We start from the raw sequence: 221,671 nt of genomic DNA on the forward strand, positions 1-221,671 counted from the left end.
GAAATTATCAATGATTACTATTTTGATCTTGCCAGCATTCTTCCGATAAGTATAACTATAATTCAGATCATATGTTTTTTCATTATTGGTTAGCATAATCTGATCGGCCTTTTCAAAAAAACACCTTTATAGTCATCATAAATCTCAATCAGTTTTAAACCATTTTCAGAACTTGCCTTTCCTTTAATTACGGCTTTACCTGTCTCATCAGGAAGCAGAGTTCTGGAATGCTGGCTAATACAGGCATAGGAGGAGTGAAAGCAGTCATCCTGATAAAACCCTCAAATGAGGAATTGTCTATATGTTTAACCATTACCCTGATACCGGTAACCTTTGCAAGTTTTGCAGAAGAGAAACTTTTGGTCGGAATGGAAAAATTATAGTGATTCCTGTTCTCCTCTGCCGGAGTATCTCTGTAAATCAGGGAATCCGTTGTATTGCTGCGCATGAGATAAAAATAGATTAATCTGATCCCGATTGCAGAGTTCAATTCTCCATTTAGAATAGTGTCAGGGCCTGTTTGTCCGATGGCTGTATTGAAAGTAAACTCTTTTGTGGTGAGTACATCCATTGTATCAGCAGTGGTGGTTTTATCTTTTTTACAACTGTTCAGAAATAAAAAACCAGCCGCTATAAGGACTATTAAATAAAAGTTCTTCATAATCATATCTATTAATAACCAGGGTTCTGAGTGATTTTTATCTGATCGTTTGCATCCAGTTCACGCTGCGGTATAGGCAGCAGTAATTTCTCTTGAGTCAGGTTCGCTTGTAGCTCAGCGAGTGTAAATGCTGGTCTGTAGTTTTTATAGTGAGAATCAAATTCAATTGCAAAATGATTTTTAATCACCGGGATTGCTTGTCCAGTCCTTACCAGATCAAAAAAACGCTGGTTTTCAAAGGCGAACTCTAATCTTCTTTCATTTAATAAAGCAGCCAGGAATTGACTTTCATTTGTTATTGCATTTGGGCTTCCCGTATCAGTTGGATATTTGTAAAAACCTGTGTTAAAATCGCCGGAAGTATAAGTTATTGCTCCAGCTCTTGATCTAACCTGATTGATCAGATCGATTGCTGTATTTCCAAAACCCAGGGCCTCAGCTTTCATCAATAAGACATCAGCATATCTGATTACCGGAAAATCATTTTCTGCATCAAATTTCACCAGTACAGGAGAAATGAACTTCTTCACATAAAGCTTAGCAGAATATTTAGCCATCGTCACTGCTTTACGGTTGTCAATAGCTCCGGCTATAGTTGTTTTATAAGTCAGGTCAAGATCGTTGGTAGGGAAATTATAACCGCTGCCATCACCATTAACAACTGTACTTCCGCTTGATGTCGGGGCAAAGTTATTGGCCATCATATTACCGAGGCCTAAACCGCCAGCCTTAAATCTTACAGCAAATAGTATTTCTTTGTTCATCTCATTGTTAATAGAAAATACATCTGCAAAAGACGGTAGTAAGCCGTAGCCGCTATTGCTGATGATATCATCTAATAAAGGGAGGGCTGAGGCTTGTTTATTCGTGGTCAGATATACTTTGGCTAATAAAGCTTTGGCTGCCCATGTATTTGCACGGCCAGCATCAGCATTGCTTGAAGGTGTAAATGCTGCTGGAGATAATAAATCTTTAGCAGCCAGAAGATCCGCTTCAATCATTTGATAACATTCGGCAAGTGTCACCCTGTTTATTCCTTTTGACTGTTCCGGATCTACCGATCAGTGATCAGAAATACACCCCCGTATAGACGAACCAGGTTAAAGTAATGATAGGCGCGTAAAAACAAAGCTTCGCCAGCCAGCTGATTCCTTTGTTCAGGAGTCATTTTTGCTGTTCCTTCACCCACAGTAGTTTTCCCGGCAGTATAGGCTACACCCAGGCTCCTCAATACGTAATTGATAGATCTTATGTTTTTATAGCTAACCAGCCAGTATTGATAAACCTTATCATGTGAAGAATTAAGTGTAAACATATCCAGATCATTAAACTCAAAGTTGATCGCTGCCGAACTGTTTGCTACTCCTTGCTTGGAATTGTCAGTACGCAGATCGGTCAGCATCCATTCAAATTCCAATGGCTTTTGCATCCCATTATAACTTCCTGTTAATGCGGTTTTAGTTTGTTCGTATGTTTTATAAAAATTATCAACTCCTACATTAGAAATTGGATCAATGTCGATGACTTTTTTGCAGGATACCATGCTGAAACAAAGTATTCCCTGCGGTTATGTAGTTGAGGTTCTTCATCTTATGTCTTAATTAAAAATTAACATCTATACCAAAGGTGAACGTACGGGAAATAGGAAAAGCACCACGCTGATAGCCATCTACTAAAGGAGAGGAGTATTGAGAAGAGGTGGTTCTTGCTTCAGGGTTTATACCGCGATAAGAGCTTCCAGTCAGATAAAATAAATTATCAGCAGAACTGTATACCCTGATACTGCTTACACCTAGTTTTTTAATAATTTTTGCTGGTAATGTATAACCCAGTATTACATTCCTTAAAGCGGCATATGAGCCGCTTTCAATCACATAGTCCGTTAAAAGCCAGTTTTCGCCATTTGTATAATATGGTGTTTTTCCGTCACCAGGATGAGCGGCACTAATCCATCTGTTCTCATTGAATTTCTCGTTGTATCTTCTTGATTCGTTGTAATTAGCATCTCCATTGATGATCTTTCCGCCTTGCACACCCTGAATCATAATATTGAGATCGAGAAACCTTTATATTTAAAGGAGTTGTTTATCCCCCAGGTGAAATCAGGAAAGGGACTTCCGATTGTTGTCCTGTCGTTTACATCAATCTTATTATCTCCATTTACATCTGCAAATTTCAAACCTCCTGGTGCATAATATTTGGATAGGGAAGAAGTTTGCCCGCTTGCTTTGGCAGCATCAATTTGTGCCTGCGAAGTCCAGATCCCATCTGTTTTATAACCAAAAAACTGTATTGCAGGTTGTCCGACGATAGCTGCATAAACTTCATTCCGTTCCCCATAATTGTATTGAAATGGTTCTCCGCCAAGTTCTAATAGCCGATTTCTGTTTGCAGAAAAATTGAGTGCAGTAGACCATTGAAAATGATTGGTTTTAATATTGACGGAATTGAATTCAATTTCAATACCTTGATTTTTCACCTTTCCGGAGTTATCAAAATATTCAAAAGAGCCACTAAATGATTGCGTAGATCGTTTGTATAATAGCTTGTCTGTATTGGATTATATAATACTCCATTGTCAAACCAAAACGGTCTTTCATAAAACCAAGATCTAAACCTGTGTTGAATTCAAAAGTGCGTTCCCAGGTGATATTTGGATTAGCCAGTACGTCTGAATTTGGTGCTAAACCAAGATTAACCGAGCCTGTACCACTTCCGAAAGAGTAATTTCCGGGATACAGTAGATTCTGAAAGGCAAAACTCTGGATTTTATTATTTCCTGTAGCTCCATAACTCGCTCTGAGTTTCATATTACTGATCCAGGAAACATTCTTCATGAAATCCTCTTTACCAATACCCCAACCTGCCGAAATAGCAGGGAATGTTCCTTGTTTTTGTCCTTTTGCGAAATAAGAACTTCCATCTATTCTGAAACTGGCAGCCAGCAAATATTTGTTCTTATAATCGTATGTTAAACGGCCTAAATAGGAGACCAGGCCGATCTGATCTTTAAGTGTATTGGTCAGGGCCTGATCAATCTGACCGGCCTGATTTAAAGTCTCAAAAGTCTCTGTAGGAAAGTTTCTTCCTACCATATTTGTCTCCTTGATTTTTGTCTGCTGTGTTGTAAAACCCAATAAACCTGTGAAACTGTGATTTCCCTTAGTCAGATTATAATTCAGGGTATTTTCCAGTAATAGATCCATATAGGTTTTCGTATAAAGTGTCGCTTCATTCACATCTCCGTCTTTTCTTGCATTTGATCTGGTCAGCGTTGTGTTTTCCTGTTGTGAATAATAGCCTCCTGCAGAACTCTTGAAAATCAGGTTTGGCAGAAATTTAATACTGATATCACCACCTCCAAGTAATCTGTAAGTCTGCTGATCTCTTGTTTCTCTGGCAGCGATAGATAAAGGAGTGTTATTACTGGTGGCAAACGGTTCTACCGGCCCGGCACTTCTCCATGTACTTCCATCGGGCATAGTCCCGGAATATTGCAAACCATTAAAATGTCTTGCTTGTACAAAATCACCAGGAAGTACACTTGCCCACGCTGCATTCTGATGTACGTATGCGGCCGTAAAATCACTATGGTTGACTGGCAGGAAAGAGCCGAAACGGAAATAATCGGTAAAATTCACAGCTGGTCTTTGTGTTTTTACATAAGATGGATTAAAGTTAATACTGAAACTTACTTTCTTACTCAGTGCACCATCCAGCTTAGTTTTTAAATTAAGCTTACTGTTATCACTATACTTTAATACTGCCTGATCTTTCTGCCCGCTTGCAGATACATAATATCTTAAATCTTTTTTACCTCCTGAAATACTCAGTTGAATATTGGAAATAGCAGCATTTTGCAAAGCTTCCTGCTGCCAGTCGGTAGGGCCGCCGCTGATTTCATTTTCAATAACATAAGCTGCTCTTTCAGGATCAGTAATCAGGTTCTTCATGTTTGCCGGTACAGTAGGATCATCTTCCCGTAGTGCAGCTTCTTTATAAAGCATTTTTGTATAATCTGTAATGCTCATAATCGGATTCAATTGATAAGGTTTTTTGAATCCGTAATAAGACTTCAAAGTATATTTTGTCTTATCAGAACTTCCACCTTTTGTTGTAATTAAGATTACGCCATTAGCAGCTCTTGAGCCATAGATTGCACCAGAAGCTGCATCCTTAAGTACCTCAATACTTTCTACATCCTGTGGGTCTACAAATGATAATCCATCAGGTACAGGGTAACCATCTACGACTACCAAAGGCTGAGAACCGGCACTAATAGAACTAAAACCGCGAACTCTTACAATAGGAGCAGCACCAGACTCAGAACTTACATTCTGAATAGTTACGCCTGCGATTTTTCCAATCAGCGCATTGTCTAAACGTGCCGTAGGAATTTCATCAAGGTTATCATTTTTTAATTTACTTACCGCGCCTGTAACCGCTTTTTTTTTTTTTGTGTGCCATAACCAATCACCACCACTTCATTCATGGTATTGGGAATTTCCCTCAGTGTAATTGTAATAGTTTCTGCTTGTTTAACCGAAAAGGCTTGTGGTTCATAGCCCAGATAGTTAATCAGTAATAATTTGCCAGGTTCGGCTTTGATTTTAAACTCACCTTTGTTATCAGTGACGACACCTTGTTTCGTGTCTTTTAATGTAATAGATGCACCCGGCAGAACTTCCCCTTTCTGGTCCTTCACAGTACCCTGAACTAATACTTTTGTCTGTGAATATGCCGGTTTTAAGAATAAAAAACACGACAATACCGCAGTCAGTAAACCGATAAAGTAAACTTTTAAATTCATAATAATTTATATTTGGTTTTAGGTTGTACCTGCGTCGTAAATCTCCTTTACTGCAGGAAACAGCGTCTTTTGCTCGGGTCAGCTGCCAGGTTTTTTTTAAAAAATGCAGGAGACCAGACTCTCCTGCATAGGTGGAGAATCAGGAGAAATTCAAACCGCCGTTAATGTCAATATTTGTTCCCGTTACATAACTTGACTGATCAGAAGCTAAATAGACAACCAGATCTGCAACTTCAGAAGCTTTTCCTTCTCTTTTAAGTAAGGTTGCAGGTTGCATTGGCTACATTAGTCCGTACTTCGGGCTTAGTGAATGTATCATGAAAAGCAGTAGCTATCATTCCTGGTAAAACTGCGTTTACCCGAATGTTTTTTGGACCCAGCTCTTTAGCCAGTGACCGGGTATAAGTCATTACCCCGCCTTTGGCTGTCGCATAAGCGCTGGCGCCAGGGCCACCACCATCTCTGCCTGCTAATGAAGACAGGTTAATGATCGAACCACCAGAACCCATATATGGGATAGTTGCTTTACTAACGAGATAGACACTTTTCAGATTCAAATCCATGACCGCATCCCAGAAATCCTCATCTAGTTCAAGCGTTGGTCTTCTTGCCACCATTCCTCCGGCTACATTAACCAGGATGTGGATTTCTTCACCAAAGGCTTTTCTTGCCTGATCGATTAACGCAGTAACTTCAGCTGATTTTGTGACATCACCCTTTACAATAATTCCTTCTCCGCCTTCTGCTTTGATCAGCTTTAGGTTTCTTCTGCATTATCCAGGTTATCGAAATAATTGATCACTACTTTTGCACCTTCACGGGCAAGCTGACAAGAAACCGCTCTGCCAATATCTCTTGATCCACCGGTTACTATGGCCACTTTGTTTTTTAATCTCATATGATTTGTTTATGAATGAATGATTCTTTTTGAGGTAATATATTTTATACAGATCCAGGTAATTGGTACCAGTACTGCCGCAAGGACAAAGAAGGATACATAACTTGTTTTTGTCATTACAGGAACTAGCCAGGTTGTTAAAAGCGTACCAATTACAGCAGCTGTTCCACCCATACCTGCGACGGTTCCAACATTTTTACCATTGAAATAGTCACTGGGTAAAGTTTGCAGGTTCCCGATCAGGAACTGAAACCCAAAGAGGGTAAAGCCTATCAATACCATTGCTAAGCCCGGCTCAGCTTTCAGGTCGTCCAGTTTGTAGACTATGGCTAACAAAGACACCAACATAAAAACACAGCCACTGCCACTGAATTTTTTCTTGCTTTTACTGCATTGATGCCTTTTTTTACCTGCCACGAAGAATGATAGCCCCCAAGCAAACTACCGATAGCCGCAAATAAATAGGGGAGCCAGGTAAATGCACCAATCTGTTTGATGTCGAACATAAATTGTTCTTTCAGAAAAGTAGGCAACCAGGTCACAAATAACCACCAGACCGGATCAATAAAGAATCTGGCGGTGATGATACCCCAGGTGTTTCTGAATTTTAACAATTCCTTCCAGGTCAGAACCGGAGCTTCATCTGTTGTGTTTTCGACTTTAGAAGCTATATCCAGAATATAGTTTCTTTCTTTGTCGGTTAGCCATGGATGTTTATCGGGCGTTGCCTTATTAATAATCAGCCATGGAATAACCCAGATCAATCCGAGTCCGGCAATGAACACAAATGTCATCTTCCAGCCAAAAACGATATAGAGAAAGGCAATAGCCGGAGCGGAGATCACTGATCCTCCTAAGGACGCTCCCTGCACCAAAGATTCCTTGTGCAATAGCTCTTTCTTTTACCGGGAACCATTCCGCATTACTTTTTGTTGCACCCGGCCAGTTTCCTGCCTCAGAAAAACCCAGCATAAAGCGGAAGATATTGAAAGACAATAATGATCTGGCAAATGAATGTAAAGCAATCGATACGCTCCAGCCAATAATTGAAATCGTCATTCCCAGCCTTGTACCCACAGCATCCATTAGTTTCCCGGTGAATGTTTGACCTAATGCATAGGCGATCATAAAAAACGTAGTTATGAGTGCCAGTGCATTTTTATTGTCTGCTGCTGCGATCCCGAATTCCTTGTAAATATAAGGCCACATAATATTGATGGCACTTCTGTCGATGTAATTGATCACTGTTGCCAATGAAATCAATGCGATAATGTACCACCTTAGTCCTTTTATCTTCATGAGGTTATATTTGGTTTTGGTTGATTATAAGCCCAGGCTTTTCAGGAATTCCATGATCTTTGTATTGACTATTGAATTGTCTGCTGCCGGGAACTTACCATGTAAGCCCCCCTTTACCGTGATGAATTCATTTTTCACACCCAGTTCATCAAGCTTAGCTTTTAGTGCAACAGACTGTTCATACGGTACAGTAGGATCAGCATCGCCATGCACTATAAATACAGGCGGACTTGTCTTTTTAACCTGAAAAAGTGGTGAGACTGATTTTGCGAAATCCTGATCCAATGCTTTAGCACCTAACCAGCTGGTCGCGGATTTACTCGTTTTTAATTTTCCGTAACCCCAGTCCCATACATCGGTAATTCCATATTTATCAATAATCGCTGCTACTTTAATATTTTCTACTCCTTTGCAGTTACCATCAAATAAATGATCATTTTCCATCAGCCCGCCCATCAAAGCCAGATGACCACCAGATGAGGCACCCATGATGACAATTTTGTTCACGTCAATATGAAGTTTATTTGCATTGCTGATCAAATAGATCAGCGCACACCTGGTATCTTCAACAGCAGCTGCCGGGGCAGTAGCTTTAGCCGTCAGACGATACTCAATATTTGCTACTGCATATCCCTTTTTAAAGAAGGCGCTAAAACCAGATTGAGATTCTTTTGTACCTTTATTCCAGCCGCCGCCATGTATATTAATAACCAGTGGCGCAGGTGTGCTCTGAGCTGGAGGAAGATATAAATCTAATTTCCCTTCCCAGTCGCCCACCTTTGTGTAAACCACATTCAATTGTTCATTGAATCCGGCAGGATAACTTACCTTTTTTACTAGTGTTGTATCTTGTGCCGCTGCATGATTAGTAATCCATAACAGTGCGGCAATCAGCATAATTCTTTTCATCTTATACCTTTTATGAGCCTATAAAAAATCTTCACGGTGCGGAGAAAATACATCAATCAGTATTCCTTCCTCGAGGCAAACACAACCATGCATCTCATGTGGCGGGGCATAAAATCCATCACCTTTTTTAAGGATCTTTTTCTCTTCGCCAATGCTCATTTCAAAAAGACGCCACTATCTACATAAGTTACCTGAGCATGATGATGCTGATGTAATTGTCCTATGGCTTCTGCCTCAAATTTTGCTTTAACCAGCATAATCTGATCATCATAACCAAAAACCTGTCTTTTAACACCATTGCCAAGATCTTGCCAGGGTGTTTCTTCTTCTATTTGAAATAAATTGCTTTGTATCATCTTGTTTAGTTAAGTTTTATAAAGTTTTCTTTGTTTTTAAAGTTGATCTGGTATTGATATAGTTTCCCCTTCACTTTAAAAGAAACTGAAATCTGCTCTGGTCCAGCCGAAATTATTTTCAGTTCACTGACATTACTGGATGCACCAGAAGTAGTTTCATCGACTGTATTTGTACTGCCGTGCGTTTCAGTAACACTGAAAAAGGTTTGTGTTTTACTGCCAGTTGAAGAAAGCATAAATGCCTTGCTCTCCAATAAATTCTGATCAGGATCATTTGCGCCAAGCGTCAGTAGTTTTAAATTTACTGGTGCTTCAGCAGCAAAATGCACGGTATAGAAACGTTTATTATTTAATATGGTCAGATAACCCTTTTGCTCAGGAACTGCCTGTTCACCATTTAACCAGACATGCTGGTAACCATACTGTGTGCCTAATGCTTTTAGCTGATCTGTAAAAGACTTAATTTGTACAGAAGAATCTGTTAAGTGACCTTTATACCAGAAGGGGAGGTCATATTGATGTACTTTATCTGCGTCAACTCTGAAAATATCAACCATTAAAGACTTAGGCAGCTCTTTTACTTTTAATAAAGCAGTGGTTCTGGTCATTTTTACTCCCGGATAAGCATTGTTTTCTGCTGCGCTTATCACCTTCAGGTCTTTATCGTCTTTGAAATAGAGGATTTCAGCAGCAGTTTGCTGCGCGCGGTCTGCATTCCCTTTGAAATTTGAGGTTTCATCTACTGTAAGCGTATTATGGGCTACAGTTTGTTTTGCCCAGGATTTATTCTCTGGCAGGTAATCACCACCTTTTTTGGATTCTATATTAATGAAGCGCGCAGAACCGTAATCCGGGAACACCTCTACGTTATTATCATCATATAACAGGTTCAGTCTGTCAAAATGACCATGACCCATTCCTTGTGAGGTTGCTTTAATCAGCACGGCCTGCTGATCCTCATTTGTTCCTGCTCTTAAAATGCCAATGCCACCATCTTTACCTGTTGCACCATCGGTGATCAGCATTGTTTTGTAAACAAAAGGTTTTGTTTTTCCGGCGGCTACATCAGCAGCAATTTTTAATCCTGCATCAGAAATGATTACCTGACCTTGCTTATTAACTACGTCAAGTAATTCTGATTGTGTGCTTATATCTGCATAGGCAATGTCAACACCATAAACCAGTTCAGCAGATTCATAAGTTTTCCCTTTTACTGCATCGTTAATAGGGAAGAAGGTACCATCAGTGTATGTTAACTGGAGAGATGTTTCAATCGCTTTGGCCAATAACTGATTACGGTATTGAGATTTTCAGCGCCGGCTGATAATTATTAATCGTTTTTGCAAAGGTCAAAAAAGGAAGAAGTGCGTAGCGTTGATAATAAGGTCCTTCTGTGTAATATCCATCAGGAGAAAATAATTGGTCAATCTGGGCAAGATATCCTGATTTTCCGTCTTTGGCTGTCCCTTTAAGGGCCATTTCTACATATTCAGGTTTGTTGATTACATAACCTGTCATTCCTGCAGCAGCAACGGCCCAGGTCGCATGGTTATGGATTTTATTAAATGTTTCTGCGCAATCCTCTGTGAAAAACTTAAGCGTAGGAACAAATAATCCTGTCTCAATCAGTTTACGTTTATCTGGCGCAATGGCATCATAAACTAAATCATATCCCTGTATCGTATATACTTGCCAAACGAAATCATTCAGGCTCTGCCAAAAGATTTTGCCACCCTGATGACCTTCTTTTCTTTTTGGATGAAGCGGCCATTTCTGATATTCTGAAGCATATTTTAATAACATCTCTTCTACATAAGAAGCGTATTTTTTATCTCCCGACATTTGATAGGCAATCCCACAATTTAAGATATTGAGATAGTTCTTTTTATGTTGTTCATGGGTAGCACCACCACCTGCATCTTTAGGAACTGGTACGTTTACTGGTTCTTTAATTGCTTTATCGGCATCCGATTTTATTTTCTTGTATGACTTTTTAAGCAAAGGGTAGCTTAAAGTTCCCTTCCTCAGTGCTTCTATATTATTTTTGGTCAGCATGATTGAAGGATGCTGCTGTGCATGAGCAGAGAGTCCGAAAATCAGGCAAATCAATGCCATTACCGACTTTTTCAAGTAGTTCATCATATATTGAGAATAATAAATTTTACGGCTTATGCCATTTTATGAGCGCGCTTTTTATGAATTGTTTTGTATGATTTTTTGTGCTGCAAATCCAGCTTTGCTAATTTGAAACATGTCATTTAAATGATCAGCTACTGCATTTTCTGCAGCATCAATATCTTGTTCTTCAATTGCTTTCAGAATTCTTCTGTGTTCTTCAATTGCTAATCGACCTCTGTTATCACCACAGATTTTATTTTCTACAATGCTTTTGATTAAATCAGGGATGAGAATCAGGATCATAGACTCAATAACTGAGTTTTTAGAAGCTTTTGCAATTGCGATATGGAAAATCATATCTTCTTCAACAGCATTTTGATTTGCATTAACTTTTGCTTCATAATCTAATAACGCTTCCTTTAAAGCGGCCAGATCTTTTTCTGTCCTTCTTTCAGCAGCAAGTTTTACCGCGTCCAGCTCCAGGTAATACCTGGCTTCTAGCAGGGCATTAAAATCTTCTTTATTGAATTTTATGATGTCTGTGATTATACTGTCAAGTACTTTGATACTTAAACCAGCTACATAGGTTCCGCTTTGTGGGTTTGTCTTTAATAAACCATAGAACTCAAGTTTTAAAATTGCTTCCCGTACATAACTTCTGCCAACACCAAATTTTTCAGCTAGTTTCTCTCAGCCGGCAAACGGTCACCAGGTTGCAGTTGTCCGGAGGTAATCAGCTGTTTAAGCTGTCCGATTATTTTATCTACAGGAGTTTCAAGTTCAATAGACTTGATGGTTTCTATAAATGAATTCATAAGGATATATTTGGTTTACCAATTATTGGTTGACCAAATCTATAAAATATAATCAGTAATCAAAAATTATTTGAGTGCGATTGTGGTAACATGATTTTATTCGTTTTAACTGGCTGTAAATCAGTGTTAAATGATTCTATTGTCACGCTAATTATACATTTGTAATTTTAAAACTAAATGTTAAAAAGTGTATTTACTAGTTGTATTGGTTAATATCCGGTTAAGCATTGAAACCTCTATAGTCTAAATTTGAGTATCAATGTAATTAAGGATTTAATCAAAATAACGAGCATTTATGAGTATAAACTGGAGTGGGGTATTCCCCGCAGTAACAACTAAGTTTACAGCAAACGACGAATTAGATTTTGAATTTTTAACATTAATCTGGAGGCACAATTAACTGCTGGAGCTGAAGGAATAATATTGGGTGGTTCTTTGGGTGAAGCGAGTGTATTGACGGATGAAGAGAAATTTGAATTGTTATCTCATACTTTAAAAGTAGTTAATGGGAGGGTACCTGTATTGCTGAATATCGCAGAGCCCACCACGAAAAAAGCAGTAGCAGCAGCTAAAAAAGCGGAACAGCTTGGGGCAAATGGTTTAATGTTATTGCCACCAATGCGTTATTATGCTGATCAGGAAGAGACTTTAACCTTCTTTAAAGCAGTAGCTGAAAGCACACCATTACCTATTATGATTTATAACAATCCGGTAGACTATAAGATTGAAGTTACATTGGAAATGTTTGATGTTTTAGCTGGATACAGCAATATACAAGCTGTTAAAGAATCGACAAGGGACATTTCAAACATTACACGCATGTTTAACCGCTTCGGGGAACGTTTTAAAATATTTACTGGAGTAGACCCATTAGCTATGGAAAGCCTGGTGATGGGAGCACATGGTTGGGTGGCTGGTTTAGTAGATGCATTTCCTAAAGAAACCGTTGCAATTTACAGATTGGTTAAACAGAACCGTATCGCAGAAGCACTTGCGATTTATCGCTGGTTCCTGCCTGTTTTGGAATTAGATATTCATCCCAAACTGGTTCAATACATTAAGCTGGCAGAATGTGCGACAGGTATCGGAACAGAAACTGTAAGAGCGCCACGTTTACCAATTATGGGAGAAGAAAGAGAAAGAGTGATGAAAATTATTAACGATGCCCTGGCAAACCGTCCACAATTACCAGCCGGAAGCTGGGGTAAATAAACAGATGAAATTATGAATGGGAAAAATATCATCTGCTCACAATATGCAGAAACATCCGCCAGGTGTTTTACAGCCATCAATCCGGCTACGGGAAAAAAACTTAAAGGAGATTTCTTTAAAGCCAGTTTAAATGATGCTGATGAAGCATTGGCAGCTGCCGAAATTGCTTTCCAAAGTTACAGATTGATCAATAAAGATTTAAAGGCCAAATTTTTAAGATCAATAGCTGATGAAATTTCAGCTATTGGCGAGATACTGATTGAAAGGGCAGCTGAAGAAAGTGGCTTGCCTGTGGCACGTTTACAAGGAGAATTAGGCAGAACAACAGGTCAGTTGAGATTATTCGCTGATCAGGTAGAAGAGGGATCGTGGGTAGATGCGATTATAGATACTGCTTTGCCCGAAAGATTGCCTATGCCGCGACCAGATATCAGACAAATGCTTTTGCCACTGGGACCGGTAGTAGTTTTTGGAGCCAGTAATTTTCCTCTTGCATTTTCTGTTGCCGGAGGAGACACGGTTTCTGCATTGGCAGCAGGATGTCCTGTAATTGTTAAAGCGCATACCGCTCATTTAGGTACCAGTGCCCTTGTGGGGTCAGCAATTATAAATGCTATCGATAAATCAGGAGTTCCAAAAGGTGTTTTCTCTTTATTATATGATGATGGTGATGGTTATGAAATTGGCCAATACCTTGTTAAGCATCCAAAGACTAAGGCTGTGACATTTACCGGGTCTTTTAAGGGGGGAATGGCTCTGGTTGAACTTGCACAAAAACGCAATCAGCCTATACCCGTATTTGCAGAGATGGGAAGTATCAACCCTGTAATTTTACTTCCGGGTGCGATTAAAAAAAAACCGGTAGAGCTGGCAAAAAAATGTGCGGCTTCCATTACATTGGGCGCTGGTCAGTTTTGTACAAATCCAGGGTTATTGATTGCTGTACAATCAGCAGAGCTGAATGTTTTTAAAGATATATTGGCTCAACTAATCTTAGAGACACCATCCGCTACGATGCTTTCACCAGGCATACATGCAAACTATCAGGAACTTACAGGAGAAATGCTCTCTGAACAAGGACTTACTTTGCTGGCTGAATCGGGTAATGTAGCCAGAGGTATTCAGCATCAGTCTGTTGCAAGAATATTCACAGTGCCAGCACAAATTTTTTTTAGCGTCAGAAAAATTGCAATGTGAAATATTCGGGCCATATTCTTTACTGGTAATTGCCGATAACATGGCTCAGGTGGAAGAGATCGCAGCTACATTAGATGGTCAGCTCACCGTGACATTGATGTCAGAAGATAATGAATTATCTGATTATCCGGATTTGCTGAATAAAATATCCGATAAAACAGGAAGGATGATACTGAACGGTATGCCAACCGGGGTAGAGGTCTGCGCAGCAATGCAGCATGGCGGGCCGTTCCCTGCAACAAATGATAGCAGGTTTACATCTGTTGGCACACAGGCCATTTATCGTTTCGTCAGACCGGTTGCCTGGCAAGACTGGGAGCAAACTCTGCTGCCTGATGCGCTTAAAGATGGTAACCCTCTTGGGATTTTTAGATTGGTAAATAAAAACAGGACTAATGGGAAATAAGACGTTTTTTTTTGTGTAGATGCACATACCTGCGGAAACCCGGTAAGACTGGTAGCAGGAGGAGGCCCTTTATTGGAAGGGGCTAATATGAGTGAGAAACGCCAGCATTTTCTTAAAGAATATGACTGGATCAGGACTGGTTTAATGTTTGAACCCAGAGGTCATGATATGATGTCGGGAAGTATTCTTTACCCGCCTCATGACCCTTTAAATGATGTTGCAGTTTTATTTATAGAAACAAGCGGTTGTTTACCTATGTGTGGTCATGGAACGATAGGGACTATAACTATAGCGATAGAAGAAGGGCTGATTAAACCCCGTATCCCAGGAATATTGAGAATGGAAGCTCCGGCGGGATTGGTTTTGATCGAATATAAGCAGGAAGGTCATCGGGTAACCTCGGTTAAGCTTCGAAATGTCCCGTCTTATCTTGCAGCAGAACAGCTTGAAGTGGAATGTCCGGATTTAGGATTGCTTACATTTGATGTAGCTTATGGAGGTAATTTCTATGCAATTATAGATCCTCAATCCAATTTTCCTGGTCTGGAAAACTATACGGCCGGCCGACAATTGATTGGATGGAGTCAGGTTATCCGTAAACGAATCAACGAACAGTATAAATTTGTTCATCCTATGGATACGACTATTAATGGATGCAGTCATATCCTATGGGCAGGAGCAACGTTAGATCCTGATTCTACTGCAAGAAATGCCGTTTTTTATGGTGATAAAGCGATAGACCGTTCTCCTTGTGGAACAGGTACATCAGCCCGTATGGCACAATGGTATGCTAAAGGTAAATTGTTGCCAGGTCAGCCATTTATTCATGAAAGTTTTATTGGAAGCAAATTCACAGGAAAGATAGAAGAAGTGGTAGATCTTGCCGGTTTCAAAGCTATCATTCCCAGTGTAGAAGGCTGGGCAAAAGTATACGGGTACAATACGATAAAAATCGATGATGATGATCCATATGCTCTTGGATTTCAGGTTATTTAGTTATTTCAGTTAAATCTAATTATTCAAAATAAATGTCTGACATTTTAATTATCGGAGGTGGTATTATAGGACTCAGCAGCTCGCGCGTACTATCTTAGCAAACAAGGTCATCAGGTAACCATTTTAGATAAGGGTGATATCACCAGCAACTGTTCTTTTGGGAATGCGGGTATGGTTGTACCAAGTCATTTTATACCAATGGCATCTCCTGGGATGGTTCAACAGGGAATTCGCTGGATGTTTAACAGTAAAAGCCCTTTTTATGTCAAGCCATCAATGGATATGAGTCTTATTGGTTGGGGGCTGAAATTTCTGAAACATGCCAATAGCAATCATGTGTCCCGCTCTGCTGTACCATTAAGAGATTTATCCCTGCTGAGTAAAAAATATTATGAACAGCTATCCCAGGAACCTGATTTTGAATTTGAACTAAAAAACAACGGTATACTCGCTTTTTATAAAACGGAAAAGGCTGCAGAAGAGGAGGCTCACGTCGCTAAAAGAGGTGTGGAACTAGGTTTGGATATGAAAGTTCTCAATTCAGCGGAATGCTTAAAACTTCAGCCGGGTCTTAAACTGGATGTAATGGGGGCTGTACATTATTGCTGTGACGGACATTTGTATCCTTCTAAACTAATGAATGCCTTAACCAGCTATCTGGAAAAACATGGTGTAAGTATTATGCGTAATCATGAAGTTACCCGGATTGATTCAGTCGGTAGGAAAATAAACAGTGTATTTGCTGACAATAAAGAATGGAAAGCTGATCAATACGTATTGGCAGCAGGTTCATGGTCTCCTGCTATTGCTAAAATGATGGACGTAAATGTTTCGATTATGCCTGGTAAAGGCTATTCATTCATGGAAACAGAGCCAGCAGAGCGTATGACTATTCCTGCCTTGCTTTGTGAGGCCAGGGTAGCGATTACACCAATGAATGGAAATATAAGATATAGTGGTACGATGGAGCTGGATAAAATAAATGATCGGGTAAATAAACAAAGAGTACAAGGAATATTGGAAGCTGTTCCAAACTATTTTCCGGATCTTAAACCTGTGTTTCCATCAGAGAAGGAGATCTGGTTTGGGTTTCGTCCATCATCTCCGGATGGTCTGCCTTATATTGGGCGCAGCAAAAAAAGAGATAATCTGGTAATTGCTACGGGACATGGTATGATGGGTTTAAGTCTTGGGCCTGCAACAGGCGTAATCGTAAGTCAGTTGATTTCCGAACAGCAAACAGCTATAAGTATTGAAGCATTTTCTCCATCAAGATAAATGTAAATTAACAGGATTTGACCGTATTTTAACCTGTTTAACTTTTGTTTTGGATTTTGTGTGTTAAGATTGGTATATTGACTATGGTAATTTGCTAAATCAAGTCTAACCAAAACATGAAAGTACTTCCATTTACATTGCTCGTTCCGGATGATAAAAGCGTTATTTCCGAGCAGATTGAATTACCACATTTTTATCAGTATCTGCATCGCCACGATGAATGGCAGATTACCTGGGTAGAGCAGGGGGAGGGAACACTAATCGCCGGAAATAATATGCTTTCTTTTAGGTCTGGAGATGTCTTTTTAATAGGGGGTAATTTGCCTCATTTATTTAAAAGTAATCCTGAATATTTTGTTGGGGATGAAAGCAAAAGTATAAAAGCCTGTTCGCTCTATTTTAATCCGAATGGTATTCTGGAAGCGTTATTTCACCTTCCAGAGATGAAAGCTTTAGGCTCGTTTTTAAAGAATAACAAACATGGATTTAAAATAGCTAATCAACATACACAGGATGTTTATCCTAAAATATTAGAAATACACAAGGCTTCGGGTACAGAAGTACTGCTTAGTTTAATCAGATTGCTGAATAGTATTCAAAGTATTGGTGAAGATCTGGAGCCGCTTTGTTCTGAAGTCTATTCTTCTAATATTTCTGAGAATGAGGGCATCAGATTAAGTAATATCATCAACTTTATCATGCGTAATTACAGTACCCAGATTGCTCTGGAGGACATCTCAAATGCTGCTTATATGACTCCGCAGGCTTTTTGCCGTTATTTTAAGAAACATACAGGTCATACTTTTGTGTCTTTTTTAAACGGGGTCAGAATAAATGATGCTTGTAATAGTCTGATTTCTGGTAAAGAAGCAGATTGTATCTCCAGAGTGGCCTATAAAGCTGGCTTTAATAGTATTACCAATTTTAACCGCGTTTTTAAAAGTGTTACCGGACAATCGCCCACTGCTTATATTGAAACCTACAATACTGTCAGCAGAGTAGGCCAAATGGCGAGTTAGCCTCGATTGTGATTTTAAATAATAATATTGAAGATAGAAAATCGAAATATTTAAATCCTTAATGGGGGTATTTGTTTATTACGGCGTTTAAAGGTTTTATCATCTTAAACCGTATCGATGAACTTTTTGTCAACCATAAAAAACATTATCAAAATCATTGTATCAGCCGCCATCATCTTTTTTAGCATATCCTGTAAGAAGGAAGCAATAAAACAATCAGGTCTTAATCAGAAAGAAGTAACCATCGAATACAGGATAACTCCAGATAAAAAAGTAGTAGCAAAATGGGGTTATTGTTTATACTGACGAAGCTGGAGTTGTGACCGTTTCGGATGATAAAACGCTTCCTTTTTCAAAGAAATTTAAAAGAACCATTAATAAGTATGCGATTATATCGCTTGGGATTATAGCCGAATACGCAGGATCAGTAAAAATGGAAATCCTTGTAGATCATAAAATCGTTTATGAATTAGTCCCCGGCAATGTTCTTAGTAAGCGAAAAATGATAAAATATAAAATTACAATATAGCTGGATTATTGTTTTTTGATACTCATTTTTTAGAGTCTTTTTTGCTCCTCATCAAATCCCGTCGGCCTGTTTCTTTCAGCTTTTACAGTTGCCTTTCCAAAGCGATAAGTAAATGTTATCCGCACACTAGTAGTGTTCCCGGATTGAGTAAGATTATAGTTGTTACCAGGCAAAGTATTATATATCCTGGTGTTTTGTGTGTGAAAGATATCATTTATACCTAATTTCAGGTTCCCTGTTTTATTGGGGAAATTGTAACGTAACGCAGACCAGCATCTGCTCTGAATTTGGTCCTGACTTTATATGCCGCCTCAGATTCTGGCGTGCTAAAAATTAATGCTGCGTCAGCACTGAAAAGCTTGCTCAGTGTGAAATTATTCTGTGCATATAAGTTAGCACTGAATTGCTCTGTATTCAGATTTGCTCCTTTTAATTCAGGTGCATTAGTTCTATAATAAAACATCGTAACATTATTATGCACATTCCACCAATTAGTAATGGTTACTGGAAAGCCGAAAACCAGGGTAAACAAGTCACTGGAAGTAAAATTTAAAATGGTTTGATATAAAGACTTTGTTTCCTCATTTTGCATTAATATCTCGTTGATTACATCCTTAGTATGGCTGTAAGATAAAGCGACACTATATTTTTGTTTAAAAAGATAATTAGCCTCCAGGTTATTTGAATATTCTGGTTTCAGATTTGGATTTCCCTGGTTATAAGTGTACTGATCCTGATAAAATATAAAAGGATTTAATTTCTGGTAATTTGGTCTGTTTATTTTTCTGGAATAGGATAAATTTAAAACATGATCAGCATTGAAATTCCGGGTGAACAAAAGAGAAGGGAACAAATCAGTGTATTTTTTTTCAGTCAATTGATTTGTAGTTATGGAATTACCTGTCGAGTTGGTATGCTCAGCACGTAATCCCCCCTGTATAGAAGTTTTTCCAAGCGTAATATTTAGTGTTGTATAAGCAGCGCTAACTTTTTCATCATATAAGAACCTATTACTTTTTGTTGCATCAAATATCCAGTCTCCTTTGACGTTATTCTCATAAACATAATCGTTATCGCTTTTCACACTGGCAATTTTAATACCGGCATCAAGTTTAAATCTCTGGTTAACAGGTAGTGTGTAATCAATTTTAATCGCTTTTATGTTGATGCTGGTTGGTCCATTATTTCTGTAAGCCAGGCCATCCTTAAGAAAGTTTCCATCTGCCGTATAGAATGTATTTATATAATTAGCTGTAACGGGACCCATCAAATGTAGAATAATCAGCATCCATACTTATTTCCTGACCTGCAGTATCCAATACTCCTTTATAGTTGATATTATAAGAGAAATTTTCCCGTTTATTTACAGCGGTATTCGGAGTCACTAATATAGAGTCAGTTACTTCAAATGATTTGCCAATATTTACACTGCTGAAGCTCTTTTGATTAACTTTACTAATATTCCCTTTAACCAAAAATCCTAATGTGTGATTTTTAGACAGGAAAAAGTCAGTTCCTAACTTAAAATTATGTGCATTCGCAACTGGTTTGTCTTCATTATGCTGGCTAAAATATAAAGGGTTTGTACCTGGACTTATACGATTTATTTGTAATGTTTTATCCGGTTGTAATCTGTTATAACCATAAGATCCAAATACATTAAAAACCTTTTTACGGTAATTTAGGTTAATGACATTATTGGTCATTAAGTATTTGTTAAATCCAGCGCCCAGTGCCAGATTTCCGTTAAATCCTTCATCTAAACCTTTTTTTGTTTTGATATTGATAATTCCTCCTGCACTATTTGCATCATACTTAGAACCTGGGTTATTAATGATTTCTAAACTTTCTATTTCATTACTCTGCATTGATTTAAGCAGGCCGATTAATTCTTGTGAGCTTAAATAAGTTTGTTTACCGTCAATTGTTACCAGCACATTCGACTTTCCTGCAAGTGAAATGGTTTCATTATGATCTATAGTGACTCCTGGTGCTTTAGTCAATAATTCAAGAGCAGTCAGGCCTGCGGCTGATGGTGCTGCATCTACATTGAAAATGAGTTTATCAGCTTTACGTTCTAAAAGTGGTTTCGACGCCCTTATGCTGATTTCATTGAGGTTCTTAGAGTTCTCTTTCAGGATGATAGCAGGGGCCTGAAAATCAGCATTGGCATTCAATTGGAAGTGGGCTGTTTTAGCTTTGTTATAGCCCATTGATGAAGACACAATGTAATATTTGTTAGGTGCTGCGGTGAAACTGAATTTCCCATCCTGATCAGTCATTGCAGTACTAACAAGAGCAGAGTCTGAGGCGGTATATAACAGGACAGTCGCCGCTGGCAGCGTTTGTTTATTATCCTGTATAATTGTTCCATTTATTTTAACTGATTGCTGAGCATTTGAACTGATGGGAAATAAGTAGAGTAAAAAAAAGAAAATTACAGGTAAAAATAACTTCATGGTTAATTTAAAGGTGTAGCTAAGGTTCTGTTTGCGATAATGTTTTATACTTAACTGAAAAACAATGACGCTATAACAAATTTAATATTATAAATGATAATTAGCCATTTTCCCACTGCAACTGAAAATTACGAAAGTATATTTTACGTGTAAAATTCAGCAAAGAGGGCCTACCGGTTAATTGGCAGACCCTCTTTGTTCAATTTTTACGCGTAATAAGAATCGTTTTTATTTTCCACCTAGTCTTTTTTGTTCATCATCAAGTCCGGTAGCTCTGTTTCTAGAAGATTTAACGGTTTTTTTTGCCAAAACGGTAAGTGAAAGTTAGCCTGATACTAGTTGTGTTCCCAAATTGTTCAAGATTGTAGATATTGCCTGGTAAAGTACTATATATTCTGGCTTTTTGTGAATGGAAGATATCAGTTACACCTAATTTCAGGTTACCCGTTTTATCAGGGAAGTTATAGCGTAGCCCGGCATCTGCACCATACATACTTTTTACTTTAAAGGCCCCTTCAATTTGTGGAGTACTGAATGATAATGCCGCATCAGCGCTAAATAGTTTGCTCAATGTGAAATTATTCTGTGAATAAAAGTTTCCGCTGAATTGCTTAGAGTTCAAATCTGCTCCGTTTAAATCTGGTGCTTTTATTTGTTTAAAATATCCCAGTACATTATTATTCATATTCCACCATTTGGTAATTGTAACCGGGAAATTAAGCGTCAGAGACAACACATCTTCAGATGCAAGATTTAAAATAGTCTGATACATTGATTTTCTAACTTCATTTTGCAATAATACTTGTGTGATCACATCAGCAGTATGGCTGTAAGCTAAAGCGGCACTATATTTTTTTTTGAACAAATAGTTGACCTCCAGATTAGTTGAGTACTCGGGTTTCAAATTGGGATTACCCTGATTGTAGGTGTACTGATCCAGAAAAAAAACAAAGGGATTTAAGTTTTGGTAATTTGGTCTGTGGATTTTTCTCGAATAAGAGAAATTTAAGTTATTATCATCATCAAAATTCTGGCTTAATGACAGGGAAGGGAACAGGTCTGTATATTTTCTTTCAGTCAATTGATTTGTTGTAATAGAGTTACCAGTCGAATTTGTATGTTCTGCCCTTAATCCACCTTGTAAAGAGGTCTTTCCTAGCGTAATATTTAACGTTGCGTAGGCCGCACTAACCTTTTCATCATATAAGAACCGGTTACTTTTAGTATCATCAAATACCCAGCTTCCTTTAACATTGTTTTCATAAATATAGTTGTTATCACTTTTTACACTGGCTATTTTAACACCGGCATCCAGTTTGAATTGCTTATTGATAGGTAATGTATAATCTGCTTTGATTGCCTTGATATCAATATTTGACGGTGAAGAGTTTCTGTAAATCTGACCATCCTTAAAGAATTCTCCAGTTGGGAGAAAAAAACGGTTAGTGTAATTTGTATTATTAACCCCATCAAATGTAGAATAATCTGCATCAACACTTATTTCCTGCCCTGTGGTATCCAATACTCCTTTATAATTGATATTATAAGAGAAGTTTTTGCGATTTGACGCACTAAAACTTGGCGTTTTTAATACAGAATCAATTACCTCGAATGAATTTCCAATGTTTACATTGCTAATCGTCCCTCCTGTATTATCACTGATATTTCCCTTGACCAAAAATCCTAGTGTATGATTTTTTGATAAAAAGAAGTCAGATCCAATTTTAAAGTTCTGTGATTTATTGATTGTAGTATCGTTATTGCGCTGTCCAAAGTATATTATGGATTTGTACCTGGCGTTATGCGATTTATCTTAAGTTGCTGGTTGCTCTCTGATCTGTAATAGCCATAAGAACCGAATACATTAAAATCCTTTTTACGGTAATTTAAGTTAATGGAATTGTTAGCTATGAGGTGTTTGTTGTATCCTCCGCCTAAAGCTAAATTTCCATTAAACCCTTCAGTCTTACTTTTCTTGGTTTTGATATTGATAATACCTCCTGTACTATTTGCATCATACCTGGAGCCCGGATTATTGATGATTTCTATGCTTTCTATTTCATTACTTTGCATAGATTTCAGCAGATTGACTACTTCTTGAGAGCTTAGGTAAGTCTGTTTACCATCAATGGTAACCAGTACATTGCTTTTTCCAGAAAGAGAAATGTTTTCATTGTGATCCACATTAATACCAGGAGCTTTTTTTAGTAATTCAAGAGCAGTTAAGCCTGCGGCCGATGGGGTAGCATCGACATTAAAGATTAATTTATCGGCTCTGCGTTCTAAAACCGGTTTAGCGGTGTGATGCTAACTTCATTGAGACTTTTTGAATTCTCCTTTAAAGTGATGAATGGAACTTGAAAATCTGAAGTGCTATTTAATTGAAAGGGAGGAGTTTTAACCTTATTATAACCAATTGATGAAGATATAATATAGTATTTGTCTGGGACAGCTATGAAGCTGAATTTCCCATCCTGATCAGTCATTGCAGTGGTAACCAGGGACGAATCCAGGGCAGTATATAGCAGGATAGTTGCAGCTGGTAAGGTTTGTTTACCATCTTTAACAGTCCCATTTATTTTGGAAGTTTGCTGAGCGTATAGGTTAATTGGGAATAGATAAAGTAAAAAAAGGAAAGTTGTTGGTAATAATAGTTTCATCCTGGTTGTTTTTGTAAGTTAGATATGAAAATAGGCGAATAGTTACATCTTTTTACAAAAATCTTAATATAAATGGATTTTGCCGGGAAAGACTGTTCTGTTATTAATTTGACTTTTCTAAGGCCACTATAATTTTTCTTGCTTTCATCATTTTCCGGATTTAGCTCCAATGACCGTTTATAATTCAGTAAAGCCAGGTCTTTATTTCCTTGTTTATAATATGCTTCCCCTAAACTGTCAAATACATTGCCTGATTTAGGGAATAGCCTTGTGTTATGCTGGAAAATAAGAATTGCATCAGTGAATTTGTTCTTGCGCAAGAGATTATATCCAATTTCGTTCAGTGTTACTTCTCCATCAAAATCATATTCATCATTGTGTTCTTTTTTCATTTTTTCAAAGAACGCAATCACCTCTTGTCCATTCATTTGTTCCAGTTGCTTACTAAAGCCACTTACTACTGATTTTTTAATTTGGTTATAAGGTTTTCCATCCAGAATTGCCTGTATGGAGACATTAAAAGTATACAGATTATTCTGCTGATTATTTGTCATCAGGATTACCGTTCTGCCTTTTGATACTGTACTTACCAGCAAGGCTTGATAATTTCTCGCAGTACCATCATGTTTATGTGAAATCATCAGATCGCCTTCCATAGTACCACCACCTAAGCCTCCTTGTTGATTCGGGCCGAAAGCTATCAGAATTTGTTTTGTAGATGCAGGGCTGATTAGTTTAAAGTCTGTGATTGCTTTGGCCCATTTATAAAAATCATCTAATGTAACAGCCACCCAGCCATCAATCGGGTAGGTGAGATCATCCTCTTTTTTATCATTGTTATAAGCTCTGGCAATTAATATATCGTTACTTGATGGATCTACGATCGACATTTTCATCCCGCAAGGTTTTAATAAATTTTGCTCTGTAAATACTTTAAATGATAAGCCCGTAATCCTTTCTATTATCCTTCTTTGCAGAAATACATTGTTGTTGTTATAAGCGTATTGGCTTCCGGGCTCAAAATCCAGTTTCTCTGTGTTTTTTAAGTCTTCTATATTCTCAGCATTATTTTTAACGCTCTTCCATTTTACATCTGGCAGGCCGCTGGTGTATTGCAATAGATTGATGATCCGAATCTTTGACGCCCAAAATGGAAATTCAGGAAGGTATTTTGAAATCGGATCTTCCAGATTTAGTTTTCCCTGTTCTTTCAATATCATAATGCCCACTGCATTAAATTCTTTAGCTATGGAACCAATGTGAAAACGATACTGATCTGTTAACGTGGTTTTGCCGGATGCGTCTGTGAAACCAATAGCATCCTTGCAAATCACCTTATTATTCTCTGCAATCAATATATTACCGTTAAACAAACCAAGGTGATTTGCTTTATGCACAAGAGAATCAATTTCTGAAGATTTACTCATTTGTGCACTGGCTGCCTGAGAAAAGAATAGCAGGTTACCAAAAGTTAACACTGTTAGTGCAGATTTTTTTAAGGTATTCATACAAGTTAGGTTTATAAATAGACTCACTAAAAGCAGAATTGTTGCAAGAATCGGCAAATATATATGATAGTGCATAGGGGTATGGGAATAGTTTATCGTTTACCCTGAATATGTGGAAACCGGTAAAACAATGCCCTTTTTTTTTTTTGCTGTACTAGCTATATTGCTGATAGTTGGGGGCAGCTCATGCTTCTTAGCTTCTAAGCTGATGAGTTTTACATTCCTGAATTTTTACCATTCAGTATGGCTGGATCATTTCTTCTCTTATTATACAGTAATGGGCGATGGCCTGATGTGTATTCTAGGCATTATTGTCTTGTTTCTTGTCAGAAAAAAGAGACTTGCATTAATTTTGCTGGTTGCTTATCTGAGCTCGGGTATTTTCGTTCAAATCATAAAAAGGATCATTAATAATCCCAGACCCAGTCTTTATTTTGATCAGATAAATTTCAAGTATTCATACTTCGTCAATGGGATAGATAAGATGCATTCAGGGTCATTTCCTTCTGGTCATACTACTTCTGCTTTTGCTATGACGATTGTGCTTGCGCTCTATTTTAAACAAAAATGGATGAGTTTATTGTTTTTGTTATTGGCTGTCCTGGCAGGTTATTCCAGAATATATCTGGCGCAGCATTTTTTTTAGAGGATGTAATGGCCGGAGCATTGATCGGAACTGTATTTGGAATAGGAAGCTATCATTTGATCTGTCAATTTGCCGATAGGAATAAAGCGGCAAATACCAGTTTAATAGGCTTGCTAAAATAATTTATCATAAAAATGATTTTCGTGTAGGCAATTGGTTCATTGTAAAGGTCTCTACCTTCGTAACGCATCATTGGAGACCTTCCGTTTTGCGGATTACATTAACCAAATATTAGACCTAAACAACGTAATCTATGAAAAGACTATCCATTTTTGGAATGGTTATCCTGACCTTTTCCTTATTTCTTTATGCCTGTAAAAAAGAGCAGAAGAACGGCGAACTAAACAATGCTTCCTCATCAACGAAGGTTGCCAGTACTGCAAGCTTGCTTGCGACCCCATTTACTACTGCTTATGTAGAAGTTAACAGCAATAACTTTTCAAACCCCGGATGTTATACTTATGGCTCACCAGCGAAGCAGCTATTTGGGGTTTCCGTTATTTTTGCTGCAAATATTAACTCAACAAACGGTGTACCTACTTTATCCTTTAATCCTCAAGTTCAGGAAGTTTTGTCATCCGGGAAAGTTGCTTACCTGCAATCTTTAGGGATAAAGGTAGTCTTAGATGTATTAGGTAATCATCAGAATGCGGGTTGGGGTTGTTTTACCAGTTATGCCGATGCTGATGCTTTTGCAATTCAATGTGCCAATGCAGTACAGCAGTATGGTTTAGATGGGATAGATATTGATGATGAATATTCGGCTTGTACAGCAAATGATGGTTCTTTAGTATTGGCAGCAGCAGCTTTAAGAGCAAGGCTTGGGGCTTCAAAATTAATTACAATGGCTGCATTTGGTCAGTCCAATTATTTTTCGTCTACTTATGGCGGGCAGAAATTGGGTGACATTTTAGATTATGTTTTTGAACAAACTTATTTTTCTACAAATTATGCCAGTAGGTTACAACCATATATTGACGCTGGTGTACCAAAAGTAAATTAGGATTAGGTACAGATTTAAGTAACAATGATCAGGCAGCAGTAGCCACTTATGTGAAAAATAATGGTCTGGCTAGTGCGATGGTTTATAATGTTGCTAATAATTCTCAGGTAAAGCTTTCTTCGATCTCAACTGTGTTATATACTTCCCCGACAGATGTTAAGGCAAATTGCATAGATGGGGGAGGTTCGACAGCGCCCAATCAGTCCTTAAATTTTGATGGAGGTTCTAAGTATTTAAATACGAATATGTTTAACCTTTCGGGGACAAGTTTATCTTTTGAAGGATGGATAAAACCAACTGCATTTAAGAGTGCATTCCCTAATATTTCTACAGTGATGGGAATTGAAGTGAGTGATGCGAATGTGGCTCTGTTAAGACTAGGAGATGCAAGTCTGGCTAACAATAAGTTGCAATTTGTTTTAAATACTGGTGGGGCTACACCTAAAAAATTAAACTCAGTTACTGCACTAATTGCGAATACATGGTATCATGTAGCAGCAGCTACTTATGATGGGACAGCGATGAAAATCTATATTAATGGGGTGTTAGATGCGAGTTTAAGTGCAACAGGAGCAATCGTTGCAAATGGAACTTTACAAATTTCAAGAAGCTGGGATTCAAGCCGTGGTTTTGCTGGTCAGTTTGATGAATTAAGAGTTTGGAAGACTGCACTTTCACAAACACAGATACAAGCGAATACTTGTAGTGTGAGTCCGACTAGTGCTAACCTGGAGGCTTATTGGAAGCTTAACGAAGGGAGCGGGACTACGACAGCCGATGCGACCGGGCACGGGCATAATGCTGGTTTAGTAAATATGAGTGGGACGGATTGGAAGACGAATGTACCTTGTCCGTAATGTAGTTCTTAGGATTTAGGACTTTTTAGAATGAAAACTGCCTTTTACTGGTTTTACCTGTGAAAGGCAGTTTTTTATGTGCATATTTTGATGTTGTTAATATTTAAATACTTTATCATCTACCATAACTTCCTGTGTTAATTCATCAAAAATAGCCTTTTTTCCTGTTCTAACTGCCGCATTCGTCATGATATTAGCAATAGAATGATAATAACCAGCTTCTACAGGAGCATGAGTTTCCTGACGGCTTCTTATACACTCCATCCAATTTCGCATATGGGCAGAAGTCAATTGATCACCCCCGGTATTAGCAGAAGCCACAACTTTTTCTACCATATCAGTCAATTTCACATCAGGCAATAGATTTGGTTTCATATGCATGGCATTCGCAGCATCAGCTTTGAGCCCGCCTTTGGAAGAAACTGTATTCGTATTCAGATTTAGTTCACCACCATTCGAGTAATAAATTTCCGCAGGATTTTCATCACCATTATACATTCTGGAAGTGAAAACTACCTGAAAACCATTTTCCGGATCATTTTGCTGGCCATAGTCAAATACTGCTGTGGTCGTGTCCCAATTTCTGCGCCCATCTTTCCATTGGTAAATTCCACCATTGGCAACTACGCTGCGGGGGATTTTTTAATCCTGTGAACCAGTGTACCGTGTCAATCTGATGTGACATCCATTGTCCGGGCATCCCTGAAGAATATGGCCAGAACAAACGATATTCAAGATAGATACGCGGATCCCACTCTTCAAAAGGACGGTTAATTAAAAAGCGTTTCCAATCTGTATCCTCCTGTTTTAACTTTGCTACAAGATCTGGTCGGCGCCACCTTCCAGGCTGATTTACATTCCAGCTCAAATCTACCATTGTAATATCCCCAAATTTGCCAGACTTGATGAACTTCTCTGCTGCTTTATAATTGTCGCCACTTCTTCTTTGAGAACCTATTTGCACAATTTGTTTAGATGCTTTAACGGTTCTTAATGCCGCACGTGCATCTGACATGGTCTCAGCAAAAGGTTTTTCACAATAAACATCGCATTTGGCATTAATCGCTTCTATGGCATGTATGGCATGCTGAAAATCGGCCGTACTTACAATTACAGCATCAATATCTTTTAATCCATATAATTCCTCATTATTACGACAAGCTGTAATATCATGTCCTAATTTGGTTTTTAATAAATTCTCTCCCAAACCTCTGCGATAACTCCACAGATCTGATACTGCAACAATATCAAAATTCAGTTCTTTATGATGGTTCAGGAAACCCGGTAAAAGGGAGTTTGCAAAACGGTCAGAAAAGCCTATTACACCAACTCTTACCCGATCATTTGCTCCAATTATATTTCCATAACTTTTAGCTGTTAAACCCATAGTCCCCAGATAAGTTCCGGCAGCCGCGATGGCAGATTGTTTGATGAATTTTCTTCTTGATGATAACATAGCCGGAGGGATTAAAGATTTTTCAATTTGATGCTTCTAAAAAATACCTGGTCACCATGATCCTGCAGAAGGATATGACCTTTTGGAGCCATTCCAAAGTTTTTCCAGTCTTTATATTTACTATCTGCTACCAGGGCCAGGAATTCTGCCGATCCTCTGACATATTCCAAAATTTTTTAGCCATTTAACCAATATTCGATCTTGTTATCGGGATAAACCCTGATCAGACCACTGTTCCACTCGCCAATTTTTTTTTGCGAATTAGGAATCTTTTTGCTGGTGATCAAATCATATAAAGAGCCAAGCGTCCGGTTGCCATTCTTTCCTAATTTCGCATCAGGATGCCTTTTGTCATCCAGGATCTGATACTCTGGGCCAATAGCCGATCCTTTATTTCCCTCAGTAAGTGTTACAAAATACTTGACGCCGCTGTTTGCACCCTGTGTTAACTTGAAATCGAACTTCAGTTCAAAAGCACTGTATTGTTTTTCGGTTACGATATCGCCACCATTAGTAGATTCAGAGCCATTGGATTTTTGAACACTTAATTCTCCATCTTTAATCAGCCATCCACTTGCAGGAAATCCTATTTTATAAGCTCCTTTCCAACCTTTGTTGGTTTTTCCATCCCATAACAGACTATAACCATCAGCCTTTTCCTGTGAAGACAAATCGTTCGGAACCAGGTTAACAACATAAATGTGATCAATTTTTGAAGGTTTAAGATTTTCCGTTTGTATGCGGATATTACGCCAGTGTATCTGTTTGCCAGCCTGATCGTCTTTGCCAATCGCATGTACTTGTAAGGCGATAAAACCAGTAGGAGTCATTGAATCGATAACATTAGCGGTGGGCACACCGTTGATCCAGGTTCTGATAGAATTTCCAATGCATTCTATGCGGTATTTATTCCACTGTTCATTTATAAATGCCTGTTGTCCCTGAGGGTTAATATCCAGTGGGTATAACCAGCCTCTTCTTGCCTCATCATAAATGCCGCCGGAGAATTTGCGATCTGAGGGATCAACCTCTACCTGATAACCATGTACCCTGCCATTTTGATAAGCTTCATTGCTTTCACTGCGGATTTGTACGCCAGAGTTCATAGAATTATCTACTTTCAATTCTAATTCGAGGATGAAATTGGTGTAGTTTTTTTCTGTAGCCAGGAAAGAGTTGGTGTATTCGAAACGGTTGTACCTACGATCTCTCCGTCAACAGCCTCATATTTCGCTTGTCCATTGAGTTGTTTCCAACCCTGAAGATTCTTTCCGTTAAATAAATTATGCCATTTGGGGCTTTGTGCAAGCAGGGGTAGCGGAAAGCTGAGAAGTATCAAGCCTGCCAGGGTTAATAGATGCCTTGTTTTCATATTTGGTTTTATCGGTTGATTCGTTGTTCTTGCTAAAATATTATAGCTTATTCATAAGGTACTCAAAATATAAGGTTATGGGATTTCCTATTTTGTAAAAACTTGGTTATAGTTCAAACTGCAGCCAGCCAGGAGCTTTCCTGTAGTTTTTTAATTGTGTATAGTTTTGATGGATTGTAAAGGCAATGTATCTTCGTTTGAAATTGAATCCTGATTAATGAACAACTCTTCCAAATTCATCGTGACTTTCTGTTTTCTGATGATCTCCATAAATAGCTATGCACAAGTAATCTATTCTAAAGCTTGGTGAAAAAAAAAAGCCACCTATCATATTTATTCATGGGGGGCCAGCTGGAAACTCAGTACTGTTTGAAGGTACTACTGCTCAAAAACTTGCGGACAAAGGATTTTACGTTATTGTTTATGATAGAAGGGGTGAGGGCAGGTCTTCAGATCCCGATGCTAAATTAACTTACGAAGAGGCTTTTAATGATTTAAATCGTATTTATAAGGAATATGGCTTAAAAAAGGCTAGTTTAATCGGTTTCAGCTTTGGGGGCTTAGTAACGATTCAATACGCCGAAAAATATCCGCAGAATATTAATGCTATTGTACTGACCAGTGCTTTGATCTCTCAGCAACAAACATACAACCATATACTCAATGAAGTAAAAAAAAGCTACACTCAAAGAGGTGATACTAATCAATTAAAAAGGGTGTCTCAGATTGCAAATCTTGATAAAAACACTGCAAATTATAGGAAAGAGTGTTTTGACATTGCAGGTGAAAATGGATTCTTCGAAGTTTCCGGAACCAGATGAAGAAGCTAAAGTGATTCGTAAAGGATATGAATCCAGCAATTTTAGCAAAAACGATGTAAGAAATAGAAAAGCCCCGGCAATTTTCTATCAAAATGAGCAGCGGAAAAACATTGACGTTAGCCCATTATTGAATGAGTTGAAAAATGGCTCAACAAAAATATATGCTTTATATGGTAAGCAGGATGGGATCTTTTCGCCGCTACAAATCAAAAATCTGGGAATATTAATTGGTAAGGATAATTTCAGATATCTTGATAAAGCCTCACACTATCTCTTTGTAGATCAGCAGAAACAATTCCTGGATAACGTAGCCAATTGGCTTGGTAATCAATAGAAAATTTGATGTGATATGTTTTTTAAATTAAATTTATTGTCGTATTAGGAACTCTCTCTTGTTGTAATTCTAATGTGGAGTTGCAACGGCAGAGCAGTTGAAGAATATTACTCTAAAAGCTGATTCTTCAGAATATGCAAGCTTATTCCTGCAAAACTGCAGGAACACCTATCCAAAATTCAAAAGTTGTAATTGATAAAAACTATAAATTCCCTCAGGTATTCAGAGCTGATGTAGCTATTGAGAAAAACTTAGGTAATGGTTTTGCTGCTACATTTGAAGCAATCTATACTAAAGATATCAATGCAACGCGTATGAGAAATGCAGCATTCTCTCCATGGTATAACTGTATTGATGCAAACATCCTGCAGGACTTTTATATCAAAAGTGGTAATACAAAACATACTTTGCAGTTAAGTGCTGTTGTAATCAATTTGCCTGACCTATTAAGCAAAAACTGGGGTATCAAACAGTTTAACACTACGAATAGCCCACTTAGCGTTACCTAATCTGCAATTGAGCAGTTTAGGCTATCAGCAAAGCAGTCCTTTTAGTTTGGCTACTACGTTGCAATTGAATTTTGGTGCAACGGCAAAAGTACCTGTAGGGAAATTTTTAATAGAAGTACTGGACGGAAATGCGGTTGTTAGTACTGTGTAACTTTTCCTACATGGTCAGGTTATGATTTAACTTATGTTCCTGCTACAGCTACGTTTCCTGCAGTGATTAATCATTCTATAAGTTATGTATTACAGGATACTAATTATCCAAATACCGAGGTTTATAGCGGAGCTATTTTACTTAAGCTTTCCAAGCTGAATTTAGCAGCTGGTAAAGTTTATGGTATCAGAGCTACTGCTTATGCAGCAACTCGTACTTTGGTTTCTACAATGACTCAGGCTTCGTTTTTCAAAATCGTTCCTGCGGCTTAAAAACCAGCATAGTTTAATATTAAAGGCCGCATAATCCAATTGGATTTTATCCGGCCTTTTTTTATGTTGTGCCTGAGATGGGTGTAAACTCATGCGTGTAATATTTGATTCTACACCAAAGAAGCACCTCCATCAACAATTATAGTCTGTCCTGTTCCATATTCCTGTTCCATCAAATACAGATAAGTTTTAGCTATATCATCGGCATTACCAAACCTTTTTTACAGGTAATGAATTTTCAATCTGACTATACATTTCTTCTCTTCGATCTGATGACATACCAGACCACAAATCTGTTTTTACCACACCAGGAGAAACTATATTTATTCTTATGGGCGCTAGATCAATGGCCATTGCTCTGGTAAAACCTTCCATGGCTGAACAAATACTTGCACCCAGTGACCAGCCTTTGCCAGGACGATTACTTGCTATACCACTTGTCAATACAATTGAACCTTTTGGATTAATATATGATGAAGCATATTTTACAGCAGTAAAAGCACCCCAATACCGGACATCAAAAAACTTACGTGCATTTTCCAGCTGCGTGTCCTTAAGATCTCCAAGCTGAAGATTTTCACCTGCAGTAAATATGAGATGATCAAAAAAGCCTATTTTCTCAAATACATTTTTCACTTGTGTTTCATCAGTAACATCAATTGCATAACCAATCGTGTTTTCGGGTAATTCGCTTAAAGCTTTATTGATTCGATCCTGATTGCTCGAAAGAACTATTATTGTTGCGTCTTTTGAAGCGGCAGCTTTCGCAGTAGCCAGGCCAATGCCTGAAGTTCCACCTATAATGACAATTTTTTTTCCATGTAAAACCTCATTGTTTGTTACGATCTGTTCCATTATTTTAAATTTCAATATTTATGGAAACAAAGGTAATGTGGCTATTACAGAGGGGATTTACCAAATGGTAAAAAGCAATTTTCTACCTGATATTTTTCCTTATTCTGCTCAGGGATTGCTGAGTGATGCCCAGATAATAAGCGACATCACTTAATGGAACTCTTAGGGCGATGTCAGGTTGCTGGGCGATGAATTTTTGATATCGTGTTGTCGCATCTTCGCCCATATAAGAATTGCGCACTTGTATTTTGTCCAGCAAGCCTTGCTGGATAATACGGCCGATAAGATCTTTGAAATAGGGGATAATAGTATATAAATGAAGTAACCTGTCTTTCGGAAACACAATTAATTCTACCTCACAGGCAGCCACGACGATACTCTCATTTGCAGGAACACCATTGCTCAGACTTTTTAAAATAGTACAAAATCTGTGCTCTTTTAAAAAGAACAGTGTTACAGGATTCCCTTTTTCACTGATAGAAACGATTTTCAATATCCCGTTACAAACAAAGAATAACTCTTTTGCTAATTTACCTTCCTGTAATAAGATTTCGCCCTCAGTTACTTTGCGAAATTGTATGTTTTGACTAATGATGTCTTCATCCTGTTCAGGGATATCTCTGAACAGTTTAAGAAAGTTAAAAAGAGGTGTAGCTTTCGCATTGTGCATTTGTAAACTTATCAAAAATCTTATTGCTGATACAATATATTATCAATTCTTTGTTCCATATCCGGATCTTCCGGGAATCTCTTTAGATAAAACTCTTCATAATATGCTTTGATAATTGCTGCCATTGGAGCGGCAAGCAACGCACCCAATAAACCAAATGCAGTGGTCATCGCCAGCAATAGAAAAAGTAAAGACACCGTGTGAATATTCATCGTTGTGGATCTCAGTTTAGGCATTACAAAATCTGAAATGAGTTCATTGAGCAATAGAAAAAACACAAGACACCAAAATGCTGTAGCCGGACTTATTGATAAAGCAACAAGGGTGGGGGGAATAGCCATGATGTAAAAACCTATTTTTGGAATTAGTTCTGAGAAAAAAGCCAGTGCAGCCCAGACCAATGCTCCCGGAACATTCATAATGGTTAGAAAAGTGTAAACCAGAACCGCCTGAACGATACCCCCGATCAGATTGGATTTCATCCATCCACCTAGCATCACTGAGGTATGTTGCAAAGCTCTTTCTGCTTTCGGACGTTTTTCTGGATCAAAGACAGAAAGATACATCTTGATTACAGGTCTTGGATTTCCTACGAAAAATATAATCATAGACACGAAAACAATAAACAGGAATATCCCGCCAATTACTGTAAAAGAGATACTTCCTAATCCTAAAACAGTTTTCCCCAGCGAGGGAACTGCGGCTGAAATTGACATTCCATCGTCCTGAAATTCTTTATTCAGTTCAGGGTATCTCTTCAGAATATGAGAAATGTGGTTAGAAATACTTTCAAAATAACCCGGCAGATTTCCTACTAACGTATCTATCTGCTCACTGATATGTGGTACTATCAAAAATCCCAATAAAGCAGATGCAATAAAAATAGTTCCTAAAATGATCAATGCAGCCAGCCAACGCTTCATTCCTTTTTTCTCCAGGGTGCTGACTGGCTGATTAATGATCAGGCCAAGCACTATCGCGAAGATGAAAAGTATAAATACACTGACTATCTGATAGAGAAACCAAAGCAGAATAATCAGTCCGAATGAATATAAGATAACTGAAGTAATAATTCTATAAAGATCCTTAGGATGCTGATTATTCATGTGTGTTAAAATTATAATGTATTTACACTATAATTTTAACACGCAAAAAAAAGGAATGTTTTGACTAATGTTCAATCTTCAGGTCAAACACATTTCTCTGAACAACAAAATACTGATCAGCACTCCATAAATTGCTGTTCCACCATGAATCCACAGATGGAGTGTGTCACCGGGGCCGTTCGCGGACAGGATTACCAAACAATCTGTAATCGGAATAATGATGGCTGCCGTAAATATATATGCAGTGATCCGTACATTTTTTAACCAAAGCAGATATATCTTTGTTTATGTTAAATATTTATCAAAGATCTTTAGATGAAAAATTGATTTCGTTCACCCAGGTTAATTAATGTCCGGTAGAAATTCTTTTCCTGATACGGGATAGGGATTGAGGTTTGATACCTACATAAGAAGCAATATAATACTGAGGAATCCTTTGTGTTAATTCCCGGAAAGCAGTTAAGAAATACTGATATCTATTAGTTGGCGTGTCTGTATACAAGGAATTTAGCTGATGCATAGCTGCCAAATAAATCTCTTCAACAGCAAGCCTTCCGAATCTTTCACCTTCTTTGATCTCTGAATATAACCGTTGCAGGTTTTCATAGCTAATTGTATAAAGCGTTGTAGGCTCTAATGCCTGTATACTTACATGAGACACTGTTTTGGAAAGAAAACTTTGATAATTACTTACAAACTCATTTTCCTTATTAAAATACATAGTCCTTTCATTACCATCATTATTAATAAAATATCGGACCAGGCCCTGATCAATAAAGGCTACATGCCTGCAGACATTACCTTCCTGCAGGAAATAACCATCCTGTGGTAAATGTATTCTGGTAAATAGTTTAGTTATAAGATTTTCATCTTCGTCAGATAGAGAAATAAAGTAATTAATGGCAAGAATAAGGGATTTCATTGTTTTATCATTTATAAATTTTCAAATATCTTTCCATAGACAAATGCATAATAGTCTTAGCATCTTTGGTGAGATAATGTCCAAATGCCCCGTACATTCTGCAGTAATTAAATCCGTGTAATGACTGCTGAATATAAAGGACATCTTTCTTTTTAAGAGGGATATAATTAGGGTAGCTATACATCACAGAAACAGATTTTAAATCAGGGCATATTTGTATCACATCACCTACCATTAAAAGGTCTTGATAGTGTAATACAGCTGCTCCGCCAAAATGTCCTCTGCAATTGATCAATGTGATATCTTTTTTGATTTTTAGCTGCTGTTCATTCCATAAGATCAGGTTGAAATCTGTCCTTCCCAGCCATTGTTTGTCCCTTTCGTGAATGTATACCGGAACATCACCGAAAGACTTGCTCCACTGTGCGACTGTGGAGTAATAGTGTGGATGTGAGATCGCAATAACATCAATGCCTCCTAGTTTATTGACAAGGTCAATAGTTGTTTCATCCAGATTGGCAATACAGTCCCAAAGGACATTACCATGGGGTGTAATTAACAGATGTGCTCTTTGACCGATAGCGAAAGACGGTGTTGTATAAATGGCATAAATTTCTGGTGAGATCTTCTCAATAATATTCTTATGCGATTTGACAACCTGCGCCAGGGTGTCCAGCTTTGGCCCTTTGGATTTACATACTGACGGCTGTCTTCACATATTTTACAATGCTCAGGAGGTTTTGCATTAGGAGGATATTCTACTCCGCAAGTGCTGCATAAAAATGATTGGTTATCCATAACTTAAATAATTTATAATTATCTTAATGGTGTTAAGAATACATCGGGTACCCATTCAAAGCCATTATCTTTTTTACGCACATGGCCTAAGCCCGGCCATGGCAAATGATATGCTAAGGTATGAGTTTTATTTGCCGCTAACTGAGTTAGAATAGCCCTGCGAGTTTTAGAAGCCATTAATAGATCTGTATCACCCGAAAAACCCCATTCTGGATTAGGAAATTGCAATACATCTGAATGGATCAGATCAGCAATATGTATTAATTCTTCTTTGCCCGAAAATACATTCATTAACGTAAGTCCAGGTGTATGGCCTGGTGCTGCGATTAATTTTATACAATTTAATATTGTTTGTCCCTGTTTAAAAGAGTTGCAATTTAGGCTTTGCAATAGCTAATGTTTTTTTTTTTTTGACATTGACGATGAAACCAGCTAAAAAATCAGGACTGTCTTTTAAAATACTTTTGGAGAAATCGGGCTTGTCCTGAGTCCAGAAATCAAATTCTTTTTGTGCCATATGCAATTCTGCATTGGGAAAGGCTAATGTTCCGGTTTCGTTTACCAAACCACCGATATGGTCAAGATGTGCATGAGTTAATACAATAGCTGTTACATCCGAATTTTTAAAGCCCGCCGAGGATAATGCCTGAGTCAATAAGCCGGCAGTAGAAGCACTTTTTCCTATGCCACTATCAATCATAATAAGCTGATTCTCTTTGCGGATCAGCATAATCTGCATGCCAAGGGGTACGTAATCTAAAGGGCGAAAATTGTCTTTTAAAATATTGACTACCAATTCTGGCGTAATGCCGGGTGCAAAACTTGGTTGAACAGGTTTCATTTCTAAGTACCCATCACTAACAATGGTAATTTCAATTTCTCCAAGTGGAAATCTTTTATAGGCCATTGGTTCATCAGGACTACTGTCTTTATAGTTAACTGTAGTTGCTGCTAAAAGTGGTTTAAAAGGTAATGCAGTCGTTAAACTGAGTAAGGCCATTGAGCCTAACATTTTTCTTCTATCCATGATTCTTGAATTAATGCAATGCAATTTATCTGAATAAAATTAGAAAAAATGGGTGTTACTGCAACTATATTTTCTTTGTTATCATCGCTTTTTCCTCTTTTTCAACCAGATGATAAAACCGGTAATCGGTAGGCTTGCTGCAATAAAACTTACTATAGTGGCTATAATTTTGCCAAATAGCCCAAAAAGTTGGCCGGTATGCAAATCATAATTAGTGGCCTCGATGATATCTGCCCGGTTAAAATCCTTATAAAGTTTAGAGCGGATCAACTGTCCATTCTCAGCATTATAAAAAAATGTATTTCGTTTCCGTTCCCAGTCCGATGGGTAATTTAAGCGAAGCCTGATATTGCCATCTTTACGAATAGATAAAGTTGTCAGATCAGCACCTGGATATTGAACAATCGCTTTTCTATACATCCGCTCATACCTCTCAGGTATTGTCTCAGCGATAATTGACTGTTCAGCAGGTTCTGCTTTTCTTCCTTCAGACAATTTTGAGCCACTTAAAAAACTGACAGTTGTCCGGACCTCCTTAAAACCAAAATAGAGACCCGAAAGAGCGCTAACCAACAAAATCGCTGATGCATAAAATCCGAGTACATTGTGGAAATCGTAATTTACCCGCTTAAATGAACTCTTCCATTTAATAGTAAATGCTTGCTTAATTAATCTCATCTGTCCCGGAAACCATAAAATCAAACCAGATATCAGCATGAGCACAAAAATCACAACTGACCACCGGATGATAAATTTGCCAGTTTCTCCTAAAAGTAAAGAGGTGTGAATTTCCTCAACCGTAACTAAAAAATCTGGTCTTGTCTTTTTTACCAAATTTCCATTATAAGGGTTCAGATAGTAAATAAGATGTTTATTAGTTGTAAAACTGACAGTTGCATTTAATGCAGTATGATTAATTTTAATACTTGTAATTTTTTGAGTTGGAGCAATCTTTTCAAAGTCCTGCAAAAGTACAGCTAAGCTGGCCTGCGGTTGCTTGCTGGCTGGAACAAAAGCATAGTCCTTTTGCAGGTAATCTCTAATTTCTTTCTCAAAAACATACAGGCAGCCCGTAATACTGATGATCACAATGATGACCCCTGTAAATAGTCCGAGCCATAAATGGATAAACCGGGCTGCTTGCTTGAATTTCTTATTTCTTTTCATTAGAATGAATAACCAGCTGCAAGATTAAATCTACGTCCATTTCCTCTTGCGTAAACGGTATTGTTTCCATAGAACTGAGAAATACTTGGATAATAAGCTGTGTTCAATAAGTTTTCCAGTCCCAAACTTAATCTTAATGCTTTTGATGCCTGATAGACTGTGGCCAGGTTAAACAAGTTATAGCTTTTACCGGGCCTTCTCCAATCAAATACTTTCCTTTAGCATCTGGTTTAAAACGATCCCTGTTTCCTATTCTCATCCAGTTCACATCAATTGATAGATTTTTAATCCCAGAATATTTCAGGTAAATTGTAGCTTTAGAAGGCGGAATACGAGTTGTGTTTAAATAAACATCTGTTTCGCCATTGAATTTTCCATCATCATCAACATCTCCTTTGCCTTCTACATAAGCATAGTTTCCACCTACTGATAGTTTATCCATAACTGCATAATCTAATTGGAACTCATAGCCCCAAACGCGTTCTGGAATCCGTTGAGATATATATACCCCGTTTACCTCTAACAAATTTGCTCCTAATTTTGAGGTACTGATATAGTAAGCTGCACTAAGATTTACCGGTCCCAGAGAACTGCTAAAACCAGCCTCATAATTATTTACAATAATAGGTTTGGTCTGCAGTTGTTCCAGCGTATTACTTTTAGCGGCACGCAGCACTCTGCCTAATTCAAATACTGAAAAAGACTGTGCATAACTTATAAAAGGATTGAATAACCTGCTTGCAGAATATCTTGCGCCTATATTGAAAACCAGGGCATTATAATTAAGTGTTCCTCCTTTAACTGCAACACTTCCAGCATTGTTGGCACCTGTGGCAAGGGTATTAAAATCATCTACTTTAATGTTAATATTCTCAATTCTTAACCCACCTTTTATGGTCAGGTTTTTAAAAATATTCGCTGTAGTTTGTAAATAAGGGGCAACATTCACCATGTTCATATCTGGTACCCAAACGCGGCCGTCAACAAGGCTTTGAGAAGTCTTATCATTCATCAGGTCAAGGCCGTAATTAAATTGCATCAACAGGTTTTCTGAAACAGGAAGGGGAGTGTTCAGGTTTACTCTTGCACCTTTTTTAACAGAAGTAATGGCCGATTGACCACCTTCGTAGAAAGAAGCTACATTAGAATAAATGGTATAGAAATCCTGTATATATACGTTTGCTTGTAAATCTGTCTGTCCAAATATCTGCTTATTTGTGTATTGCAGGTTTGCATTGTGGTTGTAGCGAGTCCCCTCATCTTCTCCTTTACGTATACCATGAACCCCGATTGCAGGTTCTTGTCCGTAAATTCCACTTTTCAAAACATAATCGGAATGTTGTCTGGAGCTGAAATAATTGTACATCAGTTCTAATCTTTGTTTAGGAGAAAAATCATAGCCGACTTTAGCGAATGCATTGTATGTTTTAGTTTCACCCAAGCCATAGTCAGGAGAAATCACCTGATTTTTAGCATCTCTGAATACACCGGTTTTTTTTTCATAAGTACCGCTTACCACATAATCTACTTTACCACTTTTACCATAAAATTGCTGTACCACACGGTAACCGATTGTACTGTCGCCTTTGGTATTTCCGGTTAAGCCTATTTGCGAATAACCGCCCATTACTTTGCCTGTACCAGGCTTTTTAGTGATGTAATTGATTAATCCTCCTTCAGCTCCATTACCATAAATAGCAGTTGCACCTTTGATGATTTCAACTCTTTCAATTACCGAAGGGTCTATGCTGCGAATATCACGGCCACCGGCTCTCAGTGGAGTGGATTGAGGGACACCATCAATTAATACCAATACACCTCTTCCACGAAGGGTCTGACCAGAATTACCCGTTTGATTGGTAGAAGCACCCAGGCCAGGTACGCTATAAGCTAGTATGTTGGCTAGATTTGGGCTGATAACCGATTGCGTACCAATATCTTTTGCAGTTAGTATGGTTACAGAAGACGGTGTTTGAGCAAGTGATTCTGCTTTTCTGCTCGCTGAAACAATGACTTCATTTAAATCTGAGTTCTTATCCTTTAATATAAATTCAACTTTTAAGGTATCATTTGCTTTTAGTAATATCTGTGTTTCACTGATTTCATACCCTGTCATGGAGATACGAAGGCTGTAGCTTCCAGAAGGTATTCCCTTAAGTTGAAACTGACCAGCTTTGTCTGAAGAGGTCTTGATATTGAGTTTTTTAAGCTGTATAGTGGCGTAGCTGATCTTTTGATGGAGGCTGTCTGTTACTTTTCCAATCAATACGCCCTGACTGCTTTGAGCGTGCACTAAAAAGGGTGATAAGAAAAGGGATAGGGTAAATAATAATGGTAAAAGTTTAAGCTTCATGTGTGTTGATTTCCGGCAAATATACTTTTATCTGGATTTAATACAAATAAGAGTATACTTCCTGACTATTTGATTTATAGTCTTTAAACGTGTTTTGTGCCCGTGAAATTGATCAGAATTAAATATTTCAACAGGTTTTTCATATTGCATATAATTTATTTCCTGCGCTTGCAGTTTAGAGCGAGAAAAACAGCTAATATTTCACCGTAGTTTAAAAGAAGAATTATAGAAAAAAAAGAATTAATATGACAATTCTGTCTAAGGATTCAATCTCTGTTGTTTATTTAAATTACTTAATGTGAAATTAATTTTCTCGGTTATTTCCTGACGCCGATGTGAACTTCTTTCGGTGATAGTATAATATAGATAGGTGTATTTTTTTATTTAAAGACACTAAATTACTTTCCGTTTATAGTACTAAATATGCCAATAATGCATTTTTTTTGTATTCCTGAAATATGATTTTCTTGCGCGACTTTAAATAAATTTCAACTTCTTTTATTAATAATTAAATGTTTAACTTAAGTGATATTAATCTAATATGAATCAGGCATCGCTTAAAGTTGTGGCATTATCCATTTTTATGCTATGTTGTAACAACCGTTTTGCCTCTGGTCAGCAATCCGGAACACTAACTAATGGGAGTGCAGTTAGCAATCTGACCACTGCTGTTCCTTTTTTGCTGATTACTCCAGACGCAAGGTCTGCCGGGATGGGGGATGTTGGTGCAGCAACGGCTCCGGATGCTAATTCGACAAATCTAAATCCTTCAAAACTAGCTTTTATTGATGGGAAGTATGGCTTTTCTGTGTCTTATAGTCCCTGGTTAAAAAACTTAGTCCCTGATTTGAGCTTATCCTATTTAAGTGGTTATTACAGGATAGACAAAAGAAATGTATTAGGTGCTTCATTGAGATATTTTAGACTGGGTGATGTAGATTTGATTGACGCAGATCCTCAACAATCAGCTATTTATAATCCAAATGAATTGGCTGCAGATTTTACGTTTGCCAGGAAATTTGGCGAATCCTTTTCTCTGGGCACAGCAGTCAGATATATCCGGTCTAATTTGTCTTCCGGGCAGTTTGCCACTGGGCAGGATACAAGGGCGGCATCTGCAGTGTCAATGGATGTTTCGGGGTATTTTTCCAGACAAACAACGTTGTTTCAAAAAGATGCAATCATTTCTGCGGGTGGGAATATTTCTAATATAGGTACTAAGATGGGGTATGCCAATGGAAAAGTTAATTACTTTCTGCCAACAAATTTAAAGTTGGGTATGGCTGCAACATTGATTATAGATGAATATAGTGAATTTACCGCCGCAGTCGATTTCAACAAATTATTGGTTCCTACTGAGCCTGTTTATGATAATGCGGGTAATATAATTTCTGGTGAAAGTTCTGATAAATCAGTATTGCGCGGGATCTTGAATTCCTTTTCAGATGCGCCTGGTGGGTTTAAAGAAGAGTTGCAGGAAATTAGTATTTCGACAGGAGTGGAGTATCTCTATAATAAGCAGTTTGCACTCCGGGCTGGTTATTTGTATGAAAACCCTGATAAGGGAAACAGAAGATATGTGACGTTAGGCGGCGGTGTAACTTATAATGTATTCACATTGGATTTTGCTTATATTTTAGCTAATGCGCAAAAGAGCCCTTTGGCCAATACAATGAGATTCTCATTACTATTTAATTTTAGTACTGTGAGATAGCTCATTCAAGCTGCTGATTTTGATCATGGAACGATGAAAGCATCCGGGAAGCCGATTTTTTTAATTGAATTAATTATGGATCTGGCAGTTTCAATATCCTTAATTTCAACAATATAAATATTGAAGTGCCTGGTGTAATCAGCAGGAAGTATTATTGTTTTGTAATTGTATTTGAGTAATATTTTTTGTGCTTTTTGGGCACTCTTATATTGAAAATGTGCTGCCTGTACAGTAATACCATTTCTGGTCATATTTTTCTGGCTATCAGCGATGACAGCTTCATTGGTGTAATTTTCTCTGCGATTGGTATTGTTCTTACCGTAATCAATTGCAGGATTATGTTGTATAGCTGAAGTAGTATCAGTTTTAAGATTTAATGGAGTCGGGACAGGGCTGATGACAAATTCTAATCCGCTTACAACTGCCCCATCTATACTTTTTTTAATAATAAAAGGAATACCTTCAGGACTATAGGTTAGATTCAACTTGTTCAATTGTAAGGTGTCTAGCCTGGCGGTATATGTGCCTGGATGTAGGCCTAAATAGCTAAAATAACCATCCGGTTCTGTTATCGTACGACCCACCTGTTTTGTTTTGTCATAAAAACAAACCAGAACGCGTGACTGACTGACCCTTAAGCTTATCATCTATCTTAATCTTTACTCTCCCTGATATTTCGCCCAAAACATGAACGGCAAGCTCGACAGTTTTAATCTTATTGGGATCAATAACAATACTCAGGTTGCGCTTACTTAATCTCCAGGATACATTTTCGAAACTTAAAGTGTCAAGCTCCACCATATAGTTTACATAAGGCTCCAGATCTGTGATACGAAGCGTAGTATCTTTAGTGTTCAAAACAACTCTGCCACTATTGTTACTACGTAGTTTCAGCCCCGCTGCACGCGGTTCATCAGGATCTTTTAAGTTGTTATTATTAAGGTCAAGATACGCAATCAGTGTAATTCCACCTTTACCTACACTAGGTGTGTTTTTGAAATCCAGGTATTTAGTCTTTTTATCATAAGTCAGACTGCCATTTGCAAATTGTAATAGCATAGTTGAATTATTGCTTCTTCGTGCAACCATTCCTGTTTGGGCAAACGAAAAGTCAAAACGAAGACCTAGTTCAAAATTTTCAATCTTGCTGGCTATGTTTTTCTCATAGGATAGTGTCAAAAAACCTCTTTTTAATAATCTGTGCTCAACTAGTTCCTTATATCCGATAAACCGGCTGCTACTATACTCGTACTGGGCTTGTTGAGTAAAGCGATAACTTTTCAAAATCAGTGCCGAAATAGAAAAAGTGCTGTTAATGTAAGTTGGGTTTAGGGCCGAAAATAGGGCATAGGTATTAACGCTGGCATTAATATTCCAGGCTACTCCAGATACCAGCCACTCTGTTGTTGTGTATTTTGTAACAGGTAAAATTATCTGATTGATTGTTAAGCGGGTATATGCAGAAAAGAATTTTCCGCGAAAGGGTGTTGATATAATTGCTCTTCGCTCCTCTGAAAATGTATTGTTTATTGCTGTTTGCCCTTTTGCATACCAGGTATCATTGAGTTCAAACTGTAATCCTGATGGAAGTCTGTAAGTTAATATACCTTTCGTACGTACACCATAAGTATATTCGCCAGATAATAACAGATTTTTGAACAACCTTGCTGATGAATTAATAAAAGGCATTGTAGTACCAGAAGTAACAGAAGAAAGGTATTCAGTACCTCCTCCAATTGTAATACTCCTGGTTAAGCCATAATTGGCACTGATCCGTGAAAATTTGCTTCTGTTGCCATCTTCAACTATACCAGCACTGGCAGTGTATTCAAATTCATCTTTAGGTAGAAAATTAAAAGGGATGCTTATGTTTTGTTCGCTTGAACGTTCTTCTCCGTTGGGGCCATAGAACCTTAGTTTAACGGCAGAATTTCCATAAACCAGGGGTACTTCGAAAGTGTAATAGCCTGAAGCATCAGCACGAACATAGTTTACCAGTGTATTGTTTACATATAATTCAACCGTCCAGTTTGGCTGTGTTGTATTGCTGATAGTATAGCTGCCAAATGAACGCCGGTATGAGGTAGGGGTATTGGTAATTTGTACACCTACAATAGGAGAATAAATTGAGGAGATGGATTGTCCATAGATTTTTCCCGCCATAATTTGTCTTAACAATGGATTGTCATTATTAGCTAAACGCCATAAGTAGTATTGGTTTCTTTCCTGCAGACGTTCTTTGCTATCATAATTTAATGAAACATTAGTCTCTCCACCGGCAATAATGCCTCCCAGGCCTAATACTACACGGGTATTGGTGCCTAATTGCTGATCCTGGGTACTAATGACAGACCAGTCTGCTGTACCAAAGTGAAATGCCGGATAACTCCTTTTAATCAAGGTGTCAGCCTGAACATCTCCTTTCAGATGACTTAAATTATTACGCATTTCTAATTGTCTCATTTCCCTTATAATTGGCAATTCAAGAGCAGTTTGCATCACAACAGATAAATTGCGGAAGCTAAAGACACTATACAATCCAAAAACTTTACCGAAGTAATCTGACTTGAGATATAGATTGTCGCTTGTTTTTATAAGATCTCCGGGGTTTAATTCAATGATTTCTGATGAGACCAGATCCGGTTATTTTTTTGATCTATCAGGTATTTATCAGGCAGGTTGATGAAAAAACCACTGACTGTATCCCTTGTTGAATTGATTACATTGACAATTTTGAGGAAATTAAAAACGTCGGTAACGGGCAGATAAATGGCTTGGCCGCGTACTACAGAGGTGAGCTCCAGCGACCCGATCCGTTGCATGTTTAGAAAAACAGAAACTTCTTCGTCATCCGTTTTCTCCTGTGACAAGCAGGGTGCTGCAGCGGAAAAAAGTACAAGCATAGTCAAAATGATCGCCTTTATGGAGGCTGGCAAATATTGATTTGACTTCATCTTGAGCTGAAACATGATAAAATTTAGTTTATTTGTTTTGGGTATGCTATTGCTGTATGAAAGTCACAGAGAAAGTACCATTGTAAAGGCCGGGAGGGTTAGCAATCGGATTGCCAACGGTCAAAGTTCCGCCAATAGTTAACAACGTACGGCGGCTTGGAGGAGTGCTTGAAATAATAAAGGGTGAGTTAAGGCTCGCGGCTCCAACGTGTAAAACCATTGAGCCCCCGTTGCTGCCGGTCAGGTTAACATCTGGTCCGTTACTAATCGTAACCAATGTTCCAGGTTCTGCATCAATCTCAAAAATTGCGGGTGAAAATGAATAGCCAAGATTTGCCTGAATAACAGTACCGGTAACTGATCTTGAACCATTCGGATAAATGATGACTGATCCTCCGGAGTTTCCCTGAACAAATGCCCCGAAATTTAGTCCCTGTGCGGGGTTGACAAAGATAGCAAGCGGACGGGGAGGCTTTTCCTGTGCGCTGAGTGTCAAACTAAGAAAGGTGAGAAACAAAATAAGAGTTTGATTTATCAGTTTATACCTGAGGATCACCATATTTCTCATTTTCATCTGATTACTTTAACAGTAACTCGCTCTCTGCGAATTTTGCTGATTTGGCATCATCCTGGGCGCTATAAATAACTTGTAATTTGCCCGTATGATAATTGATTTCAGGATGACTATCCAGATTGATCTGGAATTGACGAATGTTATTTGGCGTGTAGACGGCTAAACCATTAACCAGTCCAACCTGCGTCTTAACACCGCTGGCCGAAATGTAGTATACTTTCAGATCTCCGTAAACAGACATATTGCCGCTTCGATAAATATTCATGTTTAACGCAGGGTTTTCATTTGGCTTGATAACCAGATTTAATTCCTTTAGCTGAGTTTGTGTCGTATTCTCTCCAATTCTGACAATAACAGGAACTGAAATACCAAAAACAGCAATCAGTTTCACTGTAATTGAGGTCGTTCCGGGAACTAAATCTTTTTCACCAAGTGGTTTCTCATTGTTAATAGCCCTGAAATATAAATGTGAACGGTATTCCCCTGGTTTAAGGTCGTTTGTTCCGGTTAATTGAACTTTAACAACCTGGGCCTCGTTTGGCGCTAAAAGGACAGTTCTTGGGAAAAACCTGAAGTTCTTATCCGCAAAATACTGACCCGAAATTGTTGATTGATGAGTACAAAATTCCCGTCCTGCTTCATTCTGTAATTGATAACTGAAATTACATATTTGGCGGTGTCTTTGCCTGTGTTGGCTAAGTTGAGTTCCTGTGTTTTTTTTGAGCCTTCAAATAAAATTCTCCTGGGCATAACAAGCAGGTTCCCCTGAGCATTAACGGCCGAAATAGAGATTAAATTAAAAAGCGTTATAGCGAAAAGAGTGCAAAACACTTTTTTCGCTAACAATACTTTTTCCGGTACATCTGTTTTATGAAGATATATCATTCAGGTTTACTTAAGTTATTAGTTGTAGTTTACAGTAACACTAAATGGTGTTGCAGAAGTATAGTCACCCGCAACCTGGCTGCCGGTAACGTTTAAAGTTGCTCCGACATTAAGTGTTTGTGATCCGGATGCTAATGTTCCCGTTACTGAAGGTGTGCTTGTGAATGTGCTGACAGTCATAGTGTTGGCACCACTTGCAATGGTAAGTGCAGCAGACGGAAGCGTAATTGCATAGGTGTAAGAACCTGAGCCCGAAACTGTAAATGAGGCTGCTGTAACGGTTCCGCTTGTTGCCGGAATAGTTACCCCGCCGGTGGAAGTCCTTGTTCCCGCAGGTGTCAGAACAACCGTTCCGGCTGTTGCAGAAACTGCAACGTTTCCAAAACTCATGTCAGTAACTTTTGATATACTGATTGGGGTTACAATTGTTGCTGATGCATTGGCTGTTGTGGTAGCTTGGGCAGATGCTTCAGACACTGAAAGTGACAGCGCAATTGCCGCGATTGCGAAGGTGAATAAGGTTTTCATATTAGTTTATTATTTATGTAAGTTAATTAAAATTTATGGATACTTATGTCATATTGTTTAATATATTTGTTTACTTATATACAGAGTGATTGTTTGAAAATAAAATATATAATTAAAGTAATCAAATTTCTTTCCTGGTAAAATTTAATTAAAAAGGTTTGTTTTTTTATTTATAGGCTTATATGTTTTAATTGAACGTATTACATACTGAATTTGGCAAAATTTGAATTTTGTGCTTTATTAACAATTTCTCTGATACCATCATCAAGATCCGTGGTTGATTTGCTTAAATAGTTTAGGATATTTTGCTGGGATCCGGTTATAAATTCTTCCTCTTTTAATAGATCCACCAGACCAATTATCTTGGCAAGAGAGTCCCTGATTTTATGTGATTGTGTCCAGGCTATTTCCTGCAGCTGTTCAGTTTGTTTTTTAACCTGTAGAATATTCTTTTTATAGGCAGTAATATCACGGTAGGTACCTATAGCCCTGGTTGCCTTACCTGTTTCGTCTCTAAGAAATATACCCCGGTAGTGAATCATTGCAATTTCCCTGTTTGCTTTAAGAAAGCGATACTCAGAATGCAAGACTTCTGTTGCCGGGTTTTTTCACTGCATCATTTAGTTCTTTTAAAGCTCTGTCTCTATCTTCCGGATAAATATTATCTGACCACAATGTATTATTGTATATACCCAGATCATATCCGAAGATCTCATGAAATCCCAGACTCCAGTCGACAATATCATTCTCAATGTCCCAGTCACATATCGCCTCATCTGCAGCTTTGAGCATGAGTTTATATCTTTCGTTGCTAATGCGGAGTTCGTTATTTTTATTGACCAGCTCTGTAACATCAGTTGAGTTGGTTACGATACCCAGTATAGCTGGATTTTCAAGCATATTTGTCGCTGTAGTAGTTAACCATTTCCATTCGTTATGACCATCCAAAAAGCGGAAAGGTTCAATTTGAATGCGATGTACATCATGAAGCATGTTCATATTCTTGATAACTCTTTCCTGATCATCCAGATGTATAAAATTATAAGCTGTTTTGCCTATCATTTTATCCGGATGAATATCTAAAAGTGTGATGCAGCTTTCACTAAGAAATTTGTATTTGCCTTCCATATCAATTACGGATGTTAAATCAGATCCACCCTGTACAAGCGCTTTGAACCGTGTTTCACTAAGCAGCAGATCCTCCTCACATTTATCAGCTGCTTGCTGACGTTGTAATTGTTCCGTTATATCTGTTGCGATTACCAATCCGGTTAATCTTCCATTTGATTCAAATACACTGTTCTTGAGCTCAACTGTAATAACATCGCCATTCTTTTTGATATGTTTGAAGTTATTTTCCTTTCCGATTTCTTTAATGCTCATATTCAGGAAATCTTCTCTGGAATAACCATAATCTTTTATAGCAGCTTCATTAACTTCAAGAAAAAATAATGTTTCCATATCATAGACCCACATGGGTTGCGGGCTGAGTTGAAAGATGTTTTTGTAAATATTATTCCGAAAATCCATAAGCTGATCTCAATTAGGTGGTTGTAATTATATGAAGCTTATTATTAAATGATTGAATGTCATTTGTTGTATATTAAATATACCTCATTTAATGTTAAACTAACGCATTTTGTTTATTTATTTTTACCTTTTATTGAACGAAAATATCTCTCTCTATACGGTCTGTTTATTTTGATTTTTAGTATCGTTTTTATTGATTGTTGAAAAATATTTTCTTTGAGTGAACGCTGCTGGAAGTGATGAAGCTTACAACATACACAGCGCCTGCCGCACTAATGTTTATTTCATAAGTCCCGTTTCCATTAGCCTTTTGACGTGAGAGCACTTGTCCAATCATATTTGTTATAATCAGATCTCCCTGCTGTTCTTTTTCCAGTGCTATTTTGACCATGATTGCCCTGTCGGCTGTGTAGACCTGAAAAATATCAGTGCTTGAAATAGGGGTAACTATTGTTCTGGCTGGGCCAAAACGTAATGAAAAACGGTTTTCATAATTACCTGAATTTAGAGAAAGGCCAATTTTCGTGTTTTCTTGCAGCATCTGGTCGGTACCATTTTTATCATCATGCAGATATGCTTGTAAATCTGCCGGCAAGTTTTCAATATTTCTCATGTTAAAATTGATGACACCATTTTTGTCTGTCTGCAATACCAGTGGGGATTACTGTATTTATATCTATTGCAGGTAGTGCGTTAATTGCCAATTTGGTCGCATCACTGCCTATAGAATATAGATTTGGAACCTGATCATTGGTATTCATCAGCTTAATGGCATCCAGTTTATTGTCAAACACAGGAGCAGCATCATCCTGGGTGTAAATAACCAGTGGATCAGAAGAATCTGGAAGATCAGAAAAGCCTGCACTTAATCTCAGCAGTATACGTGGTTTTCCGGTTAAAGTTTTTAAATCGGAAGATTTATGGAAAACCGGATTCAGGTTGTTGACCCTGACTGCATTATTAACCGAAAGGGTTGCTGTCACAGGATAAGCGCCATTACTTACATGCACAAAGAAACCCTGCATAGATGCAATAATATTATTTGCAATACCATCACTGGAGACTCCATTGATATAGCTGCAATAGGAGCCTGTGTACTGACTGGTTGTGCCGGAGTCGAAAAAATATATGGCATTATCTATATTTGTTTTTATCCAGCAGGTAGTAGCGGCAGTCCAGTCAATAGGAGATGGGTAGGGGTTTCCTATCAGGTTGAACCCTAAAGTAAACGGTTGATTAGTATTGTATAATGTTGTAGTAAGAGAACCATTACTGGCTGTTCCAGTGATACTGACCAGTTTTTGTGCTGTTGTTGATCCAAAATCGGCAGCATAGCCCTGTAAAGGATTCAGCGGGTTCGAGGAAGTTGTGTAGGCTGTCCAGCCCGAACTAACTTTGTTCTCTATGTAAGTATAGAAATTAGGAAAGGTTGCAACCAGATCAACAGTGCTTGAAAAGGCATTTACTGTGGCATCCTGGAAAGGAGAGCTGAAGTATTTATAACCAAAACCTGCAGCCAGATAACGTTGCATGGTTAAATTTCCGGTCACACTTCCAGTGCCACTGCCATCGATCAGTGCGGTCTGTAGCGCAGTAGAAAGGAGAGTCAGGTAACCGCCGGAGTTCAGTTGTCCATTTGCTGCTAGCACAATACCACTGATGATATTCAAAGAACCGTTTAAATTTACTCCGGCGGAATTATTAACTGTAAGGTTTTTAATGGTGTTTCCGGTAAAAGCAGAAGCAGGTATAGCCTGAGCTGTACTGCCATTCATTTCTATGGTTCCGTTTGTCGCAGTAAGAACACCAGTATTGGTGACGCTGCCACCTGTTCTCAAAGTCGTATTTATAGTTAATGATCCTGCGGCAGCTACTGTGATATTGTTTGCTACAGTTATTGCTCCGGTAAGTCCGGTAACTGTACTCATTGTACCTGCTGTTATGGAAAGACTTCCGTTTATAGCCAGTGAGTTGCCTTGATTTATTGTTAATACTAGTCCCGCATTGTTAAGGACAAGATTATTTGCTGCCGCATTAATTACATCAACATTAATTACATTAGCACCTGTAAGGTTTATATTATCCGAAGCAATGGGAACCCCATCAGGGCTCCAGTTATTTGCGTCACCCCAATTATTGGTGCCGGCACCACCATCCCAGGTTTTGTAGGTGTATACGGTTATATTGGTTGTCGTTGTATAAATTGAGCAGCCTCCTGCTGCGGCTATCGTATAAGTAACGACATAAGATCCATCTGTGCTTGCACCTAAATTGACATCGCCAGTGGCTGTATTGATTGATAATCCTGCCGTAGAGCTATATATGCCGCCCTGTGTGCCTGAGGAAGTTACGGATGCTGTTCCGGTTGTTGATAGGTAAGGGCTCCCTATGTATGATATCGTGGCAAGGGGTGCTTTTGTTACGGTAATATTTGCTGATGTAATATATATCCCGCAGGTTCCGGAAGCGGCAACTGTATAAGTTACAGTATATGTTCCTGCAGTACTTGAGGAAAGATCAATATTCCCTGTAGATGCATCAATAGTAAGACCAGGAGTAGAAGAGAAATTACCGCCGGTAGTTCCTGTAAGTGTCACTGTGGGTGTACCGGCAGAGGTGCAATAAGGTGATAATGTATAACTGATCGATGTCGATGTACCTGCAACAAAAACTTCTCCTATGGCAAAATCTCCAAATGTAGTAATGCCAGTTGCAGTTGTATTGGTTGCATTAGCGGCGGTCACTGCTGGTACTGACCATGCAGATCCATTATAAGCACCTATTTTAAAAGCAGAAGCGGAAGCTCCGGCATCAATATCAGCTGCTTTGAAGTTTAAGGTCGCTGCAAAGTTTGTAAATGCTATCCCGCTGTTAGTCAGGGTCCAGTATCTGTTTACACTTTTGGCCTGGTTTATTGTGGAAGTACTGATTGCGGGATGGTCACCTGGCGTAGTAAAAGCTACGAGATCACCGGCACTGCTTACATTAGAAAAAACCAATGTTAGTGGTGTGTAATTGGAATTGTCACCAATTTCATATGCTTTTGTGGTTGCGCCCGTACTAATATTTTTCCTCAGGTTACCAAATACCCAGCCTGTATTTTGTGCAGCACCTGAAACTGTTCCTGAGGCTGATTGGGTTAACTGGTTACTTCCGGTATTGATATCCCCGCAGTAAAGTTTAATATGCCATTCACACTGGCATTGTTCAGCAGGGTAGTAATACCTGCAGATTTATTGAGCGTCAGATTGCTGAATACACCGGTAGAAATTGTTTGGTTTCCTGTTCCGTTAATAATGAAAGTTGAGGTACCCGGGTCCATTGTCCCATTATTCATGATGTTGCCACCAATAGAATCCAGATAAGAACTTGCATGGAAAACTGCATTACTTGAAATGGTGAAATTATTTGAAAGATGCCAGTTTGAAGATGGTGTAATTCCTGAAGCATTAGTGTTGGAAATCACAACGTCATGCAATCCTGTTGGAGCACCAGATAAGGTCATTGCTCCGGCACCGCCAAATACTACCGTGCCGGTACTTGAAAATATGCTGCCCAGGTTAACTGCTGCTGTAGTAGTGGGGATGAAATTTAGTGTGCCGTTGCTGGTTATGGTACCTGTATTGTTAACTGCACCTAGAATGTTATGGGTAGACATGCCGCCATAAAAATGATGCTCCCGGCCCAACTGCTAATGCATAAACTATAGTCCAGCCGACACTTGGATATACACCACCAGTGTTATTGATATTCAGAAAACCAAACTGAGGAACCGAAGTTGAGTTTAGGACTGGTGAGACAGTACCATTAAAATTTACGGTCAGGACAAAAGTAGTTACGGCATTAATTAAACTCAGAGTTTGCAGCCTCAGACCAGTAAATGTAGCAGTCCCGCTGGTATTTAATATTCCCATATTCACCAGATCACCATTAACTGTGGTAAATATGCCTGTTCCGGACGAAATAGAGCCGGAAGCTGTAACCGTAAGCAGGTCATTGTAGGTGATGTTTGCTAGCTGAGTATAGACGCCAGAAATTGTGACCTTGCTAAAAGTCGTATTACCAGTTATCGTCTTTGATGCACCGGTCAGTAATACAGTGCTTGTTCCCGAGGTGAAAGTGCCGCTATTAGTCCAGTTACCATTTAGTGTAATCGTCTGAGCTCCTGCATCCAGGCTTGCTCCGGTTTCAATAGTCAGGTCTCCGCCTACATTAATTGCTGAACTAATGCTTTTTGCTCCTGCATTACGGAAAATAAGGCTTCCAAATGTAATTCCTGGTACTGACAGCGCCTGTGTTACTGCTCCATTGTATATGGTTGTACTTGCCGGCGAAAAATTATAGGTGGTAAAATTGCCCGGCGTATTATTGGCTCCGATAATCAGTGTTCCTGCTGCCTGTATAGTCGCCACTCCACCTGATGAAGTCCTGTTGCTGGTGTATGTGCCAATATCCAGTGTGCCTGATGTTATAGTCAGGTTGTTTTGTATACCCATATTCCCTGTTAGCACGGCCGATATACCAACTGGCTTATTAATCGTAATATTATTGAATACAGTGGCCGAGATTGTTTGGGTGGCGGGGCCATTAAAGGTGATGCTCCCTCCGCTAGCGGTATATGTTCCGTTGTTATCCCAGTTTCCTCCAACATTGAGGATGCTGTTGTTTTTGAAGATAGCGCCAGATGAGAGTGTTACATTTTCTGAAACTGTTAAAGTTGAGAGATTGTCAAGTTCACCTGCCGGAATTGTCAGATTACCAGCAGCAGTAATAGCACTGTTAATGACGGCCAGACCCGATCCTTTATTAATGTTTAGATTATAATAAGAAACCGGGCCTATCGTTTGATTAGCTATCCCGTCATAACCTACTGTCCCTGTTCCCGGCGTAAATGTTCCGCTGGTATAGTTGAAATTCTGATAAATATTCATTGTTCCTGCGCCTGTGAAGACAATACTGGCATCGGCTGATTGTGTGAGTGAACCCATGATATTCACAGTACCTGTGCCTATGTTCAGATTGATTTTATGACCAGTATTCCCATCACTTAATCCAAGATCTCCATTGATTGTTATATTTTGATTATTGGCGTTGATGTTATGACTTGCAGCTCCAGCCCAGGTTCCCTGGATAGCCCCCGTAGTCAAAGAGCCACCTGTTGCCATGGTAAGGTTAACAGCCTGAACACTGCCGAAAACTATATTTTTAACCGTTACTGCTGTACTTATAGTCGGTTGGTTGGTGAAAGCTGCGGTACCAAGATTAACGATATCAGTGGCGGCGGGTGGTCTTGACGCAGATCCTTGCTGCACTGTCCAGTTTGCTGCTGTGTTCCAGTCTGTGCTGACACTACCATTCCATCTGACTACATTTGAATTATCTGAAAGTGTCCAGCGGTTGGTTATATTACCCAATAGGATCTGTTCAACATAATTTGCGCTGGCATCATTGTTTATTTTTCCTGCTGAATTCCATGTAGTGCCATTATAATTCCATAACGCCATTGTGGATTCATTATTTCCATTAAGCTCATTGTCTTCGTAATGCAGGCGGAGAGTTGCAACATAAGTTCCCGAAGGCACAGTGATGTTATAGAGTCTGCTTATCGAACCTCCAAAAGGGAAATCTGAAATCACCCCTTTGGTGACATTAACCGTTACACTGGGACTCCTAAAACTACAGTAAAGGTGACGGTGTTATTTGGGCTTTCAAAAGCATAGGCAACACCCAGAGAGAAAGCGTGAGTGCGTGTAATTGTTCCTAGAATAATGCCGTTTCCAGTTCTTGTGGTCGTTATGGTTAAAGTATTGGTACCAGTGAAGACTGTACCTAAAGTCATATTTATTGTAGCTACAGAAACGTTGTTTTGTAGTATTATCGCCGTAGCAGCAGTTGTATTATTAATGGTCAGGATATTAAAAGTGGTTGCGCCGATAATATTGGAAGTAGCGGTTCCGGTGAATAATATGGTACTTGTACCAGCGGTGAATGTTCCGTTATTAACCCAGTCTGCATAAAGCGTATGTGTAAATGCTCCTGGTAAGAAGGTGGTTCCGCTGCCAATAGTGAAATTGTTGTTTACAGTGAATGCTGCTGCTGCGGTTTTATTGCCTCCGGTCGAAAGGTTAAGATTATTATAGGTTATGCCATTAATAGTCTGTGTCTGTGCTCCGCTGCATGCCATTAAAATTCACCGTATTGGGCAGAGAGGTTGTTACATCTAAAGTTCCGGCAGTAAGCGTTAGTGCATTCGCCACGCCTAATGTTGAGTTGGCCGTTAACTGGAGCGCGGTTCCATTAATAGTCACGTTAAAAAGATTTGCTATACCACTCAGTGAAGAAGTGCCGGTAAATGTCGCAGTTCCGGCCGTGGCAGTAAGGCTTCCGCTAACATTAAGACTTGATGCTATAGAAAAATTAGCGGAAGTGGTAATTGATCCTGTGGCAGATAAAATATAAAGGTTAATCGTGCCGGCACCTGAAATAGATTTGGTGGTTCCACTCATTGTGAATGTTCCTCCGCTGGCAGAAAAACTTCCTGCTACAATCAGGTTCCCGGTCAGATTCAGGGTAGCGGACGTAGTGACTGTACCACTGACATTAAGATTATCCGGTGAAATTCCGGTTCCGCTGATAGTTGTGCCGGTTCCACTCATTATTAAGGTACCGCCAGAGCCTGGGTGAATGCGCCTGGTCCTGTCGTAGCTAGATTTCCTGTTAATGTGATTGTGCTGTTTGCAAGTGTTATGGAAGAGGCTGCAATAGTAAGGTTGTTGAAGTTTTGAGTGCCTGTACCTCCAATAGAGCTTCCTGTGCCTGTAAAGATGATTGTACTTGTATTTCCTGTAAATATTCCATTGTTAGTCCAGTTACCACCAATTGAATGTGTAAAGCTCCCTGCAAGAAATGTAGTTGATGCTGCAAGTAGAATATTACCGCTTACTGTAATATTTGATGCTGCTGTAAAGGAAACCGATGTACCGGAACCTAACGCAGTAGTTAGATTGCCAATTACGGTTAGGGCAGTTCCGGGGAATGTTTTTGTAGCTGCTCCGCTTGAACTGCTTAAAGTCAGGTTGCCGTAAGTCTGATTGGAGACCGTCTGATTGGTTCCTGAATATTCAACTGTACTGGCTACTACCAGGGTATTTGTAATGTAATTAACAGGAAATGTATTTGTACTGCCTATTTTAAGTGTTGAATTATTAGAAACGGATAAATTACCTCCTGTGGCAGTCCTGTTAGCTGTAAAAGCACCCAGGTCAAATGTTCCTGCTGATACAGAAAGGTTCCCGCTTATATTTGCGTTTGCAAGCAGGGTTACAGTGTTGCTGGTATTGGAGATGACCAAGTTATTGAAAGTAGTCGCAAAGCTTCCTCCAATAGATTGTGCTGTTGTGCCATTGAAGGTTACAGCCGAAGTTCCGGCAGTCAGCGCGGTTAAAGAAACGTTGTTTACCCAATTTCCGGCAATAGTGATATTAAAGTTGTTGGTCGTTAAGGTTCCGGAGGTTAATGTTAATGTATTAGCTATAGTGATGCCGGAGGGTAATAAAAGTCCATTTGTATTGGTTAGAGTCAGATTATAAAATTGAGATATCCCTGTGAAGGTCTGCTGTCCTGAAGTTCCATTGAAGTTAATAGTGCCACTATTGGTGACTGTACCGCTGTTTTAATGTCCCTGCAATATTCAGTATTCCTCCTGTTGCAGTGGTTAGTGTGGCGCCGGTATTGATTGTCAGGTTATTACAGGTTGCTGTGGTAATTACTGATGGCATTCTTGTGGCGCCAGCAGTAATAATTACATTAGTTGTTGATGTTGGCAATATTCCAGAGCACCAGTTACTAGGGTTTGCCCAGTCAGTACTTACATTTCCCGTCCATTGGCCGGCACTACCCGTAGAAGTAACATTGGTATAAGCAATCGAGGGAGTGGCGCAGCCCGGACTGTTTACCTGGAGGGTATAAACCCCTGCGTTGACAGGAGTGTAAGTAAGTGTTGGATTTTGTAGTGCAGAAGTGAAACCATTTGGGCCATTCCATGAATAGGTTGCACCGCTTATTGTAGTTGCTGTAAGGCTGAGGGTGCTCCCGGCACATACAGGTGAATTGTTTCCTGCTCCATCCGGAGAATTATACAATACAGAAACTTCTGCAGCTGTCAGCTCTCTGTGATAAATAAATTACAGCATCGTCTAATGTTCCGCTAAAATAATAGCTTGATGGTTCATTTGGCCAGGTAGATAAATCAGAATAACCAATTCTCCAGTAACCTGTAGTAGTTTCTCCACTGGTTACCGTCGGGTCACTTGTGATCAGGCTTCCGTCAATGTATAATTTAAGTCCGCTGGCTCCAATGGTACTGGTTGCCATATGCCATGCCCCATCATTATATGAAAGCGTACTGCTTACATACTTTTTGACTGCTCCGGGTGCAGTTGCAAGATAGATAATGCCGGTACTGGTCATGTAAATAAAGCGATCTCTGCTTCCGCCAAGTCCAGTTTGAAGACTTGAAAACCCGAGCAGTGCACCACCTACGTTAGTTGTAGTTTTAAACCAGACAGATGTACTTGTGGAAGTTGGGTTTATGTAAGCGTTAACAGTTGATATATATTGACTTGTTCCATTAAACAGGTAAGCTTTTCCTACGTTGTTAAAGCGGTCTGTTGTTGTAGTGGGACTGGACTGCCTTGAAGCAGGCCGTTGTTGTTTCCTGTGGCATCACTGGCATTTCCTTCAAATTTATAGTATGAAATGAGACTTGTTGCAGGTAGCTGGGAAATATTAGGCCCTGTACATGCGGCTATATTACTTCCGCTGAGTGCTGTACTAAGTCCGCCTTCCGTTACGGCAAATACTCTCCAGTAATAAGTTGTACCTGCAGTTAATCCAGACTGTACCGAAGTAATAGCTGCTGCTGCCGTCTGGCTGACAAATGTGTAGTTTATGCCATCAGTTGATCGATAGATCACAAATCCGGTTTCGTTTGTGGAATTATCTGTCCAGTTTAATGTCATGGACGTACCGCTGACACTGGTGAAAGTTAAACCAGTCGGGGCGATTGGAATAGGAGGAGTAAATCTGTAAGTTGTTCCTGATGCTGGTTTTGATATTACATTTTGCTCTGCTGTTGAACTGACGCCTGTTCCTGCGTTGTTGATGGAAAGGAAATTGCCTGACCCTGTCGCTGTCGCAGAAATTCCTATGGAGGCTGATGTCAGGGTTGCGATTGAAATCTCCGGTCTGTAGATAAATTCGACCCTTCCTGTACTTTCATAAAGGTTAACCTGGAAAGAAATTGTGCTTCCAAGATTTTGATAATTCCATTTGATATTTAAATACTGGATGGTAAAGATCCGGCTTCCTGTAGTACCAGTTGTTTTATAAGTCACATTTGAAGCTGATACAGTATTAAGATCATCCCATAATGGTGCGATGACCGGACGAGTCCCGGAACCTGAAAGATTATTTGTGTAATTATCCTGAATAGTTGATCCGAAAGTTAGCCATCCATTGGTAGAGGAAGATATTGTCGTATATCTTGTACCCATATACCAGAAATCAAATCCGATCGGAATTGCGCTGATCGTACCATCATCAGTTGTGCCAGTAGTAAGTCCCGGCGTGGTTGCACCAGACAGGGCTGTAAATGTTCCGGCGGTATTGGTTACAGCATAGTTCGTTATCACTTGTGCAGTGGCTTGCTGTCTCCAGGAGATGAGCAAAATGCATACAAGTATATTTACATATAAGGCAGTAGAAGCAAGCTTTGTCTTCATACAGTTGGTATTTGGTAGATAAGAGCTTTATTAGCTTAGTGGAGAAGAGAAAGATTAGGTTGCAAAAAAAAACAGGATGGGAAGGAAGGCGCGTGTGTCTAAGTGGATTAACTATTATGATTTTAATTTTCTTACTATTAATTAATTTATGAAAATTAAATTTTTTATGATGAGAAATGAATATGGCAGTAGTATAGAATTATATTTTATAAGATGGATATAAAGTAAGTGAATGTTCTTTAATAAGCGTTTTTATTGGAATCTAAATGTAGTCTTAATAGTTGTAAGTTACTTATTTTATTTAGATAAATAGGAATAACATTGAATTTAAATTTCTTATAAAAAATTGAATTTTACTAAATGTATATTAAAATGATGTATTATTCTATCTATATAGAGTCTTTTAAAATGGTTGTTTTGATTTTTAAATTTGTGTTTTTTTATGGAGAAAAAGATAAACAATAGTTGAGAAAAATAAAAATTTGTTCATGATCGAAATTAATTCGACAGTGTATTTTAATTTATAATTAAATTATTTAGACCATGTGTTTTGAGTATAGTGTTTTTTTTGCCGATTGATTGAAATTTGCAAATACCGGATTGATATCTGTAAACTTGTGTTTATTATCCAAATTACCTTTGATCTATCACATTATAGTAAAATGGAAAACAAAAATAAGATAGCTTTATTAACTTATTTTGTACCAGTTGCATTCAGGGCGTAAGTAACACCAATCAGGAAGGAGAATAGTAAGGTGAATTCCGTCACCTCCCAATGTGAGGTAACCTATACCGTAATTTGTGCTGGATTTTCTTCCCGATCCTTTAAATTCAGTGACAGCATCAAATTTGACTTCTTCAATAGCATTAAGGTCATCCCAGGAATAGCGTATGGCGTTTTTGTGATATGATCTATACTTAAACTGAATGCCATTCTGGTCTGATCAACAGGTATTAAGTGAATGATGATGCTTTTTATGTGCAAGGGTGTTCGTTTGAAAGATAATTTGTTTTAATATGGCTAATGATGTAAATTAATCCCGTATTTAAATATTAATTAAGAAAAGTATATTATTCTAATGATTGCACAAAAAGATCTTCTGATTTTCCTGATAGCAGCTGTTGCTCTGGCTATTACTCCTGGGCCAAATATGATTTACCTGATCTCACGATCTATCACTCAAGGAAAAAGAGCAGGCTTGGTTTCGCTTCTGGGGGTAATGTGTGGATTTTTATTTCATATTACGATGGTGGCTTTCGGGCTTACAGCTGTTTTATTAACAGTACCATTTTTATTTACTGTATTGAAAACTTCAGGTGCAGTTTATTTGCTATATCTTGCCTGGCAAGCGTTACAGCCAGGTAGTGCAGGTGTTTTTGCTGTACAGCGTAATTTATCTGAAGATCCGCCTGTCAAGCTGTTCACTATGGGGTTTTTGACTAACCTGCTGAATCCTAAAATGGCTGTTTTTTATCTTTCGCTTTTTCCACAGTTTATCAGACCTGAGGCAGGACATATCGTAGCCCAATGTTTTCAGTTGGGTCTAATTCAGATGCTGGTTAGTGCGATGCTAAATTTTACGGTTATTCAGATCGCTGCTAAAGCTGCAATATGGTTTAATGCTAATCCGCTATGGGTAAGGGTGCAAAAGTGGGTGATGGCGAGTGTACTAGTCTCTCTTGCTGCCAAAATGTTATTGACCAGAGCGAAATAGTTGGTGCTACCTTACAAAGTGGAGCGATCAATTACTATCCGGCAGGCATCTTTGAAGAAATAAAGATGTTAATATGAAAAAGAAAATATTATGGGGGATATTTATATTCCTTTCAGTAATTATCGGATTGTATCCCTTAAAATATTACTGGTTAAAGACTGATATTGAACTTATAGGGACTATCTGATTTAGTTCTGGAAGAGATTATACGAAACTATATATTTTATATTCATATCACCCTGGGGGGAATTGCACTGCTCGTTGGCTGGATACAATTCAGTTCAAAATACCGGAACAGGTATAAGATTTTACACCGCCAAATTGGAAAACTTTATGTGATATCAGTCCTGTTGAGTTCTGTTTCCGGTCTGTATATTGCTTTGTATGCCAATGGAGGTTTTATTGCCCGCTCAGGATTTTTTTGCCTTGCAGTAGTTTGGTTCTATACCACTTTCATGGCTTATACAAGTATAAGGAATAAACAATTGGTAAGACATCAAAAGATGATGATTTTTAGCTATGCGGCCTGTTTTGCTGCTGTAACCTTAAGATTATGGCTTCCTCTTCTTATTGTAACCTTAGGTGACTTTAGAACAGCTTATATGATTGTTGCCTGGTGGGCATGGGTACCTAATCTTGTTGTTGCTGCTTTAATTATAAGAAGGCTGCCTGCAAATTCATAGCTTATTTTTCGGATGAATCATTATATTTGAATTTACATATGAACATAGAAGAATTACGCGATTATTGTCTTTCAAAACCCGGATCAACTGAAGGGCTTCCTTTTGGAGAGGATACGCTTGTATTCAAAGTAGGTGAGAAAATATTTTTGCTCGTAGGCCTTAACCAGGGAAACCGGTTCAACGCCAAATGTGATCCTGAACGTGCTGTTGCATTACGTGAGCAGTATGAAGAAATAATACCAGGTTATCATATGAATAAAAAACACTGGAATACCGTTTATATGGATGGACGTTTAACTTTAAAACAGTTACATGAGCTTATAGATCACTCTTATGAATTGATACTTAACAGCTTGCCAAAAAAAATGTTACCGATAAAATAGTAAATTCGATCCTATGACGGGAATTCTTCATTTCGAAACTTTCTTACTTACCGGAATACTATTAAACATCACTCCGGGAAATGATACCATATTTATTTTATCGCGCAGTATAGCACAAGGCAGAGAGCAGGTATTGTATCCGCTTTGGGAATTGGAACTGGTACGCTGGTACATACACTTTTAGCTGCATTCGGACTTTCCCTCATTATTTCCGAATCTATATTATTGTTTAACATTATCAAGTATGCTGGTGCTGCATATATAATTTATATTGGATTGAGAATGTTATTTGGCAAATCTCAGTTGAACACAGATATTTTAACAGCCAATGAATCAGCAAACTATTTCAAAATCTATAGAGATGGTATTATTACCAATGTTTTAAATCCTAAGGTAGCTTTGTTTTTTATTGCTTTCTTGCCTCAATTTATTGACCCTGGTTTAAAGAATACTATATTGCCTTTTCTCACGCTTGGTTTAACGTTTATAACTACAGGTACGCTTTGGTGTCTGATCTTAGCGGTTTTCGCTTCTGCGCTTTTTATTAAGCTTAAAAACAACAAAAGAATTTCCGATTACATTAATAAATTTTGTGGCATCACACTTGTAGGTCTGGTATTAAAGTCGCATTGACGAAGAGGAATTAAGTTAAGGACTTAATGGGGTTTTGATAATTTTACACTGGAAATGAGAAAAATACTATCCATATTGCTGTTGCTCCTATACACTACTGCCAGTTTTGGTTTGAGTGTAAGACAGTTTTATTGTTGTGGACAGTTGAGATCAGTATCGTTTAACCTTCAACAAGGTATAAATGTAAAAAAAACAACAAAGACGGATGCTGTAAAAATCAATTTAATAATTTAAAAGTAAAGGATACACATATTCTTTCAGCTCAATCCGGTAGTTCTGCGAAGTATTTTGCTAACCTGTTTCTCCCGAACAACCTTGTTGTTTTCTATTTAAGTCAGGTTTCTGCTATTCATGAGCATATAGTTGTTGCTAATCCAGCAAATGCACCGCCATTACATGGCGACATTCCGGTTTATATTTTTAACTGTACCTACAGAATTTGAGGATGTTATCCACGAGTATTTTTAAGCACTATTTCCTGGTGTCTTTAACTTTTATTACTTACGTTACTAAGTAATAAAATGAATTAATTTTCTATTCATATATAAAATTCAAAAAAATGAAGACTTTAAAATTTTCTATAATCTTGCTTGCCTTATTTTTATCAAAAACATTTGCCCAGGCAACAGCTTTTAATGCAGAACCAATCAATTCTAAAAGTGGTATATATCTGACTGCCTCCGATTATAAACTCAATCAATTACATCTGGCTGGTGACCAGTCAACAAATAATAAATTTCGTTTAAATGATTTCTTTGGTGGAAAAATACTAATCCTTAGTCATAAGGGAGAGGGGTATAGATTTTTAAAAGATAGTATCTACGGATATAGGGATAAAGATGGCAGTGATTATAGGTTTTATAAAAATCACAGTACAAAATATAAAATACTGGAAAATGGCAGAATAGTTATTTATGAAATGCAGCAGCCAGGTAATAAACAAACGGATTTTAAACCCGTGGTTAGTAGTTATTATTTTAGTGATGGGGCAGCAGAAGGGGACGTTTACAGGCTTTCATTAGACAACCTTAAAAGAACGTTTAAAGATCAACCCGCATTTGATACTATAGATGCTAATTTTCAAAATGATTATGAGCTTATAAAATATGATAACTATCATCATATATTTCGGATCAATCGTGTCTTAGCCAACTTATCGCAAAAGCTGTAAATAGATTTTATGGCATCAGGACAATTTCTTAAATACTCGCAAGAATTTATCCTGATGTCTATATTTTAGTAATTATGTCGTAAATGCGCCTTAATATTGGCCTGAGCAGGATCGTTTTTTTTAATGCTTTTCTATCAACTTTGTTTTAAATGAATTAAAAAAATAATGATCATGCAAATGATAAATAAATCAGTGATGAACTCAAGTGTACACCAATTGGTTAACACCTCTAATCGTAGGAATCTGGAGAAATTGTTCCTGGAACTGAAGGCTGACGCAACACCACTTTGGGGGAAAATGAAGCCGCAACAAATGGTTGAGCACCTGATTGATCAGGTACAATATACCAATGGTAAGAAAGAACCATTTTGTGAGGTGTCATTAGAAGAAGCCCAACTAGCCAGGCAAGCAAATATATATACCGATCTGGAAATACCAAAGAATGTAATATTTGGAGATATTCCTGATCAGCTGATCTATCCGGATTTAAGCAATGCTATTAGTCAGTTGATGATTGAACTAAGAGATTTCGATGCGTATTTTAAGAAACCAGGAACTACTGCTATACATGGTGCATTCGGTCCTATGAATTATGATGAATGGATAATTTGGCATTCCAGGCATTTTAAACATCATTTAAAACAATTTGGACTTTAAAATTTCAGTAATTACAGACCGATTTTGATTAAAGATAAAGAACCCCCTCCATAACTATTACAGAAGAGCCGCTTACCCAAATCCCTTCATCTTCGACTTGTACATGGATAGAAGAGTGGTGTTTGACTTCGGCACCCTGAAGAATCTTATATTTCTCCTGCTTCTTAATAAACCCAAGCTTTTCAAGATACCCTGTTAATGGTCCGGCTGCCGTTCCAGTAGCAGGGTCTTCATCAATACCAATTCCAGGATTGAAAAATCGTGCTTCCGCTAAATATTCCGGGTGCTTATGTGCTGTAGTGAAGAGATAAAAACCCTCAAAGCCGTATTCTTCAGAGATTTCTTTTAAAAGGTGTTTATTAGGCTGGGCATTTTTAAGTCTGTCAATATTACTTATTGGTACCATGAGATGCTGAACTTCAGTTTTTGCAATACAGATTTCCCAGCCGTTAAGTTCAAAATCTTCTGTATGGAGTCCCAACGCTTCTGTAAGAATTGAAGAAGGCAGGCTTTTGAAAAGCTGTACAGGCTTCTGTTTCATCGCAACATATGGAAGACCAGAAATATAACTTACTACTATCGGAATTTTATAATCCCTGATCATCACCCAGGTTTCATTTCCCTGATTTTTGAATATATCCCATTCTTTTAGCAGCGCAAGGCATACCGCACCTAAGAGATTGTGTCCGGCTCCTTCAACTTCAAATCCGGCAGGAGTAAACGAACGAACCTTAAAAGCATTTTCATCTTTTGAATAGTGCACAAATGAAGTTTCCGAATAGCCAAATTCTCTTGATATCGCATGATACTGATCCATTGTTAGGGGTTCATCACATTGAACAACTGATAGCTGGTTTCCCGTATATTTCTGGTCCGTAAAGACATCCAGTACATAGTAATCAAGTTTTTTCATCTTTTTTTAGATTTAAGCGGAGCAATTATCTCAAAGTTACAGGAGAATAGTTTATTGTCAGTATGGGTTTACTTTGAGTAACTGGTTACCTTAACGTTACCGGTAATCCATTTAAAGATTAGAAGGAAGCCAGCTCTTATTAAACTGTCTGGCTTGCAGACCAAGATATCCCCAGTTTATGGTCAATAGATTATCTCCATGATTTCCAGTAGCATAGTTATCTATGATCAGACAGAAACATAGGAGAATTCGGCATTACATGCCTCACTTGCAGTGATTCGGTATTCATCTCCTTCCAGTAAGGTAATCATTCCCTTTTCCCACCAGGCAACCTGTTCATCATTCTTATAAATAGAATATTTCCTGCCCCGATGTCCATATATATCGTAAACATCTGTAGCAATCTGACAACTGTAGTGTGATCTTATATAGGATACTGTCCGGAAGAAGGAAATGAGACCATCAGCAAAGGTGATCTCATAATTTGCTTTAAACAAATGGAATCGCTTATTTATTTTCGCCTTTAAAACATCGCTATTTGCATTAAAAACCAATATTTCTGCCATGAACTGAATTGGCTGTCTGGATACGGTATACTTTAATGCTCCATTTACAGAGATACGGTGTTGATCACCTATTGAAAGTTTCTTTTGTTGAATATCTATAATCACACCTGCGAATATGATGTTGGAACCAAAAAGGTGTTACTGATTTTAGAAATCGTATTTGCATATTGGGGATCTGCTACTAATGTTTTCCATTCAGGGTCAGCTACGAAAGCAGACCATCCTTTGTTACGTTCTTCGATACTGTTACATGTGATCATATAAGTAAGACGAGGTTGTTTGTCGCCGGCAATCACTTCGCCACAGAATACGGGATTCAATTTAGCCCTGTTAAAAATAGGAAACTCTCCGTCATGGAACATTTTAATTTTTCTTCTTACGGCATCTTCACTGTGGCCTTCATACGTTCTTAATTCAAATATTCTGGATTTACCTGACGGGACAACTAATGCAGGAAAACCATCAAAAGCAATCATCAAAGAAGAGGCAAAGCGGTTGTATACGGCTTTATCAGCCGGTATGCTGTTATATGCTGCGCTATTTTTAATATAATCTGCGTCCGCTTTTACTTTTGCGTTGATGGAAAGGTAGTTGTCAAGAGAAGAATAGGGCGTCAGTAAATAAAATTTAGCTGGTTCTGATGGACTCCATTCCTTGAAGACGCCAACTGTTTTTACTCCGTATTTATTCAGCGCAGGAATAAGTGCTGTCTTAAAATAATTTTCCAGTTGTCCCTGATCGGAACCAAAGCGTATTTCATATTCACGCCATTCGTAAACTTCCTTTTGTGTTAGATACTTATCACCCGCAATAGCTGGGTTGATAGTTAGGGCTATACCTGCAGTAGCCACAAACGAAGATTGGAGGAATTTCCTGCGTTGCATATTGATTATGATTTAGTATGTAAATTGATCCGTGTAATAATTATAAGGAAAATCAATCTTTTCTGCAAAAAATAATAGGCTTAGACTCTAGTGGTGCAGACAAAACAGAAAAAGTAGTAGTTTTTCCAAACTTTCCAAACTGATCCAGTTTCAGGTTCAACTCATGAGTTGATCTGACCATCAAACTCACAAAAAAGCAATATTCGCCTGTAGTATGAACAACATCTGTGATACCATCCATTTTTTGAATTTCTTTAAGAAAAGGATTAATATTTATGTGCGGCAATTGTACGGCTACCATCACTTTTTGCAAATAATTTAATTGCAAAAAGTCGATGGTAGCCGTAAATCCTTTAATTATTCCTTCATCCTGCATTCGCCTGATCCTTTCGGCAACAGCAGGAGCAGTAAGACCAACTTTCCTTCCAATCTCAGCATTGCTCATTCTTGCGTCGAACTGTAATTCATTTAGTATTGCATAGTGTAGTTCATCTGTCTTCATCATCATAAAATTGAAAAACATCGATTCGAAAGTTTTTAGGATATATTCCTTGGAAACGAAAGCTAAACTAATCAATTATAGCATGACCTTTAATTAAAATAAACAATTGGACATGACTGATCAGAAAAATGCAGAATTCAAACATGGTATGGCTTTAATTGACAGTTCTTTGCGTATCCATTATGTGGATGCCGGGAGCGGTGAAAAGACCATTGTACTCTTACATGGTTTTCCGCAAACATGGTGGGAGTGGAGATTCATAATTCCTGAATTAGTTAACGCAGGTTTTAGGGTTATAGCACCAGAGCAGACTACCGGGGTGCTGGCGATTCCTGGCGTCCTGCTACTGGTTATGATAAACGTACTATGGCAGGTGATATTCACAAGGTTTTAAAGGAACATCTTAAAATCAAAGGACCTGTGATTATGGCCGGACATGATATTGGTCTTATGGTAGCTTACGCTTATGCACAACAGTATAGAGAAGATGTGTCTCACCTGATTGTCGTTGATGCACCTTTACCCGGTACATTGGCTTTTGATCAAATACGTACTGACCATCGGGTTTGGCATTTTGCATTTCATGCAGTACGTGATTTACCAGAATTACTAATTGCAGGACGAGAGCGGGAATATCTTCAGGCATTCTTCAACTACCGGATATTTAATGTTGGCGCAATAACAAAGGATGATATTGATATATTCACAGCTGCATATTCGGCCCCTGGTGCTGTCCGGGCAGGACTGGAAGTGTATCGCGCCTTTGATAAGGATGTAAATGACAACAGAGAGAGCCTTCAAAAAAAAGGAAAGCTTTCTATACCTGTTTTAGCTATTGGAGGTGAGATCAGTACAAGTGGCTCTCTGATGAACGAGATGATGAGTGAAGTTGCAGACCATGTTATTACACTACGAATACCTAATACAGCGCATTGGGTTGTTGAAGAGAACCCTGAAGTATTTTGTTTAGAAGTTTTGAAATTCCTGGAGCTTCCTGTTCCTGTGACCTAGATTTTCTTCTTTTTTGAAAACAAAATTTGTTTGATCCTATATTGTATTGAAATGATAAAGATTATTTTTTTTCTTCATTACCTTTATTGAAATAAAAAGAAAATTATATGAATACTGAAAGAGCCATTCTTGCTGGCGGTTGTTTTTTGGGGAGTAGAAGAACTTATACGACATTATCCAGGAGTTATTTCAACGGTGGTTGGATACACAGGGGGGGACGTTCCCAATGCAACTTACCAGAATCATGGGACACATGCCGAAGCTATAGAGATCGTATTTGATCCGTCAAAATTATCATCATACCGTGGATTACTTGAATATTTTTTCCAGATTCATGACCCCACAACACGTAACAGACAGGGTAATGATGTCGGTACTTCTTATCGTTCCGCCATTTTTTTTTTTTTTTATGGATGAAACACAGCGCGAAACTGCGAAGACTTTAATCGCAGAAATGGATGCATCAGGCATATGGCCCGGACAAATTATAACTGAAATAGTTCCGGTAACTGATTTTTGGAATGCCGAAGAGGAGCACCAGAATTATTTGCAGAAGCAGCCATACGGATATACTTGCCATTTTGAAAGACCTGATTGGAAACTAGCTTAGTTGTAATTAATCCAGATTTTTGTTTAAAACAATTTTTCATTTATGGCACGAGTATTTATTACTGGTTCATCAGATGGACTAGGACAATTAGCTGCGAAATTACTGACGATTTGCGAACAGTTCAGTGGTGTCCATTTCCCATAATATTTTTTGATATGGACTAGTTTGAAACGAGCCATAATGCTATATAGTTGTATTATGGCTCGTAAAAGCAAATCTTAAAATTAGTTCATCTTAACAACCTTGTCCAGCTCAATTGCTGAAACTTCAATCAAATCCGGGCCTGATTCTAATGGATAGCCATCAACTTTCTTACCTGTTATAATAACCTTTTTGCCAGCAAATTTATTAAGGTTTATCTTTTTTCCTGCCTTCAGGGCAAAAGTAATTTCCTCTTGATTTGGATTACCAGATAAAGACTTTCCTTTCAATAGATGCGTGCCGTACTGATAACTGCTCATTTTTTTTTTTTGAAGCATGCCAGCCCAATATGACTTAGCTGATTTAGTATGGCTCATTTTTGACTTTTGAGGTGTGGTCTTCTTTTGAGCAAATGAATTACTGGAAGAAAGGCAGATTAAAACTGTAGCTGATAATACTAATAGGTACTTCATAAGATTGAAATTTATTGATAATTTAATTGATATTCCATTTATTGTCTTTAAACGGTATAACTTGTTATTCCGCTACAAAACCAAATTTAAAAAAGAATACAGTCACAAGGAAGGCGGTTATTTTTTCTTTTTTACAGCTGCCGGCTGGATAAAGATCAGTGCCATTAAAGAAGCTAAAAAGCCAAGGCCAGCAGAAATTTTCATAATTTTACCATAAGCATCAATGAAACCTGCATGATATGCTTCAGTTACTTTCTTTTCCTGAACCGCGCTTAATAATCCGGCAGGGACCATGGCATTTCCGAGATTTGCTGTTTGGGAAATTATAGCAGATTTTTGTTGTTGATTCAGGGGTAGATCTTTAATCTCCTTTTGTAATGCCGCAGAAAATAGCAAGACTGCAAGTGAACCCAAAATGGCATTTGCAAAAACACCCGCAATTCTTGTTACAGCATTGTTAATACCCGAAGCTGTACCGGTAAAATGATCACTTACCGAGCTCATTACTGCTGCAGTAAGGGGCACAACGGTAACAGACATTCCAAAACCAAAAACAAGAATGCCCGGTAAAAAAAAGTGTCCAGTAAGCTGAAGCGCCGTTGGTTTGTTGGATATAAGACAATAGCAGCAGGCCTGCACCAGCCAAAAGAGGACCTGAGATGAGAAATAACCTTGGACCATATTTGTCGGCAAGACTGCCTGCAAAACGTGCGTTAACGACCATGAAAATAGTAAATGGCAAAAAGGTAAGACCAGATTCCAGCTGTGTATAACCCTGTACTTGCACCATGTTTAACGACAGAAACAACATGCCAGCACTAAGTCCTGCATAGAGGAAAAAAGTAAGCAGATTCGTTCCACTGAAAATGGTATTGCTGAACAAACTTAAAGGCATCATTGGATGGTTGCTTTTAAATTCTATTAGAATAAAGGCAAAAAGAAGTAAAACTCCTGCGATAATAGTACCATAAACCTGGATATTGTTAAATCCGGCGGCAGGTAAACGAAGGAATCCAAAGGTAAGCGCTGCCAGACCAAGAGCTATCGCAATAGCACCGGAAACATCTACTTTTTTATTGTTATTCTCATCTTTAATTTCTTTTACTTTGGTTACTAAAAAGAGAAGTGTAACAACGCCAATGGGAACATTAATAAAAAAAATGTAACGCCACAAACCCTCATCGGCAAGTGCGCCACCCAGTGCGGGGCCAGCCATGGTTACTAAAGTAGTGACCGCAGACCAGGTGCCAATGGCCTTTCCTCGTTCTTTTTCATCAATAGAAGAAGAGATTATGGATAAACTTCCCGGGATCATCAATGCACCACCAATGCCTTGTATTACTCTGAATATGATCAGTGTATTTACACTGGGAGCAAAACCGCAAGCTGCAGAACCCGCAATAAAAATAAAGATCCCAATCATAAATATTTTTTTACGACCTAGTTTGTCGCCCAATGTACCGCCAATCAAAGTAAGGGATGCCAGCATGAGTAAATATGCATTTAATACCCAAAAAAGGTCTGGACCGGAAGCTTTTAAGTGCTGTTGTAAGGAGGGCAGGATCACATTAAGTGCAGTGGCATCAAATAAAAGCCATTGCAGAAGCCATTATAGTACAAGCCATAACCCATTTACCCTGGATACTTCGGAGTGGTACTGTTGCCATAAAAATCTAACTTGTTTAAAATTAGATAAAATCATTCTGATTAAGATCAGAATCAGCTGTTTACAGGTGAAAATTTATTATATATATTTGTGTGATAATAGTTATATGTTAATGCAATCGACTGAAAAGAAAATAGCAAGTCTTATTTTTATATTTGTGGGTGTATTACTTATTGTCGCTGACCTTGTGATGGCAAGTAGTAATCTGGAATTTATCCGAAAAGGTGTCGTGGCGGAAGGTGTTGTGATTCATACCAAATATGGCAGATTTCATCCGGAGATTAGATTTAATACCGCAAATAGTGAAATCATTACTTACTCACAGAATGGCTTTAATAAGGGATATAGGCTGCATGATACCATGTCGGTCTTATATGATCCTAATTACCCGAATAATGCCTGTATTAACAGTTTTGGCCCTTGGGGGGGCGGATATATGAATGTGCTGGTTATAGGCCTTCTATTTGTAGTATCGGGTATCATTAAACTATTACGTCCAAATACGAGATGGTTGTATTTTAATTTTGAAAAATAAGATTGAACAATTATTGGAAGAGTTTATGTGACGCCAGATAATCATTGGAAATTCAATACTTTTACGGCGTGAAGTTCATCTCTCTGCTTTTATGTTTATTCGTGCTCGCATTAACTACAGTACCTTGTTGTGCATTGGAGAAGGTTGATTCAGATTCGCACCAGGTTTCACCAAAAGCAGAAGAGCACAAATGCGCAGAAAATGATGATAATTGTTGCAAAGACTGTTCACCATTTTATGTTTGTGGTACTTGCGTTGGATTTACAATAAACAGTAATTTAGCACCCACCTTTACTGTTTATTTAAGATCCGTTAAGCATGAAAGCGTATATCTGACGGTTGAACTTCCTCAAATCCTTTCTGTTATCTGGCAACCGCCCAAATTAAGTTAATACTTTATTTACGGCCTTTTCAGGCTGATTTTATTGAAAATGCTTAATAGGAAAAACACATGAAGAAATTAATTGTGCTTATAGCAATACTGTTTTTTACAGGATTGGCTTATGCTCAAAACACATATAAAGCGATAATTAAGGACGCAAAAACAAATCAAAGTATCCCCGGAGTAACTGTTAAAGTTCAGGGTGCAAATATTACCTCAGTTTCTGCTAATGATGGATTTATTCTTTTAGATAACATCCCATCCGGTAAACGGTTAATACAATTTAGTTATATCGGTTATAAAATTAGAACAGACACTTTATCATTTCCATTAGCACAGACAGTACCTCAGCAAATCGTCCTGGAGTCTGACGAAAAAGATGAAGAATTGGATGAAATAGTGGTTTCAGCGACAAGAAGCCGCAGAACTATCGCAAATATCCCTACACGGATAGAAGTTATTGCAGGTGAAGAATTAGATGAAAAGGGAAATATGAAACCTGGAGAGATATCCGGATGATGTTAGCTGAAAGTACTGGAATCCAGACACAGCAAACCTCTGCTATTAGCGGGAATTCCAGTATCCGCATTCAGGGACTTGATGGGAAATATACTCAGATCATAAGGGATGGATTTCCATTGTATGCTGGTTTTTCAGGCGGACTGGGATTGCTCCAGATTGCGCCTCTGGATTTACAGCAGGTTGAGGTTATTAAAGGTTCATCCTCAACTTTATATGGCGGTGGGGCAATTGCCGGGCTTGTAAATCTTGTATCAAAGAAACCTACGGATCAGCGTCAGCTTAACTTCCTTTTAAATGGGACATCTGCATTAGGGCTTGATGTAAGTGGTTTCTATGCACAGAAATTTAAGAAAACAGGGGCAACCATTTATGCCGCATATAATCATGGAACTGCCTACGATCCTTCAAATACAGGTTTAACAGCTATACCAAAATTTGATCGTTTTACGCTGAACCCTAAGCTCTTTTTCTATTTTAATGAAGCTACCACATTATCCGCAGGGCTCAATACAACTATTGAAAAACGTATTGGTGGAGATCTTGAATATATTCAGGAACACGGAAATGCACAGCACAGCTATTTTGAAGAGAATAAGACACAGCGTTATAGTACGCAAATAGAATTGGATCATCAGTTAAATGATCAGGAGAAACTAGTATTACGTAACTCCGTGAGCTACTATGACAGAAGCATTGGTTTGCCCGGATATCTTTTTTCGGGGGCACAGCTTTCTAGCTATAGCGAAGCGAATTATTCCCGCAAGGGCGAAAAAGTTGACTGGGTAGCGGGAGTTAATTTCCTTTCTGAGCATTTTAAAGAAGATAAAAACAGCAATTCTGCACTTAGAAGTTATAATTATACGACCATTGGCGGGTTTGTACAAAATACCTGGAATGTGGCAGAAAAAATCACACTTGAATCTGGCATTCGTGGTGATTATCATAACGATTATGGTTTTTTCTTTTTACCAAAGATTCCGGATTATGGAAGGTCAATGAACATTTCTCTACCCGTTTAGGCGGTGGACTAGGGTATAAGGCACCGGGTCTATTTACAGAGGATGCTGAACGCATTCAATTCAGAAATGTATTGCCTATTGATGTGGCTAATATGAAAGCGGAACGTTCTTATGGAGCTAATTATGATGTCAGTTACAGGACGACATTATTTGATGATAAAATAGGGTTCAGCATTAACCACATGTTCTTTTATACCAGGATCAATAACCCAATTTTGCTTACGAATGCTACTGGTGGCGATTTAGCTTATGTACAGCCACACGGCAATCTGGATACAAAAGGAATGGAAACCAATGTTAAAATCACCTGCGGTGACTTTAAGTTATTTACCGGTTATACGCTCGCTGATGTGAACCAGCGCATGGGTGGGCAAACAATAGTTTATCCTTTGGTTTCTAAACACCGTTTAAATAACGTGTTAATGTATGAAATTGAAGATAAATGGAAAATTGGTGCAGAAGCTTATTACTTCAGCAAACAAAGGTTAAATGATGGCACAACCGGTAAAAGTTACTGGACAGCTGGATTAATGGCGGAAAAAATTTGGAAAAGATTCTCCATCTTCGTCAATTTTGAAAACCTGACAGATACCCGTCAGACTAAATTTGATACTATTTATACAGGCCCGGTTACTAACCCCGTGTTCAGGGATATTTATGCTCCGGTTGATGGATTTGTTATGAATGGTGGAATAAAATTTAAGCTGTAAGTCCAGCAAATGAAATTTAAGTGGTGTCTGAAACATCAGGTGCCACTTAAATGAAAATTCAAAGACAATTACAAGTTGACAGAATGCTTAAGTTTGTTGCTCAATGGTCAAAATATAAGATGGATATGGAGAATACAGATAATAAATCTCACTGGGAAAACGTGTTTAGCACAAAAACTGAAGAAGAAGTAAGCTGGTTTCAGTCTTATCCAAAAACGTCCATTGAGTTCTTAGAGCTGTTCAATCTCCTCTTTGATGCTAATATCATAGATATTGGTGGTGGAGATAGCCATCTGGTTGACGTATTGATTGAAAAGGGATATCAAAATATATATGTGCTGGATATTTCAGAAAATGCTTTAATCCGGGCAAAGCAAAGGTTAGGAGATAAAGCAGGTTTAGTCCATTGGATTGTATCAGATGTTACTGATTTTGGTCCTGAGGTTAAATTTGATTTTTGGCATGACAGGGCAGCTTTTCATTTCCTGACGACTCAGGAAAAAATAGACCAGTATGTAAATATTGCCGGAAGCAGTATAAAATCAGGGGGCTATTTGATTCTTGGAACATTTTCTGAGAATGGCCCATTGAAATGCAGTGGTCTGGAAATTAAGCAATATTCTGAAGCCTCTATGTCATATCGTTTTGAAAAAAGCTTTGATAGAGTAAAATGTGTTACAGAAGATCATTTAACTCCTTTTAACACGACGCAAAATTTCTTGTTCTGTAGTTTTAAAAAAACACTAAGATGGAACAAATAAATGAAATATATCCCACCAGAAATTTATACATCATAGGGAATGGAGTTATTACAAAAGCCTTAGCAGTCGCATTATCTAATAAAGGAAAAAATGTGACCATTTTACTCTTTTACAATTCAAACACATACGTGCAATGAATGGATTTACGGCATAACCGAGGCTGTTTGAGACAGAATATATTTTATCTGTGTTTTTTCGTGAAAAGGATCGCTCTGCCATTTTCCATTTTCGCCTTTATATACTTTGTATAAGGTCTGAATTTCCTGTCCATTTGCTTTTGAAGTAACCATTTCCACACTTAGAAATTGTCCCGGAATTTTTGCACCGAACCATCTTTCATCATCTTGTTGCTTCCAGGTTACCAGGGCAAAGAACAGATCTGCAACAGTACTATCTCTTTTAGATTTTGTATATTCCAAAGCGATATTGTTACCATATAACGTAGACATAGTAGCTTCCTTTTTGTTGATCATGGATGTAATTACTTTCAAGCCTAACTTGTTAAATTGTAAATTCTGTGGCAAATTTGCCATTTCATTTAGTTCACCTGCATGATTATTGTTTTGTCGTTTACAGCCCGTTGCGATTAGCAATAAGAGGGTAAAGGCCAGATATTTAGATTTAAATTGCATAATTTAATGTTTAACTGGAAGGGTGAATATAAAATCGTTATTGGAAACAGGGCGATGGCAGTTGACGCACTCTGTTGCGTACCCTATATTTTTACCATAAGGCAATAGTTTCATTGTTTTAAATCGGGCCCAACCCCAGCCTTTAGTGGACTTATATTTACTACTATCTTTAATCATGTATTCGACTTGTTTAAATGCTCCAGCTTTGACATTTCCATCTGCATCCTGAAGTTTGTCCCATGCAACTTTAGCAAAAATGGTTCCTTCTGGCCAGGGGTTAATGTGTTTTTGTGCTATTGCCTGAATAGCAATAGGATTTCCAAAGATCACCCTCATAGTCCCATTATCTGTGCGATCAGTTGAACTGATCACTTGCCAGTTTTTATAATCAGGCTGGAAGGGAATGCCAGTTAGGGTTTTCGGTAACTCTTCAGTTTTAACAGATTGACCTTTCCAGTTTTTGAATTGCTTGTCTGCTGCATTAAGCAGGGCAGTATCAGCTGGATGCTCCTTAATCATACCTGCAACATAGTTCTTGACTATCGCTATTTCAACAGGGGCAAGGATTGCTGAACGATGTAGCAGCTGATAACTTTTTAGAGGCATGGTACCGGTAGTCATTTGATTGAGGATTTCAAACAACTTGCCTTTTTGATCCCCTGGTGCCATGTTACCCCATTCAGAGAAGTTAAGACCTGCCTTACCCAGTTCAACATCCGAAACGGCAATATTGTAAGCCGGTTGAAGCTGATCAAACCATTTTAAATCTGTTTCATTTGAGTGGCAATCATAACAGGCCTTTTTTAAAATGACCTTAACATTATCCGGGCCGTTAAAATCTGCGGTTACAGGTTGTTTTTTCAATTCAGGCCGATAAAATTGCATCGCGCCAAAACAGATGATAAGTATTGAAAGTACCTGCGTTATTTTTCGTTTATAAAAAGGTTGATTCATTTTCTAAATGATTAGCTCTTAGATAAATTTACACTAAAGCAGAACAGAATGAAAGGGGAAAACCGGCATCCTGACGAAATGGCTCTTAAGCTGGACAAATTTTCACGTCATCCATTAAACTATATTCATGGAAAGAGATGTTAAGCTCAAAAACCTTAGATTTGCGACATGCAAACAAGTGAACTAAGAATAGGGAATTACGTTAAAACTATATTAACCAATGATCCGATAAAAGTAGCGTCAATTTCTGGTGAGGGTATTAATGATTTTACAGGTAGAAAAGCTGACGAAATTTTTCCTGTTCCTATAACTGAAGATTGGCTGGTTAAAAAATTTGGTTTTAAAAATAATGGCCAGGGATACTATCAGCATCCTGAGTTCAATTTCTTTTTATATTATGTTCAGGAGGATGACTATTTCGATTGTTATAAACAGGTACCTGCAAATGATGAAACAGGCGATTTTAAATCAATGCAGCACATTCATAAATTACAGAACCTGTTTTTTGAATTATTTGATGAAGAATTAATCGTTATTGAAGCGTCTTAAATATTTACTCACCTTCTTTTCTCCTGATAAGTGGCTTAGCTCTCTTCATTTCCTTTTCTAAAAGCACTTTGTAATTTTCTGCATCAGCAATTGTAAAAGCGCCTGTTATTCTCAGTGAACTGACAGCGATTGGCATTACAAGTCTTGGAGCACTTAATAAGCGGTTATTAATAATAACAGGCATATACTTGCCTACATTGACAGCGGTAACCTCTTCTAACTTTTTAGTCCCGGAAGGATTCAAAGCTATATCCAATGATGTACCTTGACTTGAAGAATCTTTTAAAACAGTAACTTTTTCGATTTCGTGGACACTAATTACCGGAACCGGATTCACATAAAATATTTTATTAGTGCTGTTATCCTTAAATGCATAGGCACTTTTCTTTACTGCGAGATAGATTCCTGATGGTATTTTCTTTGTAGACTGAGCCTGCTGTGCCTTAGGCTGCCCAGCCAGAGATAATGCAGAGGTGGTGAAAATTAAAACAGTTAGCGTCAGTCTCTTCAATAAATTACTCATTTTTTTTAGAATTACAGGTAAATATCACTTAGGGCAATATACCTAATCAAGTTTAACTGCCCAATGTATTTCTGATTATTAAAATAGCTTTCCTTTTTTAGGAATTTTATATAGATTTGCGCTAATTAGACTAAATATAAATAAATCACGTGAAAACAAAACGACCTCATAACCTTCCCGATATCCTGATCAAATGATAACAATTATAAAGAGATCGTTGAAATGGGCTAAACATCAAAAAAGATGGTTTGGAAAATGGCATACCTATTTAGGCATTATTGCTGGAGCCATTTTAGCATTTGTGGGAGTTACAGGTAGTATTCTGGTCTTTCAGGATGAGATTGACCGAGCTTTAAATAAAGAGCTTTTTGAGATAGTAGCTCATCAGAAAAAACTCTCTTTTGATGAATTGGTTCCGCTGATCAAAAAGAATAACCCCAAATTAAAATTTGATTATGTAATGGCAGGAAAGGGAGATAGTCCTTTAGAAGCCTATACTGCATTCGATTTTAAAACAGAAGAACAGTTTTTTATCAATCCCTACGATGGTAAGCTGAGTGGAAAAAGAATTATTTCCAGTTCATTTATTCGTGTTGTGATGGATCTGCATCGTACCTTGCTTATCCCCGTTATTGGTAAGTATATTGTAGGCCTTGCATCACTCTGCCTGTTAATTCTAACCATTTCCGGACTGCGTTTATGGCTGCCAAAAAAATGGGAGCAGCTTAAATCGGTTCTCACAGTAAAATTTAGCGGTAAATTCAAACGTCAAAATTACGACTGGCATAATGTATTAGGGTTTTATTCATCTCCAATTGTATTTATATACTCAGTCTGACTGGGTTTTCTATTACATTTTCAACCTTAGTTATCCCGTTACTTTTCATCTTTAGCGGTAAAAATCCCGCGGGTTTACAGCAGGTATTTGGTGCAAAATCTGCTTATACCAAAAATATCCAGCCACTGCCTTTAAAACAGATCATTGAAAGGGTAGTTAATCAGATGCCCGATGCCAAAATAGGTGGTGTTGCTTTACCTGATGGTAAGTTTGGTTCTTACAGGTTTGACATGATTTCAGGAAATTTGCCAAAGGAAGGTAGGCGCGAGATGCTGACAGTAGATCAATATACGGGTAAAATCCTGCTAAATAGCCGAAAAGACTTTCCGAACGTGGGCAATGCTTATTTAAGCTGGCTTACACCCATTCATTATGGTAGCTTTGGTGGTTTGCCAACTCAGATTCTTGCACTGATAGGAGGGTTAATTCCACTGACTTTATTTATTACGGGATTTATTATCTGGTGGCCGCGTTTTAAAAAGCGGAAACTCAAAAGAGAAAAACGCAAAGATATTGTCTTAGAAAAACCAGTGAAATTAATAAAGATTAAACTTTCGCTTTGGCAAAACTTTAAGAATAACCTGTGCAGCGGTTTTAAATATGCAGCTATTTCATGGCCATTGATGGTGCTTTCTGGTGTACTGTATGGATTAATCTCGGGTATTGTACTGCAACCAGCTGTGTTTATCATTGCCTTCACCTGTGTGTTAGTCAGCCTTAATTTTACCTGTGCTTTTCTGGCAGAAATATTTAATGTGTTATTCTTATTGCCGTTTAAGAAAGGGAGTTCTGGTATAACACGTTATTTCTCCATCTCATTATCATTCTTTATTGTATTTATGATAGGGTACATTTTAGTGCTCAATACCGGGTTAAATGTTTTTTAAGGGAATTCTATGTTTAGGGCAATTGAGGTTGCAAATGGAAAAGTGAAGATATATGTCAGCGACCATGGAATGGGAATTAATGCTATTGATCAAAAAAGATTATTTAGGTTTTTTTTAAAGGGTAAATAATAATCACCTGAAAACAGTGCCCGGATTTGGGTACGTGAACTAATTCATAGGAATTTCTGTACTTCTCTTTAATTTAACCTTATCCTCGTACAGGTTAAGTAATTTTTTATGTAAAACCAAAATTTCAGCATCCTTTTCATGGATCATTTCTCTAAGAGCTTTAATTTCATCTGCATAATTATTGGGTAAAAATTCCTCTGCTTCTCCTATTAATGCGCTTGCTGTAGTACCCAATTCCTTTGCTATTTCTAAAAGTCTATCCAGACTTAAAACCGTGACACCAGTTTCTATCTTAGATAGGGCCGGAGCAGACAAATTTAACTTCGTAGCCAATTCTACCTGGCTTATTCCCTGGGTTTGACGTAGCGTTATAATATTTTTACAAACTATTTTAGACATCAATAGTGGCTGTGTTTTAAGAATTAACAAATGTTATCAAAATCTGTTCTGAGACATCAATTGATAATTTTCACAAAAAAAAGGAATAGCCATTAAATATCTTTACACAATACGGAGTTCTTTTTACATAAAATGGAATTTTTTTTAATAGCGTTAGAATTGTTCGTTTTTTTTTATCATAATTGCCCATTATGGGAATCAATGTTGGCAAAAATGACGGGAATTGGAAGAAGGTAGGTGGCAATTTTGAGCAATTTCCCAAACAGGAGCATCTCATAACTGAAAGCAGAGAGAAATACAGTTTTTCCTTTAGTGATGCGGAGCTAATGCAGATTACTACCCCTGATAATTATATCGTTTACGGCGACGTTATATTCAAACAGCGCCAACTATACTTCAGGCCTACTCATGACTTGCCCGATATGATTAAATTGCGTTTTACTTTGTCTGGTAACGGAACAATATACAATCACATCAATAACCAGAAGTATATTTTTAATTCCAACCAGCAAAATATCATTTATATGCCAGAACTGGATGGTACGGGTGAATATGATACCGGACGTAACTATCGTTTCTTTCGAGGTACATTTTGCTAAAGAAAAATTTCTGCAGCTCTCCGAAAATTCATGCAGGGCACTCCAGCTTTTAGCCGACCATATAGATGCCGGACGTTATGCACAAATAGCAGAACAAAACCTTCCCATCTCATTGGCGATGCAAGACTGTATACAAGGTATTCTTAACTGTGATTACGCAGAAGGACTAAAGCTGATGTATCTCCAGTCAAAATGTATAGAATTACTTGTTCTACAGGCCGAAGCCTTTGAGGCAGGGATTACGAAAAAGCAAAATGCACCCCTGAAATCTGTATATGACAAGGACTGTATTTATCATGCGAGGGATTATCTGATTCAGAACATTCACCAGCCGCCTTCAGTTGCGCAGCTTGCGAAAGTTTGTGGTACTAATGAATTTAAGCTTAAACAGGGCTTTAAGGGATTGTTTAACAATAGCATATTTGGTTATTTAAGCGATTACAAACTAAATTATGCGAAAGAAATGCTCTATGAAGGTAAGCCGATAAAGTCTATTGCATTCGAACTCGGTTATTCCTCTGTTCAGCATTTCAGTACCGCATTCCGGAAGAAATTTGCAACATCACCTGGTAAAGTTAAAGCTTAAAAAAAATCGATATTGATCCAGGATTAAATTCCTTCATCAATATTTGATAGTTTTTAAATTTTGTCGTATTTATAAAATCGTAACGTCTTGTTTACTTTTCCTGTCCTGTAAAACCACTTATTTCATCTTGATCCGGAACATTAAATAAACCAGAATAAAAGCAATGCCAATTACTAGAAAAAGAGTAAGAAGAAATCTTCTCAAAGGTGAACCGGAGCGTTTAGCAGCACCAGAACCATTTTGTTTCAAGCCTTGTTTGGTTAAAATTTCATCAATTTGGGTATCACGGGAATTTATTGGCGTAGAGTATTTCGGTGAATGAGCTGCTGAAATCCCTCTTTCCGACAATGCGTCTACGTAATTCTTGCTCTCAGCCAATCCAACACGGGCAAAGTTTTTTTTAAAATCTTCACGGCCTGCAGTTTCTTCCCCTGTGCCAGGTAAGCCAATATCTCTTCGTCGATATTACTGACAGTATTTGCTGGATTGGCAATAACCTCTGCAGGAGAAGTTTGCCCTGGCCTAAAGTTTTCTACAAAATCCATAGCCTCCTTCAATCCGCAGTTGCTCAATGTATGAACCAGTTTAACAGCCTCAATCTTTTTGTTCTGAGACAACAATAACTGGATTATTTCTTCTGTTTCTTTTGGTAGGTTCATCATGGTGAATTAAGAGGACAGGTCTTCTTTAGAGAAGATTGTGTTTTCAATAAGCAAATTAAGATTTTTAACCTTACCTGTTGTATACTCTTTCTTAAATGTCAAAATATCTAGTATCTATCTTTTTTTTGAAGAAGTTATCAAAGTGTTTCACATAGGAAATCTCAAAGTTTACAGAAGTTAAATTTAGTTTATTATTCTCTTCAGGATATAAAGATTTACTATTGATCAGCATCAGGAAAAAAGAAACAGCCCAATCCAACTTGTGGTAGGCTGCCGATCCACGGGCAAAAGCAGTAGGGTAGGCGTTTATTTTTCCGCGATCCAGTAATTTTAGTTCGTTTCCAATATTAATTCCTGCTTTTGCCATACCAGATAAGAGCCAGTGATTATTCAAAACCCACGAATAGGCATAACCCGCATTTAGCTTCATCTTAACTCAAAAACTTTCAGAAGCAGACATAATGATGTCTGAAGATTATTACTGTGGGATTGAAATAGCATCTGACTCTCATCAGGTACCAATATCATCAATATTTTTTCATGTAAAAATTCAGATCTACATGATTGTTTTTTACTGCAAAAATAACTAGCCCGGCAGTATTTTTTACGCTGGTTTTTAGAATTAAGCTGTTGCGGTGTCCCTCAACAGTTCTTTCACTGATAAAAAGTTTTTTTGCAATATCTTTAGTAGACAGATCCTCACAAATACACTGTAAGACTTCTTGCTCTCTTTTGGTGAAATCTGTAGCTAAGGTAGTTCTCTTTCTTACGCCGCTCATATTGTTGAACAGGATTTTAGAGATTTTATCATTAAAATAGAATCCTTTTTCCGATGTGAACCTGATTGTTTTTTCGACCTCTTCGGGCGATGCATTTTTCACAAGATAACTGTTTGCCCCTAATTCAATGAGCCTGATTATAAACCTCTCCTCATCATGGATAGAAAGGATAATGACCTTGATATCTGGGAATCTTTCTTTGACTTGCTTAATCACTTCAATCCCATCTGTCCCTGGCATATTCAGGTCTAAAAGCATAATGTCAGTTTGTTCTGCCTGCTCCTGTAGCCGGTTAATTGCTTCCGCTCCGCTCTGGGCTTCCCATAGTACCTTAAAACCTTTGTATCTTTCTAAAAGCGAGACCATACCTTTGAGAAAAAGCAACTGATCATCGACAATACCAATATTAATCTGCATAAAAACTCTTTATTATAATATTTGATTCAAAGCCATTTTTAAATTAAAATCAAAACTCCCGTTTAATAATTGTACCCTGCTTTCAATGTTACTCAATCCATACCCTTTTCTTTGCTCATCAATATTTTCATGCTGTAAAGTGCCATTATCTTTATATAGAATTTGTATTTCCTCTCCCATATCACAAAAGATCATCGTCAGTCTGTTTGCATTCGAATGTCTGATTGTATTGCTTACCAGTTCCTGAATTATCCGGTATAAAGAGAGCTGGATGCGTAAACTATAATGCTTAAGCTCACATTTGACCGGCCATTCTGCAACCAGGTTACCACTTTTGTTTATTCTGGTACAGATCTCTTCCAAAGCATATTCAAGCCCGAATAATTTGAGTTCCGGAGGCATGATCTGATGAACCAGTTCGCGTGTGTTATTCAATCCATTATCAACCAGTAATAAGGCCTCCCTTATTTTTTCACCTTCTGATTGTTGAAGGATCAAAGAAAGAAGGGCAAAAGTATTTCCTATCTGATCATGCAAATCCCTTGCAAATCCTTGTTCGCTCAATTTCAACAGACTCTATTATATTTTCCAGTACTTCCTGCTTATGTAATTTTTCCAGTTCAACCAGATATTTTTGTTTCTTTGTTAATTTTCGTAACCATTTGATATAGATACATATAAAACCTATAGAAAGAATTAATAGGGCTATTGTGCCGGTGAGTAAGAAGTGTACAACTTCGATTTCCAAATTATCCATAATCCAAAAAATAAGAGCAAGTAGTAAACCATACTAAAAAATGCATGACAAGCCCATAGTGTCATACGTGCATCTGCCAATTCGGGTCTTCTCAAATAGTTACTTAAAGTAAAAAGTAAACAAGAGCTTGTAAAGTAAATCAATACACCAGAATTAATTAGCAGTAAACCCATGTGATAAGGCTTGGGCAAATCAGAAGACTTATTGATCAGTTTATTAAAACAAATAATAGCATAGATCATACAAAGTAAGCTTTCCAATCCTCTTGCATAGGTATTGTTAACAGTTATCGGCTGAAGAAATATAGAATTCAGAATTGTTAAAATAGAAAATGAAATTAAACAGCCCTGGAAAAAAATCTTCCAGGATCTGCCAGTGATAATAGTCGCATAGAACCAGCTCAGTAAAGCAAATTCTTCCAATGTGTAGATATGCAGCAAATAAATGTTATTAATTTTCAATGACCAGAGTATGGTAGAGCTAAACTCTGTAATCGAACTGATCAGGATATGAATGCTCAATATTCTGATCGTAATATTATTGTTGCGCAATAAAACTACTGCCATGATTGCTGATGGAATTATAGCAAAAGGAGCAGCATTAAATATCAGACTTTGCAGGCTCATGATTAATCAATAAAGATAATTGATTAATCTACATTTAAAGGAGAGAAACCGTCTGCACAAGTATCCGGGCAAGGATGAGTGAAATCAAATGTTCCTGATTCCTCAGTTGTGTCACTTTTGCCCTTCACTGTGATCATGTCTTCGTTATCTTCATTGACCCCGACCATAACAAGTGTTTCTTTGTTTTTATCGTTAATACCTATGTAAAAACGCACTGTTTCTACTCCGATTTCATCGATGATCTCCTGGAGCTCACTAACGTGTACAGTGAATGCTCTGACCTTAGTACCAGGATCTTTTGGGTTTAGATTTTGGATCTCTCTCCATTTTGCGGTGTAAGCAACAGCACGTTCAAGGGGAATGCGGTATTTTTCTAATTTAGACATATGAGGTTAGGTTAATTTTCGTAAATATAGAAAAATATGTAGTCCGACCCAGAATATATTCAGGTAATTTTACCCGGTTATCAGATCACGTAGTTTCACGTAAAAAACTCCAGTCTTTCCTTACTAATTTGGAGAATCTTATCTTATCTGTACAGATTTATGTATTTAATACTGCAAATACCTGCGTTCATTTTATTACTGCTAATTGTATTGGTTTTTACTGCAATTGGAGTTATAGCTACTTATTATTTCAGAAAAAAAATACGCATGAACCTAAACGTTCGCATAACGAAGCAGTGGGTTATATTTTTGCTATACTCAGTGGTTTTTATGGGTTGCTGCTTGGCTTTGTTGTGTTTTTAGTTTGGGATTCTCTGAACAGCGCACAGAGCGATGTGAGCCGGGAAGGTAGTGCGGCGATTGCATTCTACAGGGATATTAATTATTTTCCTGATCATGAAAAAATAGCTCCTCTTAAATCTGTCTACATGGTTTATGTACATTCAGTGATAGACAAGGAATTTCCAGGGATGGAATCGATGAAGGCTATAAACAGACATCATCATGATACTTTTAATCATGTATTTGCAACTATGGGTAAACTTGACCTTGGGGATGTGTATTCCGGGCAGATGTTTCGTCAGTTAAACGAGCTTAGCATGTACAGGAGTCTTCGTAATCTGGATGCTTCTTCTTCAATACCAACTGAAATATGGGTTCCTATTTTGCTTGGAGGATTGATTATACTGGTACTTGCAGTTATGCTGGATGTAGAGAGAGTTTGAGACTGCAATTAATAGTCAACGGTTTGCTGGGTGCATTTATTGGGCTGGTCATTTATATTATTATCCTGTTAGATCACCCGTTTACAGGTCAATTGAAGATTGAACCAGAAGAATACAAAATTATTCTAATCATGGATAAAGAAAACCACTGATTTCTTTATCCATGATTAGATAATCTTACCATCTTTACCCAGCTCACGTCTTATACTTTCTATCATATCTCTTTCCAATAGAATATTATTACCTCTTTTTATCGCTTTTAGCGCGGCGTAACGAACAATATTTATAATAGTCCCCCCGGTAAGCTCATATTTCCTGGCAATCTCTTTCAGATCGAGTTTGTTTTCCAGTATTGCTTTATCCGATAAAGCCAGCTTCCAGAGTTTTAACCGCTGTTCTGCATCCGGTTGAGCAAAGTAAATCATAGCCTGAAACCTTCTGCTAAATGCATCATCCAGATTAGCCTTAAGGTTAGTTGCCAGAATGATGACACACCTGGAAAATCTTCAATTCGTTGCAGCAAATAAGACACTTCCTGATTTGCGTGTCTGTCATTCGAACTGCTTGTTTGTGTACGTTTACCAAACAAGGCATCGGCTTCATCAAAAAATAAAATCCAGTTCTTGTTTTCGGCCTGGTCAAAAACATTAGCCAGGTTTTTTTCTGTTTCTCCTATGTATTTGGAGACCACCATAGAAAGGTCAATTCTATAGACTTCCAGTCCGGTAGTTTTCCCCAATAAACTTGCGGTAAGTGTTTTACCGGTACCGGGAGGGCCATAAAACAACGCTCTGTATCCGGGTTTTATCGTACGCTTCATACCCCAGTCGTTGAGTAGCGTGTCACCGTAAATAACCCAGTCCTGAATTTCTTCTACCTCTCGCTTTACAATGTCATTTAGCACCAGATCATCCCATTCCAGATTTGTATGAATGCGTTTAGCCGGAAAACCTGGCCCAAAATCAGGCTGATGTGAAATGCCACTGGTAAAGTAACTCAGATATTCGGGCGTGATTTGAAGTACACGACTTAAAAATGGTTCATCCGTATGCATTGATACCAGTTTCAGCATATTGTGTTTCCGAAATATATGGGTTTCGTTAAATAGCCGGATCAATGAAAACCGTTCCTCCAGATTGTTGGCTGCCAATATAAATGCAGCCGTTTCTCCCGTAGGTAAAAAGCCATTAAAATTCTGGCCGGTGATACCGCCAAATTCTGTAAAAACGCGATCGTAGCCACTGTTTTTAATAAAAAAAACATCCAGTAAATGTGGGAGCAGATGTGGCGCCAGGGCCAGTAAAAGAACTATTCTCTCTTGAAAATTTAGTCCGTAATAACTTACGATCTGTGCATATACAGAATCTTCCGGTCCTAAATGCGGAGGGCTGACTTCTGTAACATGCTGATAAGTGCAGGGGCGGTTCCAGTAAAGATCCATACGCGTTTCTATGACCCTGGCAAGCCAGTCCATTTCAGCTTTCAGGCTCTCACGCATTCTGTTGCATCAGGGTTAAATCCATTCTATAATTATTGGTTTATCCATCCATTGAAATTTAATCATACCAAATGCCCAGGGTAAGGTCTGTAAAATGAGGTCATAACCTCTTTGATCTACTCTGAGCGTCCATTCTTCGGGAGTTTCAGTAAGGGCACCATCTCTCTGTAAAAATGAGACACTAAAGCCATCAGCAGACGAAGAAGACAATTTACCAGCGCGTTCAATCACCACCTGCAAAAGTTCAGCAGATAAACTGATCTCTTCATCAGAGATTAATATCTCCAGCGGCAGGGGCTCCTGTATCGGATAATTACATAAAATCTTATTGAGCACAAGTTCATGCTCCGGATTTTCTGTCGTCTTGAATGCAAGGTATTGTAATAAATGCACAGCTCTTGCCTTTGCTTCAAGGCTAACGAATTGTCCCTTTTCCATTAAATTAAGCCTGGTAAAATAAGTACTTAAAAAAGGGTGCAGCAATACAAGTCCAGCATTGCCAACATATAATTTATCTCCTTTTTTTAATAGGCGCGTTAATTTCTTCTGTGCCTCTTCTTCGCGTTTTAAGGATTCAAGAATTAATTTTTGTTCAGCATCCTTAGTCGCTATGTCAAGAATTTTGCGTTCTTCTTCCGCTTTTCTTTTTAAAAATATTTCCCTTTCCTGTAATTTTAACTGATACTCCAGTTCATGTTTTACAGGCGGGATCACATCCTTATAAACAGGAGCGAGGTTGGTAGTCGTATGTATTTTATCACGTAAAACAGTAAAAAAATTGGCAGATGCAGCAGTATAAAATGATCCCGCTAAATAACGAAATGTGAAACTGATATAACTGCTTATATTTTTAGCCTGCACTAAACCTGATAAATAAAAAAGTGCAGCTTCGTTTAACAAAATTTTAAGTTTTTGGTAATCATGTGTATTGGTGGCGACACTTAAAATCAGCTTCCTGACCAATGCTGTTTGTTGTTTAAAGGTCTGATCACTTCCAGAACGTTTTTCTATCAGCCATTCCATAGTTTCATCTCCATAATGTAATGCAACATACCTGGTTAGTGGTGAAGACTTTAATAACAACTTAAGTTGTTCTTCTGTATTGCCAGTCCTTGCTTTTTCAAGCAGACGGTCAAGCGCAGGTTTAAGTTCCGGATTCCCTGTGATACCTCCATTTCCGGAAATTTCCTGTACATATTGTAACGCATCTTTCTCTATATAATCATCCAGCAAAAGGCTCAGTTGTTTATGGTCACCTCCCTTATAATCGGGTAAAAATAGCCGGTGCACCTTCATACGGGCATTCACCGAATGCTTTTCACTTTTGAGTATGCGCATCAAGGCTTCCCTGTTCTCCAGGTACAATAGCAATAACAGCTCTGTAAGTAGGTTATCAAGCTCTTTATGGTTTAATACAGGCGTGTTTTCTGGTAAACGGTTCCAGAACAGATAGTATTCCAGCAGATGGATGGCTTTCTGCTGTCTTTGCTTAAGGTCTAAAGGTTGTTTCTGTTCTTGTAAAAGAAAACTATCCAGCGTTTCATATGGGCTAATCGTAGTCCAGGTCTGGGCAACACTATTCTGGCTAACACTGATCCGGCCAGCATGTTTTTCAGAATTGAATAAGGCAATAGTCAGTTCTACCTGGTAAAGTATGCTATCCCTGTGATCCTTTTTGTCATCTGTACCAAAAATGAGAGGAGTACCCTTAGCTTTAGACCAGGAATAAAAAGATCTCATTTTTTGAAATTCTGTAACCTCTTTTTTAGCGCTATTAATTACTCCGCTAAATAGCTGTTCTAGCCTTTGCGGGGTCATTTTGCTATAGCGAGAGAGGCTTTTGAAAACATTCAGGTAGAAACAGGTTTCATTAAACGCCTCGTACTTCATTTCCAGGTAACTTAACCATACTGCTTCCAGTATAATATCTTTTAATGATAGTTGAGTGATTTGAGCAAAAGCTGCAATACCTTCTATGAGTTCAATAATAATGATCTCAGTAGCAATCGTAACGAAATTCCAATCAGGCAAATAGCTGAAAATCTGGTAAGTCAGATCATCAGAAAACTGCCACAAAAAGCGTTTTCTTGATTCTGGTTGTTTCCCTGCTTTCTCCAGTATGATTAATGTTTCACTGACAGACGAATCAAATAGCATTTTTAATAGCATTTCAGGTGAATGGTGGCTGTATACTTTTCCCCACCATGGCATGGCCCCATATTGTATAAAGTAATGGAGTATGTTAGCTATTGTAACTGTTTGATTTGAAGTGGTTTTGTTTTTTGATTCAATATTAACAAGAGCGCCGGCAGGGGAAATAGCAGTAGTGCCAGCATCAACATCCCCCGCCTTGAAAACTGTAATTCCATTCCCATTAAATACCGTAAATGGAGATTTCATTAGATTTTTAAATAACCTCATATGATCATTCAGACCTGGTGAATCGGCTGCCGGTAATAATAAATTCAGGATTACCGGAACTGCAGTACCACACTGTGGATAGAAACTGTAAACTAAACTGAATGAAATCAGATTTTTCCATCTGACCGCTTTCCATATTGAAAATATAAGAGACAATCATTTTTTGCATGATGTTTCCAAATGACTCTCCGTTAATAGTTTTTAGCAGACCTTTCGAATTGACATGAATCAATAAATGCAGATATTCTTCCATGAAACCAGCCTGGTCAGGCCATAAAAACCGGATAAAACGAGCCAGTTCACTGATTGGCAAAAGCTCAGTGATTCTTGTGATAGTTGAGCTTGTATGCGCTAAAGAAAAGATTATTTTTCTAAGCTTTGCCGGCACTTTTGCTATCCCTTCTTTAAAGTATAAACCCAGTTCCTCCTTACTGCCATTGAAAGAAGGAGACCAGACAGGAAGTGAACCTTCATTCAGATAATACTGCAATAGCTCTAACTGATCATTTAACCCAATTGCCATATCTGTTACCTGCAAAGCAGTATTCAAATCCAGGGGGGCATCGTTTTCAAACTGGAGTTCTTTAATCAATTCAAATAACGTATTTCCGGCAGTCGCCGAATGGCTGAAAACTGGTAGGGAGTCATGTAAAATATCAAGTAAAGAAAAATACGAAACATTAAATTGGGCCGCCATTTGTGTAAGAATACTTTTGATCAAAGCCTTTTGACTAAATAAGCTTCCAGGCTCTTCTAACAGATAAGTTAATATGAAAAATGAAACCGCATGGGCAAAATCTTCGGCATCAGCTTTTACAAGTTGCTTTTGATGCTGTGCATTTTCGATATTCTTTTTATAGGAAAGAATTGCAGGAGCCTCAACGGGAATTATAGTCGTCACTATTTCTGCTATGTCCTGTTCTGATGACTGAAAAGCAAGTCTTTTTCTAATCTCTGGCTGGCGGCCCAAACGCATGAATAAACTCCTCAGGTTCTCCCTGTCATGCTCATAAAGCTGATGAAGGATAGTTTTCCACGTTAGCCCATGCTGCACAGCCGCTTGCCAGGGTAAACTGCCATTAACCAGGTAAAACTCTAATATATACCAATATCCTTTTTCTGCGGGCAGATTTTCAAAATCCAGACTGCTCCAATGTAAAATGTCATTTGAAGAAAGGAGAGGCCCAAACAGGTCTTCCAGGGCTTTTTCCAGTCGTTTTGGCAATTCATTTTCTAACTCTTCATAACGTATATTCCCCAGGTCAACGACCAGGCTGTCTTTTCTGATCAGTGCGTTTTCAGGAATATTTGCTGAGAAAAAATTGGCTATAGTTTGCTCAATCTGCTGATGATATAACCGGCTGAGTTTATTCTGAAGTTCATACGCCATTTCTTTCGAAAAGAAATCAACATCAAGCCTGAGTTGCTGGATCGTATAATATTGATTATTCATGAAGCTTATCTTTGAGTTCACAGGTAGTAAGAAATTCGCTTAGTTTTTGTGCAGCAGTATGCGTAGCTTCTGAAGTTGTGTTTATCATTAAATTATTGCGCCAGTCAAAGTATAACGTTTCAAAAGGCTGTCATTTTTGATAGTGATAACCAACAGAACGATATCTTCATATGCGCTGGGCATTCTTCCATAAATAGCTGACGGGCCAGCTTTGCGAAACTATCATCCTGAAACCTGGCAGGCCAGGAAGGGAAAATAACAGTCATTCGAAAATTATAAAAATCTTCTGCTATTTCCTGCCCGTGGGTTTGTTTGACGGTATAATTAAAAGAAGGGAAAAATTCTGTATTGTTTAAATCAAACTGTTTTAGGTTGTCCATCAGATATTTGACAGTATCCTGGTCAGGTTGTGGCTCATTATCCTGTTGATCGCTTTTTGCTAACAGCGGCTTTTTAAAAACGCAGAGCTCTTTCAGTTTGTCAAGCGTGGCAGCATAGTCATTATTAACATATGATTTGGATAGACTTAATAATGTGGTGACTATTGCTTCTCTTTTGGAGAAAGAATGCCACCCCAGCTGTTCAATTAATATCTGGCCGCATTCATCAGCAAAAGTAAATCCATATTGTTTTTTGAACCGAAGGCCGGTTTTAACAGCAAATGTTCCACAATGTAGAAACCTTCACTTTCCATACTGAGCTCTTTAAAGAAATTAACCGTTTTCTTTAGTGCAATCAACGCTTCATAATCATCTTTATGTTTACTAATGATGCTCCACTTATCCTCTGCCTGATCTTTGTTTTTAGCCGGTTGTTTAAACACAATAACTGTGGTTTCACTGTTTGCAGATGGATAGGGGACAATCCGGTAATTATCAAGTATAATAGCCGATTTAAAGAGTTTTTCTGACTGTTTCCTGAACGTTAAACCGGAGGTTAGTGCGTCATAATCTATGGGTTCTATATCCAGTTCATGCTGGTTTGAGAGGATATTGAGTTCCTCATCCCTCCACTTTAAAATAGTTTCTTTTCCTTGCTGGCTATCATTTTTTTCTGAGGCTGTTAGTGATAACTGGTCTTTGTATTTCTCGTTGATCCTGCGCATTATACCACTAGCTCCATGATGCTGAATGTGAAGTAACAGAGACATTTTTTTTCCAAATCCACTTTTGAGCCCACCGTCAGTTTCAGATATCATATAGTTATCTGCTTTGACTCTATTCGTAGTAAAGACAGACAGGTTATCAAGTATCGCTGACTTCCATTGAATTTCAAGATCATTGCGGTTGATATGATTCTCCTGATCATAATAAAGTTCATACAGAAACACAGGATGTTTATGAACGGCAATATTAAAACGTGATAACATATGTTCTAATGCTCTTTTTTTTTCTATCCTTATATTGCTCATCAGTCTCAATAAACTGACTGACATTGCCGACAAATTCATTGACTGGATTATTTTTGAAATTTTCCCATTCCGCAGTATTTGAGGGATTATTTTTATCAGTGAACGATTTCAGTATATATTTTGCATCAGGTACCTGGTATAAAGGCTGAAAAAAATAAGTGGAATCTGACGCGTTATCAGTAGAAAACAGTTCACCTATTTGTGATAACTGCGCTAGCGAATCAGCAATTAACTGCTCAAACAACATCAGGTAAGCCTTTAACTGACGGCTTTTAGCAATAGCAGCAGGGCTTGCGGAAAGTGTTCCTTGTTCTCCAATACCATACATTGCCGGGAATAAAGTTTGAATAGAAACATAATCCTTCAGGTTCTTATATTCCCCCTGCAGGACGGGGATTTGTTTTTTCGGGACCCCGTTGCCAATAAGCTGTCTTTTTATCTTCTGCTCATTTTTCAGGACGTCTATCCTGCGGATATATAAATTATAAGTATCATGGTAAAGCGTGATATCAGGATGAAGATCATCCATTCTCATTACAGGATAATAACCACTATCAAATTTCAGCATACCCGTATGATAATCTTTCCCATCAGTAGACAGTTCTAATTTTTTAATGCTAATTACGCCAGCCAATCCTGAGATTGCTTTGATCAGGTCAAAAGGATCAATACCCGTGATCCTTCTATGAAGTTCATGATCCGGAAGAATTCCTTTTTCCAATAGCGGGCCACTATAAATATCTTCTATAGGATATCCCTTTGCCAGTAGTTGTGCCTCAGTATAATAAACTACTGGCGGGCTGATCGTTCTTTCCAGTGCATCATAGATAGCAGCCAGAAGCCGGCTTGGGGAGACATTTTTTTCGATAACGATTTCGGCTCTAAGGTATACATCCAAGGGCCTGAGTACCTGAAAACCCTCGTAATTATCTCCAATGTTCCTGTTCGCCATCAGCACTGCTTTTACCTTTTGTGCCAATTGATCAGCATGTTCATCGCCAGCAGCGTCTGGTGCTGAGCTAAATCTTTCTGTAAAGGTGATAGAAGGTTTTATAGTCACATTATATATCCCTTTGCTGTAACTGGAAGAAAATTGTGATTTAACAGGTTCTATCCATACGTCATCTACCTCAGCTACACTGTCAATTAAGAGTTTCCTATAATCATTTACAGTAACAGGGCCAGAAGAAAGCACCTCTTCTTTTGGAAAAAGAATTCTTCTGTTCCCTGTTAATCTGTCCTTTTTCATTCGCCAGGATATCCATTATAGGAAATGTAGTTCTATAGCCTACGTCAGTTAATGCATAACATACATATTCCAAAATGGTGACCCCGGGGTCATGTAAATTAAAATCAGACCAGTTTTTACCTGCATATTTCTGAATCAGTTCAATCCCTTTTGTCCGCAGGAAATTAAAATCCAGCGCATGCTCCAGCACCGCATCTTTTTCAATCACATTATTTTTATCAGGCTGGATTTCCATTTTTTTTCTGCTCGCTTATAATTAATAATAATGTCCATCGCTTAAAAAACTCTCATCATCCCATAACCTGGTGACTTTGTAATCAATAAATATGGCAGTACCGTAGTTGCAATTTGTCCGTAGCTGGAGCGCATAGTCGTGTGTATCTTTGCTTTTCCAGCGAATACCGATTTTATTCCAGAAAAACCCATAATAAGCGGATGTTTTTCTGATTTTACTGTGTGAACCACCAATGCACTAAGTGCATAAGCATGAAGAATAGCGAATTTGCCAGATCTTTTTCTCCCCGTACGGGCGATGATTTCGAAAGCCTGGCAATTATCCAATCCATCAATAATGGTATGCCATTTTCCATTCGCAGCAATTTTTCCCTGCACAAAAGTCCCTACGCGGCCCTCCATCGCTGCAAATCCGTTGACATCAAGACCGTAATCTTTGTTACTTCTTTTCCCGATACCCAAACTTCCGTTGGCATGGAAAAAGAAACTGGTTTTCTCCTTTGGATTATTACTTAAATCATCAGCAGGGCTAAACCTCAACCCTGCAATCTCCTGTTCGTCTTTTTCAATAAAAAAGAATGGATTTACGTCATCTGCACTTTTAAACAAAGTGATCAGCTTTGTGGATACCTTGCTTGAAGTTAGAATTAATCCATTTTCATTATCTTTTTCAAAGCCATCATCACTCTTGTTCAGCATTGAATCGATGAGATCCGAGAAATGGTTTTCGGTTGGATGCCGCCATTACGAAAAAATTTCTTGAGGTCTTCGCGGCCATGGATTTTGCTCTTAAACATCGTCTTTTATTTTAATGTGGGTAAACAGTAAAGTCATATAGTTCTTCTGTGGAAGAGGGGATATCGGTGTCTTTCTTAATTTCTTGAGGCTGAATGATCAGTAAATCTGAGCCAACCGAGAAATCTCCAATTCCAGACTTTGTGGGGTTTTCTGGTTTAGACTGGTTGATTACTGTGAGCTGATGATCGTCAGCAGAGATCAGTATAGCTCCCGGTACCGAACCTTGTAAGCTATCTGTCAGATCAACTGAGGTATCAGTCAGGTGTGCATCAAGCCTTCCGTCTTTCTGGTTCCATACCTTAAAGAAATGCACCAGAGAAAAACCGGTAATGTACTCGATATAAGGCCGATGCTGCAGGTGGTTTAAAATCTCCAGGATATATATTTTCGATCCCATTTTAAAGTCAGCTTTAACATCATAGAGCCATGCAGAGATATACTTTTTTAATATCCTGGTTCATCTGTTTGATATAGAAGCCATCGCTCTGCAATACGTTGCCCGCAGCTTTAAATTTCACCTTTGCGACCACCATGATCCTTTCGTAAATGGGATTTCCAACCTCTACACGTATAAAATCTGAAACAGAGCCCTTAATAAACTTTTTAATTGCATATAAAACAGATAAGCTAACCCTGGGTTCCTGGCTGATAAAGCTGCCATCTTCCCGCTCTTTGGGAATCACAATCAAATGAATATTTACCCCTGGCAAGATCACATGATCATGGTCTGCTGTACCATAGCATTTGACCATCATAATCTGCGGAAAGGCATCCAGCACGGCCTGAGAAATGTCCAGTACGGACAGCAGGCGTTGTTTATGTCTTAATCTTTCACTAACCCTGATGTTGTATTGCCTATCAGACTCTTTGGGATATCCACCAAAAGAAGGGAAAAATTGCATGATACTTTTCACTGCGGGTAAGCTGCCCCGAAACCTTTAACAGAATCCTTAGGCAAGATATAAGTAGAATCAGGAAAATTCGATTGCCCGGGTTCCCTGATGGCAATTACTGCTTGCGAAAATATGGCGATCATCTTGGACTTCAAGGAGCTCGCGCAGGGTAAAGATGCCCGCAACCAGTAAAGATCCGGGTTAAGAATGGTGTTTCCTTTTTCGATCCCGTCCGGGATTTTCAACGTGACCACGCCGGTATTCATAAAGTTATTTGTTGTATCCATCAGTACTCCTGAAGCAGGAAACGGAACCCACTTGTTTTTGACTAAATGACTCCAGTTAATCAATTCAGGTTCATGTATGGAATGGTGCAGATTCGCTTCTGCCAGCTGAAATAAAAGCGACAGCTCCTGGTTTTCTGCCAAAGTACTTAATCCCAGGAAGAGATTGCTCTCATGATTTGGTGGTGGCACAAAGAAGTTATTCTTTAGGTTTTTACCATTGTAGAACTCGTCATATCCAAAAGGATAAAGATGAAACAGGATAAGTTCTTCTGTTTTATCCTGGGCACTACCATAGATTAATTCTGAATGTTCCAGTGTATAATCAATGGAGAGTGACTTAACCACAGGGATGTATGGTGGGTTAGGAGCGTCTTTCTTTTTCACGAACCTTTTGGCATTGTGTTCTGCTACTTCAATAAATGTTTTAGTATACAGACGGTTTCCAAAAGCCTCATCTGGCTGAGTCAGCTCGACACGAAGTGTACCTTGTTTAAAATCCTCGTTTATATCATCCAGATCAAGTTTAGGCGTATTCTCAAACCTGATCCGTTTTAAATCAATTCTGTTTATAGTAGTCTGGTCTTTCAGGAAAGCTTTACCATGAGGGCTCTGGCGTTCAAATAAATTAAATAATTGCTTCTCTTCTGTACCGGGGGTAATTTTTGAATTGGTATTGCTGCGCAGCGTTATTTTGAAAGAGTCATTTGTAAATGGATATTGATAACCTTGATAATAACCGGCAAAGCCATTCTCATCTGCCGGAAGATCAAACCAGTAAAATTGCAGCCGGAAATTAACCAGGTAGCGGTTAAAGATATTACTGTTGTTAATATCCAGATACGAACCTCTAACAGGAATAGGACCGAACGGCTGAAAAGGAGCTTTTCCATGTAAATCAACCAGGTTATTTCTCAGTTTGAAATGTTCAGATTCTCTTACTTCTACTTTGACTGTAACCCGTTCCATCACAAAATAAGACAGGAAAGTATAGGGATTGTGGAAAGATGAATTATTGAGTAATAAACGCAAAGCAGGCAATTGCAAATTAAGCTCATATCCATGCAATACAGGGTTATAGATACCAGCAGCTTCTTCATTACTGTCCATTTTGAATTTAACTTCCATACAGCAGCTGCTACTTGCGTTACCAGGCGTATAGGATACAGCATAGTGCTTAACGGGCAGCCAGCCAGCAGCTCCGGTAAGCATAACGTCAAAGCTCTGATTTAGCAATTCCAGTATTAGTACCCCTTTGTGTCAATGTCTAAAGCTTTGGACATCCGGGTTACCTGTTCATCAAAAGCTATACATGATTCCTGCTTAATAAAAAACTTGACACTGAAATTCCGCTGTCCATCTACCTGGTAGAAAAGTGGTGAGGCAACCAACAAACCTATATCTGCCTGATCCATTGTTTTTTGTTGAAACGGTAATTCACTCTGATCTTCCCCCAGTAATGGCCATGGAAAAGAAGCCCCATCTTTTTGAAAAGTATCAGGCACAGAAGAAGGGTAATTTCCCTGGTATACCTGTAGTTCTTTTACATCGCCTGCACTACCTTTTTTCCCTTCTAACTGTATTTTATTGCTGATAAAAACTGTTTTTAATTCCTTAACCTGTGTGGCAGTAATTTCTACGTCATTCGCTAAAGTATAAACCAGTTTTTCCTGGTATCCATCTACTTCGGTGATAAGCTGTTCGCCTTTATTTAATACAAAAGGGGTGCTGGCGGGTGTAGGTTCTACAATGAGATGCATCTTGTCCAGCTGCTCATCTTTATTTTTGATGCCGATGATATCCTTATAGAAATAATCCAGGTGTTTTTGCAGTAAACGGTTCACTGGTTGTTGCAGGTGGGTATAGAGTTCTAAAAAAGAAATCAATAAGGCAATATGCGGGTCAAATATGTCACCATCAGCAGACGGGGTTTTTACATACTGCCGTGCCGTGCTTAAAAGTTTTATAAATTTCGTCTCTAAATCGGCAACAAGGTTGTCAAAATAGGGAATAGACAACATGATCCTTTCCCTGATAGTCCCGCTTTTATGGAAAGGCTCGTCAATGACTTCATAATTCCTTTCAAATACAAAACTGAATGATTGATGGTCAAAATGAATCCTCACACCATCTCCCAGCAGATCTATAGCATTCTGATTGTAATCATAAAGGCGCTGCAAGTGGTGAACGAATGTTTCGTTGGTGAGCTCAAAATGATTGGTACGGCCCAGGTTATTTGCCGTTTCCAATCTCTTATGGAATTTCAATCTGCAAAACTGCAAAGCTCTGGACAAACAAGAAAATGCTCTTCAGGCAGCCGGTTAGTTCTTCCTGACTTTCAGAAAGCTTAAGTGCGTTTGTTAATTTTTTATATAAGTCAGTTGAAGTCCTGCTATCTATGCTAGCGAGTAATGCAATCAGTATATCAATATCTGAACTTAAAAAGTCCTGCCAGTCTCCCTGAATGGTATTGGTTTCGTCGTAATAATTGAACTGGCCGCAAAGCTCATAAAGCAGCCTGAACAAATCGGGCGCATCTTTCTCATCAATACCAAAATAGGAGGTATCAAGAGAAGCAAGGTAGCGTTCCGACTGGCTCATGCCATCTTTAATTTCGGGCTTTAGTTCTGTTGCCATAGGGTATTTTAAATAGAGACGTTAGTACCTTCTGCCAGGTAAAATGGATAAACAATATTGTGCCTGGTATTGGTCGTGATCACTGTATATTGGATATGCATGTGGACTAAGCCGTCTAAAAGGCTTTCTCTAAAATCTCTCTCTGCCTGGTGGAACCTGATTCTTGGCTCAAAAAAATTTAATAAAGCCTGTCCGATCAGCTGGTTTAATTCAGTAATCAGGTTTGAACTCAACTGTTCAAATACCATCCTTTTAAGGTTACAGCCAAATTCTGGCTGCATGATCCGCTCGCCAGGTGTGGTACCCAGTATGATATGGATGCTTTGCTCAATATCTGCCACTCCTGAAGACATCCGGTTGGTATTATTTACCCGGTCAAACGCAGGAGGAAAACTCCAGCCGCGTCCTAAAAATGTTCTTTCTTCCTGTTCCATTTTATCCTCCTATAAAAACTGTTGGGCAGCCTATTGCAATCGTGCCTCCATGAGCTGTAGTATCTCCCATACGGGCTGCTGGTTTACCACACAGTAATACTGTTGCTGATCCTTTAATAATGGAATCAGGCGGGCCAACACATACCGCCATATCACCAACTACTGCAGCTATCATTTTTCCTATGATTACAGTAGGGGCACCAGGGCCAATAACCGGGCCGCCAACATGAGGTATAGGTGGCAGACCAGGGGTAATCATCGGACAAGTATGCAGGTCTGTAATTCTCGCGGCCATTGTTCCCATATTATCTTTAATTTATATTAGTTAATCATTACCATTGCACCTTTAATGGTAGTCGGGCCGGATGCAGAGACTTCAGCAGTACTTCCTTTTGCCGTAAATTCTCCCATAGCGGTGTTTTTAATGCTCTTTCCGGAAACGGCTACATCGCCATTGCTTGATGATATAGTTACTTTACCACCAGCAGAAAGTTTCAGGCTGCCTTTAGCATCCAGTATAATGTCTTTGTCACTGGTCAGTTTGATGCCATCTGCAGTCATACTGATCAGGTTATTGTTTTTATCCTTGAGTTCAATAGTATGTTTATCCTCTTTCTCACTGATGGTAATCCTGTTTTCACCGGGCGTTTCAATCTGTATCACTTTGTACTGGTCATCAAAAGATATTTTCAGCTTACTTTTTTAGTCGTGATTCTTTTGATGTAATTATTTTCATCGGCCGCAGGATTTGGCGCAACGTTTTTGGTGCCGAAGAGTGAACCTAGTATAATTGGGTTATTGGGGTTACTGTCTACAAACCCAACGGCAACCTCATCACCAATTTCTGGCAGAAACTCTAATCCTGCTCCTGAGGTTGCGTAAAAATTGGCCATTCTTGCCCAGACTTCATTTTCTTTATCTTCTTCAGCAGGTAAGGCAACCAGAACTTTATATAAAGAACCCGGCTCTTTTGTGTCCTGCGCAAGTTTGACTACCCTTGCGGTTCTCAGGCCATACATTACTGGTACCTGGCCATTTGCTGGTTGCGCTGAAAAACCATCACTTTTGCTGATTGGTTTACTATCTAAACCGAATTTCGCGGTTGTTTTCCATAAGCCCTTGTTGATAGAATGGCTTACAGAAGTCACATAAGCATTTCCATTATACCTTTTTCCTACACCCTCGAGCAGAATAATCGTTCCGGTTTTTACCAGCGGGGAGCCTACAAAACTTACACTTCCTCTGATGGCGTTTAAACGAATCCTCAATAATTTACTGTTTACAAATGCTTCTAATTCTGCAGTTGTGGTCGGCGTATTTAAAAGATGCGACTGTGGCGCTGCGTTAAATTTTCCGGCCAGTTCTTTTGGCTGTAAATTACCCTGATTATTCATCGAAGGTTCTTTTGCCGTTACACTGAGCGGTTTTTGCTGATCATCATAGCCAGATCCCTTGACAGAAGCTGGCTGGTTTTCAGCAACAAGCTCACCCGAAAAGTCCAGGATAGAATCTCCTGAAGCTAATCTGATTACTGGTGATTGCGCTAAACCAGGAGGTTTAATGCTCACTGTATCAGCATCCAGAGAAACAATAAACCCATTTTCGTCTGCTCTTGAGACCACAAAATCCCAGTCAGTAGCATCATTTTGAGTAAATTTCTCATGTTTAATGGTGGTACTTTCTACTGATTCCTTAATCTTATGTTCAGATAGTATCTCTTCTATAATGGCGCTGTCCGTTTTATCCTGAAAGGTTTTTGTTTTTTTCTCCATGGTCATTTTCACCACAATGTGTTTACAGCTTAATTTCATACTTACAGGCTGATCACCACTTAGCTGCACTGAATGGCTAACAATGCACCCTTTAAACAATACTGTTTCACCCTGATCATCATAGCCGCCTGTAATCTCAATAACATTGCCTGGAGTAAATATTTCATCATCAGCAACACTCAGACTAGAGAAATCGCTGGCATAATTCCCGGAAATAGCTAATTCCGCGGAAGAGATAGTCCCAAGCTGATGTGAAATAGAAATAGATTCAATACCATATTCCTCCTTCATTTCTGTACCGTTAATTTTAACAGTACAGCGCAGAGACATATTCTTTATAATTTCCCAGGGACTTGCAGGCATAGCATTTTATTTTTTTAAGGGTGGAAAATAAATCTGATCTCCCGGCTTGATTGCATTGATATTATTTGAGGTTGTTAATCCTTGCGACCTCCATATAATAGGCACTGGTTCCATAAATCTGGTAAGTCATCAGTGGCAAGGTATCACCTGCTTTTACAGTACGGGCATGTGTTAGATCAGGTGAACTGTTCGCCGCCTCATTGACTTTAGTTTGCGGATCAACAGATGCTTTAAATTCAAGAGATACCTCGGCTCTTAAACAAGTTCCATCTGGTTTAAATAAGGTGTACTTTACATTATAAGAGGTACAGATACCTTTAAAAAGAAGATTTCCCCAGGTGATTCTAACATAAGGTGGCATATGAATTTTGCCATCATACTCATAAACAAGTCTGGAGAGCTCATTGAGATAGCCATCTACATCCTTAAAACCGGATAACGGAACAATCCCTGTTCCGTCAACCAGTAGTTTGTCTATCTTCAGTACACTGCCGCCCGTATTGTTAAAGAAAAATGTTTGTGCTGAATCCCCCTTAATATTAAAAGAACTGAAATTATTTGAATGGTCAGTGTCAGTGAATAGCTGTCCGGGTTAATAAAAGCATTGATAGTGCCTCTGCTATCATTCGTATAATCTGCTTTACGAAAAGATTCTATCTTTAATTTGATAAGCGCCATATATTACCTTTCTGAACGTTTTTCTATTCTCCGTTGAATCTTTTCCACGCATTTCTCTATAATTCTGTCTTCCAAATCGCGCATCTGCTCCTTTAAGTCAGCATTTGACGTATGATTTGCAGTTTCTATATTAACTTTTATAACAAGTTCACGTATTTCTAAAGGCATAATTCATTGATTATTATTCCATTCTTACAAAATAGTCATAGGCGATAGTCAGCGTTTCAATGGCCAATGCGTTATCTTCTGCTTTAAATTCAGAAATTTCAATCCCTACCGGATAAGCATTTTCTACTCTCCACCTTATGGTAGGTGCTCTTTGCTCATTGATCAGACTGATATAGATCTGTTTTGGCTTGAAATTAAAATTCCTGATCGCATCATTGATCCATTTTGTAAACTGTGAACCTCTGAGAATTCCGCGCTTCAGGACCAGTGGATTATACTGTGCTCTTTTAGGGAACTTATGTTCATAGTCATTTACTCCACCTTCAATTACAGTTTCCAGATCGAATTTGACAGAAAGCCCACCTACATCGCGAAAGCTGCATTCTCCTTCATTGCTAAAACCAGGTATTCTGACCTCAAAGCTAAAAGCTACAGGAACCTCATATGGATACGACATCTGCGCTGTGTTTAGCTAGCCAGTTCAAACCCTTCATGGGCAAGTTCCATCGTCTCTACTGCCGGCTCATTAGCATCTGCTTTCATATCGGATACCGACATTTTAACCGGGAAAGCATTTTTAAGGTTCCAGGACATCGCTACCCCATTTGCCTCATCTAACAAGCTGATCACCACAGTCTGTCTTTCAAAAGTGTTCATCTTGATCTTGTTATATAAGTCCCATAACTTCTTGTCATCTTTAAAGATGCCTTTCTTCAAGGTTACGTTACCAAACAAACTTCTTAATACCCGGCATCTTCACTGTAGAAAATACGGCACTATTGCCGACTCTGTATTCAATTACCTGTGTTTCAGAAGAAAGTCCGGTTACCTCCTGAAATAATAGTTCGTCACTTCCAATCTTCACTGAGAATTGAAATTTAACTAACGGCCACGTTGTGGCTGCCTGAGCGGCTCCATTATCTGCCATAAAAAATGTTTTTGTATGAGGTTAATAAATAAAATTAAGATTGTTGTTGTTGTTGCTGGAACGTCAGCACAATAAATTCTGCAGGGCGTACAATAGCTAACATGACCGTAATACGCATAATTCCATCGAGTATATCATTTGGAGTCATTGTAGAGCCCAGGCCGATTTGAACATTGTATGCTTGTTCTGGCGCTGCACCTGCAAGGGCACCTTGTTTCCATAAGTTATAGAGGAAGTTATTAATCATACTGCTGATTGTAATCCAGGTATTTCCATCATTGGCTTCAAAAACATAAGATCTGGTAGCCAGCTTTAAAGACTGCTCTATCATAATCAGTGTGCGCCTTACGTTCACATATCTCCAGTCCTGGCTATTGCCATCTAAAGTACGTGCACCCCAAACTAAAGTACCTATGCCTGGGAAAGGACGGATCACGTTGATTGATTTGCCTGCCATGATATCTACATTAAGCATTTTCTGTTCATTATGAGAAACAGCAATAGCAGGTTCATTGACCATAGTTAAGGATACATTAGCTGGTGATTTCCAAACACCTCTTGCAGTATCTACAAAAGTATAAATGCCTGCTATAGCAGAACTTGGAGGGAGCAGGTTCAGTTTAGATCTGATCTCTTCCATGATCGCAACATAAGTAGGGCTGGCGGCCTTTAGCGATTGATGGTAGTTTGTTTTTGCAGCAAGGGTTAATGCGTCACCTGTCAGTAGCCCAAATGCAGTAACAATGTCTTTAACCTTGTCTTCAGGTAACAAAGTGTCCAGCTTTACTGCGGAATCAATCAGATTCTGATAATTGACCTCACTGGGTTGGATTACAGAGGTTTTAAGGTAAGGGTAGTAGGCTGCACCATAATTTAAACACTCTGTACCAATACCTTCACGAAATCCATTACTATCATCTTCAATTGTATTTCCAGGTGTATTGTAAACATCTAATATGCAAAACCGGTTCTGCATGTCAAGACAATGCTTTAAAGCGAGTTTATAAAGATTATAAGCAATAGTCTCACCTTTGGTGATTATATCCGGCAATACGATTAGTGTAGGTTCATATTCTTTTTCAAGGATAGAGAAAACATTCTGACTTTCAGGACCTTGTGTGAAATTGTTGGTGTCAATATCAAAACCATCGGGTTTATCTCCGTAAGTTTCCACAGAAAGGATGTAGCATACACTTCCGCCGTTGTAATAAAATAGCCTGATTGCATTATAAAGTAAGAATACATGGTTTGGATTAATCTGTATCACTTTATCGGCACCATTGATCTTAAAGGTTTCTTTCCCGGTACAGCCGGAGTTGGTGCATCCGCAATTGTAAATTCGGAATTGAAGCCCTCGCCAAAATACTCTACGAATACTGCGAGAGAAGTAACACGCGTAGGTTTGTACACCAGGGACTTCCCATTTCGCTGTGCTTTTGCTGTGTAACCAATAAAAACCGGTATTGCGGTTTCTACAGCTACTGCGGATCCGGGAAAGGCGTTTTTTTTCTCCTCTATGTATACACCGGGGGTTTTGTAATCTAATGCCATAGTTTTTTAATTTTACTGTTTATATGCGGTTGATTAAATTGCTTAATATCAGATGAATATAAATGATATGTTTTTGTCTTTATGTTCATCTGCAATCTTAACGGATGATATATATTGCGGATTTGGCCCGGGTAATACCGGGAGTACCACTTTGTAACTTTGCTGCTCCGTCTGATACTCTTCGACCAGCTGAAAAGTATGGATTACCCGCTGATAATGGGAGATCGGGTTTTTAGAAAAAAACAGGAGGGCTGTTCTGTTCTCAGTAAGCTGTGTAGGTTCGGGGCCAGAAAATAGTTCCTGCGCTTCTTTATCCAGTATGGCCGGGTTAATCAATTCCTGGAGATAATCTGTGGATAATACATAGCACCAGTAAGTTGAAGCGGTACTAAAGGAGATGTGAAGACTTTCTTCCAGCGCATCATGCAAGTGAATATCAATCATTCCAAAAGGTTTTGAGAACAAATCAATATCCCTGGTGTCCACCGCTCTGAAATCATCTTTTCCAACATAAGTGCCTGTATGTAAATTTGAATTGTCTGTATTGGTGAAAAAGAAATAATTACGTGAAATATCAGTATTAAAAGCAGTAGTATAATTATAAAAGTTATGATCCCTGTTCATGAGTAAAAAATTTAATTGTTTTGCACTTGCTAAAAATTCTGCTCTCAATCTTTCACTGCCATAACAAAGCGAATCATAAAGGACATGTACACCGTGTTGAAAGGGGACCAGCATACCACCATTATTTCTGTGAGTGTCAATTTTGTTTCGGCCGTAGGCTTAACTGTTAAAGATCTCAGCTTCCCATCAGGGAAGAAATCGTGTTTAAATAAAATGCTGAACGCTTTATGGTATTGCTGCATCATATCTGTTGAGAATTATCTTCTGTTATACCAGTCACTACCGGACGGTATTCGCTTATTTTATTAGAATCGTAAATGATCATTCGTACTTTGTATAAAACAGACGGCATATATTTAGCTCCTAATACAGACCAGATATTACTTAATTTGTCTGGTTCGACTGATTCCATTTCGAAAACCAGCTTCTCTAAATCCTGATCCATTCGCGGCGTATTGGTATGGTCAAACACATTTTTTTCCTGCAGGAAACCAATTGCAAAGGATAAGAACCGCAATGCCTCTGCATAATTGGTATCAGAGAAATGGCAGGAAATCATTAAATGCAGTTGTATACAAATTGGTTTAGCTGAACTAGTGCTTAATCCAGCTCCTGTTAAACCTTCCCGTTTCAAATTTGTATCACGAATAATATTAATCAGTGTAATTAAAACTTTGTTTTCTCCTTGTACTGCACTACTTCCATTCTGGTTCATGATTCCAGAAATAATCACTCTGTCATCATGTATTTTAAGTTTGCTCTTAAAAAAGGCATTCATTTCTTCAGCGAGACAGTTTAAACAGGCGTAGATCATTATAAAACTTGTTTATCGTTTAGATTTCAATCGTGTTAACCAAAACTATCCAATATAACCGGAGGGCTTACCGGTAGAATTACCTGTATTCGTAAACACGTAATTCTACTTGATTTTATGCAGACGAATAAGATCAAATTAGCATGGCGGATAAATAGGAATATAATCGTGGCCTGCTTATGAAAAGGATAGCTTTAAATTTTCTCTTACCTCTTTTTTTAGTTTTATTATTTCAGGGTGGCCGGGCAGCAAACAGAAAATCTTCTTCGACACTGGTGTTTGCCAGTAATGCGAATTGGATTATGCCGGGTTTTCAGCAGCAAGACCCGAAAAAAGAACAGCCTAAGCCAGACGCTAAGAAAACTAATCTCTGGAAGGCCCTGCTTGCGTTCTTAAAATTCAAAAGCAAAGCAGATAAAAAGCTGGATGGCAGAATCCTGGTAGCCATTGAGAAATTGGGTTTAACAGACTCTATTGCCGCTACCTCTGCTAATGTAAGGGTGATGATTGCCGAGTTGAAAAAAAACAGGTATCATGATTTAGACTCTCTTCAAGCTGTTTTATCGATACTGATCCAGAAGCAGAAAGATATAGACGATTTGATCAATGCTGGTGATAAAACACCTGCCGTAACCCCGTCAAATGCAGATCTGGCTGCACTGGCCAATCAGCTGATTCCGATACTTGATCAACGGGCAATTAAAGAAACCGGGAGCATAGATAAATTTGAAAAACTGAGAAGGCTGAACCGGGTAAAAAATGCAGATCCAAATACTGTTTATACGCTAAAGATAGCTGATACAGTGACCAGGAAATATACCCTTCAGTTAAAGAACAAAGCAGAGATCTTTGGCTTTTTTGACGCCTCATATAAAGGCGATGCCAATGCTTTTTTCAACGCAGCAACTTCCCTGATTTATTACGCATTGTCTTTAAATGAATCAACGGGTAATTTTGATCATCTGAATGGCTGGGATACAGCCCCTGTAATTGACAAGGCACAAAAAAGTGGATCTAAATTGTATTTTACGGTGTTGATTGCAAATAAAAGTAGCAGGGGGCAATTACTGTATAATGAGGTTGTTCAAAGAAAATCTATTGCCAGTATTTTGTTGTTGCTAAAGAAACGTAAGGCTAACGGTGTTAATATCAGTTTCAAGAATCTGGCTAAAAAAGATAAACAACGTTTTTCCGCATTTATTGGTCTGCTGCATCAGGCACTGCTGGCCGAAGACCCGGCAGCAAAGTTATTTGTTACCCTGCCGCGTACAAATTTTGATGGCGCCTATGAACTGGGGGAACTTAGTAAATATACAGACAGATATTTTTTATAGATTTTGCTTCTAATACCTCACGTATAGGGGCAGCTCTGGCACCGCTAACAGGAAAAGAGCATGAAACTATTGATGCTTCTTACACATGGTACCTTGCACAGGGTATTGATGCAGAAAAGTTAATTATTATTCTGCCATATCGGGGGGCAAAGTGTGAAATAGATCCTGTTACTTCTGTTTCGAAAGCATTTTCGGGGTATCTGCCGTATAATGAAATACAGCTTATGACTCAAAATCATGCTTTATACAGTGCAGCAAATGAAAGTTTATACATTGATACAGTATCTCATAATGCCCGGAGTTATCGGATCTGGTACGATGACGAGGTGACTTTATCAAAAAAGTATGATTATATCCTGAAGAATAACGTAGCAGGGATCGGTATTTATTACATCAATTATGATGATTCTTTCGCAGTACTCAATGATGAGTTGATGTATAAGTTTACTTATGTGGATACGACCTATTTAAAAGGTCCGCCTGTGATTATGCCTGCTGAGATTTCCTTTTTTGAAAAGGTGAAAAGGCATATTGTTTTATGGAACTTTATTCTGCAAAATCCTTGTGCTACCTGCTTTGAAAGTACTGTTTCCACTGCTGATAACTCAAAAATCAATTCTTATCTCAGCGAGATAAATGTGTATTCGCTCGTAAAGGAAGAAAAGCAGGAGAATGCGAAAATACCTGGTAATTATGGCGTGATAAATAATGTCACATTTAAAGAGGTTTTCAATTATGTAAATAAAGAATTAAATACCTTTTTAAAGTACGTTACACTTGTGTTTTTTATGATCAGTGCAGCTGTTACGGCTTATTTTATCTGGGGGATAAAGTATTATGCTGGTGAGTGGAAGCATAAGAAACTGGTTGCAGGTATCTTGTTTGGTCTTATTTCTTTGTTTGTCCTTTTTGGATCTACTTTTTGTTTTACCAGTGATCTGATACCGATTTTTGGGGTATCGGCAGCTGCGGCCAGCAGCTCAGGTTGTGTTACAGACCCTGATTGTATCAATATGCCTTACAACACACTTTTAATAATCATTGTAATCAGTGTCGCGATTGGCTTTCTTATTTTTAATTATCTGATCACGCCATTGATTAAAAAAGACGATTTGCCATAAGCTGCGTTTTTTTTAATAATGGATATAAATTTTGAAACACGAATTATGAGTAATTACGCTGATGAAAATAAAGAAAAGAAAGGCCAGTCACAGACCCAAAATGTTTCTCAAAGAAAAAAGGAAAACAATACGGGGTTGCCTAACCAACTAAAGGCAGGGGTAGAGCAGCTCTCCGGCATGTCCATGGATGGAGTTAAGGTTCATTATAATTCAGCTAAACCCTCGCAGTTACAAGCACATGCCTACGCCCAGGGTACGGACATACATATTGGACCCGGACAGGAAAAACACCTTCCTCATGAGGCATGGCATGTGGTACAGCAGAAGCAAGGTAGAGTGCAACCCACGCTGCAGATGAAAAAATACGCAATTAATGATGATTCGCAACTGGAAAATGAAGCGGATATAATGGGCCAACAAGCGCTGCAAAAAATGGATTGCCATAGGATTGGCATTCCTTCTTCCGGATGGTCTGGCGCTTATGGTACTGGAGGGACTGTGCAATTATATAGTGGCGTACTTGTCATACAGGCAAACGGTTTAGTTGCTGCGGTAATCTCCGGTGAAGAAACTGGAGACATGGGTACCGATATGCTCGTTAAAATACTGCGTAAACAAGTAAGAAAACCTGAATGGGAAGATTTAATTATTGTATCACTTAAGACATTTGATTACACTATAGGTAAGCCTGCAGCAGACGGATGGGTTTCCTGGGCATACTCGAAATTGTCTGGTGAATTCATTACTCAAATACTTTCTTATGCCTCACCTGTATATACCGGATTGCAGGCACTTTACGGGATCTTTAAGTTCCTGCCGGAGCCTGTGCAAAATCTTATCGTTTTTGCGATGGGCAAGGGAATGCGTAAATTTCTTGGCTCCATGGAACCTAAGCTTTCTCCAGAAAATGCAGAATGGATCATAGACAGCACTTTTGTCGCTGATCCTATGGCCTCAATGTCGCTTATTATGGAGTGGTTTAAAGGATTGACTACTAGTCCTGCTTCATTTCTGTATAGCAAATGGAGGGGGGCTGCATCATCCCCGGCAGAATCGTCAGGTTCTGAGGCAGATAGCAGTACCGAGCCGGGTAAAGATGCTGCTGAGCTCCTGCAGCCTAGAATGGATACACTTTTTACCATGGACACAAGTATCTTAAAAATGCAGTTGGGTAAACCAAAAGTTCAGAAAGGAAAAAAACAGAGTGAATTGCAAAAATCTAGCCCAGGAGGACTCTCCGTTCCTTTTAACTTCAGCATACACTTATTCGACATAGATCTGCAGGCCAAGCAGGGAAATGAGGTGATTCTTCCCTGGAATGGTGGTTTTCATCTGAGCGTCCCCCTTGCGGAACTTGCGATTAATGGAGAACTGGCTAATGTTTTTAAAGTAGGCTCATTGCTGGTGAGTAACCTTGTGGTCACAGATAAGGGATTACAAAGCCTTGATGTTGCTATTAAAGATGTTTCAATAGCAAATAAGACAGTAGAGATAGATTTAATAGGTGGCGGATGGAGAAAAGAGAAAGGCGTGGCATTCGATGCTACAGGGAAAGTAAATGCATTAGGGCATGAATTTCCGGTTAACATGGGATTGGGGATTGATAAAGATGGGAAATTTAGTAAGGCAGAGCTGGGTATTAAGGCGATGGGGCCATTCCAGATCATTGATGGTGTGTTTTTTCTTGAGGATCCGGGTTTCAGCGGCAAAATTGCAAAAGGCGGTGCAGTGGATCTGGCATTTTCAGGTACTCCTAAATTAAGTATAGACGATTTACATGTTGATACCCAGAATCTCACAATGGAGTACAATAAAGCTGCTGGTAAAAAAGGAGATTTTAAGCTATCAGCATCATCATTTATTCTGAAATAAATATGGCAAACTTGGCCTCAGCATATTAAGACCAGAATTTAATACCAGTACCAAACAATTGCATGCCGATGAAGCTACATTGAGTTATAAAAAATCAAATGAAGAACCAGCAAAAGAAGCGGGTTTAATGGAAAAGAGTACAGGTGGAGGTGATTTTACCTGGTTAGATATGCTAAAAGTGACACCGGAAGCTTCCTTTTCTGTACCTGATCTCAATATTATGGGTACGTCACCCTTCATAAAGATGGGTAAACCAAGTGTAGCCAGCATTTCATTGTCGATGCTAGGTGTTAAAACAATGCTGGACTTTAAAGAAAAAAAGGGATCGATTGATGGTATATTCACTCAGGAGACGAAAATTCCCGTTTTGTCTTTACCTATTCCTATCATGCCCGGTCTCGAGGCTTTTGTTGACATAGATGTAGCGGCTTCAATAGAAGCGCTTTTAAAAGGAGAGTTAAGTAAACCTCATAAGGAACAACCACCCTGGCATGCCAGTGGTAAGGCAGGCAGGACTTAATGGACGTGTTTCTGCTACCTTGTCGGCTGGAGTGCAAGTGGGTAGTCAATTGGTGGTGGCAGTTTCTGCAGGGTTATTTGCGAGAGGTACGGGCGAATTCAGAAATAATTTTGAAATAAATGGTGGACTGCAATTTATCAATACAAGTATTCAAACTGTCCCTGGTGATCCCGTTAAAATAACTTACGAAATTGGCCCGGTGATTACCGCCGCTATAGGTGTACAGATTAAAGCAAAAGCATTACACGTTTTCCAGAAAATACTATATGAACGTGAATTTAAACAATGGACAATAGGAAAATATCTGATGGCGGGTGAGCTGAGTTGGGATGATGGAAAATGGCAGACAACCAGTCCAACAGGAGGTTTTGAAGGCAATAAACTAAATGAACCCGATCATGACGACAAAAAAATAATGGATGAGATGGCATCACGAAGGATACTTTTATCTGCGAATGTCGCTGTTGTTGGCGGTGCTGAATGCGTAAGGCTCTTGTAAAAAGCGTGATTGATGAGTATAAGCTTAAGGATGTGGAGGTATATGAAAAACTTGATAAATATTCAACGGATCTCGCTGAAATGAAAGCCAATAAGCATGATTTGAAGAGTGTATTTCTCGGTTCATTGCGTAATAGATCTGACATTAATGAAATCGGAAAAAAAATAACAGAACTTGAAAAAATAGTAGCCAGTCTTAAAGTAAGTTACAGAGAAGTATTGTTAGTACTGGTAGATGTGGAAAGGGTAATCGACGCGCTTAGCACGGAGAATCTGAACCTTGGTTTAGCAGACTTGAATGGCCAGCTGGAAAGACTATATAGTCAAGATCCTAAGCTTTCTGGAATAAAAGAAGGTACAATAGTTATAGGTGATTCTCTTAAAAAAACGGAATAAAAACGTAGACAGTTTTTTAATAGTTTATATAATACTCCTCAAAACTTCCGTCTGAATAAAGGTCTATCAGGCCATACCCAGGTGCAGTTTCCCGCTTATTGCCTTCCCACCAGGCACCGCTGACAGCTCCGTTACAAATGTAGGTTACTCCATTGTAAAGGACCTTGTCACGGAGGTGAATATGTCCGCTGAGGCACAGTTTTACATTAGGATGCTGATAAAATAGCTTTATTATTTTTGCGGTATCTGTATGCATGTCACCACCAAGCATTTCCCATTTATTAACAATGTTGTCTTCTATCATGAGCGTAGCCGTTAAGATAGGGATATCATCAGACGTGTTTTTTAGTTCGTTTTCCAACCAGGTAAATTGTGTTTCCCCAAGTTTGCCAATATACCAGGTTCCATCTATATCAAGATGTACGCTATCCAGAACGATGAATTTCCAGCCATTTTTATTAAAACTATAATAAGGACTGGAAAGTTTCAGCTGATCCATAGCGTATTGTTTGCCATAAATAGCCTGGCCCTTATTGTCTTCATTCCACCAGATATCGTGATTTCCCAGGCAGTACTGTACAGGGATATTGCATTCCTGCATCATGATGTCCTGTACTAATTTCCATTGTGCATCGATAGTGCTCAGCTGCTCTTTATTCATATCGTATACAATATCACCTCCATTAAGGATCAGATCAGGTTTTGGTTTTTGCTGCTGTACATGGTGCAGGCATTTGGCAAATCTTTTGGGTGCATCGAGATGATCTTTTAAATGGATATCAGTCAGATGGGCAATCCGTATGACTTTTGTTTTTGCTATTGAGGTATTGGCAAGGCCGATGGAAGGAGCAAGTAAAAGGCCACCCAGACCAGCAAGGTTTTTAAGAACAGATCTTCTTTTCATTGTGTATTGACTTGTTGGAAGTGCAAGAGCCAAAATTAGATTGTTTAATGATTGGTTGGAGGTGGATGTGTGTTAAGAATGTGTTATAATTGTTTAAACTATAACAAGAAGCTATTCTTGGCTAACGTGCTTTTAAATATGTAGAGGCCAATACGGTTAAGGTCGATACAACCAGGTTTAAGTTAAAATTTTTTTCACAAAAACATTTCCGGCAATTGAAGAACCTCAATACCTATAGCGAATGAAAAATCACCTAAATAACTGGATAATTGGCATAGCGTGCGTCCTTCGGGGGATTGCATATGATATTGGAGCTGCCGGGTATTAGCTGCAAATAAAAGATTCAGGTAAGTGATTGCATTACGGCGTTAACCTGTGAGTCGTGATTCAGCTGCAAATGTTATTCTGTTTTCAGCCTCCGCATATTCAGCATCTGGCACATTACTTAAATGAAATACCCGGATTGCCTGCTCGCCAATTCCGGTAATTACACCGTTGATCGTGTAGCTGTCAATCACCTTGTAGTTAGCTCCCGGCCCCATAAGATCCTCTGTTTCGCCAGGGAAATATTTTTTTGCAGGACGTTTTAGTTTCGCAGTCCCTTCAAAAAGTAATAAGGCGAGATTATCATAGGGGCCAAACTTATCAGCTACTATATCTGCCCACATGTTGTTTACACCGGCTATGTTGTTTGGATGAATACTTGTGAGTGCTGCAAAGTCGATATTTTCTTGATCGTCATCTATCCAGCCAGATGTTAATTCAAGCCTGTATCTTCTTCCTACTATTGCTGTAGCCGGAGCCTCTGCATATGCTTGTTGTAAAATTCCGGCAGTTTTAACTATCAGGCGACCAAAAGCTGTGTCTTCTGGTTCATCCTGTTCCCGAAAATACTTATTTAGTGGTCCATAAAGATAACTGGTATAGAGACATAGCGCCAGTACTTCTTCACTAGAACTAACACATTCTGTTAAGCAATAGGCAAGCTGAGTTTGAGGAAGATACCCAAATGTTGTGTCGTAACGCATTCCTGAAACTTCATTTTGATCAGCCACTGCACCAACAACAGCATTATATACAAAGTCATGGAGGCTGTCGCCTGCACCGGGCTCTGCTCCGTACTCTTCTGCCCATCCGGTAGTGGCTGTATGCAGATATCCATCAACTTTCTCGCTATTGTCTACTCTAACATCATAGGCATTTTGAACTTTTACCTTTAATTCGGCCAGATGATTTTTGTCCGCGGCTCCTAAATCTGCCGGATCTATAGCAAGTAGCTGATCCCATATGAAGTCTATATCAGCTAAGGATGCCCGATAAAATTCTTCCTCCGGATCTGCATTGAGTTCTGAGAGTGTATTGGCATCTTCATCAGTATGTTCTTCGTTTAATCTGATCAAAGGACCAGTAAGCTGGATGACAGTAGAGCCTGATAAAGTACCCGTTTGTTTTCTCTGGACGATTCCAATGTTTTGAAGAGCTTTGACACCCATTATATCTGCCTCATTTTCTAAGCCCGGATCATCATTGATATTCGTATTGTCTTTCATCTGTACGGTAGGCTTAACCCTGTTTTGTTTCTGTTGTACCACGTGCCAGGCTTCATGGGGCAGATGTCTTTCCTGTCCGGATGATAGGTGAATATCAGTACCCTGGGCAAAGGCATATGCCTGTAATTGTGCAGCCCTGTCTGAGTTGTAATGAACCTTCACATCATCCATGGAGTAGCCAGAGAGGTTTTCAACTCCTGATTTCAAGTTGTCTGGCAAGCCCGTATTATTTTCTTTTCGCTGTGTTATCTGAGAAGTGAAATTGTCGGCCAGAGCCTGGTATGATTTTAATTGCTGTACACGGGGACTATTATCAACAGCTTCCTGGAGTTTTCTTTGCGCAATGGCCTCGGGTCTGTTATTTGCAAACACAGAAGCAGGTTCATCACTACTTTGCAGTTTTTTTGGTAAACAGTTAGCAATAGTTTGATTTTTATCTTCTTTTGTATTGTCAGCGTAAGTATTCATGTTTTCAGTACATTACTAAGTATTTTTAACGATATCCATAATTTTATCAGGATCGATTATTTTGGCTCCCAGTGACTGAAAGCCACTGGGACTTTTTTTAAGTTTTATTATTTCTGAAGGCAATGGGAATAAATATTCCTGACCAGGCTTAACAGCAAAGGTTTTGGTTTCAGCAAATTCCTTAAATCCGGCATTGAATTCCTTAATGAGTTCTCTAAGTAACGGGCTGACATGCAAATTGAAAGAAGATGCGTAATAACCCATTAGCGTACGAATACTTATTCGCTTAAGCTTCTTGTTTGACCATTTTAATCTCATTGAATCCTCATGAGCTACCCAAACACCATGGGTAGTGTTTTCCGTCAGGGGCAGGGGCTCGTTTTGTTCTGCTGATAAATGTATTTCATCTAATAGATCATTTGGCAATACCTGGGGCTGCAGTTCTTTATCTTTAAGCAGACCAAGGATAACATCTAGTTGAATAGCTCTTTCATCGAGCTTTATTTTAGTCTCTCGCTTCCAGAGCAAAAGAGTATCGAGTGCCGTTATTGCTGCTTCAGACAGATTTGGTAACTCATTAATTGTACCTATTTCTCCTAAAGTGGGGAGGATCAAAGAAAGATGAGCTGAATCTCTTGTAATGATGTCTGCAACTTCCTGTTCGTTTGGCGGGCTGTTAAATTCATCTGCTAAACATTGAGCCATTTCTTTTTCTGTACGGTTTTCTAAGCCAAATCCCGAAAAAATTTGCTCATTATCATCATTTCGTCCCACATAAAGAGCGTTCTCACCACCCCAAATCCCTAATGAATGTCTTATATTGAATAAAGGATGATTTTTGATAAAGTACCATCCCCCAAGTTTTGCGGGACGAAATCCTGGCGAGCTTACTGGAACATTTTCCTCGTGTTTAAGTTCATTGTATTCTTCCTTATCCATTTTTGCCTTATCCTTTATCAAATAATTATTAAGTGGGTTAGCTCCCGTTATATTAAATTCAATTTTCAGGCGCTGTTCTGAAGGTGTTTCAACCTTCTCCTCTCCAAAAAGTTTATCAAAACGCTTTTGACCAACTAATTTCAGAATGCTATGATAAAAAACTGCCTGTATAGCAGTCTGGCATTCTGTAATCGTTATGGCCGGATTATCACCTGCTGTTAATGTTGGATTTAAAAACTCTAAAATCCCTGTTGTTGCACTAATGTTAGGAAGCAGCCTCCAGGTGAATTTATCCAGACGTTCAAAGTAAGTGGGGTTGGCATATCCCAGCGTGGGTTCTGCACCATTATGCACCATTTCCGCAAGTGTTTGAGGATCAACATTATGATAATAAGTTGGCCCGCCAAGAGCATTAGCCTTTTCCATACCCAATATATTAGCGCTGGCTATCTGACTTTTCACATTGTCTTTTTTTAGCAGGACTGCTCTTTTATACAGCAGTTTATTCCTGTCCTCTCTGTCGAGTTCAAGAATTCCTGATGACATCATCGTATAATAGTTCATGATATCCCCCAGATAGGTAATTTTATCAATATCAACCTCTTCATTTGTTTTGGGATCTATAAACCTTTGAATTGTTTTAGTGATGCTACCGCTGTAAGATGCTGAATCAGCAGTACTATGTTTCATCTGCATGGTAGGTTTAACCCTGTCTTGCTTTTGTTGCACCACGTGCGTGCCAGGCCTCATGAGGTAAATGTTTCTCTTGTCCGGATGATAGGTGGATATCAGTACCCTGAGCAAAGGCATATGCCTGTAATTGTGCCGGCTTGTCTGAATTATAATGAACTTTCACATCATCCATGGAATAGCCAGAGAGGTTTTCAACTCCTGATTTTAAGTTGTCTGGCAAACCTGTATTATTTTCTTTTCGCTGTGTTGTTTGAGACGTAAAATTATCGGCCAGAGCCTGGTCTGCTTTTAATTGCTTTACACGTGGGCTTTTGTCAATATCTTCCTGTAGTTTCCTTTGCGCAATAGCTTCGGGTCTGTCATCTACAAACTGAGAAGTTGGGACATTATTACTTTGCTGTTTTGAAAAACTGTTAGCAGCAGTCTGGGGTTTATCTTTTTTTATAACGTCAGCTTGAGTACTCATGTTTTTCAGTTTAGGTTCTGGTCAGTTGCCTATAACACTTTAATAGATTTGATACTTGCTTAGTAGATGTAATATAAGAATTTTTAAGGTTTTTGAGAAATGCAAGATGTAAAGCTTAACATTTATAAATCAATTAATTATGGGTCATCTGTCCTGTCATGACAGTCTTGTAATTGATAAATTCAGACAATGAGGTCAGGTAATCAACATGTGAGTTTTTAATCTTAGAAAGATGATGAAATTAGTCCTGTTAGGTGGCTTGTGGAAATATTAAGCCTTATACTTTACAGTTGCGTCCTGATAATTTAACAAAACTTTGAATTTTAAACCGCAGCGAGGTTGATTGTCTCTAATTTATATAAAAGAAGTACTGATTTGGACTCATTTATCTTTGAGGCATTATTGTCAATGTGATCCTGAAGTACTTCACTCAACAGGGGAACGTTACCGGATAAGTTTTGATAGATCATTATTAGAGGTAATGGTGAAATATCGGGGGGTGATATAAAATTGCTATTACCACTATGCAGTATAGCAAGCACTTCTTTTAAAGCAGTATCAAAGCTTCCAAAGTTTGATGATGTATTTAAGATTGCAGTGGATAATGACATACCACCTTGCCTTAACTCCCTTAACATATCCAGATATGGAATACGGGATCTTAGTTCTAAGGATGTTTGTATGTTCTCAAGTAATCTGTTTGCGAAATCTTTTCCTGTCATTATCGTCATCTAAAAGACCAAAAATAAGTAATATTAATTTATCTGAAATGTTTGTGATTGGCTGTTTTATAGAGACGGTTTCTCAGAGAGTTACAATCTGAGTTTTATTACAACGATTCAATGCTATTCAAAAAAATATGAACGCGTTCATTTATCTCTTTCGGAAATTCACCATTAATGGCATGAGAAGCGTCAGGCCAGACTTCTGCTTCTACCTGACTACCTAAGCTTTTGGCACGAGCCAGCGCAGCCACAGAGTCATGTACTATACTTTTTCCTGCTAGTAATACCAGCATTGGAGATTGAATGGATTTCAGTTGTTGGTCGCTGGGATATACCGGGGCAGGTGTTCTACTACGAAGTCTTTTAAGCCAATGGAAATGAGTTTGGAAACATTATTTTCGGGATCAACTTTTGCCCCGCCCGATATCCAGCTTAATGATTTTTGACGCCAGGACTCTGGAATAAAGGGGATCATAGTTACTAATGAAAATGCAATGATTTTCCAGGAGAAACGCGCAAAAACGAGTGCGGGATCTAATAGGATAAGAGATACAATACGTTTTGGAAAATGAATAGCATAATTAACCGCTGACCAGCCACCAAAAGATACACCCAATAAATGCACTTTTTTCAGATTTAATTGCTCTAAAACAGTTTCCATCCATACTGCCTGTTGCTGTATATTTTCTACAGGAGCTGATTGAATGGTTTTTCCTGGCTCTCCTAGCAGGTCTATGGTGTATACATCAAATTGATTCAGTAATCCAGGAAGATTTGCTTCCCACATAGGGGTGGATGATGACCTTCCTGGTAATAGTATAATAGGAGTGCCTCCCTGGTTACCAAACCGATAAACTCTTACTGTACCAAAGGAAGTGGGTTCATCATAAATGGCAGAAGGCCTGGGTAGTTGCTTCATCGCTTTATCATAAACTTCCATAAAGAGAAGACGGGCTGTTTCAGATCGAAAATGTCCTATTTGCATTTGGGATAATTTAATTTATACATTTTGTGTAATTAAAATGGGAGCTACTTTTCTCTTAAAAAACAATGAGTGAATAAATTTACCAGTATTTAATCAAGGGAGTGTATCGGATTGGGAATGATTTGACTCCAAAGGGGAATGATATTCTGAAAAATCATTAGACTATGATAAATATATTGAATTGATTATCAGTATGTATTGTCCGATTAAAAAAGTATATTTTTGTTAGCATGCCTCATACTCTTCATCGGTAACAGACTAAAAGGACCTGGTAACAAACAATAATATAATTTGTAGAAACAATGAAAAAAGCAATTTTAATAACCCTGACCATTGCGACATCATTTTGCTTTGGTTTCGCATTTAAGACAATAATTACCAAACCAGAGAAAACAACAAAAGTAACTGGGATTGGAGGCGTTTTTTTTAAATGTAAAGACCCTAAAAAAATGAAAGCGTGGTACCAAAAAAATCTTGGCTTAAACACAAACCCGTATGGTGCGGTTTTTAAGTGGTATGAAGGTGCCGACAGCACAAAGAAAGGACTTACGCAATGGACTCCGTTTGCCGAAACGACAAAATACTTTGAACCTTCAACAAAGGATTTTATGATAAATTACAGAGTCGGAAATTTGAAAGCACTTGTGGAGGAATTAAAAAATAATGAGGTGACAATTGTTGACACTATTGAAACCTATAGCTATGGTAAATTTGTACATATTCTTGATGCAGAAGGAAATAAAGTTGAATTATGGGAGCCCCAATGATTGAGTCGTTTCAATTATTATTTAAATTTATAACTCATGAAAGTTAAACGCATAGTAGCTAATATCGCTTCGTCAGAAATCGCCAAAGCAAAACTATTTTATATAGATCTATTAGGGATGGAGGTGTTAATGGATCAGGGGTGGATAACAACGTATGGCTCAGAGGAAAAGATGTCTGTACAAATTAGCTTTGCCAGTGAGGGTGGTTCAGGCACTCTGGTTCCGGATTTATCAATCGAAGTTGATGATGTGGATACTGCTTATAGATTAATGGAAGAGCATAATTTTAAAATTGAATATAAATTAGCTAATGAGCCATGGGGTGTACGTCGTTTTTATGTACGCGATCCATTTGGTAAACTGGTGAATATACTGGCTCATATTTGAGTAATCAGATTTGTCAATAAGATGATTTGATTAAAAACTCAAGCAGATCTTGCCAAAATGAGAACCTTGTTCCAGTGATAATAAAGCTTCCCTTGTTTCTTCAAATGAATATAACTTATCTATAACCGGGTGTAGTTGATTTGTTGTTATAGCTTTATTCATCCTGTCAAACATTTCTTTTGAGCCTGTTTCTATACCCTGCAATTTAATTTTGTTTTGACATGATTTTGCTGGTGTTAATATCGCCACTTAATCCGCCAATTAAACCAATTATAGATATTGTCCCATCCAGAGCGACAACTTCCATAGATTTATTGATATGATTTCCTCCAACCACTTCAATAACCTGGTCAACGCCTTTACCGTTAGTGATTTGCATCACGTCTTTTTCCCAGTTGGGTACTTGTTTATAATTAATCAGGTGATTTACACCTAATTGTTTTGCCAGTGCCAATTTCTCTTCGCTGCCAGAAAGCAGAATAACTTCTGCACCGGCCATTTGTGCAAACTGTATAGAGAATAATGAAACTCCTCCTGTACCTTGAATGAGTACTTTTGAACCAGCTTTAATGTCTCCTTTCTCGACTAAAGCATGCCAGGCTGTAAGTGCAGCACAAGGAAGTGTCGCTGCTTCTTCATTGGTTAAAAAATCGGGCACTCTGATCAATTCACTTTCGTGAAACACTACGTATTCCTGTAATAAACCATCTCTTAGCTTGCCTCCCAATGAATAGACCTTTTTATCAGCTGTCAGCTTACCTTCTATCCATTTAGGCAAAAAGAGTCCGGCTACCTTATCATTTTTGGTGACAGCAGTAACTTCACTACCTGTTTCTACAACTGTTCCTGCACCATCTGAAATTGGTATTCTTCCAACTGGTGGTTTCCAGTCAGCCACGCCTTTGATCACCAGAAGATCTCTGTAATTAAGGGATGTTGCCTGGATCTTAACTAGTACTTCGTGAGGTTGTAGTTTAGGACAATCTTTCTCAACAAGGGCGAGAGAGGTTATGCTGTATCCTTCAGTAATTTGATATGTTTTCATTTTTTTATATTTAATAACTGTATTTTTATAGCACAAAGATAAGGTAGAATAGTCCTGCACATCAACGCGTTGCCAATTGTGAGTTACTAATAAATAAATGAGTGTGAGTCAAAAAAAAAAAAACAAATTCAACAAACTCCATAAATGAATTTTATCTTGATGAAAGATGTCCCTTAAACAAGGTGTTGAAAATCATAGGAAAAAGATGGGTATCAGAAATACTGGTCCTGATTGGAAAGGATATCTCCCGATTTTCACAATTAAAAGATTGTTTAAATGGGATTTCAGATAATGTATTATCATCCGTACTCAACGAGCTTGTAAAATCGGAACTTGTGAAAAAGGAAATATTCCAGGAAGTTCCTTCAAAAGTAGAATATCATATTACTAAAAGTGGATCTGATTTAACTGCAGTGATGCATGAGCTTTGTAACTGGGGCAAAGCACATATTCCTTATGAGATCCGTATCCAGCCCGGAAAAAAGAGAGATTATTAAATTTTTATACTCTAATTTTAACAAGAAGAGCCGTCTCATATTTTATCTATGAGACGGCTCTTTCACCATATGAATCAAACGATCCTAGAAATTATAGCGGAGAGTAATCCCATAAGTTCTAGGATCACCAAGTACGCCGGCATATAAACCAGAGTTACCTGCTGCAGCTTGTATTGTTCGTAATAATTTTTATTAGCGATATTTCTGGCCCAGAAAAATACAGAGAACTTATCTGACTTAAATCCTAATCTGGCATTCAACAATGCATAACCTTCAACATTTAACACACGTGAAGGTGTTGGGTTTGAAGAATATTCTGAACGGTAACTCGCATCCGCGGCAATAAAATATCTGCCTGCTAAGGTAGTCAGCTTACCAGGATTACTGAATTCTGCACCACCGGAAACATTCCATTTAGATATACCTGGTAATCTGCCTCCTGAAGCATCTTTAAATGCTACCTGTGTAGCTAAACCATTCACAAGTTCCGTATGTCCGGTTTCTTCTAATGGTAGCGGTGCATTTGTGAATTTTACATATTTTCCGTCAAGATAAGCGAGAGCAGCATTTAAACTTAAGAATCTTCCTAACTGATAACTTCCATCAACTTCCAGACCTTTCACGTTAACTTTTTCTGCATTGGCAAGATAACCTCTGTTTACACCTAATTGTGTGATTGCACATTCGTTTGGTAATCCTTAATATCTGTAGTAAATGCACTGATATTTACTATCGCACCTTTAATTGGTTTGGTTTTAACACCTAATTCATAATGTTGAACATATTCTGGTTTGACTACAGCTACAGAGAGGTCTGCTTCTCCATTAGAAGTATTTGGCAAGCCACCAACATTGACGCCTACTGGTTTATAAGCAGTAGAGAAAGTTCCATAAGCGTTTAACCTTGGACCAGGGCGGTATGACAGCGTGATATTACCAGATAAATTATTGTTGTCTACATTGGTAGTGAAACGCTGATTATTATAAACTGCGGATTTAAGAGCAAGCAAATCAGCACTAGTAGTTTGCAGACCTCCATAAGTTGCCCTGTCATAATTAACATCTTTTTTATCATAAGTATATCTTAAACCAGGTAGAACATGGAAGTGATTTAGAAACTCCCAGTCAACCTGTGCAAATACAGCAGCACTTAATGATTTAATGGTCGAATTGGTTCTGATACCGTAGCCATCTAACAAGCCAGGTGTCGAGTATAATGCCTGAGCACCAGTATTACTTGTTTGCACAAATCTCCACTGATCTTTCCCTACTTCTTCGGTCTGGTCTAATCCTTTCAAATTCTGGCTAAGGGCAAATAGACCAACTACGCCACTTACTTTTTCAGATAGATTACCAGCGTATCTAAGTTCTTGCGAATACTGATCGTGGCGGGAGTTTCCCTGGGATTTGGTTAATGCTGACAATTCAGAGAAATCTCTATCGTTTGTAGGGTTCCAGTTCCAGAATCTCCAGGCAGTAGTTGAAGTAAGCGTTCCTGTTCCTATCTTATAATCTACATTAACGGATATACCACCAATTGACTGGTCATGCTTCCAGGGAGTATTGGTATTGATTGTTCTGGAAGCAGGATCTACTACAGGCTGCTGATATCCTAAATCAGAAACAATTTTAGCATACTGACGAAAAGCACTTCTTTCTGTGGTTGTAACACTGCAATAACAAGTGGATAACCAGCAGGGTGCTGGACACTTACATCGCCACTTAACAATATTTGTAATTTATCTGATGGGGTAAAATATAGCTGACCTTTGAAACCAAGGTTGTTTTGACCGCTATATCTGCGTTCTTCTTTAGTATTTAGAATTGTACCATCGCGTTGCGTTCCGGAAATAGATAATCTTGCTGAAAGGTTTTTTGCAACTGCTCCGGAAACCGATGTTTTTGCTTGCAAAAAGTTGTAGTTCCCAAAACTCAGTTCAACTTTTCCGCCTGGAGTTTGAGTTGGTTTAGCTGTAGTGATGTTAAATGCGCCGGCAGTAGTATTCTTGCCGAATAATGTTCCTTGCGGGCCACGAAGGATTTCTATTTGTTCAATATCAAGAAAATCAGTAGAGGTAGCAGCAGGACGAGCCTGATACACACCGTCTACATAAAATCCTACTCCAGGATCAATACCATCATTGGTTAAACCAAATGTTGAGCCCAGCCCTCTGATATTAAGTGTCGTATTTCTGGCATTCGAAGCATACAACTGTACAGAAGGCACCAGCTCTTTTAAACGGTTAACATTAAAAGCTCCTGCATTTTCTGCAGCTTGCCCGCCGATAACGGTAATTGCAATAGGCACGTCCTGCAGGACCTCTGAACGTCTTCTTGAAGTAACAACAATCTCATCTAATAGTTCGCTTTCAATCAGCACTAACTCGAAAGGTGTATCCTGAAGTTTTAAAACCTGAAAATCCTGAGACTTATAGCCAACTGAGCTGACCCGAAGATAAAATGGAAGCTCTTGTTTTGAATCGATACTGAACTTACCATCGACATCTGCAATTACAGAAATTTTAGTACCTCTGATCGATACTGTTGCATGTGGTATCGTAGTGCCGTTACTAGTTTTTATAACGCCTGTTATTGGGCTTTGGGCAAAAACATAATTTGCCATGAGTATAAATGAAAAGATAATAAGTAACTGTTTCTTCATCATATTAGGTTTAAATGGTTCGTTGATTATACGCTGGCCAGATAGCTGGCATTATGCGTTAGTTTGATGATTGTTGGAAAGGGGATAGGTCGCAAAGCAAAGCCATGCGAATGTTTTCGCATCTGGTTAAATTCAAAATATGCTATGGGATTTGCAGACATTTTAGTCTTGCTCAGTGATCACTGAACAGAATCAACAACAACAGTGACTGTCTAATAGAAAGAGAGTTCCTTCTTTAGCTCTGTTTTTTTTCATTTTTATAAAATGCAAGTCTGTTCTCATTAGATTCTATTGTTGTTTTTGTAATACAAATATAGTATTCTTTTTTACTAAACACATAAAATCTATGGATTTTGTAGTTATTATTTGAAAAGGGAGTAAAAGTACCCTGAGAGGGGTTGTAGTGTCAATTTCGGTGAACGTACTTATTTAGTATATATACTGTAACTGGTTTTAGTCTTACATCATAGTATATCGGATGGAAACCATCTGAGGTGTAAAATTCTATCTCGCCATCTATTTTTTGTATACCAGACTTTACCCACAGCGTTGTGCGTAAGTGTATCAGGCTGGGTGATTTTTTCTAAATGAGCAGCTTTTACTGTATCCAAAGCGATTACCGAGGCATTATCTATTTTTTTGTTGCAGGAAACACGTTTATAATGATCACCTGTCCAGTACATACATTCTTGTGGTGGAATACTGATAAAGAAATAGGTTCCGCTGCTTGCTGCTGCTATGATCATAATAGAGGTAATAGCTTTTTTGATATTTGACCCCGATACTGTCCTTTTTACTTTTTCAAATTTTCCAAAAGCAGTCTGGATTTCCGGGGTTATAGCCTCAGTTTCTTTGATCACTTCATTTCCTATAGTTGAGATATCGGCTACAGCCACCTCAACTTCTTCGCCCGCAATCTCATCATTTGATGTAATTGGTGAATCCCACTTATCCTGATTTTCAGTTTTCAGAGGATTATCGATAATTTCCTGAGCAATTTCTGCTTTTATTTCCTCTTTATAATTAACTCCGTACTGATAAGGTCTTGGTTCAAAGTCTATCAGCCAGGCAAGAAGTTCAATGTTTTTTTCTTCAGTAACATTTGTCTTTCCATTCAGGAAGTTTAATAATGGTCTAAACTTATCAATCTCAAATTTACTAATGCCATGGCCATAATCGGTTAGCTTATCTTTTGGGCCGAAAAACAGCCTGAATATCTTTTCATCTTTCGGTAGACATCTTTCCCCAAAAACACTTAGACATTCATCTTTCAATTTCCCTGGAGTTGGGCGCAATAAATTAATAGAAATGGCGCTCGCTTCCTTCTTTTTCTGATAGGCAAGAATTACTTTCTCTTTATAATCATCAAACATTTTCCAAAATTATTGAATAAAAATAAACGGAATTTACGGAATCCCATAAGCATTTTCGGAATTCCGACAGAATCATCGGAATCATCGGAATGATTTGATAATTAAGGTTTTATGCTCCTATATATTTGTCTCGGAAATCAGTTAAAGGCTTTGATCAGCTATCAAAGTAAATGTACAAAACAGATTTCGTAATGAGATGAAAAAGCGGGAGTTAGTATCCGGTTTGGGAAGCAGCTATTAGCTCCCGCAATTAATTCTCACACTTCCCAAAAATTTAAGAAGCGCTTCTTATTTCAGTTGTAGCTCTCCCTGTGATCGGTTTCCCAGGGAACTACAGAGTATTTCATTTTTAAATTTTTAAAATCATGTTAGAATTAATATTTGCCTTTTTAATGGGACTGGCATGCCCTGGACATACTACTGCAACTACTCAATGTCATAACGATAATACGACCATATCAATTCAAGGCGAATTGCCTCCTACTGATACAGGGGGCGAAGGTGGACACTACCCGCCCAAGAATCCATAACTCATAAATAAAGGCGGTTTTTACTGCCTTTATTTATTTATATTTGAGAAAAACCTCTCAAGTTTGAAAAAAAAAACACTCATTTTTTTAGTCTTTATTTTTCAGCATTTATGCTTGTAATAAAAAGCATAGTCCAGAAATTTTAATTAAAAATATCCACTTTGATAAAGCTGAATCATTTGTAGGTAAAAACAATGATTCAGCTTTTTATTATTTTAATAAGATCGTCACAAATTCTAAGGATAGCTTAAACATAGCCATGTCTTATAACTACATGGGCAGAATGCAGGCTGATGTCGGTGATTATTATGGAGGCCAGGAAAGTCTAATGCTGTCTTTGACGTTTTTAAATGATAAAGAAGAGAAAAATTTCGGCTGTTTATCCTCTGATTATAACGAACTGGGATTAAACCTTCTGCATTTCAAAGATTACGATCTTGCCATAACATATTACGATAAAGCTGCAAAATACTCAAATAATAAAGCTTTTAATCTGATCTCCTTAAGTAATATAGCACTGGCTTATGAGAAAGCCAAAAAATACCCACAGGCCATTAAAATTTATAATGAGGTTATCTCCAACAAAGATCTGAGTCAAAAAGAATATGCGAATTCTATCTATCTAACCTGACCAAAACAAAATGGCTTCAAAATCCTGACTACAAAGCTGCTCCTTACTTTTTAAAAGCACTTCATATCCGGGAAAGAGAAAATAATCTTTGGGGAAGAAATGCCAGCTATTCTCATCTTGCAGATTATTATACACAGATACAACCGGATTCAGCTTTGATTTTTGCTCATAAAAGGTATCAGGTATCAAAGGAAATAAAAAGCCCCGGTGACCGGATTGAAGCACTTAAAAAACTGATAGAACTTAGTCCGCCTGAAGAAACTAAAAGATATTTTGAAACATATCAGAAATTGACTGATAGTTTACAAGAGTCACGTGATGCTGCCAAGAATCAATTTGCACTGATCCGGTACGAAGCTGAGAAAAACAAATCGGATAATCTCAAACTTCAGAAAGAAAATATGGATAAAAAATACCAGATCATCAAACAGAGAGTATTGCTTTTTAGTACACTGCTATTGTTTCTTGCTGGATCTGTGATAGTGTTATCTGGTATAAAAAGAGAAAACAGAGACTCGAACTGGAAGCTCAGACTACCATTCGTGAAAATCAGTTAAAGACATCAAAGAAAGTGCACGATGTTGTCGCGAATGGATTATACCGGGTAATGACTGAGATCGAAAATCAGGATAGTTTAGACCGGGATTCTATATTGGATAAATTAGAAAATATGTACGAAAAATCCCGTGATATATCCTACGAAGAACTGCAATTTACAGATCAGAATTTTCATGTGAAAATATCTGATTTATTGAGGTCCTTTGCTACTGAAACCACCAGGATAGTACTGGTAGGAAACACAGCCGGCTTATGGGAAAAAGTGAGTACACAGGCGAAACTTGAGATTGAGCATGTTCTTCAGGAGCTCATGGTCAACATGACAAAACATAGCAGTGCAAGTAATGTTGCTGTTAAATTTGTGCAAACGAACAATTGTATAAACATTTATTATACTGATAACGGGATTGGTATCTCAAAAGAAGGGCAATTTAATAATGGACTCACGAATACGGGAAACCGTATAAAAAGCATCCATGGAGAAATTATCTTTGAGACAAAAGCCGAAAAAGGATTGAAAGTCCAAATCTCTTTCCCTGTTTCTTAAATTGATAAATGATGTTCAAAAAAGTATTAATTGCCGAAGACCACGAAAGCTCCAATATTTCAGTACAAAAAACATTGAAAGACCTGGGGATATTGGATGCCCATTATGTATTTTATTGTGATGACGCTTTAAGCCGGATACAGAAGGCGCTCAAAAATGATGAGCCCTATGATTTACTGCTTACTGATCTTTCTTTTGAAGAAGATCACAACAAGCAAAAAATAGCAGGAGGAATGGAGCTGATAAAAGCTGCGAGAAATTTGCAGCCTGATCTGAAGGTTCTTGTTTTCTCCGCAGAAAATAAACCAGCTGTTATTGATACGCTTTTCAAAGAGATGACCATCAATGCCTATGTGCGCAAAGCACGTAATGATGCAAAAAGACCTTAAGTTAGCCATAGATACTATTTACAAAGGTAATAAGTATATTTCTGTCGATTTAAAACAGACCATAAAAGAGAAAAATTCTTACGAATTAACAGATTACGATATCACAATTATTTCCTTGCTTTCCAAAGGAGTGATACAAAAGGAAATTCCCACCCATTTACAGCAAAACAATATCAAGCCTTCTGGTTTGAGTAGTGTTGAAAAACGTTTTAATCTGATCAAAGAGGTATTGGGTTTTTCCAACAATGAACAATTGATTGCTTATTGTAAGGATATGGGTATCATTTAATAAATATCACAGCTTTACGGTTTCACGTAAGAAAGCTATCTGTGTCAATAATACTTTTGAGATCTAAACAATCAAAAAATTATAGACATGAAAAAGAGATATTATGTAAATGAAAATGCGCAGAGCAATGGGGATCATGAAGTTCATCATGAATCTTGTGTGTATCTGCCAATCTTGCAAAACCGAAAATACTTAGGTGATTTTTTTTTTTGTACAGAAGCTGTTGTTGTAGCCAGAAGGTCTTATCCTACTGCTGATGGCTGTAAAACATGTTCAGAAAGCTGTCATACACGATAACGAAAGAATAAATACCAGAATTATTAAGCAAAATCTCATCACGAAAATAGGGGGGAATCCAGGTGGATCGTCATTGTTATAAATGGAGTAACCCCTTTTTCGATAAATCACTGTGCATCAGACAGTTTATTAGGGTGCTGTTGTCTTAACTTGCTGTAAGTCAACTTATAAAAACATAAAATTTTCTTATAAATACTTTATCAGCTTACGGTTTCCCGTAAGGAAAGTGCTCCAGACCTGTATACTTTTGAAGAGTTGAACAATTAAATAATACTCACAAAAAATAAGGAAACATGGAATACAAAGTAGTACCGTTTACAGCAACACTAAACGAAAGAAAAGAAACGATAGGTGCCGTTGCCCAACAAATGGAAATCATAATCGCGCAGGCCAATAATCAAGGTTGGACATACATCAGATTAGAAAGCGTGTCGACCTATGTTAAACCAAGTTATGGATGTTTTGGTTTTGGTGCACACGCTGGTTATATGTCATGGTATCAAATGATTGTTTTCAGCAGAGGGTAATCATGAAAACCCTCCTTATTCTACTGATCAAATTTTACTGGGCCATCATTCCTGAAAATAAAAGACGCAAATGCATATTCAGGACAAGCTGTTCTCAATATGTGTATCAGACCGCAAAAAAAGAAGGGTTTTACAAAGGGTTAATGGCGTTCAGATATCGGTTCTTAACCTGTAGGGGTGGCTATCATATTTTTGAAAACCCAATTGATGGGTATAAAATAATGGTATTGCCAAACGGACAAGTAATCACAGAGGCTGAAATTTCAGAGAGGCTCACTAAATAAGGTTAAAGACTTCTAATCCTGTTAAAACTTAAATAAAAACATATGAAGATAATTTTACTATCAGCATTTCTTTTTTTTAGCAGTTTCATCTGCACAGATTCAAAGACGGTATATATCTGTGATAGCAGTACCGCAACAAGATATCATTACACTACAAATTGCAGGGGTTTAAGTAATTGCCAGCATAAAATTCTAAAAACTACACTGGAAATAGCCAAAAGCAAAGGAAGAACCTTATGTGGCTGGGAACATTGATGATCAGCTGATAACATTCTTTATAAAAATTAATTATTAAACAAAACTACAAATGGATTTCAAAGATCAGATTGCACAGTTAGCATCTCGTGTTGAGAAGATGTTACCTCAAATACAAACAGAAGAAGCTACTAAAAATGCGTTGGTTATGCCATTTATTCAGATTATGGGATATGATGTTTTTAATCCGTTTGAGGTAAACCCTGAATACATTGCTGATTTGGGCATTAAAAAAGGAGAAAAGGTGGATTACGCAATTATGAAAGATGGCGACCCAACTATACTCATCGAATGCAAACATCATCTGGAAAATTTAGATCCTCATAATTCCCAGTTGTTCAGGTATTTTCATACCACTAAAGCTAAGTTTGGTTTACTGACCAATGGTTTAGTATATCGCTTTTATACAGATCTGGTTGAAAAAAACAAGATGGATAGTACCCCATTTTTCGAATTCAAATTAACCGAAATTAAGGATGCGGAAATTGCAGAATTGAAAAAATTCCATAAGTCATATTTTGATGTAGAGAACATTACCAATACTGCAAGTGAACTAAAATATCTGAATGAACTGAAAAGTCTCCTTCATAAAGAGATTGCTGATCCTTCGGATGGTTTCGTCACTTTCTTTACCAAACAGGTATATCCAAAAGTGATCACAGCTAAGGTTAAAGAACAATTTGCACCTATTATCAAACGCTCATTTAACCAGTTAATCAGCGATGCAATCAGTGAGCGGTTGAAATCTGCGCTGAACCAGGAAAAAGATAAAGACGCTGCGGAGACTATTAAAACCGACGAAAACATCCCTGCCGTTCCAGAGTCTGGAATTATCATACAGAAGAGGAGATTGAAGGGTTTTTCGTCGTTAAATCTATGCTCAGGGAAACTATCGATTCTAAAAGGATTACTTACAGAGACGCACTTTCCTATTTTGCTATTCTACTGGATAATAATAACCGTAAGACAGTATGCAGGTTATATCTCAACACAAAGAAATATCTGGCTATACTGGACGAGAATAAGAAAGAAATCAAACACGAATTACAATCTCTTGATGACCTGTATAAATACGCAGGTATTTTGAATGAGGTTGTTGCACGATTAGATGGTGTTAAAGCCGCTGATCCAGGCCTCTCAGTAATTAAATAATATTATTAAAACTATAAATTATGAAAATAGGTAAGACCCTGGGATTTATCAGGAATACTGGTGTATTTGTATTGTTCACAGTTGTGGCCGCTGGCGTTGGTTGTAAACATGCTGAAGATCCTTTCGCGAAATTTAATCCTTATGATCAGGAACTAGGCAAACGTATTGAAGAAGCATCATCATCATACCGTTGTTGCTCCAAATAATGCCAACTCAAAAAGTGGTAATCCTGCTTTGTATATTGATTTTTCTTCAGGTATCAATAAAGCATTTGCTGATCCGCATATTAAAGAAATGATGACTAACTGTTTCAATACAGTATTATCTCAAAAATTTGATGTTTACAAACTGGGCTCAAATAAAATAATTCCTTTAACTATTGCCAATACAACTGAATTAGGTCAGCAGGTAAGTAACCCCGCCCAGTACGCCGATATTTGGGCCCCGATCCAGTCTGCTGTTGAAAAAATTGTAAATGATAATAATGATGCGTTATTGATTACTGATTTTGAAGAATGGCAAAAAAACATTGAAGTGACTAATACAGCTTTTCTGAAAATTCCCTTCTCTAAATGGCTTGCGAAGGGAAATACAATTCATTTCTTTATTGCAGATTATAAAGAAGGTAAAGTGGCGAAACATCTTTATTTCACCGTTTTCAATGCTGGAAACCCAAATGAATCAAGTATGAATTTCCAAACTTGAATTCAAACTGGGACAATTAACAACTAGATTTGATTTATCCGATAAATCTTATAAACTACGCACAGCTTACCAGGGCGAGCAAACTGGTGGTGTGTTTTATGATCCAAATGGTAAATCTGACGTTGCTAAAAATATACTGGATTTAAAGACTAATTACATCAATGGCCTTAAAAATGGGAATCATTTTGAATTCTATCCTTTAGGCGTAGATTGGAAAACAATAGCTGAGCTGCACACAACCTATGCAAGCCAGAAACAGTTCAATGATTTTTTCAGGAAGCTATATATCGACCTGAGCAATGACGACAGTTATAGCTTCGGTGATTTTGATGTAAAAGTTTCAGATATCACAACTGATTTTGAAAACTTTTCCAGAGCTGATGAAGCTAAAAAGCATCAGCCAAAATTAGCTAAAGGCAGCAATGGCGAGGTCAAATTCGCAGATAATCAAACTGATGCTATTGCTTTAATATGCTATGGTACTGAGGGAAATTAAAGGAGCAGTGGAGTTATAAACCAGAACCTGCAATCCCTCTAAATGACGTTTTCACGTTAAATCAGTCTCTCTTTAAAAATACCAGTACCTCAGATCATAAGAACGCGGAATTTGGAGTGTCGTTCGCTCCTGAATTCAAGCTTAAAAACATTCAAAATCCAGATGGAATAGTTAAGGTTGATATCGTATTAAATACGGCTACGCCTAATCTTGTGAACCCAAAACTATTAAAGTTCCAATGGGTAAATGCACATCAGGTACCTAATATAGCTTTATACGAGTCTATAAAAAACACTTTACAAGAGCTTAAACCAGCTCATCAGGTAGTCTATTCTTACTATATCAAAACTCAACAATAATTAACCTTAATCATTATAAGATGGAATCTACATCAGCATACATTATCTCAATCGTTACCGCCTTAATCTTCCTGCTCTTAGCAGCTATCATTGCAAATGCCATCAAATTTGAGGGAGGGAGTAACCCTAAAGATCCGCAATCACGCAAAACCTGGTTTTGGATATTAGCTATCTTAAACCCGGCAGTTGCGTACTTATCAGGCTATTTTGTATTCAAGCCAGATGCAAACATGATGGTCGTAAACAATTATGTAAATGCCTTAAGTATAGGGACAGCAATTGGATTTGTCCTGTACATCCTTTTAGGCTTCATACTCAGTAAAGTATTTGCCAATGGCAAAATTGGTCACTGGTTTTAATTCCCAAAATATATTTTAATGGATAAACTATTTGTAATCGCCATAGGCGGTACCGGAATGCGCTGTTTAGAATCTTTCACCCACCTGTGTGGTATTGGAATGTTTGATAACCAGGAAATAGAAGTATTAACCTTAGATACTGATCAGAATAATGGTAATAAGGGCAGGGTTGAAGAACTCATCAACTTGTACAATCGGGTCAAAACATCCGGGACAACTTTGGGTGGGACAGCTAATGCAAATACGTTCTTTTCCGCAAAGTTGAATTTACCACCGGTTCTGGACAAATTACTCCAGTCCCGGAAGAGAGAACTATAAAAATATTACCAAAATTACAACGGGCACGTCAGAGCAGCAGAGTGCTAATAAATTGATCTCTGACTTGTTTCTGGATACGAAGTCTGTACAGGAATTTGCTTTAGAACATGGTTATCGTGCACAAACGCATTTAGGCTCTATGCTGATTTATCATGGAATTGTTGAAGCGGCAAGGAATATCCTGAAAGGCTCTTCGGTACAATCTCAGGAGCGGGAACTGGATTCTTTTATGACTAAACTTGAAAATGCAGGAGCCTCTGCCAGGGTTTTTATCTTCGGTTCTGTATTTGGCGGTACCGGAGCGTCGTCCATTCCAGTGATTCCTCAGGCCTTACAGGATTTTGTAAAGATCCGTTCCAATGGAAATGCGAGTATTGACTTCTCTAAAGCAAGGTTTGGTTCTACCTTACTAACAGAATATTTTACGTTTAACAAGCCAGATGCTCAGCAGAAATCAAGCAAGCAAAGCGAATAGCGTTATTGCTGATTCATCTTTCTTCCCATTAAATAGCCAGGCAGCTTTACAGTTTTATCAGAGTGACCCGACTGTGCAGAAATGCTATAAGTTATTATATCATATTGGCTGGCCAATAGAAAGTAAAAAAATAGATGGAAATAACGTCTCCAATCAAACTATAACCGGTGGGAGCGAGCAAAAGAACCCATGTCATATTACAGAACTTCTATGTGCCTGTGCAGCTTATGACTTTTTTACCCGCAAAACTGGTTTTGATAGTGCAAAGGCAGATTATCTATATAAAGCAGTTGAGTTTAAAGATAATTCATTCAATTTTTCCTTCGACGATTTCGTTGGTAATGAAAATAAAAGCGGTGAAATTTTCGTCAATAAATTAGGTGCATTTTTTTCTCTGGCGCACATCTCTTTAACTAAAAACGGTGCTGCTTTTGATGATTCCGGGATTAAAGGGTTTATCAAACAATGTGAGAATCAGAAACTGCTTCAGTACAGTACCATTACAGATGCAGAATGTAAAGATATCAACGAATATTTCAAGCAGTTTGCCTACACCTTTAAGGATGCAAAGTTTATACCTGGCTGGCTGTATCAGGTTAGAAATTCTATTGCTCCTGGCAGATTCCTGTTTGATAGCAAGGCCTTTCCGGATAATCAGGCAGAACTCAAAAAATTAGACGTTGGAACAATCTTCCTCGACGAGAAGCACCATTGGGCAAAAGGAGGGATCTTAAGTAACAGATACAACACATTTGTTGAAAAGCTAATCAATACCGGTCCAAAAGATGAGCAAAAAGTAAACACGACTAAAGAGAAATTCCTCGCTCATATTTTCAATGCAATTACAATTTCACAAAACTTCGATATAAACTAAAGGAACATGTCAGATAAAAGAATAAAAGCACTGGCGATAAAAGTTCATGCTAAAACTGAACCAAATGGTGTTGAATTTGCCTGGGAAAAAATCCCAGAAATTAGAGGTTTTACCAAGAACATTTTAATCCCTGAAATTGCTGTTGACAAAGAAGGGAATTCATCTGTTAACATCGGAACCATTGTTTCGGGGATACCATCAGTATTTGCAAGGGCTAACCTGTTCAAAAGTGCTCTGGATAATATTCAGGATAAGGAAGCAGCTGCCGCAGGATTAATGCTGTTTTACAAATCACTGATTAGTGAATGGAAAGGTTTTATCGGCTGTATCGCATTAAATTATAAAGATATAGAGGTCAATAGAATTCATTTGGCGTATTCTGATGGGCGGCAACTGATCAATACAGCAAATATTTATGAGCCTGTAGGTGCATTCGGAAATATGCTGTTTGAACGGCAGCCTCTGTGGTGTGATCAGTCATTAGCTAATAATGCAGATAAAATACCATTTATAGACGTGATCTCGTTTAAAGGCAGTGTCGTTGGCGGAACTTCACCGGACAGCTTTTTATTTACCTCTGTAGCTTACCAGCTTAAAGACAAATTGCCATTGTCAATGTACAGAACGGGAAGTTTATAGACCCATTACAATCGGAATTAAATCCTCAGGAACTGTTTACGTTGTATGGTTACGCTAAACATATTCTTAAAAATATTGAAAAATTCAGGTTGAACTATGCCAGTCTGGAAGAGCTGATCAGACCAGAATACGGTAATATGTCAGGCTGTCTTCAGGCATGGATAGATGAAATGGTTATCTATCAACAAAAGAAGGGCTATCCAAAACTAGATCAGCAGGCACCACCAGAAGTTGGCTCGCTGTTTAATTATCCTTTTAATATCTTATTTAATTACTCTACAGAACTATTTGGCTCTGAAGGTATTATATATAACGAATCAAAGGAAGGAAGAATAGTATTTGACCCCAAAGATTTACTGCTGTCTGATACCACGGAGATTGCTCAGATCGATTTTGGCAGAGAAGGAATGGAAACCAGGAACTACCTGAAATCTAAACCAATTCTTTTATTAGCTGCTGAAACTAAAGGTGAACCAAACAATTATGCTTATTTCACTTTACCATTAACGCCATTGGCGTTAAATGTTTTTGGTGCTACATTAGATGCATTAATGGGCATATCAGAAGCCTCAAATGTGAAGTCCAGGATCACCGCAATTTATGACCCTAATGATAAAGACGGTGAACGTTTAACGGTCAATCTGAAATTATACACAGAAACCGGCAATGAAATTATTAAGGAGGTAATTTATAAAGTAACTGCGGCATCGATAGAAGGAAAGGACATCTTAATGTGGCCTAACTTTATTTCCAAACAATGGAACCGATATTTCCTTTACTCCGAAATCCCACATAATGATGCGAAATTTCAGGCGACACCATTTATTGGTAATGTCGATGATGATTTCTTTAGAATAGTACTTGATGAAAAGGGAGTACCACTTTACCTGGCCAGCAATGGCAGGGCGGCTATTATTCCTGAGAAATACGGCAACATTAAAGCGCAGCTACATATCACGTCAAATAATCTGTTGCCGATAATAAATACAAGTATGAAATTTATGAAAGTAATAAGCCTTTCAAAGGTGTAAAATTTGCGCATGCCGGGATTGATTGTGGATTTGGGATTATCCGTTACGATGGATCAGGAAACACGCAATCTTTGCCAGTTAATATGCTGAATTCTCCAAGATCATTATCTCCTGCATTTTTAGGTGTTGATTTTGGAAGTACAAACTCTTCTATTGCTTATTTCTCTGACCATAAAAATGAAGTGTGCGAAAGCCTGAAGCTGACTAACAAAAGAGTTTCCCTGTTATCCACTGATACTAAGAACAATGATGAACGCCCAGCTGTAGAAGATGAGATCTTCTTTTTCCAGAACGACGAAATCCTCACTAACTCCATTAAATCAGTTTTAACCATTCATGATTCCAGAAGGATTGTAAACGAGGGTAATATCCTGAACGATTCATTGATGGCACAAGCAGTTAAAGGTGGATTTCCCTGCTTTGAGAAAAACCTGCCGATTGAAAATGCAGAAGATAACAGGTATATTCTAAGTTACAACAGAGTAGGGAGAGCAGAGTTGGTTTACAACATGAAATGGTCTACCCAGCCAATTGATAAGAGTTATAAGACTGCCTATTTAAGCTCTTTGTTATTGCATGTATATGCCCAGTTATTCATTGAAGGGCATGAACCTCATACTTTGAAATGGTCTTATCCATCTTCAATGGGTAAAGAATTATTGAGTGAATACAGAGGAATATGGGATTCTCTTAAAGAGATCTCACCAATTGTAGGCAATGTTAAACTAAAAACTTATCCACCTTCAGATCTCTCAGATATTGGTGATACTACGGGTGGTAATACCTGGGGAATACCAGCTGCCGATTCAGGTTGGAGCAGTAATGTTGCTGAGCCACCGGTGTTAGCTTCAGGTGGTTGGGGAGCCGCAGAAACCAGTAGTAATGGGTGGGGAAACGAGCTTAAAGTTCCGGCAGTAGCAGGTGGCTGGGGTAATGAACCTATTGTGAAATCTGCTGGTCCGGTAAATATTGCAACGGAAACAGGGCCGGTAAGATTTGATTTCAAGAAATTAAGTAACGAAGAATCACTTTCAGAGGCTTGTGCAGTAGCGAATTATTTGGTGAGGCCAAATGGAGGTTATTCCATTAATCCAGGCGAACTGGTTCTTTGCTTTGACATTGGTGGTAGTACAACTGATATTACTGCATTATGCCAGATGGATGGTGGAAAAGCAATGATTAAACAAAATTCCATCCGTTTTGCAGCAGAGAGAGTAGCACAGGCAACTAAGTTCTCTCCAAATTTCAAAAACGTTTTGTTAAGGATGTGTGAAAGGAAAAATATCTCCATCCAGGGATTAAATAATGGGGTCAATAAATTTTCTGAAAACACAGCTCCTTATTATTTTGAACAGGTTGTCGATCGGCTTGAAGCCTCAGATTTTGAGACTTTTTATCTTTTAATAGCCGCAGAATGTAAGGAAATGATGAGCATTAATCTTTTCTTTATGTTACCGGGTTAATTATGTTCTATGCCGGTCAACTGGCTTATAAATTAAGAACTGAGATCGTAAAATCTGAAGATGCTCCGCCAGCTGTTAAAGCCATCCCACCTAGAATCAAGATTGCTTTTGCAGGCAAAGGAGCCCGGATTTTTGACTGGTTCACAGCAGTAAATCCAGCTGCTGCAGATGATTACTATACACAAATGTTTATCAGGGGTATGGGGGGAGAAGCTGTAGCCAGACAAACCATTACACCAATTACGACCAACCCTTTAAAAATAATTGATATCAACTCTCAGCGTGGAACCAACAATGCTGATGTTAAATATGAAGTATCCAAAGGTCTGGCTATTCCTACCAATATCACAAGTATACTTGTACCAACCAATAAACAGGCTATAGAGATTCTTGGGGAAGATAATTTCTGTGTAGTTACACCTGCTGGTGAATTCAAATACCTGGAATCTACTAATTCTATCACTCCGGAGATGTTAGAGCATATAGGAAATCACTTTATCTGTCTGCCTCCGGATGGCAAGCCACATTGTCCAAGATTTATGGACTTCGCAGATTTATTCTACAGAGTTTCATCCACCATGTTTGGGCTGAAAATGAATTCTGCGGATTTCCTGGCGGGTTTCCAGGACATGAATATCGAAAATTATATTAAAGGAGAACCTGGTTTTATCAAGGCTCAAAAGCGAAAACATGAGGATCAGAAAGAGTTTGACTATGTAGCTCCGATCATCATTTTAGAGGGAATGAAATTCTTTGAAAGACATCTGCTTAAAGGAATCCAAAAACAATAGGCTCCATGAAATTCTGTGTAATCGCAAAAATATCTAAACGTTCGGTCTCTTTCTGGTATCAGTCAGACGGTAATGCCTATGCACCATTAATTATAAAGGGATCAAATGAAATCCCCTTATACTTTTATGTGAATGGTAATGACTTCATTTTTGGAAGTGCTGCCAGAGAGCGGTTTAACAGACATGACCCTAATGCTTACGGGAACTATTTTGAAATTATAAAAGATCCGGTTAAGCATTTTGTGATTTACGGCAACAAAAAGCCGGTTAAACAGCTGTTTTATTATGGAATTGAGCAATGTCTGTCTTGTTTTCTGAATACAGTTTTATATAAAGGCGACTCCATAGAATCTTACAGACAACAGTTTCCACTTCGTTTTCTATTTGACACAGATATAGAAGACAATGAGAAATCGTTGATTGAACAGCTGTTCCAGGAAGCTGGTTACTTTAATTTAGACCGCGTTTATTTCGAAAGGACATTGTTTGCGGTATTAGCTCAAAAAGGGGTTTTATCAAAGGAAAAAGCCATTCTATTACTCAGTGGCATTGATGATGTGCTGTATTTAAGACTTTATAAAAATATATATGCTGAAGCAATTGGTTCTTACAGACTGGAAGGACAGGGAGCTGATCCCAGGGTGAAGATTCTAGCAGATATGATTGTTGAGTATATCATTATTCAACAGCCTTATTTATCCATTGATAAGGATTCCGAGACCGCTTTCTTACTTCCATTCTGTGCAAGTCTGTTAGAGAATATAAGTCCTGTTATCAAGGGGGATGCTGAACTGTCAGATGGGAATAAGTATTGGTTTAAGGTCAATGAAAGAGGTTTGAATGACAGGCTTCAGTATTATTCAAATGATAGTATGATCTATACTGTAATTGATGATCTGCTGAAGTCGGGAGGTTTGATTATCGAAGACGTAGTTATTTTATTGGGGACAGAGGAAATCAGTACATCTTATTTCTCGAGTAAACTGCTTAAGAAATATCATCATGTCAAAGAGGTTAAGGCTGTTGATATCAGAGATACTATGAAATCTATTTTTTCGGAGATAGCAGACTTAAATTATAAGTTGAAATCAAAGATACCTGATCAACCACCTGTAGTGACCAAACCAGTAATTCCAACACCGATAACACCCAAGCGGTCACCTCCATTACCACCAAAAATAGTGGCGAACATTTCGCCGCCTCAGATTAATATTCCAAGGTTACCTGAAGTAAAACCTGTCATCAAAGCAAAAGTTAACCCAGTAAAACCTCCGCCGCTTCCACCTAAAAAAGGTTCGTAGGAGAGAGATTAAACAATTAAATAAATATTAAAATGGCTATACAACTAGAAAAGAAAAAACCAATCTCGATTATCAAAGAAAAGCCCGGGCTCAATAATATTGTAGCGGGTTTAGGTTGGGATCCTGCCAATGTAAACGGACACTCAGTAGATCTGGATCTATCCTTATTTATGTTGGGGGCAAATGGCAAACTGGTAGCAGATGAATACTTTATCTTCTATAACAATGCGACAAGTCCTGATGGTTCTACCAATTACCCGGGAGACAGCAGAGGTGGCGAAGGCGATGGAGATGATGAGGTCATCAATATTGATCTGTCTAAAATAGATGCAAGAGTCGAGTTCTTATATTTTGCGGTCACGATTGATCAATGCGAAGACAGGGGGGATAACTTCGGTCATGTGCAGAATTCTTATATCAATATCAGAAATGCTGCCGACAATTCCATTTTGTGCCAGTATGAACTAAAAGAGAGTTTCACAAACGAAGATTCTATCATCATTGCAAGTATTTCAAGAAATGACGGGGCATGGAACGTAGAGGCTCTCGGACAAGCATTTTCGGGAGGTTTAAGTACACTAATAGACTTATATCAATAAATCACATGATGAGCAGTTTTAATTTAAGTAAGGGAGATAGATTCTCTCTTTCCAAGGCAGCGCCTGGACTAACAATAGTAAAGATAGGAATGGGATGGGCTCCTAATGAGGAAGCTAACGGGCCTGAATTTGATCTTGATGTATCTGCATTTTCAATAGGCAGTGACTTTAAAATCCCCTCTGATTCTTATTTCACCTTCTATGGTCAAATCCGTATGGGGAATAAAATTGAGGATAAGCTAGAAAAAGGGTTGTTCAGACCTCTTACTGTGGATGGGGCAATTATTGGGCAATTGATGATCCGGATGGCTCCAGAAGTGACGGTGAAGATGATGAAGATATGTTTATTGACCTGACAAAAGTTAGTCATCAGGTGGAGCAGATCATCATTTGCTGTACGATTTGTAAATATCCTCATGATAACAAAAAAGACCGCAGAACATTAAATCTGAACTTTGGGCAAGTGAATGATTGCTATATCCGTATAGTGGATGAAAGTAGCGGTAATGAGATTATTCGCTATGATTTGAAAGATAAGTACACTAATGAAGATGCTGTAGAATTTGGAAGACTGTTCAGGGTAGATGATTCCTGGGAATTCGAAGCTATGGGTAGAGCACATACCGGCAGCCTGCAAACATTAGTAGATATGTACAGCTAAATAAATAGAAATTATGGCATTTGATTTAAATAAAAATGATGGATCTGCTCAGGATTCATCAAAAAAGACTCCTTCTTCCTCTAAATTTAACCTTTCAAAAGAAGAGACAGAACAAGTTGTAGTTACAGAAAGCCCTTCAAAGACTAAAACATGGATCATAGGATTGATTGGGGTTTTAATAGTTGGCGGTGGAATCTGGTATTATTCGTCTAAAACAAAGGTGACAGGCGGTGTTGCCAGTGCATCAACTCCAATTATTCCTTCAGATCCAGCCGTTGCTGTTATACCACTATCGAAGGTAAAAACAGAGTCTGCTGTCGCAGATACAACTGCTCATCTGGTAACCAGCCGGTCTGTTCAGGTTGCTGAGCACGCGTCTGCTGTTGATGCAGCAATTTTAAACCATAAAATCCCTGCTACTTTCGGTCTTGGATCTTCGTCGTTCATCACTGTAGATCAATCATTGATTAACCGCATAATCTCTTATCTGGCGAAAAATCCGGATGCATCCATCAATGTAGATGGATATGCGAGCAGTGATGGTTCTTTAGAAATTAACCAAACTATATCACAGGTAAGAGCAGAAACATTCAAGAAATACCTGGTTTCAAAAAACATTGCCGAAAGCAGGATAATCGCATCAGGGAAAGGGATTGAAAATCCAATTGCTTCAAACCATAGCAATGCCGGCAGAAAAAAGAATAGGAGAGTTGAGATTACGCTTCCATAAATATTAATCAATAAAAATATCCCTCGTGGCTAAAAGAAGAACTAAACAGACAGGTATCAAACAGATTTTAATTTCATTAGGAATCCTATTTAGTGCAATTCTTTTTATTATAAAAGTTATTACAGGTAGCATAGGCTGGTTAGAAGTCTTTGCACCTGTGATTATTGCATTTCTCCTCATTTTTCTCTTGTCCGCATTAAAAGCTGCCCTTAGAAAAGTATAGGTTATCATCAATTCAACATTCAATACTAACTAATCATATAATGGATTTATTGCACACTATTTTAGGAGATGATATACAGGCTGGCCTGCTGATTATCTTAAATTTAATTGTTATAGAAAGCTTGCTTTCAGTAGATAACGCAGCCGTTCTGGCTACGATGGTCATGGATCTTCCGACGAAGCACCAGAGGGACAAAGCTTTGAAGTATGGTATCATTGGCGCATATGTGTTTCGTGGTATCTGTTTACTTCTTGCTGCCTGGCTGGTCACCATCTGGTGGTTAAAACCTTTAGGCGGATTATATCTTTTATACCTGGCTTTTGATTACTTCAGGAAAAAGAATGCGAAGAAAGATGAAGGAGATGAAGAGCTTGATAAAAGCAAAAGCTGGATATATAAATCTACGGTGGGTTTAATTGGGACTTTTTGGGCAACTGTGGCTCTGGTAGAGGTGATGGACTTAGCTTTTTCAATAGATAATGTTTTCGCAGCAGTAGCATTTACTGATCATATCTGGCTTATTTATATTGGTGTTTTCATTGGGATTCTGGCTATGCGTTTTGTTGCACAGGCATTTGTCAGGCTGATGGAGAAGTTTACTTTTCTGGAGACTGTTGCATTTATTGTAATAGCAGTGCTTGGGATTAAGCTGACTTCTTCTTTATTTACTCATTTCATCCTGAATCGCCAGTTTCTCATATCATAGAGGGGGAGAAGACGGACTTGTTTGTATCGGTTTTTACGGTAGCTGTGTTTATTATTCCGGTGGTTACTTCTGTGCTGTTTAATTATCCGAAGAAGAATGTTGTGGAGCTGGAGGTTGTAGAAGAAGCGGGAGAGGTGCTGGATAAGGTTTAACAATAATTAATTATAAGAAAGTAGCTAGGGAAAGAGATTTTCTCTGGCTTTATATTTAATAGGTATCACCTCCATTAAGGATCAAATCAGGTTTTGGCTGTTGCTGCTGTACTAGATGGGGAATAACTTATAGATCAAGTAATGCAATACAGCTTGAAAACTTAAATACAATACCTTCTTCCAGTAGCCATACAAGCCTGCCTGTCTGGGGGGCTACAATTTCAACACAAACTTTGTCAGTACTTATCTCGCAAATTACTTCGTCTTTCTTAACGATCTCATTCAATTCTACTTTCCAGTTGGTAATGACAGCATCATATTGTTCTGAGCTTAATAGATCCTCTTCATTCACGATTACTTCAAAGCTATAAGGAAACTTATCTCTAATACTGCTATATGTTGATAACAATGGACGAGATTTTCGCCAGACCGGTTCTCCAAACGGCGTATCAATTTCCAAATAACCTTCAGAAATTTTTCTGATCGATTCAGCTTGCGAGGCTTTCCATGCGTTTTCTTTCTCTTGTTTTATCAATGCTTCCTGCCGGTCAAAAAAGTTAGTTTCACCTTCTAGAATATCTGCAGCATAAGTCATCAGGTAATGAGAATATCCGAAGAGCTGATCAACCTGACTGCCGTCAATGGATATTTCAGGTTTTCGTTCTTTTATAAGTTTCTGGATACTATATAAGTCACTATCCGATTTATTAACCCCAATACGAACATGTGTATTCATGCCCCAGTTAATACCTTCCACCACAATCCGGATTTTACTATTCGAAAACGTAACCAGAAATAAGTTCTCCGTATCCTTTAAGATATAACATTTTCTTCTTGTAAGCCGAATCCACTGCAGATCGGTGCAAAGGCATTTCGCGCTTCATTTTTGAAGTAGTTTAGCGCATCAGCATGTAGTTTATAATAGTCTTGCATACCTTTAGTTAATCGAAGATAGTGATTATTTGCCTGCAGCTTGTAGAGTTTGCTTTAATCTGCCTATGCTGTGAGCAAAAAAAAACAATTCATATCTCAGAAAAAAGCTTCAATTTTGCAAATCGTATCTATCATATGGCAAAATCAACAGAATCACTGGAGCAGTTTTACAGGGATAAGTATGGCAGCTTATCTGAAGATTTCAAAAAAAAAAATAGTGGTCAGTTTAATGTTTTTCGAATTGAAGACCGAATTCGCACGGGTACCACTTCGCCAACCTTCATCCGCAGAGATTTCTTTAAGATCATGCTTTTTCAGGGTGATAACGTATTCCATTATGGTGATAAAAGTATCCAGATATGCGGAAATACGCTGCTTTTCTTTAATCCACTGGTACCGTATACTTATGATCCATTATCCTCCGATAGCAAAGGTTATTTCTGTGTATTCAAGGATGAGTTTTTTAAAGGGACCATGCGCCAGAGCCCGATTGAGCTGCCCTTATTTATAGCGGGCTCACAGTCTGTCTTTAGTCTGGATGATGATGGGACTTGTGAAGTGAAGGCCCTTTTTGAAAAAATCATCAAAGAACTTGATACAGATTACATCTATAAATACGAGCTGATCAAGAACTATGTCAGTGAGTTGATCTATCTGGCGATGAAGCTCCAGCCTGCAGACAATTCCTTTGAGCATCCCGATGCCGCTTCGCGGGTCACTTCGGTTTTCACAGAATTGCTGGAACGTCAGTTTCCAATTGAATCGTCCTCACAGCGTTTTGCACTGCGCTCGCCAAAAGTCTTTGCAGAAAGACTTTCTATTCATGTTAATTACCTCAACCGCGCCATCAAGAAAACCACAGGGCGTACAACTACTGATCATATTTTTGAGCGCCTAACAGCAGAAGCTAAGGCACTTCTAAAGCATACCGACTGGAACATTGCAGAGATCAGCTATCTGCTCGGTTTTGATGATCAGGCCCACTTCAATAACTTTTTCAAGAAACAGACTACAATGAGTCCTTCTGGTTTCAGGCAGGTTTGAATTTGACAAATATTGGTTTTGATATAACAAAATATAATCTGCTCCACACGATAACTTTGGATCAAAAAAAGATTATGAATAATACAAAAGTTTGGTATATCACAGGCGCATCTAAGGGAATGGGACTCTCCCTTGTAAAACAATTATTGGCAAAAGGCCACAGCGTTGCTGCAACTTCGAGATCAATGGCCGCATTCGAAGAGTTTAAGGGAATTAGTGACAAGTTTCTGCCAATGGAAGCTGACCTGAAAAACGAGCAGTCCATTGCAGCATCTATTCAAAAAACAATCGAAAATTTCGGTCGTTTGGACATTGTTGTAAATAATGCTGGTTATGGACTGGGTGGTGCTTTGGAGGAACTCACCTCAGCGGAAATCGATGAAAATTTCCAGATTAATTTTTTCGCGGTTGTACGTGTAATTCAGCAGGCTTTACCTTATATGAGAAAGCAGCGTTCTGGCCATATTATCAATATCTCTTCAATTGCAGGCTTTGCGCCAGGTATCGGATGGCCGATGTACTGCGCCGCCAAATTTGCAGTAAGCGGCCTTAGCGAAGCGTTGGCAAATGATCTGAAACCATTGGGCATTCATGTAACGAATGTAATGCCAGGCTGGTTCAGAACTAGTTTTGCCAAAGCAGATTCGATAGCTTACAACAAGAACCAAATTGAGGACTATGCTTATTTACGTGAATATCATGATAAGATGAATAGTATGGACGGCGCACAACTGGGAGACCCGGAGAAGATAGCAGATACATTCCTGAAGTTAATTGAAAGCCCAATCCCCGCTACTGACCTGTTTCTGGGTAGTGATGCATTCAATCGTGCAAAAACCAAAATGGAGCAATTGCATGCACAAATGGAAACCTGGAAGGATGTTTCTTTTTCAACTGATTTTACTTATTAATACTAATGGAAAGTACTCAGTAATAAATGATAAACCGGGTCTAAATTGCCTGGTTTATCATTTGTTATTGAGTTGTTCCGCCAAACCGATAAGAAGTCCTTCCTTTCCCCGAATGTAGCAGAGCCGGTATGAGTCCCCGTACTGAACCACTTCGCCAACGAGAGAAGCGCCATGCCTGATGAGCCTGGATACTAGCTCGTCAATATCCCCGACGGTGAACATGGCGCGTAGATAACCGAGGGAGTTCACAGGAGCAGTCCTGTGATCTGAGACAGTAGGTGGGGTTAGGAATCGGGAAAGCTCGATCCGGCTATGGCCATCGGGGGTAATCATCATCGCAATTTCTACGCACTGAGAGTCCAGCCCGGTAACGCGACCAGCCCATTCTCCTTCGATTGTGGCTCGCCCTTCGAGCTTCAGACCTATCTCTGTAAAAAAGAAATAGCGTCATCCAGGGATTCTACAACGATGCCGACATTGTCCATTCGTAGTAATTTATTCTTTGCCATAGTTTTTTATCTATTAATTGAAAACTTACCTGTCAATTCCATTTCACGATTACCAATTTTTACCAAATTGACGCCAAATCATTTTTATCGATTAAGCATCCGGTATTTCAGGTTCTACCAGCTTAACTAGTTTTTCCAGTGACTCCTGCCAACCCAGATAACACATTTCGGCTGGTATCACAGCAGGTATTCCTTCCTGCAATACTTTTAGTTCTGTACCAACCGATGTTTTTTGAAACCAAACAGAAGTAGTCATTGTACCAGGCAGATTTGGGTCGTCAAATTTATCTGTATACTTCAGAAACTCATTTGGCCTGACATCCAGGTATTCCCCACCAAATGAATGGCCGTTACCTGTCGTGAAATTTTGGAATGACATTTTAAACGTACCACCTACCTGAACATTCATCTCGTGTACAGTGCAAAGAAAACCATAAGGAGGCAACCATGAAGCGATCGCTGCAGCTTCTGTAAAGGCACGGAAAATCTTTTCAGGTGAAGCCTTGATCACTCTGTGTAATGAAACTTTATTCTCTGACATAAAAATCTTTTTTTTTGTTCCTAATCGTCTGGCTTTTCGGTTCGCCCGTTTTTTGGATGTGGTAGCTGCTCCACCGACCCTATTAATCAGATCAAATTCCTTAATCAAATATGCATGTAAAAACGGATATTGAACAGGGTGGTATGCGACAATTTGTATGCCGGTTTGCGACAGATTATTCAGGTTTTTATCGATCATGGCCTGCTCAGGATTATTTGTTTAATGTGTATATTTATTGTTAATGGGCATTGTAAGATGCTTCTGGAAACAATAAAATCATATAAGAACTAATTAAGATGACAGACAACAATATCACATTGACCAAAACAGAAAAAGATGACTTAAATACATTGTTTCTGTTTCAGCTGGACAAAGAAGCAAATCATCTGGCAGCTTTTACTTCTAAAGACCCTAACGATAAAACTGCTTACATTGAGAAGTATTCAAAGCATTTATCTGACCCAACTATAAATATGCAGACAATAAAAGCTAATGATGAAATTGTAGGCAGTATTGCGATTTTTTTTATAGAAAATGATGCAGAGATCACTTATTGGATAGACAAAAAATTCTGGGGACATGGAATCGCTACTACTGCACTTCAAGACTTCCTGAAAATCGAAAGAATCAGACCAATTTATGGACGTGTAGCTTTTGATAATTATGGTTCGCAAAAAGTTTTAGAGAAAAACGGGTTTGTAAAAATCGGAAAGGAAACAGGATTTGCTAATTCCAGAGAAACAGAAATTGAAGAATATATTTTTAAACTATCAAACTTACCACTGGCATAACCCAAAAGTGGGGAAGGGCCATTTTTACTAAATTGCCCAATCTATGTGGAATGCATTAAAGATGTATTGAATGTAGGATCATGCTGCTCACCAATCAAAACCATAAATCAATGATAATTTTTCTGTTTTCTATACTTTCTGCTGCTCCATGGAACAATGAGTGCCAGGCCTGATCGAAAATGATGCCACAGGACGGAACTGGTGCAATAGGGGTTTAAGATGATTTTCTAATAATCAGCCTGGTTTTAAGAACCTTAACAGGTGTTTTCCATTGCGAAGAGTCCTTCTTAATCTGATCGAATAACAACTGTGCTGCAGTGATTCCAATCTCTCTTACCGGCTGGGCAACCGTTGTCAGTGGCGGCTCAATAAGTGCAGAGATATAATCATCACTAAAGCCAACAACAGCAATATCCTCTGGAACCCTTAAATTATTTTTTTTGATAATTTGAATGGTGTCAATTGCTGTAGGATCATTAATTGCAAAGATCGCATCAGGCGGATTTTCGAGGTTAATCAGGTGATTCACATAAATCGCTATTTTTTCCTTACTAAAATCATAAGAAATGATCAGTTCCGGATCAGCCGGGATATTGTATTTTTAATGCTGCTGCGAGATAACCATTCAATCTTTTCACACTAATAGCCAATGAAGACGGGCCCGATAAATGCGCAATCCTTTTTCTTCCTGACAAGATCAGGTGTTCTACCGCACCAAAAGCACCTTCATAATCATCAACAATAACCTTTGGCACCACCATCTCATTGCACACCCGGTTAAAGAATACAATAGGTATCCCTTTTTTCTGAAATACCTTCAAATGATCAAAATTTAACGTTTCTTTAGTGATAGATACAATAACCCCGTCAACACGATTATCTATCATTACTTTAGCATTGGTTACCTCAGTCTCATAAGACTCATTGGATTGGCTAATGATCACATTGTAACCTTCTTTATGAGCTTCCTCCTGAATGGCTGCAATGACAGAAGGAAAATATGAACTCAGAATCTCCGGAATAATGATCCCAATGGTACGGCTTTGTTGTGTAGCCAGTTGTATAGCAATCATATTGCGCTGGTAATCTAATTTTTCCGCAGGTCCAAAACCCGTTTCCTGGTATCCGGATGGACATTCGGATGGCCCGTTAATACCCTCGATACCGTGGATTTAGAGATTTTTAATTCCCTGGCCAGGTCAAATATGGTGATCTGATGAGTTTTCATTGGAATATTTGAGGTTTCATGCTATTCAAATATATTATAAATTCTGTTTCATGGGAGCGTTCCCTAAAATTGGGAGCGCTCCCAATTTATTTTACCCTGATTTTCAGTACAGAATTATCAAGTACAGAATACATTTGAATCCAATACCAAATATATTTCTAAATGATAAGGGAAGAATCTCAAAAAAAAAGAGCTGTTAAATCAGAATCTGCCAGCTATGACTTAGTAGTTGCAGGAGGAGGTTTAGCTGGTGTATGTTGTGCCATCACTGCTGCGCGAAAAGGGCTAAACGTAGTACTTGTACAGGACAGGCCGGTTTTAGGTGGCAATTCATCAAGTGAAGTTCGGTTGTGGATCCTGGGAGCAACATCCTATATGGGAAATAACAACCGATGGGCAAGAGAAGGAGGAGTGGTTGATGAGATCCTGCTCGAAAACATGCAACGCAACCCGGAAGGTAATCCGGTAATTTTTGACACCGTATTACTCGATAAAATATATCAGGAAGTAAATATTAAGCTTCTTTTAAATACAGCGGTATATGATCTTGAAAAATCTGATGCCGATGAAATTTCATCTGTGAAATGTTTTTGCAGTCAAAACTCAACTGAATATATCTTAACGGCGAATCTGTTCTGTGATGCCTCCGGCGATGGCATTTTGGGCTTTCTGGCAGGAGCTGCATTTAGAATGGGTGCAGAGAACAAAGAAGAATTCGGAGAGAAGTTTGCGCCAGATCAGGAATACGGAGAACTTCTTGGGCATAGCATTTATTTCTATAGTAAAGACACCGGTAAGCCCGTCAAATACATAGCTCCTTCATATGCGCTTGCCGACATCACAAAGATCCCGAGGTTTAAGAGTTTTAATGCTAAGGAATTTGGATGCAAACTGTGGTGGCTGGAATATGGCGGACGCATGGATACCGTTCATGAAAGCGAAAACATCAAACAGGAACTGTGGAAAGTAGTTTACGGGGTCTGGAATTATATTAAGAACTCAGGTGAATTTCCCGAAGCAGAAACCATGACCCTTGAATGGGTAGGCAATATCCCCGGGAAAAGAGAAAGCCGGAGATTTGAAGGAGATTATATGTTAACCCAACAGGATATTGTTTCCCAGCATCAGCATGAAGATGCAATCGGTTATGGTGGCTGGTCTATTGACCTGCATCCTGCAGATGGGGTTTTCAGCAATAAACCAGGGTGTAACCAGTGGCATAGTAAAGGAATTTATCAGATTCCGTACAGATGCCTTTACAGTAGAAACATCAAGAATCTCTTCCTGACCGGCCGTATTATTAGTGCCAGCCATGTAGCATTTGCCTCTTCAAGGGTGATGGCAACAGGAGCTTACCTTGGGCAAGCAGTTGTATGGCAGCATTCGTTGCAAAGAGAGATGGATTGCAGCCCAAAGAACTTAACGAGAAAGGAATCATGAAATTCCTGCAACTGGAACTGATGAAGAGCGGTCAGCACATTCCAGGGATGACCTTAACAGATACCGCAGATCTGGCTCAATCAGCAAAAATTACCGCTTCCAGCGAAATGTACCTCGATGAAATCCCTTTTGATTTCATGAAGGATCTCGATATCTCGGCTGCACAAATGATCCCATTGCAGGCCGGTATGGTACCTTCTTTTACTTTTTCAGTGGAATCATCCGAAGAAACCACGCTACAAGTAGAACTCAGAATAAGCTCCAGACCAGGAAATTTTAGTCCTGATGAACTATTGGAAATTCAGCAAATACCAGTGAAAACCGGTACACAGGAACTGAGTGCCAGTTTTAACAGCAAACTGAATCAAAACGCCTATGTATATCTTTGTTTCAGGAAAAACCCTGGCCTTAAACTCGGCTTTTCCAATACCCGCATCACCGGCGTATTATCCGTTTTCAATTCAATAAACAAAGCAGTTTCAAATTTTGGCAGCCAAAAACCAACAGAAGATATTGGTGTGGATGAATTTGAGTTTTGGTGCCCTCAACGCAGACCTGAAGGCCATAATATCGCACTGAAAATAGATCCTCCATTAAATCCTTTTATAGTTGAGCAACTGAAAAATGGGATCAGCAGACCCGTCAATGAACCGAATGCCTGGGTGTCATCAATCAGGGATCAAAATCCTGAAATCAGTTTAAAGTGGGCAAAACAAACCAGTATCACCAGGATCGAGCTTTGCTTTGATACCGATTATGATCATCCTATGGAATCGGTATTGATGACTCATCCTGAAAGAACAATGCCCTTTTGTATTAGAAATTATACAATTACAGATGGGAATGGAAATCTGCTCTTTGTTAAAAAAGACAATTACCAATCCATTAATATCATTGAGCTGGAAGAGACCGTGTTAACCGATAAACTGGCTTTACAATTTGAACATCCATCAGCAGCTGTACCAGCTGCATTATTTGCAATCCGATGCTATAGCTAGGTTTTAACACCCTGTTAAAGAATTTTAAGAACCTTGTTTTAAATTTTCGGCTTAAACTGCCAACAGATCCGGGGAAGACAAAACCCTGTATCTAATTAGACTGAACCAACCAACTAACCAAATATTAAACTAAGTGCATGAGAAAAATTTACCCGATTTTTGGAGCAAGGCTATTGTTATCAATAGTCCTCTGTATGTCCCTGCAATTGCTCTACGGACAGTCAGTTTCCCCTGTCAAATTGATTACCGGAACGGTATCCGATCAGGAAGGAAATACCCTTATTGGTGTGAGCGTCCAGTTAAAGGGGAAAACAAAGGTCGTTTCCTCCGACAACAATGGTGTCTATAAAATTAGTGTTCCTGGTGGGAAAGGAGTTTTATTGTTTTCCTATATCGGCTTTGTAACGAAGGCGGTGGTTTTAGGTGCAGGAAGTACATACAATGTCAGGCTCAATGAGGATCAGAAGGGATTGAATGAAGTGATCGTGATTGGATACGGTACTACCAGGAAGCGTGACCTGACCGGTTCGGTTGGCTCTGCGAACATGAAAGACATGAACAAAGCACCTGTTGGCACTTTTACCGAAGCTTTGGCAGGCAGGATTGCCGGAGTTCAGGTTTCTTCTACCGATGGGCAACCGGGAAATGAAATGAATATCATAGTCAGAGGAGCCAATTCAGTAACACAGGATAATGCACCTTTATATGTCATAGATGGTTTTCCTACAGAAATTGCAGCGGCTAATAGCATCAACAACGAAGAAATTGAGTCAATAGAAGTGTTAAAGGATGCTTCAGCGACCGCTATTTATGGAGCCCGCGGTGCAAATGGAGTTGTATTGATTACCACCAAAAAAGGTAAAATCGGGGCACCACAAATCAGTTATGACGGCTGGGCAGGAATCAATTCTATTATCAAGCAACAAGAGTTTTTAAGCCCCCTATGAGTTTGTTAAATATCAGTTAGAATTAAATCCGGACTTATACGGAGGTATTTATCTTAAAGATGGACAAACGCTCGAAAGTTATAGAGACCGTAAAGGGGTTAACTGGCAGGATGAGATTTTCCGCAATGCCTATATTCAGAACCATAGCCTTTCTTTACGTGGAGGCACTGAGCAAACTAAGTATTCAATTTCCGGATCAGTGTTATCACAACCGGGAATTATTATAAACAGCGGTTTTCGTCGTTATCAGGGACGTATTGTCGTAGATCAGGTCATCAATAAAAAACTGAAAGCAGGAGTGAACGTGAACTATGTAGCTTCAAAGAAATTTGGAACTGTGGTAGCAGAATCACAAACAAGTCCTACTGCCAGTTTAATGTACAGTGCCTGGGGTTTTCGTCCTGTAAGCGGAAATATCGATTTCGACGCCAATATGATCGATGAACTGTATGATCCGGATTTAAGCGCGACTGCCGATTACCGATTACCGGATAAATCCACGTTTGGCAGCACAGAATGAATATAAACCTGTTTTCAATAATACCTTGGTGATCAATTCCTACGTAGATTACAAGGTGTTAAAAAATCTGTCGTTAAGAATTAGCGGCGGACTCAACAAAACAAACATCAGAGAGGAAATTTTCAATAATTCATCCTCCCGTCTTGGAAACCCAAACAACAATAACAAAGTAAATGGTTCGATCAACAACATCGATATTACTAACCTTTTGAATGAAAACACATTGACTTACCAGACCAAATTTAACGGAGGCCATTCTTTAACGGTTCTTGCAGGTTTAACCATGCAGGATGTCCGGAATTATTCAAATGGTTTTTCTTCCATTCTAATCCCGAACGAATCGCTGGGCATGAATGGAATAGGAGAAGGGCAAATTACAGTCGCGCCAACTTCAGACCTGAAGAACGGTTTGCTTTCCTACCTGGGCAGGATAGATTATAATTACAAATCAAAGTACTTATTCACTGTTTCTTTCCGGGCTGATGGATCTTCCAGGTTTCCTAAAGATAACAGATGGGCATCTTTTCCATCAGGAGCATTTGCCTGGCGCTTTACAGACGAACCATTTATGAAGAAACTAACTTTTCTAAATGATGGAAAACTCAGAATAGGATATGGACATACTGGTAACAACAGGGTAGATGATTATGCCGCTCTTACTGCTTTGAAAATGCTGCCTTCAACCGGATACCCTACAGGAAATGTTCCCGGCAAAGGCATCGTTCCGGTTAACCTTGGAAATACAAAGCTGAAATGGGAAACTACCGTGCAATCTAATATTGGGATTGACCTGAGTTTCTTTAAAAACCGAATTGCCTTCACAGCTGACTATTATCATAAAAGCACACGTGACCTTTTGTTGAATGCAACCTTGCCGCCAAGTATGGGTTATTTAACCGCATTTAAAAATGTCGGAAAGGTATCAAACAGTGGAATTGAACTCAGTATCACTACGAATAACATTAAAGGGCAGAAGTTCTCCTGGAGTTCCAGTTTCAACATTGCATTTAACCGGAACAAAGTGCTGGCTCTGAATGATGAAGAACCAAATCTGCTTTCGAGAGTAACCTGGGGGAATTTCAACAACGCTTTCCCTTACATTGCTGTTCCCGGGAAACCTATTGCCCAGTTTTATGGAATGAAGTTCGATGGTGTTTATCAGTATAGCGATTTTGATGCTCAGTCAAATGGTTCTTATGTATTGAAACCCAATGTGCCAAATAATGGTAATCCACGGGCCAACATTCTTCCCGGCGATATCAAGTTTAAGGATATTAACGATGATGGTCAGGTTGATGATCGTGACCTCAGCGTAATTGGGGATCCAAATCCTGTTCATATCGGTGGTTTTAGCAATAACTTCAGCTACGGTAATTTTGATCTGAACATTTTCCTGCAATGGAGTTATGGTAATGACATCTTAAATGCAAATCGTATAGAATTTGAGGGTGGAGATCCAACCCAGAGAAACACTTAAATATGTTTGCTTCTTTCGCAAATAGATGGACCCCCGAAAATCAAACCAATGATTTATATCGGTTAGGTGGGCAGGGCCCGGCATATTATTCTTCCCGTACTATAGAAGATGGCTCTTTTATTAGATTAAAAACGGTGTCTCTTGGCTATAGTTTACCCGCATCAATGATGAAATCATTAAAAATGAAGAGCCTGCGGTTTTCTGTGTCAGCTCAAAATCTCATCACCTGGACCAAATATTCTGGTCTGGACCCGGAGGTTTCGACCAGGCACTCTGCCCTGACTCCGGGATTCGACTGGTCTCCATATCCACGACCCCGGTCGGTCACGATAGGAGTGAATGCTAATTTTTAATTATAAAAACAGAGAGATATGAAGACTAAAATATTAATACTGCTGATGAGTATCATGATGCTTTCCTGCACTAAACTGTTGAATAAGGATCCTGATTTTGTAACACCAGACAATTATTATAAAACAGAAGAAGACCTGAAAAAATGGTCTGAATCTGGTGGGGTGTATAATAGATTAATTGACCCTAACGGACGAATGTATGGACGTGGATTATTTAGCTACTTTGTGGTGAGTGATGAAGCATTTTTTAAAGGTATTTCCATTAACAACATTCGCGTGATGGTGATGGATGCAAGCCATCTGGATATTGGCAGGCTTTGGGAAGTATTATACGAGGGAGTGAACCGCGCAAATTTGCTATTGGAAAAGGTAGATCAGGTGAACATGGATCAAACACAGCGGGATGCCATCAAGGGGGAAACCTTATTCTTACGTGGTTATTATTATTACCTGCTTGCAGATATTTTTGGACCAGTTCCCTTAAAATTAACCTCTACCAAATCGCCTGATGATCCCTATCTTCCACGTGCCCCTCTGCCAGAGGTTTATGCTTCAATTGTAAATGACATGCAGCAGGCCGAAAAGCTGGTGAACGATATTGATTATTTCCCTTACAATGAACGCATCTCTAAAACAGGTGTGCAGGCAACTGGCAAGGGTATTCCTGAAGATGGCAGGAGCGCCATTAAAGGATGTTGCCCGCTATAAAGATGCTTTGGCATACGCAGACAAAGTGATCTCATCGAACAAGCATGCGCTTAATCCGAATTATAAACAGATTTTTATCAACCATACTCAGGATATCAATGAAAAGAGAGAGTGTATCTGGGAAATTGGAATTTATGGCAATAAAGTAGGAACGGTAGACCTGGCAGGATCTATGGGGGTAGAAAACGGAATTGAGTGTCCAAGTGAGGCGATTGGTTATTCAGGAGGAGCAATGAAGATCACAGCCAAACTGTATGAGCTTTTTGGTACTGCTGATACGGCGAGGAGAAACTGGAGCATAGCGCCGTACCGGTTTGTAGTATCTGGCAGCAATACGATAAAGACTAATTTTACGGATAAGCAGATTTACGACCGTAATCCCGGTAAATGGAGAAGAGAGTACGAAACCGGGTCTAAGGCACGTAGTTTTACCTCCACTATTTTCCAGTGATCCGATATTCGGATGTTCTGTTGATGAAGGCAGAGGCTGAGAACGAAGTAAATGGTCCTACAGCAGCAGCTTACGATGCAATCAATAGGGTGAGAAGAAGGGCATTTAATAAACCGCCGGGCAGCCCCAATGCCATTTGTGATATTCCCCCAGGCTTAGGTAAAACTCAGTTTTTTGCAACTCTTCAGGATGAACGCGCAAGAGAATTGTGTTTTGAAGGCATCCGTAAGCACGACCTGATCCGCTGGGGAATTTATGTGAAAACGATGAACGATTTAGGCACAAGTATTACGGCAACAGCACCCTCTACTTATAAATATGCAGCGAATGCCGGTAAGAATACGACAGAGAGAGACCTGCTTTTCCCAATCCCTACAACCGAACTGACTGTGAATAAGCTTATAGAACAAAATCATGGCTGGTAGATTAATATGGCTGATATGCCTTTTTCCATTTTCCGTTTTTGCACAGTCCAAAGGGCCTTCACTTTGCTAATAGCCAGTTGAATTTAGAGTGGGTAAATTCTGCAAAAGGCTATCAGCTGAATAAAATATCGGTCTTTAACAAAGGATCATGGATTGATTTATCTGCAAAACCATCGGGCGAGTTTTCTATCCTGTATGCTGTGGATACGCTATCTCTCAGAGAGAAAGATCCAGCAAAGGACAGCGATTTTCCAGAATCTGTTTACCGTTATATTATACCTATCTGGAAGCAGGCGACTTCTTCAGTTCAAATGAATAAGGCCGGAGAAGCAATTGATTTTTATCCCGATAGAAAAAAGGAAATAAAGGATCAGCTGATCTTTCATAAAGAACATAAGCTATTTTCCCTAAGCTCTACATGGGAGTTTGATGCACAGCATCCGAACGATCTGAAAGTGACGATAAAATTAAAAGCTAAACAAGCAGGTTATTATTCGATTGCTTCGCCTGAGCTGGCTATTTTTGATAAAAGTAATTTTAAATGGGCTACAGTTCCGGGAGTCTCCCAGGGAAATCAGTTAAATACCAACTTCATCAATGCCTATGCCTATGGACAGGGAATACCCGCTGTGCCGGTTATGGTCAGGGAACGTACGGTTTCAACATTATCGCCCCTGGTACAAAACAGCCAAAACATCACCTTAGCGGTAATTCCGGAACCTGGCACAGGACGTGATCCATGGGCATTTGATACAAAAACCCAGGGAAACTGGAATATTGGTCTGTCCGTTCTGAACAGAAAGGGAAATATGATGCCAACGATATATCACCCTGTATTGGGACAAGGGAAATCTTATCTGGGAAAAAATGATACGCTTAGTTTTTCTTTCCGTTATACCATACGGGCTGAAGATTGGTTTGCAGTAATGAAACATGCTGCTAATGATGTTTACAAGTTTAAAGAGGTGCTGGCCCTGAAGAAAACGGCTGCTTCTCTTACTGATCGCATGTTTAGAATGGCAAATTATGTGATTGACGATAGTCTTTCCATGTGGCAGGTAGCTCCCTGTAAAAACCTTGAAATCGGGGCTCAGAAATATCTGGGAGGGGTATATGGCTCCGAAAAAGATGCAATTAAAAACTCAGACTATGGCGCGATGTGGATGCTTGCTCAGTTAACGGGCAATCAGAAACTAATGAATAACCGTCTTCCATATGCCAGAAACTTTAAACTGGCGCAACAGCATACAGCGAATGATTTTTTCTATGGAGCTTCCGAAGGACAATACTTTTTACAAAACAGCAAGAAGTTTACCGAAGAGTGGGGCCCATATACCGAACCTATCGGAAGTACCTATTACCTGATGATGGATATTGGAAACATGCTGCTGTTTAATCCTGATGATGCAGATTTGCGTGCAGAATTGAAACTGGCAGCTGAGAAGTTATTATCGTGGATGAAACCTGATGGAAGCTGGGAAGTAGCATATGATAATCAAACCAATGAAGCCAGGTTTAAGGATATATTAGACCTGAGGCCTACATTTTATGGCTTACTTATCGCGCGTAAAATTATTAGGAGACCAAAAGTACCTGGAAGCTGCCAGAAAAGGGGCAGACTGGTATATTGAGCAGGCGATTAATAAAGGATCATTTATCGGTGTTTGTGGTGATACCAGGTTTGCGCCCGATTTTGCGACTGCACAGAGCGTGCAGGCTTTACTGGATCTTTACGATGTGGTAAAAGAAAGCAAATATCAAACTGCTGCAATTGCTGCGGCTAAAATTTATACAGCTTCTGTTTACACTCATCCAATTGCTTCCTCAGCCAAAAAACAGGTGAATGGGATTCAAAGAGCAGACTGGGAAATCAGTCAGGCAGGGTTAAGTTTTGAACATGGAGGGATAATGGGATCTGCAAACCATCATGGGCCAATTCTATTGGCAAGTCATGCGGGAATGTTTCTGCGGATGTTTTCAATTACCAGGGATTCCTTATTTCTAACCATGTCCAGAGCTGCTGTGTGGGGAAGGGATGCTTTTGTAGATCAAAAAACAGGTGTGCTTCCTATTATTGGGATGCGATGGATAAAGGAGCAGGCCCATTTCCCCATCATGCCTGGTGGCAGATTGGCTGGATCATGGATTATCTGCTTTCAGAAGTAAATCTTCGCTCGCAGGGGCAGATCTCATTTCCACGCGGTTTTATTACCCCTAAAGTAGGCCCGCATCAAACTTATGGTTTTGCTCCGGGTAAAGTATATGGCACAACTGCTTCTTTGATTTTAAGGGAGGGACTGGTCAGGGCTGAAAGTCCCTATGTAGAATATATTACGGCATTGAGTACCGATAAACGCAAGTGTTTTGTGCTGCTGATGAACAATAGTGAGCATCCGTTGAAGACAAAAGTTCAGCTTAATCCCGGGAAAATTCCAGGCTTTTCAGGGACCGTATTGAAAGAACTTGCTTTCATAGAGAAAGATGGTACGCGAACATTACTAAACAGCAATTCCAATTCACAGAACATTGAACTAGCCGCTTTTGGCTTAAAAATAATAGAGTTATGCTATTGAAAAAGATAATATTGTATTTGATATTCAGCTGCTGCGTGTTTATCTCAGGGAAAACATATGGGCAAAGCACCTATTTTGTTGAGGCCGAAGATTTCCAGTTTCCGGCAGGCTGGACCGTTAGTAAAGAAGCAGGGACAAACGTTTCCGGAAAAGGTGCCTTATTTGCCGCAGGCTCTGCAGATCCGATCCCTGATGCATTTACTGTGATCCCCATTAAAACCAAAGGCAGCTTTTTTGTCTGGACCAGATCCAGAGATTTTGCGGCTGATAAACCTGGAACGAGAAAGTATCTTATATCGGTAAATGAACAAGATATGAGCAAAGAATCTGGCGCTCATCTTGGCGAAGGCTATGCATGGGAAAAGGTTGGTCGTATTGATCTTGATACTGGTGAAAATGTGCTGCAGTTAAAAAATACAAGTAAGAATTTTTTGTGCGCTGTGATGCCATATTGCTGACCACTGACGAAGCTTTTAATCCGCAGAATGAAAACTCTCTTACCCGTTATGCGATCAAACCAATCCTGGTGAAGACAACGCCAGTGGTGTTAACCGTGGCCGAACCAGCTACTTTTACAAAAAAGAAAAATTTACTTGGTACACTGTCAAATGATAAACTCAAGTTGAGTTTTGAAGAGGTAATTGACGATAAGACGGGGAAAAGTAAAATTATTGCGCTTACGGCTATTTTTCAGGATCAACAGTGGGCGACATTAAACGCGCATGTAGAAGAACAGCGGATATTCCTGTTAAGTACCAAAAAAGCTCAAATAGATTTTGGCGATTATTTTGCCACATGGAAGAATTCTTCCCTCTATACATCGTTTGTGGTTAAAGGTAAAACCTATAGACCTCTGGACCAGAATGCGGCGAAAAATCCTTTTCTGGCCGGAGAACTCTCTGTTTGTCAACCTTCGGCCGTGAAACAGGTTTCTGCCGAAGAGCTCTGGGTAACTTATGTGACTGATAATGGTCAGCAGGTTAAAGGGATTTGGAAACTTACTTAAACCCGGAACATCGCATTATGAGCTAAATCTGGAATATTCAGCCAAAGAGGAGGGGCTTTACAGTTTTGTCGTTTCAGCATTCCAGGACGTTCCTGAGCAGGGAGTTAAAAATGTACAGCTTCCACCGATGTTTAATTATCAGCGTTTGCCAACAGACCCGATTATGGTTCCGGGGGCGATGACTCCCCAGCCTCTGGCAATTGTGGAGATTGGCCAGAATAACAAACCATTGAGTTTCTTTGTAACGGGATCTTTAACTGATTTTCCATTAGACTGGGTCAGGGACAATACCTCCAGGATTGGTTTCTCCCTGAAAAATGCATTTAATAAGGTTCAGCCAGTTGCATTTGCGCCTGTTCTTGGTCTGGAAGATTCCAAACTGCTTGCCGGACAATCCTTAAAAAGAACATTTAACCTTGGAGCAGTACCTGACAACTGGAATGGGGCGCTGGAATATATATCCAACTCTATTTACCAGGTAAAGGACTATCGTTCTCAGGATTCCAGTTCCTTAACCAATGCAGCATTTAACATGATTGATCTGATCAAAAATGACGATGCTTCGGGATGGAACGCACAGTTGAAGGGTTTTTATGACATAGAAGCAGATCCAAAAAAATAGCACCGACGGTGGCTCAATCAGCCCCTCTGGCCGTAATCTCTGCAGCAGTAATGAGCCGGGATGAAGAATTTTATCTAAACCGTGCTTTGCCTACCATAGAATATACTTTGTCAAGGAGTGCTTTCAGATGGGCTAAGGCTGTTGGTGCGCCATTCAATCTCAAAGAGGCTTCATTAGTATTAGATCCCTATAAAAACGTACAGTTTAACACGGCTTATTTTGATGCGCTCAACCAGTTGTTAGACCAAAAGAATCCATGGCTGGTTCAGGTAGGGATGCCTGATCAACAACCCAGAAAGCTGTCGGGCTATAGTGTAAACATTCCGGCATGGACGCAGGAGTTAGCCGCCTACCGCCTCACTCAAAAAGATAACAATGGCTCGATAAAGCAGTTTTACACGCAAATGAGTTTGTACAAAAAGAAGTTTATGGTCCAAAGACACAAGCTTTAACTACACAGTCATTTTACAATACCTCATTTTATCCATATTGGTGGGATTTGATGGATCTGTATGAAATTAATAAAGACAAAGTCTTTTTAGAAGCGGCTAAATATGCCTCATTTTTTACCATGGCTGGTATCCGTTCGTATCCGCTTGTTCAAAATCAAAAACAGCTGATTCATAAAGGCGGACAATATGAGGGCAATACGACCATGTGGTGGAAAGATGGGGTGAAATTCCGTTTAGGATTTCCGCGCAAACCAGGAGATGTAACAGAAAAAGAAGTTCCTCAATCGCTGATATCACCAGTAGGATTGGGTTTTGAACAGCCTGTTACCTTCTTTCTTCCCAATAAAAATGTACGTCATGTATTCATGTCGACCTGGGCTCCACACTTACTGCGCCTGTCTGCAGAAAGCAACAAGGATTTTTTGAGATCTATGCGAGGAACTCCATTATAGGTCGTTTTTCTAACTATCCCGGATATTATGCTACAGGCTTTACTGACCTCACTTACCAGGCAAATTATCCTTATAAAGGGCCGGATATCAATTCTATTTATTACCATCATCTTTCACCACATCTGGCCTTTACACTTGATTTTCTGGTTACAGAAGCGATTCAAAGGTCTAAAGGAAATATCACTTTCCCATGGGGGAAACAAGAGGGCTTTGTTTGGTTTAACAACCGGATTTATGGAGCTGGTAAAGGAACTATTTTTGACGATACCAATGTAAAAATCTGGCTAAAGAAAGGCCTCGTTAAGATTGATAATCCTGCGATTAATTATATTACAGGCATATCTGATGACCGCTTTTGGGTGGTCATGCTCAATGAAGCTCAGCAGGAGCAGCATTTTGAGATCGGACTGGACCCGGATCAGGTGGCGGTTAAAAACACGGGAGTTAAATTTTACAACGGAACATCAGCTCAACCAGAAAGCATAGCAATTTCCGGAACTCCAATAAAATCTGTCATTGCTGGTAAAGGATTAACGGCCTATTCATTCCCGCTTCAGCAAACAGTAACGGAGAAAGTGCTTTTGCCAGTTAAAAATGGAATGCAGGAAATAAACATTGGTGCACCATGGGGTAAGCTTCACGCTTTTCGCATTCGCTCACCTTATGGCTGGGATTCTATTTATGCCTATCTGAGCACGCCACCTATAACAGGAGCCGGGGCTGAGATGGAGTTGAATGAAGATTCCGCTACCGTTGTTAAGCGGACAGGCTATCCTTTTGAATGGTCTTTCAGCCGGATTGATCCGGCCAAACCAGCTTCCATCAGCTTGAAATTGAAGAGTCCGGGGAGCAATGATGTCCAGCAGGTGGATGTTTTATTCGGACTGTAATGATAAATACTAAAATATAGAAAATGAAATACCTAAAAAGAGCCTTACTAGTTTCCTTACTGTTGATCAGCCATGTTTCATTCGGACAGGTCAATCAGAAAACATTGCGATTATTTATTATTGGTAATAGTTTTTCGAAAAATGCAACAGCATATCTTCCGAATTTTGTAAAGGAAAACAACCACCAGCTGGTGTTAGGCAGAGCTGAACTTGGCGGTTGCTCTTTACAACAGCACTGGGAATATGCGGAAGCTGCAGAGGCCGATCCCGAAGATCCTAAAGGAAAACCCTACAATGGAAAATCATTACGTATGCTTTTGTCGGCAGGTACCTGGGATGTGGTGACCATGCAGCAGTATTCTTACTTGTCGGCAGATGTGGATAGTTATAGTCCTTATGCCCAAAAGCTTTACAATTACATTAAATCATTGCAGCCAAATGCAAAGATCATGATACATCAGGGATGGGCATACCGCTCGGATGCAAAGAAATTCGGTCGCGTTGCTCCTGAACAACTGGCTAAAAATCAAGAGGAAATGTGGCAGAAATCAAGGGCTGCTTATCATACTATAGCTAACAATTGAAGGTAGATATTATCCCTGCAGGAGATGCGTTTAATGCAGTTGCAACGGGTACGGAATACCGTTTTACAAAAGATATGAATTTTGACTATGATCATCCGGTAGCCCCAAATCTTCCCATCCAGACCAATTCATTAAATATGGGTTATTACTGGAAAGACAGCACTCTGGTATTTGATCCTAATCATGCCAATGAAGCCGGGAGATACCTGGGCTCTTTAATTTGGTATGCGATTTTATTTAAGGAGTCACCGGAGAAAATAAAATATCAGCCAAAGGAAGTTCCTGATGGTTTTGCAGCATATTTAAGAAGTGTTGCATCAAAAACAATTAAAGATTTATAAATTTAAGCAAACCGTATGAACTCAGTAATAGACACCACAGTTATCGTTGTATTTTCAGTATTCATTATGATCATAGGTTTACTGTTTTCACGTACAGGCAGAAACCTTAAATCTTTTTTTGCAGGTGGTGAGGCGGTACCCTGGTTTATTGGGGTCTATCATTGTTTATGAGTTTTTTCTCAGCAGGTACTTTTGTTGCCTGGGGTTCAATTGCCTATAAATACGGCTGGGTAGCGGTTACCATTCAGTGGACAATGTGTATCGGAGGATTGATTACAGGATTATACATTGCCCCTAAATGGAAAGCAACAGGGAACATGACCGCGGCCGAATTTATTAAGGACCGGCTTGGAGAGAATGTGCAGAAGAGTTTTATCTATATTTTCATGTTGGTATCGCTATTCATCAAGGGTTCAGTATTGTATTCTGTATCGAAACTGGTGGGTTCTTCACTTGAATTTCCCCTGATACCGGTCACATTGGTGCTGGGTATATTTATGATTGCTTATACCGCTGTGGGCGGTTTATGGGCAGTGATGGTGACCGATATTTTACAGTTTGCAATTTTAACAACCGCAGTGCTGCTCATTATTCCATTGGCTTTTACAGAATCGGGAGGGATACATTCTTTTGTATCCAGGGTTCCTGATATTTTTTTGCAGTCGTTAACGGCGAGTATACCTGGGGTTTTATTGGTGCTTTTGCACTTTATCATATCTTTTATATTGGTGGTAACTGGACTTTTGTACAACGTTACACCAGTGTGGATACGCCAAAATCTGCGTCTAAAGTTGCCTTTCTTTTTGCTGGTTTATACATTGTAAGCCCGGTTTTGTGGATGCTTCCTCCAATGATCTATCGCACCATTAATCCCGGATTAAGTGGGCTGGAAACCGAAAATGCTTATTTAATGGTTTGTAAGCAGGTGCTTCCGGCAGGGCTGATGGGCCTGATTTTAACAGGGATGTATTTTTCTACTTCTGCCTCTGCAAATACAGCTTTAAATGTAGTTTCTGCTGTATTTACCAATGATGTTTATAAAGGAACGATTAACCCGGGTGCATCTGATGAAAAATTAATGAAGGTTGCACGTGCATCGTCCTGGTGTTTTGGTTTAGGAATGATTTTGATTGCACTGATTGTACCTTATATTGGGGGGATTGTAGAGTTTACATTGAGTGTTGGCGCGATCACTGGCGGTCCTTTGCTTGCGCCGCCAATATGGGCTTTGTTTTCAAGACGAATTACGGGTAAAGCAACCATTTTTATTACCATGATCAGTTTGGCGGTCAACCTGGTCTTTAAGATCGTACTGCCACTGGCGATAGATTATAAGCTGAGTCGCGCAAATGAAATGTTACTGGGCGTATTACTTCCTTTTATTTTGTTATTGGCCTATGAATTGTATGCTGCTTCAAAAGGGAGGGTGAGTTCAGAATATCTGCAATTGCAAGTGCGTAAAGCAGAACGAAACACAAAAGTCATCGTAGTTGATGAAAAAGAGGCTGCAGAAATCATAAGGCAAAATAAATTCGGCTTACAGGTCATCTCATTTTCATTGGGCTTCATTGCTTTGATGTTATATGTACTTTGTGCTTTTACGGCAAAAGGGACGGGGATGGTTGCTGGAATTGCAACGGTTATATTGTTAAGTGCATGATGGATTCCTTTTAATGCTTCCAGAAAAGCCTCGGGGAGTTAAATGATGAACGACTGGACCCGTAACAGCCTATAAATAGCATAACTGAAAAAACTTTGGCCACAATAATCAATAATTGTAGTGAACTAACTGATTATGGTAAATATCGTTATTCTACGATCGGATATACTTTACTCGGACAAATATTAGAAAAAGTGTATGGTAAGAGCTACGATGAAATTATCAGAGCCAAAATAATAATGCCATTACAGATGAAAAATACACTCACTAAAGATTTTAATGTAAAAAACAGTACAGTTGGTCACAATACCAATGGCGGTATTCAGGGATTCTTCAAATGAAATGTTACAGCACCTGCTAAATCAAAGAAATTCAAAATTGAGACAAGATCTGTTGAACAAAATTCATAAAAAAGTCTTGAAATAAATAAAAATAAAACAATACCGGCACTAAAGTTGTTAGTGACCGTTGAAAATTATTTATTAAATCAATTATGAAAAAATTATTTACAATTATTGGCTGTATTGCACTATTTGCATTGACAACAACGACTCTAAAAGCACAGAATTATAAAACTGGTTTAGGTTTAGGCGTCGACTTCGGTGACGGTGCAACATTAGTTGGTCCTTCAATAAGACATCACTTCAGCAGAAACGCAGCAATACAAGGAGAGGTTTTATTTGGTGGACACACCACTGTTATCCAGGGATTCCTGCAATATACTGCTCCAATAAAAGGTGCACGTGGATTAGATTGGTATTTGGGTGGCGGACCAAAAGTTCAGATCTATGATAAAGGGAGATACTACTTCAATGATAGTTATACTGCTTTTTATTTAGTACCAATGGTTGGCCTGGACTATAAATTCAGAGGCGCTCCTTTAGCATTAGCCTTTGACTGGAGACCTAGCATTTATGTTGGTGACAATCCATTCCTTGGTTCAGAGGCTGGAAGATTCGGCATAGGTTTTAGATATACTTTCTAAGCGCAGAATAATCAGATCAGATTAAAGCAAGAAGCCATGTGATTTATTTTCTCATGGCTTTTTTTTTTTTTGCGTCTATTGTCTCTTATAATAGCCGATACGGTCTTGCATCGGAACCTATTCAACAGAAATAGATAAAGAATCTTTAGGGTTGCATAATATAGAATGCTTTATACCGGCCGGAAAATCTGGCGTTGCTGTTTTCATTAACTTTTTAACTGCTATTTGAATCTCGTTATAATTTGAATCAGCAAATTGCATCACAAATATGTTAATACCAGGCTTGCCATTTATGCGGGTGAAATTTCCATAAGTAAAAGGACTAAATTCGATTTTTTCTGCCACATCCTTTAAGCTTAGGAGAGAGTTGGCAGGATTACGGATAATCATATTTTTATAGTCATCAAGTTGGTTGCGTTCACTTTTGCATTTAATAATGTAATCAAAGGACTGTTTATTTTTCTTGTACAAGATTCCTGTGACAGCTTCCAGTTTCTTAACCGGGATACCTGCTAATCTTCCTTCAGCGTTAAATTAGAGGCGGACATGCGGTCTTTATTCAACCAAATACGCATCACCGAATCTTTACTCACATCAACAGCAATCAAATGACTAACCCCAGGAACGCGTCGCATTTCGGGAATAATATTAATTGCGGCATAATTAGTAAGGAATTTCTGGTCGTAACGCCTCACATCATCCGAAGAGAGATTAACTGCCATCACTATCGGCCCATATTGCCTGTCAACAGTAATGCCAGCTTGTACTACTTGTGAAGGCAGTTGTGGGGACACTACAGAAACGATATTTGAAATTTTTAACCTCATCGAATCCAGACTGGTCTCCGGCTCAAAGTAAACGTTAATAATTAAAGAACCATCGCTATTGGCCGTATAGCTCATATGATCCATGTTTCGAACATGATGAAAAATGGAATCTCTTAACTGGGGAACTACTGAATTTAATACTGTCCTGACATCGGCTCCGGGATAAAATGCCCTCACCTGTATTGAAGGTAAAGCCATACCTGCAGGCTGTTTGGGAGATGTTATCTCACCACAACTAACAAGAATAATACATGCAATAGAAATCAAAGCGGTCGAAACAAGCCAATTCCAAAGTCTTTTAATCATCTTTTGTAATTATTTAACAAATAAAAATAGCTTTAAATATTTATACAGCCAATTCTCTGGTTTTATGTAACTTGTAACAAGCGAAAAATATTTAAAGATGGATGGCAAGACAGGATTTGTAATTATAGTTAAACGGGTTCAGCTTATCGCTGTTTTGCTCATTTGTTTAAGCTGCACATCTGCTAAATCGCAGATGCCTTCCGATTATAGTGATCTGAAATCAATAGGATTAAAGGGGCCGGTAAAAAAAGTAACAACAACAAATTACAATGAGAAACAAGTAATAAATAACAAACCAATTCGTCCCGAAGATTTTGCGAATAAAGACGTGTACTCCTATAATGAAAATGGAGGAATGGGTATTTCCAGTACTATCGAAGGCGTGAACAAAAGTGAGAAAAAAAGACTTATTATATTAAATCCGTTCCCGTTTCATCTGACAAATTCCCTTCCACAATAGAAATGCTAACCATGTTTTCCAATGAAGGCTCACCGTATGAAGAAATGGAGAATCTTAGGAGAACAGTTGAACGCAAGTGGGTAAATCCAGGCTTGTGGGTAAGAAATTATTATGCTCATGGCAAGCTGGAAGAAAGTAGTGATAGTTTATGGGTTGACAATTGGGGCCTGGTGAAAAAAACAAAATCCATCTTCCTTATTGGGAGTATGAAAATTACAAAAATTGTAGAGATGCGAGCTAATGAAAAGCATGAGGTATACCAACTGGTTACAAGAACTGTCAATAGTACAGATCCGGTGCTACAAACCAGTATAACTGATGTAACCCGGCTTCAACCAGACCAATATGGCAATCCAACTTATATTATTTATAAAAACACCACTACAGGAAAGGTAAGGTTGTCAGTCATTGAAATGGAATATTATACTAAGTAATTGCTTATTTAAAAATGTTCATTTTTTCATCATAGATAGGACTTTGTACACCTAAGAAATTTAAAACGCTATGAAACACGTGATATTGAGACAACATTTTATTAGGCTTGAGTTGTTTTGAACTATCAGATACCCAAACTATAAAAGGAATCTCATATTGTTCTTTAGGAGCCATACTTAAAGGGAGTCCATGCATGTATAGATTTTTTTCACCTAAGGATTCTCCATGGTCTGAAACAAACAGCATTGCACTTTTATACTCTTTTAATTGTTTTAAATCTTCAATTACATTATGCAGGATATAATCTGTATAAATAATAGTGTTATCATAAGCATTGATTAGTTCTTTTTGAGAACAATTTCCTAATTCAACACTATTACAAACAGGTTTAAAAGTCTCAAATCGAGGTGGGTACTTTTTACTGTATGTAGGTCCATGACTTGTACTTGTGTGTAAAACAATTAGTATTTTATTTTTTTTACTCGCCAGGATCTGTGTTTTTTTAGTCCAGTCAAAAGGATTTCATCATAATTGCAACCTTCGCCTTTGCAATCTGATAATAAGTTTTCTCTGGTTTGATAATTTTTAATGTGAATTGGAGGTTCTCCCCAATTTGTAGTCCTCCAAATTACTTCTACATTATTTCTGTATAAATAATTAGGCAAAACTTCATATAAATCATCAGTATTTGTATAGTCTAAAATACCTTTTACACCAGCAGTAGTATATGTTGCACAAGATTGGGCTTTAAAACTGAATAGATTTTGTGTTTTGGAAAGTAGCGGATTAGTATTCTTCCCGTATCCGAGCAAAGAAAAGTTTTGGCTTCTTGCTGATTCACCTATTACTAAAACTACAATAGACTTTTCATTATTTTTTAGGGTTGCATTAGGTAATAAAATCTCTTTCTTTTTTTTTTTTTTAGCTTTATGAATGTAAAAAAGAGAAGTATTTACTGCATAGGACCAGGGCATTGCGAGCCCACCTAATGTTTTAGAATTTTTTTATCAATCCATAACCAATTAGTAGCATTAGCAAATATTAAAATGGCAATTAATACTAAGGTAAGCGAAGAAGTGGTTAAAAACCTTTTAAGGGTTACGTTTATAATTTTAACCTTAATAATATATATACTGGGAATTATGCCGAGTAAAATTATGTATAGTACCAACTTTAAAGAGAAAAAACTACTGGACTCCTGATAATTGGTATTGAATATATTACCAATCATACTCTCGTCTATGATGACACTATAGGTATTAATAAAATAAACGGCAATTGAATTGATCATAAAGAATAAGACCAACAAAGATTTTCCAACAATGCGCGACAGAAAAAATATCAGATAAAAAACAAAAGCATTTAAAATCAGCATTAGAATTATTAAACTGATAATAATAGTAATTCCGCTAAAACTTTTATAATCAAGATTATGGAAGACAAAGGTGAAAAATGGAAAATGAAAGAGTAAAAAATTGAGAAAACTCATCAACAATACAAAACCAGACAACTTTAAACTATTTTTTAACATATACTATTACCAGATTTTGATTAATTATTTTATAATTTGATAACAATAATACGCATTATGAATAGTAAAATAAAGAAATGATAACTTGCCAAAGCCAAGTTCTGGCTTTTTGCAAAATAAATTACATTTTCAGTACCTTAAAGGGCGGGACAATTGGTGAGTTTGATTGGAAAGGAGACTTTAAGTATTCTGGACAACCTTTATAAATACTGTAACCGGTGCTGAGTAAATTATGGTGCAGTATGCATGGCAATTAGCCATTCTCCATTTTCCCGGATCAGTACATAGGATGATTTTGCTGTCATTTGTTGCGCGTTGAGCTCAGGTGATGCTATGGCGGTATATTCACAGGCTAGCAGAATACAACTGCTGTTAAGAGGTTTATTTAAGATTGGTTTAATACTAATGCTTGTCCAGCCCTGTTCCATGATGCCTTGCAGCAATTCGGAAATTTGGTGTCTGCCCTGAACAGTTTGATAACCGACTAAAATGCACTCTGGTGCATAGAGTTCAATTAAGTCTTTCAATCCTTTGCTCCATGCGAGTTCATATTTTTTGATGAATTCTTGTGTAACCTGCGTAGTTCTCTGTGTCGTTGTAGTCATCATGGTAGGATTATTATTTTTTTGACCTGAGGTTCATGCACAGGTTGTTCCTTAACTTGTTTGGTTTTGCCCCAATCCCAGTCTTCTCTGAAATCTTCGTCAGGATGAAAGTAACAGCCACGCCGCGTGAAGGTGGAATTAGGAGAGTGGTTCAATTGGCTTTTTTCATCAACTCTTGCTTTCATAATGTAAATAATTGATTGTCTTTATATTAACAAATTATTTTCAAAATTGTTTGCTGGTCACTTTGCAGTAGAAAGTATTATAGACGATAAGTTCTTTTAGTATTTGTCATAAGTAAGGGCCTTGTGTTGTAAGGGGGTTGGAAGGGGTAATCGCCCTTCCAACCCCCTTACAACACAAGGCCCCCTTACACATCTTAACCCTTTTCTCTTTTTATCTTAACTTATTTGTGATAATATTTATTTTAGAATAAAATACTTATCTTGTTAGAAACAAAAGGGCATTTATGTAATAATTATAATCATGGCAATATTAAAGGTTGAATCGAATAGAGGGTTTATAGGCAGAGTAGGTAATACAGTTACTTATGTGTTAAATGGACAAATTGTAAAGCGTACAATAGGAAAGAGTTCCAAAGAAGCTACTATTCCTCAACTTTCAGCAAGGCAGAAAACTAAAATTATTACCGGATTTTTAAAACCAGTCAAAGAGTTTATTAATATTGGATTTGAGTTTGAAGCCAGGTTAGTGCAGAAACAAAGTGCATATAATATTGCCACTTCTTATAATTGGTTAAATGCTATAGCAGGGGAATACCCTGATCAAAAAATTGATTTTTCTAAAGTCTTGTTAAGCAGAGGGAAAATGCCTGTTACAACTCATATTGAAGTAAAAATTGCAGCTAACAGGGTAACCTTCAAATGGGATAAAACCATTGTCAGCGAAGGAATGAAAGAGAGTGACAGGGTAATGTTAATGGCTTACTTGCCTAAAGAAAATCGCTCAGTAACTCTTATAGGTGGCGCAGAACGACTGGAAGGAGTTGAACATTTAGTTATCCCGGAGTGTTATGAGGGAATTCACATGGAGACATATGTTTCTTTTATATCTGCAGATTATAAAACTATTTCCAACAGCGTTTATACTGGCCAGGTTTTTAGCGACTGCAAAAGTGATAAATTAGCTAATGAGCTATCGAAAATAATGAAAGATGATCAGATACTAGAAATAGGGATTGACGAGAAAGCAAGACTCTATATCAAACCTGCTCACTTGCGTTTTGCGCTTATTTATAGAATGGCAAAAGAAGTACATTGGGACGATAAAGGACTTTTTCTTTATTCACCTGAGCCAAGAGAATGGACCTATTTTGATTGGTATAAACATATAATTAAAAAGTAGCTAAAGATGAATGTGGTTGTAAACTGGTTTTGTCTGAGCAAACATTATGGATAAATATTGCGGATGATCTAAGAGAAAAAATTAAAAGTTGGTAATAATGTGCGTGTCCGGATTGACATTTTTCTTAATAGAATTATAATATATAAAAAATACTATGACATTTCGGTTTTAATTAATGTTTAACAATAACATATTATTAAACATTAATTAAACAATAGGAATATTTATGTTAAAAAATATTCAAACAATCAGAAAAAATGCTACTTTCAGTCGATAAAACCGAAATCGTCTGTATGAGAAAAAAAAAATACTACTTATTTGTTCTGATATTTTGTTTAAGCATCTCCGCCAATAGAGTTTTTTCTCAGGAAAAGCCCACTTTTTTTGAATTAAAAGGAAAATTAATCAGTGATCAAAATCAAAAACTTGATGAGGTTACTCTACATCTGCTGAATGCAAATGATAAAAAATTAGTTAAAATAGAATACGTGACCACAATCGGGGGCTTTTACTTTTGATAAAATACCCAAAGGGAATTATATTCTCGTCACACAAAGTATGGCCTATTTAAAATACGAGTCGGCCTCAATTGAACTCAACAGAAATACAGACCTGGGCAGCATCACGCTCAGTCCGCTCAGTAATAATTTAAAAGAAGTCTCTATTGCAGCGGTTAAGCCATTTATCCAGCAGCAATATGATAAAACAGTAATCAATGTATCCGGCTCTATAGCAGCAGTTGGAAGTACTGCTTTAGAAGTGCTGGAGAAAGCACCTGGTATCACCATTGACCAGAATGATAACATAGCAATGCGTGGACGTCAGGGTGTACTGGTGATGATTGACGGAAAATTAGTTCCGATGTCAGGGCAGGATCTAGCCAACATGCTAAAGGGTATGTCAGCCAATCAAATAGAGAAAATAGACTTGATCACCAATCCTTCTTCGAAGTACGATGCTTCAGGTAATTCGGGAATCATTGACATCAAATTGAAAAAAGGAAAAATGACGGGTTCAATGGTAATTTTACGATGAGCTATGGCCAGGGAATTTATCCGAAATTAAATCCGTCGATCAATATCAATCACAAGGTTAAAAACCTGAATATATTCGCTTCTTACAATTATTCTTTCCGCGAAGACATGACCAATCTTAAGATTCTTAGAAATTTCTATAGTGCGTCTGATCAGGTAACTGGTGGTAATGACTTCGATAACTTTTTTAAATTTACAGCCATTAGTCATAACGGTCGTATTGGTGCGGATTATAACCTGGGAAAAAATACGATTATAGGCTTCGCTGCAAATGGAATATTTACCAGTGGAGGTGTCAAATCGGTTAGTCATACTAATGATTTTAATGCTACTCATCAGCTTCTGGGATCTTTCGCAACAAATGGTAAGACTGATCCCGTACGTAATAATGGAAGTATCAATTTTAATTATAAACAGATTTTAGATACCGCGGGAAGAGAGCTGACAGCAGATTTTGATTATGCACGTTACATCAACAATGATAATCAGAATTATCATACTCAGTATTTTGATGTGAATGGTGTGCAGAATAAAGATCCTTATACACTTTTTGGTGATCTGGACGGCAAATTAAATATTAAATCTTTTAAAGTTGATTATACTCATCCTGTGAAAAGTATCGGTGCTAATTTTGAGGCAGGTATAAAAGCCAGCTGGGTAGAATCTGATAATAATGTCGCATTTTTTGATAGAAGCAAAGGCGGGAACATTCCGGATCTGGGAAAAAGTAATCGTTTTCTTTATGATGAGCAGATTAATGCAGCTTATATAAATGCATCCAGAAAATGGAAGAAACTACATCTTCAACTGGGCTTAAGATTAGAAAACACGATTGCGAAAGGTACACAGGTAACCAATAATGATAGTTTTGATAAAAATTATACTCAGTTATTTCCGAGCGGCTATTTAGGATATGAATTCAACAAGCAGAATGATCTTGGGATTTCTGTAAGCAGAAGAATTGACAGACCTTCCTACAGACAATTGAATCCTTTCAAAATATTTCTGAATCCATTAACTTATGCAGCGGGAAATCCATTTTTGAACCCGGAAATCACAACTTCATTCGAATTGACCTATACCTTTCTGCAGAAATATACAACCAAATTGGGATATAGCAGAACAACAGATAATATCCTCAATGTATTGTCACCGGACGTAGAACCAGGTACGGTAATTCAAACTTTTAGGAACCTGGCCAAATTTGACTATTATAATTTGAGTTTCAGTTTTCCAGTTACCATTGGCAAATGGTTGAATAGCAGCAATACAGCTCTGATGTATTATGGAGAATACAAGGGAAATCTGGTGAATACCAATTTAAATGCCAGCAGGCTTGCGTTCAATTTTAACTCCAGTAATTCGATCATGATTGATAATAATACCAGCCTGGAAGTTCTTGGGAGTTATCAGTCTAAGTCTACTTATGGGTTTCTGGAGATTAGCAAATACTGGTCCGTTGGCCTTGGTGCCCAAAGACAGTTATGGAACAAAAAAGCTTCTGTTAAATTCAATATAAGTGATGTGTTTTATACAACTAAAATAGAAGGTATTACCAAATTAACGGGGTATGGAGAACATTTCTTCCAGGAAAGAGATAGTAGAGTGGGCACTATCAGCTTTAATTATAGATTTGGTGGGCAGGGTAATAGTTCCAAAAGAAAAACAGGAGGGGCTGAGGAAGAGAAACGCAGGGCAAATTAATAGACACTTAGCCAGACTAAAAAGTATACAGCAAGCACCTGTAGATTTTATACGCCTAAAGTTCATTATACAAAAGAAAAAAAATAGAAAATGAAAATAATTCCGTTAATAATTATTAGCCTTCTCACATTAGAGGCATGTAAGTCCAATCAGAAAACTGACAATAATATCAGCGATACTACAAAGACGATTATAAAAAAAAAAGGTAATATGGATATTGAAGCAATTAAAAAACAAATTGGTTTGCAAAAAGGTCTGGAAACAAATAATGTCCCAAATAATGAAGTCCATTTTCTTGATGGAAAAGATATAGAATTAAGTTTAGCTGTTATTTCTGAAGGGTTATCAAATGCTGGTTATAGTAAGCCGGAGAAGGCTCAGTTTGAAAGAAAAATTAAGGAAATTTTCAATTGTGAGAACTCCGATAATAAACTTTGGAAAGGAATTCGTTTATTAACACCAGTTGTTCCTAATAGCTGGATGGCACCAGAAAATTTCATTAATTATTATGGTGATAATTATGGCGAAGCGGAAAGGAATGAATATTATTTAATAGCATTTAATGATCACAATTTCATTTTTGACATTAATTTCCTGAGGGATTTAATAAAAATATCACCTAATGGAGAATATAAAATTACATTACCAAAATATCTGATTTCAAGGAATAATTATCTTTTTAATGGAAGTAAGACAGATCTTGACTTTCTCCTGAAAAATGATGCCAATTTTGTAAAATCATTGGTTTATGTTTTTGGTTATGATAAAGATCCTGCAATAAATTCATTTGTTTTGAATGAGTACAATACGGGGACAGCCAATGATCAGAAGGTTGGAGATGTTATATTTTCAGACTATGATAAACCCGGTAAGCTGAAAATCCGTAAAGGTCTGCTGCAATACATTAATGAGTATACAACACAAACTGAGAATAAAATATATACTGGATTGGAAAACTACATACTGGGTATTGATGAACTTACCAATGTAAGTTTTGAGGATAGATGTAAGATGGTCGCATATGCTGGTACATTAGGACAAAGACTTCATGAGAAATATTATGCGAAAAATCCAACCAAATGGGCAATCAATTCTCTTTTAACAAATTTCAAGATCCAATTTCCTAAGTATATTGATGAGATTAAAAAGAAGGATTATTATGGAGATCCAGAAATAAAGAGAGCGGTAGCTACTGCAGAAGACGAGGCATTACAGGCAACTACTCATGCCGATCCGCAGTAAGTATTGTTTTGGATAAACTATGAAAAGATTTTTTTTTATTATTACTATTAATTTCATGAAATAATATAGCGCAGACCAAAAGTGGAAAAAAAAAGATGTAAAAATAAATGAAACTAATCACGATAATCATATTTAGCTCTCTATCTTTTTGTTCTTGTCAAACAAGTCAAAAAAGTGACAGTACTACAGGGAGAGTTACTGCCGGTGCTCGGGTAACTGCACCAAACTTTGACAAGATTTTAAAATGTGATAATTATTCTGGTGATGAAAATTACTTTTTAACTGCTGATGAAGGTTGTCTTTATAACCCGAATGGAGCAAACACTTTTGGGAACCTGGTCATTTACCTGATCCCAAAAAAACCGCTGAATATTAATGACGATAATAACCTCAGCGAAACAAAGAAAGTGAATAATCTTAATGCTGCTCAGCTCAAAGAAGATTTTACTATTTATGTTTATGCAATTGACAAAAAATATCTGAATTATAATAAGACAGGAGATCCTATTTACTATCAAAAGGACATTTTTTTGTTGAAGAGCTGTATACTTATGATACTAAGAGTCAAAAATGGAGTTTGTTAGATTCTGTAAGTATTAATTCCAACACAGACAATACAAAGGAGCAAAGCTGGCGGGAAGGTTTTTTATCAATAAGCAGGTTAGTCAATCTGTCGTTAAGCCGGCTAAAGTTGCTATAGCCGGTGAAATTTCTGAAAAGTGGTATGGCAGCTATAGTTTAACAATAAATGGGGATAAGGAAGATTGGAGAGATCAGCAAAAAGTATCATTGGTAGTCACAAAGGATTCTATTGTATATCATGCAGAAGGTTATCAGATAGATCAGACGTATAAGCTTTCTGGAAAAGAAAGTGGTGGCACTTTGATGCTGGATTATCTAAGTGCAGCTGATCATACTGAGAGCGCTGTATTAGAAAAAACGAAAGATTTTGGAACAGTTGTGAATGAAAATAAAAGCTATACGTGGTCTTCTCCGTATTTAGATCTTAGTTTTGGTGATGGAAAAAGTAAGGTTTACGTTTTGAAAAAGGAATAAGGTGATCGGCTTTTTCTCTGTAACTTAACAGACTGGCTTGAGTAGGCAATTGCGTAGTCTAATAATGGTTGCTGCCAATCCTTTTGCCCACCAAAAGCGATAAGCTCGTCAATAATAACAGAACCTTTAATTCAAGTATCTTTTTAAATATAATTTGGTTCTACCGAAGAAGAAAACAACATCCTTAAGACTAAAGAAACCCTATAAGTTCCACTTCGCGGATTTATAGGTTTTCTTTATATGTATTAGATTTTTATCAGTTAGGAGATGGAATTTTGGTCTTTGAAGCTGTGCCTAAGGTCTTTTCGAAAAAACGACTGGCGATTTCAATTACTTTAAGGTGTACTTTGTGACGATCAACTGAAACGTCATCTTTGAAAGAAGCTGGAGACTCTTCTTTCAATTCATCTATCCCCTCAGGAAGCATCACGTAATGTCCAGTTTTCCCGTTAAATTCATAATATTCTGATTTATCGATCGATCAGACGATGATATACTTTTGCATTCTTCTCAACTATTGCTAAACTGTCGCTTTGCACACCAATAATGAATACTGGTTTTGAAACTTTTTTAAACTGGCTTTTTCTAATGAAGCCGGGGCCATTGCTGGGGCAGATCGCAATAAATGCACTTATTCGGGAGTCCTTGAGGTTTGGTACATTCCTGGTGCCTGCAACAAGTGTACTGTCATAAAGTAGCTTGCCCAGTCCTGGAAATTCCGGAGATTCCATTTCTTTTGCTCCGGTTGTCCTGTAATAATTTAGCATATGAGGATAATCAAGTTCGCCACCAGCTAAGGCAAGTATTGTATATCCCCCGAAAGAAAATCCTGCAGCACCAATGCTGAGTGTGTCTATTGAAGGGCTGATTTGCTTATCTGTTAACAGTTTGTTAAGGACAAAGGAGATATCCTGAGGTCTTTCCCAGGGTTTAAGAAACTCAATAGCAATCTTGTTATCGTTTGTATTTCCCCAATGGTCAACTGCTGCTACGATGTAACCTTGTTCAACGAGGTCCTGGGCTAGCCATTCAAGCGTTTTTCTATTGCCTCCGGTACCGTGAGATAGCATAATCAAGGGAAGCCTTTGGGTTGGAAGACTCCCGTTCCTTACCGTTTGAGATCTCAAAAAAGGTGAAAATTTTCTATCTGAGGCGTTAAGGGTATCCGTGGTTGGGTACCACAGTTCTGTTATTAATGGCCGGTTGCGTTTTTCATCCTTAAAACTTAAGGTGCGCTGCCCTATATTCTTTTTTGTCTGCGCCTGTGCAAAAATAGCTGTTGACGAAAGCATCAAACAGGTGATAGCAATACAGATATGGCCTTTCAGGGAAGAAAAATTAAGATTGTTCATTTTGATAAAAGAGGTTTAACGAACGTTTCTATTTCTCATGTGCATTTGAAACATTTCCTGTTGATTCCTTTCACGTTTTTTCCTTGCTGTGCGTTTATAGATTCTATATATCAAAATTTCAATTGCTACAACAATAATAAAAAATGGATATGGAAAATCCATTTGGATTGAAGCAAGAAGAGAGCCTGTGCTAAGAAAAATGGCAATAATGATATATCCTGGTTTCATATGCTAAAAATACTAAAATATTTAGCTGTTAGCCAAATTATTTTAAATCATTTATCATGAATATTGAATTGAAAAACGTGTCTTTTGAAATTTTAAGCCACAATCTTATGTTTTAAAATCGGCAAAATTTCTCGATTAGACTTTTCTGAGATGGGTAAATGCTGCTTAACGAACTTTTAGTTGCCATCTCGAACTCTGAAAAATCGAAACCAGGTGCGACTGCGCAGCTGACCAGCGCAAAGTCCTGTTTTGATGAAATCTCCGCAGCAAACCAACAATTCGGTTCGATGATAGCTTGTAGATTACCAGTTTCTGAATCACTAAGTTCTATACACCTGTAACCCCCATCTGTATCTAAAACGTGAATGTTTATTGGCTGACCACTATGGAAGTACCAAAGCTCATCAGACTTTAAGCGATGAAAGCCAGAGAAATCATTACCTTCAAGCAAGTAATAAATTGATGTGCAAGCGCGTCTTAATTCAATTCCGTTATCACGATAAACTTCGACATGAGATCTGAACATTTCTTTATAATAACCACCCTCAGGATGTGGTTGAAGATCCAGGCGATCTATCCAGTAGCCAGCTTTGTTTTTCATACTATAATTTATTGTTAATTCCCGTTAGCTTGTCTTGCCACCAATTTCCAACCACCTTTAGATTCTCTCCAAACATTGGTAAATCGTCTGTTCTTTTTCTCTCCATTTTTACCATGTTCAATTTCGCTGCCCATGACTACTGCCAGATCTTCATTGAAAGTTATTTTTTCAACCTGACGATCTACTTTTGGGAATTTATGTCCAGCTTTCATTAAATCAAGTACATTTCTTGCACTTACTATTTTCCCAGACGCATTATTTACCACATAATCTTCTGTCCATAGCTTTTTCAAAGCTGTCGTATCATTCTTATCTAAAAGAACTGTCCATTCCTTCTCTAATCTTAAAAGTACATGTTCCCTAGCCGAAGATTGAGAAAACACAGGACAAAAAAAAAAAGAGAATAATATAATATTAAATAAAACTTTCATAATGGGGTGAGTTTAATGAGTAAAAGAAATATATTTAAATGTATGAATAAAGGTACATTTTCAACTGCAGAATCATTCAGTGCAACGTTGTAAGTATTTCAGACAACGTCCGAAGGAGCAGGAATGTCCCGATGATCATAGCTGATCTCTGATGAAGCAAAACTATGCGCAGAGGTCATCCATACAATCTTAATGCGGTTAAATATATCAACAACCCGGTCAAACGGGCTTAATAACCGGTAAATACTTATTCAATAAATGCAGACTTTATATCTACTAGATTTCATCACACATCATTTTACCCAAATAAATTCAAGATATTTTTCTTACTCAGTGACTTCAATATCCCATCATCATTAATAGTCACAAAAAGGGCACCTATGTTACATGTTGCTATTAACATTAATACAGAAAAAGATATGGTGAACTGGATGGAACCTGTGACCGATGAAGAATATTATAAATCAAAAAAATAATTTCTAATTAAATGAATAATCATTTAGTTTTGCATGATTTTTAGATGATGTGGATTAGAGATCTAAATAAAGAACAATTTTAATATGCTATTCGCCAATAGGGGTGCAGTATAACAGATGGTCTGCTTCAGATCAGTATAAATATAAAAAATATGATAAATTCCTTTTTGATGGCAGGCCAGTCAAATATGGCGGGGCGGGGATATTTGAATGATGTTAAACAGATCTATGATGAAAAGATCAAAATGCTGGTGAATGGCCGTTGGCAAACGATGGCAGAACCAATTAATTTTGACAGGCCTACATCCGGCATAGGACTTGCCGCATCATTCGCGGGGGCATGGAGATTAAAAAATGATCAGGAAGAAATCGGTTTGATACCGTGCGCTGATGGGGTACCAGTCTGGATGATTGGGCTGTTGGGGGCGCACTCTTTGAAAACGCCGTGTTCCAGGCAAAGCTTGCCCAAAGAACCAGTAAGTTGAGTGGGATCTTATGGCATCAGGGGGAAAATGATAGTTTTGGCGGGCTTTCCGCTCTTTATTATGATAAGTTAAGTATTATCGTTGATGCATTTCGCCGTGAGCTTGACGCACCAGATATTCCTTTTATCACAGGCGGCCTTGGCGATTTTTTAAGTGGTGGCAGATACGGTAAATATTTTACTGAATATAACGAGGTTAATTATGCCCTTCAGAAGTTCGCTGAAACAAAGCCGAACTGCTATTTTGTAACGGCAAATGGATTAACGGCCAACGAGGATGGACTTCATTTTGACGCGGTATCGCAGCGCAGGTTTGGAATCCGGTATTTCGAATCATTACGCAAAAAGAAAAATATTCTGGCACCACTTGCCGGCGAAAATGAGTTAATCGAGATCATACAGGAAAGGCCTTTGACAAAAAAAGAGCAGGGTGCATTGTTAGAGATTGATTTTGCCTGTGGTAAAATCTCCTTAGGTGATCTGGAGGAAAAGTTGGGCCTGTTGAACGAGTAATCAATAAATAACAATACCTTTTTATTAATTTGCAAGTAGATCAATAGCTTTAAAGAGCTTTAACGGAATGTGTTAAAGCTCTTTAAAGCTATTGGAATTATTCGACCCAATAGGTTAGCTGGACTACGATATAACCATCTGGTCCTATCTGTGAGCTGTCTAAAGTTACTTTTTTCGAAACGGCACCATCCCAGGCTCCAGGATAGGCACCAAAAGTATAAGTACCGGCAGGAAGTTCTTCGAATGTATCTTCGGCTTCCCGGCCTCCGGCATAAAAGTATTGGCCAGTTGCTTCATTACGCGCCCAGAAATCACGTAATCCATTACTTCCTGAAAGCGGGTTTCCATAAATGTCAACTAAAGTAATGCGTACTTTAAAATCAGCACTGTTTTTTTTTTCTCTGTAACGAATGAAATAGGGGTCAGTTTGCCAACTGAGGGAGTGTTTAACGTTGTTGCATAGCTTGCGGTAGAAATTGAAACCGATAAAAGACTTAAAATGATTGTGTTTTTCATAACAATAATGTTAGTGGTCAATGATTAGACTCAAGAGGAATTAGATTATACAATAATAATAGATTAATGTTAGGATTGGGTTAACAGATTGTGATTATTAAGGAGTGGGGGGGAGTGTTTTAAGGCAGTTCATCAATATAGGGTTAATCAAGCTCTTTTTAGAATCCAGTTTAATACAGGGTCATTCCCTTTCTTGTAATCTTCAAATGAAGGTGCTACTTATATAAGGGACGTATTTGGGATAGAAATGTTGCATCAATTTCTATATGGCTTTCTAAATAAGGGTTGTAGGTAATAGGGTTACAGGTCAGGTTTTTAGTGCCTGCAAAAGCATTTAGTTATAAGTGTGCGGGCAGGCCTGAAATTATTGTAATGTGTTAGCTCAGACTAAAAGATAACATGAACTGACCAATAAGTTAAAATGATATACCTTGTTTTGCATCTATAGCAAGAATAGATTTATTATGGAAAGAACGGAAGTAAAAATTAGTGCAGACCTGCAGAAATTCATTGACAAATTTGAGCCGAACAAATTTAAACTTATGGCTAAAGGAATTGAGATCAGGGGTATTAATGATATGCATAGAAACATTAGACAGGCTAAAGACCTGATTGAAAGATTAGAACTCAATCTCTTTGTCTCGCATAATGCCGAAATGCTAAGTTATGGAGGCTTTGAGGTAAATAACGGATAGGTATATGGTTAAATTTGAGAAAGATAAAAGGCTTACATTAATCCATTAATTTTATAAAAAGGATCATTTAGAGTGTCAGAATTCCATTCGTATTCAGCCCAATTGGCGCATCTTTACAAATCATCCTGTAAGCGATTATGGGTTTATCCTCACCAATTCTATGGCAACGATCAATTGCTTGTGTGCCTCAGCAGCTGGATTCCACCACGGATCAATCAGATATACATAATCAGCTGCAGTTAAATTCAATCCCGTGCCTCCGGCCTTTAAACTGATTAAAAGTACTCTGGTATTTTCATTCTGCTGGAAATCTTCTACGGCCGTGTTTCTAAGTTTGATTGGCGTTTTTAACCACGCTTTCTTCAAATCTAACAAAATCATTTATTAGATGATTCAAACATACGACAAGACAAATAGTTGTTTACGTTTTAACAATTGCTTAATTTTGTCCTTTGGCTTCTATTTCGCAAACGATGAGACTCAACTTAAATATGCACAGTAATAAAAACATCCCTAATGACTAGAAAAGTTATCGATGGTCCTGTTAGAAACAGAGAAAGAACCAGGAAAAAAGTACTAGATTCGGTGGCGGATATCTTAAAGAATGAAGGGTTTACCGGCCTGAATATACGTCAGATTGCTTCAAAAGCAAATGTGGATAGGAAATTGATCTATGACTATTTTGGAGGATTGGAAGGATTGGTAAAAGAGTATTTGAACAGTAGAGATTTTTGGAAGTCTAATTCACAATTAGTAGGAGAAGATAAAGAAGACCATGGGAAAGCAACTTCGTATGCTGTGCTGGAAAAACAATTTGATTCATTGATGGTCAATGAAGAAATGCGTAGAATTATAACATGGGCACTATGTGAAAATATAAAACCATTAAGGGAATTGAACAATGACCGGGAAATATTAGCAGAATCGTTTTTCAATAATGTTGTCGGTGACCACTTTGAGGGTAAAGACAAAAACTTCAGGGCAATTACATCCATTTTAATAAGTTCCATCTACTATATGACACTGATTAATCAAATGAACGGTAGTACTATTTGCGGAATCGACCTGCAAAAACAAGAAGACGCGGAAGCAATAAAGAAGAGTCTAAAACAGATTATTGATTGGGCCTATTCCTGATTATCTGGGAGTGATTTTACAATAAGAGTTCCAAATAGTTAATTATTTCTTGCCGTTTTGCGGATAGAAACCGAAATATTTTGCTTGTCGTGCATCTGCAGATATCCTTCCCTAAAATATTTTCGTACAAATTGAAAATTGATCATATGAGATTGGTGGCAACGTAAAAAGCCAAACGGGTGCAGGATCTTTTCATATTCTTTTAATCCCTTTGAAACTAATATTTCCCTTTTATCTTTAAGAAAAAAAGTGGTATAACCTTTATCCCCGTTACAGTACATAATATCTTCTATATTAATGATCTCTATATACTCGAGGTTTTTTAGCCTTAAGCGTTTGGCATTGCTAGCAACTTGCGATAAATGATGGTTTTGGAAAATTTCGATCTGCTGTTTATCGGAGGTCAGCAGCTGTTGGTAGCATTTGTCTAACCTGGATACTAAAGCAATAGGGTCAATAGGCTTAAGCAGATACCCAAATGCACCCAAATTAAATGCCTGTATGGCATATTGAACACAAGCAGAGATAAAAATAACCTGAAAACGGTCAATCAATTCCAATTTCGTTAAATAATTCTATGCTGTCCCCATCCTTTAATCTGATATCAGCCAAAATAATGTCAGGTGCTAAGAGAATGATTTCTTTTGATGCTTTAGCTATACTGTCCGTATGCCCAACCACTTGTACATAGGGGATTTTACGTAGTATCTGAAATAAATACCGCAATGTGCACCTTTCGTCTTCTAAAATATAAAGCTTCATCTTAACTGATTGTAGACATACTGATTGAAGAATATACCCGCTTCGTTCCTGCAGATTTTGCTCAGGCCAATTAATAAAAGCCAGGATGGAGCATTGTCTTTCTTTGGGCTAAAATTGCTGGGTATTTGGCAATTTCGGTCCACACTTCTTGTAATTGGATTCATATTTTAAAGTCGTTTTCGTAAAAGCATAAGATTACGGATATCGGCTCAAGATTTTCAAATGTTGCATGCAAAGCTACGAATATAAAGTCACACTTATGTGATTTATTTATTATCCCAAACTTTATCCGAAGAACGAGGTGGATGCACACCATCCTCTTTTCTAAAATATACTAAAAATCATTAATTAAAAAACAACATGAAAAAGTTAGAGAAATTAAACGAAAAAACTAGTGGGATTGATAAAATCCAGGGTGGTTTGAGGGCGGTAGGAATTGAGTAGGAGGTATGTTTCACAGATGGTAATGGTAGTGACTTTATAACAAAGCACGTACCAACACATGTTACCAACCATTATATAAGTGACTCTTCGAATGACAAATAATATTTGATGTCTCCATTATACTTAGACAATTTACTTTAAAAAGTAAAAAAGTATTTTAATAGGAATGTTCTTTCTCTTAAAGGGATTTGAAATACAGACAATTGGTTTGAGCTGGAATTAATTTGTTGGTATAAATTCTTGTTCACTAAGTTAATGCATTGAAATTCAAAATAGTTCTTCCATTTTGTGGGTGCATATTTAACATTTACATCCAAAAAGTTATTGCGTACAGCTTGTTGTAATGATTGCTGATAAGAAGTGAAATTGTACGATAAGGTATAAGATAGTTGGCTATTTAAATTATGCTGCCATTCGGCTTTTAGCTTTTCTATTTTTGTTTCATTTTTAATCTCCTTGTTTTGAAGTGTATTTTGTTTATTTATAAGTTTACCCATCTCTCCGGTAATAGAAAGTGTTGCCTTGCTAAATATCTTTTTCCTTGCAGTTATTGCCAGATTAAAATCATAAGCGTTAAAAGGAGTAATTTCATTATTATAAAAGCTGTATCCTTCTTGTAAGCCGAAATTGCCACTGCCAGAAAGGTTGGTTTCAGCAAAGAATAAATACTTTGAAATGTTGCCGTTTATAGTGTATTTATCAGTTTTATTTTTAAAATCTATTGCTATGGATTTTGTTAGACCACTATCAATAGTATAAGAATTTATAAAGTTTTGCTTTGTTCTATTGTAGGTGAAGTTTAGATTGTAAAAAAGCATTTTTATTGGCTTCCTATAAGAATACCTGGCAGAGAATGATGTAATATCGGTTTTTGGTAGGGGAGTTTCATTAAAGTTAAACTGTCTGTAGTTTACTAAAATAGTGCCCGGATAAATCTCATTAACCTGACCAAATTCCGTTTGCTGTGCAAACCTAAAATTTAGCTCACCATATTTGTTAATATTTTTGCGAATATCAATAATTGGATTTACCAGAAAGTATTTGTTCTTCGTTGTGTTGCTTTTTTCTGGCGAAGTATAATTAATGAAATCATACGAAGGACTTGTTTCTACACTAAGCGATCCTTTCTGTATTAGATAAATGAGAGATGCTTTCCCGAATAAACTTAAATGATTAAAGTTTACATCGTTTTTAAAGCGGTTTCCTACAGCACTTATATTATTGGTGCTATCTGTTTTGTATAAATTACTACTTAACTTATTGTGCTCAAAAGAAGCACCCAATGAGGTAGAAAAAATAAACTGGTTAAACTTTAGTTTGTACGATGCCGATTGATTTATAAAAATGTTTTTAGTAGTGCGTACCTGTTGGTCAAGCATTATGTAACCTATACTATCATTTACGATATCTTCTTGTAGGCCAGGAAGAATTTTTAAATTTTCATCCATTTTATAATATTGAATAACAGAATTATATTGAAGAATATTATCTTTTCCAAGTGCTTTTGCAACATTAGTTTCATTACTTAATGATAAATAACTGGATGGCTGGTTTTGCGCAAAACCCAATCCATTTTGCGAAGTGTTGCCCACTCTGTTCCATTTTGGAATTTCTAGTTTGGTGATAGATTTTAAATAAATTGAGCTGCTATTTTTCTCAATTTGCCCCTGAAACTGCCATTGGTTTAGTTTGTAAATATTATCCTGCAACTCCTTATAAACGATGGTCTCAGCATTAGGTAAAAAATAATTAGCAAGGTTGCTGTAATTATATTTGCGCTTTAATTGTAATGAGGAAAGATTGAGGCGTACACCCCAATCAGATTTTAATTTAAATAAGACATTAATACTTCCAGCATTATCATTATTCATTAGATAATACTTATCGCTTACGGTTGGCTGTGCGCCAGCTTCCATAGTTAAATAGGGTTGGCCAGTTTTTAAATTAACATCATTGTTGTTAAAAGACACGCCCACGTTTGAATTTTCATTTAGCAAATCTTGTCCAACATTATTTGCCTTGAGGTTATTAATACTCTTAATCTTATTTTTAAAAATAAGATTATTAAGTTCAGTACTGTAAGCCTTATTTCCAAGACCAGTGTGCCCGGTATTAATGGTTATAGTGCGTGCACTATCGGTAAGTTTTAGATTTAATGAAACGTTGTTGGTTACTATATACCCGTTTAATGCTTTAATGGGCTGATCGCGTTCAATTACTTGCACCTGCTCAACAGCGCCAACAGGTACATTTTTCGTCGCAATTCCGTATTTCCCGTCCAAAAGGTTATCACCATCAATATAAACATTCGTAATACGCATGCCATTGTAACTAATGACACCTTTTTCATCTATCTGGATACCCGGCAATTTGTTAATCAAATCAGCAATTACCCTATCATTTTGATCTCTAAATGCGTTAACATTATATTTTAAAGTATCGCTTGATAACGATATTTTAGTAGTTGATTTAATAGTTACTTCCTTTAACTGGTTTATAGCTTTTTTTAAAGTAATTGCATAATTCTCATTAGCGGTTTGTGTAACCCGAACAATGTTTTGCTGGTACCCAAGGCAGGTTACCTTAATGGATAGTTTTTCTGTTGTATCAGTAAATTTGAAACTAAAAAGTCCCTGTTGATTGGTTTTTGCAAAATCAATACCCGATCCGCTTTCGTTTATAATAGTTACCGATGCCGAGATAACTGGATTACCAATACTATCTTTTACCAAACCATTTACGGTTACTATACTTTGTGCAGATAGTATTAAGGATGATAGTAATAGTATGAAAGAAAAAAGCAGCCCTTTTATGTACACACCAGAATAGATTTAGTTTTTTAACTCCAAAGGATATTTAAAAAGATGGTCTTTTAATGGTAGATGAAGGCTTTCCATCGTTTACAGTAATTTTATCTATTGTTATATCACCAGCACTATATCCATCCATACTCAAACCTTCTTTATAGGCTTTTTCCATGCGGTTGTATTCAGTGTTAGATGTTTCAATTGCATCTTTAGGTAATTCTAATGATTGGTTGTTTGGCAGCATAGTACCCAATGCTATTTTAGTGCAGGTAAATTTTATTCTTTGACTGGCATCGTAAGCTTCTAAAATTAAGCCTGGTAAACCATGTAACTTCCACGGGCCAAAACTTGCAGGCACATCTATTGTAAACCAAGCTGTGTAGGTACGCCCTTTGCAAACACCAATCGCTTTTTGGCAGGTATAGCCGAGTAATGTTTTAGTTTCCTTTTCAATTTTCCAGTTTATTTTCTCAAAATCTTCCTTGATCAAATAGTTGTTCTCACTGAAACGTTTGTTTACGTAAACGCTGTTCTCATTTTCTAATGTATATATATTGTCAGCAGTATATGGAATAAAAACCCCCATATTAATCACATTAGCATCAGAGTTATTTGCAGCCTCAATTTTCGCTTTATGGATAGAGTCCTGAACTTTCTTCGTATAACTACTATATAAGCTCCGTTGGCTGTTAAAGGACATTTGAAAATCTTCTTCCCAAATTCTGCCTATATTAGTGGTATCACGTATGTGGGAAAAATGATAAAATGCAACACCACTTGCAGGTTCAGACACATTTCTATAACTAAAGGAATAGAAAGTGTATAGGATTAATGCTGATACAAAAAACTTTAAATAATAACGCATATACTTTTGATTATTGTTTTATAAATAACCCCGGGACAATTCCCGAGGTACTTTGAAAAAAGAAAACCACCCTCTCTTGTATTCAATACTAAATTTTAATTTTCCTAACTGCTCTATAAATGATCACTATAGACCATTAAAGCATCCGTTGCTACCCGAACCATGGGCAAAAGCATTTCGAGCGACGTCACGTACATACATTATTGAACGTGATACATTATTAGGTCCCGATACATAAATAATCCACATCTCACCACATGCATCTTCAAAAAGAAAGCTTCTTGAAATACGAAAAAAACCTGTTTCACTGGTGTTTTTTGTAGTTGGTATTGTTACTTCATTTTTGCTCTCTTTTGAAATTATTTTTATTTCTACCTCATTTACTAAAGGACTATTCTTTTTTAGAGTTAAATCGCTCGCTGAAGCGCTGAACCCGATTACTGTGCAAATTATTGCGATAAATAAATGTTTCATGATTTTTTTTTAAGTGATAAATGATTGATTATAAGTGTTCAGAATTAGAGGATGGTCATAATTATATTCGTTTTCCTTTTTAAAATTAGAGCTAAATTATAAATCACACAACTGTGATTTTATATTTGTAGCCTTTGAACCGATATCCGTTATGCTTTAGGACAGTTTACGGATTATGCTTTTACTAAAGCATCAAAAAAAAAACTTACCTCGTAGTTGTGGGAACAGCATCATCATATTCTCAGCAGAAATTATTAGATCAGCTTCAATAAGCTGATGATGTGCAGGTAAACCTTGGCTTGTAAGCTATCCTGATAAGCATTAAAAGCACTCATCATAGTTATGTGAATCGGTGCATATGATTTAACTACTTCCTACAGGTGATTAAATAGTTACCCTTTTCATCCGTTTTTTCGATACCCCATCCATCGTTGAGCTCGATTTCGTAAGTTTCCCCAATTATTTTATTACCCTCTGCCTTAAATGGTATTGGAAAGATCAATGTTTTAAAGTCGTTCATCATTACAATCCCGGCATTTCCTAAATAGGCTTTACTTTCAATGGTAGTAAAGCTACCAAAGTTTTGACCCGATTTATCTCTTCCCTTTATGCTGGAATAAACAGTACCTAAGCCGGGCAATTCAATCGTTCCATTCATGTTAAAAGTACGTCCATAATTCTTATCGCTAAGCACCACTTTTAGAGTTGGTTTATATCTGCAACAGGTCGCGGTAATAAGCAAGGAGGTTGTCGTTTTTAGCACGCCTGACACCTTCCTGACCGTGGATCTCATCAAAGTTATTTCTCGCCTTTGCTGTTGTAACAGCCTTATTGCAGGTATCTATGATACGTTTATTCTCATAGACCGCTAAAAAGTTGTATATTTTTTTAAGGCCTTGTTTCCATGGCAGGCCAAGATAGTCGTAGATGAGGCCGTATGCAACGCCCGTAGCATATGGAAAGGGTCTTGTGTAAGTCTCTGCATTTTCCCTACTGTATATTTCCTCTATTGCAGATTCGTACTTGTTTTTCGAAGTAGACAAAGCAAAACCCGTGTAATTGGCCAGCCCCTCCAACGTTTCGATCTCCAGCTCGCCTTGTAGGAACTCTTTGTGTTTTTGCTGACGTAATTTTCTGAACAAGAGTGCGTTTTCTAAGAAAGAAACTGTCTTTAGCTTGGAGCTTTTGTCATTTATCGCGCTTAGTGTATTTCTCAAAGCCCGGTACTCCAGCCGGAGCAACTCTCTGGCATCATAGCTATCCAGATACTTTATAGCATCACCATTTAACTTCATGTTTTCCAACTGCACCAAATGAAATAATTCATGGATGATCGTTGTCGATCTATCAGATAGATAATTGGACAGCACTACCGCGTAATCTTTACCCTGGTAAGACTGGACCATATTCACAAATGCAAAGGTGTTGGCCGGAATATGGGCGTAAAAGAGTATACCATTGTCTGTCTTGCTCCCTGGAAAGGCATTAATGGAATAGATGGTATTATCATAATCCAGTACTAAGATGCGATTGTTCCATATCTTAAAGCCCCATAACTTACCATTATCCTTTTCCAGAATCTGTTTAGCGTTGTTGAGTTCGCTATAAATGGTTTCTAATTTTCGCTGTGGTAAGGTTGCGTAATTCTGCTTTACTTTTTCAAGGAGTAGCGCCCATCTGGAGTCCTTGTGGATGCTGGAAAGATCAGGATCTGACTGAATATGGTCATAATTGGAATAATATTGTTTATCCGACAAAAAAAGCAGTAAGCTAAGCGCTTTATCAGGTTCATTATTCAGGGCATAGATACATGCCCCCGAATACAGTTTATTGGCACTTAAACTATTATTATTGGTCGCATCAAACATCTTTGCTGCATCTGCATAATGCTTGCTGTCATAAGCTTTCATAGCGTTATAATAGCTGGATACTTTATCTGTCTGCGCTAAAGTACTATCTCCGATGAGCAAAAAAAAAACAGGTAAAGGGTAATTATATAGATCTTCATGTCTTTATTGTTTAATAATGATATTGCAAATGAAGGGAATGTCTTGGCTAGTTACAGCCAAAAGAAAGCTAAAGGGAGGTTAAATGAAGGTTAAAATTCCCGAATATTAACTTAATTAACTTTGCTCTGTTTACCTTTAACGATGCGGTTTTCAAAAAAAATCACTTTACTGATCTTTGTATGTGTGCTGGTGCTAAGTGTGCTCTGCCTGATCCAGTACCGCTTGGTCAGAAACACCTATAGATTGGAACAATCCGTTTATTTTCAGCAAGTTGGTCAACGGTTGCAAGTCAAAAGCCAATTACTCTCAGATTCGCTTAATCACATGGGCATGAAGGCACTGGTGGATTTGCTTAGGTATCAAACAAATCATGATATAACACCAGATTTAGCTGGTTTTCAGTCCCGGTTAAGTATTGTTACAAGTAGCTATGCAAATTTAATAAACCAGGCTTTGCTAAAGGACAGCGTGCTCCACGATGTCGGCTTCAATTTTGAGTATACCAAAGTAGTACTTTACCGGGATGGACAAACAGATACTTTGCTTAAACCTGGATCAAAACCTTTTTTGCTTGCTGGTAATGGGCAAGGCAATTTTCTAATCAGTGAAGGTAAACAGGAGATGAGTTTTGAGGTAGAGGCCGCGGGGCTCCATCAGTCAAAGAAATTTTATCGACTGGCAGTTTGGAATAAACCCAGCATTAGCGCTTCGAACTGGCAACAGGTGGTATTGAAACGTATGCTGACTACGTTAGCTGGAGGTATAGCGCTTATGGTGGCATTAGTCTTTATCTTTTTTCTCATCTTTTCAGCTTTGCTGCGCCAAAAAAGAATTGCAGAGGTGACAACGGATTTTGCGAATAATATGACCCACGAACTGAAAACACCACTTAGTGCAGCAGGTTTAGTCGTGAAATCGTTGCGAACTCCAGATGCGAAACTGGACGAAGTTTGGTTCGAGGAACTGCTAGGGCAACTTGACAGGCAGCATGGCAAAATACAGCGGTTGATGGATAATGTACTTACCAGTGCTTTGGATAGGCCTATAGGTACCCTTAAATTAAGGCAATTCATGTTTAAAAAGATATTCGATGACTTGGTATTGGTCGCCTCCGCGGCAGGGCGAGAACTGTTACTTGCGGGTAAAGTGGATGGCCTTATCTGTACCGATGCCGATGTGCTAACCGCTATCTTATCTAATTTGTTAGATAACGCAGTGAAATATACGCCAGACAGCTCCGTTATAACCTTGAACATTCAGGTCTCGGACCGGAAAATTATAATAAGCCTTGAGGATCAGGGGGGCGGCATAGAAAAGAAATACCAAGGTTATCTGTTTCAAAAGTTTTTTAGGGTTCCCCGGTCAGATAGTGATCAGATCAAAGGATTGGGATTAGGCTTGTACCTCAGCCGAATTCAGGCCCACCAGTTAAACGGGAGACTTACCTATGAGCGAAGCAGTAAAGGTGGCAGTATTTTTAATCTTATTTTACCAAATGACAAAGACACGAATACTTCTTGTTGAAGATGATGTTGACCTTGCACAGCTACTAAGCAAATATTTAGTAGTGCAGGGCCATGATGTTGAGCTCGCCTTGGACGGCGCCATCGCTCTGATAAAATTGTCAGCAAAGCAATTCGATATTGCCATACTTGATGTAATGCTACCAAAGGAAGATGGCTTTTCTCTTGCTGTTGCTTTAAAAAAACTTTATCCGGGACTGCCTTTCCTTTTTCTAACCGCAAGACAACAAAAAGAAGATGTACTTAAGGGATTGGGACTTGGTGCAGACGATTACATTACCAAGCCATTTGATGCCGACGAACTAATTCTCCGCGTGCAGAACATTCTTAGACGTAGTACGCTGACAACTCAGCCTATCGAAGTGCTTAACATTGGATGCTTTAAATTTGAACCCTCGCAACTAAAATTAATGTCTGACTCAGGATCCCGACTATTGACCAAAAAGGAATCCGGTATCCTTGAACTCTTAGCCAAACAGCCCGGGCGCATCGTCCCTCGACAAGAGATATTGGAGCTATTGTGGGATAGTGCTGACTTCTTTAGCGGTCGCAGCCTTGACGTTTATATAGGAAGGCTTCGTAAATTACTTGAAAAAGATCATCTGATACGTTTGGAAAGCGTCAGAGGTTCAGGATTCATATTGCACGTATAACATCTCTTTGACCTCCTCCCTGATATTCAGACTGTCAAAAAGTGGAGTTTGCGATGTTCTATAGTATTAACATTCATTAGACAACTTGTGGATACCTGATTGGGGCACCAATAAAACATTACCGTCATGATCTCAACACTATCAGTGTCAAAAGCTAATTTTAGGGTTCAAAAATTCACTGGCTTACAACGCCCGGCCATGAAGAGTGAACACCCCACAGCCTGTAAATTTATCAGGATATTACAATAATTGTTACCATCGGCCATTAGCTCAAAAGGGATTAGCCCGCTATACTCACTGATACCTTTTGGAGAGGCTTCAATCAAAAAATCTTTTCGCTGCACTCAATGAGTTTTTTTGTCTATTAATCAATTTTATATATTTTAACACCTCCAATACTCAGACCCTTTCTGATTTGTGGATTTCCTTTGTATCCCACTTTGGCCTCGCCATAGGCAGTAACTTTAATTTCGTCAGACACATTTAGGTTTAATTTTGCTTCACCATAGAGCGTTGCTTTTGCTGTTTTACCACTTATAGCGAGTGCCTTAACTTCACTTTCTCCATAAGATGTATAGCGCTGTTCTGCAATATCTCCTGCTTTAAATTCTACATAGCTTTCTCCGTATATAGTAGCTCTTAGCTTTTTTAGCTGAACCTCATCAAAATAAACCTTGGATTCTCCATAAACAGTTAAGATGAAATTTTCCTGATCCAGTTTGCTTTTCAGCAAGATTGTTTCTTCTCCTCTGATGGAAAGCTCTTCTAAATCCTTATAGGTTATGACCACAGTCAGTACAGTTCCTGTATATAGAGATTTTTTAACCTGACGGCCAGATTCGTACACTTTTTTATTTGCCGGGAAATCTTTTTCACCTTCCAGGTAAACACGTAATGTTTTATCTTTTGATTCTATATGCACCTTGTCCCGGCCGATTGTACAGTTCTGAATGGTTACAGCTTCCTTGTCTCCTTTTGTAAAAGTCACTTGTACATGCGGACTTACGATTACTTTATCAAAAGATTCAACAGGAACATTTTTTTGAGCTGCAGTCTTTTCAGAAAGAGCAAAGATAAACAGGGGGATAAGGAAGAGAAGTTTGTTCATAATTCTATCAATAAATTATTGAAATATAAGCAAATATTGCTAATGTTCGTACTGTTTTTCCTAATACGGTTTCCACGCTGTCAGTCACTATTTCTGTTTCACAGTTGCTTTGCTGCAGAATTTTAAACATGCTAAATCATATTTGGTCACGATGATAATTATTTTCGTTCTGTATCTTTTTAGATTACAAATTGAAAATCTATTCTACTAACTTAATTAATAGATAAAGAACTGGGCATATTCGAAGCATTTTTTGCTAACCACAGGGGTAAAATGAACATAATTGGTGTTAGATTAAACCCACCTATAACTAACGTTACGGAGTGTTAGGTGATAGGTGTTCGAAATTATTAAAATGGCGGATGAAAAGCAATTAGAATCTGTGCTTCAGTAAATTAAATTAGCGATGAGTTTAGACCTTTCCCTGATTAAAGATGAATAACACAGGTCTGTGAATACAGGTTTTCATTTTTTTAAAATTTAGTTTGGGCTGCTTGATGGTTTATTTTTCGGCTTGGTAATAACAGTAGCTCCCAAGTTTGGTATTGATGAAACCAGTTTCAGTTACATTTTTAAAACCTGCCGAACTCATGTAGGATGGCAGGAGCCCGTTTAGGTTATCTGCAGTCGTTTTAAAGCCATCAACAATTTGCACCAGGTAAAAGGCTAGCCGCATGCGTATAGATTTGGCTTTTTCCCAGTCGCCTATTGAGAATGTTCCGCTGAGTTTAACATTGGGGTTTTGCTGGTGGATTTTGATGAGGTTTTGTGCGGTTCCGTAGCCAAATTCCAGTATGGTCTCTCCGCTTTTGGGGGCGAGTTGATCGATCAGCCTGGTTCTGAACTTGTTTTCTGGCATGGTGATTTTAATGGTAAGGTCATAAAACCGGGTCAGAAAGTTGAATGCCAGGGCTGGTGTATATTCTTTTTGTGCTCATGTCCTTTGCTTTAGGGTAGAACACAAAATTCCGCAAAGAACAGGTTTAAAACTTGTATAAAACGGCTAACTTTTGAGTACGAAAGAAGGCTTAAGCCCAAACATTTTATAGAATGCTTTATTAAAATGGGCGGAATCGGCAAAACCCGCAAAGTGGGCGCAGGTGGTTAAAGAGTGTCCGGTTCTTGATTTTAGAACAGCTAAGGAGATTTTTTTCCAAAGGATGTACTGATGTATGGAAATGCCCATTTGGGCTTTAAATAAATGAGCTAGCCTGTCTTTGGATAAAAAGGAAGTCTCCGACAATTTGGAAATACTGATTTTCTCGTCTGAAAATAATGTATCTATGGTTTTAATGCAGTTCAGGACCCTGGGGTCGGTGTGGTCAATTCGCTTACTTGTCATTTTCATCATTAATTTCTGCTTTATAGTAATTAAGATAGGTATTCAATTGCCCTGCATCTGAAATGTTAAGGAATAATTTGCCTTGAGGTTTGGCTGTCAATCTTATTTTGATGCTCTGCATTTGCAATCTCTTCGCCAATTTTCCAGTAGGTTGCTATAAGTTCACGATTAATGTTTTGGTACACACGTTTACGTGAATCATTAACTAATGATTTAATAGCTTCGAAAAGAACTTTGTTAATATTTGTTAGCTATTATAAAACAGTGTATTATTATCTTGAAAAGCTTTTCATATGCATTTTCACTATCGTATAAAGCTATATCACAGATCAGGCTGGTCAAGTCTGCAGAGGGTTTAGGCATCGGGATATATTTGGTTAATTCAAATTTAACAATTTAACCATACCATCCAAATCTCAATCCTAAAAGCTAAATCAATTATAACAAGGCTGAGTGAACTGCTTGGGTGTTGAGTCCTGAGTTTTTCGTTGATTAATGCATTCAAAATAGTAGAAGAACATGGCCTTGGTATCCTGTTCCAGTGGCTGCGTACCATTAATCCATGATGATAAATTCAGCTTATCAATGCCCGTGGCTTTGTGAATATCTTTCAGTGTAATGCCCATATTTAGCATTTTATCGCTTATCCATTCTGGTTTAACGTCATCTACCACAGCAGGTGTGTAGACAATAGGATGAACAGTTACTGGGATGTCTATGGTAAATCTTTCGAAAAGATCTTTGGTGAGTGCAATAAGTTTTGGGATGTCGGCGCAATTACCTGGAGTGCATTTCCACTGACGGGTTTTAACTTTTAATGCTGCTGATCTGGCAGTAATGATTTCAAAACTAATATTAAGCTGGGATAAATATTGTTTGGCTCCCTCTTCCAGCCTCAGCAGGTCTATATGCCTGACAATTCCTACTAACTTATAAATGTTCTTAATTATCTCCATCTTATAATTCCCAAAGGGATTTTTAGTTCCTCCTCCCACCGTTAACTATATTTATTAATGGCAAATATTTCTTTGATATCTCTGTAACACTTATTGCTGATAAAAGAATCCGTTCTGAGATGTTATATTCAATATGGCCGTAATGTTCTGTTTAGTATCAACAGGGTCACAGGAAACTGATATTTTATTCGTTGAACCTTTTTTCAGGGTAGGAAGATATTTTCGGAACGTCTTTTCTCTGATCACTTTATGTTGTGAATTGTACACACTCGCCACCGAATTAAGATGGGGAATAGCTATGTATTCGCCCGGGTTAAGTAAAACAGGAATTTCAAGTTCTTCCCCGTTCGCTGATATTTTAATGTTCTTTATTCCACATGGTGCATCTTTCGGGAGACGTAAAACAAATTGTAAATATCTTTTTTCATCCTGGTACTTGTCGTTCTCATTATAATTGATAGTCCATGAAGTAGGCGTGACTCCACCTTTGTGGATTAGATCATCAGATATCAGAACTTCATCATAGATGCCTGGATTATGAGTCCAAAACCAGTCAATACTGCGAGGCTTAACGGATTCATTACCGCTATTTACTACTTTGGCTTTTATGGCAGAGGCAGGCAATAATTTCAGCTTGTCATATTGCCAGAACTTATCAAAGGCTAAATCCCAGGAGCCATCTGCTTTCCGGCTCAATTTATATTGAACATCAGTTTGTCTTAATGCCATTTTTTGCGCTTCAGTAAAAGCATTCATACTTCTGGCATCTGTCCATAAACGTAATTTGTCTACAATTTCTTTGCTATGTGGGTTTTTCTTGAATTGATTGATGTCCAATGTAAAGTCAACACCAGAATTCCAGCCTGTAGCCAGGGCCATCACCCATTCCAGATCCTCGACTGAGGCTTTTCCCGGATGATATTGCCCTAATTTATTCGGCATTAAATTTTCCTGTAAAAGTCCCTGTCTTGATATGCGATAGTCAAGCATTGATCCTCTAAAGCCTCTTTCCGAGTCATTTTCTCCCCAGCTTTCATGCGACATATTGTGCCAGGTGTATTGAGAGAAATTTGAACTGGTAACTAAGGTTTCCTTCTTGTTTTCCTGACACTTCTTATAGAAGTTCTGCATAAACACATTACCAGTGTAACATCCATATCCTGCTTCCAGGCAGCTTTCAAACCCATCTATCACAAAATTATCCTGATCTGTTTCTATTACTATCTTGGCCAGCCGATCAGCGACTTCATTGCTCATCCCGATTGTTCCCGGATAAAAATTGTGATAACCAGATACATACATCAATTTGGCTGAAGCTCCGGTTTTATGGTCGGCAACAGTAGTCATGAAGGCTCCTCTGGTACAACCCTGAGCCAGAATTTCATTATTGTTTACCTCAAACTTTTCAAACTCGATTATTTCATTGTCAACCCGTATTACTTTGGAGTTAGCTTTTTTCAATGTTTCCACCAAAAGCTTTGAGTTTTTCAGAAATATGTTTTTATCTGTCTGGTTTATGTCTTTACTGATCGAGGCTTCGGCAGCCCATGTCTGCAGACGATCATCAGGAATAGGGGCAAGGTACGGCTCCCTTTCCGTCATTTCCGTCAGGAATGTGGTCAACGTATATAATGTAGTGGCCACACCCGCCTCTTTGGCCCTTTTACTGTCTCTTAACAAAGCAGGATTTCCACCAGGATAAACTTTTCTATCGAGATCAAAGTGACCCCAATTACTGGAATAACCTCCATGACGACATAAAATCCGGGCGCCCATATCTTTTGCCAATTGCAAATAATCTGTGAAGTTGTTTTCATCATAATTTGCCCACAGACAAAACTTCTGTCCTTCCTTTGAACGTTTAATCCATTCCCCGTTAAACATCGGGTGAGGTAAATGCGCTCCCAGCTCAATTTTCTCAATCGCATTCAGTTCATTGTCTTTCCCTGATTTAGAAGCAAACAGCGCTATTGATGAACCTGCCACTGTTAATCCCGGTATTGGTACCGCTTTTCGCAAGGAAGAGTTTGGATCATTTTGAGGCGCGACAAATCTTCCACGTGTATGGTCAAAAGAGAATAACTTGAGGGAAGACCCGTTGTTTGTATAAGCAGCAATATCGGACATGAAGAAAGCCCATCTGTATTTGGCTCAAGTCCCATCATACCTATTGTAAAGTCCTCACTACGGTTGAGCCCCAGCCATCCGCCTATTCTGCCTTGCATAGATGTGTAATAGGGTCCCCAACAAATATGACTTATTTGCTTTACAGGATTGACATCAATTAGTCTCATCTGAAAATAGGCATCCTTAGTCACTATTTCTACTGATATCTTGATGTTGTTTGTATACAGCAATTCTATAATGGCAGACGCTTTTGTCTTTTTATTGACCCTTGCAGTAAGGGGAACCATAGCCGTGTGATCTGCACTATACAAATAACAGCTTATCAAACTACTATTCTCCTTTGATGAAGCATAATTTATATTTCGGGAGATGTCTTCCAGTTTAACGATTTTCCCCTTAGCATTTACAGCTAACTTCAAGTTGCCGGTTTGTTGTTCGTAGATGATACGATCATCCGTAGATGCAAATGATCTGGATATAGAAATGCTGAGTATTAAGGCAAAGAATACAATTTTCATACTTAATGGTTCGTTAAAAAAAAAGCTCCCGACGACTTGATTTATAAAGCTATCAGTTATTCAATGTGCAATGATACCGATGGATTCTATGAAATGCTCCTATAATATTGACCATAATCAATGTTTTTTTGATATCGTTTATCCGCCTGGTAAGTAAAAAATATCACTACTAACCGAGTAAATTTTAAATAAGCGGGTAGGTTTCCCTACCCAGGTGAAGACACTTTTATTGAAAGTACAGCGAAAAATGATAATGCTGTTGAGCTTTTTTTGTCTATTAATCAATTTTATATATTTTAACACCTCCAATACTCAGACCCTTTCTGATTTGCGGATTTCCTTTATATCCTACTTTGGCCTCGCCATAGGCAGTAACTTTAATTTCGTCAGACACATTTAGGTTTAATTTTGCTTCACCATAGAGCGTTGCTTTTGCTGTTTTACCACTTATGGCGAGTGCCTTAACTTCACTTTCTCCATAAGATGTATAGCGCTGTTCTGCAATATTATGATGGACCCCATTCTTAGGACAAGAATGGGGTCCATCATACTGTTCAGAAACTGCAAAGATAAACAAGGGAATAAGGAGGAGAAGTTTGTTCATAATTCTATCAATAAATTATTAAAATATAAGCAAATATTGCTAATGTTTTATTGTGTTTTTTATAAGAGTAGGTTAAGAGATATTGTGAAATCAAAGTTGCGAAGCTAAGTTGCACGGGAGAATGATTTAAATCGTAATATCTGGTCAGTAATTCTCTTGTCACTATACTTACATTTTTGATAGTATATAACATTTATACGCAGATACAAACCATTCAAATTACTCCATGTAGATTTGTATGGTTTTAATCTTTAATGTTATAATCTTTGTTATGAAAAATGGACATTTTAATCAAACTAACTACATAAATAAATTAACATTATCAGTTGTAATGTCAGTTGGAGCTACAGTGGGTGTCCGGCCAGCACTGGGAAATGTGCGACAAGCATACCCAGTATTTTTGTATGTAAAAACACTCAATATCAGCAAAAGATTTACCACTCTATTGGAGGATACAGTAAAACGAAAAATTATAGATCAGATGGATAATAAAGCAATTTTGGAAAAAGCTAATATGGCTATTATTAAAGGTAATTATGAGGAGTTTTTATCTTTTTGTACCGACGATACAAAATGGACATTCGTAGGCGAACAGACTCTTTGGGGAAAAGAGCAAGTTCGCCAATATATGGCAACCGCTTATAAGGAACCACCAAAATTTATCGTAGAAAAATTTATAGCTGAAGATGAGTTTGTAACGGCAGTTGGCAAAATTAGTATGAAAAACGGAAATGGGACTGTTGTTGATTATTCATATTGCGATATCTGGCGATTTCGCGATGGCAAGATGGTGGAGTTAACAGCTTTCGTTATTGAGAACTAATGAATTTGAATCCAAAGATTATAAACATCCCATTTATTATGCTCTAATGCTAAACTTAATTTGGTATATTAGCTGTTAATTTATAATAAATAGTAGGGATGTCCGGGATTAAAGAAACCTCAACCAACTTCGCTAACAAGAAGGCCTTGACTGAGGAGTGTGGAGAAGTATATGCTGCCAACATTATTGGCGGGCAATGGACTTTGGTTATCTGTTCATGGTTAGTGAACGGAAAACTTAGATTTGGAGAATTAAAAAAATTATTACCAAATGTTACTGATCGCACATTGAGTCTTCAACTCCGGAAATTAGAGGAAAATAAAATCATAAAACGATCTGTTTATGCAGAAGTCCCGCCAAGGGTAGAGTACGAACTAACCAGAATAGGTTACGAGTTAGAGCCAATTATCAAACAACTTGAAACCTGGGGAAACAAACTTAGAACGGAAAATAAATCATAACTTAAGCGAGAACGGGCAGAATACTTTTTCCTAAATGCAGACTTTATGTGGTGGTCTATTTAAGATTGGTTATTCTTTATATCTACTAGATTTATCACTCATCTTTTTACCCAAATAAATTCAAGATATCTTCCTTACTCAGTGACTTCAATACCCCGTCATCCGTAGGAATCAGTTTCCCCGCCAAAGTCTTTTTCGTTTGCTGAATATCCAGGATCTTTTCTTCCAGTGTATCTTTACAAATCATCCTGTAAGCGATTACTGGTTTATCCTGGCCAATTCTATGGCAACGATCAATTGCTTGTGCCTCAGCAGCTGGATTCCACCACGGATCAATCAGATATACATAATCAGCTGCCGTTAAATTCAATCCCGTGCCTCCGGCCTTTAAACTGATTAAAAATACTCTGGTATTTTCATTCTGCTGGAAATCTTCTACGGCCTTGTTTCTAAGTTTGATTGGCGTTTTGCCATCCAGATAGGAAAAGTCAATATGTTTTAGTTTTAACTCAGCTGCAATCAGGGTGAGCATTCCCGTAAACTGAGAAAATACAAGTATTTTATGATTTGCAGTCTTTTCTGTGATATGGACATCAGCTCATCTATCTATCTTACAGGAATCATTGTCATAAGGTTTCTCTTTTTTTAGTAAAGCAGGAGAATTGCAGATCTGTCTTAGCTTCATCAATCCGTCAAGGACATAAAGTGTTGATTGTGCAAAGCCTTCGCTGTCGATCTTTTTAACCAGATCATCTTTGTATTGTTTTCTGCACTGGTCATACATATGACGCTGTTTAGTTCCCATTTCACACCAGATCACCATTTCTGTTTTAAGAGGCAGGTCGGGGGCTACTTGTTGTTTGGTTCTTCTTAAGATGAAAGGGTGGGTCATCCTGGCTAAGGAATTCTGATCAAGGTTATCTTTGAACTGTTTCTGTGATCCGAAGAAACCGGGGTTAACGAAACTCATTAAAGCATACAGGTCAGTAGAGCTGTTCTCTACCGGAGTACCTGTTAAGGCTAACCGGTTATTGGCTTGTAATAGGTTAACTGCTTTAAACCTTTGTGATGCAGGGTTTTTAATGGCTTGCGCTTCATCTAAAATGATGTATTCAAAGGGTATGGTAGTTAAGAATTCAACATCTATCATCGTGATTCCGTAAGAGGTAACGATCAGATCATACTTCAGCAGTTCGTTGCTGTCTTTTTCTCTTTCAAAGCCGTGATAGGTTAAGATCTTTAGCTGAGGGCAAAACTTTTCTGCTTCTTCGTTCCAGTTGAATAAGAGGGAAGTAGGAGCGATCAGCAGATGTGGAGCTTTAGCTAATCCTTCGTTTTTAAGGTGTTGTAAGAGCATCAGAACTTGAAGAGTTTTTCCTAAGCCCATATCGTCGGCTAGTAAGCCTCCCCACTTTAAAGCGTGAAGATGGCACATCCAGCTAAAACCGATCATTTGATATGGACGGATGCTTGCTTTTATATGTTCTGGTACTTTAATTAAAGGTGTTTTCTCTATCTGCCTGAAGATGTTATCTCTGTTTGTCAGCTGTTCTATGATTTCTGGCTGAACTTTTTTATCATGTAACTGGTCGATTAAGGTATAGTGGATATTACTGATTTTAACGCCTTTGCTGGTTAACTCGCCGTTGCCAAATACAGCGGTTAATTGGCTAAAGAAATCATTTGGTAAATGTCCGATAGAACCGTTAGAAAGTTTCACATCGGTGGATTTACTTTTTAAAGCCTTTTTGATTTCTGCAGGACTCAGGGTGATATCGCCAAAGGCAACATCGACGGTAATGTCAAACCAGTCCCGAGCTGCATTTACATGGATTTCAATAGTGGGTGCCGTGAAAAGATCATTTAACCAGTAGAGGTTTTCTAATCCTGTGAAGGATGTTTTAATCTTACTCAGGGAGAAGATCGCACTGCTTAGCCAGTTAGCTTGTAATAAGGTACTTCTGGAAAGGTAGAAGGTTTGGTTATGGGCTTGTTGTTCAAATGATGGGTGTAAGCTGATAAAGGTTTGTTTGAAGTTGTCTTCTTCTTGTTTATTCCTTTTTAAGATCTGATAATTTTTATCCTGATTGTCGAGTGTGGTGGTCCCGTTAGAGAAAGGGGAAACTGAGATGTTGCAATCGTATAGGATTTGTGGGGTAAAGGAAACAATACCGTTATTTTCTTCGACAAGGACTTGTTTTTAGTGATGATGTTGAGTTGGCGAGTCTTCGGACTTTTGTCCAGTTGATAGGTTACTGGGAAGTTTAGCGCTAATTCGCTGAGTATTTTACTGTTGAAATCTGCGAAGTCTTTTTTAAAGACGGTAAGCTTGAATTTGGAACGTTCAAATCCTTTAATGACTTCTGCTTCTTGTAAGGATGAGAATTGATAATACATGGCGCTATCGCGTTTCAGGGTAAAGAAGAAAGGGGTTGCGTTAGGGCGTAAGCCTTCAATTTCTTCTTCCTGGTCGTTAAGACTGGCTATGCAGGATAATGAGTAGTGTCCAGGATGTTCGGTAAGGATGAGTTTAAAGGTTACGGGTGTGTCAGACAGGCTGATTTTGTGCATCCTTAATCTCTTGGGACGGGTGGTAAAGTCTATGCTTTTATAGAACCAGTAGAAATGGATATGGGGTTGTTGTTTCAGAATAGGGACTAACTGTTTCCAGTAATTGAAAGCGGTATGTCTTTGTTGTATTTCTATTGGAGAATGATAGTTATCGCCTGTTCTGGTGGTAAATGTGTGGTCTAAGGTTAAGAGTTTGTTGAAGTCTTCGCAATAGGAATGGATTAACCGCTGGTCTGCGGTTAATCCTGATTGTGTGGTAGTTTGTTGTGTGAAGGATATGAATGATTTGATTTCGTTCTTTTCTTTTTTAAGGATGGCCTGGTAAGGGACCAGGAACGGAATGCCCGGGCCTTTGCTGATTCCTGCTAAGGCGTATCCGGTTACAGTGTCTGCTTCTGTGATTAAGGGTAAAGCGTTTTGAAGTTTTGAGGATGGGACAAGGGTTTGAATGGTTTCTGGATTGTTTTTGTGATAGATGAGTCCGTATCCGGGTTTTGAGGATGCTTTGACTCCGTAGTAATCGCATTTGAAGTCGAAGTACTCGGCTTGTTCCGGGGTACAGTTGTAAGGGAAGTTTTTGAATTGCTTGAAGTAGTCGGCTCCTTTGTTATGGATGATCCGGATTAATACTTCTACGACGTGGATGCAGAGGTCTTTTACTTGAAAACCGCAGTCACAGGTTATTTGGAGGTTGTCTTCGTTGATGGTGAAGGTTTGGATCAATGTGCCTTCTTCGTGGTTGGAGTTTATGATGAGGGTTTGGTTGGTGAAAGACTGGACGTGGTAGATGTAGCAAAGGGTGTGTCTTTTCTTTTTTGCGGATGGGTCGAGGAGTTCGGCGGGGTTTAGTGTGTAGGTTTCTTTGTCGAGATATAAGGTATAGGGAATTGATGCGTTTCTGGTTTGTTGAATTTGGTTCTTAAGCATGGTCTGGGGTGGTTATGTGAAGGGAATCGTATGTTGATAAGGTGTCTGTGAAGGTTTGTCTGGTTTGATGGATGAGGAGTTTGATTTTATAGAAAAGGGTGGATAGGTCGGTTTGGGTGATGGTGCAGGGTTCGTTTCTTCGGCAGGATAGGTAAGCTGCGTCGAGGAGGTTTAACAGGTGCTGGTCTTGTTCTCCGCTGTCAAGGATTTGGGATAGTTTGTTAGTCAAGCGGTTTGAGTGTTTGAGGATTTCGCTGATTTTATGGCTTGTGTTTGCGTATCCGGTTAGAGAATTCATTATTGCGCGGAAGGTGAGTTCTACAGTTTGATGGAGTAGAAAGGCGGCTAAGTTTGGATTGTTTGTTTTGTGGGTTTCTGCAAGGGTGTATGAGATATTTGCCTGTTGGATTTGGGTAGTGAAGTCTATGATTGCTGTCTGGCGTTTTTGTAACAGGATGGTTTGGTCGATTTCTGGAAGGGCATAGGTGCCGTTGTCGTAGATCTGGTTGTTTGGCGTACTGGCAATGGTGTAAAAAAGGTGGCCTTCTTTGATCATGGTGTCGAAGTGATAGCCTTTGAATAGGGTATAGTTTATTCGTAGTTGTTGGTTAATGGATGGGATTGGAGCAGTTTTTCGAGGTTTGGGAAGGTTCGCTTGATGTCTTCCGGGATGATGACAAGGAGATGGACGTTGTTTACTCCCTGTGGATCGGTTTGGTGGGATATGCAGAAGATTTTCTCTGGTCTTACTGAATCAGCAATAAAATTAATAATGGGAGACAGGTCTGCGTGTATCTGCGATTGTTGAAATGTATTTTCCATTTTTGTAATTTTGTTTAGTCAAAGTGAAGGCTATTTTGGCGTCTATACTATGATGGTTTTGAATAAATTATACGGATAGGGGAAATTATCAGGGTTTTTCGTTTCTTTATTTAACCAATCTGTAGAAGGATTGTATTACATTTGGTTTCTAATCTTAAACAACATGAGTAGTACTACAAATCGTCCAAATAAGGTCCATGAGGGCCGAAATGTTAAAAGGTTCCGGGAAATGATGGGCATTAAGCAGGAGGGACTTGCGTTTGAATTGGGAGGGGAGTGGCCAGAAAAGGATTTCTGTTTTGGAGAGTAAGGAAAAGATAGAGGATGATGTTTTGTCTGAAATAGCGAAAGTGTTAAAGGTTCCAGAAGAGGCGATTAGGAATTTTGATGAGGAGACGGCAATCTGTAATATTCAGAATAATTTTGAGGGTGCAAATCCTGCTGCATTGGCTGTAGGAAATAACATTGGCTATACTGATTGTGCTATTAACCCGATTGAGAAATGGGTTGAGACATTGGATCAGTTGAAGATTGTGTTGGATAAGAATGAGGCGCTTTTATGAGAGGTTATTGAAGAGTGAACAGGAAAAGGTGGAGTTGTTGAGGAGTAAGTAATATCCTGATTCGAAGGATTCCTTTGTTATTTTTCTAGCACCATCAAGAGCAAATTAACGTTCTTATATTTCCCTTAATCTTTCAATAATCACTATGCATAAATCTGAAGCCAAAACCTATATTGAGGAATTGACTTTACACTATCAAACCTATTTTGGTTTGCCAGGTAAACCTTTAAAACTTACTAAAGGACCAACTGATAAATTACACAGTGATTTCATTGTTTTGGAATTTCCACCTACTGATAAACAGACAATGTTCTGTTATTGTACAGTTGGCATGTCTGTAGATAGATCTGATGATAATCTAATTGAGCTTTTTGTTTATGCTCCAAAAGCAGATATGCAGCTGGTTGAACTTTTAACAGTTTGCGCATCGTATCATAGAAATAAGTCCCCACTCGGCCTGGATCATACTGTTAATATCGGACAGCCTTGGCTAGATAATTCGAAATGTGATCATGGATTTATTTCATGGCCTTATTTGGATGGGGAAGATCTGGCAGTTTTTGAAGTTCACGGAAAGGGAATAGGCTGCTATTGGTTTATTCCGATAACGAAGCAGGAAAGGGATTATAAGATTGAAGCTGGTGTTGAAGCACTGGAACAACTTTTTGAAGATAAGGGAATAGATTATTTGAATGCGGGGAGAGAGAGCCTTGTTTAAAAAAAAAAAAAAATATGCATTAAAAACACATACTGAATTCTGAGCTAATCCCTAGAAAGGAAGGTTTTAATAATTACTTTCTACCCTCTTAAAGTAAGCTTTAGCAAGCTCATCAGTCGTGGAAAATAATGTTCCAAACACTTTTTCCTTAATACCATAAGCAAACACACGGTCGAATTCTCTCAATTTGCCATCGTAATCAGAATAAGTTCCTTTAAAATGGAAAGCAAAATTGTCTACTGGTTCTGCTGTTTCAGACAAAATTATTTGTTTTGTTGACATAGTCCCCATCCCCATAGCGCCGTTCTTACCATATAGATATTCTGGTGCGTTCACTTTATAGTATTTCCCATTAATCATATCCGCTACTTGAAGTTTTATATTAATATTATAAGTAGATGCCTCTTTGCTTGTGTAAGAAATTGAAAAGTAATAATCTGATTTGTTAACAACGCTATCTAATGTTATGAGAGAAACATCGAATTCAGGCATTTTTGAGATGTTATTATTGATGATTTTTGATGAATCTAATATTACCCTCTTATTGTCCGCATCATACTTAAGATGGTACTTTTCTAGAGCGTCTGTATAACCATTTACAATTGATTCATTATTTTGAAGTAAGAATTTTTCATTTTGCTTACTCATTTTATCAAGTTTTCTATTATAAGTTGCGTCTCTTATATATTCATTTTTTTTATTGTCTCTATATTGTATATACTGTACTAAAATGAGTACCACGCATAACTGTAAGGTCACCCATCCCCAATGAGTTATATTTTTAAAGCGCACACCTCGATTTTTAATCACGACAACAGTAAATGAAGGTATAGCAGCTATTGCAATGGTTAAAATTAATACTATTAGTGATAAATTAGACTCCATAGTTGGAATATAGATAATTAACTATAATAATTTGATGTTTACGGTTGATGGTGCCCATTTATTGGGAAGGTTTTTCTCTTTCATTACATGTCTGGACGGAACCGATTGAACGTTCGTTCTTAAACATGCAAAGGAACTTAATATGTCTTGACCTCTCCGAAAATAGGAGAGCGGATAACACTTGGAAGCGACAGCATTCCCGCTGCTAAATGGCAGCAGGATTAACATTTTTCTGTAAACTACTTCCCAAACAGTTTTTTCGGTGCTTGGTTCCCCAAGTGCGCAATTCTTTCATTACACCCGTTAAAGTTTCACCGTAAGGTGTTAAGGATTGGCGACTCACCGAATCATTCACCAGTCTTGTTTCTTTTTTGTAGCTGCAAATGTTATAATTAAATTTAAGTTTTTTTTATTAAAATCTATGTCTTAAATTGATGTGCTACTAACATATTTTTCCCTTATAATGGCAAGCTTTTGTAGACCTGTGAATCGTTAACTGATGTCCTTTTATGTTAATATGATATTCAGGATTTTAGCTGCATTATATGTGTTTTTGGTCAACACTATTTGTTACTAATAAAGACTGTGCATTCAGGAGGAATATGGTAAACGCGAATTAGAGAGGCAGTTAAGCACTGGCTTTTATGAAAGGGTGATGATTGGTAAGACAAATCTCTCACCAGCAGTGAGAGAAATTAATGTGGATTTGGCTGGTAACTTTAAGGATAGCTATGCTAAAAAGAATGAGGTAAAAATCATTATTCCGATCATACAATGTATTACTCTAGTAGGGAGAAATACATTGCTCTTAATTTTTAAAAATCACCTCGGAAAAGCAAAAAATATTCCATAGTGTAATATCTTTATTCAAATTCTATTTTATGAACTCTTTCTCAGAACGGATGGGACTAAAGCCTGTCAGGTCAGTTATTCAAAAAAAAAACAGCATGGATTTAGGTCTTAGGAACTATTTATGGAATGCGCTACATTTATTTTATTTTAAGAATGTCCCGGATTACGTTGATAGGGATAAACCACTTCATGTTGTTTTTACACAAATTTGGGTATGGTATTACCATGAGCGCTTAGACGAAATTCCATATAGAACTGATAGTCTGATTTTGAAAATTAAAAATGACTTTCTTAAATCGGATTGGAATGAAGTCTATGATTTTATTGAATTTGTACCTAACCGATATAAGAAGGATTATGAAGGTTTAGATAATGATATCAATAAACGCTTTTGTGAATTCGTGAATTCCGGCTTAGAAAATTTTCTTTCCGCTTATCGATTCGTAGATAGGGTAATAACCGAAATTACCTCTGAACAAGAAATTCAGTCAATTGAAGATGCTGTCGGAAAAACAAATAATCTCCATAGCGTACAAAGCCACCTTAAGCGAGCACTTGAATTGATGTCTGACCGAAAAGAGCCTGATTATCGCAATTCAATAAAAGAGTCTATCTCGGCAATTGAAGGATTAGGGAAATTAATTTCCGGCAGGCCAAAAGATACACTTGCGGCCTCTCTGGATAAAATCAAGGGAAAAAAATTAATATCCACCAGTCTTTGGAACAGGGTTTCAAAAAGATTTATGGTTATACCAGTGATGAGGGGGGAATTCGCCATGCGATGACTGATGCTGATGCTACAACCTGTGAACTCGAAGACGCCAGATTTATGTTGGTATCCTGTAGTGCTTTTGTAAATTACTTGATTGTTAAAGCGGAAAAAGCAGGAATTGAACTTCAAAAGGAACCCACTTAGATGCAGACAAGGGTTTTTGCAGTTCAAACTATTGTTCTTTCGTGTCTTAAGTTTTTAAAAGTGTGAACGGGAGACTACGCTAAAAAAAAATATTATGAATTTAAGTATAAATGATTATGAAAGAGGACGCTCCAGCCTTTAGGCTAAAATACAATGGTATAGTGGTTATTCAATCGTTACCAGATGATGAAAACCAGACGGGAACGATGTTGTATGATGACATTATTGCCAGACGTTGCGATCAGAATGGGCATGGTAAGTATTTTTATAACCCGACTTCTAAAAATGACTTAATTGAGGTATTGAATACCATTTGCAACAATGTTCTTAATGATGATCTGCTGCCAATTTTGCATTTTTGAACCACGGATCAGAACATGGTCTTGGTTTAAAAAAATGGCGATCATGTTCTCTGGAAGGAACTACAAGATTATTGTAGGCTAATAAACGTTAAGACTAAAAATCAACTAATCATAACACTAGCGACATGCTGGGGTAGTAGTATTTGGGAAATGATCGATATTGGTATTCCCGCTCCTTACTGGGGATATATTGGGCCGAGAGAAAAAATTGGAACTGGTGATCTAATGTTGGATTTTGGCGAATTTTATGATAGCCTTTTAACTGAACAAAGCTGGGATAAGGCTCTTGGACGGCTTGTTGAAAATGGAAATCGACAGAAATACATTTATTTGCATTGTAAAGGGATATTCGAGCATTACATAGAGAAAAACTACAAGGGTACCACGGTAAACAAGTTTGACACTTATAAACGTCTTTTCGGTCAAACCAAAGATCATTATCCAGGATTAAATCGTGCTGAACGGAAAAAACGGCTAAAAAATAATTTGGTGGAGTTCACCGTGAAAAAGCTTTGTAGCTAAAATGAAAAAGACATTTTTAATGACTTGATTATTCTGTAAGTTAGTCTCCAATTGAAGTGCAACATTATGGCAAAGGATTATAATAAAGATTTACGGAGTACTATCTTAATCTGTTCAATTAGATGCGAAGAAGCTGCATCAGGAGCGTTGAAGATGCTATTAAGGACTATTAAGCCATCTTCAAAAACTCTGGATAATAAATCAAGTAGTCTTTCTTTTAAAAGTAAGATCGATTTGCTTTCAGATATTGATGATTTAAAACCAGAGGATTATACCTGTATGATCAAATTTATGGAGATTAGAAATCAGTTTATTCATAATCCTGATTGCAATTCATTTGTTGATTTAAGCATAACAGCAAAAGAGTGTACCAATTTCCTAAAGAAACAGCTCCCGAACCCTATAGAAGATGAAGAACAGAGCCTAAACCATAGTTTTAAGGAGCTCTTCATTCGTGTGTTAGGTACGCTTCTTATACTTTAAAACAGAATATCGTCAAGGGTTTACACATGAAATGCATAGGTATGTTGATACCAAAACCCTGGAGAGATTCAAAGATATATACTCATCTGCTTTTAGTAAATGGAAAGCATACAAAGATTCCTTGCCAAAACCTGTTTACCGGAGGTTTACACGAGCTGATAATTCTGAAATGGACGTACTCACTTTTGAAAAATATATTACTCTGGAAATCATTGACGAAAAAATTAAGATACTGGACGCAATTGGTAAACGTGAAATTCCTGAAAAGGAAGTTTTCAAAAGAAGGGTGGATATTATGGCGAATTTGAAAACGGAAAAAGATGAAGTACAGAATGAATTAACTCATCAGCCTGAACGGGCATTTGCAACTAAAAAGCAAGATTCAAAAATGGAAGAACACAAATAGTTATTTCAAATTGATACAGCTTTAAAATTAAAGTCTAATTCAATATTGAAATCATTAGATAGGCTTTTATATATCAGATGTGCATACTCAAAAAGAGATAATGAGTAATCGCGTGAGCCTGATATGGGATTAATTCAATCTTCTTTGTATTTCCGCTTTGTGAAATGGTAAAATGCTGAGTAAATAATGTCTTTCTATGTGCTTCGTTTATGTAATCCTCAAATTCTGGATTTACAACTAATCTTGAATGAACGACCAGGTTTCGTATTTTAGCAATCAGATCGAACCAGTGGCTCATATTTTTACTCCAGATATTATTTGATTCATGTTGTTTGAAAAATGGAGAAATTTTTCTTAAAGCTTTAATGAACCCTTTATTGCCAGAGCCTTGAATGTATGAGATTCCCTTTCTTACTTCCTGAAAAGTAGTGTATGTATTTGGCAGTTTCAAAACCTGATTGAGATTTGGATTCTGGGCAACAAGCTCAGACAGTATATTTTTTAGGAAAGATTCAAAAACTTCGAACACCTGGGTTGTTGTAAGGCAGGCGATATAGCTCAACAGTCTAGTAGTTTCAATTGATAGGTTATCGGTAGTTAGTAGTTAGTGAATATCCAACGTTGGTGTCGTAAAGATTAGCCCCACCTTCTAATTGCGATAAATCCCTGTAAGTGGTCATCATGCCAATCAGTTCATAATTTGGGAAAGAAAAATTCTCCTGCAACTGTTGACCTTTTGAAGACACAAAGCTGTCAAGAACCAGCAAGTTTGCATTCAGGTTTGTGCATTCGATAAACAGGGATTCAATATGTTTTTTTAGGTAATTCATTTTTAAATATATTATTCGTTATCAAATTGTTTCATCAAATCTATCATATGTAGTTTGTAACCATTTAGAAGGCCTTGCAATTCCTTACTCACTATAAACATGTTGAAAGCATAATCTACCTTCTTGCCGATGGGAAACTCCGTCGTTTCTGCCAATCTTATATACATCATAAATTCATCGCCGTGGTCAATCCTGTCTGTATTTATTTTCATGTGCTCATTGGAGAAATGAATTAGACCGCTCGTATTTTCATACAATATTCTAAACCCCGGATATAGCTCATTCAATTTTGTAGACAAATATTGATCTGTCATTTTATTACCCTCTGCATCCTTAATATTTCGGATATGTTCTCCGTCTTGGACACGATTATAAAAGTCTAACCTATCTTGAACTAGCGATAAAGCAAATAACCTCATACAATTATCTGCCTGGAGCCTGAGCAAGTTAATGGCAGTTAGCCAATTGTTTGCTTCGGCAAGAGTCCTGAAGCCCTTATTTAATTCTATCGCTCTATGCACAATAGAAAAGGTAAAATGACTTGGTTTAGAAAGTAATTTGCGGTTAGTTTCATTCGTGAAAATATCAACTGCTGTTTGATTGAGTTTCGTATTCATAGCATCTAAAGACTCAAATATTTTAGCCAAATCATCTTCTGAGACATCACTATTTAAGGTTTGTTTTTCCATTTTGAATCTAGTTTGCATTTTTCAATTTTGTATTTGCCAGTAATAATACCTAATGACAAAGAAGCATAGTTACTACGCATGTATCTGCGCAGATTAATGAATTTAGAAAATAGTAAGAAAAGATAACGGCATCAGCAGATTCGACTGAGAAGTGAACCAGCCATAAGTTATTGATTCTTCAATTCAATTTTCGGTTCATGTAGGGAAATGATATGGACTATATGATTTGCAGCAAAAAGTCCGTAATGCTTTAATTCTGTTGGATAGATGTCGTTCGTAAATGTTTCCTTCAAGATGAAATCCATATAGCTAGACTTTTCGAAAATACAAAAAGTCCCATAATCACCAGAAACGTATTCATCTTTGGGATTTGAATTAGCGTAACTTTCATTTATTACATGGTATGAAACATAGTCATTAAACAGGATTGTAAAAAATGTTCCAGTTTCGTCTATGGTGATTTCCTTGCAACCAGATAGTTGTTTATCACTTATTTGCACGTTAACTTCAAAGTCAGATGTCGTTGATTTTTTTACTTCAAGCAAGAGTTTATTATCTTCAGGTTCATATAAATTGGTAAGAAAACACTACCATGTTTATTGATCGTTTTAAAATTTTCCATTTATAAAAATATCAAAATCATTTATAAGTCTCAACTATATATTGGTATTACGTTGGTTATCTATTTAATGAATATAACGCAGTTGAAATAGCCTTTGCGCTGAAACAGCCAGAAACGGGTACCCGTGTAGAAGATTTTTACAGAAAAAAGGGAGAGTTAAAGGTTAGCAACTAGACTATCAAGGACAAAATGTAAAATGTTTCAAGCAACAAATTCTTGTAACATTGTTGGTAATGACAGTAAATTAGTATGGGACACAATGGTTATAGGAGGACGAAAAAAAAATCGTTTTGCTATTAACTAAAGACCAAGTGAAAATTGACAAATACATTAAAGAATTTGAAAGACTAAAAAATGAACTTGCGTAATCAAACAGCCACAACTAACATTTTGTGTGATTTTGATATGGTTTGTAAACAAAAAAAATCCTGCAAATCGAAAGATTAGCAGGATTTTAGTAGGTTTTGATACCTTAGCGGAGAGTGGGGGATTCGAACCCGCGGACCCTTTGACAAGTCAACAGTTTTCAAGACTGCCGCAATCGACCACTCTGCCAACTCTCCGCGACAAAAGTACAAATAATGTTGATTTCTGCAAACAATGCCCCCGCATAATTGTTTAACAACCTCATTATGAATTATAAAAAATGCAATTAACCCTTCATAAACCTACTTTTTGATAAATTTAAAGGCTCCTGAGTTCATACAATACCTCAATCCGCCTTTATCTTTTGGCCCGTCATCGAACACATGCCCCAGGTGAAGCCCTGTTTTTGCCTCGACAATTTCATCTCTGGACATCCCAAGCGTATTATCGCTGACTACTTCTACTGCTTTACTATTGATCGGTTTAGTGAAACTTGGCCAGCCTGTCCCTGAATCGTATTTGTCATCTGAACTAAATAAAGGTTCGCCGGTAGCTGCGCTCACATAGATCCCTTTTTCATGGTTATTGTAATATATCGTTATATGGTAAGGTCTTTCTGTCCCTCGCTCTACCATGATCTGATAAGCAGTTGGACTAAGTAACTTTTTCCACTCTGTATCTGTTTTTGTAATAGGGTATTTCTTCTGTTTTCCTGTCTGCTGTCCGCATGCGCTTAAGAACATCAGGACGATGATTGTCATACTTGCTATGTGTTTCATAATTCTGTATTTGATACGCTTATAAACGAGGATAGGAGATAGTTGGATTTACAATTGCCTATTATGATGATATCTTTACAATTCAAACTTTATCCAATTGTTTGAATTTTGCAATTAACGGTTTGAATAGCGCAATTGTCATAATCCCTGATCGGGCTATCTTTGTTCATTATATTGCTTAAATTCATATTATGGATAAGACACAAACATTAGAACACTTTTATCAGCAAAAGTTTAATAGTGTTCCACAGACCTTACAGAATGGTGTAGGGCATTTTAATGTTTTCCGTATTGAGGATTGCCATGGGCCATCTCTGCTACACCTGTTGTTACCTACAGCCGGAGAGACTTTTATAAGGTCAGCCTTGTGCGTGGAGAGTATTTGTATCACTACGCGGATAAAAGTATTGTCATCAAAGGTACTACGTTAATATTTTTTAATCCGAACGTTCCTTATACTGTTCAGGCGCTTTCTGATGACACTACGGGCTATTTCTGCATATTTACTGAATCTTTCTTCACTGAAAAAATCCGTGGAAGCCTGAACGAACTGCCGATGTTTAGTCTGGGAGGGAAGCCTGCTTATTTTCTTAATGATACCCAGGAACAATTCGTTGCTACGATATATGAGAAAATGCTGGAAGAAATCAATTCTGATTATGTATTCAAATACGATCTGCTGCGTAATTATGTAACTGAATTAACTCATTATGCGCTGAAATCTGAACCTTCAGAGAATCTTTATCAGCACCCAAATGCACAATCCAGAATAACTGCTGTATTCACTGAGCTATTAGAGCGTCAGTTTCCTATTGAAACGCCTTCCAGAGATTCTCACTTCGTTCTGCTAAAGACTTCGCTGAGAAGCTTGCAGTACATGTTAATCATTTAAACAGGTCTATCAAGGTGACCACTGGTAAAACGACTACAGACCTGATCTCTGAGCGTGTATTAACGGAAGCTAAGTCTTTATTGAAACATACAGACTGGAATATTTCTGAAATCGGCTATTGCCTTGGTTTTGAAGAAGCAGCACATTTCAATAACTTCTTTAAGAAGCAAACAGCCTACACACCGGGATACTTTAGAAATGTTTGATTTTAGCAGTTATTTAACTGCCTGCCCATGGAGCTCTACTTTGTTTGTTCCATAATTAAAGCTGTAATCTACATTTGCACTGAGTGGTTAGTTGTATAATTTTCTAAGTTCTGCTTTAACGATCTTCCCTGATGCATTAATTGGTAACTGGGCCAGGAAATGTACCTGCCGGGGATATTTATAGCTGGCAACCTGATTTTTTGACCAGGCTATAATTTCATCTGCGTATGTTCTTTTCCAGACTTAAGGACAATAAAAGCGGCGATCTCTTCTCCAAATTTTTCATCAGGAATGCCAATTACCGCGACCATAGATACTGCTTCGTGTTTAAGCATGATTTCTTCCAGTTCCCTGGGATAAACATTCATACCACCTCTGATTATCATATCCTTTGACCGGTCTACAATGAAATAAACCCCTTGTTCGTCGCGATAAGCAATATCACCAGAATGCATCCATCCATCTTTTAAAACCTGGGCTGTAGCTTCCGGGTTTCTATAATATTCTTTCATCACATTATGGCCCTTGAATATTAATTCACCTTTTGTTAATGCAGGCAGCTCCTGATCATTCTCATCTACAATTTTCACCTCTACACCCCATACAGGAGTTCCTATCGACCCTTGCTTCCTGATCTGATCTATTTGATTGAAAGAGACAATTGGTGAACCTTCACTCATTCCATAACCTTCCAATATGGGAACTTTATAAATGCTTTCGAAGAAGTCCTGGATTATTTTAACCGGGAGAGGAGCACCACCAGAAACGCAAAGCCTTAAATTGTTTCTTACAGTTTCTTCAATCAGCGGATCATGTGCAACATTCAGTAACGCCCAGTACATGGTTGGTACACCTGCAAAAATAGAAATATCGTGTTTGACGATCAGTTCAAAGCAGGTTTTAGCATCGAAACGGGGAAGCAGAACAATGTTCATACCCTTATAAACAGAAGCATTCATCATGGTAGTCATTCCGAAAATATGAAATAAAGGTAATACGGCTAATACAGTCTCATCTGCTTTGCTTTGAAACAGCTCAGTGGCAATTTTAGCATTTAAAAATAGGTTCAGATGGCTCAGACAAGCGCCTTTTGGTTTACCTGTTGTGCCTGATGTATAAATAATTACAGCAACATCTTCTTCCATACAAGGATAAGAAAAAAATGTATCTGGCTGATCCTCAAATAGGGATTCCGGACTGAAACCTATTTTCAGTTTGAAAAAATCATACACTTTGGAACTGCGTTAAATGCCTGATAGCCATATTCACCAATGGGAAGATCTGCGGAACCTTCATAACAAAAATAGGCTTTCGCGTCACTGTCTTTAAGATGGGATTCAATTTCATTTGCTTTAAGCAATACATTCAAAGGGACTGCAACTGCACCTGTTTTGAGTATCCCAAAGTAAATAACAGGGAAGAAAGGCAAGTTGGGGCAACTGATCGCAATTTTGTCACCGGCTATGATTCCTGATTTCAATAAGCCGTTAGCTACTTTATTACTTAAGTGATTAAATTGTTCGTAGGTATATGATTGATCTCCATAGGTTAGTGCCGGGCTGGATTTATAATTTTTAGCGGCTCCTTCAAGTAAGACAGATAAATTAAACATAAGGTTTATACTGGTTTGGTTACGCCAATATAATTGTTAAGTTATCCCTTCTTTGTATCGGAAGCGGAATAAAAAACTCGAAACCGGAATCCTTTTATAATTATAATGGCCATATTTTTCCGAAATTGCGGAACTATAATCTCAAATAAAAGGATGTTTTTAAACAATAAATCAGTTAATCAAATAGTATTTGTGTCTTTGATGATGCTTAATATCAGCGTAAGCGCGCAGAGCGGTAGTAAGTTTAAGATCTATGCAAATAAAGTAAAGTCGTTTTCAAAGCCTGCCGATGTATTACTGAGCACTGTCAATGCCTCTGGTAATGGTTCAGTAACATTGACAAACAAAGAAAACCAGGTACTTCGTTTTCGTGTATACAAGCACAAACCGGGTGAAATAGCCCCTCGTTCGCATAGTGGAATCGTATATCAATTGTTTATCTATAACAATAATTATTTGCAAAGAGTTGAAACATTTGATTTGCAGGGGAATTTAACAGGTCAGAATCTGGTAGGTGAGGGGGATGAATCTGATCATGAAGCCATTACGGAATACATTATCGAAAAACCGGAATCTTATCTCGTGAAAAAGAAACTTATGGATGATGCCGAAGGAAATATTATTCAAATGCCGGATGATACAAACGAAAAAATAATAAGAATACAGTTATACGATGTAAATAGGCAGCCTATTACATTTAAAAGCCATTTTTATAGAGAATCGCCATATATGTCAAGCAATGAATATTGGCTGACAAACGAAAGAATTCACTGGCCTTAATACAAAAAGCCTGAACATCAAATGTTCAGGCTTTTTGTATTAGATGAAAATGGCTTAATCCATAGCTGGTATACCCATGTCTGCCCATTCTTCTTTAGCAGGACCATATACGCCCGGTACTGGCAAACCTACCATACGCATCACTACTGTCATTTGAGCACGGTGATGAGTCTGATGGGCTACAAATACAGACAATACCTGTCCTTTAGTCCATTCCTGACCATACATGTTTACTTTATCGCCTAAAGTCGAGTCTGTCCATTTAGACTTCACTCTTTTCAGCAGAATAGTATTGTACTCCTGGTAGACTTTAATAATTTCTTCAAAGCTTTCTGGTATGGCAGTCCATCAAGCAAATTCTCTGTCATCAAACCAGCGTGTAATCCCATTTCAGGAATAGTCTGGGTAATGTGCCAGGCTAATCTGTCTAATGCTCTTACATTTTCGTGGATTTTGATGGATTTGGTTTCATCCGTAATGTTGCGGAATATTTGAAGTGTACTATTCTCTTCGTTCTTCCAATCATTTTCGAAATCTTCAATACTACGGTACATAGGGGTAAGGGTTAAAATTAATGTTTTTCAAATTGTTTATCGGGGGGTAAATCCCAGTAAATATGGCGAGAGTTTAAGCAGTAACAAGGTAGGAAAATTTGTATTTTATCGTATACAAAAGAGGAATATTTTAAAATAGTGCAAATTATTTTGTGAATTTATTTGTATCAAGTCTAAATAATGTGAATATTTGCATTATAATCCTTAATGTTAATGCAAAACGTAGCCGTAGCACCTTCAGTTGATTTATTAGAAGTATTCCAAACCAGGAATGGATCTGTTTTTTCAGTCGGACTCTGAAAAATGCTGGTATGTTGATTTCGCTGGTCACAACAATCGCTTTGACTATCGTTCGATCATGAAGCTTAGAAAAGCCATTTACGGTATCGATATCGAGGCTTTACTGCTAAGTTCTGATAAAGCACCTGATCTTGAAATCGTTTTTTTTTATCTGTGCTTGTGATCATTGCTATGTATTAACTTTATTAGAGATTATCGCCTTCAAGGAACTGATCGAAGGGACGTTTGTTATGCTTGAACTGAACCGTATTTTACACGATAGGGTTTATCGTCTGATGGCTTAATCTTTCTTTAGACTTAGAATCTTTCCATATTTCTTTTAAATACCAGTAAATTGATTTATAGCACTACTTTTGTTATACGAAAGAGGTAGTAATTAAAATCAATCATATGAAAGATATCATCCGCGTTAAGTGTTTGCTTTCTACAGAAGTAGAAAAACTCTTAAATCAACAAATAAAAAAAGAAGCTCAGGCTTCATCAGCATATTTAGCAATGGCATCATGGTGTAATCAACATGGCTACGATTTCTCATCTGACTATTTCTTTAAACAATCAGACGAAGAAAGACAACACCAGCTTAAAATCTATAAATATGTTTTAGATATGGGTGGTACTGCAATCTCTCCTGAAATTTCTAACATCAAAATCGAATACAACTCTTTCAGAGAAGTTTTCGAGGAAGCTTTAGATCAGGAAATAAGTGTAACCCAGTCTCTTAAAAATATCGCAGCTAACTGCCATAAAGAACAGGATTACATCACTGTTGAATTCTTAAACTGGTTCTTCAAAGAACAACGTGAAGAAGAATACAAAGCCAGACGTGCCCTTGAATTGTTCGACGTTATCGGCGAAGAAGGTACTGGAAGATGGCAGATCGACAAACATGTTGGTACTATCGTTTATGACAGCGAAGCATAGTTTGTAGAAACATAAATATAAACCGGTTATCATCACGATAACCGGTTTTTTTGTGCCCGAAACTGGCTGTTTAGAATTTATAAGTTGCAGTCAGATAATAAGCTCTTGGCAAAATAGCAATGGTTGAATAGGGCTGATTACTGGTTACTGCTTTTTCATACATAGCGCTGGTGAAACTGGAGTTACCTGAAATCACGTCGAACAGACTACCTGGTCTTACCCAGCTCATTACCCCATATTTGTTGAATAAATTATTGACATTTAAACTGAGCTGCATCTTTTTTGAAACATCGTATCCGGCACCTAAATCAACCTGCGAAAAACCAGGAAGTTTAAAGACATTTGCTGAATTGGCCTGACGGCTGCCCAGGTAAGACCAGGTTAGAAATGTATAGAATTTACCTGCTGTATAAGTTGGTGTTAAATTCAGCATGACTCTTGGTGCATTCTCCGTTTCATTACCTGTGTAAGAGATAATGGTATCGTCCGCTGGGCCATCGCCATTGGCTACCCAGTTATCCAATGCTAAGATTTTAGACCGCTGAAGAGTAGCAACCCCGCGAAAGCTGAATGTTCATCCAGTCTGTAATTGGCTTCGACTTCTATACCAATGGTTCTGTATTTACCATAAGTCATTGGAGGATTATAAAAACCAGTTGCAACTGAACCAAATATAGCTCCGTTAGGCACACCGCTCAGCACACTGTAAAATGGTGTCAAAAATAGGTTTAAATCTCCTGACCTGGCTTTTAATCCGAATTCTACCTGCCTGGTAGTACGTAATTGCGGGTTTAAAAGGTCAATAGTTTCGACTCTGTTAGATGCAAAATAAATATCTAAATCCGGTGCTTTTTTGCCTTGTGAATAACGACCGTACAGGGCTAGGTTTTCATTGAATTTATAATTTAGAGCACCAGAGAATGACAGTGAATTTAATGCTTTATCAAAATTGACTGTGGTGGAATGATCCAGAACATTGTTGTCATATAGGGTAAAGACGCTTCCGTCTATTCCTCCTTGTACGCCTGTTTTGGAGTAACCGCGGATATTATATCCTTTTACACCACTTTTCATAACGTAAACCCCAGTCAAAAGTAAGTTGCTGATTGATTTCCCAGGTATGGCCAAAAAATAGAGCTGCTTGTGTCTGACGGGCATTATAGGAGATCATATTTCCTAAATCGCCGGTCAGCTGCCCGGTTCCTTCTGCATTGGTGAACTGATAAACACCTGCTGGCCCTAATATAGGTGTACTGGTAGGTGTAAATCCATAAACCGGTGCACCAGTCAGGCTCATGGAAATTAACTGCGGACGATCTTCTATTGTACTTAAAGTAAGGCCATTGGTTCCTGAATAGCGATGTACATTGGAGTAACCAAAATATCCACCAAGGGTGAAGGTCATATTTTTGATCTTCTTATTGAAGGAAAACTGGTCGAGGAATTCGTTGGTTTCGTTTTTATAGTAGCCCAAAGGTGAAGCCAGGATACCACCAGACAAAATGTTCTGACCGGGCAGATTGTTTTTATTGACTACATAACTTGCTCCGTTTGAAGTCACGTTAACAATTCCTGACCTGTGTTTACATTTTTGAAAGAATAAGTTCCTACACCAATTGTACCTAACATTAAAGCTGGTAAGGTAGCATCTGTGGCACTGGTCACAATATTTGCGCCTGTAAAGTTAGCCACTGTACTATTGTCTGAGTAACGGGCATTATTATTAAAAGTCCAGCCGTTGCCTAACTGATGATCCCAGGCGAAACCAAGAGATTTATAAATGTTCTTGGTTAAGTTTTTAGGGTTGTAGTCAATCGATCCGCCTGCTTTATTTAAGAAGTCATTAGAGCTGAAATTATAAGCGGGGGGTAAGACAGTAGAATTGCCATTAAAACCTTCAGCGGGTTTTGGATCGGTATAACCTACGGTTGGAATGGGCTGCGGGTTCGCATTTTTATCATTCAGATACTTCAGAAAGAATTTCAAAGAGCCTTTACTGTATTTCTTAACCACATTGGCTTTGATCTGGCCACCAACGTTCATGGCGTATCCGGGAGATCTTGCACCCTGATCATAGCGGTAAAAACCACCGACATTATAGGTCCAGTCTTTAGCTAAGGGCCCTCCGAAATTCGCATCAATTCTGCCTAAACTGTTATCGCCATTTCCAACCAAACCGTATTTGGCTCTGAGTTCACCTGCAAAGGTATCCCCTCCGGTTTTTGAAACGTAGTTAAAGATCCCGCCCGGTGCATTTGCAGCAGTAATTGAAGCGCTGCCTCCGCGTACAGCATCGAGTCTTTCTAAGGTCGCATCAGGGCGAAGAAAGTAATCAGGTGTATAGCCGTAATAGGTTGTATTAGTGATAGGTAAGCCATCTTCCTGCATGGATACATATTCGTAACCTACATCTTGTGTACCTACTGTGGTTCCTCTTGAGGTTACAGTATTTCTGATTTCGCCAACTGATGAATTGATAAAGACCCCCGGCACATTACGTAATAAATCTGCCGCACTTGCGGGTACGATGCGCTGCATCTGGCTTGCTGTTAATGTACTAATGGCAACCGACCGATGCATCCATCCGCTTACGCTTATCGAACACACCGGTAACCAACACTTCGTCCATCTCATTTGCCCGTTCACTTAAGGTGATGCTGAGTGGGTTAGCACGCTGGCTTTGAGATATAATTGTTTCTTTACTGAGATAACCTAAAAATGTGGCGACCAGAACTATATCGCCTGGTGGCACAGCCGATATAGAAAAGTTTCCATTCTGATCGCTTATTGTGGCTCTGCTGGTGCCTTTAATTTTGATGCTTGCACCGGGAATAGCTATACCTGTTTTGTCAATGATCTTCCCATTGACTGCCGTATTCTGGGCATAGCTGAATTTGATGCTGATTAGCAGGAGTAAAACCACGCAAATGATTTTACTGGTCGTTTTTTTTGGTATAATTCTTTTCATAATCTATTATTTGGTTAGGTTTTTATGCGCTGATGCTCGTCAAAAAATTACATAGCAATACCGTGTGCGTGACGTGATCATCCTGCATGTTGTTTATTGCAAAAAAAAAGTTTTCTATTTCATTGGCTTATTCCAGTGCCTGATAAACGAGTACTCTAAATTTATCTGCTAATTCACTATGAGAGAATGGCATTTGC

The 221,671-nt window shown here is 38.1% G+C and carries 299 protein-coding genes, 1 tRNA gene and 8 pseudogenes (2 of these 308 cut by a window edge); 134 read left to right on the forward strand and 174 right to left on the reverse strand.

All coding sequences use genetic code 11. The features are described 5' to 3' along the window. The 21 genes and pseudogenes from ACWYN3_RS06640 to ACWYN3_RS06740 form a co-directional block, all read right to left on the reverse strand. On the reverse strand, positions 1–96 hold the start of the coding sequence (locus ACWYN3_RS06640) for a hypothetical protein (protein ID WP_456220423.1). The gene continues 624 nt to the left of window position 1, outside the view; 96 of the gene's 720 nt are visible here — the first part of the coding sequence; the start codon lies at positions 94–96; the stop codon falls past the left edge of the window. Between the two features lie 91 nt (positions 97–187). Next, complete coding sequence (locus ACWYN3_RS06645) at positions 188–661, reverse strand: hypothetical protein (protein WP_456220424.1); 474 nt, start codon at positions 659–661, stop codon at positions 188–190. An 11-nt stretch (positions 662–672) separates the two neighbouring features. Further along, on the reverse strand, positions 673–1,662 hold the full coding sequence (locus tag ACWYN3_RS06650; protein ID WP_456220425.1) for a RagB/SusD family nutrient uptake outer membrane protein: 990 nt from the start codon (positions 1,660–1,662) through the stop codon (positions 673–675). A 53-nt stretch (positions 1,663–1,715) separates the two neighbouring features. Further along, complete coding sequence (locus ACWYN3_RS06655) at positions 1,716–2,204, reverse strand: RagB/SusD family nutrient uptake outer membrane protein (protein WP_456220426.1); 489 nt, start codon at positions 2,202–2,204, stop codon at positions 1,716–1,718. A 58-nt stretch (positions 2,205–2,262) separates the two neighbouring features. Further along, on the reverse strand, positions 2,263–2,706 hold the full coding sequence (locus ACWYN3_RS06660) for a hypothetical protein (protein ID WP_456220427.1): 444 nt from the start codon (positions 2,704–2,706) through the stop codon (positions 2,263–2,265). Beyond that, positions 2,703–3,140 (reverse strand): hypothetical protein, encoded by a 438-nt coding sequence (locus ACWYN3_RS06665; RefSeq protein ID WP_456220428.1) that lies wholly within the window; start codon positions 3,138–3,140, stop codon positions 2,703–2,705. Before ACWYN3_RS06665 ends, ACWYN3_RS06660 begins: the two co-directional genes overlap by 4 nt. Positions 3,141–3,174: 34 nt before the next feature. After that, positions 3,175–5,061, reverse strand: a pseudogene (locus ACWYN3_RS06670) (SusC/RagA family TonB-linked outer membrane protein); the annotation flags it as partial. Between the two features lie 26 nt (positions 5,062–5,087). Further along, on the reverse strand, positions 5,088–5,471 hold the full coding sequence (locus ACWYN3_RS06675; RefSeq protein WP_456220429.1) for a carboxypeptidase-like regulatory domain-containing protein: 384 nt from the start codon (positions 5,469–5,471) through the stop codon (positions 5,088–5,090). A 139-nt stretch (positions 5,472–5,610) separates the two neighbouring features. Beyond that, the gene (locus tag ACWYN3_RS06680) at positions 5,611–5,748 is read right to left on the reverse strand and encodes an SDR family oxidoreductase (RefSeq protein WP_456220430.1); all 138 of its coding nucleotides are present in this window, start codon (positions 5,746–5,748) and stop codon (positions 5,611–5,613) included. Further along, a complete protein-coding gene (locus ACWYN3_RS06685; protein ID WP_456222912.1) occupies positions 5,726–6,226 on the reverse strand; it encodes an SDR family NAD(P)-dependent oxidoreductase in 501 nt (166 codons plus the stop codon). The genes ACWYN3_RS06680 and ACWYN3_RS06685 overlap by 23 nt, the downstream gene beginning before the upstream one ends. A gap of 2 nt (positions 6,227–6,228) precedes the next feature. Beyond that, the gene (locus tag ACWYN3_RS06690) at positions 6,229–6,369 is read right to left on the reverse strand and encodes an SDR family NAD(P)-dependent oxidoreductase (protein ID WP_456220431.1); all 141 of its coding nucleotides are present in this window, start codon (positions 6,367–6,369) and stop codon (positions 6,229–6,231) included. A gap of 9 nt (positions 6,370–6,378) precedes the next feature. Further along, positions 6,379–6,705, reverse strand: a complete 327-nt coding sequence (locus tag ACWYN3_RS06695; RefSeq protein WP_456220432.1) for a hypothetical protein — start codon at positions 6,703–6,705, stop codon at positions 6,379–6,381. Next, positions 6,699–7,214, reverse strand: coding sequence for an MFS transporter (locus tag ACWYN3_RS06700; RefSeq protein ID WP_456220433.1), 516 nt, complete (start codon positions 7,212–7,214; stop codon positions 6,699–6,701). The genes ACWYN3_RS06695 and ACWYN3_RS06700 overlap by 7 nt, the downstream gene beginning before the upstream one ends. Next, positions 7,102–7,668, reverse strand: a complete 567-nt coding sequence (locus ACWYN3_RS06705; protein ID WP_456220434.1) for an MFS transporter — start codon at positions 7,666–7,668, stop codon at positions 7,102–7,104. The genes ACWYN3_RS06700 and ACWYN3_RS06705 overlap by 113 nt, the downstream gene beginning before the upstream one ends. A gap of 24 nt (positions 7,669–7,692) precedes the next feature. After that, positions 7,693–8,577, reverse strand: coding sequence for an alpha/beta hydrolase fold domain-containing protein (locus ACWYN3_RS06710; RefSeq protein WP_456220435.1), 885 nt, complete (start codon positions 8,575–8,577; stop codon positions 7,693–7,695). Between the two features lie 18 nt (positions 8,578–8,595). Further along, entirely contained in the window at positions 8,596–8,736 is a 141-nt protein-coding gene (locus ACWYN3_RS06715) for a hypothetical protein (protein WP_456220436.1), read from the reverse strand. After that, positions 8,733–8,933: a cupin domain-containing protein gene (locus ACWYN3_RS06720; protein WP_456220437.1), complete on the reverse strand. Its 201-nt coding sequence runs from the start codon at positions 8,931–8,933 to the stop codon at positions 8,733–8,735. The genes ACWYN3_RS06715 and ACWYN3_RS06720 overlap by 4 nt, the downstream gene beginning before the upstream one ends. 5 nt (positions 8,934–8,938) lie before the next feature. After that, the gene (locus tag ACWYN3_RS06725) at positions 8,939–10,219 is read right to left on the reverse strand and encodes a heparinase II/III domain-containing protein (protein WP_456220438.1); all 1,281 of its coding nucleotides are present in this window, start codon (positions 10,217–10,219) and stop codon (positions 8,939–8,941) included. Between the two features lie 7 nt (positions 10,220–10,226). Further along, a complete protein-coding gene (locus ACWYN3_RS06730) occupies positions 10,227–11,075 on the reverse strand; it encodes an alginate lyase family protein (RefSeq protein WP_456220439.1) in 849 nt (282 codons plus the stop codon). Positions 11,076–11,126: 51 nt separating this feature from the next. After that, positions 11,127–11,690, reverse strand: coding sequence for a FadR/GntR family transcriptional regulator (locus tag ACWYN3_RS06735; protein ID WP_456222913.1), 564 nt, complete (start codon positions 11,688–11,690; stop codon positions 11,127–11,129). 41 nt (positions 11,691–11,731) lie between these two features. Continuing rightward, positions 11,732–11,866 carry a hypothetical protein gene (locus ACWYN3_RS06740; RefSeq protein ID WP_456220440.1) on the reverse strand — a complete coding sequence of 45 codons (135 nt, stop codon included), beginning with the start codon at positions 11,864–11,866 and terminating at the stop codon, positions 11,732–11,734. Between the two features lie 423 nt (positions 11,867–12,289). Here ACWYN3_RS06740 and ACWYN3_RS06745 point away from each other — a divergent pair, with 423 nt between their 5' ends. The 6 genes and pseudogenes from ACWYN3_RS06745 to ACWYN3_RS06770 all read left to right on the forward strand — a co-directional run bounded on the left by ACWYN3_RS06745 (position 12,290) and on the right by ACWYN3_RS06770 (position 17,974). Beyond that, positions 12,290–13,078: a dihydrodipicolinate synthase family protein gene (locus ACWYN3_RS06745; RefSeq protein WP_456220441.1), complete on the forward strand. Its 789-nt coding sequence runs from the start codon at positions 12,290–12,292 to the stop codon at positions 13,076–13,078. A gap of 12 nt (positions 13,079–13,090) precedes the next feature. Next, entirely contained in the window at positions 13,091–14,275 is a 1,185-nt protein-coding gene (locus tag ACWYN3_RS06750) for an aldehyde dehydrogenase family protein (protein ID WP_456220442.1), read from the forward strand. Then, a complete protein-coding gene (locus ACWYN3_RS06755; RefSeq protein WP_456220443.1) occupies positions 14,265–14,681 on the forward strand; it encodes a hypothetical protein in 417 nt (138 codons plus the stop codon). Before ACWYN3_RS06750 ends, ACWYN3_RS06755 begins: the two co-directional genes overlap by 11 nt. 15 nt (positions 14,682–14,696) lie before the next feature. Continuing rightward, a pseudogene (locus ACWYN3_RS06760) lies at positions 14,697–15,677 on the forward strand (4-hydroxyproline epimerase); the annotation flags it as partial. Positions 15,678–15,815: 138 nt separating this feature from the next. Continuing rightward, positions 15,816–16,955: an NAD(P)/FAD-dependent oxidoreductase gene (locus tag ACWYN3_RS06765; protein ID WP_456222914.1), complete on the forward strand. Its 1,140-nt coding sequence runs from the start codon at positions 15,816–15,818 to the stop codon at positions 16,953–16,955. A gap of 116 nt (positions 16,956–17,071) precedes the next feature. Beyond that, positions 17,072–17,974: an AraC family transcriptional regulator gene (locus ACWYN3_RS06770; protein ID WP_456220444.1), complete on the forward strand. Its 903-nt coding sequence runs from the start codon at positions 17,072–17,074 to the stop codon at positions 17,972–17,974. Between the two features lie 558 nt (positions 17,975–18,532). Here ACWYN3_RS06770 and ACWYN3_RS06775 read toward each other — a convergent pair. The 7 genes from ACWYN3_RS06775 to ACWYN3_RS06805 all read right to left on the reverse strand — a co-directional run bounded on the left by ACWYN3_RS06775 (position 18,533) and on the right by ACWYN3_RS06805 (position 25,130). Then, the gene (locus tag ACWYN3_RS06775) at positions 18,533–18,790 is read right to left on the reverse strand and encodes an outer membrane beta-barrel protein (protein ID WP_456222915.1); all 258 of its coding nucleotides are present in this window, start codon (positions 18,788–18,790) and stop codon (positions 18,533–18,535) included. Next, the gene (locus ACWYN3_RS06780) at positions 18,730–19,770 is read right to left on the reverse strand and encodes an outer membrane beta-barrel family protein (protein WP_456220445.1); all 1,041 of its coding nucleotides are present in this window, start codon (positions 19,768–19,770) and stop codon (positions 18,730–18,732) included. Before ACWYN3_RS06780 ends, ACWYN3_RS06775 begins: the two co-directional genes overlap by 61 nt. Beyond that, complete coding sequence (locus tag ACWYN3_RS06785; protein WP_456220446.1) at positions 19,751–20,962, reverse strand: carboxypeptidase regulatory-like domain-containing protein; 1,212 nt, start codon at positions 20,960–20,962, stop codon at positions 19,751–19,753. The genes ACWYN3_RS06780 and ACWYN3_RS06785 overlap by 20 nt, the downstream gene beginning before the upstream one ends. 289 nt (positions 20,963–21,251) lie before the next feature. Beyond that, positions 21,252–22,640 carry an outer membrane beta-barrel family protein gene (locus ACWYN3_RS06790; RefSeq protein WP_456220447.1) on the reverse strand — a complete coding sequence of 463 codons (1,389 nt, stop codon included), beginning with the start codon at positions 22,638–22,640 and terminating at the stop codon, positions 21,252–21,254. Between the two features lie 101 nt (positions 22,641–22,741). Next, the gene (locus tag ACWYN3_RS06795; protein WP_456222916.1) at positions 22,742–23,224 is read right to left on the reverse strand and encodes a TonB-dependent receptor plug domain-containing protein; all 483 of its coding nucleotides are present in this window, start codon (positions 23,222–23,224) and stop codon (positions 22,742–22,744) included. A 20-nt stretch (positions 23,225–23,244) separates the two neighbouring features. Next, positions 23,245–23,622 carry a carboxypeptidase regulatory-like domain-containing protein gene (locus tag ACWYN3_RS06800; RefSeq protein WP_456220448.1) on the reverse strand — a complete coding sequence of 126 codons (378 nt, stop codon included), beginning with the start codon at positions 23,620–23,622 and terminating at the stop codon, positions 23,245–23,247. After that, positions 23,619–25,130, reverse strand: coding sequence for a serine hydrolase (locus ACWYN3_RS06805; protein ID WP_456220449.1), 1,512 nt, complete (start codon positions 25,128–25,130; stop codon positions 23,619–23,621). The genes ACWYN3_RS06800 and ACWYN3_RS06805 overlap by 4 nt, the downstream gene beginning before the upstream one ends. A gap of 208 nt (positions 25,131–25,338) precedes the next feature. Here ACWYN3_RS06805 and ACWYN3_RS06810 point away from each other — a divergent pair, with 208 nt between their 5' ends. The 3 genes from ACWYN3_RS06810 to ACWYN3_RS06820 all read left to right on the forward strand — a co-directional run bounded on the left by ACWYN3_RS06810 (position 25,339) and on the right by ACWYN3_RS06820 (position 27,636). Further along, complete coding sequence (locus ACWYN3_RS06810) at positions 25,339–25,776, forward strand: phosphatase PAP2 family protein (protein ID WP_456220450.1); 438 nt, start codon at positions 25,339–25,341, stop codon at positions 25,774–25,776. Positions 25,777–26,029: 253 nt separating this feature from the next. Continuing rightward, positions 26,030–26,779: a glycosyl hydrolase family 18 protein gene (locus ACWYN3_RS06815; RefSeq protein ID WP_456220451.1), complete on the forward strand. Its 750-nt coding sequence runs from the start codon at positions 26,030–26,032 to the stop codon at positions 26,777–26,779. A 50-nt stretch (positions 26,780–26,829) separates the two neighbouring features. Next, positions 26,830–27,636: a LamG domain-containing protein gene (locus tag ACWYN3_RS06820; RefSeq protein WP_456220452.1), complete on the forward strand. Its 807-nt coding sequence runs from the start codon at positions 26,830–26,832 to the stop codon at positions 27,634–27,636. A gap of 96 nt (positions 27,637–27,732) precedes the next feature. Here the strand turns inward: ACWYN3_RS06820 and ACWYN3_RS06825 are convergent. Next, positions 27,733–29,092, reverse strand: a pseudogene (locus ACWYN3_RS06825) (Gfo/Idh/MocA family protein). 11 nt (positions 29,093–29,103) lie between these two features. Continuing rightward, a pseudogene (locus tag ACWYN3_RS06830) lies at positions 29,104–30,464 on the reverse strand (3-keto-disaccharide hydrolase). Positions 30,465–30,829: 365 nt separating this feature from the next. On the opposite strand from ACWYN3_RS06830, the gene ACWYN3_RS06835 reads away from it, so the two are divergent. From ACWYN3_RS06835 to ACWYN3_RS06855, 5 genes are all read left to right on the forward strand, one after another. Next, positions 30,830–31,285, forward strand: a complete 456-nt coding sequence (locus tag ACWYN3_RS06835) for an alpha/beta fold hydrolase (RefSeq protein WP_456222917.1) — start codon at positions 30,830–30,832, stop codon at positions 31,283–31,285. Beyond that, a complete protein-coding gene (locus ACWYN3_RS06840; RefSeq protein WP_456220453.1) occupies positions 31,254–31,619 on the forward strand; it encodes a hypothetical protein in 366 nt (121 codons plus the stop codon). Before ACWYN3_RS06835 ends, ACWYN3_RS06840 begins: the two co-directional genes overlap by 32 nt. Before the next feature lie 134 nt (positions 31,620–31,753). Continuing rightward, the gene (locus ACWYN3_RS06845) at positions 31,754–32,128 is read left to right on the forward strand and encodes a hypothetical protein (protein ID WP_456220454.1); all 375 of its coding nucleotides are present in this window, start codon (positions 31,754–31,756) and stop codon (positions 32,126–32,128) included. Positions 32,129–32,135: 7 nt separating this feature from the next. Then, a complete protein-coding gene (locus tag ACWYN3_RS06850) occupies positions 32,136–32,279 on the forward strand; it encodes a hypothetical protein (protein WP_456220455.1) in 144 nt (47 codons plus the stop codon). 62 nt (positions 32,280–32,341) lie between these two features. Beyond that, positions 32,342–32,551 (forward strand): hypothetical protein, encoded by a 210-nt coding sequence (locus ACWYN3_RS06855; RefSeq protein ID WP_456220456.1) that lies wholly within the window; start codon positions 32,342–32,344, stop codon positions 32,549–32,551. Positions 32,552–32,758: 207 nt separating this feature from the next. On the opposite strand, the gene ACWYN3_RS06860 is transcribed toward ACWYN3_RS06855, so the two are convergent. From ACWYN3_RS06860 to ACWYN3_RS06905, 10 genes are all read right to left on the reverse strand, one after another. Further along, positions 32,759–33,406 (reverse strand): SDR family NAD(P)-dependent oxidoreductase, encoded by a 648-nt coding sequence (locus ACWYN3_RS06860; protein ID WP_456220457.1) that lies wholly within the window; start codon positions 33,404–33,406, stop codon positions 32,759–32,761. An 82-nt stretch (positions 33,407–33,488) separates the two neighbouring features. Then, the gene (locus ACWYN3_RS06865) at positions 33,489–34,091 is read right to left on the reverse strand and encodes a Crp/Fnr family transcriptional regulator (RefSeq protein WP_456220458.1); all 603 of its coding nucleotides are present in this window, start codon (positions 34,089–34,091) and stop codon (positions 33,489–33,491) included. Between the two features lie 5 nt (positions 34,092–34,096). Beyond that, positions 34,097–35,182 carry an AI-2E family transporter gene (locus tag ACWYN3_RS06870; protein ID WP_456220459.1) on the reverse strand — a complete coding sequence of 362 codons (1,086 nt, stop codon included), beginning with the start codon at positions 35,180–35,182 and terminating at the stop codon, positions 34,097–34,099. A gap of 346 nt (positions 35,183–35,528) precedes the next feature. Beyond that, positions 35,529–36,104: a Crp/Fnr family transcriptional regulator gene (locus tag ACWYN3_RS06875; RefSeq protein WP_456220460.1), complete on the reverse strand. Its 576-nt coding sequence runs from the start codon at positions 36,102–36,104 to the stop codon at positions 35,529–35,531. Between the two features lie 7 nt (positions 36,105–36,111). Further along, on the reverse strand, positions 36,112–36,399 hold the full coding sequence (locus tag ACWYN3_RS06880; RefSeq protein WP_456220461.1) for a hypothetical protein: 288 nt from the start codon (positions 36,397–36,399) through the stop codon (positions 36,112–36,114). 521 nt (positions 36,400–36,920) lie between these two features. Next, a complete protein-coding gene (locus tag ACWYN3_RS06885) occupies positions 36,921–37,193 on the reverse strand; it encodes a hypothetical protein (RefSeq protein WP_456220462.1) in 273 nt (90 codons plus the stop codon). Positions 37,194–37,263: 70 nt separating this feature from the next. Next, entirely contained in the window at positions 37,264–37,929 is a 666-nt protein-coding gene (locus ACWYN3_RS06890) for an MBL fold metallo-hydrolase (protein ID WP_456220463.1), read from the reverse strand. 81 nt (positions 37,930–38,010) lie between these two features. After that, positions 38,011–39,096, reverse strand: a complete 1,086-nt coding sequence (locus ACWYN3_RS06895) for a PepSY-associated TM helix domain-containing protein (protein WP_456220464.1) — start codon at positions 39,094–39,096, stop codon at positions 38,011–38,013. Beyond that, on the reverse strand, positions 39,096–39,272 hold the full coding sequence (locus ACWYN3_RS06900; RefSeq protein ID WP_456220465.1) for a hypothetical protein: 177 nt from the start codon (positions 39,270–39,272) through the stop codon (positions 39,096–39,098). Before ACWYN3_RS06900 ends, ACWYN3_RS06895 begins: the two co-directional genes overlap by 1 nt. Further along, positions 39,230–41,449, reverse strand: a complete 2,220-nt coding sequence (locus ACWYN3_RS06905; RefSeq protein ID WP_456220466.1) for a TonB-dependent receptor — start codon at positions 41,447–41,449, stop codon at positions 39,230–39,232. Before ACWYN3_RS06905 ends, ACWYN3_RS06900 begins: the two co-directional genes overlap by 43 nt. Positions 41,450–41,990: 541 nt before the next feature. Between ACWYN3_RS06905 and porV the strand changes: the two genes are divergently transcribed. Beyond that, the gene (gene porV / locus ACWYN3_RS06910; protein ID WP_456220467.1) at positions 41,991–43,163 is read left to right on the forward strand and encodes a type IX secretion system outer membrane channel protein PorV; all 1,173 of its coding nucleotides are present in this window, start codon (positions 41,991–41,993) and stop codon (positions 43,161–43,163) included. Between the two features lie 23 nt (positions 43,164–43,186). Here porV and ACWYN3_RS06915 read toward each other — a convergent pair whose 3' ends face one another. From ACWYN3_RS06915 to ACWYN3_RS06985, 15 genes are all read right to left on the reverse strand, one after another. Then, entirely contained in the window at positions 43,187–43,747 is a 561-nt protein-coding gene (locus ACWYN3_RS06915) for a hypothetical protein (protein ID WP_456220468.1), read from the reverse strand. A gap of 13 nt (positions 43,748–43,760) precedes the next feature. Next, positions 43,761–45,662: a hypothetical protein gene (locus ACWYN3_RS06920; RefSeq protein ID WP_456220469.1), complete on the reverse strand. Its 1,902-nt coding sequence runs from the start codon at positions 45,660–45,662 to the stop codon at positions 43,761–43,763. A gap of 110 nt (positions 45,663–45,772) precedes the next feature. Next, a complete protein-coding gene (locus ACWYN3_RS06925; RefSeq protein WP_456220470.1) occupies positions 45,773–46,117 on the reverse strand; it encodes a hypothetical protein in 345 nt (114 codons plus the stop codon). Between the two features lie 46 nt (positions 46,118–46,163). Continuing rightward, positions 46,164–46,613: a DUF4402 domain-containing protein gene (locus ACWYN3_RS06930; RefSeq protein WP_456220471.1), complete on the reverse strand. Its 450-nt coding sequence runs from the start codon at positions 46,611–46,613 to the stop codon at positions 46,164–46,166. A gap of 82 nt (positions 46,614–46,695) precedes the next feature. Beyond that, positions 46,696–47,082 (reverse strand): hypothetical protein, encoded by a 387-nt coding sequence (locus tag ACWYN3_RS06935; protein WP_456220472.1) that lies wholly within the window; start codon positions 47,080–47,082, stop codon positions 46,696–46,698. A 512-nt stretch (positions 47,083–47,594) separates the two neighbouring features. Beyond that, complete coding sequence (locus tag ACWYN3_RS06940; protein ID WP_456220473.1) at positions 47,595–48,104, reverse strand: DUF4402 domain-containing protein; 510 nt, start codon at positions 48,102–48,104, stop codon at positions 47,595–47,597. Positions 48,105–48,304: 200 nt separating this feature from the next. Then, positions 48,305–48,646 (reverse strand): hypothetical protein, encoded by a 342-nt coding sequence (locus ACWYN3_RS06945; RefSeq protein WP_456220474.1) that lies wholly within the window; start codon positions 48,644–48,646, stop codon positions 48,305–48,307. Between the two features lie 34 nt (positions 48,647–48,680). Further along, a complete protein-coding gene (locus tag ACWYN3_RS06950; RefSeq protein WP_456220475.1) occupies positions 48,681–49,634 on the reverse strand; it encodes a PAS domain-containing protein in 954 nt (317 codons plus the stop codon). Positions 49,635–49,824: 190 nt separating this feature from the next. After that, the gene (locus tag ACWYN3_RS06955) at positions 49,825–50,247 is read right to left on the reverse strand and encodes a T9SS type A sorting domain-containing protein (protein ID WP_456220476.1); all 423 of its coding nucleotides are present in this window, start codon (positions 50,245–50,247) and stop codon (positions 49,825–49,827) included. A 1-nt stretch (position 50,248) separates the two neighbouring features. Next, positions 50,249–52,633, reverse strand: a complete 2,385-nt coding sequence (locus ACWYN3_RS06960; RefSeq protein WP_456220477.1) for a hypothetical protein — start codon at positions 52,631–52,633, stop codon at positions 50,249–50,251. Between the two features lie 140 nt (positions 52,634–52,773). Then, on the reverse strand, positions 52,774–53,292 hold the full coding sequence (locus ACWYN3_RS06965) for a hypothetical protein (RefSeq protein WP_456220478.1): 519 nt from the start codon (positions 53,290–53,292) through the stop codon (positions 52,774–52,776). Further along, a complete protein-coding gene (locus tag ACWYN3_RS06970; RefSeq protein WP_456220479.1) occupies positions 53,279–55,270 on the reverse strand; it encodes a beta strand repeat-containing protein in 1,992 nt (663 codons plus the stop codon). The genes ACWYN3_RS06965 and ACWYN3_RS06970 overlap by 14 nt, the downstream gene beginning before the upstream one ends. Positions 55,271–55,290: 20 nt before the next feature. Next, complete coding sequence (locus ACWYN3_RS06975) at positions 55,291–55,818, reverse strand: hypothetical protein (RefSeq protein WP_456220480.1); 528 nt, start codon at positions 55,816–55,818, stop codon at positions 55,291–55,293. After that, complete coding sequence (locus ACWYN3_RS06980) at positions 55,784–56,290, reverse strand: hypothetical protein (RefSeq protein ID WP_456220481.1); 507 nt, start codon at positions 56,288–56,290, stop codon at positions 55,784–55,786. Before ACWYN3_RS06980 ends, ACWYN3_RS06975 begins: the two co-directional genes overlap by 35 nt. Before the next feature lie 2 nt (positions 56,291–56,292). Beyond that, a complete protein-coding gene (locus tag ACWYN3_RS06985) occupies positions 56,293–56,985 on the reverse strand; it encodes a hypothetical protein (protein ID WP_456220482.1) in 693 nt (230 codons plus the stop codon). On the opposite strand from ACWYN3_RS06985, the gene ACWYN3_RS06990 reads away from it, so the two are divergent. Then, the gene (locus ACWYN3_RS06990) at positions 56,978–57,223 is read left to right on the forward strand and encodes a hypothetical protein (protein ID WP_456220483.1); all 246 of its coding nucleotides are present in this window, start codon (positions 56,978–56,980) and stop codon (positions 57,221–57,223) included. The two genes, ACWYN3_RS06985 and ACWYN3_RS06990, sit on opposite strands and share 8 nt — an antisense overlap. 60 nt (positions 57,224–57,283) lie before the next feature. Here the strand turns inward: ACWYN3_RS06990 and ACWYN3_RS06995 are convergent, their stop codons facing one another. The 4 genes from ACWYN3_RS06995 to ACWYN3_RS07010 form a co-directional block, all read right to left on the reverse strand. Continuing rightward, positions 57,284–57,775: a PKD domain-containing protein gene (locus ACWYN3_RS06995; RefSeq protein ID WP_456220484.1), complete on the reverse strand. Its 492-nt coding sequence runs from the start codon at positions 57,773–57,775 to the stop codon at positions 57,284–57,286. After that, a complete protein-coding gene (locus ACWYN3_RS07000; protein WP_456222918.1) occupies positions 57,768–58,271 on the reverse strand; it encodes a LamG-like jellyroll fold domain-containing protein in 504 nt (167 codons plus the stop codon). The genes ACWYN3_RS06995 and ACWYN3_RS07000 overlap by 8 nt, the downstream gene beginning before the upstream one ends. An 11-nt stretch (positions 58,272–58,282) precedes the next feature. After that, complete coding sequence (locus tag ACWYN3_RS07005) at positions 58,283–59,416, reverse strand: fibronectin type III domain-containing protein (RefSeq protein WP_456220485.1); 1,134 nt, start codon at positions 59,414–59,416, stop codon at positions 58,283–58,285. A gap of 787 nt (positions 59,417–60,203) precedes the next feature. Continuing rightward, entirely contained in the window at positions 60,204–60,350 is a 147-nt protein-coding gene (locus tag ACWYN3_RS07010) for a hypothetical protein (RefSeq protein ID WP_456220486.1), read from the reverse strand. Between the two features lie 145 nt (positions 60,351–60,495). On the opposite strand from ACWYN3_RS07010, the gene ACWYN3_RS07015 reads away from it, so the two are divergent. The 7 genes from ACWYN3_RS07015 to ACWYN3_RS07045 all read left to right on the forward strand — a co-directional run bounded on the left by ACWYN3_RS07015 (position 60,496) and on the right by ACWYN3_RS07045 (position 64,658). Further along, positions 60,496–61,131 carry a LysE family translocator gene (locus ACWYN3_RS07015; protein WP_456220487.1) on the forward strand — a complete coding sequence of 212 codons (636 nt, stop codon included), beginning with the start codon at positions 60,496–60,498 and terminating at the stop codon, positions 61,129–61,131. 269 nt (positions 61,132–61,400) lie between these two features. Next, positions 61,401–61,814 (forward strand): DUF2306 domain-containing protein, encoded by a 414-nt coding sequence (locus ACWYN3_RS07020; RefSeq protein ID WP_456222919.1) that lies wholly within the window; start codon positions 61,401–61,403, stop codon positions 61,812–61,814. Positions 61,815–61,852: 38 nt separating this feature from the next. Next, positions 61,853–62,197, forward strand: coding sequence for an MmcQ/YjbR family DNA-binding protein (locus ACWYN3_RS07025; protein ID WP_456220488.1), 345 nt, complete (start codon positions 61,853–61,855; stop codon positions 62,195–62,197). Positions 62,198–62,210: 13 nt separating this feature from the next. After that, positions 62,211–62,381, forward strand: coding sequence for a hypothetical protein (locus ACWYN3_RS07030; RefSeq protein WP_456220489.1), 171 nt, complete (start codon positions 62,211–62,213; stop codon positions 62,379–62,381). Further along, the gene (locus ACWYN3_RS07035; protein WP_456220490.1) at positions 62,342–62,830 is read left to right on the forward strand and encodes a LysE family translocator; all 489 of its coding nucleotides are present in this window, start codon (positions 62,342–62,344) and stop codon (positions 62,828–62,830) included. The genes ACWYN3_RS07030 and ACWYN3_RS07035 overlap by 40 nt, the downstream gene beginning before the upstream one ends. A gap of 559 nt (positions 62,831–63,389) precedes the next feature. After that, complete coding sequence (locus ACWYN3_RS07040) at positions 63,390–64,001, forward strand: hypothetical protein (protein ID WP_456220491.1); 612 nt, start codon at positions 63,390–63,392, stop codon at positions 63,999–64,001. A gap of 195 nt (positions 64,002–64,196) precedes the next feature. Next, positions 64,197–64,658: a DUF1569 domain-containing protein gene (locus ACWYN3_RS07045; RefSeq protein WP_456220492.1), complete on the forward strand. Its 462-nt coding sequence runs from the start codon at positions 64,197–64,199 to the stop codon at positions 64,656–64,658. A gap of 28 nt (positions 64,659–64,686) precedes the next feature. Here ACWYN3_RS07045 and ACWYN3_RS07050 read toward each other — a convergent pair whose 3' ends face one another. From ACWYN3_RS07050 to ACWYN3_RS07065, 4 genes are all read right to left on the reverse strand, one after another. Beyond that, a complete protein-coding gene (locus tag ACWYN3_RS07050) occupies positions 64,687–65,571 on the reverse strand; it encodes a PhzF family phenazine biosynthesis protein (RefSeq protein ID WP_456220493.1) in 885 nt (294 codons plus the stop codon). Between the two features lie 227 nt (positions 65,572–65,798). Further along, on the reverse strand, positions 65,799–66,242 hold the full coding sequence (locus ACWYN3_RS07055; protein ID WP_456220494.1) for a hypothetical protein: 444 nt from the start codon (positions 66,240–66,242) through the stop codon (positions 65,799–65,801). Continuing rightward, positions 66,239–67,021, reverse strand: coding sequence for an NIPSNAP family protein (locus ACWYN3_RS07060; protein ID WP_456220495.1), 783 nt, complete (start codon positions 67,019–67,021; stop codon positions 66,239–66,241). Before ACWYN3_RS07060 ends, ACWYN3_RS07055 begins: the two co-directional genes overlap by 4 nt. Positions 67,022–67,073: 52 nt before the next feature. Then, on the reverse strand, positions 67,074–67,544 hold the full coding sequence (locus tag ACWYN3_RS07065; protein WP_456220496.1) for an Lrp/AsnC family transcriptional regulator: 471 nt from the start codon (positions 67,542–67,544) through the stop codon (positions 67,074–67,076). 91 nt (positions 67,545–67,635) lie between these two features. Between ACWYN3_RS07065 and ACWYN3_RS07070 the strand changes: the two genes are divergently transcribed. From ACWYN3_RS07070 to ACWYN3_RS07085, 4 genes are all read left to right on the forward strand, one after another. Next, the gene (locus tag ACWYN3_RS07070) at positions 67,636–67,917 is read left to right on the forward strand and encodes an alpha/beta fold hydrolase (RefSeq protein WP_456220497.1); all 282 of its coding nucleotides are present in this window, start codon (positions 67,636–67,638) and stop codon (positions 67,915–67,917) included. Beyond that, the gene (locus ACWYN3_RS07075) at positions 67,890–68,534 is read left to right on the forward strand and encodes an alpha/beta fold hydrolase (RefSeq protein ID WP_456220498.1); all 645 of its coding nucleotides are present in this window, start codon (positions 67,890–67,892) and stop codon (positions 68,532–68,534) included. Before ACWYN3_RS07070 ends, ACWYN3_RS07075 begins: the two co-directional genes overlap by 28 nt. A 129-nt stretch (positions 68,535–68,663) precedes the next feature. Next, entirely contained in the window at positions 68,664–68,951 is a 288-nt protein-coding gene (locus ACWYN3_RS07080) for a peptide-methionine (S)-S-oxide reductase (protein WP_456220499.1), read from the forward strand. Beyond that, positions 68,944–69,144 carry a peptide-methionine (S)-S-oxide reductase gene (locus ACWYN3_RS07085; RefSeq protein WP_456220500.1) on the forward strand — a complete coding sequence of 67 codons (201 nt, stop codon included), beginning with the start codon at positions 68,944–68,946 and terminating at the stop codon, positions 69,142–69,144. The genes ACWYN3_RS07080 and ACWYN3_RS07085 overlap by 8 nt, the downstream gene beginning before the upstream one ends. A 224-nt stretch (positions 69,145–69,368) precedes the next feature. Here ACWYN3_RS07085 and ACWYN3_RS07090 read toward each other — a convergent pair whose 3' ends face one another. From ACWYN3_RS07090 to ACWYN3_RS07100, 3 genes are all read right to left on the reverse strand, one after another. Beyond that, positions 69,369–69,758, reverse strand: coding sequence for a hypothetical protein (locus ACWYN3_RS07090; RefSeq protein ID WP_456220501.1), 390 nt, complete (start codon positions 69,756–69,758; stop codon positions 69,369–69,371). Between the two features lie 117 nt (positions 69,759–69,875). Then, a complete protein-coding gene (locus ACWYN3_RS07095; protein ID WP_456220502.1) occupies positions 69,876–70,262 on the reverse strand; it encodes a hypothetical protein in 387 nt (128 codons plus the stop codon). After that, complete coding sequence (locus ACWYN3_RS07100) at positions 70,246–71,325, reverse strand: MFS transporter (protein WP_456220503.1); 1,080 nt, start codon at positions 71,323–71,325, stop codon at positions 70,246–70,248. The genes ACWYN3_RS07095 and ACWYN3_RS07100 overlap by 17 nt, the downstream gene beginning before the upstream one ends. 211 nt (positions 71,326–71,536) lie before the next feature. On the opposite strand from ACWYN3_RS07100, the gene ACWYN3_RS07105 reads away from it, so the two are divergent. The 6 genes and pseudogenes from ACWYN3_RS07105 to ACWYN3_RS07130 all read left to right on the forward strand — a co-directional run bounded on the left by ACWYN3_RS07105 (position 71,537) and on the right by ACWYN3_RS07130 (position 75,353). Further along, positions 71,537–71,959: a DUF3592 domain-containing protein gene (locus tag ACWYN3_RS07105; protein ID WP_456220504.1), complete on the forward strand. Its 423-nt coding sequence runs from the start codon at positions 71,537–71,539 to the stop codon at positions 71,957–71,959. A 101-nt stretch (positions 71,960–72,060) separates the two neighbouring features. After that, entirely contained in the window at positions 72,061–72,351 is a 291-nt protein-coding gene (locus ACWYN3_RS07110; RefSeq protein ID WP_456222920.1) for a hypothetical protein, read from the forward strand. 59 nt (positions 72,352–72,410) lie between these two features. Then, on the forward strand, positions 72,411–72,860 hold the full coding sequence (locus ACWYN3_RS07115; protein ID WP_456220505.1) for a carboxypeptidase-like regulatory domain-containing protein: 450 nt from the start codon (positions 72,411–72,413) through the stop codon (positions 72,858–72,860). Beyond that, positions 72,857–73,882: a TonB-dependent receptor plug domain-containing protein gene (locus tag ACWYN3_RS07120; RefSeq protein ID WP_456220506.1), complete on the forward strand. Its 1,026-nt coding sequence runs from the start codon at positions 72,857–72,859 to the stop codon at positions 73,880–73,882. Before ACWYN3_RS07115 ends, ACWYN3_RS07120 begins: the two co-directional genes overlap by 4 nt. Positions 73,883–73,905: 23 nt before the next feature. After that, positions 73,906–74,592 (forward strand): annotated as a pseudogene (locus ACWYN3_RS07125) (TonB-dependent receptor); the annotation flags it as partial. A 50-nt stretch (positions 74,593–74,642) separates the two neighbouring features. Continuing rightward, positions 74,643–75,353 carry a class I SAM-dependent methyltransferase gene (locus ACWYN3_RS07130; protein ID WP_456220507.1) on the forward strand — a complete coding sequence of 237 codons (711 nt, stop codon included), beginning with the start codon at positions 74,643–74,645 and terminating at the stop codon, positions 75,351–75,353. Positions 75,354–75,496: 143 nt separating this feature from the next. Here ACWYN3_RS07130 and ACWYN3_RS07135 read toward each other — a convergent pair whose 3' ends face one another. Continuing rightward, positions 75,497–75,985 carry a hypothetical protein gene (locus tag ACWYN3_RS07135; protein WP_456220508.1) on the reverse strand — a complete coding sequence of 163 codons (489 nt, stop codon included), beginning with the start codon at positions 75,983–75,985 and terminating at the stop codon, positions 75,497–75,499. Positions 75,986–75,988: 3 nt separating this feature from the next. Further along, positions 75,989–76,939: a cytochrome P460 family protein gene (locus ACWYN3_RS07140; RefSeq protein WP_456220509.1), complete on the reverse strand. Its 951-nt coding sequence runs from the start codon at positions 76,937–76,939 to the stop codon at positions 75,989–75,991. Between the two features lie 168 nt (positions 76,940–77,107). Here ACWYN3_RS07140 and ACWYN3_RS07145 point away from each other — a divergent pair, with 168 nt between their 5' ends. Continuing rightward, a complete protein-coding gene (locus ACWYN3_RS07145) occupies positions 77,108–77,488 on the forward strand; it encodes a hypothetical protein (protein ID WP_456220510.1) in 381 nt (126 codons plus the stop codon). A 4-nt stretch (positions 77,489–77,492) separates the two neighbouring features. Here ACWYN3_RS07145 and ACWYN3_RS07150 read toward each other — a convergent pair whose 3' ends face one another. Next, the gene (locus ACWYN3_RS07150; protein ID WP_456220511.1) at positions 77,493–78,011 is read right to left on the reverse strand and encodes a SecDF P1 head subdomain-containing protein; all 519 of its coding nucleotides are present in this window, start codon (positions 78,009–78,011) and stop codon (positions 77,493–77,495) included. A gap of 193 nt (positions 78,012–78,204) precedes the next feature. Here ACWYN3_RS07150 and ACWYN3_RS07155 point away from each other — a divergent pair, with 193 nt between their 5' ends. After that, positions 78,205–78,849 carry a PepSY-associated TM helix domain-containing protein gene (locus tag ACWYN3_RS07155; RefSeq protein WP_456220512.1) on the forward strand — a complete coding sequence of 215 codons (645 nt, stop codon included), beginning with the start codon at positions 78,205–78,207 and terminating at the stop codon, positions 78,847–78,849. A 32-nt stretch (positions 78,850–78,881) separates the two neighbouring features. Further along, a complete protein-coding gene (locus ACWYN3_RS07160; RefSeq protein WP_456222921.1) occupies positions 78,882–79,736 on the forward strand; it encodes a PepSY domain-containing protein in 855 nt (284 codons plus the stop codon). Between the two features lie 168 nt (positions 79,737–79,904). Here ACWYN3_RS07160 and ACWYN3_RS07165 read toward each other — a convergent pair whose 3' ends face one another. Next, positions 79,905–80,264: a helix-turn-helix domain-containing protein gene (locus ACWYN3_RS07165; RefSeq protein WP_456220513.1), complete on the reverse strand. Its 360-nt coding sequence runs from the start codon at positions 80,262–80,264 to the stop codon at positions 79,905–79,907. A 191-nt stretch (positions 80,265–80,455) separates the two neighbouring features. On the opposite strand from ACWYN3_RS07165, the gene ACWYN3_RS07170 reads away from it, so the two are divergent. Then, the gene (locus ACWYN3_RS07170; protein WP_456220514.1) at positions 80,456–80,863 is read left to right on the forward strand and encodes a hypothetical protein; all 408 of its coding nucleotides are present in this window, start codon (positions 80,456–80,458) and stop codon (positions 80,861–80,863) included. Continuing rightward, complete coding sequence (locus tag ACWYN3_RS07175; RefSeq protein WP_456222922.1) at positions 80,817–81,449, forward strand: helix-turn-helix domain-containing protein; 633 nt, start codon at positions 80,817–80,819, stop codon at positions 81,447–81,449. The genes ACWYN3_RS07170 and ACWYN3_RS07175 overlap by 47 nt, the downstream gene beginning before the upstream one ends. Before the next feature lie 117 nt (positions 81,450–81,566). Here ACWYN3_RS07175 and ACWYN3_RS07180 read toward each other — a convergent pair whose 3' ends face one another. The 7 genes from ACWYN3_RS07180 to ACWYN3_RS07210 form a co-directional block, all read right to left on the reverse strand. Beyond that, the gene (locus ACWYN3_RS07180) at positions 81,567–81,797 is read right to left on the reverse strand and encodes a hypothetical protein (RefSeq protein WP_456220515.1); all 231 of its coding nucleotides are present in this window, start codon (positions 81,795–81,797) and stop codon (positions 81,567–81,569) included. A gap of 5 nt (positions 81,798–81,802) precedes the next feature. Further along, positions 81,803–82,111 (reverse strand): hypothetical protein, encoded by a 309-nt coding sequence (locus ACWYN3_RS07185; protein ID WP_456220516.1) that lies wholly within the window; start codon positions 82,109–82,111, stop codon positions 81,803–81,805. A 91-nt stretch (positions 82,112–82,202) separates the two neighbouring features. Beyond that, positions 82,203–82,541, reverse strand: a complete 339-nt coding sequence (locus ACWYN3_RS07190) for a hypothetical protein (protein WP_456220517.1) — start codon at positions 82,539–82,541, stop codon at positions 82,203–82,205. Between the two features lie 97 nt (positions 82,542–82,638). Beyond that, complete coding sequence (locus tag ACWYN3_RS07195; RefSeq protein WP_456220518.1) at positions 82,639–83,307, reverse strand: response regulator; 669 nt, start codon at positions 83,305–83,307, stop codon at positions 82,639–82,641. A gap of 12 nt (positions 83,308–83,319) precedes the next feature. Next, complete coding sequence (locus tag ACWYN3_RS07200; protein WP_456220519.1) at positions 83,320–83,871, reverse strand: sensor histidine kinase; 552 nt, start codon at positions 83,869–83,871, stop codon at positions 83,320–83,322. A 141-nt stretch (positions 83,872–84,012) separates the two neighbouring features. Beyond that, a complete protein-coding gene (locus ACWYN3_RS07205; RefSeq protein ID WP_456220520.1) occupies positions 84,013–84,690 on the reverse strand; it encodes a hypothetical protein in 678 nt (225 codons plus the stop codon). Between the two features lie 23 nt (positions 84,691–84,713). After that, positions 84,714–85,076: a hypothetical protein gene (locus ACWYN3_RS07210; protein ID WP_456220521.1), complete on the reverse strand. Its 363-nt coding sequence runs from the start codon at positions 85,074–85,076 to the stop codon at positions 84,714–84,716. 128 nt (positions 85,077–85,204) lie between these two features. Here ACWYN3_RS07210 and ACWYN3_RS07215 point away from each other — a divergent pair, with 128 nt between their 5' ends. Next, a complete protein-coding gene (locus ACWYN3_RS07215) occupies positions 85,205–85,861 on the forward strand; it encodes a bestrophin-like domain (protein WP_456220522.1) in 657 nt (218 codons plus the stop codon). After that, positions 85,858–86,013, forward strand: a complete 156-nt coding sequence (locus ACWYN3_RS07220; RefSeq protein WP_456220523.1) for a hypothetical protein — start codon at positions 85,858–85,860, stop codon at positions 86,011–86,013. The genes ACWYN3_RS07215 and ACWYN3_RS07220 overlap by 4 nt, the downstream gene beginning before the upstream one ends. 15 nt (positions 86,014–86,028) lie before the next feature. Here the strand turns inward: ACWYN3_RS07220 and ACWYN3_RS07225 are convergent, their stop codons facing one another. The 27 genes and pseudogenes from ACWYN3_RS07225 to ACWYN3_RS07355 all read right to left on the reverse strand — a co-directional run bounded on the left by ACWYN3_RS07225 (position 86,029) and on the right by ACWYN3_RS07355 (position 106,035). After that, entirely contained in the window at positions 86,029–86,286 is a 258-nt protein-coding gene (locus ACWYN3_RS07225) for a hypothetical protein (RefSeq protein ID WP_456220524.1), read from the reverse strand. Continuing rightward, on the reverse strand, positions 86,283–87,359 hold the full coding sequence (locus ACWYN3_RS07230) for an ATP-binding protein (protein WP_456220525.1): 1,077 nt from the start codon (positions 87,357–87,359) through the stop codon (positions 86,283–86,285). Before ACWYN3_RS07230 ends, ACWYN3_RS07225 begins: the two co-directional genes overlap by 4 nt. Positions 87,360–87,374: 15 nt before the next feature. Then, a complete protein-coding gene (locus ACWYN3_RS07235) occupies positions 87,375–89,780 on the reverse strand; it encodes a contractile injection system tape measure protein (protein ID WP_456220526.1) in 2,406 nt (801 codons plus the stop codon). Positions 89,781–89,784: 4 nt separating this feature from the next. Beyond that, on the reverse strand, positions 89,785–91,233 hold the full coding sequence (locus tag ACWYN3_RS07240; RefSeq protein ID WP_456220527.1) for a contractile injection system tape measure protein: 1,449 nt from the start codon (positions 91,231–91,233) through the stop codon (positions 89,785–89,787). Positions 91,234–91,352: 119 nt separating this feature from the next. Then, positions 91,353–91,613, reverse strand: coding sequence for a hypothetical protein (locus tag ACWYN3_RS07245; RefSeq protein WP_456220528.1), 261 nt, complete (start codon positions 91,611–91,613; stop codon positions 91,353–91,355). A gap of 206 nt (positions 91,614–91,819) precedes the next feature. Then, complete coding sequence (locus ACWYN3_RS07250; protein ID WP_456220529.1) at positions 91,820–92,602, reverse strand: hypothetical protein; 783 nt, start codon at positions 92,600–92,602, stop codon at positions 91,820–91,822. Next, positions 92,586–93,893 (reverse strand): hypothetical protein, encoded by a 1,308-nt coding sequence (locus ACWYN3_RS07255; protein ID WP_456220530.1) that lies wholly within the window; start codon positions 93,891–93,893, stop codon positions 92,586–92,588. Before ACWYN3_RS07255 ends, ACWYN3_RS07250 begins: the two co-directional genes overlap by 17 nt. Beyond that, the gene (locus ACWYN3_RS07260; protein WP_456220531.1) at positions 93,808–94,128 is read right to left on the reverse strand and encodes a hypothetical protein; all 321 of its coding nucleotides are present in this window, start codon (positions 94,126–94,128) and stop codon (positions 93,808–93,810) included. The genes ACWYN3_RS07255 and ACWYN3_RS07260 overlap by 86 nt, the downstream gene beginning before the upstream one ends. A 41-nt stretch (positions 94,129–94,169) precedes the next feature. Then, positions 94,170–94,826: a hypothetical protein gene (locus tag ACWYN3_RS07265; protein WP_456220532.1), complete on the reverse strand. Its 657-nt coding sequence runs from the start codon at positions 94,824–94,826 to the stop codon at positions 94,170–94,172. A 109-nt stretch (positions 94,827–94,935) separates the two neighbouring features. Beyond that, positions 94,936–95,322 carry a hypothetical protein gene (locus tag ACWYN3_RS07270; protein WP_456220533.1) on the reverse strand — a complete coding sequence of 129 codons (387 nt, stop codon included), beginning with the start codon at positions 95,320–95,322 and terminating at the stop codon, positions 94,936–94,938. Positions 95,323–95,341: 19 nt separating this feature from the next. After that, a complete protein-coding gene (locus ACWYN3_RS07275; protein WP_456220534.1) occupies positions 95,342–95,839 on the reverse strand; it encodes a hypothetical protein in 498 nt (165 codons plus the stop codon). Continuing rightward, on the reverse strand, positions 95,836–97,314 hold the full coding sequence (locus ACWYN3_RS07280; protein WP_456220535.1) for a hypothetical protein: 1,479 nt from the start codon (positions 97,312–97,314) through the stop codon (positions 95,836–95,838). Before ACWYN3_RS07280 ends, ACWYN3_RS07275 begins: the two co-directional genes overlap by 4 nt. Positions 97,315–97,346: 32 nt before the next feature. Then, entirely contained in the window at positions 97,347–98,351 is a 1,005-nt protein-coding gene (locus ACWYN3_RS07285) for a hypothetical protein (RefSeq protein ID WP_456220536.1), read from the reverse strand. Between the two features lie 4 nt (positions 98,352–98,355). Continuing rightward, positions 98,356–98,739, reverse strand: a complete 384-nt coding sequence (locus ACWYN3_RS07290) for a hypothetical protein (protein ID WP_456220537.1) — start codon at positions 98,737–98,739, stop codon at positions 98,356–98,358. Between the two features lie 8 nt (positions 98,740–98,747). Further along, positions 98,748–99,173: a GPW/gp25 family protein gene (locus ACWYN3_RS07295; RefSeq protein ID WP_456220538.1), complete on the reverse strand. Its 426-nt coding sequence runs from the start codon at positions 99,171–99,173 to the stop codon at positions 98,748–98,750. A 1-nt stretch (position 99,174) separates the two neighbouring features. After that, positions 99,175–99,477 carry a PAAR domain-containing protein gene (locus tag ACWYN3_RS07300; RefSeq protein WP_456220539.1) on the reverse strand — a complete coding sequence of 101 codons (303 nt, stop codon included), beginning with the start codon at positions 99,475–99,477 and terminating at the stop codon, positions 99,175–99,177. Positions 99,478–99,494: 17 nt separating this feature from the next. After that, positions 99,495–99,836 carry a hypothetical protein gene (locus tag ACWYN3_RS07305; protein ID WP_456220540.1) on the reverse strand — a complete coding sequence of 114 codons (342 nt, stop codon included), beginning with the start codon at positions 99,834–99,836 and terminating at the stop codon, positions 99,495–99,497. Between the two features lie 26 nt (positions 99,837–99,862). Continuing rightward, the gene (gene vgrG, locus ACWYN3_RS07310) at positions 99,863–101,308 is read right to left on the reverse strand and encodes a type VI secretion system tip protein VgrG (protein WP_456220541.1); all 1,446 of its coding nucleotides are present in this window, start codon (positions 101,306–101,308) and stop codon (positions 99,863–99,865) included. Between the two features lie 61 nt (positions 101,309–101,369). Then, a pseudogene (locus ACWYN3_RS07315) lies at positions 101,370–101,864 on the reverse strand (CIS tube protein); the annotation flags it as partial. 125 nt (positions 101,865–101,989) lie between these two features. Then, positions 101,990–102,154, reverse strand: a complete 165-nt coding sequence (locus ACWYN3_RS07320) for a DUF5908 family protein (RefSeq protein WP_456220542.1) — start codon at positions 102,152–102,154, stop codon at positions 101,990–101,992. 13 nt (positions 102,155–102,167) lie between these two features. Continuing rightward, a complete protein-coding gene (locus ACWYN3_RS07325; protein ID WP_456220543.1) occupies positions 102,168–102,611 on the reverse strand; it encodes a phage tail protein in 444 nt (147 codons plus the stop codon). Between the two features lie 11 nt (positions 102,612–102,622). Next, positions 102,623–102,871: a phage tail protein gene (locus ACWYN3_RS07330; RefSeq protein WP_456220544.1), complete on the reverse strand. Its 249-nt coding sequence runs from the start codon at positions 102,869–102,871 to the stop codon at positions 102,623–102,625. 7 nt (positions 102,872–102,878) lie between these two features. Beyond that, positions 102,879–103,082, reverse strand: a complete 204-nt coding sequence (locus ACWYN3_RS07335; protein WP_456220545.1) for a phage tail protein — start codon at positions 103,080–103,082, stop codon at positions 102,879–102,881. A gap of 34 nt (positions 103,083–103,116) precedes the next feature. Next, the gene (locus tag ACWYN3_RS07340) at positions 103,117–104,349 is read right to left on the reverse strand and encodes a phage tail sheath family protein (protein WP_456220546.1); all 1,233 of its coding nucleotides are present in this window, start codon (positions 104,347–104,349) and stop codon (positions 103,117–103,119) included. Beyond that, positions 104,346–104,633 (reverse strand): hypothetical protein, encoded by a 288-nt coding sequence (locus tag ACWYN3_RS07345; RefSeq protein ID WP_456220547.1) that lies wholly within the window; start codon positions 104,631–104,633, stop codon positions 104,346–104,348. Before ACWYN3_RS07345 ends, ACWYN3_RS07340 begins: the two co-directional genes overlap by 4 nt. 48 nt (positions 104,634–104,681) lie before the next feature. Next, positions 104,682–105,371 (reverse strand): hypothetical protein, encoded by a 690-nt coding sequence (locus ACWYN3_RS07350; protein WP_456220548.1) that lies wholly within the window; start codon positions 105,369–105,371, stop codon positions 104,682–104,684. A 127-nt stretch (positions 105,372–105,498) separates the two neighbouring features. Continuing rightward, complete coding sequence (locus tag ACWYN3_RS07355) at positions 105,499–106,035, reverse strand: DUF4255 domain-containing protein (RefSeq protein WP_456220549.1); 537 nt, start codon at positions 106,033–106,035, stop codon at positions 105,499–105,501. Between the two features lie 215 nt (positions 106,036–106,250). On the opposite strand from ACWYN3_RS07355, the gene ACWYN3_RS07360 reads away from it, so the two are divergent. Genes ACWYN3_RS07360 through ACWYN3_RS07385 form a run of 6 tightly spaced genes read left to right on the forward strand, consistent with a single transcriptional unit; the run spans position 106,251 to position 111,812 of the window. Further along, positions 106,251–107,405, forward strand: a complete 1,155-nt coding sequence (locus tag ACWYN3_RS07360; RefSeq protein ID WP_456220550.1) for a hypothetical protein — start codon at positions 106,251–106,253, stop codon at positions 107,403–107,405. Between the two features lie 35 nt (positions 107,406–107,440). Next, a complete protein-coding gene (locus ACWYN3_RS07365) occupies positions 107,441–108,526 on the forward strand; it encodes a glycosyl hydrolase family 18 protein (protein ID WP_456222923.1) in 1,086 nt (361 codons plus the stop codon). 45 nt (positions 108,527–108,571) lie between these two features. Beyond that, positions 108,572–110,398, forward strand: a complete 1,827-nt coding sequence (locus ACWYN3_RS07370) for an eCIS core domain-containing protein (RefSeq protein ID WP_456220551.1) — start codon at positions 108,572–108,574, stop codon at positions 110,396–110,398. A 58-nt stretch (positions 110,399–110,456) separates the two neighbouring features. Further along, entirely contained in the window at positions 110,457–110,918 is a 462-nt protein-coding gene (locus ACWYN3_RS07375) for a hypothetical protein (RefSeq protein WP_456220552.1), read from the forward strand. Continuing rightward, positions 110,890–111,417: a hypothetical protein gene (locus tag ACWYN3_RS07380; protein WP_456220553.1), complete on the forward strand. Its 528-nt coding sequence runs from the start codon at positions 110,890–110,892 to the stop codon at positions 111,415–111,417. The genes ACWYN3_RS07375 and ACWYN3_RS07380 overlap by 29 nt, the downstream gene beginning before the upstream one ends. Further along, positions 111,399–111,812, forward strand: a complete 414-nt coding sequence (locus ACWYN3_RS07385) for a hypothetical protein (protein ID WP_456220554.1) — start codon at positions 111,399–111,401, stop codon at positions 111,810–111,812. The genes ACWYN3_RS07380 and ACWYN3_RS07385 overlap by 19 nt, the downstream gene beginning before the upstream one ends. Before the next feature lie 16 nt (positions 111,813–111,828). Here the strand turns inward: ACWYN3_RS07385 and ACWYN3_RS07390 are convergent, their stop codons facing one another. The 7 genes from ACWYN3_RS07390 to ACWYN3_RS07420 form a co-directional block, all read right to left on the reverse strand. Further along, entirely contained in the window at positions 111,829–112,716 is an 888-nt protein-coding gene (locus ACWYN3_RS07390) for a metallophosphoesterase family protein (RefSeq protein WP_456220555.1), read from the reverse strand. A 368-nt stretch (positions 112,717–113,084) separates the two neighbouring features. Further along, positions 113,085–114,734, reverse strand: coding sequence for an eCIS core domain-containing protein (locus ACWYN3_RS07395; protein ID WP_456220556.1), 1,650 nt, complete (start codon positions 114,732–114,734; stop codon positions 113,085–113,087). Between the two features lie 15 nt (positions 114,735–114,749). Continuing rightward, on the reverse strand, positions 114,750–116,099 hold the full coding sequence (locus tag ACWYN3_RS07400) for a hypothetical protein (protein ID WP_456222924.1): 1,350 nt from the start codon (positions 116,097–116,099) through the stop codon (positions 114,750–114,752). A gap of 277 nt (positions 116,100–116,376) precedes the next feature. After that, positions 116,377–116,832 carry an eCIS core domain-containing protein gene (locus ACWYN3_RS07405; protein ID WP_456220557.1) on the reverse strand — a complete coding sequence of 152 codons (456 nt, stop codon included), beginning with the start codon at positions 116,830–116,832 and terminating at the stop codon, positions 116,377–116,379. Between the two features lie 323 nt (positions 116,833–117,155). Beyond that, the gene (locus ACWYN3_RS07410; RefSeq protein WP_456220558.1) at positions 117,156–117,563 is read right to left on the reverse strand and encodes a hypothetical protein; all 408 of its coding nucleotides are present in this window, start codon (positions 117,561–117,563) and stop codon (positions 117,156–117,158) included. A 98-nt stretch (positions 117,564–117,661) separates the two neighbouring features. After that, complete coding sequence (locus ACWYN3_RS07415) at positions 117,662–117,850, reverse strand: hypothetical protein (protein ID WP_456220559.1); 189 nt, start codon at positions 117,848–117,850, stop codon at positions 117,662–117,664. 17 nt (positions 117,851–117,867) lie between these two features. After that, a complete protein-coding gene (locus tag ACWYN3_RS07420) occupies positions 117,868–118,497 on the reverse strand; it encodes an alpha/beta fold hydrolase (protein WP_456220560.1) in 630 nt (209 codons plus the stop codon). Positions 118,498–118,844: 347 nt separating this feature from the next. On the opposite strand from ACWYN3_RS07420, the gene ACWYN3_RS07425 reads away from it, so the two are divergent. Beyond that, positions 118,845–119,309 (forward strand): VOC family protein, encoded by a 465-nt coding sequence (locus tag ACWYN3_RS07425; protein ID WP_456220561.1) that lies wholly within the window; start codon positions 118,845–118,847, stop codon positions 119,307–119,309. 36 nt (positions 119,310–119,345) lie between these two features. Beyond that, positions 119,346–119,696, forward strand: coding sequence for a VOC family protein (locus ACWYN3_RS07430; protein ID WP_456220562.1), 351 nt, complete (start codon positions 119,346–119,348; stop codon positions 119,694–119,696). 30 nt (positions 119,697–119,726) lie between these two features. Here the strand turns inward: ACWYN3_RS07430 and ACWYN3_RS07435 are convergent, their stop codons facing one another. Both ACWYN3_RS07435 and ACWYN3_RS07440 read right to left on the reverse strand, forming a co-directional pair. Continuing rightward, positions 119,727–119,945, reverse strand: a complete 219-nt coding sequence (locus ACWYN3_RS07435; RefSeq protein ID WP_456220563.1) for a zinc-binding dehydrogenase — start codon at positions 119,943–119,945, stop codon at positions 119,727–119,729. Next, a complete protein-coding gene (locus ACWYN3_RS07440; protein WP_456220564.1) occupies positions 119,902–120,741 on the reverse strand; it encodes a zinc-dependent alcohol dehydrogenase family protein in 840 nt (279 codons plus the stop codon). Before ACWYN3_RS07440 ends, ACWYN3_RS07435 begins: the two co-directional genes overlap by 44 nt. A gap of 185 nt (positions 120,742–120,926) precedes the next feature. Between ACWYN3_RS07440 and ACWYN3_RS07445 the strand changes: the two genes are divergently transcribed. Beyond that, a complete protein-coding gene (locus tag ACWYN3_RS07445) occupies positions 120,927–121,238 on the forward strand; it encodes a winged helix-turn-helix transcriptional regulator (RefSeq protein ID WP_456220565.1) in 312 nt (103 codons plus the stop codon). 74 nt (positions 121,239–121,312) lie between these two features. Here the strand turns inward: ACWYN3_RS07445 and ACWYN3_RS07450 are convergent, their stop codons facing one another. The 4 genes from ACWYN3_RS07450 to ACWYN3_RS07465 all read right to left on the reverse strand — a co-directional run bounded on the left by ACWYN3_RS07450 (position 121,313) and on the right by ACWYN3_RS07465 (position 125,272). Next, positions 121,313–121,861, reverse strand: a complete 549-nt coding sequence (locus tag ACWYN3_RS07450; RefSeq protein WP_456220566.1) for a TonB-dependent receptor domain-containing protein — start codon at positions 121,859–121,861, stop codon at positions 121,313–121,315. A gap of 41 nt (positions 121,862–121,902) precedes the next feature. Beyond that, a complete protein-coding gene (locus ACWYN3_RS07455; RefSeq protein ID WP_456222925.1) occupies positions 121,903–122,967 on the reverse strand; it encodes a TonB-dependent receptor domain-containing protein in 1,065 nt (354 codons plus the stop codon). After that, on the reverse strand, positions 122,850–123,902 hold the full coding sequence (locus ACWYN3_RS07460; RefSeq protein WP_456220567.1) for a TonB-dependent receptor: 1,053 nt from the start codon (positions 123,900–123,902) through the stop codon (positions 122,850–122,852). Before ACWYN3_RS07460 ends, ACWYN3_RS07455 begins: the two co-directional genes overlap by 118 nt. Before the next feature lie 461 nt (positions 123,903–124,363). Next, positions 124,364–125,272, reverse strand: a complete 909-nt coding sequence (locus ACWYN3_RS07465; RefSeq protein WP_456220568.1) for a hypothetical protein — start codon at positions 125,270–125,272, stop codon at positions 124,364–124,366. Between the two features lie 789 nt (positions 125,273–126,061). Between ACWYN3_RS07465 and ACWYN3_RS07470 the strand changes: the two genes are divergently transcribed. The 28 genes from ACWYN3_RS07470 to ACWYN3_RS07605 all read left to right on the forward strand — a co-directional run bounded on the left by ACWYN3_RS07470 (position 126,062) and on the right by ACWYN3_RS07605 (position 142,613). Then, positions 126,062–126,433, forward strand: a complete 372-nt coding sequence (locus ACWYN3_RS07470) for a tetratricopeptide repeat protein (RefSeq protein WP_456220569.1) — start codon at positions 126,062–126,064, stop codon at positions 126,431–126,433. Between the two features lie 155 nt (positions 126,434–126,588). Beyond that, positions 126,589–126,990, forward strand: coding sequence for a hypothetical protein (locus tag ACWYN3_RS07475; RefSeq protein WP_456220570.1), 402 nt, complete (start codon positions 126,589–126,591; stop codon positions 126,988–126,990). A gap of 14 nt (positions 126,991–127,004) precedes the next feature. After that, positions 127,005–127,538, forward strand: a complete 534-nt coding sequence (locus ACWYN3_RS07480) for a sensor histidine kinase (protein WP_456220571.1) — start codon at positions 127,005–127,007, stop codon at positions 127,536–127,538. An 8-nt stretch (positions 127,539–127,546) separates the two neighbouring features. After that, positions 127,547–127,927, forward strand: coding sequence for a response regulator (locus ACWYN3_RS07485; protein WP_456220572.1), 381 nt, complete (start codon positions 127,547–127,549; stop codon positions 127,925–127,927). Further along, positions 127,908–128,216, forward strand: coding sequence for a hypothetical protein (locus tag ACWYN3_RS07490; protein ID WP_456220573.1), 309 nt, complete (start codon positions 127,908–127,910; stop codon positions 128,214–128,216). Before ACWYN3_RS07485 ends, ACWYN3_RS07490 begins: the two co-directional genes overlap by 20 nt. 590 nt (positions 128,217–128,806) lie before the next feature. Next, positions 128,807–129,040, forward strand: a complete 234-nt coding sequence (locus ACWYN3_RS07495; RefSeq protein WP_456220574.1) for a hypothetical protein — start codon at positions 128,807–128,809, stop codon at positions 129,038–129,040. 2 nt (positions 129,041–129,042) lie between these two features. Then, the gene (gene yidD / locus ACWYN3_RS07500; protein ID WP_456220575.1) at positions 129,043–129,324 is read left to right on the forward strand and encodes a membrane protein insertion efficiency factor YidD; all 282 of its coding nucleotides are present in this window, start codon (positions 129,043–129,045) and stop codon (positions 129,322–129,324) included. 307 nt (positions 129,325–129,631) lie between these two features. Beyond that, on the forward strand, positions 129,632–130,666 hold the full coding sequence (locus ACWYN3_RS07505) for a type I restriction endonuclease (RefSeq protein ID WP_456220576.1): 1,035 nt from the start codon (positions 129,632–129,634) through the stop codon (positions 130,664–130,666). A gap of 85 nt (positions 130,667–130,751) precedes the next feature. Continuing rightward, positions 130,752–130,937 (forward strand): hypothetical protein, encoded by a 186-nt coding sequence (locus tag ACWYN3_RS07510; protein WP_456220577.1) that lies wholly within the window; start codon positions 130,752–130,754, stop codon positions 130,935–130,937. After that, positions 130,897–131,436, forward strand: coding sequence for a hypothetical protein (locus tag ACWYN3_RS07515; RefSeq protein WP_456220578.1), 540 nt, complete (start codon positions 130,897–130,899; stop codon positions 131,434–131,436). The genes ACWYN3_RS07510 and ACWYN3_RS07515 overlap by 41 nt, the downstream gene beginning before the upstream one ends. A 91-nt stretch (positions 131,437–131,527) precedes the next feature. Further along, positions 131,528–131,932 (forward strand): hypothetical protein, encoded by a 405-nt coding sequence (locus ACWYN3_RS07520; RefSeq protein ID WP_456220579.1) that lies wholly within the window; start codon positions 131,528–131,530, stop codon positions 131,930–131,932. Between the two features lie 116 nt (positions 131,933–132,048). After that, positions 132,049–132,291 (forward strand): hypothetical protein, encoded by a 243-nt coding sequence (locus tag ACWYN3_RS07525; RefSeq protein ID WP_456220580.1) that lies wholly within the window; start codon positions 132,049–132,051, stop codon positions 132,289–132,291. Between the two features lie 20 nt (positions 132,292–132,311). Next, positions 132,312–132,650, forward strand: coding sequence for a hypothetical protein (locus tag ACWYN3_RS07530; RefSeq protein WP_456220581.1), 339 nt, complete (start codon positions 132,312–132,314; stop codon positions 132,648–132,650). Positions 132,651–132,668: 18 nt separating this feature from the next. Beyond that, positions 132,669–132,968: a hypothetical protein gene (locus tag ACWYN3_RS07535; RefSeq protein ID WP_456220582.1), complete on the forward strand. Its 300-nt coding sequence runs from the start codon at positions 132,669–132,671 to the stop codon at positions 132,966–132,968. A gap of 52 nt (positions 132,969–133,020) precedes the next feature. After that, positions 133,021–133,443 carry a hypothetical protein gene (locus ACWYN3_RS07540; protein ID WP_456220583.1) on the forward strand — a complete coding sequence of 141 codons (423 nt, stop codon included), beginning with the start codon at positions 133,021–133,023 and terminating at the stop codon, positions 133,441–133,443. Further along, complete coding sequence (locus ACWYN3_RS07545) at positions 133,409–134,317, forward strand: hypothetical protein (protein WP_456220584.1); 909 nt, start codon at positions 133,409–133,411, stop codon at positions 134,315–134,317. The genes ACWYN3_RS07540 and ACWYN3_RS07545 overlap by 35 nt, the downstream gene beginning before the upstream one ends. A gap of 6 nt (positions 134,318–134,323) precedes the next feature. Next, positions 134,324–134,956 (forward strand): hypothetical protein, encoded by a 633-nt coding sequence (locus ACWYN3_RS07550; RefSeq protein WP_456220585.1) that lies wholly within the window; start codon positions 134,324–134,326, stop codon positions 134,954–134,956. A 41-nt stretch (positions 134,957–134,997) separates the two neighbouring features. Further along, positions 134,998–135,987: a hypothetical protein gene (locus tag ACWYN3_RS07555; RefSeq protein ID WP_456220586.1), complete on the forward strand. Its 990-nt coding sequence runs from the start codon at positions 134,998–135,000 to the stop codon at positions 135,985–135,987. 83 nt (positions 135,988–136,070) lie between these two features. Further along, entirely contained in the window at positions 136,071–137,450 is a 1,380-nt protein-coding gene (locus ACWYN3_RS07560; protein ID WP_456220587.1) for a hypothetical protein, read from the forward strand. A gap of 2 nt (positions 137,451–137,452) precedes the next feature. Next, on the forward strand, positions 137,453–138,241 hold the full coding sequence (locus ACWYN3_RS07565; protein ID WP_456220588.1) for a hypothetical protein: 789 nt from the start codon (positions 137,453–137,455) through the stop codon (positions 138,239–138,241). A gap of 5 nt (positions 138,242–138,246) precedes the next feature. Beyond that, positions 138,247–139,542: a hypothetical protein gene (locus tag ACWYN3_RS07570; RefSeq protein ID WP_456220589.1), complete on the forward strand. Its 1,296-nt coding sequence runs from the start codon at positions 138,247–138,249 to the stop codon at positions 139,540–139,542. A gap of 32 nt (positions 139,543–139,574) precedes the next feature. After that, complete coding sequence (locus ACWYN3_RS07575; protein WP_456220590.1) at positions 139,575–140,141, forward strand: TerD family protein; 567 nt, start codon at positions 139,575–139,577, stop codon at positions 140,139–140,141. Positions 140,142–140,146: 5 nt separating this feature from the next. After that, positions 140,147–140,497, forward strand: coding sequence for a TerD family protein (locus ACWYN3_RS07580; protein ID WP_456220591.1), 351 nt, complete (start codon positions 140,147–140,149; stop codon positions 140,495–140,497). Continuing rightward, positions 140,482–140,802: a TerD family protein gene (locus tag ACWYN3_RS07585; RefSeq protein ID WP_456220592.1), complete on the forward strand. Its 321-nt coding sequence runs from the start codon at positions 140,482–140,484 to the stop codon at positions 140,800–140,802. Before ACWYN3_RS07580 ends, ACWYN3_RS07585 begins: the two co-directional genes overlap by 16 nt. A 13-nt stretch (positions 140,803–140,815) precedes the next feature. Continuing rightward, entirely contained in the window at positions 140,816–141,532 is a 717-nt protein-coding gene (locus tag ACWYN3_RS07590; protein ID WP_456220593.1) for an OmpA family protein, read from the forward strand. Positions 141,533–141,557: 25 nt separating this feature from the next. Further along, the gene (locus tag ACWYN3_RS07595; protein ID WP_456220594.1) at positions 141,558–141,755 is read left to right on the forward strand and encodes a hypothetical protein; all 198 of its coding nucleotides are present in this window, start codon (positions 141,558–141,560) and stop codon (positions 141,753–141,755) included. Between the two features lie 40 nt (positions 141,756–141,795). Then, a complete protein-coding gene (locus tag ACWYN3_RS07600; protein WP_456220595.1) occupies positions 141,796–142,461 on the forward strand; it encodes a TerC family protein in 666 nt (221 codons plus the stop codon). Positions 142,462–142,478: 17 nt separating this feature from the next. Then, positions 142,479–142,613, forward strand: a complete 135-nt coding sequence (locus tag ACWYN3_RS07605; protein WP_456220596.1) for a hypothetical protein — start codon at positions 142,479–142,481, stop codon at positions 142,611–142,613. A gap of 127 nt (positions 142,614–142,740) precedes the next feature. Here ACWYN3_RS07605 and ACWYN3_RS07610 read toward each other — a convergent pair whose 3' ends face one another. Further along, a complete protein-coding gene (locus ACWYN3_RS07610; protein ID WP_456220597.1) occupies positions 142,741–143,370 on the reverse strand; it encodes a biotin/lipoyl-containing protein in 630 nt (209 codons plus the stop codon). A gap of 311 nt (positions 143,371–143,681) precedes the next feature. Here ACWYN3_RS07610 and ACWYN3_RS07615 point away from each other — a divergent pair, with 311 nt between their 5' ends. Further along, positions 143,682–144,590 carry an AraC family transcriptional regulator gene (locus ACWYN3_RS07615; RefSeq protein ID WP_456220598.1) on the forward strand — a complete coding sequence of 303 codons (909 nt, stop codon included), beginning with the start codon at positions 143,682–143,684 and terminating at the stop codon, positions 144,588–144,590. Between the two features lie 74 nt (positions 144,591–144,664). Continuing rightward, positions 144,665–145,501, forward strand: a complete 837-nt coding sequence (locus ACWYN3_RS07620) for an SDR family NAD(P)-dependent oxidoreductase (RefSeq protein WP_456220599.1) — start codon at positions 144,665–144,667, stop codon at positions 145,499–145,501. 600 nt (positions 145,502–146,101) lie between these two features. Here the strand turns inward: ACWYN3_RS07620 and ACWYN3_RS07625 are convergent. Beyond that, on the reverse strand, positions 146,102–146,749 hold the full coding sequence (locus ACWYN3_RS07625) for an SRPBCC family protein (RefSeq protein WP_456220600.1): 648 nt from the start codon (positions 146,747–146,749) through the stop codon (positions 146,102–146,104). Positions 146,750–146,847: 98 nt separating this feature from the next. Here ACWYN3_RS07625 and ACWYN3_RS07630 point away from each other — a divergent pair, with 98 nt between their 5' ends. Further along, positions 146,848–147,342: a GNAT family N-acetyltransferase gene (locus tag ACWYN3_RS07630; RefSeq protein WP_456220601.1), complete on the forward strand. Its 495-nt coding sequence runs from the start codon at positions 146,848–146,850 to the stop codon at positions 147,340–147,342. A gap of 214 nt (positions 147,343–147,556) precedes the next feature. On the opposite strand, the gene ACWYN3_RS07635 is transcribed toward ACWYN3_RS07630, so the two are convergent. The 3 genes from ACWYN3_RS07635 to ACWYN3_RS07645 are packed head-to-tail and all read right to left on the reverse strand — an operon-like array spanning position 147,557 to position 148,570. After that, a complete protein-coding gene (locus ACWYN3_RS07635; RefSeq protein ID WP_456220602.1) occupies positions 147,557–147,871 on the reverse strand; it encodes a substrate-binding domain-containing protein in 315 nt (104 codons plus the stop codon). Between the two features lie 52 nt (positions 147,872–147,923). Beyond that, positions 147,924–148,415, reverse strand: a complete 492-nt coding sequence (locus ACWYN3_RS07640) for a LacI family DNA-binding transcriptional regulator (protein WP_456220603.1) — start codon at positions 148,413–148,415, stop codon at positions 147,924–147,926. A gap of 14 nt (positions 148,416–148,429) precedes the next feature. Continuing rightward, entirely contained in the window at positions 148,430–148,570 is a 141-nt protein-coding gene (locus tag ACWYN3_RS07645; RefSeq protein ID WP_456220604.1) for a LacI family DNA-binding transcriptional regulator, read from the reverse strand. Positions 148,571–148,732: 162 nt separating this feature from the next. Between ACWYN3_RS07645 and ACWYN3_RS07650 the strand changes: the two genes are divergently transcribed. The 25 genes from ACWYN3_RS07650 to ACWYN3_RS07770 all read left to right on the forward strand — a co-directional run bounded on the left by ACWYN3_RS07650 (position 148,733) and on the right by ACWYN3_RS07770 (position 165,454). Beyond that, positions 148,733–150,010 carry an FAD-dependent oxidoreductase gene (locus ACWYN3_RS07650; protein WP_456220605.1) on the forward strand — a complete coding sequence of 426 codons (1,278 nt, stop codon included), beginning with the start codon at positions 148,733–148,735 and terminating at the stop codon, positions 150,008–150,010. Beyond that, positions 150,007–151,008: a hypothetical protein gene (locus ACWYN3_RS07655; RefSeq protein WP_456220606.1), complete on the forward strand. Its 1,002-nt coding sequence runs from the start codon at positions 150,007–150,009 to the stop codon at positions 151,006–151,008. The genes ACWYN3_RS07650 and ACWYN3_RS07655 overlap by 4 nt, the downstream gene beginning before the upstream one ends. Before the next feature lie 137 nt (positions 151,009–151,145). Next, entirely contained in the window at positions 151,146–151,955 is an 810-nt protein-coding gene (locus ACWYN3_RS07660) for a TonB-dependent receptor plug domain-containing protein (RefSeq protein ID WP_456220607.1), read from the forward strand. A 199-nt stretch (positions 151,956–152,154) separates the two neighbouring features. Further along, positions 152,155–152,475, forward strand: coding sequence for a hypothetical protein (locus ACWYN3_RS07665; protein ID WP_456220608.1), 321 nt, complete (start codon positions 152,155–152,157; stop codon positions 152,473–152,475). A 28-nt stretch (positions 152,476–152,503) separates the two neighbouring features. Then, entirely contained in the window at positions 152,504–153,952 is a 1,449-nt protein-coding gene (locus tag ACWYN3_RS07670) for a SusC/RagA family TonB-linked outer membrane protein (RefSeq protein ID WP_456222926.1), read from the forward strand. A gap of 2 nt (positions 153,953–153,954) precedes the next feature. Continuing rightward, a complete protein-coding gene (locus ACWYN3_RS07675; RefSeq protein ID WP_456220609.1) occupies positions 153,955–154,305 on the forward strand; it encodes a hypothetical protein in 351 nt (116 codons plus the stop codon). An 18-nt stretch (positions 154,306–154,323) separates the two neighbouring features. Beyond that, complete coding sequence (locus ACWYN3_RS07680) at positions 154,324–155,013, forward strand: RagB/SusD family nutrient uptake outer membrane protein (RefSeq protein WP_456220610.1); 690 nt, start codon at positions 154,324–154,326, stop codon at positions 155,011–155,013. Then, the gene (locus ACWYN3_RS07685; RefSeq protein ID WP_456220611.1) at positions 154,976–155,464 is read left to right on the forward strand and encodes a hypothetical protein; all 489 of its coding nucleotides are present in this window, start codon (positions 154,976–154,978) and stop codon (positions 155,462–155,464) included. The genes ACWYN3_RS07680 and ACWYN3_RS07685 overlap by 38 nt, the downstream gene beginning before the upstream one ends. 23 nt (positions 155,465–155,487) lie before the next feature. Further along, positions 155,488–155,889, forward strand: a complete 402-nt coding sequence (locus ACWYN3_RS07690) for a RagB/SusD family nutrient uptake outer membrane protein (RefSeq protein ID WP_456220612.1) — start codon at positions 155,488–155,490, stop codon at positions 155,887–155,889. A 77-nt stretch (positions 155,890–155,966) separates the two neighbouring features. Continuing rightward, the gene (locus tag ACWYN3_RS07695) at positions 155,967–157,520 is read left to right on the forward strand and encodes a hypothetical protein (protein ID WP_456220613.1); all 1,554 of its coding nucleotides are present in this window, start codon (positions 155,967–155,969) and stop codon (positions 157,518–157,520) included. Beyond that, positions 157,438–158,055 carry a hypothetical protein gene (locus ACWYN3_RS07700; protein WP_456220614.1) on the forward strand — a complete coding sequence of 206 codons (618 nt, stop codon included), beginning with the start codon at positions 157,438–157,440 and terminating at the stop codon, positions 158,053–158,055. Before ACWYN3_RS07695 ends, ACWYN3_RS07700 begins: the two co-directional genes overlap by 83 nt. After that, positions 158,031–158,462, forward strand: a complete 432-nt coding sequence (locus tag ACWYN3_RS07705; protein ID WP_456220615.1) for a hypothetical protein — start codon at positions 158,031–158,033, stop codon at positions 158,460–158,462. Before ACWYN3_RS07700 ends, ACWYN3_RS07705 begins: the two co-directional genes overlap by 25 nt. Before the next feature lie 11 nt (positions 158,463–158,473). After that, on the forward strand, positions 158,474–158,920 hold the full coding sequence (locus ACWYN3_RS07710; protein ID WP_456220616.1) for a hypothetical protein: 447 nt from the start codon (positions 158,474–158,476) through the stop codon (positions 158,918–158,920). Then, on the forward strand, positions 158,896–159,468 hold the full coding sequence (locus ACWYN3_RS07715) for a hypothetical protein (protein WP_456220617.1): 573 nt from the start codon (positions 158,896–158,898) through the stop codon (positions 159,466–159,468). The genes ACWYN3_RS07710 and ACWYN3_RS07715 overlap by 25 nt, the downstream gene beginning before the upstream one ends. Continuing rightward, on the forward strand, positions 159,431–160,090 hold the full coding sequence (locus tag ACWYN3_RS07720) for a hypothetical protein (protein WP_456220618.1): 660 nt from the start codon (positions 159,431–159,433) through the stop codon (positions 160,088–160,090). The genes ACWYN3_RS07715 and ACWYN3_RS07720 overlap by 38 nt, the downstream gene beginning before the upstream one ends. An 8-nt stretch (positions 160,091–160,098) precedes the next feature. Further along, the gene (locus tag ACWYN3_RS07725) at positions 160,099–160,542 is read left to right on the forward strand and encodes a hypothetical protein (RefSeq protein ID WP_456220619.1); all 444 of its coding nucleotides are present in this window, start codon (positions 160,099–160,101) and stop codon (positions 160,540–160,542) included. A gap of 47 nt (positions 160,543–160,589) precedes the next feature. Continuing rightward, positions 160,590–160,994: a hypothetical protein gene (locus ACWYN3_RS07730; protein ID WP_456220620.1), complete on the forward strand. Its 405-nt coding sequence runs from the start codon at positions 160,590–160,592 to the stop codon at positions 160,992–160,994. Positions 160,995–161,359: 365 nt separating this feature from the next. Further along, positions 161,360–161,884 carry a hypothetical protein gene (locus ACWYN3_RS07735; RefSeq protein ID WP_456220621.1) on the forward strand — a complete coding sequence of 175 codons (525 nt, stop codon included), beginning with the start codon at positions 161,360–161,362 and terminating at the stop codon, positions 161,882–161,884. Between the two features lie 23 nt (positions 161,885–161,907). Then, positions 161,908–162,468 (forward strand): DUF4886 domain-containing protein, encoded by a 561-nt coding sequence (locus ACWYN3_RS07740; protein WP_456220622.1) that lies wholly within the window; start codon positions 161,908–161,910, stop codon positions 162,466–162,468. Then, positions 162,465–162,809 (forward strand): hypothetical protein, encoded by a 345-nt coding sequence (locus tag ACWYN3_RS07745; protein WP_456220623.1) that lies wholly within the window; start codon positions 162,465–162,467, stop codon positions 162,807–162,809. Before ACWYN3_RS07740 ends, ACWYN3_RS07745 begins: the two co-directional genes overlap by 4 nt. A gap of 15 nt (positions 162,810–162,824) precedes the next feature. After that, positions 162,825–162,980 carry a hypothetical protein gene (locus ACWYN3_RS07750; protein ID WP_456220624.1) on the forward strand — a complete coding sequence of 52 codons (156 nt, stop codon included), beginning with the start codon at positions 162,825–162,827 and terminating at the stop codon, positions 162,978–162,980. Further along, positions 162,977–163,633, forward strand: coding sequence for a sodium:solute symporter family transporter (locus tag ACWYN3_RS07755; protein WP_456220625.1), 657 nt, complete (start codon positions 162,977–162,979; stop codon positions 163,631–163,633). The genes ACWYN3_RS07750 and ACWYN3_RS07755 overlap by 4 nt, the downstream gene beginning before the upstream one ends. Continuing rightward, positions 163,573–164,469, forward strand: a complete 897-nt coding sequence (locus ACWYN3_RS07760; protein WP_456220626.1) for a sodium:solute symporter family transporter — start codon at positions 163,573–163,575, stop codon at positions 164,467–164,469. Before ACWYN3_RS07755 ends, ACWYN3_RS07760 begins: the two co-directional genes overlap by 61 nt. A 95-nt stretch (positions 164,470–164,564) precedes the next feature. After that, positions 164,565–164,810, forward strand: coding sequence for a serine hydrolase (locus ACWYN3_RS07765; protein ID WP_456220627.1), 246 nt, complete (start codon positions 164,565–164,567; stop codon positions 164,808–164,810). Between the two features lie 152 nt (positions 164,811–164,962). Further along, a complete protein-coding gene (locus ACWYN3_RS07770; RefSeq protein ID WP_456220628.1) occupies positions 164,963–165,454 on the forward strand; it encodes a hypothetical protein in 492 nt (163 codons plus the stop codon). 117 nt (positions 165,455–165,571) lie between these two features. On the opposite strand, the gene ACWYN3_RS07775 is transcribed toward ACWYN3_RS07770, so the two are convergent. Both ACWYN3_RS07775 and ACWYN3_RS07780 read right to left on the reverse strand, forming a co-directional pair. After that, complete coding sequence (locus ACWYN3_RS07775; protein WP_456220629.1) at positions 165,572–165,925, reverse strand: efflux RND transporter permease subunit; 354 nt, start codon at positions 165,923–165,925, stop codon at positions 165,572–165,574. 41 nt (positions 165,926–165,966) lie between these two features. Further along, positions 165,967–166,587 (reverse strand): efflux RND transporter permease subunit, encoded by a 621-nt coding sequence (locus tag ACWYN3_RS07780; protein WP_456220630.1) that lies wholly within the window; start codon positions 166,585–166,587, stop codon positions 165,967–165,969. Positions 166,588–166,684: 97 nt separating this feature from the next. Between ACWYN3_RS07780 and ACWYN3_RS07785 the strand changes: the two genes are divergently transcribed. Beyond that, positions 166,685–167,047 (forward strand): hypothetical protein, encoded by a 363-nt coding sequence (locus tag ACWYN3_RS07785; protein ID WP_456220631.1) that lies wholly within the window; start codon positions 166,685–166,687, stop codon positions 167,045–167,047. A gap of 2 nt (positions 167,048–167,049) precedes the next feature. After that, complete coding sequence (locus tag ACWYN3_RS07790) at positions 167,050–167,481, forward strand: hypothetical protein (protein WP_456220632.1); 432 nt, start codon at positions 167,050–167,052, stop codon at positions 167,479–167,481. Between the two features lie 4 nt (positions 167,482–167,485). Here the strand turns inward: ACWYN3_RS07790 and ACWYN3_RS07795 are convergent, their stop codons facing one another. From ACWYN3_RS07795 to ACWYN3_RS07815, 5 genes are all read right to left on the reverse strand, one after another. Then, a complete protein-coding gene (locus ACWYN3_RS07795) occupies positions 167,486–167,974 on the reverse strand; it encodes a sulfatase-like hydrolase/transferase (RefSeq protein ID WP_456222927.1) in 489 nt (162 codons plus the stop codon). Continuing rightward, entirely contained in the window at positions 167,944–168,456 is a 513-nt protein-coding gene (locus ACWYN3_RS07800; RefSeq protein ID WP_456220633.1) for a sulfatase-like hydrolase/transferase, read from the reverse strand. The genes ACWYN3_RS07795 and ACWYN3_RS07800 overlap by 31 nt, the downstream gene beginning before the upstream one ends. Before the next feature lie 11 nt (positions 168,457–168,467). Continuing rightward, positions 168,468–169,013: a phosphoethanolamine transferase domain-containing protein gene (locus ACWYN3_RS07805; RefSeq protein ID WP_456220634.1), complete on the reverse strand. Its 546-nt coding sequence runs from the start codon at positions 169,011–169,013 to the stop codon at positions 168,468–168,470. Between the two features lie 230 nt (positions 169,014–169,243). Further along, a complete protein-coding gene (locus tag ACWYN3_RS07810) occupies positions 169,244–169,621 on the reverse strand; it encodes a hypothetical protein (RefSeq protein ID WP_456220635.1) in 378 nt (125 codons plus the stop codon). After that, complete coding sequence (locus ACWYN3_RS07815) at positions 169,618–169,803, reverse strand: hypothetical protein (RefSeq protein WP_456220636.1); 186 nt, start codon at positions 169,801–169,803, stop codon at positions 169,618–169,620. The genes ACWYN3_RS07810 and ACWYN3_RS07815 overlap by 4 nt, the downstream gene beginning before the upstream one ends. Positions 169,804–170,104: 301 nt before the next feature. On the opposite strand from ACWYN3_RS07815, the gene ACWYN3_RS07820 reads away from it, so the two are divergent. From ACWYN3_RS07820 to ACWYN3_RS07845, 6 genes are all read left to right on the forward strand, one after another. Continuing rightward, the gene (locus tag ACWYN3_RS07820) at positions 170,105–170,983 is read left to right on the forward strand and encodes a DUF6266 family protein (protein WP_456220637.1); all 879 of its coding nucleotides are present in this window, start codon (positions 170,105–170,107) and stop codon (positions 170,981–170,983) included. A gap of 558 nt (positions 170,984–171,541) precedes the next feature. Then, positions 171,542–172,018 carry a hypothetical protein gene (locus ACWYN3_RS07825; RefSeq protein WP_456220638.1) on the forward strand — a complete coding sequence of 159 codons (477 nt, stop codon included), beginning with the start codon at positions 171,542–171,544 and terminating at the stop codon, positions 172,016–172,018. Then, entirely contained in the window at positions 172,015–173,721 is a 1,707-nt protein-coding gene (locus tag ACWYN3_RS07830) for an outer membrane beta-barrel family protein (protein ID WP_456220639.1), read from the forward strand. The genes ACWYN3_RS07825 and ACWYN3_RS07830 overlap by 4 nt, the downstream gene beginning before the upstream one ends. Positions 173,722–173,811: 90 nt before the next feature. Further along, entirely contained in the window at positions 173,812–174,963 is a 1,152-nt protein-coding gene (locus ACWYN3_RS07835) for a hypothetical protein (protein WP_456220640.1), read from the forward strand. 107 nt (positions 174,964–175,070) lie between these two features. Beyond that, positions 175,071–175,547, forward strand: coding sequence for a hypothetical protein (locus ACWYN3_RS07840; RefSeq protein ID WP_456220641.1), 477 nt, complete (start codon positions 175,071–175,073; stop codon positions 175,545–175,547). A gap of 205 nt (positions 175,548–175,752) precedes the next feature. Beyond that, a complete protein-coding gene (locus ACWYN3_RS07845) occupies positions 175,753–176,019 on the forward strand; it encodes a hypothetical protein (RefSeq protein ID WP_456220642.1) in 267 nt (88 codons plus the stop codon). A 256-nt stretch (positions 176,020–176,275) separates the two neighbouring features. Here ACWYN3_RS07845 and ACWYN3_RS07850 read toward each other — a convergent pair whose 3' ends face one another. The 4 genes from ACWYN3_RS07850 to ACWYN3_RS07865 all read right to left on the reverse strand — a co-directional run bounded on the left by ACWYN3_RS07850 (position 176,276) and on the right by ACWYN3_RS07865 (position 178,631). Next, a complete protein-coding gene (locus ACWYN3_RS07850; protein ID WP_456220643.1) occupies positions 176,276–176,446 on the reverse strand; it encodes a hypothetical protein in 171 nt (56 codons plus the stop codon). A 43-nt stretch (positions 176,447–176,489) separates the two neighbouring features. Beyond that, positions 176,490–177,371, reverse strand: coding sequence for an alpha/beta hydrolase family protein (locus tag ACWYN3_RS07855; protein ID WP_456220644.1), 882 nt, complete (start codon positions 177,369–177,371; stop codon positions 176,490–176,492). Positions 177,372–177,711: 340 nt separating this feature from the next. Continuing rightward, positions 177,712–178,200, reverse strand: a complete 489-nt coding sequence (locus ACWYN3_RS07860) for a cupin domain-containing protein (protein ID WP_456220645.1) — start codon at positions 178,198–178,200, stop codon at positions 177,712–177,714. A gap of 14 nt (positions 178,201–178,214) precedes the next feature. Then, entirely contained in the window at positions 178,215–178,631 is a 417-nt protein-coding gene (locus ACWYN3_RS07865; RefSeq protein WP_456220646.1) for a nuclear transport factor 2 family protein, read from the reverse strand. A gap of 664 nt (positions 178,632–179,295) precedes the next feature. Here ACWYN3_RS07865 and ACWYN3_RS07870 point away from each other — a divergent pair. Next, positions 179,296–180,104: pseudogene (locus ACWYN3_RS07870) on the forward strand (sialate O-acetylesterase). Positions 180,105–180,461: 357 nt separating this feature from the next. Here ACWYN3_RS07870 and ACWYN3_RS07875 read toward each other — a convergent pair. After that, positions 180,462–180,620, reverse strand: a complete 159-nt coding sequence (locus tag ACWYN3_RS07875) for a hypothetical protein (protein WP_456220647.1) — start codon at positions 180,618–180,620, stop codon at positions 180,462–180,464. Positions 180,621–181,084: 464 nt separating this feature from the next. Here ACWYN3_RS07875 and ACWYN3_RS07880 point away from each other — a divergent pair, with 464 nt between their 5' ends. Beyond that, a complete protein-coding gene (locus ACWYN3_RS07880) occupies positions 181,085–181,315 on the forward strand; it encodes a hypothetical protein (RefSeq protein WP_456220648.1) in 231 nt (76 codons plus the stop codon). Between the two features lie 135 nt (positions 181,316–181,450). Here the strand turns inward: ACWYN3_RS07880 and ACWYN3_RS07885 are convergent, their stop codons facing one another. Continuing rightward, a complete protein-coding gene (locus ACWYN3_RS07885) occupies positions 181,451–181,696 on the reverse strand; it encodes a C-terminal helicase domain-containing protein (RefSeq protein ID WP_456220649.1) in 246 nt (81 codons plus the stop codon). Positions 181,697–181,831: 135 nt separating this feature from the next. Between ACWYN3_RS07885 and ACWYN3_RS07890 the strand changes: the two genes are divergently transcribed. Further along, on the forward strand, positions 181,832–182,452 hold the full coding sequence (locus ACWYN3_RS07890) for a TetR/AcrR family transcriptional regulator (RefSeq protein WP_456220650.1): 621 nt from the start codon (positions 181,832–181,834) through the stop codon (positions 182,450–182,452). Between the two features lie 38 nt (positions 182,453–182,490). Here the strand turns inward: ACWYN3_RS07890 and ACWYN3_RS07895 are convergent, their stop codons facing one another. From ACWYN3_RS07895 to ACWYN3_RS07930, 8 genes and pseudogenes are all read right to left on the reverse strand, one after another. Next, positions 182,491–183,006, reverse strand: a complete 516-nt coding sequence (locus ACWYN3_RS07895; protein WP_456220651.1) for a LytR/AlgR family response regulator transcription factor — start codon at positions 183,004–183,006, stop codon at positions 182,491–182,493. Next, on the reverse strand, positions 182,999–183,178 hold the full coding sequence (locus ACWYN3_RS07900; RefSeq protein ID WP_456220652.1) for a hypothetical protein: 180 nt from the start codon (positions 183,176–183,178) through the stop codon (positions 182,999–183,001). The genes ACWYN3_RS07895 and ACWYN3_RS07900 overlap by 8 nt, the downstream gene beginning before the upstream one ends. A gap of 617 nt (positions 183,179–183,795) precedes the next feature. Next, complete coding sequence (locus ACWYN3_RS07905; protein WP_456223356.1) at positions 183,796–186,039, reverse strand: hypothetical protein; 2,244 nt, start codon at positions 186,037–186,039, stop codon at positions 183,796–183,798. Between the two features lie 138 nt (positions 186,040–186,177). Further along, positions 186,178–186,477 (reverse strand): annotated as a pseudogene (locus ACWYN3_RS07910) (carboxypeptidase-like regulatory domain-containing protein); the annotation flags it as partial. A gap of 37 nt (positions 186,478–186,514) precedes the next feature. After that, positions 186,515–187,330: a GLPGLI family protein gene (locus tag ACWYN3_RS07915; RefSeq protein WP_456220653.1), complete on the reverse strand. Its 816-nt coding sequence runs from the start codon at positions 187,328–187,330 to the stop codon at positions 186,515–186,517. 126 nt (positions 187,331–187,456) lie between these two features. After that, positions 187,457–187,804 carry a hypothetical protein gene (locus ACWYN3_RS07920; protein WP_456220654.1) on the reverse strand — a complete coding sequence of 116 codons (348 nt, stop codon included), beginning with the start codon at positions 187,802–187,804 and terminating at the stop codon, positions 187,457–187,459. Positions 187,805–188,171: 367 nt separating this feature from the next. After that, entirely contained in the window at positions 188,172–188,498 is a 327-nt protein-coding gene (locus ACWYN3_RS07925; RefSeq protein ID WP_456220655.1) for a hypothetical protein, read from the reverse strand. A gap of 16 nt (positions 188,499–188,514) precedes the next feature. Further along, positions 188,515–189,774, reverse strand: a complete 1,260-nt coding sequence (locus ACWYN3_RS07930; RefSeq protein WP_456220656.1) for a hypothetical protein — start codon at positions 189,772–189,774, stop codon at positions 188,515–188,517. A 282-nt stretch (positions 189,775–190,056) separates the two neighbouring features. Here ACWYN3_RS07930 and ACWYN3_RS07935 point away from each other — a divergent pair, with 282 nt between their 5' ends. Together ACWYN3_RS07935 and ACWYN3_RS07940 are read left to right on the forward strand one after the other, a co-directional pair. Then, positions 190,057–191,337 carry a sensor histidine kinase gene (locus ACWYN3_RS07935; protein WP_456220657.1) on the forward strand — a complete coding sequence of 427 codons (1,281 nt, stop codon included), beginning with the start codon at positions 190,057–190,059 and terminating at the stop codon, positions 191,335–191,337. Beyond that, complete coding sequence (locus ACWYN3_RS07940) at positions 191,261–191,989, forward strand: response regulator transcription factor (protein WP_456220658.1); 729 nt, start codon at positions 191,261–191,263, stop codon at positions 191,987–191,989. The genes ACWYN3_RS07935 and ACWYN3_RS07940 overlap by 77 nt, the downstream gene beginning before the upstream one ends. A gap of 364 nt (positions 191,990–192,353) precedes the next feature. Here ACWYN3_RS07940 and ACWYN3_RS07945 read toward each other — a convergent pair whose 3' ends face one another. The 8 genes from ACWYN3_RS07945 to ACWYN3_RS07980 form a co-directional block, all read right to left on the reverse strand. Next, entirely contained in the window at positions 192,354–193,097 is a 744-nt protein-coding gene (locus ACWYN3_RS07945) for a head GIN domain-containing protein (protein WP_456220659.1), read from the reverse strand. A gap of 502 nt (positions 193,098–193,599) precedes the next feature. Next, positions 193,600–193,956 carry a hypothetical protein gene (locus ACWYN3_RS07950; protein WP_456220660.1) on the reverse strand — a complete coding sequence of 119 codons (357 nt, stop codon included), beginning with the start codon at positions 193,954–193,956 and terminating at the stop codon, positions 193,600–193,602. Positions 193,957–194,100: 144 nt separating this feature from the next. Then, positions 194,101–194,448 (reverse strand): helix-turn-helix domain-containing protein, encoded by a 348-nt coding sequence (locus ACWYN3_RS07955; protein ID WP_456220661.1) that lies wholly within the window; start codon positions 194,446–194,448, stop codon positions 194,101–194,103. A 56-nt stretch (positions 194,449–194,504) separates the two neighbouring features. Continuing rightward, positions 194,505–194,681: a DUF1016 N-terminal domain-containing protein gene (locus ACWYN3_RS07960; RefSeq protein ID WP_456222928.1), complete on the reverse strand. Its 177-nt coding sequence runs from the start codon at positions 194,679–194,681 to the stop codon at positions 194,505–194,507. Positions 194,682–194,873: 192 nt separating this feature from the next. After that, a complete protein-coding gene (locus tag ACWYN3_RS07965) occupies positions 194,874–195,395 on the reverse strand; it encodes a hypothetical protein (protein ID WP_456220662.1) in 522 nt (173 codons plus the stop codon). Positions 195,396–195,485: 90 nt separating this feature from the next. Further along, on the reverse strand, positions 195,486–197,381 hold the full coding sequence (locus ACWYN3_RS07970; RefSeq protein WP_456220663.1) for a hypothetical protein: 1,896 nt from the start codon (positions 197,379–197,381) through the stop codon (positions 195,486–195,488). A gap of 2 nt (positions 197,382–197,383) precedes the next feature. Next, the gene (locus tag ACWYN3_RS07975) at positions 197,384–198,040 is read right to left on the reverse strand and encodes a hypothetical protein (RefSeq protein ID WP_456220664.1); all 657 of its coding nucleotides are present in this window, start codon (positions 198,038–198,040) and stop codon (positions 197,384–197,386) included. A gap of 277 nt (positions 198,041–198,317) precedes the next feature. Then, complete coding sequence (locus ACWYN3_RS07980; protein ID WP_456220665.1) at positions 198,318–198,644, reverse strand: GIN domain-containing protein; 327 nt, start codon at positions 198,642–198,644, stop codon at positions 198,318–198,320. A gap of 271 nt (positions 198,645–198,915) precedes the next feature. Here ACWYN3_RS07980 and ACWYN3_RS07985 point away from each other — a divergent pair, with 271 nt between their 5' ends. Both ACWYN3_RS07985 and ACWYN3_RS07990 read left to right on the forward strand, forming a co-directional pair. Further along, positions 198,916–199,467: a nuclear transport factor 2 family protein gene (locus ACWYN3_RS07985; RefSeq protein ID WP_456220666.1), complete on the forward strand. Its 552-nt coding sequence runs from the start codon at positions 198,916–198,918 to the stop codon at positions 199,465–199,467. 98 nt (positions 199,468–199,565) lie between these two features. Further along, a complete protein-coding gene (locus ACWYN3_RS07990) occupies positions 199,566–199,928 on the forward strand; it encodes a winged helix-turn-helix transcriptional regulator (protein ID WP_456220667.1) in 363 nt (120 codons plus the stop codon). Between the two features lie 106 nt (positions 199,929–200,034). Here ACWYN3_RS07990 and ACWYN3_RS07995 read toward each other — a convergent pair whose 3' ends face one another. The 3 genes from ACWYN3_RS07995 to ACWYN3_RS08005 form a co-directional block, all read right to left on the reverse strand. Next, complete coding sequence (locus tag ACWYN3_RS07995) at positions 200,035–200,514, reverse strand: DEAD/DEAH box helicase (protein WP_456222929.1); 480 nt, start codon at positions 200,512–200,514, stop codon at positions 200,035–200,037. A 12-nt stretch (positions 200,515–200,526) separates the two neighbouring features. Further along, complete coding sequence (locus tag ACWYN3_RS08000) at positions 200,527–201,648, reverse strand: DEAD/DEAH box helicase (protein ID WP_456220668.1); 1,122 nt, start codon at positions 201,646–201,648, stop codon at positions 200,527–200,529. A 341-nt stretch (positions 201,649–201,989) separates the two neighbouring features. Next, a complete protein-coding gene (locus ACWYN3_RS08005) occupies positions 201,990–203,222 on the reverse strand; it encodes a hypothetical protein (RefSeq protein ID WP_456220669.1) in 1,233 nt (410 codons plus the stop codon). On the opposite strand from ACWYN3_RS08005, the gene ACWYN3_RS08010 reads away from it, so the two are divergent. Beyond that, on the forward strand, positions 203,214–203,348 hold the full coding sequence (locus ACWYN3_RS08010; protein WP_456220670.1) for a hypothetical protein: 135 nt from the start codon (positions 203,214–203,216) through the stop codon (positions 203,346–203,348). The genes ACWYN3_RS08005 and ACWYN3_RS08010 overlap by 9 nt on opposite strands. A 70-nt stretch (positions 203,349–203,418) precedes the next feature. Here ACWYN3_RS08010 and ACWYN3_RS08015 read toward each other — a convergent pair whose 3' ends face one another. Then, a complete protein-coding gene (locus ACWYN3_RS08015; protein WP_456220671.1) occupies positions 203,419–203,982 on the reverse strand; it encodes a hypothetical protein in 564 nt (187 codons plus the stop codon). A gap of 35 nt (positions 203,983–204,017) precedes the next feature. After that, positions 204,018–204,248 carry a hypothetical protein gene (locus ACWYN3_RS08020; RefSeq protein WP_456220672.1) on the reverse strand — a complete coding sequence of 77 codons (231 nt, stop codon included), beginning with the start codon at positions 204,246–204,248 and terminating at the stop codon, positions 204,018–204,020. A 254-nt stretch (positions 204,249–204,502) separates the two neighbouring features. On the opposite strand from ACWYN3_RS08020, the gene ACWYN3_RS08025 reads away from it, so the two are divergent. Together ACWYN3_RS08025 and ACWYN3_RS08030 are read left to right on the forward strand one after the other, a co-directional pair. Then, positions 204,503–204,811, forward strand: a complete 309-nt coding sequence (locus ACWYN3_RS08025) for a hypothetical protein (RefSeq protein ID WP_456220673.1) — start codon at positions 204,503–204,505, stop codon at positions 204,809–204,811. 145 nt (positions 204,812–204,956) lie between these two features. Further along, complete coding sequence (locus ACWYN3_RS08030; protein WP_456220674.1) at positions 204,957–205,529, forward strand: suppressor of fused domain protein; 573 nt, start codon at positions 204,957–204,959, stop codon at positions 205,527–205,529. A 66-nt stretch (positions 205,530–205,595) separates the two neighbouring features. Here ACWYN3_RS08030 and ACWYN3_RS08035 read toward each other — a convergent pair whose 3' ends face one another. Continuing rightward, entirely contained in the window at positions 205,596–206,414 is an 819-nt protein-coding gene (locus ACWYN3_RS08035) for a hypothetical protein (protein WP_456220675.1), read from the reverse strand. Between the two features lie 655 nt (positions 206,415–207,069). On the opposite strand from ACWYN3_RS08035, the gene ACWYN3_RS08040 reads away from it, so the two are divergent. The 7 genes from ACWYN3_RS08040 (at position 207,070) to ACWYN3_RS08070 (ending at position 209,955) form a co-directional block, all read left to right on the forward strand. Next, positions 207,070–207,267 carry a hypothetical protein gene (locus ACWYN3_RS08040; protein ID WP_456220676.1) on the forward strand — a complete coding sequence of 66 codons (198 nt, stop codon included), beginning with the start codon at positions 207,070–207,072 and terminating at the stop codon, positions 207,265–207,267. Positions 207,268–207,295: 28 nt separating this feature from the next. Further along, positions 207,296–208,051 carry an AbiJ-NTD4 domain-containing protein gene (locus ACWYN3_RS08045; RefSeq protein WP_456220677.1) on the forward strand — a complete coding sequence of 252 codons (756 nt, stop codon included), beginning with the start codon at positions 207,296–207,298 and terminating at the stop codon, positions 208,049–208,051. Continuing rightward, positions 208,048–208,182, forward strand: a complete 135-nt coding sequence (locus tag ACWYN3_RS08050) for a hypothetical protein (RefSeq protein WP_456220678.1) — start codon at positions 208,048–208,050, stop codon at positions 208,180–208,182. Before ACWYN3_RS08045 ends, ACWYN3_RS08050 begins: the two co-directional genes overlap by 4 nt. A gap of 116 nt (positions 208,183–208,298) precedes the next feature. Continuing rightward, positions 208,299–208,544 carry a hypothetical protein gene (locus ACWYN3_RS08055; protein WP_456220679.1) on the forward strand — a complete coding sequence of 82 codons (246 nt, stop codon included), beginning with the start codon at positions 208,299–208,301 and terminating at the stop codon, positions 208,542–208,544. 150 nt (positions 208,545–208,694) lie between these two features. Beyond that, positions 208,695–209,066, forward strand: a complete 372-nt coding sequence (locus ACWYN3_RS08060; RefSeq protein ID WP_456220680.1) for a hypothetical protein — start codon at positions 208,695–208,697, stop codon at positions 209,064–209,066. 66 nt (positions 209,067–209,132) lie between these two features. Continuing rightward, positions 209,133–209,549, forward strand: a complete 417-nt coding sequence (locus ACWYN3_RS08065; RefSeq protein WP_456220681.1) for a hypothetical protein — start codon at positions 209,133–209,135, stop codon at positions 209,547–209,549. 31 nt (positions 209,550–209,580) lie between these two features. Then, complete coding sequence (locus tag ACWYN3_RS08070; RefSeq protein ID WP_456220682.1) at positions 209,581–209,955, forward strand: hypothetical protein; 375 nt, start codon at positions 209,581–209,583, stop codon at positions 209,953–209,955. Between the two features lie 73 nt (positions 209,956–210,028). Here the strand turns inward: ACWYN3_RS08070 and ACWYN3_RS08075 are convergent, their stop codons facing one another. From ACWYN3_RS08075 to msrB, 6 genes are all read right to left on the reverse strand, one after another. Continuing rightward, the gene (locus tag ACWYN3_RS08075) at positions 210,029–210,406 is read right to left on the reverse strand and encodes a hypothetical protein (RefSeq protein WP_456220683.1); all 378 of its coding nucleotides are present in this window, start codon (positions 210,404–210,406) and stop codon (positions 210,029–210,031) included. A gap of 136 nt (positions 210,407–210,542) precedes the next feature. Continuing rightward, complete coding sequence (locus ACWYN3_RS08080; protein ID WP_456220684.1) at positions 210,543–210,785, reverse strand: hypothetical protein; 243 nt, start codon at positions 210,783–210,785, stop codon at positions 210,543–210,545. An 11-nt stretch (positions 210,786–210,796) separates the two neighbouring features. Continuing rightward, positions 210,797–211,474: a hypothetical protein gene (locus tag ACWYN3_RS08085; RefSeq protein WP_456220685.1), complete on the reverse strand. Its 678-nt coding sequence runs from the start codon at positions 211,472–211,474 to the stop codon at positions 210,797–210,799. A gap of 167 nt (positions 211,475–211,641) precedes the next feature. After that, entirely contained in the window at positions 211,642–212,019 is a 378-nt protein-coding gene (locus ACWYN3_RS08090) for a hypothetical protein (protein ID WP_456220686.1), read from the reverse strand. Positions 212,020–212,572: 553 nt separating this feature from the next. Beyond that, a tRNA-Ser gene (locus ACWYN3_RS08095) sits at positions 212,573–212,659 on the reverse strand. A gap of 105 nt (positions 212,660–212,764) precedes the next feature. Further along, positions 212,765–213,241: a peptide-methionine (R)-S-oxide reductase MsrB gene (gene msrB, locus ACWYN3_RS08100; RefSeq protein WP_456220687.1), complete on the reverse strand. Its 477-nt coding sequence runs from the start codon at positions 213,239–213,241 to the stop codon at positions 212,765–212,767. Positions 213,242–213,539: 298 nt separating this feature from the next. Between msrB and ACWYN3_RS08105 the strand changes: the two genes are divergently transcribed. Continuing rightward, on the forward strand, positions 213,540–214,133 hold the full coding sequence (locus ACWYN3_RS08105; RefSeq protein WP_456220688.1) for a hypothetical protein: 594 nt from the start codon (positions 213,540–213,542) through the stop codon (positions 214,131–214,133). Positions 214,134–214,147: 14 nt separating this feature from the next. Beyond that, the gene (locus ACWYN3_RS08110) at positions 214,148–214,339 is read left to right on the forward strand and encodes a helix-turn-helix domain-containing protein (RefSeq protein ID WP_456220689.1); all 192 of its coding nucleotides are present in this window, start codon (positions 214,148–214,150) and stop codon (positions 214,337–214,339) included. Positions 214,340–214,426: 87 nt separating this feature from the next. Here ACWYN3_RS08110 and ACWYN3_RS08115 read toward each other — a convergent pair whose 3' ends face one another. The 3 genes from ACWYN3_RS08115 to ACWYN3_RS08125 are packed head-to-tail and all read right to left on the reverse strand — an operon-like array spanning position 214,427 to position 215,951. Next, positions 214,427–214,555, reverse strand: coding sequence for a hypothetical protein (locus ACWYN3_RS08115; RefSeq protein WP_456222930.1), 129 nt, complete (start codon positions 214,553–214,555; stop codon positions 214,427–214,429). Next, positions 214,549–215,571 (reverse strand): AMP-binding protein, encoded by a 1,023-nt coding sequence (locus ACWYN3_RS08120; protein WP_456220690.1) that lies wholly within the window; start codon positions 215,569–215,571, stop codon positions 214,549–214,551. Before ACWYN3_RS08120 ends, ACWYN3_RS08115 begins: the two co-directional genes overlap by 7 nt. Next, positions 215,550–215,951 (reverse strand): AMP-binding protein, encoded by a 402-nt coding sequence (locus ACWYN3_RS08125; protein WP_456220691.1) that lies wholly within the window; start codon positions 215,949–215,951, stop codon positions 215,550–215,552. Before ACWYN3_RS08125 ends, ACWYN3_RS08120 begins: the two co-directional genes overlap by 22 nt. A 201-nt stretch (positions 215,952–216,152) precedes the next feature. Here ACWYN3_RS08125 and ACWYN3_RS08130 point away from each other — a divergent pair, with 201 nt between their 5' ends. Further along, positions 216,153–216,731 carry a hypothetical protein gene (locus ACWYN3_RS08130; RefSeq protein WP_456220692.1) on the forward strand — a complete coding sequence of 193 codons (579 nt, stop codon included), beginning with the start codon at positions 216,153–216,155 and terminating at the stop codon, positions 216,729–216,731. A 54-nt stretch (positions 216,732–216,785) separates the two neighbouring features. Here ACWYN3_RS08130 and ACWYN3_RS08135 read toward each other — a convergent pair whose 3' ends face one another. Both ACWYN3_RS08135 and ACWYN3_RS08140 read right to left on the reverse strand, forming a co-directional pair. Further along, complete coding sequence (locus tag ACWYN3_RS08135) at positions 216,786–217,004, reverse strand: DinB family protein (protein ID WP_456220693.1); 219 nt, start codon at positions 217,002–217,004, stop codon at positions 216,786–216,788. Between the two features lie 5 nt (positions 217,005–217,009). Further along, positions 217,010–217,285: a hypothetical protein gene (locus ACWYN3_RS08140; RefSeq protein ID WP_456220694.1), complete on the reverse strand. Its 276-nt coding sequence runs from the start codon at positions 217,283–217,285 to the stop codon at positions 217,010–217,012. A gap of 690 nt (positions 217,286–217,975) precedes the next feature. Here ACWYN3_RS08140 and ACWYN3_RS08145 point away from each other — a divergent pair. After that, on the forward strand, positions 217,976–218,506 hold the full coding sequence (locus ACWYN3_RS08145; RefSeq protein ID WP_456220695.1) for a ferritin: 531 nt from the start codon (positions 217,976–217,978) through the stop codon (positions 218,504–218,506). Between the two features lie 70 nt (positions 218,507–218,576). Here the strand turns inward: ACWYN3_RS08145 and ACWYN3_RS08150 are convergent, their stop codons facing one another. The 6 genes from ACWYN3_RS08150 to ACWYN3_RS08175 all read right to left on the reverse strand — a co-directional run. Further along, complete coding sequence (locus ACWYN3_RS08150) at positions 218,577–219,029, reverse strand: TonB-dependent receptor domain-containing protein (protein ID WP_456220696.1); 453 nt, start codon at positions 219,027–219,029, stop codon at positions 218,577–218,579. A 2-nt stretch (positions 219,030–219,031) separates the two neighbouring features. Beyond that, positions 219,032–219,580: a TonB-dependent receptor domain-containing protein gene (locus tag ACWYN3_RS08155; RefSeq protein WP_456220697.1), complete on the reverse strand. Its 549-nt coding sequence runs from the start codon at positions 219,578–219,580 to the stop codon at positions 219,032–219,034. Next, entirely contained in the window at positions 219,555–220,067 is a 513-nt protein-coding gene (locus tag ACWYN3_RS08160; RefSeq protein ID WP_456220698.1) for a hypothetical protein, read from the reverse strand. The genes ACWYN3_RS08155 and ACWYN3_RS08160 overlap by 26 nt, the downstream gene beginning before the upstream one ends. Further along, entirely contained in the window at positions 220,064–221,044 is a 981-nt protein-coding gene (locus ACWYN3_RS08165) for a TonB-dependent receptor plug domain-containing protein (RefSeq protein WP_456220699.1), read from the reverse strand. Before ACWYN3_RS08165 ends, ACWYN3_RS08160 begins: the two co-directional genes overlap by 4 nt. A gap of 19 nt (positions 221,045–221,063) precedes the next feature. After that, positions 221,064–221,474: a carboxypeptidase-like regulatory domain-containing protein gene (locus ACWYN3_RS08170; RefSeq protein WP_456220700.1), complete on the reverse strand. Its 411-nt coding sequence runs from the start codon at positions 221,472–221,474 to the stop codon at positions 221,064–221,066. 127 nt (positions 221,475–221,601) lie between these two features. Further along, a protein-coding gene (locus ACWYN3_RS08175) for a serine hydrolase domain-containing protein (RefSeq protein ID WP_456222931.1) crosses the window boundary here: on the reverse strand, positions 221,602–221,671 show its 3' end. The gene runs 338 nt beyond the window's last position; 70 of the gene's 408 nt are visible here — the last part of the coding sequence; its start codon lies off the right edge, out of view — the gene reads right to left on this strand; its stop codon occupies positions 221,602–221,604.

This window comes from Pedobacter sp. NJ-S-72, assembly GCF_053890575.1.

Excerpts from the sequence above, each read along its gene's own strand:
- ACWYN3_RS07630 (WP_456220601.1), top strand. The coding sequence starts at position 146,848 with ATGACAGACAACAATATCACATTGACCAAAACAGAAAAAGATGACTTA.
- ACWYN3_RS07875 (WP_456220647.1), bottom strand. The coding sequence starts at position 180,620 with ATGAAAAACACAATCATTTTAAGTCTTTTATCGGTTTCAATTTCTACC.
- ACWYN3_RS07950 (WP_456220660.1), bottom strand. The coding sequence starts at position 193,956 with ATGCCAGAAAACAAGTTCAGAACCAGGCTGATCGATCAACTCGCCCCC.
- ACWYN3_RS07940 (WP_456220658.1), top strand. The coding sequence starts at position 191,261 with ATGAGCGAAGCAGTAAAGGTGGCAGTATTTTTAATCTTATTTTACCAA.
- ACWYN3_RS08050 (WP_456220678.1), top strand. The coding sequence starts at position 208,048 with ATGACTGATGCTGATGCTACAACCTGTGAACTCGAAGACGCCAGATTT.
- ACWYN3_RS07205 (WP_456220520.1), bottom strand. The coding sequence starts at position 84,690 with ATGAGCCTGCAAAGTCTGATATTTAATGCTGCTCCTTTTGCTATAATT.
- ACWYN3_RS07410 (WP_456220558.1), bottom strand. The coding sequence starts at position 117,563 with ATGACGATAATGACAGGAAAAGATTTCGCAAACAGATTACTTGAGAAC.
- ACWYN3_RS07280 (WP_456220535.1), bottom strand. The coding sequence starts at position 97,314 with ATGCTTACCGGAGCTGCTGGCTGGCTGCCCGTTAAGCACTATGCTGTA.
- ACWYN3_RS06955 (WP_456220476.1), bottom strand. The coding sequence starts at position 50,247 with ATGAGAAATATTGAAAACTTGCCGGCAGATTTACAAGCATATCTGCAT.
- ACWYN3_RS07355 (WP_456220549.1), bottom strand. The coding sequence starts at position 106,035 with ATGAATGCCTTTTTTAAGAGCAAACTTAAAATACATGATGACAGAGTG.
- ACWYN3_RS06770 (WP_456220444.1), top strand. The coding sequence starts at position 17,072 with ATGAAAGTACTTCCATTTACATTGCTCGTTCCGGATGATAAAAGCGTT.
- ACWYN3_RS07085 (WP_456220500.1), top strand. The coding sequence starts at position 68,944 with ATGGATGAAACACAGCGCGAAACTGCGAAGACTTTAATCGCAGAAATG.
- ACWYN3_RS07135 (WP_456220508.1), bottom strand. The coding sequence starts at position 75,985 with ATGCAATTTAAATCTAAATATCTGGCCTTTACCCTCTTATTGCTAATC.
- ACWYN3_RS07700 (WP_456220614.1), top strand. The coding sequence starts at position 157,438 with ATGGCTTACTTATCGCGCGTAAAATTATTAGGAGACCAAAAGTACCTG.
- ACWYN3_RS07195 (WP_456220518.1), bottom strand. The coding sequence starts at position 83,307 with ATGCAGATTAATATTGGTATTGTCGATGATCAGTTGCTTTTTCTCAAA.
- ACWYN3_RS07270 (WP_456220533.1), bottom strand. The coding sequence starts at position 95,322 with ATGGGATCGAAAATATATATCCTGGAGATTTTAAACCACCTGCAGCAT.
- ACWYN3_RS07640 (WP_456220603.1), bottom strand. The coding sequence starts at position 148,415 with ATGATTGCTATACAACTGGCTACACAACAAAGCCGTACCATTGGGATC.
- ACWYN3_RS07405 (WP_456220557.1), bottom strand. The coding sequence starts at position 116,832 with ATGAGTACTCAAGCTGACGTTATAAAAAAAGATAAACCCCAGACTGCT.
- ACWYN3_RS06655 (WP_456220426.1), bottom strand. The coding sequence starts at position 2,204 with ATGGTATCCTGCAAAAAAGTCATCGACATTGATCCAATTTCTAATGTA.
- ACWYN3_RS06980 (WP_456220481.1), bottom strand. The coding sequence starts at position 56,290 with ATGAGTGGAACCGGCACAACTATCAGCGGAACCGGAATTTCACCGGAT.
- ACWYN3_RS07735 (WP_456220621.1), top strand. The coding sequence starts at position 161,360 with ATGCTCAATGAAGCTCAGCAGGAGCAGCATTTTGAGATCGGACTGGAC.
- ACWYN3_RS07575 (WP_456220590.1), top strand. The coding sequence starts at position 139,575 with ATGGCTATACAACTAGAAAAGAAAAAACCAATCTCGATTATCAAAGAA.
- ACWYN3_RS08085 (WP_456220685.1), bottom strand. The coding sequence starts at position 211,474 with ATGGAAAAACAAACCTTAAATAGTGATGTCTCAGAAGATGATTTGGCT.
- ACWYN3_RS07225 (WP_456220524.1), bottom strand. The coding sequence starts at position 86,286 with ATGATTTACTTTGCTCAACCGGATGCAGAACAGCGGTTAAAACTCTGG.
- ACWYN3_RS06645 (WP_456220424.1), bottom strand. The coding sequence starts at position 661 with ATGAAGAACTTTTATTTAATAGTCCTTATAGCGGCTGGTTTTTTATTT.
- ACWYN3_RS07510 (WP_456220577.1), top strand. The coding sequence starts at position 130,752 with ATGAAAATAGGTAAGACCCTGGGATTTATCAGGAATACTGGTGTATTT.
- ACWYN3_RS06705 (WP_456220434.1), bottom strand. The coding sequence starts at position 7,668 with ATGAAGATAAAAGGACTAAGGTGGTACATTATCGCATTGATTTCATTG.
- ACWYN3_RS07345 (WP_456220547.1), bottom strand. The coding sequence starts at position 104,633 with ATGGCATTAGATTACAAAACCCCCGGTGTATACATAGAGGAGAAAAAA.
- ACWYN3_RS07615 (WP_456220598.1), top strand. The coding sequence starts at position 143,682 with ATGGCAAAATCAACAGAATCACTGGAGCAGTTTTACAGGGATAAGTAT.
- ACWYN3_RS06815 (WP_456220451.1), top strand. The coding sequence starts at position 26,030 with ATGAAAAGACTATCCATTTTTGGAATGGTTATCCTGACCTTTTCCTTA.
- ACWYN3_RS07835 (WP_456220640.1), top strand. The coding sequence starts at position 173,812 with ATGAAAATAATTCCGTTAATAATTATTAGCCTTCTCACATTAGAGGCA.
- ACWYN3_RS07805 (WP_456220634.1), bottom strand. The coding sequence starts at position 169,013 with ATGTTAAAAAATAGTTTAAAGTTGTCTGGTTTTGTATTGTTGATGAGT.
- ACWYN3_RS06895 (WP_456220464.1), bottom strand. The coding sequence starts at position 39,096 with ATGAAAAGAAATAAGAAATTCAAGCAAGCAGCCCGGTTTATCCATTTA.
- ACWYN3_RS07235 (WP_456220526.1), bottom strand. The coding sequence starts at position 89,780 with ATGAGGTTATTTAAAAATCTAATGAAATCTCCATTTACGGTATTTAAT.
- ACWYN3_RS07015 (WP_456220487.1), top strand. The coding sequence starts at position 60,496 with ATGATTGCACAAAAAGATCTTCTGATTTTCCTGATAGCAGCTGTTGCT.
- ACWYN3_RS07485 (WP_456220572.1), top strand. The coding sequence starts at position 127,547 with ATGATGTTCAAAAAAGTATTAATTGCCGAAGACCACGAAAGCTCCAAT.
- ACWYN3_RS07650 (WP_456220605.1), top strand. The coding sequence starts at position 148,733 with ATGATAAGGGAAGAATCTCAAAAAAAAAGAGCTGTTAAATCAGAATCT.
- ACWYN3_RS08125 (WP_456220691.1), bottom strand. The coding sequence starts at position 215,951 with ATGTTTAATTTATCTGTCTTACTTGAAGGAGCCGCTAAAAATTATAAA.
- yidD (WP_456220575.1), top strand. The coding sequence starts at position 129,043 with ATGAAAACCCTCCTTATTCTACTGATCAAATTTTACTGGGCCATCATT.
- ACWYN3_RS07155 (WP_456220512.1), top strand. The coding sequence starts at position 78,205 with ATGATAACAATTATAAAGAGATCGTTGAAATGGGCTAAACATCAAAAA.
- ACWYN3_RS08065 (WP_456220681.1), top strand. The coding sequence starts at position 209,133 with ATGGCAAAGGATTATAATAAAGATTTACGGAGTACTATCTTAATCTGT.
- ACWYN3_RS06690 (WP_456220431.1), bottom strand. The coding sequence starts at position 6,369 with ATGAGATTAAAAAACAAAGTGGCCATAGTAACCGGTGGATCAAGAGAT.
- ACWYN3_RS06940 (WP_456220473.1), bottom strand. The coding sequence starts at position 48,104 with ATGAAAACCTTATTCACCTTCGCAATCGCGGCAATTGCGCTGTCACTT.
- ACWYN3_RS06710 (WP_456220435.1), bottom strand. The coding sequence starts at position 8,577 with ATGAAAAGAATTATGCTGATTGCCGCACTGTTATGGATTACTAATCAT.
- ACWYN3_RS07720 (WP_456220618.1), top strand. The coding sequence starts at position 159,431 with ATGGTCAGCAGGTTAAAGGGATTTGGAAACTTACTTAAACCCGGAACA.
- ACWYN3_RS06730 (WP_456220439.1), bottom strand. The coding sequence starts at position 11,075 with ATGATGAACTACTTGAAAAAGTCGGTAATGGCATTGATTTGCCTGATT.
- vgrG (WP_456220541.1), bottom strand. The coding sequence starts at position 101,308 with ATGCCTGCAAGTCCCTGGGAAATTATAAAGAATATGTCTCTGCGCTGT.
- ACWYN3_RS07350 (WP_456220548.1), bottom strand. The coding sequence starts at position 105,371 with ATGCTGGTCCCCTTTCAACACGGTGTACATGTCCTTTATGATTCGCTT.
- ACWYN3_RS07095 (WP_456220502.1), bottom strand. The coding sequence starts at position 70,262 with ATGAGCTCGGTAAGTGATCATTTTACCGGTACAGCTTCGGGTATTAAC.
- ACWYN3_RS06885 (WP_456220462.1), bottom strand. The coding sequence starts at position 37,193 with ATGAATGTATTTTCGGGCAAAGAAGAATTAATACATATTGCTGATCTG.
- ACWYN3_RS07790 (WP_456220632.1), top strand. The coding sequence starts at position 167,050 with ATGCTAACCATGTTTTCCAATGAAGGCTCACCGTATGAAGAAATGGAG.
- ACWYN3_RS07255 (WP_456220530.1), bottom strand. The coding sequence starts at position 93,893 with ATGAAAAAGGACAGATTAACAGGGAACAGAAGAATTCTTTTTCCAAAA.
- ACWYN3_RS07460 (WP_456220567.1), bottom strand. The coding sequence starts at position 123,902 with ATGATGAAGAAACAGTTACTTATTATCTTTTCATTTATACTCATGGCA.
- ACWYN3_RS06720 (WP_456220437.1), bottom strand. The coding sequence starts at position 8,933 with ATGATACAAAGCAATTTATTTCAAATAGAAGAAGAAACACCCTGGCAA.
- ACWYN3_RS07105 (WP_456220504.1), top strand. The coding sequence starts at position 71,537 with ATGCAATCGACTGAAAAGAAAATAGCAAGTCTTATTTTTATATTTGTG.
- ACWYN3_RS07380 (WP_456220553.1), top strand. The coding sequence starts at position 110,890 with ATGCCAGTGGTAAGGCAGGCAGGACTTAATGGACGTGTTTCTGCTACC.
- ACWYN3_RS06860 (WP_456220457.1), bottom strand. The coding sequence starts at position 33,406 with ATGGAACAGATCGTAACAAACAATGAGGTTTTACATGGAAAAAAAATT.
- ACWYN3_RS07385 (WP_456220554.1), top strand. The coding sequence starts at position 111,399 with ATGCGTAAGGCTCTTGTAAAAAGCGTGATTGATGAGTATAAGCTTAAG.
- ACWYN3_RS06675 (WP_456220429.1), bottom strand. The coding sequence starts at position 5,471 with ATGAATTTAAAAGTTTACTTTATCGGTTTACTGACTGCGGTATTGTCG.
- ACWYN3_RS07990 (WP_456220667.1), top strand. The coding sequence starts at position 199,566 with ATGTCCGGGATTAAAGAAACCTCAACCAACTTCGCTAACAAGAAGGCC.
- ACWYN3_RS06945 (WP_456220474.1), bottom strand. The coding sequence starts at position 48,646 with ATGATTCACTACCGGGGTATATTTCTTAGAGACGAAACAGGTAAGGCA.
- ACWYN3_RS06950 (WP_456220475.1), bottom strand. The coding sequence starts at position 49,634 with ATGGATTTTCGGAATAATATTTACAAAAACATCTTTCAACTCAGCCCG.
- ACWYN3_RS07010 (WP_456220486.1), bottom strand. The coding sequence starts at position 60,350 with ATGGCATTCAGTTTAAGTATAGATCATATCACAAAAACGCCATACGCT.
- ACWYN3_RS07175 (WP_456222922.1), top strand. The coding sequence starts at position 80,817 with ATGATACCGGACGTAACTATCGTTTCTTTCGAGGTACATTTTGCTAAA.
- ACWYN3_RS07830 (WP_456220639.1), top strand. The coding sequence starts at position 172,015 with ATGAGCTATGGCCAGGGAATTTATCCGAAATTAAATCCGTCGATCAAT.
- ACWYN3_RS07860 (WP_456220645.1), bottom strand. The coding sequence starts at position 178,200 with ATGAAAAACAAAGCTGGCTACTGGATAGATCGCCTGGATCTTCAACCA.
- ACWYN3_RS07495 (WP_456220574.1), top strand. The coding sequence starts at position 128,807 with ATGGAATACAAAGTAGTACCGTTTACAGCAACACTAAACGAAAGAAAA.
- ACWYN3_RS07390 (WP_456220555.1), bottom strand. The coding sequence starts at position 112,716 with ATGAAAAGAAGATCTGTTCTTAAAAACCTTGCTGGTCTGGGTGGCCTT.
- ACWYN3_RS08060 (WP_456220680.1), top strand. The coding sequence starts at position 208,695 with ATGATCGATATTGGTATTCCCGCTCCTTACTGGGGATATATTGGGCCG.
- ACWYN3_RS06840 (WP_456220453.1), top strand. The coding sequence starts at position 31,254 with ATGGATTCTTCGAAGTTTCCGGAACCAGATGAAGAAGCTAAAGTGATT.
- ACWYN3_RS06875 (WP_456220460.1), bottom strand. The coding sequence starts at position 36,104 with ATGAAATCCCTTATTCTTGCCATTAATTACTTTATTTCTCTATCTGAC.
- ACWYN3_RS07755 (WP_456220625.1), top strand. The coding sequence starts at position 162,977 with ATGAGTTTTTTCTCAGCAGGTACTTTTGTTGCCTGGGGTTCAATTGCC.
- ACWYN3_RS07045 (WP_456220492.1), top strand. The coding sequence starts at position 64,197 with ATGAACTCAAGTGTACACCAATTGGTTAACACCTCTAATCGTAGGAAT.
- ACWYN3_RS07140 (WP_456220509.1), bottom strand. The coding sequence starts at position 76,939 with ATGAATCAACCTTTTTATAAACGAAAAATAACGCAGGTACTTTCAATA.
- ACWYN3_RS07145 (WP_456220510.1), top strand. The coding sequence starts at position 77,108 with ATGCAAACAAGTGAACTAAGAATAGGGAATTACGTTAAAACTATATTA.
- ACWYN3_RS07320 (WP_456220542.1), bottom strand. The coding sequence starts at position 102,154 with ATGCCTTTAGAAATACGTGAACTTGTTATAAAAGTTAATATAGAAACT.
- ACWYN3_RS07535 (WP_456220582.1), top strand. The coding sequence starts at position 132,669 with ATGGATAAACTATTTGTAATCGCCATAGGCGGTACCGGAATGCGCTGT.
- ACWYN3_RS07585 (WP_456220592.1), top strand. The coding sequence starts at position 140,482 with ATGTTTATTGACCTGACAAAAGTTAGTCATCAGGTGGAGCAGATCATC.
- ACWYN3_RS07060 (WP_456220495.1), bottom strand. The coding sequence starts at position 67,021 with ATGCAACGCAGGAAATTCCTCCAATCTTCGTTTGTGGCTACTGCAGGT.
- ACWYN3_RS07920 (WP_456220654.1), bottom strand. The coding sequence starts at position 187,804 with ATGAAACATTTATTTATCGCAATAATTTGCACAGTAATCGGGTTCAGC.
- ACWYN3_RS07590 (WP_456220593.1), top strand. The coding sequence starts at position 140,816 with ATGGCATTTGATTTAAATAAAAATGATGGATCTGCTCAGGATTCATCA.
- ACWYN3_RS07915 (WP_456220653.1), bottom strand. The coding sequence starts at position 187,330 with ATGCGTTATTATTTAAAGTTTTTTGTATCAGCATTAATCCTATACACT.
- ACWYN3_RS06680 (WP_456220430.1), bottom strand. The coding sequence starts at position 5,748 with ATGCAACCTGCAACCTTACTTAAAAGAGAAGGAAAAGCTTCTGAAGTT.
- ACWYN3_RS08070 (WP_456220682.1), top strand. The coding sequence starts at position 209,581 with ATGCATAGGTATGTTGATACCAAAACCCTGGAGAGATTCAAAGATATA.
- msrB (WP_456220687.1), bottom strand. The coding sequence starts at position 213,241 with ATGAAACACATAGCAAGTATGACAATCATCGTCCTGATGTTCTTAAGC.
- ACWYN3_RS07170 (WP_456220514.1), top strand. The coding sequence starts at position 80,456 with ATGGGAATCAATGTTGGCAAAAATGACGGGAATTGGAAGAAGGTAGGT.
- ACWYN3_RS07975 (WP_456220664.1), bottom strand. The coding sequence starts at position 198,040 with ATGAAAATTGTATTCTTTGCCTTAATACTCAGCATTTCTATATCCAGA.
- ACWYN3_RS07190 (WP_456220517.1), bottom strand. The coding sequence starts at position 82,541 with ATGAAGCTAAATGCGGGTTATGCCTATTCGTGGGTTTTGAATAATCAC.
- ACWYN3_RS08080 (WP_456220684.1), bottom strand. The coding sequence starts at position 210,785 with ATGAATTACCTAAAAAAACATATTGAATCCCTGTTTATCGAATGCACA.
- ACWYN3_RS07260 (WP_456220531.1), bottom strand. The coding sequence starts at position 94,128 with ATGGAAATCCAGCCTGATAAAAATAATGTGATTGAAAAAGATGCGGTG.
- ACWYN3_RS07690 (WP_456220612.1), top strand. The coding sequence starts at position 155,488 with ATGAAGGCAGAGGCTGAGAACGAAGTAAATGGTCCTACAGCAGCAGCT.
- ACWYN3_RS07490 (WP_456220573.1), top strand. The coding sequence starts at position 127,908 with ATGATGCAAAAAGACCTTAAGTTAGCCATAGATACTATTTACAAAGGT.
- ACWYN3_RS08145 (WP_456220695.1), top strand. The coding sequence starts at position 217,976 with ATGAAAGATATCATCCGCGTTAAGTGTTTGCTTTCTACAGAAGTAGAA.
- ACWYN3_RS07885 (WP_456220649.1), bottom strand. The coding sequence starts at position 181,696 with ATGATTTTGTTAGATTTGAAGAAAGCGTGGTTAAAAACGCCAATCAAA.
- ACWYN3_RS07230 (WP_456220525.1), bottom strand. The coding sequence starts at position 87,359 with ATGCGTGAGAGCCTGAAAGCTGAAATGGACTGGCTTGCCAGGGTCATA.
- ACWYN3_RS07335 (WP_456220545.1), bottom strand. The coding sequence starts at position 103,082 with ATGGCAGATAATGGAGCCGCTCAGGCAGCCACAACGTGGCCGTTAGTT.
- ACWYN3_RS07770 (WP_456220628.1), top strand. The coding sequence starts at position 164,963 with ATGAAAAAATTATTTACAATTATTGGCTGTATTGCACTATTTGCATTG.
- ACWYN3_RS06845 (WP_456220454.1), top strand. The coding sequence starts at position 31,754 with ATGCAAGCTTATTCCTGCAAAACTGCAGGAACACCTATCCAAAATTCA.
- ACWYN3_RS07470 (WP_456220569.1), top strand. The coding sequence starts at position 126,062 with ATGTCTTATAACTACATGGGCAGAATGCAGGCTGATGTCGGTGATTAT.
- ACWYN3_RS07780 (WP_456220630.1), bottom strand. The coding sequence starts at position 166,587 with ATGATTAAAAGACTTTGGAATTGGCTTGTTTCGACCGCTTTGATTTCT.
- ACWYN3_RS07400 (WP_456222924.1), bottom strand. The coding sequence starts at position 116,099 with ATGGAAAAGGCTAATGCTCTTGGCGGGCCAACTTATTATCATAATGTT.
- ACWYN3_RS07600 (WP_456220595.1), top strand. The coding sequence starts at position 141,796 with ATGGATTTATTGCACACTATTTTAGGAGATGATATACAGGCTGGCCTG.
- ACWYN3_RS07705 (WP_456220615.1), top strand. The coding sequence starts at position 158,031 with ATGGATTATCTGCTTTCAGAAGTAAATCTTCGCTCGCAGGGGCAGATC.
- ACWYN3_RS07820 (WP_456220637.1), top strand. The coding sequence starts at position 170,105 with ATGGCAATATTAAAGGTTGAATCGAATAGAGGGTTTATAGGCAGAGTA.
- ACWYN3_RS07660 (WP_456220607.1), top strand. The coding sequence starts at position 151,146 with ATGAGAAAAATTTACCCGATTTTTGGAGCAAGGCTATTGTTATCAATA.
- ACWYN3_RS07425 (WP_456220561.1), top strand. The coding sequence starts at position 118,845 with ATGAAAAAAGCAATTTTAATAACCCTGACCATTGCGACATCATTTTGC.
- ACWYN3_RS07030 (WP_456220489.1), top strand. The coding sequence starts at position 62,211 with ATGACGGGAATTCTTCATTTCGAAACTTTCTTACTTACCGGAATACTA.
- ACWYN3_RS06805 (WP_456220449.1), bottom strand. The coding sequence starts at position 25,130 with ATGAATACCTTAAAAAAATCTGCACTAACAGTGTTAACTTTTGGTAAC.
- ACWYN3_RS07150 (WP_456220511.1), bottom strand. The coding sequence starts at position 78,011 with ATGAGTAATTTATTGAAGAGACTGACGCTAACTGTTTTAATTTTCACC.
- ACWYN3_RS06890 (WP_456220463.1), bottom strand. The coding sequence starts at position 37,929 with ATGGATAGAAGAAAAATGTTAGGCTCAATGGCCTTACTCAGTTTAACG.
- ACWYN3_RS07750 (WP_456220624.1), top strand. The coding sequence starts at position 162,825 with ATGAACTCAGTAATAGACACCACAGTTATCGTTGTATTTTCAGTATTC.
- ACWYN3_RS08020 (WP_456220672.1), bottom strand. The coding sequence starts at position 204,248 with ATGGAAAATACATTTCAACAATCGCAGATACACGCAGACCTGTCTCCC.
- ACWYN3_RS07825 (WP_456220638.1), top strand. The coding sequence starts at position 171,542 with ATGGCCTATTTAAAATACGAGTCGGCCTCAATTGAACTCAACAGAAAT.
- ACWYN3_RS07625 (WP_456220600.1), bottom strand. The coding sequence starts at position 146,749 with ATGATCGATAAAAACCTGAATAATCTGTCGCAAACCGGCATACAAATT.
- ACWYN3_RS07185 (WP_456220516.1), bottom strand. The coding sequence starts at position 82,111 with ATGATGAACCTACCAAAAGAAACAGAAGAAATAATCCAGTTATTGTTG.
- ACWYN3_RS07740 (WP_456220622.1), top strand. The coding sequence starts at position 161,908 with ATGAAATACCTAAAAAGAGCCTTACTAGTTTCCTTACTGTTGATCAGC.
- ACWYN3_RS07250 (WP_456220529.1), bottom strand. The coding sequence starts at position 92,602 with ATGTTATCACGTTTTAATATTGCCGTTCATAAACATCCTGTGTTTCTG.
- ACWYN3_RS07890 (WP_456220650.1), top strand. The coding sequence starts at position 181,832 with ATGACTAGAAAAGTTATCGATGGTCCTGTTAGAAACAGAGAAAGAACC.
- ACWYN3_RS06650 (WP_456220425.1), bottom strand. The coding sequence starts at position 1,662 with ATGATTGAAGCGGATCTTCTGGCTGCTAAAGATTTATTATCTCCAGCA.
- ACWYN3_RS07360 (WP_456220550.1), top strand. The coding sequence starts at position 106,251 with ATGAAAAGGATAGCTTTAAATTTTCTCTTACCTCTTTTTTTAGTTTTA.
- ACWYN3_RS08055 (WP_456220679.1), top strand. The coding sequence starts at position 208,299 with ATGAAAGAGGACGCTCCAGCCTTTAGGCTAAAATACAATGGTATAGTG.
- ACWYN3_RS07550 (WP_456220585.1), top strand. The coding sequence starts at position 134,324 with ATGTCAGATAAAAGAATAAAAGCACTGGCGATAAAAGTTCATGCTAAA.
- ACWYN3_RS07980 (WP_456220665.1), bottom strand. The coding sequence starts at position 198,644 with ATGAACAAACTTCTCCTCCTTATTCCCTTGTTTATCTTTGCAGTTTCT.
- ACWYN3_RS06715 (WP_456220436.1), bottom strand. The coding sequence starts at position 8,736 with ATGAGCATTGGCGAAGAGAAAAAGATCCTTAAAAAAGGTGATGGATTT.
- ACWYN3_RS07245 (WP_456220528.1), bottom strand. The coding sequence starts at position 91,613 with ATGGACAACCTAAAACAGTTTGATTTAAACAATACAGAATTTTTCCCT.
- ACWYN3_RS08045 (WP_456220677.1), top strand. The coding sequence starts at position 207,296 with ATGAACTCTTTCTCAGAACGGATGGGACTAAAGCCTGTCAGGTCAGTT.
- ACWYN3_RS06965 (WP_456220478.1), bottom strand. The coding sequence starts at position 53,292 with ATGTCTACCCATAACATTCTAGGTGCAGTTAACAATACAGGTACCATA.
- ACWYN3_RS07430 (WP_456220562.1), top strand. The coding sequence starts at position 119,346 with ATGAAAGTTAAACGCATAGTAGCTAATATCGCTTCGTCAGAAATCGCC.
- ACWYN3_RS07565 (WP_456220588.1), top strand. The coding sequence starts at position 137,453 with ATGTTCTATGCCGGTCAACTGGCTTATAAATTAAGAACTGAGATCGTA.
- ACWYN3_RS07880 (WP_456220648.1), top strand. The coding sequence starts at position 181,085 with ATGGAAAGAACGGAAGTAAAAATTAGTGCAGACCTGCAGAAATTCATT.
- ACWYN3_RS07240 (WP_456220527.1), bottom strand. The coding sequence starts at position 91,233 with ATGAATAATCAATATTATACGATCCAGCAACTCAGGCTTGATGTTGAT.
- ACWYN3_RS07290 (WP_456220537.1), bottom strand. The coding sequence starts at position 98,739 with ATGGCAACAGAACTAAAGCCCGAAATTAAAGATGGCATGAGCCAGTCG.
- ACWYN3_RS07295 (WP_456220538.1), bottom strand. The coding sequence starts at position 99,173 with ATGGAACAGGAAGAAAGAACATTTTTAGGACGCGGCTGGAGTTTTCCT.
- ACWYN3_RS07800 (WP_456220633.1), bottom strand. The coding sequence starts at position 168,456 with ATGCCCTGGTCCTATGCAGTAAATACTTCTCTTTTTTACATTCATAAA.
- ACWYN3_RS07840 (WP_456220641.1), top strand. The coding sequence starts at position 175,071 with ATGAAACTAATCACGATAATCATATTTAGCTCTCTATCTTTTTGTTCT.
- ACWYN3_RS07040 (WP_456220491.1), top strand. The coding sequence starts at position 63,390 with ATGAAGACTTTAAAATTTTCTATAATCTTGCTTGCCTTATTTTTATCA.
- ACWYN3_RS07785 (WP_456220631.1), top strand. The coding sequence starts at position 166,685 with ATGGATGGCAAGACAGGATTTGTAATTATAGTTAAACGGGTTCAGCTT.
- ACWYN3_RS07945 (WP_456220659.1), bottom strand. The coding sequence starts at position 193,097 with ATGAACAAACTTCTCTTCCTTATCCCCCTGTTTATCTTTGCTCTTTCT.
- ACWYN3_RS07300 (WP_456220539.1), bottom strand. The coding sequence starts at position 99,477 with ATGGGAACAATGGCCGCGAGAATTACAGACCTGCATACTTGTCCGATG.
- ACWYN3_RS07815 (WP_456220636.1), bottom strand. The coding sequence starts at position 169,803 with ATGAAAGCAAGAGTTGATGAAAAAAGCCAATTGAACCACTCTCCTAAT.
- ACWYN3_RS07505 (WP_456220576.1), top strand. The coding sequence starts at position 129,632 with ATGGATTTCAAAGATCAGATTGCACAGTTAGCATCTCGTGTTGAGAAG.
- ACWYN3_RS06975 (WP_456220480.1), bottom strand. The coding sequence starts at position 55,818 with ATGGCATGCAGCGGAGCACAGACACAGACTATTAATGGCATAACCTAT.
- ACWYN3_RS06800 (WP_456220448.1), bottom strand. The coding sequence starts at position 23,622 with ATGAAACTATTATTACCAACAACTTTCCTTTTTTTACTTTATCTATTC.
- ACWYN3_RS07265 (WP_456220532.1), bottom strand. The coding sequence starts at position 94,826 with ATGCTGAACAAGAGTGATGATGGCTTTGAAAAAGATAATGAAAATGGA.
- ACWYN3_RS07655 (WP_456220606.1), top strand. The coding sequence starts at position 150,007 with ATGAAATTCCTGCAACTGGAACTGATGAAGAGCGGTCAGCACATTCCA.
- ACWYN3_RS07855 (WP_456220644.1), bottom strand. The coding sequence starts at position 177,371 with ATGAACAATCTTAATTTTTCTTCCCTGAAAGGCCATATCTGTATTGCT.
- ACWYN3_RS07685 (WP_456220611.1), top strand. The coding sequence starts at position 154,976 with ATGGCAGGAGCGCCATTAAAGGATGTTGCCCGCTATAAAGATGCTTTG.
- ACWYN3_RS07530 (WP_456220581.1), top strand. The coding sequence starts at position 132,312 with ATGGAATCTACATCAGCATACATTATCTCAATCGTTACCGCCTTAATC.
- ACWYN3_RS07025 (WP_456220488.1), top strand. The coding sequence starts at position 61,853 with ATGAACATAGAAGAATTACGCGATTATTGTCTTTCAAAACCCGGATCA.
- ACWYN3_RS07050 (WP_456220493.1), bottom strand. The coding sequence starts at position 65,571 with ATGAAAAAACTTGATTACTATGTACTGGATGTCTTTACGGACCAGAAA.
- ACWYN3_RS07325 (WP_456220543.1), bottom strand. The coding sequence starts at position 102,611 with ATGTCGTATCCATATGAGGTTCCTGTAGCTTTTAGCTTTGAGGTCAGA.
- ACWYN3_RS06660 (WP_456220427.1), bottom strand. The coding sequence starts at position 2,706 with ATGATTCAGGGTGTGCAAGGCGGAAAGATCATCAATGGAGATGCTAAT.
- ACWYN3_RS08130 (WP_456220692.1), top strand. The coding sequence starts at position 216,153 with ATGATGCTTAATATCAGCGTAAGCGCGCAGAGCGGTAGTAAGTTTAAG.
- ACWYN3_RS06990 (WP_456220483.1), top strand. The coding sequence starts at position 56,978 with ATGACCAAGTTATTGAAAGTAGTCGCAAAGCTTCCTCCAATAGATTGT.
- ACWYN3_RS08015 (WP_456220671.1), bottom strand. The coding sequence starts at position 203,982 with ATGATCAAAGAAGGCCACCTTTTTTACACCATTGCCAGTACGCCAAAC.
- porV (WP_456220467.1), top strand. The coding sequence starts at position 41,991 with ATGAATCAGGCATCGCTTAAAGTTGTGGCATTATCCATTTTTATGCTA.
- ACWYN3_RS07570 (WP_456220589.1), top strand. The coding sequence starts at position 138,247 with ATGAAATTCTGTGTAATCGCAAAAATATCTAAACGTTCGGTCTCTTTC.
- ACWYN3_RS07985 (WP_456220666.1), top strand. The coding sequence starts at position 198,916 with ATGAAAAATGGACATTTTAATCAAACTAACTACATAAATAAATTAACA.
- ACWYN3_RS08035 (WP_456220675.1), bottom strand. The coding sequence starts at position 206,414 with ATGGAGTCTAATTTATCACTAATAGTATTAATTTTAACCATTGCAATA.
- ACWYN3_RS07130 (WP_456220507.1), top strand. The coding sequence starts at position 74,643 with ATGAAAATTCAAAGACAATTACAAGTTGACAGAATGCTTAAGTTTGTT.
- ACWYN3_RS07415 (WP_456220559.1), bottom strand. The coding sequence starts at position 117,850 with ATGCTGGTATTACTAGCAGGAAAAAGTATAGTACATGACTCTGTGGCT.
- ACWYN3_RS07965 (WP_456220662.1), bottom strand. The coding sequence starts at position 195,395 with ATGGAGATAATTAAGAACATTTATAAGTTAGTAGGAATTGTCAGGCAT.
- ACWYN3_RS08040 (WP_456220676.1), top strand. The coding sequence starts at position 207,070 with ATGATTGGTAAGACAAATCTCTCACCAGCAGTGAGAGAAATTAATGTG.
- ACWYN3_RS07395 (WP_456220556.1), bottom strand. The coding sequence starts at position 114,734 with ATGAATACTTACGCTGACAATACAAAAGAAGATAAAAATCAAACTATT.
- ACWYN3_RS07420 (WP_456220560.1), bottom strand. The coding sequence starts at position 118,497 with ATGGAAGTTTATGATAAAGCGATGAAGCAACTACCCAGGCCTTCTGCC.
- ACWYN3_RS07075 (WP_456220498.1), top strand. The coding sequence starts at position 67,890 with ATGGCAGGTGATATTCACAAGGTTTTAAAGGAACATCTTAAAATCAAA.
- ACWYN3_RS07165 (WP_456220513.1), bottom strand. The coding sequence starts at position 80,264 with ATGTCTAAAATAGTTTGTAAAAATATTATAACGCTACGTCAAACCCAG.
- ACWYN3_RS07210 (WP_456220521.1), bottom strand. The coding sequence starts at position 85,076 with ATGTCTAAATTAGAAAAATACCGCATTCCCCTTGAACGTGCTGTTGCT.
- ACWYN3_RS07580 (WP_456220591.1), top strand. The coding sequence starts at position 140,147 with ATGATGAGCAGTTTTAATTTAAGTAAGGGAGATAGATTCTCTCTTTCC.
- ACWYN3_RS07065 (WP_456220496.1), bottom strand. The coding sequence starts at position 67,544 with ATGTTTTTCAATTTTATGATGATGAAGACAGATGAACTACACTATGCA.
- ACWYN3_RS07370 (WP_456220551.1), top strand. The coding sequence starts at position 108,572 with ATGAGTAATTACGCTGATGAAAATAAAGAAAAGAAAGGCCAGTCACAG.
- ACWYN3_RS07675 (WP_456220609.1), top strand. The coding sequence starts at position 153,955 with ATGTTTGCTTCTTTCGCAAATAGATGGACCCCCGAAAATCAAACCAAT.
- ACWYN3_RS08140 (WP_456220694.1), bottom strand. The coding sequence starts at position 217,285 with ATGTACCGTAGTATTGAAGATTTCGAAAATGATTGGAAGAACGAAGAG.
- ACWYN3_RS08155 (WP_456220697.1), bottom strand. The coding sequence starts at position 219,580 with ATGAAAAGTGGTGTAAAAGGATATAATATCCGCGGTTACTCCAAAACA.
- ACWYN3_RS07005 (WP_456220485.1), bottom strand. The coding sequence starts at position 59,416 with ATGAAGACAAAGCTTGCTTCTACTGCCTTATATGTAAATATACTTGTA.
- ACWYN3_RS07090 (WP_456220501.1), bottom strand. The coding sequence starts at position 69,758 with ATGAAGTACCTATTAGTATTATCAGCTACAGTTTTAATCTGCCTTTCT.
- ACWYN3_RS06810 (WP_456220450.1), top strand. The coding sequence starts at position 25,339 with ATGAGTTTTACATTCCTGAATTTTTACCATTCAGTATGGCTGGATCAT.
- ACWYN3_RS07955 (WP_456220661.1), bottom strand. The coding sequence starts at position 194,448 with ATGATGAAAATGACAAGTAAGCGAATTGACCACACCGACCCCAGGGTC.
- ACWYN3_RS06905 (WP_456220466.1), bottom strand. The coding sequence starts at position 41,449 with ATGAAGCTTAAACTTTTACCATTATTATTTACCCTATCCCTTTTCTTA.
- ACWYN3_RS07120 (WP_456220506.1), top strand. The coding sequence starts at position 72,857 with ATGATGTTAGCTGAAAGTACTGGAATCCAGACACAGCAAACCTCTGCT.
- ACWYN3_RS08170 (WP_456220700.1), bottom strand. The coding sequence starts at position 221,474 with ATGAAAAGAATTATACCAAAAAAAACGACCAGTAAAATCATTTGCGTG.
- ACWYN3_RS07545 (WP_456220584.1), top strand. The coding sequence starts at position 133,409 with ATGCTCAGCAGAAATCAAGCAAGCAAAGCGAATAGCGTTATTGCTGAT.
- ACWYN3_RS07440 (WP_456220564.1), bottom strand. The coding sequence starts at position 120,741 with ATGAAAACATATCAAATTACTGAAGGATACAGCATAACCTCTCTCGCC.
- ACWYN3_RS08165 (WP_456220699.1), bottom strand. The coding sequence starts at position 221,044 with ATGCAGCGCATCGTACCCGCAAGTGCGGCAGATTTATTACGTAATGTG.
- ACWYN3_RS07070 (WP_456220497.1), top strand. The coding sequence starts at position 67,636 with ATGACTGATCAGAAAAATGCAGAATTCAAACATGGTATGGCTTTAATT.
- ACWYN3_RS06780 (WP_456220445.1), bottom strand. The coding sequence starts at position 19,770 with ATGGGTCCCGTTACAGCTAATTATATAAATACATTCTATACGGCAGAT.
- ACWYN3_RS07465 (WP_456220568.1), bottom strand. The coding sequence starts at position 125,272 with ATGTTTGATGATTATAAAGAGAAAGTAATTCTTGCCTATCAGAAAAAG.
- ACWYN3_RS07620 (WP_456220599.1), top strand. The coding sequence starts at position 144,665 with ATGAATAATACAAAAGTTTGGTATATCACAGGCGCATCTAAGGGAATG.
- ACWYN3_RS06740 (WP_456220440.1), bottom strand. The coding sequence starts at position 11,866 with ATGAATTCATTTATAGAAACCATCAAGTCTATTGAACTTGAAACTCCT.
- ACWYN3_RS06920 (WP_456220469.1), bottom strand. The coding sequence starts at position 45,662 with ATGCAAACTGCTCTTGAATTGCCAATTATAAGGGAAATGAGACAATTA.
- ACWYN3_RS07850 (WP_456220643.1), bottom strand. The coding sequence starts at position 176,446 with ATGCTTCCTGAGGGGATAGATGAATTGAAAGAAGAGTCTCCAGCTTCT.
- ACWYN3_RS07810 (WP_456220635.1), bottom strand. The coding sequence starts at position 169,621 with ATGATGACTACAACGACACAGAGAACTACGCAGGTTACACAAGAATTC.
- ACWYN3_RS06870 (WP_456220459.1), bottom strand. The coding sequence starts at position 35,182 with ATGAATAATCAGCATCCTAAGGATCTTTATAGAATTATTACTTCAGTT.
- ACWYN3_RS08030 (WP_456220674.1), top strand. The coding sequence starts at position 204,957 with ATGCATAAATCTGAAGCCAAAACCTATATTGAGGAATTGACTTTACAC.
- ACWYN3_RS06785 (WP_456220446.1), bottom strand. The coding sequence starts at position 20,962 with ATGAAGTTATTTTTACCTGTAATTTTCTTTTTTTTACTCTACTTATTT.
- ACWYN3_RS07865 (WP_456220646.1), bottom strand. The coding sequence starts at position 178,631 with ATGAAAGTTTTATTTAATATTATATTATTCTCTTTTTTTTTTTGTCCT.
- ACWYN3_RS07560 (WP_456220587.1), top strand. The coding sequence starts at position 136,071 with ATGCTGAATTCTCCAAGATCATTATCTCCTGCATTTTTAGGTGTTGAT.
- ACWYN3_RS07680 (WP_456220610.1), top strand. The coding sequence starts at position 154,324 with ATGAAGACTAAAATATTAATACTGCTGATGAGTATCATGATGCTTTCC.
- ACWYN3_RS06750 (WP_456220442.1), top strand. The coding sequence starts at position 13,091 with ATGAATGGGAAAAATATCATCTGCTCACAATATGCAGAAACATCCGCC.
- ACWYN3_RS06925 (WP_456220470.1), bottom strand. The coding sequence starts at position 46,117 with ATGAAGTCAAATCAATATTTGCCAGCCTCCATAAAGGCGATCATTTTG.
- ACWYN3_RS07115 (WP_456220505.1), top strand. The coding sequence starts at position 72,411 with ATGAAGAAATTAATTGTGCTTATAGCAATACTGTTTTTTACAGGATTG.
- ACWYN3_RS07645 (WP_456220604.1), bottom strand. The coding sequence starts at position 148,570 with ATGAAAACTCATCAGATCACCATATTTGACCTGGCCAGGGAATTAAAA.